208 protein-coding genes, 2 tRNA genes, 1 other RNA gene and 1 pseudogene (2 of these 212 running past the window's edge) are annotated in these 228764 nt (G+C 70.6%); 76 read left to right on the forward strand and 136 right to left on the reverse strand.

All coding sequences use genetic code 11. The annotated features are described in order from the left end of the window. From ABD230_RS03395 to ABD230_RS03460, 14 genes are all read right to left on the reverse strand, one after another. A protein-coding gene (locus ABD230_RS03395; RefSeq protein WP_344369447.1) for a Gfo/Idh/MocA family protein crosses the window boundary here: on the reverse strand, positions 1-395 show its 5' end (the start). 715 nt of this gene lie to the left of the window's left edge; 395 of the gene's 1110 nt are visible here — the first part of the coding sequence; it begins with the start codon at positions 393-395; its stop codon lies beyond the left edge, outside the window. A gap of 103 nt (positions 396-498) precedes the next feature. Beyond that, positions 499-885: a ThuA domain-containing protein gene (locus ABD230_RS03400; RefSeq protein ID WP_344369448.1), complete on the reverse strand. Its 387-nt coding sequence runs from the start codon at positions 883-885 to the stop codon at positions 499-501. Between the two features lie 123 nt (positions 886-1008). Next, positions 1009-2019 (reverse strand): sugar phosphate isomerase/epimerase family protein, encoded by a 1011-nt coding sequence (locus ABD230_RS03405; RefSeq protein ID WP_344369449.1) that lies wholly within the window; start codon positions 2017-2019, stop codon positions 1009-1011. Positions 2020-2030: 11 nt separating this feature from the next. Continuing rightward, positions 2031-3233 (reverse strand): Gfo/Idh/MocA family protein, encoded by a 1203-nt coding sequence (locus ABD230_RS03410; RefSeq protein WP_344369450.1) that lies wholly within the window; start codon positions 3231-3233, stop codon positions 2031-2033. After that, positions 3230-3646 carry a C-glycoside deglycosidase beta subunit domain-containing protein gene (locus ABD230_RS03415; protein WP_344369451.1) on the reverse strand — a complete coding sequence of 139 codons (417 nt, stop codon included), beginning with the start codon at positions 3644-3646 and terminating at the stop codon, positions 3230-3232. Before ABD230_RS03415 ends, ABD230_RS03410 begins: the two co-directional genes overlap by 4 nt. 12 nt (positions 3647-3658) lie before the next feature. Next, a complete protein-coding gene (locus ABD230_RS03420) occupies positions 3659-4006 on the reverse strand; it encodes a hypothetical protein (protein ID WP_344369453.1) in 348 nt (115 codons plus the stop codon). A 14-nt stretch (positions 4007-4020) separates the two neighbouring features. Continuing rightward, positions 4021-5058 carry a sugar phosphate isomerase/epimerase family protein gene (locus ABD230_RS03425; protein ID WP_344369454.1) on the reverse strand — a complete coding sequence of 346 codons (1038 nt, stop codon included), beginning with the start codon at positions 5056-5058 and terminating at the stop codon, positions 4021-4023. Then, positions 5055-6167 (reverse strand): sugar phosphate isomerase/epimerase family protein, encoded by a 1113-nt coding sequence (locus ABD230_RS03430; RefSeq protein WP_344369456.1) that lies wholly within the window; start codon positions 6165-6167, stop codon positions 5055-5057. Before ABD230_RS03430 ends, ABD230_RS03425 begins: the two co-directional genes overlap by 4 nt. Next, on the reverse strand, positions 6164-6571 hold the full coding sequence (locus tag ABD230_RS03435; RefSeq protein WP_344369459.1) for a C-glycoside deglycosidase beta subunit domain-containing protein: 408 nt from the start codon (positions 6569-6571) through the stop codon (positions 6164-6166). Before ABD230_RS03435 ends, ABD230_RS03430 begins: the two co-directional genes overlap by 4 nt. A 38-nt stretch (positions 6572-6609) precedes the next feature. Next, positions 6610-8160 carry a GMC oxidoreductase gene (locus tag ABD230_RS03440; protein ID WP_344369461.1) on the reverse strand — a complete coding sequence of 517 codons (1551 nt, stop codon included), beginning with the start codon at positions 8158-8160 and terminating at the stop codon, positions 6610-6612. Beyond that, complete coding sequence (locus ABD230_RS03445) at positions 8157-8951, reverse strand: TIM barrel protein (RefSeq protein ID WP_344369463.1); 795 nt, start codon at positions 8949-8951, stop codon at positions 8157-8159. Before ABD230_RS03445 ends, ABD230_RS03440 begins: the two co-directional genes overlap by 4 nt. Positions 8952-8965: 14 nt before the next feature. Then, positions 8966-9340, reverse strand: coding sequence for a nuclear transport factor 2 family protein (locus ABD230_RS03450; RefSeq protein WP_344369466.1), 375 nt, complete (start codon positions 9338-9340; stop codon positions 8966-8968). Between the two features lie 5 nt (positions 9341-9345). Then, positions 9346-10182, reverse strand: a complete 837-nt coding sequence (locus tag ABD230_RS03455) for a carbohydrate ABC transporter permease (protein WP_344369468.1) — start codon at positions 10180-10182, stop codon at positions 9346-9348. A gap of 4 nt (positions 10183-10186) precedes the next feature. Beyond that, positions 10187-11152, reverse strand: a complete 966-nt coding sequence (locus ABD230_RS03460) for a carbohydrate ABC transporter permease (protein WP_344369470.1) — start codon at positions 11150-11152, stop codon at positions 10187-10189. Positions 11153-11310: 158 nt separating this feature from the next. On the opposite strand from ABD230_RS03460, the gene ABD230_RS03465 reads away from it, so the two are divergent. The 3 genes from ABD230_RS03465 (at position 11311) to ABD230_RS03475 (ending at position 18282) form a co-directional block, all read left to right on the forward strand. After that, positions 11311-14538, forward strand: coding sequence for a glycosyl hydrolase (locus tag ABD230_RS03465; RefSeq protein ID WP_344369472.1), 3228 nt, complete (start codon positions 11311-11313; stop codon positions 14536-14538). 149 nt (positions 14539-14687) lie between these two features. Next, positions 14688-15977 carry an ABC transporter substrate-binding protein gene (locus ABD230_RS03470; protein WP_344369473.1) on the forward strand — a complete coding sequence of 430 codons (1290 nt, stop codon included), beginning with the start codon at positions 14688-14690 and terminating at the stop codon, positions 15975-15977. Positions 15978-16095: 118 nt separating this feature from the next. Then, positions 16096-18282, forward strand: a complete 2187-nt coding sequence (locus ABD230_RS03475; protein WP_344369476.1) for a glycoside hydrolase family 3 N-terminal domain-containing protein — start codon at positions 16096-16098, stop codon at positions 18280-18282. On the opposite strand, the gene ABD230_RS03480 is transcribed toward ABD230_RS03475, so the two are convergent. From ABD230_RS03480 to ABD230_RS03515, 8 genes are all read right to left on the reverse strand, one after another. Next, positions 18275-19810, reverse strand: coding sequence for a family 43 glycosylhydrolase (locus tag ABD230_RS03480; RefSeq protein ID WP_344369478.1), 1536 nt, complete (start codon positions 19808-19810; stop codon positions 18275-18277). The genes ABD230_RS03475 and ABD230_RS03480 overlap by 8 nt on opposite strands. Before the next feature lie 21 nt (positions 19811-19831). Beyond that, positions 19832-20293 carry a nuclear transport factor 2 family protein gene (locus ABD230_RS03485; RefSeq protein ID WP_344369480.1) on the reverse strand — a complete coding sequence of 154 codons (462 nt, stop codon included), beginning with the start codon at positions 20291-20293 and terminating at the stop codon, positions 19832-19834. Next, on the reverse strand, positions 20290-21765 hold the full coding sequence (locus ABD230_RS03490) for a C-glycoside deglycosidase beta subunit domain-containing protein (protein ID WP_344369481.1): 1476 nt from the start codon (positions 21763-21765) through the stop codon (positions 20290-20292). The genes ABD230_RS03485 and ABD230_RS03490 overlap by 4 nt, the downstream gene beginning before the upstream one ends. 54 nt (positions 21766-21819) lie before the next feature. Further along, on the reverse strand, positions 21820-23121 hold the full coding sequence (locus ABD230_RS03495) for a C-glycoside deglycosidase beta subunit domain-containing protein (RefSeq protein WP_344369482.1): 1302 nt from the start codon (positions 23119-23121) through the stop codon (positions 21820-21822). A 38-nt stretch (positions 23122-23159) separates the two neighbouring features. Continuing rightward, positions 23160-24755 carry a GMC oxidoreductase gene (locus tag ABD230_RS03500; protein WP_344369483.1) on the reverse strand — a complete coding sequence of 532 codons (1596 nt, stop codon included), beginning with the start codon at positions 24753-24755 and terminating at the stop codon, positions 23160-23162. A gap of 20 nt (positions 24756-24775) precedes the next feature. Then, positions 24776-26269, reverse strand: a complete 1494-nt coding sequence (locus ABD230_RS03505) for an MDR family MFS transporter (protein WP_344369484.1) — start codon at positions 26267-26269, stop codon at positions 24776-24778. A gap of 127 nt (positions 26270-26396) precedes the next feature. Next, positions 26397-27197 carry a hypothetical protein gene (locus ABD230_RS03510; RefSeq protein ID WP_344369486.1) on the reverse strand — a complete coding sequence of 267 codons (801 nt, stop codon included), beginning with the start codon at positions 27195-27197 and terminating at the stop codon, positions 26397-26399. After that, positions 27194-28255, reverse strand: a complete 1062-nt coding sequence (locus tag ABD230_RS03515) for a Gfo/Idh/MocA family protein (RefSeq protein WP_344369487.1) — start codon at positions 28253-28255, stop codon at positions 27194-27196. Before ABD230_RS03515 ends, ABD230_RS03510 begins: the two co-directional genes overlap by 4 nt. A gap of 100 nt (positions 28256-28355) precedes the next feature. Here ABD230_RS03515 and ABD230_RS03520 point away from each other — a divergent pair, with 100 nt between their 5' ends. The 4 genes from ABD230_RS03520 (at position 28356) to ABD230_RS03535 (ending at position 32223) form a co-directional block, all read left to right on the forward strand. Then, positions 28356-29624, forward strand: a complete 1269-nt coding sequence (locus tag ABD230_RS03520; RefSeq protein ID WP_344369488.1) for an ROK family protein — start codon at positions 28356-28358, stop codon at positions 29622-29624. Between the two features lie 129 nt (positions 29625-29753). Further along, the gene (locus ABD230_RS03525; protein ID WP_344369490.1) at positions 29754-30167 is read left to right on the forward strand and encodes a hypothetical protein; all 414 of its coding nucleotides are present in this window, start codon (positions 29754-29756) and stop codon (positions 30165-30167) included. Between the two features lie 15 nt (positions 30168-30182). Next, positions 30183-31223, forward strand: a complete 1041-nt coding sequence (locus ABD230_RS03530) for a restriction endonuclease subunit R (RefSeq protein ID WP_344369492.1) — start codon at positions 30183-30185, stop codon at positions 31221-31223. Between the two features lie 67 nt (positions 31224-31290). Next, positions 31291-32223: a LysR family transcriptional regulator gene (locus ABD230_RS03535; protein ID WP_344369494.1), complete on the forward strand. Its 933-nt coding sequence runs from the start codon at positions 31291-31293 to the stop codon at positions 32221-32223. Between the two features lie 10 nt (positions 32224-32233). Here ABD230_RS03535 and ABD230_RS03540 read toward each other — a convergent pair whose 3' ends face one another. The 15 genes from ABD230_RS03540 to ABD230_RS03610 form a co-directional block, all read right to left on the reverse strand. Beyond that, on the reverse strand, positions 32234-33217 hold the full coding sequence (locus tag ABD230_RS03540) for a fumarylacetoacetate hydrolase family protein (protein WP_344369496.1): 984 nt from the start codon (positions 33215-33217) through the stop codon (positions 32234-32236). Next, a complete protein-coding gene (locus ABD230_RS03545; protein ID WP_344369497.1) occupies positions 33214-34272 on the reverse strand; it encodes an amidohydrolase family protein in 1059 nt (352 codons plus the stop codon). The genes ABD230_RS03540 and ABD230_RS03545 overlap by 4 nt, the downstream gene beginning before the upstream one ends. Continuing rightward, positions 34269-35402 carry an FAD-dependent monooxygenase gene (locus ABD230_RS03550; RefSeq protein WP_344369498.1) on the reverse strand — a complete coding sequence of 378 codons (1134 nt, stop codon included), beginning with the start codon at positions 35400-35402 and terminating at the stop codon, positions 34269-34271. Before ABD230_RS03550 ends, ABD230_RS03545 begins: the two co-directional genes overlap by 4 nt. Positions 35403-35435: 33 nt before the next feature. Continuing rightward, the gene (locus ABD230_RS03555) at positions 35436-36479 is read right to left on the reverse strand and encodes a cyclase family protein (protein ID WP_344369499.1); all 1044 of its coding nucleotides are present in this window, start codon (positions 36477-36479) and stop codon (positions 35436-35438) included. Next, the gene (locus tag ABD230_RS03560) at positions 36476-37504 is read right to left on the reverse strand and encodes a fumarylacetoacetate hydrolase family protein (protein ID WP_344369500.1); all 1029 of its coding nucleotides are present in this window, start codon (positions 37502-37504) and stop codon (positions 36476-36478) included. The genes ABD230_RS03555 and ABD230_RS03560 overlap by 4 nt, the downstream gene beginning before the upstream one ends. A gap of 95 nt (positions 37505-37599) precedes the next feature. Continuing rightward, positions 37600-38370, reverse strand: a complete 771-nt coding sequence (locus tag ABD230_RS03565; RefSeq protein ID WP_344369503.1) for an SDR family NAD(P)-dependent oxidoreductase — start codon at positions 38368-38370, stop codon at positions 37600-37602. A gap of 49 nt (positions 38371-38419) precedes the next feature. Further along, the gene (locus tag ABD230_RS03570) at positions 38420-39634 is read right to left on the reverse strand and encodes an acetyl-CoA C-acetyltransferase (RefSeq protein ID WP_344369505.1); all 1215 of its coding nucleotides are present in this window, start codon (positions 39632-39634) and stop codon (positions 38420-38422) included. Beyond that, complete coding sequence (locus ABD230_RS03575; protein WP_344369507.1) at positions 39631-40287, reverse strand: CoA transferase subunit B; 657 nt, start codon at positions 40285-40287, stop codon at positions 39631-39633. The genes ABD230_RS03570 and ABD230_RS03575 overlap by 4 nt, the downstream gene beginning before the upstream one ends. Continuing rightward, complete coding sequence (locus ABD230_RS03580; RefSeq protein ID WP_344369509.1) at positions 40287-41129, reverse strand: CoA transferase subunit A; 843 nt, start codon at positions 41127-41129, stop codon at positions 40287-40289. Before ABD230_RS03580 ends, ABD230_RS03575 begins: the two co-directional genes overlap by 1 nt. A 13-nt stretch (positions 41130-41142) precedes the next feature. After that, a complete protein-coding gene (gene pcaDC / locus ABD230_RS03585; protein ID WP_344369511.1) occupies positions 41143-42426 on the reverse strand; it encodes a bifunctional 3-oxoadipate enol-lactonase/4-carboxymuconolactone decarboxylase PcaDC in 1284 nt (427 codons plus the stop codon). Next, positions 42423-43613 (reverse strand): lyase family protein, encoded by a 1191-nt coding sequence (locus tag ABD230_RS03590; RefSeq protein ID WP_344369512.1) that lies wholly within the window; start codon positions 43611-43613, stop codon positions 42423-42425. The genes pcaDC and ABD230_RS03590 overlap by 4 nt, the downstream gene beginning before the upstream one ends. A 13-nt stretch (positions 43614-43626) precedes the next feature. Next, complete coding sequence (pcaG, locus tag ABD230_RS03595; protein ID WP_344369513.1) at positions 43627-44265, reverse strand: protocatechuate 3,4-dioxygenase subunit alpha; 639 nt, start codon at positions 44263-44265, stop codon at positions 43627-43629. Beyond that, positions 44258-45055, reverse strand: a complete 798-nt coding sequence (gene pcaH / locus ABD230_RS03600) for a protocatechuate 3,4-dioxygenase subunit beta (protein WP_344369515.1) — start codon at positions 45053-45055, stop codon at positions 44258-44260. The genes pcaG and pcaH overlap by 8 nt, the downstream gene beginning before the upstream one ends. Positions 45056-45057: 2 nt before the next feature. Continuing rightward, a complete protein-coding gene (locus ABD230_RS03605; protein WP_344369516.1) occupies positions 45058-46242 on the reverse strand; it encodes a 4-hydroxybenzoate 3-monooxygenase in 1185 nt (394 codons plus the stop codon). A 117-nt stretch (positions 46243-46359) separates the two neighbouring features. Then, positions 46360-47115 (reverse strand): IclR family transcriptional regulator, encoded by a 756-nt coding sequence (locus ABD230_RS03610; protein ID WP_344369518.1) that lies wholly within the window; start codon positions 47113-47115, stop codon positions 46360-46362. A gap of 162 nt (positions 47116-47277) precedes the next feature. Here ABD230_RS03610 and ABD230_RS03615 point away from each other — a divergent pair, with 162 nt between their 5' ends. From ABD230_RS03615 to ABD230_RS03625, 3 genes are all read left to right on the forward strand, one after another. Next, positions 47278-48300 (forward strand): VOC family protein, encoded by a 1023-nt coding sequence (locus tag ABD230_RS03615; protein ID WP_344369520.1) that lies wholly within the window; start codon positions 47278-47280, stop codon positions 48298-48300. A gap of 241 nt (positions 48301-48541) precedes the next feature. Further along, positions 48542-49258, forward strand: a complete 717-nt coding sequence (locus tag ABD230_RS03620) for a GntR family transcriptional regulator (protein ID WP_344369522.1) — start codon at positions 48542-48544, stop codon at positions 49256-49258. 173 nt (positions 49259-49431) lie between these two features. Then, positions 49432-51096: an amidase family protein gene (locus ABD230_RS03625; RefSeq protein WP_344369523.1), complete on the forward strand. Its 1665-nt coding sequence runs from the start codon at positions 49432-49434 to the stop codon at positions 51094-51096. A 178-nt stretch (positions 51097-51274) separates the two neighbouring features. On the opposite strand, the gene ABD230_RS03630 is transcribed toward ABD230_RS03625, so the two are convergent. Together ABD230_RS03630 and ABD230_RS03635 are read right to left on the reverse strand one after the other, a co-directional pair. Next, positions 51275-51940 carry a response regulator transcription factor gene (locus tag ABD230_RS03630; protein ID WP_344369524.1) on the reverse strand — a complete coding sequence of 222 codons (666 nt, stop codon included), beginning with the start codon at positions 51938-51940 and terminating at the stop codon, positions 51275-51277. Beyond that, positions 51937-53118, reverse strand: a complete 1182-nt coding sequence (locus tag ABD230_RS03635) for a sensor histidine kinase (protein WP_344369525.1) — start codon at positions 53116-53118, stop codon at positions 51937-51939. Before ABD230_RS03635 ends, ABD230_RS03630 begins: the two co-directional genes overlap by 4 nt. Positions 53119-53520: 402 nt before the next feature. Between ABD230_RS03635 and ABD230_RS03640 the strand changes: the two genes are divergently transcribed. Further along, positions 53521-56787 (forward strand): glycosyl hydrolase, encoded by a 3267-nt coding sequence (locus tag ABD230_RS03640; protein WP_344369526.1) that lies wholly within the window; start codon positions 53521-53523, stop codon positions 56785-56787. Between the two features lie 81 nt (positions 56788-56868). Here ABD230_RS03640 and ABD230_RS03645 read toward each other — a convergent pair whose 3' ends face one another. The 27 genes from ABD230_RS03645 to ABD230_RS03775 form a co-directional block, all read right to left on the reverse strand. After that, a complete protein-coding gene (locus ABD230_RS03645; protein WP_344370111.1) occupies positions 56869-57786 on the reverse strand; it encodes a bifunctional methylenetetrahydrofolate dehydrogenase/methenyltetrahydrofolate cyclohydrolase in 918 nt (305 codons plus the stop codon). 17 nt (positions 57787-57803) lie between these two features. Continuing rightward, entirely contained in the window at positions 57804-58919 is a 1116-nt protein-coding gene (locus ABD230_RS03650) for an aminomethyl transferase family protein (RefSeq protein WP_344369528.1), read from the reverse strand. A gap of 18 nt (positions 58920-58937) precedes the next feature. After that, positions 58938-59813 carry a formyltetrahydrofolate deformylase gene (gene purU / locus ABD230_RS03655; RefSeq protein WP_344369529.1) on the reverse strand — a complete coding sequence of 292 codons (876 nt, stop codon included), beginning with the start codon at positions 59811-59813 and terminating at the stop codon, positions 58938-58940. A 124-nt stretch (positions 59814-59937) separates the two neighbouring features. After that, on the reverse strand, positions 59938-60834 hold the full coding sequence (locus tag ABD230_RS03660; RefSeq protein WP_344369531.1) for an EamA family transporter: 897 nt from the start codon (positions 60832-60834) through the stop codon (positions 59938-59940). Between the two features lie 94 nt (positions 60835-60928). Beyond that, positions 60929-62398 (reverse strand): APC family permease, encoded by a 1470-nt coding sequence (locus ABD230_RS03665; RefSeq protein WP_344369532.1) that lies wholly within the window; start codon positions 62396-62398, stop codon positions 60929-60931. A 133-nt stretch (positions 62399-62531) separates the two neighbouring features. Next, positions 62532-64289: a CocE/NonD family hydrolase gene (locus ABD230_RS03670; RefSeq protein WP_344369533.1), complete on the reverse strand. Its 1758-nt coding sequence runs from the start codon at positions 64287-64289 to the stop codon at positions 62532-62534. 67 nt (positions 64290-64356) lie between these two features. Continuing rightward, a complete protein-coding gene (locus ABD230_RS03675) occupies positions 64357-65559 on the reverse strand; it encodes a cytochrome P450 (protein WP_344369535.1) in 1203 nt (400 codons plus the stop codon). Further along, complete coding sequence (locus ABD230_RS03680; protein WP_344369536.1) at positions 65556-65990, reverse strand: Rid family hydrolase; 435 nt, start codon at positions 65988-65990, stop codon at positions 65556-65558. Before ABD230_RS03680 ends, ABD230_RS03675 begins: the two co-directional genes overlap by 4 nt. Further along, positions 65987-67387 carry a flavin monoamine oxidase family protein gene (locus ABD230_RS03685; RefSeq protein ID WP_344369537.1) on the reverse strand — a complete coding sequence of 467 codons (1401 nt, stop codon included), beginning with the start codon at positions 67385-67387 and terminating at the stop codon, positions 65987-65989. The genes ABD230_RS03680 and ABD230_RS03685 overlap by 4 nt, the downstream gene beginning before the upstream one ends. A 33-nt stretch (positions 67388-67420) precedes the next feature. Next, on the reverse strand, positions 67421-68611 hold the full coding sequence (locus ABD230_RS03690) for a cytochrome P450 (protein ID WP_344369538.1): 1191 nt from the start codon (positions 68609-68611) through the stop codon (positions 67421-67423). A gap of 27 nt (positions 68612-68638) precedes the next feature. Continuing rightward, entirely contained in the window at positions 68639-69085 is a 447-nt protein-coding gene (locus tag ABD230_RS03695) for a flavodoxin domain-containing protein (protein ID WP_344369539.1), read from the reverse strand. A 51-nt stretch (positions 69086-69136) separates the two neighbouring features. After that, entirely contained in the window at positions 69137-70405 is a 1269-nt protein-coding gene (locus ABD230_RS03700) for an FAD-dependent oxidoreductase (RefSeq protein ID WP_344369541.1), read from the reverse strand. A gap of 154 nt (positions 70406-70559) precedes the next feature. Continuing rightward, positions 70560-71267, reverse strand: a complete 708-nt coding sequence (locus ABD230_RS03705) for a TetR/AcrR family transcriptional regulator (RefSeq protein ID WP_344369542.1) — start codon at positions 71265-71267, stop codon at positions 70560-70562. 243 nt (positions 71268-71510) lie between these two features. Further along, positions 71511-72557 (reverse strand): rhamnose ABC transporter substrate-binding protein, encoded by a 1047-nt coding sequence (gene rhaS / locus ABD230_RS03710; RefSeq protein ID WP_344369543.1) that lies wholly within the window; start codon positions 72555-72557, stop codon positions 71511-71513. Between the two features lie 131 nt (positions 72558-72688). After that, on the reverse strand, positions 72689-76003 hold the full coding sequence (locus tag ABD230_RS03715) for a glycosyl hydrolase (RefSeq protein ID WP_344369544.1): 3315 nt from the start codon (positions 76001-76003) through the stop codon (positions 72689-72691). Between the two features lie 233 nt (positions 76004-76236). Beyond that, positions 76237-76953 (reverse strand): GntR family transcriptional regulator, encoded by a 717-nt coding sequence (locus ABD230_RS03720; RefSeq protein ID WP_344369545.1) that lies wholly within the window; start codon positions 76951-76953, stop codon positions 76237-76239. A gap of 127 nt (positions 76954-77080) precedes the next feature. Beyond that, entirely contained in the window at positions 77081-79927 is a 2847-nt protein-coding gene (locus ABD230_RS03725) for a family 78 glycoside hydrolase catalytic domain (RefSeq protein ID WP_344369547.1), read from the reverse strand. Positions 79928-80164: 237 nt separating this feature from the next. Further along, a complete protein-coding gene (locus ABD230_RS03730) occupies positions 80165-83761 on the reverse strand; it encodes a glycosyl hydrolase (protein WP_344369549.1) in 3597 nt (1198 codons plus the stop codon). Positions 83762-83994: 233 nt separating this feature from the next. Continuing rightward, positions 83995-84918 (reverse strand): AraC-like ligand-binding domain-containing protein, encoded by a 924-nt coding sequence (locus ABD230_RS03735; RefSeq protein WP_344369551.1) that lies wholly within the window; start codon positions 84916-84918, stop codon positions 83995-83997. A 57-nt stretch (positions 84919-84975) separates the two neighbouring features. Then, complete coding sequence (locus ABD230_RS03740; protein ID WP_344369553.1) at positions 84976-85893, reverse strand: arginase family protein; 918 nt, start codon at positions 85891-85893, stop codon at positions 84976-84978. Continuing rightward, on the reverse strand, positions 85890-87353 hold the full coding sequence (locus tag ABD230_RS03745; RefSeq protein ID WP_344369554.1) for a purine-cytosine permease family protein: 1464 nt from the start codon (positions 87351-87353) through the stop codon (positions 85890-85892). Before ABD230_RS03745 ends, ABD230_RS03740 begins: the two co-directional genes overlap by 4 nt. Positions 87354-87531: 178 nt before the next feature. Continuing rightward, positions 87532-87882 carry an EthD family reductase gene (locus ABD230_RS03750; RefSeq protein WP_344369555.1) on the reverse strand — a complete coding sequence of 117 codons (351 nt, stop codon included), beginning with the start codon at positions 87880-87882 and terminating at the stop codon, positions 87532-87534. Between the two features lie 37 nt (positions 87883-87919). Then, the gene (locus tag ABD230_RS03755; protein WP_344369556.1) at positions 87920-88579 is read right to left on the reverse strand and encodes an acyl-CoA-like ligand-binding transcription factor; all 660 of its coding nucleotides are present in this window, start codon (positions 88577-88579) and stop codon (positions 87920-87922) included. Positions 88580-88658: 79 nt separating this feature from the next. Beyond that, complete coding sequence (locus ABD230_RS03760; protein WP_344369557.1) at positions 88659-89780, reverse strand: sugar ABC transporter substrate-binding protein; 1122 nt, start codon at positions 89778-89780, stop codon at positions 88659-88661. A 62-nt stretch (positions 89781-89842) separates the two neighbouring features. Next, on the reverse strand, positions 89843-90871 hold the full coding sequence (locus ABD230_RS03765; RefSeq protein WP_344369558.1) for an ABC transporter permease: 1029 nt from the start codon (positions 90869-90871) through the stop codon (positions 89843-89845). Between the two features lie 23 nt (positions 90872-90894). Continuing rightward, on the reverse strand, positions 90895-92454 hold the full coding sequence (locus ABD230_RS03770; protein ID WP_344369559.1) for a sugar ABC transporter ATP-binding protein: 1560 nt from the start codon (positions 92452-92454) through the stop codon (positions 90895-90897). 2 nt (positions 92455-92456) lie between these two features. Beyond that, a complete protein-coding gene (locus tag ABD230_RS03775; protein WP_344369560.1) occupies positions 92457-92954 on the reverse strand; it encodes a nuclear transport factor 2 family protein in 498 nt (165 codons plus the stop codon). A gap of 169 nt (positions 92955-93123) precedes the next feature. Here ABD230_RS03775 and ABD230_RS03780 point away from each other — a divergent pair, with 169 nt between their 5' ends. The 4 genes from ABD230_RS03780 to ABD230_RS03795 all read left to right on the forward strand — a co-directional run bounded on the left by ABD230_RS03780 (position 93124) and on the right by ABD230_RS03795 (position 95998). After that, positions 93124-93663 carry a MarR family winged helix-turn-helix transcriptional regulator gene (locus ABD230_RS03780; RefSeq protein WP_344369561.1) on the forward strand — a complete coding sequence of 180 codons (540 nt, stop codon included), beginning with the start codon at positions 93124-93126 and terminating at the stop codon, positions 93661-93663. Between the two features lie 139 nt (positions 93664-93802). Beyond that, entirely contained in the window at positions 93803-94639 is an 837-nt protein-coding gene (locus ABD230_RS03785) for a mycofactocin-coupled SDR family oxidoreductase (protein WP_344369564.1), read from the forward strand. An 11-nt stretch (positions 94640-94650) separates the two neighbouring features. Further along, complete coding sequence (locus ABD230_RS03790) at positions 94651-95490, forward strand: mycofactocin-coupled SDR family oxidoreductase (protein WP_344369567.1); 840 nt, start codon at positions 94651-94653, stop codon at positions 95488-95490. A 7-nt stretch (positions 95491-95497) separates the two neighbouring features. Beyond that, positions 95498-95998 (forward strand): nuclear transport factor 2 family protein, encoded by a 501-nt coding sequence (locus ABD230_RS03795; RefSeq protein WP_344369568.1) that lies wholly within the window; start codon positions 95498-95500, stop codon positions 95996-95998. A gap of 48 nt (positions 95999-96046) precedes the next feature. Here ABD230_RS03795 and ABD230_RS03800 read toward each other — a convergent pair whose 3' ends face one another. Beyond that, complete coding sequence (locus tag ABD230_RS03800; protein WP_344369569.1) at positions 96047-96691, reverse strand: NAD(P)-dependent oxidoreductase; 645 nt, start codon at positions 96689-96691, stop codon at positions 96047-96049. 180 nt (positions 96692-96871) lie between these two features. Here ABD230_RS03800 and ABD230_RS03805 point away from each other — a divergent pair, with 180 nt between their 5' ends. Further along, positions 96872-97912, forward strand: coding sequence for an oxidoreductase (locus tag ABD230_RS03805; RefSeq protein ID WP_344369570.1), 1041 nt, complete (start codon positions 96872-96874; stop codon positions 97910-97912). Between the two features lie 6 nt (positions 97913-97918). On the opposite strand, the gene ABD230_RS03810 is transcribed toward ABD230_RS03805, so the two are convergent. Continuing rightward, positions 97919-98857 carry an AraC-like ligand-binding domain-containing protein gene (locus tag ABD230_RS03810; RefSeq protein ID WP_344369571.1) on the reverse strand — a complete coding sequence of 313 codons (939 nt, stop codon included), beginning with the start codon at positions 98855-98857 and terminating at the stop codon, positions 97919-97921. A 189-nt stretch (positions 98858-99046) separates the two neighbouring features. On the opposite strand from ABD230_RS03810, the gene ABD230_RS03815 reads away from it, so the two are divergent. The 8 genes from ABD230_RS03815 to mftF all read left to right on the forward strand — a co-directional run bounded on the left by ABD230_RS03815 (position 99047) and on the right by mftF (position 104911). Next, positions 99047-99415, forward strand: coding sequence for a hypothetical protein (locus ABD230_RS03815; protein ID WP_344369572.1), 369 nt, complete (start codon positions 99047-99049; stop codon positions 99413-99415). A 10-nt stretch (positions 99416-99425) separates the two neighbouring features. Continuing rightward, positions 99426-99860, forward strand: coding sequence for a nuclear transport factor 2 family protein (locus ABD230_RS03820; protein ID WP_344369573.1), 435 nt, complete (start codon positions 99426-99428; stop codon positions 99858-99860). A 66-nt stretch (positions 99861-99926) separates the two neighbouring features. After that, on the forward strand, positions 99927-100046 hold the full coding sequence (gene mftA / locus ABD230_RS03825; protein ID WP_344369574.1) for a mycofactocin precursor MftA: 120 nt from the start codon (positions 99927-99929) through the stop codon (positions 100044-100046). A 10-nt stretch (positions 100047-100056) separates the two neighbouring features. Continuing rightward, positions 100057-100323 carry a mycofactocin biosynthesis chaperone MftB gene (mftB, locus tag ABD230_RS03830; RefSeq protein ID WP_344369575.1) on the forward strand — a complete coding sequence of 89 codons (267 nt, stop codon included), beginning with the start codon at positions 100057-100059 and terminating at the stop codon, positions 100321-100323. Continuing rightward, entirely contained in the window at positions 100320-101615 is a 1296-nt protein-coding gene (gene mftC / locus ABD230_RS03835) for a mycofactocin radical SAM maturase (protein ID WP_344369576.1), read from the forward strand. The genes mftB and mftC overlap by 4 nt, the downstream gene beginning before the upstream one ends. Positions 101616-101640: 25 nt before the next feature. After that, the gene (gene mftD, locus ABD230_RS03840; protein WP_344369577.1) at positions 101641-102864 is read left to right on the forward strand and encodes a pre-mycofactocin synthase MftD; all 1224 of its coding nucleotides are present in this window, start codon (positions 101641-101643) and stop codon (positions 102862-102864) included. Positions 102865-102934: 70 nt separating this feature from the next. Continuing rightward, on the forward strand, positions 102935-103426 hold the full coding sequence (locus ABD230_RS03845; protein WP_344369579.1) for a PPOX class F420-dependent oxidoreductase: 492 nt from the start codon (positions 102935-102937) through the stop codon (positions 103424-103426). A gap of 18 nt (positions 103427-103444) precedes the next feature. Beyond that, positions 103445-104911 (forward strand): mycofactocin biosynthesis glycosyltransferase MftF, encoded by a 1467-nt coding sequence (mftF, locus tag ABD230_RS03850; protein ID WP_344369581.1) that lies wholly within the window; start codon positions 103445-103447, stop codon positions 104909-104911. Here the strand turns inward: mftF and mftE are convergent. Next, positions 104876-105661 carry a mycofactocin biosynthesis peptidyl-dipeptidase MftE gene (gene mftE / locus ABD230_RS03855; RefSeq protein WP_344369582.1) on the reverse strand — a complete coding sequence of 262 codons (786 nt, stop codon included), beginning with the start codon at positions 105659-105661 and terminating at the stop codon, positions 104876-104878. The two genes, mftF and mftE, sit on opposite strands and share 36 nt — an antisense overlap. A gap of 110 nt (positions 105662-105771) precedes the next feature. Between mftE and ABD230_RS03860 the strand changes: the two genes are divergently transcribed. Then, the gene (locus ABD230_RS03860; RefSeq protein WP_344369583.1) at positions 105772-107367 is read left to right on the forward strand and encodes a GMC family oxidoreductase N-terminal domain-containing protein; all 1596 of its coding nucleotides are present in this window, start codon (positions 105772-105774) and stop codon (positions 107365-107367) included. Positions 107368-107493: 126 nt separating this feature from the next. Here the strand turns inward: ABD230_RS03860 and ABD230_RS03865 are convergent, their stop codons facing one another. After that, positions 107494-108966 carry an NAD-dependent succinate-semialdehyde dehydrogenase gene (locus ABD230_RS03865; protein ID WP_344369585.1) on the reverse strand — a complete coding sequence of 491 codons (1473 nt, stop codon included), beginning with the start codon at positions 108964-108966 and terminating at the stop codon, positions 107494-107496. Between the two features lie 125 nt (positions 108967-109091). Between ABD230_RS03865 and ABD230_RS03870 the strand changes: the two genes are divergently transcribed. Beyond that, positions 109092-110087, forward strand: coding sequence for a M20/M25/M40 family metallo-hydrolase (locus tag ABD230_RS03870; protein WP_344369586.1), 996 nt, complete (start codon positions 109092-109094; stop codon positions 110085-110087). A gap of 407 nt (positions 110088-110494) precedes the next feature. On the opposite strand, the gene ABD230_RS03875 is transcribed toward ABD230_RS03870, so the two are convergent. The 9 genes from ABD230_RS03875 to ABD230_RS03915 all read right to left on the reverse strand — a co-directional run bounded on the left by ABD230_RS03875 (position 110495) and on the right by ABD230_RS03915 (position 120733). Next, complete coding sequence (locus ABD230_RS03875) at positions 110495-111646, reverse strand: M24 family metallopeptidase (RefSeq protein WP_344370112.1); 1152 nt, start codon at positions 111644-111646, stop codon at positions 110495-110497. A gap of 152 nt (positions 111647-111798) precedes the next feature. Further along, complete coding sequence (locus tag ABD230_RS03880; protein ID WP_344369587.1) at positions 111799-113082, reverse strand: ABC transporter substrate-binding protein; 1284 nt, start codon at positions 113080-113082, stop codon at positions 111799-111801. Between the two features lie 48 nt (positions 113083-113130). Beyond that, on the reverse strand, positions 113131-114198 hold the full coding sequence (locus ABD230_RS03885) for a sugar phosphate isomerase/epimerase family protein (protein WP_344369588.1): 1068 nt from the start codon (positions 114196-114198) through the stop codon (positions 113131-113133). Then, entirely contained in the window at positions 114195-115586 is a 1392-nt protein-coding gene (locus ABD230_RS03890; protein WP_344369589.1) for an FAD-binding oxidoreductase, read from the reverse strand. The genes ABD230_RS03885 and ABD230_RS03890 overlap by 4 nt, the downstream gene beginning before the upstream one ends. Before the next feature lie 67 nt (positions 115587-115653). Continuing rightward, complete coding sequence (locus ABD230_RS03895) at positions 115654-116724, reverse strand: sugar phosphate isomerase/epimerase family protein (RefSeq protein ID WP_344369590.1); 1071 nt, start codon at positions 116722-116724, stop codon at positions 115654-115656. Beyond that, a complete protein-coding gene (locus ABD230_RS03900) occupies positions 116721-117671 on the reverse strand; it encodes an amidohydrolase family protein (protein WP_344369591.1) in 951 nt (316 codons plus the stop codon). The genes ABD230_RS03895 and ABD230_RS03900 overlap by 4 nt, the downstream gene beginning before the upstream one ends. 141 nt (positions 117672-117812) lie before the next feature. After that, the gene (locus ABD230_RS03905) at positions 117813-118646 is read right to left on the reverse strand and encodes a carbohydrate ABC transporter permease (protein ID WP_344369593.1); all 834 of its coding nucleotides are present in this window, start codon (positions 118644-118646) and stop codon (positions 117813-117815) included. A 1-nt stretch (position 118647) separates the two neighbouring features. Further along, positions 118648-119505, reverse strand: coding sequence for a carbohydrate ABC transporter permease (locus tag ABD230_RS03910; protein WP_344369595.1), 858 nt, complete (start codon positions 119503-119505; stop codon positions 118648-118650). Positions 119506-120016: 511 nt separating this feature from the next. Then, complete coding sequence (locus ABD230_RS03915) at positions 120017-120733, reverse strand: GntR family transcriptional regulator (protein WP_344369596.1); 717 nt, start codon at positions 120731-120733, stop codon at positions 120017-120019. Between the two features lie 199 nt (positions 120734-120932). Here ABD230_RS03915 and ABD230_RS03920 point away from each other — a divergent pair, with 199 nt between their 5' ends. The 7 genes from ABD230_RS03920 to ABD230_RS03950 all read left to right on the forward strand — a co-directional run bounded on the left by ABD230_RS03920 (position 120933) and on the right by ABD230_RS03950 (position 129210). Beyond that, complete coding sequence (locus ABD230_RS03920; RefSeq protein WP_344369597.1) at positions 120933-121907, forward strand: ornithine cyclodeaminase family protein; 975 nt, start codon at positions 120933-120935, stop codon at positions 121905-121907. Further along, positions 121904-123259 (forward strand): allantoinase AllB, encoded by a 1356-nt coding sequence (gene allB / locus ABD230_RS03925; RefSeq protein WP_344369599.1) that lies wholly within the window; start codon positions 121904-121906, stop codon positions 123257-123259. Before ABD230_RS03920 ends, allB begins: the two co-directional genes overlap by 4 nt. Next, positions 123252-124823 carry an AtzH-like domain-containing protein gene (locus ABD230_RS03930; RefSeq protein ID WP_344369601.1) on the forward strand — a complete coding sequence of 524 codons (1572 nt, stop codon included), beginning with the start codon at positions 123252-123254 and terminating at the stop codon, positions 124821-124823. Before allB ends, ABD230_RS03930 begins: the two co-directional genes overlap by 8 nt. An 89-nt stretch (positions 124824-124912) precedes the next feature. Continuing rightward, positions 124913-126109, forward strand: a complete 1197-nt coding sequence (locus tag ABD230_RS03935; protein ID WP_344370113.1) for a pyridoxal-phosphate-dependent aminotransferase family protein — start codon at positions 124913-124915, stop codon at positions 126107-126109. A gap of 32 nt (positions 126110-126141) precedes the next feature. Continuing rightward, positions 126142-127401 carry a Zn-dependent hydrolase gene (locus tag ABD230_RS03940; protein WP_344369602.1) on the forward strand — a complete coding sequence of 420 codons (1260 nt, stop codon included), beginning with the start codon at positions 126142-126144 and terminating at the stop codon, positions 127399-127401. Continuing rightward, complete coding sequence (locus ABD230_RS03945; protein WP_344369603.1) at positions 127347-128108, forward strand: YoaK family protein; 762 nt, start codon at positions 127347-127349, stop codon at positions 128106-128108. The genes ABD230_RS03940 and ABD230_RS03945 overlap by 55 nt, the downstream gene beginning before the upstream one ends. Further along, positions 128101-129210 (forward strand): acetamidase/formamidase family protein, encoded by a 1110-nt coding sequence (locus ABD230_RS03950; protein ID WP_344369604.1) that lies wholly within the window; start codon positions 128101-128103, stop codon positions 129208-129210. The genes ABD230_RS03945 and ABD230_RS03950 overlap by 8 nt, the downstream gene beginning before the upstream one ends. A 620-nt stretch (positions 129211-129830) precedes the next feature. Here the strand turns inward: ABD230_RS03950 and ABD230_RS03955 are convergent. From ABD230_RS03955 to ABD230_RS03965, 3 genes are all read right to left on the reverse strand, one after another. Next, a tRNA-Gln gene (locus ABD230_RS03955) sits at positions 129831-129905 on the reverse strand. A gap of 131 nt (positions 129906-130036) precedes the next feature. After that, positions 130037-131551, reverse strand: a complete 1515-nt coding sequence (gene gltX / locus ABD230_RS03960; protein WP_344369605.1) for a glutamate--tRNA ligase — start codon at positions 131549-131551, stop codon at positions 130037-130039. Next, a complete protein-coding gene (locus tag ABD230_RS03965) occupies positions 131544-132542 on the reverse strand; it encodes a LysR family transcriptional regulator (RefSeq protein WP_344369608.1) in 999 nt (332 codons plus the stop codon). The genes gltX and ABD230_RS03965 overlap by 8 nt, the downstream gene beginning before the upstream one ends. 81 nt (positions 132543-132623) lie before the next feature. On the opposite strand from ABD230_RS03965, the gene ABD230_RS03970 reads away from it, so the two are divergent. Beyond that, positions 132624-133691, forward strand: coding sequence for an aminotransferase class V-fold PLP-dependent enzyme (locus ABD230_RS03970; RefSeq protein ID WP_344369610.1), 1068 nt, complete (start codon positions 132624-132626; stop codon positions 133689-133691). 28 nt (positions 133692-133719) lie between these two features. Here the strand turns inward: ABD230_RS03970 and ABD230_RS03975 are convergent, their stop codons facing one another. Genes ABD230_RS03975 through ABD230_RS03995 form a run of 5 tightly spaced genes read right to left on the reverse strand, consistent with a single transcriptional unit; the run spans position 133720 to position 137720 of the window. Further along, positions 133720-134178, reverse strand: a complete 459-nt coding sequence (locus tag ABD230_RS03975) for a group III truncated hemoglobin (RefSeq protein ID WP_344369612.1) — start codon at positions 134176-134178, stop codon at positions 133720-133722. 56 nt (positions 134179-134234) lie between these two features. Next, on the reverse strand, positions 134235-135014 hold the full coding sequence (locus tag ABD230_RS03980) for a fumarylacetoacetate hydrolase family protein (protein ID WP_344369614.1): 780 nt from the start codon (positions 135012-135014) through the stop codon (positions 134235-134237). 10 nt (positions 135015-135024) lie between these two features. Then, the gene (locus ABD230_RS03985) at positions 135025-135507 is read right to left on the reverse strand and encodes a GNAT family acetyltransferase (protein WP_344369616.1); all 483 of its coding nucleotides are present in this window, start codon (positions 135505-135507) and stop codon (positions 135025-135027) included. After that, positions 135504-136622, reverse strand: a complete 1119-nt coding sequence (locus ABD230_RS03990) for a branched-chain amino acid aminotransferase (RefSeq protein ID WP_344369617.1) — start codon at positions 136620-136622, stop codon at positions 135504-135506. Before ABD230_RS03990 ends, ABD230_RS03985 begins: the two co-directional genes overlap by 4 nt. A gap of 27 nt (positions 136623-136649) precedes the next feature. Beyond that, positions 136650-137720 carry a 3-isopropylmalate dehydrogenase gene (locus ABD230_RS03995; protein ID WP_344369618.1) on the reverse strand — a complete coding sequence of 357 codons (1071 nt, stop codon included), beginning with the start codon at positions 137718-137720 and terminating at the stop codon, positions 136650-136652. A gap of 140 nt (positions 137721-137860) precedes the next feature. On the opposite strand from ABD230_RS03995, the gene ABD230_RS04000 reads away from it, so the two are divergent. Then, positions 137861-138124: a DUF6458 family protein gene (locus ABD230_RS04000; RefSeq protein ID WP_344369619.1), complete on the forward strand. Its 264-nt coding sequence runs from the start codon at positions 137861-137863 to the stop codon at positions 138122-138124. A 27-nt stretch (positions 138125-138151) separates the two neighbouring features. Here ABD230_RS04000 and ABD230_RS04005 read toward each other — a convergent pair whose 3' ends face one another. Beyond that, positions 138152-139747: an MFS transporter gene (locus ABD230_RS04005; protein WP_344369621.1), complete on the reverse strand. Its 1596-nt coding sequence runs from the start codon at positions 139745-139747 to the stop codon at positions 138152-138154. A gap of 80 nt (positions 139748-139827) precedes the next feature. On the opposite strand from ABD230_RS04005, the gene ABD230_RS04010 reads away from it, so the two are divergent. Beyond that, positions 139828-140397, forward strand: coding sequence for a TetR/AcrR family transcriptional regulator (locus tag ABD230_RS04010; protein WP_344369622.1), 570 nt, complete (start codon positions 139828-139830; stop codon positions 140395-140397). A 105-nt stretch (positions 140398-140502) separates the two neighbouring features. Here the strand turns inward: ABD230_RS04010 and serA are convergent, their stop codons facing one another. Beyond that, positions 140503-142095, reverse strand: coding sequence for a phosphoglycerate dehydrogenase (serA, locus tag ABD230_RS04015; protein ID WP_344369624.1), 1593 nt, complete (start codon positions 142093-142095; stop codon positions 140503-140505). Positions 142096-142345: 250 nt separating this feature from the next. Here serA and ABD230_RS04020 point away from each other — a divergent pair, with 250 nt between their 5' ends. Next, entirely contained in the window at positions 142346-146608 is a 4263-nt protein-coding gene (locus ABD230_RS04020) for an nSTAND1 domain-containing NTPase (protein WP_344369627.1), read from the forward strand. A 37-nt stretch (positions 146609-146645) separates the two neighbouring features. Here the strand turns inward: ABD230_RS04020 and ABD230_RS04025 are convergent, their stop codons facing one another. Continuing rightward, entirely contained in the window at positions 146646-146987 is a 342-nt protein-coding gene (locus ABD230_RS04025; RefSeq protein WP_344369628.1) for a bacitracin resistance protein, read from the reverse strand. A 17-nt stretch (positions 146988-147004) separates the two neighbouring features. Further along, positions 147005-147481: a DNA polymerase III subunit gamma/tau gene (locus ABD230_RS04030; RefSeq protein ID WP_344369629.1), complete on the reverse strand. Its 477-nt coding sequence runs from the start codon at positions 147479-147481 to the stop codon at positions 147005-147007. Between the two features lie 91 nt (positions 147482-147572). On the opposite strand from ABD230_RS04030, the gene ABD230_RS04035 reads away from it, so the two are divergent. Next, positions 147573-148952, forward strand: a complete 1380-nt coding sequence (locus ABD230_RS04035) for an NAD(P)-binding protein (RefSeq protein WP_344369630.1) — start codon at positions 147573-147575, stop codon at positions 148950-148952. Positions 148953-149053: 101 nt separating this feature from the next. On the opposite strand, the gene ABD230_RS04040 is transcribed toward ABD230_RS04035, so the two are convergent. The 8 genes from ABD230_RS04040 to ABD230_RS04075 all read right to left on the reverse strand — a co-directional run bounded on the left by ABD230_RS04040 (position 149054) and on the right by ABD230_RS04075 (position 159478). Beyond that, complete coding sequence (locus tag ABD230_RS04040; RefSeq protein WP_344369631.1) at positions 149054-150856, reverse strand: bifunctional metallophosphatase/5'-nucleotidase; 1803 nt, start codon at positions 150854-150856, stop codon at positions 149054-149056. A gap of 151 nt (positions 150857-151007) precedes the next feature. After that, a complete protein-coding gene (locus ABD230_RS04045) occupies positions 151008-151424 on the reverse strand; it encodes a hypothetical protein (RefSeq protein WP_344369634.1) in 417 nt (138 codons plus the stop codon). Between the two features lie 135 nt (positions 151425-151559). Beyond that, on the reverse strand, positions 151560-151886 hold the full coding sequence (locus ABD230_RS04050) for a hypothetical protein (RefSeq protein ID WP_344369635.1): 327 nt from the start codon (positions 151884-151886) through the stop codon (positions 151560-151562). Positions 151887-152033: 147 nt separating this feature from the next. Further along, on the reverse strand, positions 152034-153062 hold the full coding sequence (ilvC, locus tag ABD230_RS04055) for a ketol-acid reductoisomerase (protein ID WP_344369636.1): 1029 nt from the start codon (positions 153060-153062) through the stop codon (positions 152034-152036). A gap of 69 nt (positions 153063-153131) precedes the next feature. Next, positions 153132-153641 carry an acetolactate synthase small subunit gene (ilvN, locus tag ABD230_RS04060; RefSeq protein WP_344369637.1) on the reverse strand — a complete coding sequence of 170 codons (510 nt, stop codon included), beginning with the start codon at positions 153639-153641 and terminating at the stop codon, positions 153132-153134. A gap of 2 nt (positions 153642-153643) precedes the next feature. After that, positions 153644-155452: an acetolactate synthase large subunit gene (locus tag ABD230_RS04065; RefSeq protein WP_344369638.1), complete on the reverse strand. Its 1809-nt coding sequence runs from the start codon at positions 155450-155452 to the stop codon at positions 153644-153646. A gap of 48 nt (positions 155453-155500) precedes the next feature. Continuing rightward, positions 155501-157195 carry a dihydroxy-acid dehydratase gene (ilvD, locus tag ABD230_RS04070; protein WP_344369639.1) on the reverse strand — a complete coding sequence of 565 codons (1695 nt, stop codon included), beginning with the start codon at positions 157193-157195 and terminating at the stop codon, positions 155501-155503. Positions 157196-157306: 111 nt separating this feature from the next. Continuing rightward, positions 157307-159478, reverse strand: a complete 2172-nt coding sequence (locus tag ABD230_RS04075; RefSeq protein WP_344370114.1) for a bifunctional alpha,alpha-trehalose-phosphate synthase (UDP-forming)/trehalose-phosphatase — start codon at positions 159476-159478, stop codon at positions 157307-157309. A 146-nt stretch (positions 159479-159624) separates the two neighbouring features. Between ABD230_RS04075 and ABD230_RS04080 the strand changes: the two genes are divergently transcribed. Then, positions 159625-160485 (forward strand): sugar phosphate isomerase/epimerase family protein, encoded by an 861-nt coding sequence (locus ABD230_RS04080; RefSeq protein WP_425546182.1) that lies wholly within the window; start codon positions 159625-159627, stop codon positions 160483-160485. Between the two features lie 77 nt (positions 160486-160562). Here ABD230_RS04080 and ABD230_RS04085 read toward each other — a convergent pair whose 3' ends face one another. The 4 genes from ABD230_RS04085 to ABD230_RS04100 form a co-directional block, all read right to left on the reverse strand. Next, the gene (locus tag ABD230_RS04085; protein ID WP_344369642.1) at positions 160563-162800 is read right to left on the reverse strand and encodes a YhgE/Pip family protein; all 2238 of its coding nucleotides are present in this window, start codon (positions 162798-162800) and stop codon (positions 160563-160565) included. Beyond that, on the reverse strand, positions 162797-165694 hold the full coding sequence (locus tag ABD230_RS04090; protein WP_344369643.1) for an MMPL family transporter: 2898 nt from the start codon (positions 165692-165694) through the stop codon (positions 162797-162799). The genes ABD230_RS04085 and ABD230_RS04090 overlap by 4 nt, the downstream gene beginning before the upstream one ends. A 9-nt stretch (positions 165695-165703) precedes the next feature. Beyond that, positions 165704-166297 (reverse strand): TetR/AcrR family transcriptional regulator, encoded by a 594-nt coding sequence (locus ABD230_RS04095; protein WP_344369644.1) that lies wholly within the window; start codon positions 166295-166297, stop codon positions 165704-165706. A 70-nt stretch (positions 166298-166367) separates the two neighbouring features. Then, positions 166368-167897 (reverse strand): S10 family peptidase, encoded by a 1530-nt coding sequence (locus ABD230_RS04100; protein WP_344369646.1) that lies wholly within the window; start codon positions 167895-167897, stop codon positions 166368-166370. 144 nt (positions 167898-168041) lie between these two features. Between ABD230_RS04100 and ABD230_RS04105 the strand changes: the two genes are divergently transcribed. From ABD230_RS04105 to ABD230_RS04115, 3 genes are all read left to right on the forward strand, one after another. Then, positions 168042-168230, forward strand: coding sequence for a hypothetical protein (locus tag ABD230_RS04105; RefSeq protein ID WP_344369647.1), 189 nt, complete (start codon positions 168042-168044; stop codon positions 168228-168230). Between the two features lie 140 nt (positions 168231-168370). After that, positions 168371-168832, forward strand: coding sequence for a hypothetical protein (locus ABD230_RS04110; RefSeq protein ID WP_344369649.1), 462 nt, complete (start codon positions 168371-168373; stop codon positions 168830-168832). 147 nt (positions 168833-168979) lie between these two features. Beyond that, entirely contained in the window at positions 168980-169846 is an 867-nt protein-coding gene (locus tag ABD230_RS04115; RefSeq protein ID WP_344369653.1) for an AraC family transcriptional regulator, read from the forward strand. 63 nt (positions 169847-169909) lie between these two features. Here ABD230_RS04115 and ABD230_RS04120 read toward each other — a convergent pair whose 3' ends face one another. Further along, positions 169910-170128: a hypothetical protein gene (locus ABD230_RS04120; RefSeq protein WP_344369655.1), complete on the reverse strand. Its 219-nt coding sequence runs from the start codon at positions 170126-170128 to the stop codon at positions 169910-169912. Positions 170129-170353: 225 nt separating this feature from the next. Between ABD230_RS04120 and ABD230_RS04125 the strand changes: the two genes are divergently transcribed. Together ABD230_RS04125 and ABD230_RS04130 are read left to right on the forward strand one after the other, a co-directional pair. Beyond that, on the forward strand, positions 170354-170731 hold the full coding sequence (locus ABD230_RS04125) for an ArsR/SmtB family transcription factor (protein WP_344369658.1): 378 nt from the start codon (positions 170354-170356) through the stop codon (positions 170729-170731). Next, positions 170728-172416 (forward strand): SulP family inorganic anion transporter, encoded by a 1689-nt coding sequence (locus tag ABD230_RS04130; RefSeq protein ID WP_344369661.1) that lies wholly within the window; start codon positions 170728-170730, stop codon positions 172414-172416. Before ABD230_RS04125 ends, ABD230_RS04130 begins: the two co-directional genes overlap by 4 nt. A 221-nt stretch (positions 172417-172637) precedes the next feature. Here ABD230_RS04130 and ABD230_RS04135 read toward each other — a convergent pair whose 3' ends face one another. Continuing rightward, positions 172638-173141, reverse strand: coding sequence for a P-loop nucleotide/nucleoside kinase family protein (locus ABD230_RS04135; protein ID WP_344369662.1), 504 nt, complete (start codon positions 173139-173141; stop codon positions 172638-172640). 530 nt (positions 173142-173671) lie between these two features. Here ABD230_RS04135 and ABD230_RS04140 point away from each other — a divergent pair. Further along, on the forward strand, positions 173672-174337 hold the full coding sequence (locus ABD230_RS04140) for a class I SAM-dependent methyltransferase (protein WP_344369664.1): 666 nt from the start codon (positions 173672-173674) through the stop codon (positions 174335-174337). A gap of 76 nt (positions 174338-174413) precedes the next feature. On the opposite strand, the gene ABD230_RS04145 is transcribed toward ABD230_RS04140, so the two are convergent. Further along, a complete protein-coding gene (locus tag ABD230_RS04145) occupies positions 174414-175088 on the reverse strand; it encodes a TetR/AcrR family transcriptional regulator (RefSeq protein WP_344369665.1) in 675 nt (224 codons plus the stop codon). Positions 175089-175201: 113 nt separating this feature from the next. Here ABD230_RS04145 and ABD230_RS04150 point away from each other — a divergent pair, with 113 nt between their 5' ends. Both ABD230_RS04150 and ABD230_RS04155 read left to right on the forward strand, forming a co-directional pair. Further along, positions 175202-176242 (forward strand): NAD(P)-dependent alcohol dehydrogenase, encoded by a 1041-nt coding sequence (locus ABD230_RS04150; protein ID WP_344369666.1) that lies wholly within the window; start codon positions 175202-175204, stop codon positions 176240-176242. A 96-nt stretch (positions 176243-176338) separates the two neighbouring features. Then, positions 176339-176821, forward strand: coding sequence for a DUF6326 family protein (locus ABD230_RS04155; RefSeq protein WP_344369667.1), 483 nt, complete (start codon positions 176339-176341; stop codon positions 176819-176821). A gap of 117 nt (positions 176822-176938) precedes the next feature. Here the strand turns inward: ABD230_RS04155 and ABD230_RS04160 are convergent, their stop codons facing one another. From ABD230_RS04160 to ABD230_RS04175, 4 genes are all read right to left on the reverse strand, one after another. Beyond that, the gene (locus ABD230_RS04160; RefSeq protein ID WP_344369668.1) at positions 176939-177637 is read right to left on the reverse strand and encodes a DUF4336 domain-containing protein; all 699 of its coding nucleotides are present in this window, start codon (positions 177635-177637) and stop codon (positions 176939-176941) included. A gap of 216 nt (positions 177638-177853) precedes the next feature. Then, complete coding sequence (locus tag ABD230_RS04165; RefSeq protein WP_344369669.1) at positions 177854-178171, reverse strand: hypothetical protein; 318 nt, start codon at positions 178169-178171, stop codon at positions 177854-177856. Between the two features lie 367 nt (positions 178172-178538). Then, positions 178539-179036, reverse strand: coding sequence for a DUF805 domain-containing protein (locus ABD230_RS04170; RefSeq protein ID WP_344369670.1), 498 nt, complete (start codon positions 179034-179036; stop codon positions 178539-178541). Between the two features lie 203 nt (positions 179037-179239). Continuing rightward, entirely contained in the window at positions 179240-179377 is a 138-nt protein-coding gene (locus ABD230_RS04175; RefSeq protein ID WP_344369671.1) for a helix-turn-helix domain-containing protein, read from the reverse strand. On the opposite strand from ABD230_RS04175, the gene ABD230_RS04180 reads away from it, so the two are divergent. Together ABD230_RS04180 and ABD230_RS04185 are read left to right on the forward strand one after the other, a co-directional pair. Next, the gene (locus ABD230_RS04180; RefSeq protein ID WP_344369673.1) at positions 179376-179723 is read left to right on the forward strand and encodes a type II toxin-antitoxin system PemK/MazF family toxin; all 348 of its coding nucleotides are present in this window, start codon (positions 179376-179378) and stop codon (positions 179721-179723) included. The genes ABD230_RS04175 and ABD230_RS04180 overlap by 2 nt on opposite strands. 486 nt (positions 179724-180209) lie before the next feature. Further along, positions 180210-180767 carry an AAA family ATPase gene (locus ABD230_RS04185; RefSeq protein WP_344369675.1) on the forward strand — a complete coding sequence of 186 codons (558 nt, stop codon included), beginning with the start codon at positions 180210-180212 and terminating at the stop codon, positions 180765-180767. Positions 180768-181666: 899 nt separating this feature from the next. Here the strand turns inward: ABD230_RS04185 and ABD230_RS04190 are convergent. The 3 genes and pseudogenes from ABD230_RS04190 to ABD230_RS04200 form a co-directional block, all read right to left on the reverse strand. After that, a complete protein-coding gene (locus tag ABD230_RS04190; protein WP_344369677.1) occupies positions 181667-182047 on the reverse strand; it encodes a hypothetical protein in 381 nt (126 codons plus the stop codon). A 116-nt stretch (positions 182048-182163) separates the two neighbouring features. Continuing rightward, positions 182164-182508, reverse strand: coding sequence for a type II toxin-antitoxin system PemK/MazF family toxin (locus ABD230_RS04195; RefSeq protein ID WP_344369679.1), 345 nt, complete (start codon positions 182506-182508; stop codon positions 182164-182166). Further along, positions 182505-182768, reverse strand: a pseudogene (locus tag ABD230_RS04200) (ribbon-helix-helix protein); the annotation flags it as partial. The pseudogene ABD230_RS04200 and the gene ABD230_RS04195, both read right to left, overlap by 4 nt. A gap of 197 nt (positions 182769-182965) precedes the next feature. On the opposite strand from ABD230_RS04200, the gene ABD230_RS04205 reads away from it, so the two are divergent. Further along, positions 182966-183547, forward strand: coding sequence for a dihydrofolate reductase family protein (locus ABD230_RS04205; RefSeq protein WP_344369682.1), 582 nt, complete (start codon positions 182966-182968; stop codon positions 183545-183547). A gap of 250 nt (positions 183548-183797) precedes the next feature. Further along, on the forward strand, positions 183798-184061 hold the full coding sequence (locus tag ABD230_RS04210) for a ribbon-helix-helix protein, CopG family (protein ID WP_344369683.1): 264 nt from the start codon (positions 183798-183800) through the stop codon (positions 184059-184061). 256 nt (positions 184062-184317) lie between these two features. Here ABD230_RS04210 and ABD230_RS04215 read toward each other — a convergent pair whose 3' ends face one another. Further along, positions 184318-184797, reverse strand: a complete 480-nt coding sequence (locus ABD230_RS04215) for a hypothetical protein (protein WP_344369684.1) — start codon at positions 184795-184797, stop codon at positions 184318-184320. Between the two features lie 191 nt (positions 184798-184988). On the opposite strand from ABD230_RS04215, the gene ABD230_RS04220 reads away from it, so the two are divergent. After that, positions 184989-185585, forward strand: a complete 597-nt coding sequence (locus ABD230_RS04220; RefSeq protein WP_344369685.1) for a hypothetical protein — start codon at positions 184989-184991, stop codon at positions 185583-185585. A 107-nt stretch (positions 185586-185692) separates the two neighbouring features. Here ABD230_RS04220 and ABD230_RS04225 read toward each other — a convergent pair whose 3' ends face one another. Further along, entirely contained in the window at positions 185693-186112 is a 420-nt protein-coding gene (locus ABD230_RS04225; RefSeq protein ID WP_344369686.1) for a hypothetical protein, read from the reverse strand. A gap of 386 nt (positions 186113-186498) precedes the next feature. Between ABD230_RS04225 and ABD230_RS04230 the strand changes: the two genes are divergently transcribed. From ABD230_RS04230 to ABD230_RS04255, 6 genes are all read left to right on the forward strand, one after another. After that, entirely contained in the window at positions 186499-187137 is a 639-nt protein-coding gene (locus tag ABD230_RS04230) for a biotin transporter BioY (protein ID WP_344369689.1), read from the forward strand. Next, a complete protein-coding gene (locus ABD230_RS04235; protein WP_344369691.1) occupies positions 187134-188465 on the forward strand; it encodes a class I adenylate-forming enzyme family protein in 1332 nt (443 codons plus the stop codon). Before ABD230_RS04230 ends, ABD230_RS04235 begins: the two co-directional genes overlap by 4 nt. Continuing rightward, positions 188462-189622, forward strand: a complete 1161-nt coding sequence (locus tag ABD230_RS04240; RefSeq protein ID WP_344369694.1) for a thiolase family protein — start codon at positions 188462-188464, stop codon at positions 189620-189622. The genes ABD230_RS04235 and ABD230_RS04240 overlap by 4 nt, the downstream gene beginning before the upstream one ends. Next, positions 189619-190299 carry an energy-coupling factor ABC transporter ATP-binding protein gene (locus ABD230_RS04245; RefSeq protein ID WP_344369696.1) on the forward strand — a complete coding sequence of 227 codons (681 nt, stop codon included), beginning with the start codon at positions 189619-189621 and terminating at the stop codon, positions 190297-190299. The genes ABD230_RS04240 and ABD230_RS04245 overlap by 4 nt, the downstream gene beginning before the upstream one ends. A gap of 7 nt (positions 190300-190306) precedes the next feature. Further along, positions 190307-190900, forward strand: a complete 594-nt coding sequence (locus tag ABD230_RS04250; protein WP_344369698.1) for an energy-coupling factor transporter transmembrane component T family protein — start codon at positions 190307-190309, stop codon at positions 190898-190900. A gap of 119 nt (positions 190901-191019) precedes the next feature. Further along, positions 191020-191805: a metal-dependent hydrolase gene (locus ABD230_RS04255; RefSeq protein WP_344369699.1), complete on the forward strand. Its 786-nt coding sequence runs from the start codon at positions 191020-191022 to the stop codon at positions 191803-191805. Between the two features lie 37 nt (positions 191806-191842). On the opposite strand, the gene ABD230_RS04260 is transcribed toward ABD230_RS04255, so the two are convergent. Further along, on the reverse strand, positions 191843-192049 hold the full coding sequence (locus ABD230_RS04260) for a hypothetical protein (RefSeq protein ID WP_344369700.1): 207 nt from the start codon (positions 192047-192049) through the stop codon (positions 191843-191845). 75 nt (positions 192050-192124) lie between these two features. Beyond that, positions 192125-192724: a hypothetical protein gene (locus ABD230_RS04265; RefSeq protein ID WP_344369701.1), complete on the reverse strand. Its 600-nt coding sequence runs from the start codon at positions 192722-192724 to the stop codon at positions 192125-192127. 184 nt (positions 192725-192908) lie between these two features. Between ABD230_RS04265 and ABD230_RS04270 the strand changes: the two genes are divergently transcribed. Next, positions 192909-193502: a VOC family protein gene (locus ABD230_RS04270; protein ID WP_344369703.1), complete on the forward strand. Its 594-nt coding sequence runs from the start codon at positions 192909-192911 to the stop codon at positions 193500-193502. Between the two features lie 10 nt (positions 193503-193512). Beyond that, positions 193513-194274: an SDR family NAD(P)-dependent oxidoreductase gene (locus tag ABD230_RS04275; RefSeq protein ID WP_344369704.1), complete on the forward strand. Its 762-nt coding sequence runs from the start codon at positions 193513-193515 to the stop codon at positions 194272-194274. 81 nt (positions 194275-194355) lie between these two features. On the opposite strand, the gene ABD230_RS04280 is transcribed toward ABD230_RS04275, so the two are convergent. Further along, a tRNA-Lys gene (locus tag ABD230_RS04280) sits at positions 194356-194431 on the reverse strand. 343 nt (positions 194432-194774) lie between these two features. Between ABD230_RS04280 and ABD230_RS04285 the strand changes: the two genes are divergently transcribed. From ABD230_RS04285 to ABD230_RS04295, 3 genes are all read left to right on the forward strand, one after another. Next, positions 194775-195563 (forward strand): inositol monophosphatase family protein, encoded by a 789-nt coding sequence (locus ABD230_RS04285; RefSeq protein ID WP_344369705.1) that lies wholly within the window; start codon positions 194775-194777, stop codon positions 195561-195563. Positions 195564-195628: 65 nt separating this feature from the next. Next, a complete protein-coding gene (locus tag ABD230_RS04290) occupies positions 195629-196552 on the forward strand; it encodes an LLM class F420-dependent oxidoreductase (RefSeq protein WP_344369706.1) in 924 nt (307 codons plus the stop codon). 104 nt (positions 196553-196656) lie between these two features. Further along, positions 196657-196902 (forward strand): hypothetical protein, encoded by a 246-nt coding sequence (locus tag ABD230_RS04295; RefSeq protein WP_344369707.1) that lies wholly within the window; start codon positions 196657-196659, stop codon positions 196900-196902. 15 nt (positions 196903-196917) lie between these two features. Here the strand turns inward: ABD230_RS04295 and ABD230_RS04300 are convergent, their stop codons facing one another. Together ABD230_RS04300 and ABD230_RS04305 are read right to left on the reverse strand one after the other, a co-directional pair. Further along, the gene (locus tag ABD230_RS04300; protein WP_344369709.1) at positions 196918-198126 is read right to left on the reverse strand and encodes a low temperature requirement protein A; all 1209 of its coding nucleotides are present in this window, start codon (positions 198124-198126) and stop codon (positions 196918-196920) included. Positions 198127-198257: 131 nt separating this feature from the next. Then, on the reverse strand, positions 198258-200546 hold the full coding sequence (locus tag ABD230_RS04305) for a glycoside hydrolase family 3 C-terminal domain-containing protein (protein WP_344369710.1): 2289 nt from the start codon (positions 200544-200546) through the stop codon (positions 198258-198260). Between the two features lie 137 nt (positions 200547-200683). Here ABD230_RS04305 and ABD230_RS04310 point away from each other — a divergent pair, with 137 nt between their 5' ends. Further along, positions 200684-201343: a TetR/AcrR family transcriptional regulator gene (locus ABD230_RS04310; RefSeq protein ID WP_344369712.1), complete on the forward strand. Its 660-nt coding sequence runs from the start codon at positions 200684-200686 to the stop codon at positions 201341-201343. Positions 201344-201432: 89 nt separating this feature from the next. Here ABD230_RS04310 and ssrA read toward each other — a convergent pair. Next, positions 201433-201800: a transfer-messenger RNA gene (ssrA, locus tag ABD230_RS04315) on the reverse strand. 317 nt (positions 201801-202117) lie between these two features. On the opposite strand from ssrA, the gene ABD230_RS04320 reads away from it, so the two are divergent. From ABD230_RS04320 to ABD230_RS04330, 3 genes are all read left to right on the forward strand, one after another. Continuing rightward, the gene (locus ABD230_RS04320; protein ID WP_344369713.1) at positions 202118-204313 is read left to right on the forward strand and encodes a glycoside hydrolase domain-containing protein; all 2196 of its coding nucleotides are present in this window, start codon (positions 202118-202120) and stop codon (positions 204311-204313) included. 71 nt (positions 204314-204384) lie between these two features. Then, positions 204385-205671: a glycosyltransferase gene (locus ABD230_RS04325; RefSeq protein WP_344369714.1), complete on the forward strand. Its 1287-nt coding sequence runs from the start codon at positions 204385-204387 to the stop codon at positions 205669-205671. A gap of 112 nt (positions 205672-205783) precedes the next feature. Then, entirely contained in the window at positions 205784-206443 is a 660-nt protein-coding gene (locus ABD230_RS04330; RefSeq protein ID WP_344369716.1) for an SIMPL domain-containing protein, read from the forward strand. Positions 206444-206459: 16 nt separating this feature from the next. Here the strand turns inward: ABD230_RS04330 and ABD230_RS04335 are convergent, their stop codons facing one another. Beyond that, positions 206460-207197, reverse strand: coding sequence for a tyrosine-protein phosphatase (locus tag ABD230_RS04335; RefSeq protein ID WP_344369717.1), 738 nt, complete (start codon positions 207195-207197; stop codon positions 206460-206462). Positions 207198-207303: 106 nt separating this feature from the next. Here ABD230_RS04335 and ABD230_RS04340 point away from each other — a divergent pair, with 106 nt between their 5' ends. Then, positions 207304-207768, forward strand: a complete 465-nt coding sequence (locus ABD230_RS04340; protein ID WP_344369718.1) for a hypothetical protein — start codon at positions 207304-207306, stop codon at positions 207766-207768. Beyond that, a complete protein-coding gene (locus tag ABD230_RS04345) occupies positions 207761-208105 on the forward strand; it encodes a winged helix-turn-helix domain-containing protein (protein WP_344369719.1) in 345 nt (114 codons plus the stop codon). The genes ABD230_RS04340 and ABD230_RS04345 overlap by 8 nt, the downstream gene beginning before the upstream one ends. Positions 208106-208109: 4 nt before the next feature. Here the strand turns inward: ABD230_RS04345 and smpB are convergent, their stop codons facing one another. The 3 genes from smpB to ftsE all read right to left on the reverse strand — a co-directional run bounded on the left by smpB (position 208110) and on the right by ftsE (position 210989). Then, positions 208110-208586 carry an SsrA-binding protein SmpB gene (gene smpB, locus ABD230_RS04350; protein WP_344369721.1) on the reverse strand — a complete coding sequence of 159 codons (477 nt, stop codon included), beginning with the start codon at positions 208584-208586 and terminating at the stop codon, positions 208110-208112. Positions 208587-208692: 106 nt separating this feature from the next. Then, positions 208693-209604, reverse strand: coding sequence for a permease-like cell division protein FtsX (ftsX, locus tag ABD230_RS04355; protein ID WP_344369723.1), 912 nt, complete (start codon positions 209602-209604; stop codon positions 208693-208695). Further along, entirely contained in the window at positions 209601-210989 is a 1389-nt protein-coding gene (gene ftsE, locus ABD230_RS04360) for a cell division ATP-binding protein FtsE (RefSeq protein ID WP_344369724.1), read from the reverse strand. Before ftsE ends, ftsX begins: the two co-directional genes overlap by 4 nt. Before the next feature lie 88 nt (positions 210990-211077). Between ftsE and ABD230_RS04365 the strand changes: the two genes are divergently transcribed. Then, a complete protein-coding gene (locus tag ABD230_RS04365) occupies positions 211078-211506 on the forward strand; it encodes a cupin domain-containing protein (RefSeq protein ID WP_344369725.1) in 429 nt (142 codons plus the stop codon). A gap of 10 nt (positions 211507-211516) precedes the next feature. Here the strand turns inward: ABD230_RS04365 and ABD230_RS04370 are convergent, their stop codons facing one another. Then, entirely contained in the window at positions 211517-212047 is a 531-nt protein-coding gene (locus ABD230_RS04370; protein WP_344369726.1) for a flavodoxin domain-containing protein, read from the reverse strand. A 131-nt stretch (positions 212048-212178) separates the two neighbouring features. Further along, positions 212179-213288 (reverse strand): peptide chain release factor 2, encoded by a 1110-nt coding sequence (prfB, locus tag ABD230_RS04375; protein ID WP_344369728.1) that lies wholly within the window; start codon positions 213286-213288, stop codon positions 212179-212181. A 77-nt stretch (positions 213289-213365) separates the two neighbouring features. On the opposite strand from prfB, the gene ABD230_RS04380 reads away from it, so the two are divergent. The 6 genes from ABD230_RS04380 (at position 213366) to ABD230_RS04405 (ending at position 221941) form a co-directional block, all read left to right on the forward strand. Further along, complete coding sequence (locus ABD230_RS04380; protein ID WP_344369729.1) at positions 213366-214697, forward strand: MFS transporter; 1332 nt, start codon at positions 213366-213368, stop codon at positions 214695-214697. A 143-nt stretch (positions 214698-214840) separates the two neighbouring features. Then, entirely contained in the window at positions 214841-216034 is a 1194-nt protein-coding gene (locus tag ABD230_RS04385; protein ID WP_344369731.1) for an FAD-dependent oxidoreductase, read from the forward strand. A gap of 3 nt (positions 216035-216037) precedes the next feature. Continuing rightward, complete coding sequence (locus tag ABD230_RS04390) at positions 216038-216853, forward strand: TIGR01458 family HAD-type hydrolase (RefSeq protein ID WP_344369733.1); 816 nt, start codon at positions 216038-216040, stop codon at positions 216851-216853. 147 nt (positions 216854-217000) lie between these two features. Next, entirely contained in the window at positions 217001-220114 is a 3114-nt protein-coding gene (locus ABD230_RS04395) for a M14 family metallopeptidase (protein ID WP_344369735.1), read from the forward strand. Between the two features lie 137 nt (positions 220115-220251). Continuing rightward, the gene (locus tag ABD230_RS04400; protein ID WP_344369736.1) at positions 220252-221595 is read left to right on the forward strand and encodes an APC family permease; all 1344 of its coding nucleotides are present in this window, start codon (positions 220252-220254) and stop codon (positions 221593-221595) included. A gap of 214 nt (positions 221596-221809) precedes the next feature. Then, positions 221810-221941, forward strand: a complete 132-nt coding sequence (locus tag ABD230_RS04405) for a hypothetical protein (RefSeq protein ID WP_344369737.1) — start codon at positions 221810-221812, stop codon at positions 221939-221941. 223 nt (positions 221942-222164) lie between these two features. On the opposite strand, the gene ABD230_RS04410 is transcribed toward ABD230_RS04405, so the two are convergent. The 9 genes from ABD230_RS04410 to ABD230_RS04450 form a co-directional block, all read right to left on the reverse strand. Then, positions 222165-222749, reverse strand: coding sequence for a hypothetical protein (locus ABD230_RS04410; protein ID WP_344369739.1), 585 nt, complete (start codon positions 222747-222749; stop codon positions 222165-222167). After that, the gene (locus ABD230_RS04415) at positions 222746-224227 is read right to left on the reverse strand and encodes a hypothetical protein (protein WP_344369740.1); all 1482 of its coding nucleotides are present in this window, start codon (positions 224225-224227) and stop codon (positions 222746-222748) included. Before ABD230_RS04415 ends, ABD230_RS04410 begins: the two co-directional genes overlap by 4 nt. Before the next feature lie 170 nt (positions 224228-224397). Continuing rightward, a complete protein-coding gene (locus tag ABD230_RS04420; protein WP_344369741.1) occupies positions 224398-224844 on the reverse strand; it encodes a pilus assembly protein TadG-related protein in 447 nt (148 codons plus the stop codon). Then, positions 224841-225311 (reverse strand): hypothetical protein, encoded by a 471-nt coding sequence (locus tag ABD230_RS04425; RefSeq protein WP_344369744.1) that lies wholly within the window; start codon positions 225309-225311, stop codon positions 224841-224843. The genes ABD230_RS04420 and ABD230_RS04425 overlap by 4 nt, the downstream gene beginning before the upstream one ends. Beyond that, positions 225286-225738, reverse strand: a complete 453-nt coding sequence (locus tag ABD230_RS04430) for a TadE/TadG family type IV pilus assembly protein (RefSeq protein WP_344370115.1) — start codon at positions 225736-225738, stop codon at positions 225286-225288. The genes ABD230_RS04425 and ABD230_RS04430 overlap by 26 nt, the downstream gene beginning before the upstream one ends. Then, complete coding sequence (locus ABD230_RS04435) at positions 225669-225836, reverse strand: hypothetical protein (protein WP_344369745.1); 168 nt, start codon at positions 225834-225836, stop codon at positions 225669-225671. Before ABD230_RS04435 ends, ABD230_RS04430 begins: the two co-directional genes overlap by 70 nt. Positions 225837-225917: 81 nt before the next feature. After that, on the reverse strand, positions 225918-226865 hold the full coding sequence (locus ABD230_RS04440) for a type II secretion system F family protein (RefSeq protein ID WP_344369746.1): 948 nt from the start codon (positions 226863-226865) through the stop codon (positions 225918-225920). After that, complete coding sequence (locus ABD230_RS04445; RefSeq protein ID WP_344369748.1) at positions 226853-227716, reverse strand: type II secretion system F family protein; 864 nt, start codon at positions 227714-227716, stop codon at positions 226853-226855. The genes ABD230_RS04440 and ABD230_RS04445 overlap by 13 nt, the downstream gene beginning before the upstream one ends. Continuing rightward, a protein-coding gene (locus ABD230_RS04450; RefSeq protein ID WP_344369750.1) for a TadA family conjugal transfer-associated ATPase crosses the window boundary here: on the reverse strand, positions 227713-228764 show its 3' portion. Its footprint extends 184 nt past the window's final position; the window shows 1052 of its 1236 coding nt (coding positions 185-1236); its start codon lies beyond the right edge, outside the window; its stop codon occupies positions 227713-227715. The genes ABD230_RS04445 and ABD230_RS04450 overlap by 4 nt, the downstream gene beginning before the upstream one ends.

Below are 228764 nucleotides of genomic sequence, written 5' to 3' on the forward strand. Positions count from 1 at the left end.
TCTCGGATTTCGCGAACGAGACCGTAGTAGCGGTAGATGAACGGGACCGCAGCGACAGGCACGTCGCCCTGCCGACTCGCGAGCGCCTCGGCGTCCTCGACGCTCGTGGCGAGCGGCTTCTCGACGATCACGCCGATGCCGGCGTCGATGATCTGCTCGGCCTGCTCGCGGTGCAGCGCGTTGGGCGTCGTCACGTGAACCACATCCGGTCGCAGGTCGATCAGCTCGCGAATGCTCTCGAACGCCACAGTGCCCGGCCGGTTCGCCACGAAGTCGGCCGCGCGGTCCCGGCTCGAGCCGGTGACGCCGACGAGCTGGTGCCCGCCGGAGGCGATCGCCTGCGCGTGGACGCGCGCCATGAATCCAGTACCGATGATGCCTGCGCGGATGGACATGTGTGACTCCTGACGTGAGGTGGCGGGGACGCCGTACCCAGTATCCGTCAGTAAGGCGCGGAACACACATAAGTCGTTGCTATTCAGCGCATAAGTGGCGTGGTTAGCCCGCGTGGGCGTAGTACGGCCACGGCAGGAAGCGGCGCTCACCTCGTCGGTCCGGGCCCTCGAGCGCGACTTCGCCCGTCGCCGCCCATTCGACGCCGCGGGCGAACATCTGGATGAACTCGATCCGACGGAACGTGTCGATGTCGTGACCGATCGTGATCGTGAAGGAGCGGCCTGCGCCGTACTCGTTGATCCACGCGATTGGCTGGTCGGTGTTCATGCCCGGCAGCGCCGTGATGCCCTCGGGCGGGATCGCGACCGGGTAGTGCGACTTCGGCCACATCGGGGCACGCTCGTAGGATTCGAGGTCGTCGAAGGTCGTGAGCAGCACCTGGGCGCCGTCGAGGAGTTCGACGCCGGTGAGGATGTCGTCGCCGGTCACCGTCCGGTGTCCTCGAGCAGCGTCGAGAGCCACTCGTTGTGCCGGCGGAAGCTGCGGAACTCGTTGTCGTGCTCGCGGGTCATGTGCCCCTAGAGGATCAGGGCGTGGAGGAGACCCGCCACGTCAGCCGTCCCTCCGCGTCGAGAACGCGGCGTCGAACGCGGCGTGGGGCGGGGTGATCTCCGCGAGGTCGCGGACGAACGCGATCGCCTGCTTCGCCCCGACCAGGCGATCCATGCCGGCGTCCTCCCACTCGACGCTCGTCGGACCGTCGTACCCGATCGCGTTCAGCGCCCGGAACAGCGGGTTCCACTGCACCGCGCCGTGGCCGGTCGACACGAACGTCCACCCGCGTCGCGGGTTCGCCCACGGCAGGTGCGATCCCAGCACGCCGTTGCGGCCGTCGAGGTTCGTGATCGACTCCTTCACGTGCACGTGGAAGATGTGGTCCGCGTAGTCCAGGACGAAGGCCACCGGGTCGAGCTGCTGCCAGAGGAAATGCGAGGGGTCGAAGTTGAATCCGAACACCCCCGGCCGGCCGATCGCGTCGAGCGTCGCGCGCGCCGTCCAGTAGTCGTAGGCGATCTCGGACGGGTGCACCTCGAGCGCGAACCGAACGCCGACCTCCTCGAACACGTCGAGGATCGGGTCGAACCGATCCGCGAAGTCGCGGTAGCCGGCGGCGATCATCTCGTCGCTCGCCGGCGGGAACATCGCGACGTACTTCCAGATCGAGGACCCGGTGAAGCCGGTGATGGTCGAGACGCCCAAGGCGGCGGCGAACCGTGCGGTGTCCTTCAGCTCCTCGGCTGCGCGTCGGCGGACCCCTTCCGGGTCGCCGTCGCCCCAGACGCGGTCGTTCAGGATGTCGCGGTGCCGCTGGTCGATCGGGTCGTCGCAGACCGCCTGGCCGGCGAGATGGTTCGAGATCGTCCAGACCTTCAGGCCGTTGCGCTCGAGGATGTCGAGGCGCGACTGCACGTAGGCGGCGTCGTCCCACCGCGAGACGTCGATGTGGTCGCCCCAGCAGGCGATCTCGAGGCCGTCGTAGCCCCATTCGCCGGCGAGGCGGGCCACCTCCTCGAAGGGCAGGTCGGCCCACTGGCCGGTGAACAGGGTGATCGGGCGCGACATCGCGTCTCCTTCTACTCGTTTCGGTTCGATGCCTCGGACTCGTGGCGGGCCGGTGAGCCCACCGCGATCCACGCGGAGTCGTGTTCGGCGCTCCGCTCGACCGCGTCGAGCACGCGCTGCACGGCGAGCCCGTCGGCGAAGGACGGATGCGGGTCGGTGCCGGCGACGATGGCCTCGACGAGGTCCTTCGCCTGGTGGACGAATCCGTGCTCGTAGCCGAGCATGTGCCCGGCCGGCCACCAGGCGGACACGTAGGGATGCGACGGCTCGGTGACGAGGATCGTGGTGAAGCCCTGCACGCCCTCCGGGGCGGCGCGGTCGTAGTACTGCAGTTCGTTCAGTCGCTCGAGGTCGAACGCGAGTGCCCCGGCGTCGCCGGAGACCTCGATGGTGAGCGCGTTCTTGCGACCGGTGGCGAACCGGGTGGCCTCGAAGGAGGCGAGCGCACCGTCCGCGAGGCGACCCGTGAAGATCGCGACGTCGTCGACCGTGACCTCGCCGAAGCCCTCGGCGGCGACGCCGGAGAGCCCCGACCCGGACCCCTGCAGGGGCCGTCGGGTCACGATCGTGTCGAGGCTGCCGGACACCGCGTCGATCGATTGCCCCGTCACGAACCGGGTCATGTCGATGAGGTGCGCTCCGATGTCGCCGAGTGCGCCCGAACCGGCGTGCTCCTTCTGCAGTCGCCACGCGAGTGGCATCGCCGGATCGACGAGCCAGTCCTGCCGGTACGCCGCGCGGACCTGCTGCACGCGGCCGATCCGCCCCTCGGCGATCAGGTCGCGAAGCAGCGTGACCGCCGGAACACGGCGGTAGGTGAAGCCGACGAGCGCGCGCACCCCGTGCGCCGACGCGCGCGCCGCGGCATCCGCCATCGCCCCGGCGTCCTCGACCGAGTTCGCCAGCGGCTTCTCGCACGGCACGTGCTTGCCGGCCTCCAGCGCCGCGATCGCGATCTCGGCGTGCGAGCCCCCGGGGGTCACGATGTCGACGATGTCGATGTCGTCGCGGGCGACGACCTCGCGCCAATCCGTCGCCGACTCGGCCCAGCCCCAGTGGGCTGCGTCCCGCGCCACGGCGTCGGGGTCGCGTCCGACGACCACGGCCATCTCGACGTCCTCCGGCATGTCGAACACCCGCGGTGCCTGGCGCCACCCGACGGAGTGCGCCGCGCCCATGAACCCGTAGCCGACCATGGCCACCCGCAAGGTCATGCGAGGACGAGTTCGCGCTCGACCGGCACCCGGTTGGTGACATAGCGGCCGGGACCGCCGTCGACGCCGGGCATGATCTGCATGTACAGCAGGCGCATGGTCAGCACGACCTCGACGGTGAGGGTCTCCCCCGGTTCCGGGGTTCGGCCGAGGTCGATGACGACGTCGGGCCGGTCGGCGACGAACCAGAGGGTCTCCCACTGCTCCGGGAGCTCCTCGATGCGGTACTCGCGACCCTGGAGCACGAACCGCAACCGGTCGCGCGGGATCTCCGTCCCGTCGACGAACGCCGCGACGTCGTCGACCGCCGAGAGCCAGAGGCTGCGGTACCAGGGCAGCTGCACGGAGACGGCGATGCCGTGGTCGGTGCGCCGGACGTCCTGCTCGCCGAAGAGCGAGTTGTGAGTGGCCATGGGGTGCCTGCCTTACTTGAACGTGTCGGTGAACGTCTCGTGCAGCACGGGCGGCGCCGGCTCGAGCGTCTGACGGGTCGAGGGGTGGTACGGGTGGTACTCCGCCGGCACCCCGGTGTACTGTCCGGCGTTGGTGTACCTGGCTCGGATGCCGGGCGTGACGCGCTTGACCCACAACGGGATGATCTGCTCGTCCTGAAACGCGTTGTGCAGGTGCATGTAGCGGTTGAAGAGGTTCTCGACCTGGCCGCGGTCCTCGGCGCGCCGCGCGAGGCGGCGGGCATCGGCCACCTCCTCGCGGAGGCGCGAGACCTCGGCGGCGAGTTCCTCGAGCGTGGTCGTGACTGCCGTGTCCGGCATGCTGCTCCCCTGCTTCAGGCCGTGACGGATGCCGCGGCGACGGTCTCTTCGATGGCACGTCGCATGAGCACGTGCTGCTTCTGCACGAGGTCGATCGGCTCGGCTTCTCCGAGGTCGGAGAACGCGTGCCCCTCCCACTCGCTGGAGAGGTAGCCGCGGTAGCCGCCCAGGACGAACTGGCGGACGATGCGCGGGATGTCCATGGCCGGCTCGTCGCCGTGCGCGTCGATGTCGTAGAACTTCGCGTGCACGTGGAAGGTCTGCGGCATGATGTCGAGCCACTCCTCGGGCGGCACGAGACCGTGCATGTTGAACGCGAGTCGGGTGAACGGTCCGAAGCGCAGGAAGTCGACGCCCTCCGCGGTGAGGAAGTCCTCGAACTCCTGGTTCCGCACGTGCATCGGCAGCGGCTTCCGCCAGATCTCGTCCATGACGGGGAAGTACTGTTCGGGCATCCCCATCTGCCGCAGCGTGCCGAGCAGTCGCGGCGACAGGCTGTGCATCGTGGAGGAGAAGTCGGCGGTGAATCCGAGCCGATCGCTGCCGAGCTCCTCGTACAGCTCGCGGATCTGCAGCACCTTCGGGCTGTTCGGCCCCTCGGGGGCGTGGATCTCGTACGCGAGTCGCTGGTCGTACTGCTCCGCGAGCGGCAGGAGGCTGCGCAGCAGTTCCTTTCCGGCCGACCGGATCACGACGGTCGTGAACCCCAGGGAGTTCGCGGTCTTCAACTGCCGCGCGAAGAACTCGTGCTCCTCGTCCGGCGTCATGTCGCGGTCCGTGCGACGCCCCATGTCGAGGTTGGTGCCGACGGCGCTCGCCTCGAGCCCGTACCGCTCCAGGGATTCGAACCACAGCCTGACGAAGTCCGCGTCGACGTCGGGGTAGGTGCGGAGCAGTTGCGCGATGTTGAACTCGACGCCCGGCCCGATCCCGGCCTCCGCGACCGCGGCGATGAGCGTCTCGGGCGTGTACTGGCCCGCGGCGAACTCGCTGGTCATCGAGTAGAGCGTCGTGCCGAGACGGATGCCGGAGCCGGCGATGCCGTCGGTCATGCGTTCGTCTCCTTCAGGAGGGCGTGCGGGAGGTGGTTCGCGAGCGCGGCGCGGGCTTCGGCGGCATCCGTGATCATGCGCGAGCCGGCGTTGTGCGCCGCAGAACGCTGGACGGCCTGTTCGGCGGCGATGATCTCGAACGGCGACTGCCAGTCGTTCCAGTGCCAGCCCTCGTACTCGCTGGAGATCGCTCCGGAGTAGCCGTTTCGGACGAGCAGGCCGATGAGATCGCGCACGGGGACGGACGGCTCCTCGCCGTGCTCGTCAATGCCGAAGAACTTGCCGTGCACGTGCCTGATCCACGGCATGATCTCGAGCCAGTCGTCGACGCGCGCCGGACCGAACAGGCCGGTGCCGTTGATGGCGAAGTCGATGCCGAGGTCGGGGCGCCCGTTCTGGGCGGCGAGGCCGATGAAGCGGCCGAAGCGCTGGCCGTGATCGGCCTGGTCGGCCGGGGGGCCCTGCTCGGAGAACTCATCCCACAGCGCGACGACCTGGCCCAAGAGCTCCTCCGACGCGCCACGGCGGCGGTAGGCCTCCAGCAGCGACGGGGCGAAGCCGGTCACGGTGGCACCCCAGTCGGCGGTGAATCCGAGGAACGGCGAGCCGACCCGCTCGTACCGGTCGCGGAGCGCGAGGATCCGTGGGTGGGACGCGTACTGGTCGGCGTGCACCTCGAGGGCCAGCGTCACGCCGTGGCGCTCGGCGATCGGAGCCAGTCGCTCCATCGAGTCGGGCGTGATCGAGATCTGCACGCGCGCGATCGGGAAGCCGAGCTTCGCCGCCGCCTGGATCTGCCGCGTCATGTACTCGATGAGCTCGTCCTGGTCGAGCAGCCGGTCGCGGTGGATGCCGATGTCGGCGTTCACGGCGAGCGAGGTCGTCACGAGTCCGACCTCGTCGACCAGGTCGCGGAACTCGCCGGCGAAGCGGTCGTCGATCTCGGGGAAGCCGCGGAAGCTCGAGAACCCGATGATCTCGAGGCCCGGGCCGTACCCGTCGGCGGCGACCTTGCGGATGAGGCCCTCGAGGTCGTACTCGCGACCGTGGAAGGCGCGCGTGAAGCTGTAGAGCGTGACGCCCTGGATGGGCGTGCCGAGCGCGGTCATGCCGCCACCGCCTCTCGTGCCGGCATCGTCTTGACGTCGTGCTCCTCGATGTGGAGCGTCTCGTCGTCGCCGATGATGATGTACGGGATGTAGAGCGTCAGGTCGACGCGGACCTCGTGCTCCGCGGCATCCGCTGCGACGACCAAGTCGCCGGACAGCACCGCGGAGTCGGTCGGGAACCACCACTCGCCCGTCTCGCCGACGAGTTCGTCGAACGTGAAAGTGCGGCCGTTCATGCTCCAGCGGACCGTGTCGGCGGGCGCCTCGACGCCGTCGACCGTCAGGGCGGCACGGCCGATGCAGGAGCCGGGCAGCGCCCGATACCAGGGGATGCGGACCTCGACGGACACGCGCGTGCCGTCGGTGGTGAGCGTGCCGTGCTCGATGATGCGGTCGGCGATCATGCGGACCTCCTCGACTTCTTCGTCATGATTCCTACAATCTAATGTCTGTTTTCGACGGAAGCAAGCTCCGCCGCGAATTCGCGGGCGATCGCGCGTGCTCCGCGGACGGCCAACGCCACGCTCGTGAGCGTCGGGTTGCACGCCGTCGCGGTCGGGATCACGTTGTTCCCGGCGACGAACACGCCCGGCGCCTCCCAGACTTCGCTCTCGGAGCTGCAAACGCTCTCGCCGTCGTTGCGTTCTCCCATGCGCGTCGTGCCCTGGTAATGAAGCGACGCACCGAGCGGCATCGTGAACGGGCGCGGGTCGAGCGGCTCGCCGACCGCTGCGCCGAGATGCACGATCTGTTCGCGCGCCTGCTCGAGCACGTCGTGGTCGCGCTCGGTGAGGCGGTAGTGGATGCGCATCGCCGGCATGCCGTACGCGTCGACCTGGTCGTCGCTGAACTCGACGCGGTCGTCGCGCTGCAGGTCCTTCGCGCAGAAGAGTCCCAGACCCACGATCGAGCCGGGCACGACGGGGTCGTCCTCCGCGAGCGGGATGGGCGACGCGTCGAGCTGCATGATCTGCCCGTGGAACGGCTGCTCGTCGGTGTACGGCACCCAGCTGACGCCGCTCTGCTCGCTGAGGCCGCCCTCGGGTGGCGCGGTGTGCTCGGCGCCGTCGCCGGCGCCGACATCGCGGATGCGCGACGCGAAGACGACCTGTGTCTGGTCGTTGAGGTACCGCCCGAGTGCGTCGGGGCGGATGCCGCTGGCCCAGAGCAGCTGCGGTGTGCGCAGCGCGTCGGCCGCCACGACGACGGCGCGCGCGCGGACCTGGTGCTCCTCCCCCGTTCGCAGGTCGCGCACGAGGACGCCCGCTGCACGGCCGTTCTCGACGAGCACGCGCGTGACGAGGGACTCGTCGTGGAGCGCGAACCGCGGGTTGCCGCGGGTCGCGTCGCCCAGGACGACGTCGGAGCCGGACCACACGAGCCGACCGTCGGACCGTCGGTGCACGGCGAGCGGCATCCGCTGCACGCGCGCCGCCGGTTCGCGGTCGTCGTCGACCGCGGCCGCGAGGCGCTGGCGGACGAGGCCCGTGAAGGGCGCACCGTCGAACGCGTCGGTGGTGACGCCGAGCAGGCGGTCGGCGTCGTCGAGCAGCTCATCGAGGTCGGGAAGGAAGGCGATGCGCTCGCGGCCCCCGGGCCGCGGGCATGCGCCGGTCCAGTGCGCGGACATGCCGCCGACGTTGCTCGACATGGCGACGACCGGAAGCCCGTCCTCGCCCGGGAACGCATAGCCCTCGTCGAGCAGGAAGGTGCCGGGCCGTGCCCGGCGCTCGCCGCTCTTGACCGCGCCGGGCGAGCTCACGGTGTCGGCGCCGGCGCCGGGTCCCTCGGACGCGCGCTGTGCGGCGGCACGCGCCGCCGCATCGTCGATGTTCTTGACGTGCGCACCGGGTGGATCGGAGATCGTCGGGCCGACCTCGAACATCGCGATGGCAACGTCCGGTGCCTCCTCGCTCAGGATGCGGGCGTACGCGGCGCCGGTCGGGCCGCTGCCGACGATCGCGACGTCGACCGACGCGGGGTACCGGGTCATGCGGACACCGCCAGCTCGTGGATGAGCGCGGCGGACGCCTCCGATGCCTGCGTCGGGTAGTACTCGAGCCCGATCGGGCCGTCGTACCCGGACGCGCGCAGGATGCGGAGCGTCGCGGCCCAGTCGAGCGATCCCGAACCGGGTTCGCCGCGGCCCGGGGTGTCGGCGAGCTGGACGTACTTGACGAGGTCGCCGGCATTCGCGAGCTCGGTCGCCATGTCCTCGCCCTCGACTGCCGAGTGGTAGATGTCGTAGAGCACGCCGAAGAAGGGCGAGTCGACGCCACGGGCGACGTAGGCGGCCTCGCTCGTGCGATCCAGGAGCGAGCCCGGGTGGTCGACGCGGACGTTGACCGGCTCGAGGACGAGGGTGACGTCCGATCCGGCGATCTGCGAGATCGCCGTCCGGTAGATCTCGATGAGCTTGTCCAGCTGGACCTGGCGCTTCCAGCCGCCGAAGCCCGTCCCGCTGCCGACGACGATGCGCGGCGTGCCGAGCAGGTGCGCGATCTTGACGCCTTCGTCGAGCTTGCGGAAGAACTCGGAGTGGTCCCACGGCGGGATCATGAACTGGGTTCGGGGCTCCGCGAGCTGCGCGGTGAGCTGCGTGCCGGTCTCCTCGAGTGCCGCCTTGAGCGCAGGGAGGTCCTTCGGCGTCGCCGGTGCGTCGACGCCGGTCGGCCCCCACATCTCGACGGCGGTGAAACCGGCCGCGGCAGCGGCGCGGACGCGGTCGTGGTAGTCGCCGGCCTCGGTGAAGAGGAGTTCGATGTTGGGTGCGAGCTGGTACACGTGCTCTCCTGGGGTCAGAACATGGGATGGTCGTGAACGGCATGCACGGGGACCTGCTGCAGCACGTCCCAGTGCTCGACGATCCGGCCGTTCTCGAATCGGTAGATGTCCGCGACGGCGGCGTCCGGAGCGCCGGGTCGGGAGGCTTTGACGTGCACCATCGCGAGGTCGCCGTCGACGATGATGCGCTGTATCTCGAATCGCGCGTCGGGCGAGCCGTCGAACTTCGGGGTGAGGGCTTCGATGGCGGCGGCCGGGCCGTCGGCGATGTCCGGGTTGTGCTGGCGGTAGTCGTCCGCGACGAGCAGGTCGAAGGCGTCTCGTACGCGCTTCTGCGTGTAGAAGAGGTCGACGAACGCCTCGAACGCCGCGTGGTGGTCGGCGCCCATGCGGATCAGCCCTTCAACCCACCTGCGAAGCCCTGGATGAAGCGCTTCTGGGCGAACATGTAGAACGCGAGGATCGGGATCATCGAGATGATGACGACGGCGAAGATCTTGTTCCACGCCGAGACCAGGCCGCCGACGTACGTGTACATCGCCACGGGAAGGGTCTGCGTGTCGGAGCCGCCGAGGAAGATCAGCGAGTTGAAGAAGTCGTTCCAGACGATCAGGCCCGCGAGGATGGCGACGGTGCCCGTTGCCGGCGACATGAGCGGCAGCACGACCCGGAAGAACGCCTGCGTGGGCGTCGCGCCGTCGATCACGGCGGCTTCCTCGTACTCCGTGGTGAGCCCCCGGAAGAAGCTCGCATAGAGGAAGATCGACAGCGGAAGCAGGATGCCGATCCAAAGCAGGATCATCCCGAGCGCGTTGCCGGTGAGCCCGACGGTGCGGGCGCCGATGTAGAGCGGAACCGTTCCGAGCTGCGCGGGAAGGATGATCGCGATCAGCACGAGGTAGTACGTGAGGTTGGTCCACGTCCGCGTGCGGCGCGCGATGACGTAGGCCGTGAGCGAGCCGAGCAGCACCAGGCCGGCGATCGCGCCGACAGTGATGATGACGCTGTTCAGGATGCTCATCGGGATGCTGTTCCGGCCCGTCGACGTGAGCACCTCGATGAATGCGCCGAAGTCGACCGTGGACGGCGGCGCGACGGCGCTCGTGGTGAGCACCTCGGCATCGGGCTTCAGCGCCGTCACGACGAGCAGGTAGAGCGGCAGCAGGCCGATCAGCGTGACGATCCAGACGAGGACCTCGCGGAACGCGGTGAGCTTCGTGTAGCGGAACATGGCGTCAGGCCTTTCCCACCGCGTCGCGGTCGCGGGTGACGTACTGCTGGAGGATGGCGAACACGAGGATGATCACGGTCAGTACGAGCGCGAGCGCCGAGCCGAACCCGAACTGGCCGAGTGAGAACGCCTGCTTGTAGACCTCGGTGGCCAGCGTCTCGGTGGCGCCCGCCGGGCCGCCGCCGGTGAGCGCGAGGATCTGGTCGAAGATGCGCAGGCCCTGGATGATGCCGAGCGTCGTCGCGATCGCGATGGAGGGGCGGATGGCGGGGACGATGACGTGCCGGAACCGGCCCCAGATACCGGCACCGTCGAGCGCGGCGGCCTCCTCGACCTCGACGGGCACGCTGGCGAGTCCCGCGAGGTAGATGACCATGACGAATCCGGTCTGCTGCCAGACGACGGTGATCAGGATCGCCCAGATCGACCACGTCGGGTCGGCGAGCCACACCTTCTGCCAGGACTCGAGCCCGACCAGCCCCAGGAAGCCGTTGAGGGGACCGTCGAACTGGAAGATGAACTTCCACACGTAGGCGACGGCGAGCGGGCTCAGCACCACCGGCATGAACAGCAGCGTGCGGAGGATGTACCGCGTCTTCAACATGCGGTTGATCGCGAGCGCGTAGAGCAGGCCGAAGACGTTGGTCAGGATGACCGACCCGAAGGCGAGGAAGAGGGTGTTCCAGACCGCGCCGAGCAGTTGCGGGTCGTCGAAGATCCGCTCGAAGTTGCCGAGTCCGATGAAGTCCCAGTCGCCGAGGCCGGTCCAGTTCGTGAAGGCGAAGAACCCGCCGGTCAGCGTGGCCAGGTAGTGGACGCCGATGACGAGGGCGACCGCCGGCAGTGCCCACCACCAGTGCCCGAATTGGATGAGCGGCCTGCGCCCGCGACGCCCGCGAGGGGGCGGAGTGTTGCGGGCGGCCGGTGGCACCGTGATGGTGCGAGTGCTCTCCTGCATCGTCACAGTCATTCTGCTTCCTGACATCGTCGTCCCGCGCTCCGAGATCTGGGTGAGTGCGTACGGCAACTCTCCCACGCTTGTGTCGAAAACACACATTAGTGATCCCGATGCCGGGTATAAGTAGACGGGCGCCGCGGCTGGACGAGGGGCTGGGAGGATGGCGAAGCATGAGCGAACCGCGGCCGATGACGACCGATGAGTCCACCGACCCCCTCTGGGACGTCTTCGTGGACCCGCCCGACGACGCTCGGCCGCGCGCCTGGTGGCACTGGATGGACGGCAACGTCGATCCGGACGGCATCCGGCGTGACCTCCACTGGCTGCACGAGGTCGGCGTCCGAGGAGCACAGCTGTTCGATGGCGGGATGGGCGGCCCGCTCCATGTGGACGAACCCGTACGCCCGGGCACCGAGACATGGAATCGTGCGATCGAGACCGCGACCCGGACGGCGGCCGAACTCGGCATGGAACTCGCCGTGGCGACATCGTCGGGCTGGAGTGCGTCGGGTGGCCCGTGGGTCAGACCGGCCGATGCCATGAAGAAGGTGGTCTGGTCGGAGTGCGAGATCGAGGGGGACGGACCCGGCGAACATCGCCTTCCAGATCTGCCCGACGTGCCCGGGCCGTATCAGCAGTGCCCGCGGTGGGGATCGGCGGACGACGACCATCGATACGCGATCGATTGGCGAGTGGTCGCCTTCCCGTCCGATCCGGCGCGTCGGGCGCTCGAACCCGCGAGAATTCGCGCATCGTCGCCGCTCGACGATGTCGGTCGGCTCACCGACGGCGACTTCGGCAGCACCCTGTCGCTCCCCCGGGATCCGGACGGCTGGTCGTCCGCGTGGATCGAGCAGGAGTTCGCGGACCCCGTCACGGTCCGCTCCGTCACCGTCGGCCTCCCCGGGCCGCGGGGCTTCGGAGCTGCGCCGCCTCCCGTCGCGGTGCTCCAAGCGAGCGACGATGGCGTCGAGTACCGGGACATCGCCGACCTCCCGCCGACGACGATCGCCGCCCGCACCGCGGCCTTTCCCGCCGTGACCGCCCGACGCTTCCGGCTGGTCCTCTCCGCGGGCAGCGCAGCCGACGCGCTCCCCGGTGTCTCCGAGGGCGTCCGCCTCCCACCCGTGCTCAGGCCGTCCGCGTCGTTCGAGGTCGCCCAGTTCGCCCTCCGCACGTCGGGCCGCATCCATCAGGCCGAGGCGAAGGCGGGATTCGGGGTGGTCGCCGATTACTTCGCGATCGCGACTCCGGAGGGGGCCGACGTCGGATCCATCGATCCCCGCCACATCGTGGACCTCACGGACCGGGTCCACGACGGCGTGCTCCACTGGACACCGCCTGCGGGGACCTGGACCGTCCTGCGCCTCGGGGCCTCGCTGACCGGGCAGACGAACGGTCCCGCCCCTGCCGACGCCACCGGACTCGAGGTCGACAAGCTCGACGGGGCACGCGTACGCGCGTATCTCGACGTGCACCTCCGCAGGTTCGGCGCGGACGACACGGGATCGGGCGGGGGCGAGCGCTTCCGCGCGCTCCTGAGCGACAGCATCGAGGCCGGATCGCAGAACTGGACCGATCGCGTGCTGGACCACTTCGCTCGACTCCAGGGGTACGACGCATCCGCCCACCTGCCAGCACTCGCGGGCCACCTGGTCGGCGGGCCGGAGGAGTCGGACCGGTTCCTCTTCGACTACCGCGCGACGCTGGCCGCGCTGTACGCGGAGCAGTACTACGGCACGCTCGCGGACGAGGCACATCGGCGCGGCATGGCGTACTACGCCGAGGCGCTGGAGGACGGCCGACCCCAACTCGGCGACGACCTGGCGATGCGCGCACCTGCCGATGTCCCGATGGGAGCGATGTGGACGTTCGACCCCGCAGGGGGACCGCGCCCCACCTACGTCGCCGACCTCAAGGGAGCGTCGTCGGTGGCACACGTGCTCGGGCGTGCCCGCGTCGGAGCCGAGGCCTTCACCTCGTTCGACCGACCGTGGTCGTGGACGCCGCGGACGCTCAAGCCCGTCGCCGACCTGCAGCTGGCCCTCGGTGTCACCAGGTTCTGCATCCACACCTCCCCCCACCAGCCGATCGCGGCGCCGCCGCCCGGTGTCGCGCTCGCGCCGTTCCTCGGTCAGGCCTTCACGGTCAACGAGACGTGGGCGCAGATGGCGCGGCCGTGGATCGACTACCTCGCGCGGTGCTCGGCGGTGCTCGCCATGGGCTCGCCGGCCGTCGACATCGCGGTCTTCATCGGCGAGGAGGCGCCGGTCACCGGGATGTACGAGCATCGATTCGACGACGCGGTGCCGAACGGGTTCGACTTCGACTACGTCTGGGCCGACGCGCTCCAGCGCGTTCTCCGCGTACGCGACGGCATGATCCACGCGGACGGCGCAACCTACGGCGTGCTGTTCCTCGGTGGATCGAGCGATCGGATGACGCTGCCGACGCTGCTCGCCGTCGAACGCCTGCTCGACGGCGGCGCCACGATCGTCGGCCGTCGCCCGACCGGCTCGCCCTCCCACGCCGACGATCCCGAACGCTTCGCCACGACCTGCGACCGGATCTGGGGCCCGCGCTCGACCGGACGGGTACTGCCGACGGCCGACCTCGCCGCGGCGCTCCACGAACGGGGTCTCAGGCCGGCGCTCGAGGTCGAGGGGCCACCCGTCCGGACGGTCGCGCGAATCGTCGACACCCGCCGCGTGACCTTCCTGGCGAACCCCCTTGCCGACCGGATCTCGATCCGCATCCGCCGACCGGAGTCGCGGCTCGTCGCCTGGGATCCCGTCGATCCGCGACGTGTCGCGCTCGACGCGGACGCCGAGGGCTGGCACGTCGTGCACCTGGCGCCGTTCGCGTCCCTCTTCGTCCTCGAGTCACCCCGGGACGCGGGCGCCGTGGCTGCCCCGGCGCCGACCACGGGCATTCCGCTGGATGGCGCTTGGACCCTCGACGTGCCGGGACTGGCGGCCACCTCGACGTCGCCGCAGCCCCGGCGGTGGACCGATGTCGTCGATGAGGCACGGGCCTTCTCAGGAGTCGCGACGTACCGCCACCGATTCCGGTTCGAGCCGGACGACCTGGATGGCGGACGCATCCTGCTCGACCTCGGCGACGTCTCGGACCTCGCCCGGGTCCGCGTGAACGGCGCGGACTGCGGCGTGGCCTGGACACCGCCGTTCAGGGTGGACATCTCCGATGCCGTACGCGCGGGCTCGAACCTCCTCGAGGTCGAGGTGGCCACACCCTGGCGGAACCGGCTGATCGCCGAGGCAGCGTCCCCGAGTGGAACGATCCCTGGGGCGATGACCACCGTGTTCGAGCCGACGGCCGAACCGCTTCCTGCCGGTCTCGCAGGGCCGGTGCGGCTGGTCGTGGAACGGGACGGTTGACCGCCGCGAACGGCCGGATCAGCGGGACTATTGCCCCACATAACCGACACTAATGTCGGAATCGTGCGAATGTGTGTCAGGCTGGACGCACGGCCGAGCGCCGTGCCACCCACACCAGTTGGCGACAACGACGTCATGAAAGGTCCGAAATGCCACAGCACTCCGTTCCCACGCCCCTCCGGTGGTCGCTCCTCGCAGTGCCCGTCGCCGGAGCCATGGTCCTCGCCGGCTGTTCCGGTGGCGGGGCCGACACCGGCAGCACCGACGGTGCGTCCGCCGGATTCTCGCTGATGGTCGCCCAGGCGAACGACGCCGACGACTACTACGCCCAGATGGCCCAGGCGTACACCGAAGAGACGGGTACCGAGATCGAGGTGATCCCCTACCCGTCCGACGCGTACAACACCCAGGTCACCACGCAGTTCCAGGCCGGCAACGCGGCGGATGTCGCGATCCTCTCCCCCGGGACCGGCCAGCCGATCTCGGTGATCACCCTCGCCGAGGCGGGCTTCCTCGAGCCGCTCGACGACACGTCCGCCGGGATCATCCCCGAGGGCACCGCGTCGCTCTACGAGGTCGACGGCGAGATCTACGGTCAGCCGACCGCACTGTCGCCCGTCGGGTTCGTGTGGAACCCTGCGGCCGCCGGGGAGGTCGGCGTCGACGAGTTCCCGACGAGCTTCGACGACCTGCTCGCGGCCTGCACCACGGCCAAGGACGGCGGCAAGAGCTTCACCGCGCTCGCCGGCTCCGTCCCGTTCAACACGGGGCTCCTCGCGCAGATCGTCGCGGCGACCCGCGTGTACGAGGAGGCGCCCGATTGGAACGAGCAGCGTGCCGCCGGTGACGTCACCTTCGCCGACAGCGGCTGGAAGGACGCGCTCGAGGACATCGTCGCGATGAACGACGGCGGCTGCTTCCAGGACGGCGCAGCGGGCGGCACGTTCGACTCGATCACCAACGGCATCGGCGGCGGCACGTCGCTCAGCGCCGCCGTGCCCGGCTCGGCCGCGACGTCGATCAACGCGGGCGCCGGTCTCGAGACCGACATCCAGGCATTCCCGCCCGCCGACGGTCAGGGCGACTTCATGCTCGCGTCCGCCAACTACGCGTGGGCGATCAACGCCTCGGCGGAGGACGGTGCGAAGACGTCCGCCCAGGAGTTCCTCGACTGGGTCGCCCAGCCCGAGCAGGCGCAGCAGTACGCCGACCTCTCGGGTGCGGTCCCGATCACCGGCGTGAGCGCCGACACCCTCCTGCCGGTCTACCAGCCCGTGGCCGACCTGCTCGAGTCGGGCGCCTACACCGGCCTGCCGAACGCCACCTGGCCGAATCCCGCCGTCTACGACGCCCTCGGAGTCGGCGTCCAGGGACTGCTGACCGGCCAGAAGACGGTCGACCAGGTGCTGGACGACATGGACGCGGCCTGGGACAGCTGATCCCCAGCGCTTCGACTCCATGATAGGTCGCCGCCCGCAGCCCTCGCGCTCCGGGCGGCGACCGCCGTTCGGCATCACCGCGCGAACGACGCACGGCGACATCACGAGAGGGAAACCGATGACCGGGCCCACTCCGCGCAGCACGCGCGTCCGTCACCTCCTCGACGAGCTGAGCTGGACCGAGAAGCTCGGGCAGCTGCAGATCGTCTTCCGTCCTTCGCCGGTCGACGCGGCTCAACTCGTGCGCGACGGCATCGGCTCGGTGTTCTGGCCGCGATCGGCCGCGTCGGCGAATGAGCTCCAGCGCGTCGCCCTCGAGCAGACACGAGTCGGCATCCCGCTGCTCGTCGGGCTCGACGTGATCCACGGGCACCGCACGATCGGACCGGTGCCGCTCGCGCAGGCCGCGAGCTTCGATCCGACCATGGTGCAACGGCTGGCACGCCTCGCCGCGGCAGAAGCGCGTTCCGGCGGCGCGAACTGGACCTTCTCCCCGATGGTGGACGTCTCACGCGACCCACGATGGGGCCGATCGGTCGAGGGCTTCGGTGAGGACGTGCACCTCACGGCCGAGATGGGTCGCGCGATGGTGCGCGGCTACCAAGGCGACTCGCTCGCAACGCACGACTCCCTCGCGGCCACCGCGAAGCACTACGTGGCATACGGCCAGCCCGAGGGCGGGCGGGACTACGGTGCGGCGGATGTCTCGGAGCACCGCCTGCGCAACGTGCACCTCGAACCGTTCCGCGGCGTGGTCGAGGCGGGCGCGGCATCCGTCATGGCCTCGTTCAACACCGTCGCGGGACGCCCGATGCACGCCAACCGGCGACTCCTGACAGACCTCCTGAAGACGGAGTGGAAGTTCGACGGCGTCGTCGTCGGCGACGCCGACGGCGTCCGCAACCTGATCCCGCACGGCATCGCGGGCGGGCTCGCCGAGGCGGTCCGCGTGGCGTACGCGGCGGGACTCGACGTCGAGATGGGCGGCGCCCCGTCCGACGTCCCCGTCGAGGAGATCGCTCCCGGCCGGATCGATCCGGCCCGAGTCGATGACGCCGTCGCGCGAGTGCTCTCCCTCAAGGAGGCGCTGGGACTGTTCGACGATCCGTACGTCGATGAGGAGTCGGAGCGCCTCGAACCGACCGCCGAGGCTCGACGGATGGTGCGCGCCGCGACCGCGCGTTCCTCCGTGCTGCTGAAGAACGACGGCACCCTTCCGCTGCGTCGGCCGCGCCGAATCCTGCTCGCCGGCCCGTACGCCGAGTCGACCGACCACCTGGGCGCGTGGACGCAGTCATTCGCTGCGCCGGCTCGAAGCATCGCGGACGAGTTCCGCGCCCGGCTTCCCGAGGCGGAGGTCCGCGTCGAGACCGGCGTGGGGTTCCTCGACGACGACGCCTCGGGGATCGCTGCGGTGGTCGCTGCGGCGCGCGACGTCGACGTCGTCCTGATCCTCGTGGGAGAGCCGAGTTCGCTGTCGGGTGAAGCCGCGTCGCGCAGCGACCTGCGTCTCCCGGGCCGACAGGAGGAGCTCATCCACGCCGTCGCCGAGATCGGTGCGCCCTTTGCGGTCGTGCTCGAGAACGGCCGCCCGCTGGTGGTGTCGGGCTGGATCGATCGGGCACCCGCCGTCGTCGAGGCATGGCACGGAGGCACGGAGGCGTCCGCCGCGATCGTCGACCTGCTGCTCGGCGACGCGGAACCCGCCGGACGGCTGCCCATGTCCTTCCCCCGCTCGGTCGGCCAGGTGCCCGTGTACTACGCCCACGAGCGCACCGGACGACCGGCGAGCACCGGCGGCACGCTGACCGAGACCAGCGCCGATGTCGGGCTGCATGGTCCGGCGAACGTGCACGAGAAGTACACGTCGAAGTACCTCGATCTCGACCTCGGACCGCAGTTCGCGTTCGGGCACGGCTCGGGGTACGCGAGCTTCACCCACGCGGCCCCTCGGTCGAGTCGCGACGAGATCTCGCTCGTCGACCTCGGCGATGGGATCCGGGTCACCCTCGCCGTCGACGTGACGAACACCTCCGATCGAGCCGGCGACGAGATCCTCCTCGTCTTCCTCGAGGACGTCGTCGCAAGCATCGCCCCGCCCGTCCGTCGTCTCGTCGCGTTCGAGCGACGAACGCTCGGCGCAGGCGAGTCGGCGACGTTCTCGTTCGAGCTCGGCTCGCGCGAGCTGGGGTTCTGGGCGACGGATGCCGCGGACGCGCGCTTCGTCGTCGAGCCCGGGCTCTTCCGCCTGCACGTCGGCCCGACGCTCGAGCGCACAGAGGCGGTCGAACTGCGCGTCAGCTGAGCGGGCGGTAGCGGAGGTCGCGGAACCGCGCTTCTCCGGCACCGCTCGCGTAGATCGCGGGGCGGAGGCTCTGCAGGTCGCCCGCCGTGTTCGCGTGGTAGCCCGAGGTCTCGTAGCGGATGGCGTGCCGAACCCAGTCCTCGCCGAGCGACCGGTACCACGACGTGACGATGTGCTCGTCATTCCGGATCCGCAGGCGCATCCGCCGGGCCGGCGGTGCGGGCTCGCGCCAATGCGTGCGGAGTCCGCCCGAGTAGCTCGCCATTCGGTCGCCGTCGATCCCCATTCCGCAGAAGAGTCGATCGTTGAAGTACAGCAGTAGGCCGGCCTCGACCGCGTCCTCGCCGAGCAACTCCACCTCGACCTCGATCTCGTACGAGTGGTCGCCGGTCACGAGGCAGAGCGGCGATGTGCCGGACGGCCCGTCGCCCCGCGCGCGCAGCACCAGGCCGTCGTCGATGCGAAGCCGGTCGGCCTCATCGGGCGAGGGCGCATGGAACGTCCACCGCTCGCCGAGCCGGAACGCGTCGAGGTCCTCGGCGAAGTCCGCCGCGGGGCGCTGCGGCGCGGCACCCGCCGGCGCCGGCTGCGGCGCACCGATGTCGCCGGCGACCGCCACGGGCCATCCGTCGTCGGTCCATGCGATCGGCTCGAGCAGCACCTGACGGCCGAGCGTGCGGAAGCCGTGCTCGTACCCGTGCGAGAGCATCCACCAGTCGTCGGCGGGTCCGCGGAGGATCGTCGCGTGGCCGCGCGACCACCAGCGCTCCGCGGCATCCTGCGTGCGGGCGATGGGGTTGCCCGGATGGTTCTCCCACGGACCGTGCACCGAGCGCGAGCGCGCCACGATGACCATGTGCCCGGTCGGCGGTCCCGCGGTGCCGCCGACGGCGCTGACCAAGTAGAACCACTCGCCGCGACGGAACAGCTTCGGGCCTTCGAGTGCGTAGGCCTCGGTGACCCACTCGTCGGGGTAGCGCCATCCGTCGTAGGCCTGCTCGAGCTCGCCGACGGTGGCCAGGCCGTCGTCGGTGAGTCGCACCATCCGGATGCCGTTGACGAACAGATAGCGCCGCCCGTCCTCGCCGACGACGTGGCCGGGGTCGATCGCGCCCCGGATGGCCAGGTCGATCGGGGCGGACCACGGGCCGCGCATCGAGGGCGCGTGGATGACGAAGATCGACGGCTCGGTCAGCTCCGACCACGGCGTGGGGATGAACGGGATGTAGATGAAGAAGCGCCCGTCGTGCTCGGCGATGTCGACCGCGAAGGTGTTGCCGAGCGGCCGGGGCAGCGCAGCCCCCTCGTACGTCCAGCTCACGAGGTCGGTCGAGCGGTACAGCGGCAGGCCGGGTGCCGCCTGGAACGACGAGTACGTCAACCAGTACTCGTCACCGACTCGGATGACGGAGGGGTCGGGCCGGTCGCCGGCGAGCACGGGGTTCACGAAACTCGTCACGGGGTCGTGGTCTCCGAGGACGTCGGACGGGCCTGCGACATCCGCTTCGGGGCCGTCGACCTCGATCATCGGGATTCCGTTCGGACCGGTCTATCCGAGCGGGGTCCGGCCTTTGGCGCGGGCGGCGCGCTCGGCGCCGGCCAGGATCTCGCTGTCGAAGTACTCCTGCTGCAGGATCACTCGGCCGTCGCGCACGCGGAGGACGTGGATGAACGACTGCGGGTAGGGCTCGCCGAGGAAGGTCGCCTCCGGCACCATCCGGCTCGTCACGAAGAAGAGCTCCGGGTCCTCGGCGGGATGGATGACCAGGTCGCGATGCACGCACTCGACGAACATGCCGGCGTTGTTCACGGTGTTCGCGACGATCTCGTCCCGGCCCTCCCAGCGCGTCTTCGGCAGCCCGGCGGGCGCGAACGGCAGCTCCTTCACGCCATCGGGATGCCACAGCGCGAGCCGCTCCTCGGGCCGCTCGAGGTTCGAGGCGAAGAACGCCTCGACGACGGCGAGGTTCGCGGAACGCAGTTCGTCGATGGTCCTCTCGGTCGCGCTCATGCCGGCTGCACCGCCCGCATGCTCGCGCGGATGAGGTCGTGCTGGCGGCGCACGAGCAGCAGCGGGTCGACCTCGCCGAGCTCGGCGAACGCGTGGCCCTCCCACTCGCTCGACCAGTAGCCGCGGTAGCCGCCCTCGACGAAGACGCGCACGAGCTCGGGGTAGTCGATCGCGGGCTCCTGACCGCGCTCGTCGATGTCGTAGAACTTCGCGTGCACGTGCAGGATCTGCGGCATGATGTCGGCCCACTCGCGCGGGTCGACGTGGCCGTGCATGTTGAACGCGAGGTGCGCGAACGAGCCGAGGCGGCCCGGGTCGAAGTCGCGGCCGCGGAGGTAGCCGATGAACTCCTCCTGGCGTTCGCGCATGGGCGCGTCGGTCGCCCAGATCGCCTGCAGCCGGTCGAGGGCGTCCGCGTCGAGACCTGCCCGGCGCACCGCCCGCAGCAGCGTCGGCGACATCGCGTGCATGGTCGAGGAGAAGTCGGCGACGAACCCGAGCAGCGGCGAGTCGAGCTCGGCGTAGGTCTCGCGCACCTTCAGGATCGGCTCGGCGTTCGGGCCCATCGGCGCGTGGATCTCGTAGCCCAGCTTGAGATTCAGTTCCTCGGCGACCGGAAGCAGCCGGCGCAGCAGCTCGGGCTTCGCCGACTGGATGCGCACGAGCGGGAAGCCGAGCTTCGCCGCGCCGCGGAAGAGCGTCTCGCTGAACGCGAACTCCTCGTCGGGTGTCATGTCGCGGTCGCGACGGCGGCCCATGTCGAGGTTCGCGCCGAACGAGCTCGCGTCGAAGCCGTGACGGTCGAACGCGTCGCGCCACGTGCGCACGAACTCGTCGGAGACGACCGGGTAGGTCGGCAGCACCTGGGAGGCGACGATCTCGATTCCGGGGCCGATGCCGAGCTCCGCGACCCGGTCGAGGAGCCCGTCGAAGTCGTACCAGCCCGCGCGGAACTCCGCGCTCGCGGAGTAGAGCGTGAGGCCGAGCTTGAACGGGTCGGCGTCGGTCGCGGGCGGCGGCGGCGCGACATCCGTCACCATCGCGGGCGCCGGCGCGTCGCGGTCGGTGACCGTCAGCGTCAGGGACTGGCGCACGACATTGGGCACGTACATGCCCGGCCCGCCGTCGGCGCCGGGCGCGATCTGCATGTATGGCAGGCGCAGCTCGCCGAACACCTCGATGTCGTGCGACTCGCCGAGCGCGACCGGCTCGGCTCGCGTGGCGATGAGCAGCGGATGCACCTGCAGGTACCAGAGCGCCTCGCTCTGCTCGGGCAGTTCGTCGAGTGCGTACCGCACGCCGCCCAGCTCGAATGCGAGGTCGCCAACGGGCACCTCCTCGCCGTCGACCGTGAGTCGCAGCGTGGACACCGACGACAGCCAGAGGCTGCGGTACCACGGCAGCGTGAGCGAGAGCGCGAGGCCCTCGGGGTGGGTGCGCAGGCTGTCGGCCTGGATGAGTCCGTTCGGCATGGTTCCTGTCCTGTCCTGGGTGGTCGTGAATGACGGTCGAGCGGATGCCGCGGCTCAGAGCCCGGCGGCGATCCGGCGGATGAGCGAGTGCTGGCGGCGCACCTGTTCGATGGCGCGCCACGGCTCGCGCTCCCCCTCGTACTCGCTCGAGAGGTAGCCCGCGTAGCCGGCGTCCTTGAGCGCGCGGAGCACGGGCTCCCACGGGATCTGCTGGTCCTCCTGGTGCTCGTCGATGTCGTGGAACTTCGCCTGGATGAAGACGACGTACTTCGCGATGTCGGCGATGTCGGCGGGGTCGACGCCGATGCCGTCGAGGAAGGCCGGGCGCTGCCCGGGCAGCTCGCCGGGCCGCAGCGGGATGGGTCGGTCCTGGAAGATGCCCGTGTCCAGCAGCAGGCCGAAATGCTTCGTGCCGGTGCGCTCGATGAGGTCGATGTAGTCGTCGACGACGGGGTGCTTGATCGGCGTCGGCGAGTGGATCTCGGGGCAGATGACGACGTCGAGTTCGGCGGCGAGGTCGAGCGAGCGCTCGACCGATTCGGTCCAGATGGGGTCGGGCACGAGGTCGCTCGAGACGACGCCGATCTTCGGCCGGACGAACCGGAAGCCGAGGCGCTTCGCGAGCCGCAGGTCGCGCTGCAGCATGCCGGCGCCCTCCTCGGCGGTGAGCCGGCGCGCGTTCGGCCCGCTGGAGTGCAGGCGGGTGTCGATCCACGAGCCGTAGTTGGTCGGCTCGAGGCCGTACCGGTCGAGCAACGCGAACCAGCGGTCGATCCACTCGGTCGTCGGCTCCGGGTACCGCTCGATGTGGCCCTCGCCGAGGATCTCGACGCCGGTCGCGCCGACGTCGGCGACATGGGCGAGCGCGGTCTCGAGGTCGAGCACGGTGCCGTAGTCGGTCATGTAGCTGTACAGCGAGACGCCGTACCGGAAGGGCCCGTCGTCGCCGTCCGGCGAGAGCGTGATGTGCCGGGTGACGCGGTAGGTGCTCGGCTGGTGCTCCTCCGGGATGTACGACATCCGGAGCCGCAGCTCGATCGAGACCTCGTGCGTGCCCTGCGGGAGCCCGCCGTCGAACGGCACGGTGACGACGGCGGCCTCCTCGAGCGGCCAGCGCACGCCGTCGACGTCCCAGAGCTCGGCGAGCGTGTAGGTGCGCGCGCCGAAGGTCCAGCGCGGCACGTCCGGCCCGACGTCGACGAGGTCGCCGACGCGCACCGCGATGCCGTCGATGAGGGACGCCGCCATTCCGCGGTACGACGGCATCCGCACGCGGAACTGGAAGCCGGTGACCCGATCGCCCTCGCGGACGTTCCGGAAGCCGGTGGACTGGATGAGGTCTCGCTCGAGCAGCATCGTCGCTCGCTCTCCTTCGTGCGGTCGGGTTCGGGTGGTCAGGCGGTGACGGATGCCGCGGTGCGGGCCGACAGCCCCTCGACGGCCTTCCGTGCTCCGCGAACGGCGATCGCGACGCTCATGAGCGTCGGGTTCATGGCCGTCGCGGTCGGGATCAGGGCGTTGCCGCCGACGACGAGGCCGTCGACGCCCCACACGCGCGACCAGGGGTCGGCCACCGACGTGCCGTCGTCGGCCGGCCCCATGCGCATGGTGCCCTGGTAGTGCAGGCTCGAGCCGTTGGGCATGAGTCGCGGCTCGGCGACGAACGTGCCGAGCGCCTCGCCGGCTCGTCGCAGCCGGTCGGTGGCGGCGTCGATCTCAGCGTGCTCGCGGTCGGTGAGCTCGTACTCGATCGTCATGTTCGGGAAGCCGCGGTAGTCGAGCTCCGCGTCGTCGAAGGTCACGGCGTCCTCGTAGCGCGGGAACTTGCGCATGCCGTAGCCCATGTTGACGTACCCCCAGCGGTTCGTCGCGAGCGGATGCTCCGGGTCCATGGGGAACGGCGTGGTCTCGGAGTACATGACCTGGAGGGAATACGGGTGGTCGGGCTCTGAGAAGGGGATCCGGTTCACGGCCGCGACGGGGTCGGCGGCGTTGGTCGCGCGGCGCGCGAGCTCGGCGTCGAGTTCGTCCTCGGTCGCGTAGCGCGCCATCTGCTCGCCGTCGAGTGCGACGGTCGAGATCACGACGGGGTGCTCGGTGAGGTAGTGGCCGAGCGCCGTCGGGCGGATGCCCGACGCCCAGAGCAACTGCGGGGAGCGGAACGCATCGGCGGCGACCACCACGAGGTCGGCGGGCACGAACGCGGTTTCCCTGGTGCGCAGGTCCTCGACCGTGACGCCGGTGACCCGCTCGCCGTCCCGCTCGATGCGACGCACGAGCGAGAGGTCGCGCAGCTCGAACCGCTCGGCGAGCGGGTCGCCGGGCTCGATCAGTGGGCCGAGCACGGCGTCGGCGCCGGCCCAGCGCATGGTTCCGTCAGGTTGCGGGTCGCCCGCGACGGGCAACGTGCCGGGGCCGTAACCCTCCGGCAGTTCGGCGCCGAATTCCTCGGAGAGCAGCGAGCGGATGCCGCGTCCGACGGCCGAGTCCGCGAATGCCGCGCTCTGCGCGTGCAGCAGCCCCTCGGCCGTCCGGATGAGATCCTCCCACTCGTCGTCGGCGATGAAGTCGACCTTCTCGCTGAACGCCGGACGCGGGATGGCGCAGGTCCAGTGCGCGCCCTGCCCGCCGACGTTCGTGGCACCGGCCGCGGCCGGGAAGCTGGGCGCGTGGGCCGAGCCGTCGCCGCCGAAGTCGAACAGGTGCGTGCCCTGGCGGGCCGTGAACATGCCCTCGACGACCGTGGCTGCCGGGATGCCCAGCGACTCGCGGTGGTCGCCGGCCTGCGGGCCCTGCGACATCTCGCGGGCGCGCGCCTTCTCGTCGGGGTCGGCGATGTTGCGGACGCTCTCACCGGGGCGGGCGGTCAGCTGCGGGCCCGCCTCGAACATGATCACGCGTGCATCGGGCAGCCCCTTGAGCAGGAGTCGCGCGTAGGCGGAGCCGATCGGTCCGCTGCCGACGACGGCGATGGTGGGGTGGTGCGACATGTGCGTCTCCTCTTCGAGTCTCACGCGGTGGCGGGTTCGGCGGCGGGTTCGGTGGTGGAGGTCACCGGCTCGTCGGAGAGCCGGCCGGGAGGAAGCAGGACCGCCGCGACGACCCCGACCGCATAGGTGATCGCGAGCGCGGCGAACACGGGGACGAAGACGTCGCCGTAGATCTGCGCGATCTCGCCCTGGATGACGGGTGCGGCGCCGTGGACGACCTCCGGGGTCAGCGACGAGGCGTCGAGCGTCGAGGGCAACCTCGCGGCGACGCCTGCGCCGATCACCCCGCCGATCACGGCGGTGCCGAGCGTCGACCCCATCTGGCGGACGAGGTTCGTGGTCGCGGTGATGGTGCCGGTCTCGTTGCGCGGCACGGCGCCTTGGACGACGGCGATGACCAGGCTCATGAACGACCCGGTGCCGATGCCGACCAGGAACATGACGGCCATCGGCACCCACAGCGGCGTACCGACCGGCAGCAGCGCCATCGCGAACAGTCCGGCCGCGGCGAGGCTCGTGCCGAAGATCGTGTACCCGCGGTAGCGGCCGGTGCGGCTCGCGAGCCATCCGGTGCCGAGGTTCGACACGAGCATGCCGAACACCGTCGCGATGGGGACGAAGCCCGACACTGTGGCGCTCGTGCGGTACGCCATCTGGAAGTAGGTGGGCAGGTAGCCCGTCACCGAGAACAGGCCGATGCCGATGATCGCCGACAGCGCGATGCCGGCGGCGACGGTGCGGTTCGCGAAGAAACCGAGGGGGACGATGGGCTCGGACGCACGAACCTCGATCAGGAAGAACGCGGCGAGGGCGATGCCGCCGAATGCGAAGGCCACGACCGCGGCCAGCGCCGACCCGGGATCGCCGACCCAGGTCACCCCGAGCACGAGGGCGACGAGTGCGAGCGTGAACGCGATGGCGCCGGCGAGGTCGAAGCGACGCGGCGTCGTCTCCACGTGCGGGATCGCGAACACGGCGAGCGCGAGCGCGACCACGCCGAACGGCAGGTTGATCCAGAAGACCCACGACCATCCGAGGTAGTCGGTGATCAGGCCGCCGAGGACTGGCCCGACGAGGATCGCGATCGGGAACGCCGCGCCGATGATGCTCATGTAGCGCGGCCGCTGACGAGGCGTCGTGACGTGGGCGATGATCGTCTGCGACATCAGCTGGATGCCGGCAGAGCTCATGCCCTGCGCGATGCGGGCGATCACGAGCTGGGTCATGTCCTGCGCGAACCCGCAGGCGAGGGATGCCACCAGGAAGACGACCACGGAGGTCAGGAACACCAGGCGCGGCCCGACGAGGTCGCCGAGCTTGCCGAGGACGGGCAGCAGGACGGTGCTCGCGAGCGTGTAGCCCACGACCACCCAGCTCATGTGCTCGAGGGCGCCGAGCTCGCCCGCGACGGTCGCGAGCGAGGTCGCGACGATCGTGTGGTCGAGGGCGCCGAGGAAGGCGACGGTGAGGAGGGAGGCGACCAGGAGCCGGAGTCGGAGCGGCGAGAGCGACATACGTGGAATGCCCGAACGATCGGGCCGTCGACGTGACCGGGTGTGCCCTCGCCCGCGACGTCACGGAGAGGATCGGATCCGCAGGATCCCAACGTCATGTCGATTCTAGGCGGTCTTTAGTCGAAAATCAACTAAAGATGATCGAGTCACGACTGCTGAGCACCTCCGCCGCGGCCTCCGAATCGTGCAGAAGGTCCGCCAGATCCGACGTCGACGAGCCCTCCGCGATCGCGTCGAGCGCACGACGGAGGGCCACGCGCTCACCGGATTCGAACCGCGTCGGTGCGACGAGCCGTCCTCCGACGCTGGCGGTCGAAAGTTCGATCCGATCGAGCGTCCCGTCGAGCTCGATCTCCGTGGTCGTCTCGCCCAGCCCTCGCACCCGCAGCAGGTCGTCGGCGCCCGGCGTCCGGATCGCCGACAGCGTTCCGGTGACACGGCCGTCCGTGCTCAGCAGCGCCGTGACCGCCCGTCGTGAGCTCGGACCACCCTCGGTGGCGGCAATCCCCACCGGTGAGCCGACCAGTTCGCGCACCCATCCGATCGCGTCCCGGACGACGGCGGGCTGTCGCTGTCGGTCGGCGCGACATTCGGCGACCGTCACGCGAGGTGCGGTCCCGCCGCGAGCACTGAGCGCGTCGTCGACGAGATCTCGACGCAATCGTCCGCGATGGACGAGCACCGGCGTGCCGGTCCCTGTCCTGAGCCGCGCGATCGGAGCGGGAGGGGTGGAGTCGGGTTCGGTGACCAGGACCGCCCGCGCGCCGTCCCGGATCGCCTCCCCCGCGACGTCCCACCACGCGCCGGCGCCGTCGACCATCACGATCGCACCAGCCGCGCGGCCGCTCGGCACTGCACGCTCGGGCAGGCCGGCGACCGCCACGCGATGAGCCGGAGTCGTCGCGACGACCGGGATGCGGGCCGTCACGTCGATGCTCCTGACCGGACCGCCTCGGCGGCCGCGTCGGCGAGCGCGATCGCGAACAGCGCGTCGTCGAGGAGCTCGTGGTATTCGGTCGTGGCCGCGCCGTCGAGTAGGTCGGCCAGGGCGAGCCACTCGGCGAGGTAGCCGTCCGCACGATCGCGGCGGTAGGTGGTCGTGCGCCCCTCCCCGAGTCGGACGCGGATGTCGGCACTCCCCGCGTGCACGAACGCCGGCGGGAACTCGACGTCGAGCCGGTCGTCGTCGGTGTCGACGGTCAGCCGCCAGAGCGGATCCGGGCCGTCCGGCAGCATGACGGCCGTCAGCAGGATCGAGATGCCGCCGGAGCGGAAGCCGACGGCGTACCCGATCGGCGGCAGGGGCGCGGCGAAATCTACGCGTTCGAACTCGGGCGCCAGATCGCGGATCGCGGGGAGGTCGTGGATCGCGAGTCCGAGCACGAGCTGCCGGACGACCGAGGCCGCCACGTCGGGATCCGCGAGATCAGGGGCGCCGCCTCGACGCGTTCCGCCGGCGTCGAGGAGCTCGGTGACGGCGGCGTGGAAGCGCCCGTTCGGCGGAAGCGCGACGGAGGCCGAGACCGCCCGGATGCTCGACTGCCGGGAGACGAGATGACGCTTGGCCCGTGCCCACGCCGGGTCGTAGAGGTGGTTGGTCGCGACCACGAGCGGGATCCCCGCGTCCATGCAGGTCTCGACGATCTCGGCGGCATCCGATGCCGTCGTCGCGAGCGGCTTCTCGCACAGGATGGCTCGCACACCCGCCCCAACCGCCGCGCGGACCTGCGCGGCGTGCTGGTCCGGTGGGCTGCAGATCGCCACGACCTCCACCGCAGGGTCGGCGAGCAGGGCCGAGGTTCCCACGGACGCCGCCGCACCGATGCGTGACGCGAGTGAGGCCGCCCGGCCGGAGCCCGAGTCGCTGACGTGCACGACCGAGAACCGCTCGGCCAAGCGGTCGAGCGTCGGCAGGTGCAACGCGGACGCGCCCGGACCTGCGCCGATCACGCCGACACCCCACACCATCGCCACTCCACCTGCCACTCGAGCACTTTCGCAGCAACTATACAAAAGTTGGCGCAACTTCTGTCTAATTGGCTGCGAAATAGCCCGATGTCGCCCGCCGTTGTGTCAGAATCTGTGCATGTCACGCGAGTCCACACTCCGCTTCGGCGCCCAGACCGACGAGGTCACGAGCCTCCTGCGCATCGTGAACCTGGTGCGCACGGGCGAGGCCGCAACCCGACCCGAGATCGGGCGGGTCACCGGGCTCGGGCGCGGCGTCGTCACGCAGCGCGTCGACCAGGCGATCGACATGGGATTCCTCGCCGACGGCGAGTACGGCCCTTCGTCCGGCGGCCGCGCACCGCGCACGCTCCGGTTCCGGTCCGAGCAGGGTCGGATCATCGTGTGCGCCTTCGGCGCGCTGCACATCAGGGTCGGCATCGCCTCGCTCGACGGCGACATCGTCGACGATCGGCACATCGGGTGGGACATCGCACGAGGTCCCGCAGAGACGATCGACCGTGCACTCGAGCTCGCCGACGAGATCCTCGCGCACCATGAGGACGTGCCGGTCTGGGGCGTCGCCGTCGGCATCCCCGGGCCCGTCGACTTCGACAGCGGTCGGCCCGTCGCTCCGCCCATCATGCCCGGATGGAACGGCTTCGACATGCGTCGACGCTTCGAGGAGCGATTCGACGCTCCGACCTGGGTCGACAACGACGTCAACCTCCTCGCCTTCAGCGAGCGATCGCGCCGACAGGACGAACGGCTCGACCTGATCTTCTTCAAGGTCGGCACCGGGATCGGCGCCGGACTCCTCTCGCACGGACGCATCCATCGGGGCGCCAACGGCGCGGCCGGCGACGTCGGGCACGTTCGCGTGCTCGGGTCGGACTCGCAGTGCCGGTGCGGCAAGGTCGGCTGCCTCGAGGCCGAGGCGGGCGGATGGGCGCTCGTGCGCGACGCCGAGCGAGCCCTTGCGGACGGCGCGGGCGGAGCCCTCGCGCGGGATGCCGCCGACGGTGAGGCGATCACGCCGCAGGCCATCGCGATCGCCGCGATGAACGGCGACGCCCTCGCGATCTCGCTGATCCAGCGATCCGCCCGGCTCGTGGGCGAGTCCATCGCCGCCCTCGTCAACATGTTCAACCCGGCCGTGATCGTGGTCGGCGGCGCCGTGTCGTCGGCGGGCGAGGTGTTCCTCGCAGAGGTCCGACAGCGCGTGTACGAGCTGTCGCTTCCGCTCGCGACCCGCGACCTCGCGATCGTGCGCTCGCTCGGCGATGAGCGGGAGCCGCTCCGCGGCGGCGCCGAGATGGTCCGCGAGCAGCTGTTCGAGACGACCTTCCCCCGATGGTTCGCGGAGGGGCGTCCCACCATCCGAGACGTCATGCCCGCGGCATCCTGATCACTTCTTTCTTTTTTCGACATAAGCGCGTATCTTTCTGTCTCAACATGAGACCCGAAGGAGCGCCATGTCCGAATCGAAGGCCCACCGCGTCCTCGGCGGACTCGCCGCGGCGGAGGGAGACGACGGATGACGCTCACCGCGCTCCGTGAGGGTGCCCTCGCCTCGACTCCCACGGGCGCGACGGTCCGACTCGGCCTGCCCTGGATCCGGTCACTGCCGCTCGCGAGCCTCCGCGGCCTCGAGGTGACGATCGACGGCCGGCCGGTCGAGACGATCCGACTGGAGCTCGGCGGTCGACTCGTCGACCCATCGGCACTCGCCGACGAACTCGGGTGGTGGTTCGTCCAGGATCGCCTCGTGAGCCACGTCGATCGGATGCTGGAACCCGGTGGCCACGACGTCTCCGTCGCGTTCACGCTGATGATCCCGTACCTGCAGGCCGGACCGGACCGACCGCTCACCCTCCCGTTCGTCGCAGAGCGCAGGCTCGTGCTCGACCTCGAGTCGGCCGCCCCGTCCGTCGCTCGCGACGTCGCCTGATCCCCGGAGACACTCGTGAACCCCGAACTCCCGGCCGGCTGCACGCTGGCCGCCAGCGCCTTCAACTGGACGCCCGACGTCATCCGGGCCGAACGCACGGCGACGGACATCGCGGTCGGCATCGTCGAGGACGGGATCGCCTCGACCATCGAACTCGAACCGGGCCAGCTCTGGCGCTCGTTCCCGACCCCGCTCGACCGCGAGGTCGACGAACTCCGGGGGCGCCTCGACGCCGCGCGCGGTCGCGTGAGCATCGTCGGCGCCAGCCTCGACGACTGGATCGACCCGACGCATCGTCGATCCGATGCCGAGCGACTGGAGTTCCTCCGTCCCCAGCTGCAGGCCGCGCACCGCGTCGGCGCGTCCGGGGTGCGACTGCCGGTCGGGCAGGCCGGCCGGGGACTGCTCGAGCAGCTCCTGCCGCTCCTCGCCGATCTCGACCTCGTGCTCTACGAGGAGATCCAGGGGCAGCAGTCGCCCGCGTCACCGGCCACCGCGCCGGCGATTCAGACCATCGCAGACCTGGACGACCCCGGCCTCCGCCTGCTCGTCGACATCAGCATGCTCATGCCCGCCCTCCCGCCGAGCTACCTCGATCGCCTCGAGCGCGCCGGCATCCCCCGCGCGCTGCTCGCGCGCCTCGAGTACGACTGGCAGGACCCGTCGACGGGTGACGCCGTCGTCGAGCATCTCCGCTCAGGCGCCGTGCCCGCGTCGATCCACGCGATGTACATGAACCTGCTGGTGCGGTTCGGCCGCTCCGAGGCGGTCGAGCTCCGCGACATCCTGCCGCTCGTCGGCGCGTTCCACCTGAAGTTCTGGGATCTCGACGATGCCGGCGCTCGCGTGTCGGCACCGATCCGCGACCTGGGCACCGTGCTCGCAGGGACACGCTTCGCCGGCACGCTCACCAGCGAGTGGGGCGGCCACGAATGGCTGGAGGAAGCCGACGCGTCCGACATGACGCGACGCCACCTCGCCCTCGCGCGCGAGGCGCTCGTCGAGGGTGGGCTCGTTGCCGCCGGCACCGGGCGAGCGCATCACGGAGCGCAATAAGCTAGCGTTCGGCATCGATCACGTTGATAGACTGGGCGCACCCGACCCAGTGAAGGAACACAACGACGTGTCCGATTCCCATGCTCCGCTCTCGCGACTCGACCTCAACCTGCTCGTGTCGCTCGACGCCCTGCTCACCGAGCGCAGCGTCACCCGCGCCGCCGAACGCCTCCACCTCAGCCAGCCCGCGCTGAGTGCGTCCCTGGCGCGCCTCCGGACGCACTTCAACGACCCGATCCTGGCGCGCAGCGGCAACACCTACGAGCTCACTCCGCTCGCCTCGCGGCTGACCGAGCACACCGCCGCGGCCCTCGACGCCGCCCGCCGCGTCTTCGAGAGCTCGGCCGAGTGGGACCCGAGCCAGTCGACCCGCGAGTTCGCCATCTACGGCTCCGATTACAGCGTCGCCACCACGGGCCGGCGCGTGGCCGCCCTCGCGGCCGAGCGGGCCCCCGGTGTGCGGTTCCGCTTCATGATGCACAACCCGCAGATCGTCGAGGACGCGGTCAACCGGTTACGTAGCGCCGACGCCCTGCTCATGCCGCACGGCTTCCTCACGGACCTGCCGTTCACCGACCTCTGGACCGACCGATGGGTGGTGCTGGCCTCGGCCGATCACCCCACGATCGGCGACGAGATCACGCTCGACGACGTGGCCCGGCTCCCCTGGGTGTTCACCTATCAGTCGCGCTCGGCGTTCACCTCGGCCACCCGGCAGATCCAGCAGCTCGGCATCGAGCCGCGGGTCGAAGCGGTCGTCGAGAGCTTCCTGCTCCTGCCGATGTTCGTCGCGGGCACCGACCGGCTCGCCCTCATCCAGGCCAGCCTCGCCGACTACGCGCGTGACGCGGCCGGGGTCCGAGTCTTCGAGCCGCCGTTCGATGCAACAGCCATCCACAACGCGATGTGGTGGCATCCGGTGCATCGTCGTGACCCGGAGCACGAGTGGTTGCGCGGGCTGTTCCTCGAGGCCTCGACGGGCCTCGACGTCGAGGCCTGACGCGGGCGGATCAGCTCCGCGACCGCGTGCGCGGACGGCGCCGCGCGGCGGGGATGTCCGGCACCTCTCGTGCACGGCCGACGACGTTCCGGATCTCGCCGATCCGCTCGACATGCATCACGACCTCGTCGCCCTCCGCGAGTGGCGGAGGGGTCAGCTCGCCCGCGCGGCCCCAGAGCTCTGCGAGGCATCCGCCGTTGCCCGCCGTCCCCGATCCGAGCACGTCGCCCGGCACGACCCGCGAATCGCGCGACGCGTACGCCACGAGGTCGCCGAACGGCCAGCCCATGTTCGACAGCAGGTCGTGTCCGATGCGTTCGCCGTTGACGAAGACCCGCATGGCGACGGGGAGGAAGCCCTCGTCGTCGACCAGGTCGGCGAACTCGTCGGCGGTGGTGATCCAGGGGCCGAGCGTCGTGGCGAAGTCCTTGCCTTTGGCCGGCCCCAGACGCACCTTCATCTCACGACCCTGGATGTCGCGCGCCGACCAGTCGTTGAAGATCGTGTAGCCGAAGATGTGGCCGACGGCCTCGGCGGGGGTGAGGTCGCGCCCGTCCGAACCGGCGACCCCGCCGATCACCGCGCCAACCTCGAGCTCGAAGTCGAGCCGCCCGGTCGCGGGCGGGCGCACCACGTCGCCGGTCGCCACGATCGAGTGCGGGTTCGTGAAGTAGAAGGTCGGGTAGGTGTACCACTCGTCGGCGACGTGGCTCGCGCCGTCGACCGAGGCGGTCACGCCCTCGACGTGCTCCTCGAAGGCGACGAAGTCTCGCACGCTCGCAGGCACGACCGGAGCGAGCAGCTCGACGTCGGCGAGGGGCACGGCGGACGCCGCGGCGTCGCCCTCCAGCTCGGCAGCGAGCATGGGAAGATCGGCGAGCCCTGCGGCGAGCACGTCCGCGACCGAGAGCCCGCGCGGGAACGGCACGACGCCATCGCCGATCACGAACCCTTCACCGACCGCGCCGGCGTGCGTCCAGCGCGCGATCCTCATTCGACTCCCCCGGCCGAGACCGGGTGTGCGCCTCGGTCGGGCAGCCGCGCGCCGAACAACCCGACCGCGTTGTCCGAGAGGACGGCGCGCGCCGCCGCCTCGTCGAGCCCGGCCTCGCGCACCCGCTCGACCGGGTCGTCGACGCCCATGTCGAACGGGTAGTCGGTGCCGACGAGCACCCGATCGGCGCCCGCGGCCGCCACGAGAGCGCGCAGCGCATCCGGCGTGTGCACGAGCGAGTCGAAGCGCAGGCGCCGCAGGTACGACGACGGCAGGTCGCGGCATCCGTGGGCCTCGGGGCGAACCTGCCATGCATGGTCGGAGCGCCCGAGGAAGGTCGGCAGGTAGCCCCCGCCATGGGCGGCGACGAGCTTCAACCCCGGATGCCGGTCGAGCACGCCCGAGAAGATCAGGTGCGAAAGCGCGACCGCGTTCTCGACCGGCTGGCCGACCGTGTTGGAGAGGTAGAACCGGTCGAGCCGTTCGTCGAGGCTGCAGCCGAACGGGTGCAGGAACACGATCGCGTCGAGCTCGACGGCGCGCGACCAGAACGGCTCGAGCCGCTCATCGGAGAGCTCCACGTCGCCGGCGAACGACGACAACTCGAAGCCGGCGAGGCCGTGCTCGAGGACGGCATCCTCGAGCGCCGCGACGATCAGGTGCGGATGCTGCAGCGGCACGAGCCCGAGCCCGACGAGTCGGTCGGGAGCACCGGCGACGTGCTCGGCGATCGCGCGGTTCGCCTCGCGGGCGGCCCACACGGCGAGGTCCTCCCCCGCCCACGGGTAGTAGTGCGACGGCGACGGCGAGACGACCTGCACGTCCACTCCCTGCCGGTCCATCTCGGCGAGGCGCGCGTCGAGCGAGGTGAGGAGCGCCATCCGCTCGCCGATCATGCGCCCGGATGCCGCGAGGCTCTCGGGCCCGTTCCGGCGCGCCTCCAGCGCCTGCGCGGAGGCGAACCCCTCGGGATCGCGTTCGCCGACTGCCCGCTGCAGCGCTGGGAGCAGCAGGTGGGCGTGCACGTCGACGACGGGCGAGGGCGACCCGCTCATGCGGGCGCGCTCACGAGCATCGCGACGCGCCGCATGAGACCCGGCACGTCGGCGTCCTGCACGTGGTCGATCTGCCACTGGCCGAGCTGCACCGAGGCCTCGACGACCTCGGTGGCGCGCGGCAGCCGCCGCGCGTGGAACTCGTCCCAGAGCGACTGGTCGACGGCGTCGCGCGCGAGCAGCAGCTCGGCGAGCACGAGGGCGTCCTCGCCGGCCTGGGCCGCGCCCTGCGCGATGGTGGGCGGGCAGCTGTGCGCGGCCTCGCCGATGATGACGACCCGACCCCGGTTCCAGGCGTCGGGCACGACGTGCTGGGTGAACCACGTGTAGTTCACGCGTGACGCGTCGTCGAGCGACTCGCGGATCTCGTTCCAGGGCCCGCCGTACGCCTGCGACAGCTCCTTCATGACTTCGAGTCCCTGCTCCGGCGAGAGCAGGTGCCGGTCCTGCGCGGGCTCGACGAGGTAGGCGTACATCATGTCCTCGCTCGTCGGGCAGTAGCCCGCGATGTAGACGGGGCCGCCGTAGTAGAGGTCGGTCTGAGTGACGTCCTTGGGGCGCGGCACGAACGCCCGCCAGATGCCCATGCCGGTGCGCTCGGGGGCGACCTCGATGCCGAGCTGGCGGCGGATGTCGGACTGCAGTCCGTCGGCGCCGATGAGCAGGTCGTACCGGCCGGTGGACCCGTCGGACAGGGTGACGTCGACGCCGTCGTCGTCCTGGGTGAAGGCCGTGACGGTCCTCCCGTAGTGGATGCGGGCGCCGAGCGCGGTTGCGCGGTCGGCGAGGATCCGGGCGAGGTCGGGGCGGTACATGCCGGCGACCGCGGGGTACTCCGGGCCGCCCGTCCGCGCATCGGGGATCTGGGCGATCACCGGCGCGTCCGGGCCCGGAGCACGGAGGCCGGTCTGGTCGAACGAGTAGCCGGCCTGCTTCACCTCGTCCCACACGCCGAGACGGTCGAACACGCGCAACGCATTGCCCTGCAACGTGATGCCGGAGCCGAGGGCGGACAGGTCGGGCTTGACCTCGAAGACGTCGACGTCGACGCCCCCTTCGGCGAGCAGGATGGCGGCGGCACTGCCGGCCACTCCGGAGCCGACGATCGCGACGCGGGAGACTGCGGTCATGGTGGATCCCTCCTTTGGGATTCGGTTCGGGTCCTACTTCAGGGCGACGGGGTTCACGGGCGAGCCGACGGCGCCGGTGATCGGAAGCGGCGGTGCGACGAGCAGGAACTCGTACACGCCGTCGGCGGCGCAATCCTCGGCGAGCGCCTCGAGGTCCCACATCTCGCCGACGGTGAGGCCGAGATTCGGGATCACGACCTGGTGGAGCGGCTGGAACGCGTCGTCGAACTCGTTCGGGCGCACCTCGAAGCCCCACGTGTCGGTCGCGATCGCCGCGATCTCCGTGCGGCGGAGCCATCCGGCCGTCGTGAAGGACAGACCCGCGCTGGGTCCGCCCGCGTAGCCGTTCCAGCCCTCGCGGAGGGCGCGGGCGTAGCGACCGGTTCGCACGAGCACGAGGTCGCCGCGGCCGACGGCGCTCGTCGCGCCCTGGGCCTCGATGCAGGCGTCGAGCTCGGCGGCGGTGATGCCGTAGCCGTCGGGCAACTCGCCCGCGCGTGCGTCGTCGGTCGCCTCGGGCCGCAGGAACCGGCCGAGGTCGAGCAGGACGCCGCGTCCGACGATGGCGGATGCCGCGTGCTCGATGCCGGTGACGAGGTCGCCGTCGCTCGTGACGACCTGACCGGCCGGGCGACCGTTCCATGCCAGGCCGCGGTCGAAGATGTGGCCCAGGCCGTCCCACTGCGTGGAGCACTGCAGCGGCATGGCGATGACGTCGTCGGCGCCGCCGATGCCGTGCGGGAAGCCTTGGTTCCCGGCCGCGGCATCCGTACCGGTGTCGAGCATCGTGTGCACCGGGTTCGTGCGGCGGCGCCAGCCCTGCTGGGGGCCGTTCATGTCGAACGGCTGCGAGAGCGAGAAGCTCGCCCCGCGTCGCACCAGGGCGGCCGCACGGGTGCGCTCGGCGTCGCCGATGAAGTTCAGCGTGCCCAGCCGGTCGTCCTCGCCCCAGCGGCCCCAGTTGCGATATGCCGCGGCAGCCTCGGCGATGTGCCGTTCGGGGTCGGTGCGGTCGAGCGCGGCCGGGTCCTCGGTCGGGGTGGTCCGGGCAGCGGATGCCGCGGCGGCGGACGTCATCGGACGCCCGCCTCGGCGATGGCGGGCTCGCCCGTGGCATCCGCCGCCCGCTCGGCGATCGCCCGCACGGTCTGGGCACCGAGTCCCTCGATCGCGCCGACCATGACGTCGCCGTCGCGGAGCATCCGACCGTGCACGATGCCGTTGCCCGCGGGACTGCCCGTGAGCAGCAGGTCGCCGGGCAGCAGGGGCATGTTCTGCGACGCGCCCGCGATGAGCGCGGGCAGGTCGAAGAGCAGGTCGGAGGTCGTGGCGTCCTGCATCGTGTCGCCGTTCAGCGTCAGTTCGAGGTGCAGGTCGCCGGGGTTCGGCACGAAGGGCGCGGGCACGAGGAACGGACCGGTCGGCAGGAAACCCGGCGCGTTCTTGCCGCGATACCAGTCGGTGCCGATCTCCTTCATGTCCTCGCGGAACACGAGGTCGCGCGTCGTGATGTCGTTCACGATCGTGTACCCGGCGACGTGGTCCATCGCGTGCTCGCGATCGACGCGGAACGCCTCGCGCCCGATCACGATCGCCAGCTCGAGCTCCCAGTCGTGCTGGTCGCTGTACGACGGCAGCACCAGGTCGACGTCGTCGCCGACCACCGCGGCCGGCAGGCCGATGAAGAAGTACGGGATGCCCTCGCGCGCGCGGCGGTCCATCATGTCGGCCGCCCACTCGCGCAGCTCCTCGATGGGCCTCGGGTCGTTCTTGGCACGCCCGGCCGCGACGAGGTCGATGACGTGCGTGCGGTAATTGGCCCCGGTCTGCAGCACCTGGCGCGGCGTGACGGGCGCCGTGAGGGTGACCTCGGCGAGCGGATGCCACGTGCCATCCGCCTGGTCGGCCAGTCGGGCGAGTCGATCCCAGGACGCGGGCGCCTCGGCGAGGAACGCGTTCAGGTCCGTGGCGCCGAGCTCGGCCGGCCCGATCTCGCGGACCCGCTCGCCGGCCACGAGGCCGAGCCGTGTGGCACCGCCCTCGTCCAGGCGGAAGCGCACGATGGCGAAGGGGGCGGTCAGGCCGTCGGACGACGATGTCACGGATGTCTCCAATCACGCGCGCGGCGGTGAGCGGCGTGCGTCCAGTCAACCGCTCGATCGGGTATCAGTGAAGGCCGCATCTTTGATGGACTCCATCAGTCCTGTCGATGGGCAGCACCCATCGATCGCGCGATCGGCAGCCCGCCACCGTGGCCGGTGAGTCCACCGTCGACCGCGATCTCCGTGCCGGTGACGAACGCGGCGTCCGGCGAGAGCAGATGGGCGATCACGGCCGCGACCTCCTCGGGTGCACCGGTGCGGCCGAGCGGTGTCGCCTCGAGGTTCGCCGTGCGGAAGGTCTCGGGCGCACTCGCGGTCATCGGCGTCGCGATGAATCCGGGAATCACCATGTTCACGCGGATGCCGCGGGGACCGAGCTCGATCGCCGCGGTCTTCGTGATGCCGCGGATGGCCCACTTGCTCGCGCCGTAGGCGACGCCGTAGTGGGCCATGACCCCGGCGGCCGACCCGACGTTCACGATGGACGCGCCTGATCGCATGAGGGGCGCGAGCGACTGGATGCCGAGCGCCGGTCCGGTCGCGTTGACCGCGAAGGCCTGTTCGAAGTCGTCGGCCGTCGCATCGTCCAGCCGGGCGCGCCGCGTGATGCCCGCGGCGTTGACCAGGCCGTCGAGTGCGGTGTGCTCGGTGGTGAGCTGCTCGGCGAGGCGAGACCATTCGTCCGATGCGCTCACGTCGAGCGCGAACCGCTCGACGCCGCCGGCCGCCGGTACGGCACCGCCGTGCCAGCCGAGGTCGGCGGCGATCACCTGGGCACCTGCAGCGGCGAGCGCAGCAGCCGTCGCTGCGCCGATCCCGGATGCCGCGCCGGTCACGACGTACGTGCGGTCTTCGTGCGTGCCCATCGGCGACCCCTTCCCTGCGAACGCCCGTGCATCCATGGTGGGCGCTGACTCACGCGCGCGCGAACACCGCCGCGAGCGCCTGTCCGCCGCCGATGCACATGGTCTCCAGGGCGAGCTCGCCGTCGAGCGCCGGGAGTTCGTGCGCGAGGGTCGCGAGCATGCGGATGCCGGTGGCGCCGATCGGGTGCCCGATCGAGATGCCGCTCCCCCGCGGGTTCAGTCGCGGGTCCTCCGCATCCACGCCCCAGTCGGCGAGGCAGGCGAGCACCTGCACGGCGAACGCCTCGTTGAGCTCGATGACGTCCAGATCGTCGAAGCCGATGCCCGCACGCTGCAGCGCGAGGTTCGCCGCGGGGACGGGTGCGACGCCGAAGCGCAGCGGGTCGTTGCCCGCGACGGCCCATGAGACGAGTCGGAGCGTCGGTGCGAGTCCGAGCGCCGACGCTCGGTCGGGCGTCGTGACCACGCAGGCGGCGGCCGCGTCGTTCTGCCCGCTCGAGTTGCCGGCAGTGACGGTCGTGTCGGGGTCGCCGCGACCGAGGATCGGTCGCAGCGCGCCGAGTGCGTCGAGCGTCGTGTCGGCGCGGGGATGCTCGTCGCGATCGACGACGACGGGTCCGCGCCGGCCGGGTACCTCGACCGGCACGAGCTCGGCGTCGAATGCCCCCGACTCCTGCGCCGCGACGGCCCGGCGGTGCGACTGCAGGGCGAACGCGTCCTGCGCCTCGCGCGAGATGCCGTAGTCGGCGCGCAGCAACTCGGCGGAGCCGACGTTACCCTCGGGGGTCGGGAAGTTCACGCCGCCGACGGTCTCGCGTCCGCGCGCGAGCGCGTCCTGCAGCATGAGTCCGCCTGGCGGCACGCCGCGCCGACCCTGCTCGGTGTACAGGGGCGCGTTCGACATCGACTCCGCGCCGAGGGCGACGACCACGTCCGAGACGCCCGTCTGCACCTCCATCGCGGCGTTGAGCACGGCCTGCAGGCCCGACCCGCAGCGCCGATCCAGTTGGTACCCGGTGGTCGTCACCGGGAAGCCGGCATCGAGCGCTGCGACCCGCCCGAACGCGGGCGACTCCATGGTCGGGTAGCCCTGGGAGCCGATCACGCCGTCCACCGCCGCGGGGTCGAGCCCCGTGCGCTCCAGCAAGGCCCGCAGCACGACGACGCCGAGGTCGCGCGCCGAGAGCGGGGCGAGCACCCCGCCCATGCGCCCGACCGGCGTGCGGACGGGGGCGCAGACGACGACCTCGCGCAGTTCGGTCATCCCGCGGCCGCCGTGAGCGACTCTGCGACCGTGAACGCGGCGCCCGTGGCATCCGTCACCTGCTCGACGGTGACGCCGGGCGCGAGCTCGACGAGCAGGAACCCGTCGTCGGTCACGTCGAAGACGGCGAGGTCGGTGATGACGCGGTCGACGCACGCGCGCCCGGTGAGGGGCAGCGTGCACTGCTCGACGAGCTTGGCCGAGCCGTCCTTCGCGACGTGCTCCATGACGACGATGACGCGCTCCGCGCCGTTGACGAGGTCCATGGCGCCGCCCATGCCCTTGACCATCTTGCCGGGCACGGCCCAGTTGGCGATGTCACCGTGCGCCGAGACCTGCATGGCGCCGAGCACGGCCGTGGTGATGCGTCCGCCGCGGATCATGCCGAAGCTCGCGGCCGAATCGAAGTACGCCGCGCCGGGCAGCACGGTGACGGTCTCCTTGCCGGCGTTGATGAGCTTGGGGTCGGCCTCGCCCTCCCACGGGTAGGGGCCGACGCCGAGGATGCCGTTCTCGGAGTGCAGCACCACCTCGACGCCGTCGGGCAGGTGGTTCGGGATGAGGGTCGGGAGCCCGATGCCGAGGTTCACGTACGAGCCGTCCTCGAGCTCGCGGGCCGCGCGCGCGGCCATCTCGTCGCGGGTGAGCGTCATCAGCGGGCCTCCTCGGCGCTTGCGGCGGCGGCGGGTTCAGCCGCGTCGCCGCGATCGGTGGCGGATGCCGCGGGCCGCGGCCGCACGGTCGCCTTCTCGATCGGCAGGTCGGCGGCCTGTTCCGGCGTGAGTTCGACGACGCGGTCGACGTAGATGCCTGGCAGGTGGATGTCGTCGGGGCCGAGTACGCCCGGCTCGACGAGTTCGTCGACCTCGGCGATCGTGATGCGGCCCGCCATCCCGGCGAGCGGGTTGAAGTTGCGGGTCGACTTCTCGAATCGCAGGTTGCCGTGGCGGTCGCCGACGGCGGCGCGGACGAGGCCGTAGTCGGTGCGGATGGCCTGCTCGAGCACGTACTCGCGCGACCGCCCGAACGTCGTGAACGGCCGCAGCTCCTTGGGTTCGCTCGCGAGCGCGACCGAACCGTCGGGCGCGTAGCGCAGCGGCATCCCACCGTCGGAGACCGCCGTGCCCGCGCCCGTCGCGGTGTAGAACGCGGGGATGCCGACGCCACCCGCGCGGAGCCGTTCGGCGAGCGTGCCCTGCGGGGTCAGTTCGACCTCGACCTCGCCGGAGAGGTACTGGCGGCCGAACTCCTTGTTCTCGCCGATGTAGCTGGCGATGATGCGGCGGATGCGGCCCTCGGCGAGGAGCAGCCCGAGGCCCCACCCGTCGACGCCGCAGTTGTTCGAGACGACTTCGAGGCCGTCGACCTCGCGATCGAGGAGGGCGCGGATGAGCGTGATCGGCACGCCCGACAGCCCGAAGCCGCCGACCGCGAGCGACGCGCCCGAGGGGATGTCGGCGACGGCCTCGGCGGCGGTCGCGAAGGTCTTGTCCATGTCTGCTCCGGGGTCAGGGGGTGTCGTCGGGGGTCGCCGACGTGTCGGTGGCCGACGGAGTGTCGGGGGCCGGCGGCGTCGCAGGTTCGCCGCGGCCGGGCGCGGATGCCGCGGCATCCTGCTCGGCGAACACGTCGCGCATGATCGCGAACGCGGCGTTCGAGGCCGGGAGCCCCGCGTAGAGCGCGGTGTGCAGCAGCACCTCGGCGATCTCGTCGCGGGTGAGTCCGTTGCGGAGCGCCGCGCGCACGTGCATCGCGATCTCGTTCTCGTGGCCGCCGGTGGTGAGGCTCGCGAGCGTCGCGATCGAGCGCTCCCGGCGACTGAGACCGGGTCGGTCCCAGATCTCGCCCCAGGCGTAGCGCGTGAGGAAGTCCTGGAACGCGGCGGTCTCCGGGGTCGTCGCGGCGATCGCGCGGTCGACGTGCCCGTCGCCGAGCACGGCCCTCCGCACGCGCATGCCGCGCGCGGCGGCGATCGTGGCTGCGCCGGCTCGCTCGGCAGTGTCGAGGTGCGATGCGATGAGCTCCGCGACGGTCGCGGGCTCCTCGAGCACGGCGAGGTGCGAGGCGCCGTCGAGCGAGACGTGACGGCCGCCGGGCACGGCGTCGGCGAGGTCCTGCATCGAGGCGGGCGTCGTCACGGTGTCGTGCTCGCCGCTGATCGCGAGCGTCGGCGCCGCGAGGTCGCCGAGCGCTGCCGTGCGGTCGAAGGCGGCGAGCGACTCGGCGCACCGGGCGTACGACTCGTCGTCGATGTCGACGAGCGCGGTGAGCGTCGACGCGCTGGGTCCGCCCGCATCGCGGTCGAGGAAGCCGCGGGCGAACCAGCGATCGGCACTCCCGGTCACGAGCGACGCGGTGCCGCTCGCCCGCACGGATGCCGCGCGCTCGGCCCAGCCGTCGGCCGTGCCGATGCGCGAGCCGCTGCAGCTCGTCACGAGGCTCAGTACGCGGTCGGGATGCGCGACGGCGAGTTCGAGCGCGATCGCGCCGCCCAGCGAGACGCCGCCGACGTGGAACGCGCCGCCACCCGCCTCGTCGACCACCGCGAGCACGGCGTCTGCGAGGTCGCCGATCGTGAAGCCGTCGGCGGTGGCGGGGCTCGCACCGTGCCCGGGCAGGTCGACGCGGAGGATACGGAGGCCCGCCGTGCGGCGATCGGCGCGGAGCGCCGAGACGACGCCGTCCCAGAGCGCGCTGGTCGTGCCGAGCGACGGCAGCAGGACGAGCAGCGGGCTCGACGGCGCCGACGCGGTGCCGGGCGCGAACGAGCCGAGGAGTCGGGGCACGGTCATGGGTGGATCTCCGGTCCGATGGGGGCGCTGGTACGGGCGAAGCGGGCGAGCGCGCCGTCGACGATGCGAGCGGATGCCGCGGCCAGCACCTCGCGGTCGGGCCGCTCGCCGGCCGGTCCGGCCGCGGCGAGGATCGCGGCGGCGCGATCGGCGTCGAAGGACGTGCGACCGACCAGCCGCTCGGCGTCGGCCGATGCCGATGCCGCGAGGCGCACCAGCCGACGCAGCGCGGACCACTCCGCGTGCCAGCGTCCGGCCGGCCGTTCGTCGCCCGCGACGGCGGCGCTCGCGACGACCTGCAGGAGTCCGGGTGCCTCGACGGCGGCGGCGGTGATGCGGACGGCGTCGACGGGGTTCTGCTTGTGCGGCATGGCGGAGGATCCGCCGCCGCCGGTGAGCCGCACCTCGCCGATCTCCTCGCGGGACAGGAAGGTCAGGTCGCCGGCGATGCGGCCGAGTGCGGCCACGACCGTCGCGGCCGTCGCGGCGACGGCGAGGACCGGCGTCCGCTCGGTGTGCCAGGAACGACCGGGGTCGGTGAGGCCGAGCCGGCGCGCGAGCCCTGCACGGACCTCGTCGGCGCCCGTGGCGCTCCCGGCCGCGACATCCGCCGCGGCACCGGTGCCCACGGCACCGCCGAACTGCACGGGGAACGTCGTCGCGTCGATCGCGTCGATCGACGCGCTCACGCCGTCGAGCCAGCCCGCAGCGAGCACGCCGAGCGTCGACGCCTCGCCGTGCCGTGCGAGCGAGCGGCCGATGCGGAAGCCGCCGCGGTGCTCGTCCGCGAGCGCGGCGAGTCCGCGGCCGGCGCTCGCGAGCGCCGTGCGCGCCCCGAGCAGCGCATCGCGGGCGACGAGCATCAGCGCGCTGTCCACCACGTCCTGGCTCGTGGCGCCGAGGTGCAGGCGCTCGGCGGACAGGCCCGCCGCTTCGAGCTGCCCTCGGAGCGCGGGAACGAGCCGAACGACCGGCACACCGTCGCTCGCGACGCCCGCGCGGAGATCGTCGTGGTCGAGTGCGGCCGCGTCGAGCGCGTCGGCCTGCGCGTCGAGGAACTCGTCGAGCAGGTCGCCCCAGGTCTGCAGCAGCGCGCGTTCCACGTCGACCATCGCGGCGAGCACATCGTCGTCGTCGGTGCCGTTCGCGTCGGCGCCGCCGGGATCGAGCAGTCCCCAGTCGGTCATCGCTCCATCCTCGTCACACCTCGGTGCCGTAGTCGAGGAACACGGTCTCGCCCTCGCCCTGCAGCCTGATGTCGAACCGGTACGAGCGTGGCGCGTCCGCCTCGGCGACGAGCGTGCCCCGTCGGCCCGGGTCGACGCGTGAGAGCAGCGGGTCGGCCGCATTCGCCTCGGGCTCGTCGCCGAAGTACGCCCGGGTGAAGAGGTGGTGGAGGACCCCGCGCGCGAAGACCGTGATGAGCAGGTACGGCGCTGAGCCCGGTCGCGCGGCGCCGGGCTTCACGGTCGTGAACGAGTAGTGACCGTCGCGGTCGACGGCGGCGCGACCGAAGCCGGCGAACCCGTGCTGGTCGCGCGCGAACGATCCGCGCTTGGTGGAGGGCCGACCCGTGGCATCCGCCCCCCAGATCTCGACGATCGCGTCGGGGATCGGGTCGCCCGCGCCGTCGAACACGGTGCCGTGCAGCCGGACGGCGTCGGGCTGCCAGGCCGCCCGGACGTCGGGGCCGCCGTCGTACGGCAGCGCATAGCCGAAGAAGGGTCCGACCGTCTGCGACGGGGTCTGGCCGAGCGGCCCATCGTGCGCCGGGGCGTGCGCGTGCGCGCCGGGCAGGTCGGTCGCGTCGAAGGCCTCGCGGCCGTTCGTGTCAGGCATGGTCGGCGTCCTCCGGTTCCATCCACGTCGACGTCGGCCCGGTGAGCACCACGTCCCACCGGTAGCCGAGCGCCCACTCGGGCTCGCTCACGTCGTGGTCGTACGTCGCGACGAGGCGCTCGCGTGCGGCCGGGTCGACGATCGACTGGTAGATCGGGTCGAGGGCGAACAGCGGGTCGCCCGGGAAGTACATCTGCGTGATCAGCCGCTGCGTGAACGCGGAACCGAAGAACGAGAAGTGGATGTGCGCCGGCCGCCACGCGTTGCGGTGGTTCTTCCACGGGTACGCGCCGGGCTTGATGGTCGTCAACCGGTACGACCCGTCGTCGCCCGTGATGATGCGGCCCACGCCCGTGAAGTTCGGATCGAGCGGCGCCGGATGCTGGTCGCGCTTGTGCACGTAGCGGCCCGACGCGTTCGCCTGCCAGATCTCGATGAGCTGGTTGCGCACGGGGCGCCCGTCGCCGTCGAGGATGCGGCCCGTCACGATGATGCGCTCGCCGAGCGGCTCGCCCGCGTGCTGGATCGTGAGGTCGGCCTCCTCGGCGGCGACGTCGGTGTGCCCGAAGGCCGGCGAGACGAGCTCGATCTCCTCGGGATCGGCGCGCACGAGCTCGTGGGTGGGGTGCCGCAAGGTCGTCGAACGGTACGGGGCGAAGTCGCGGCGCGGGTGCGCCGCGAGGGGGCGGGCAGCGGATGCCGCGGCCTCCGTCTCGGTGCGGTGACGCTCGGCGATCTCGTCGCTGATCGTCGACTGGGTCAGCTCGGGCTGCGGTGCTGGTCGTTGCATGGTCACTCCGTCGTGAAGGGGAGGCCGGCGTACTGCTCGGCGAGGGATTCCTGTGCGTGGCGGGAGCCGAACAGGTACTCGAGCTGGCCGACCTGGCTGCGGTAGCGGAAGTCGCGGGCCGAGGCATCCGGCGCCTCGTGGTGGACGTGGAGCATGTCCGTCATCCACTGCGAGAACTGCTGCACCTTCCACTGGCGCGACAGCGCCGCATCGCTGTAGCCGGCGAGCCCGGTCTCGTCGCCGTGACGGATGCTCCGGACGAGCGCCCGGCCGAGCATCGTGACGTCGGCGATGGCTGAGTTGAGGCCCTTCGCACCGGTCGGCGGCACGATGTGCCCAGCGTCGCCGGCGAGGAACAGGCGGCCGTGCGTCAGCGTCGAGACCACGAACGAGCGCATCGGGGTGATCGACTTCTCGGTGATCGCACCCTCGTGCAGGGTCCAGCCGTCGCTGCCGAGCCGGGTCTGCAGCGCGTCCCAGATGCGGGCGTCCGACCAGTCGTCGATCGACTCGTCGTGCGCGACCTGGAGGTACAGGCGGGAGACCTCGAGCGAGCGCATCGAGTGCATCGCGAAGCCGTCGCGGTGGAGCGCGTAGATCAGGTCGTCGGTCGACGGCGGGACGTCGGCGAGGATGCCGAGCCAGCCGAACGGGTAGTCGCGCTCGAACGCCGTGATCCCCGGGATCGACCGCCGCCCGACGCCGTGGTAGCCGTCCGCGCCGACGACGAACCCGCACGCGAGTTCGGTCGCGACGCCGCCGTCGGTGAAGCCCACCGTGGGATTCGAGCCGTCGAGGCCGGCCAGCGCGGCATCCGTCACCTCGAAGCGGATGTCGCTGCCGAGCCGGTCGTGCTCGGCGAGCAGGTGCGCGACCAGCGCCTGCTGGCCGTAGATGCTCACGGTCCGGCCGACGAGGTCGACGAAGTCGACGTGGTGGCGCTCGCCGTCGTGCTGCAGGTGGATGCCGTGGTGCGTGAGGCCCCGCTCACGCAGGTCGGCGTCGAGGCCGAGCTCGGCGAGCACGTCCACCGAGCCCTGTTCGAGCACGCCGGCCCGGATCCGGCCGAGCAGGTGCTCGCGCGAAGTGCGCTCGAGGATCGTGAAGCCGATCCCGGCCTGATGGAGGATGTGGCCGAGCAGCAGGCCGGCCGGGCCTGCGCCGATGATGGCGACCTGGGTTCGCACCGTTGGGTCCTTTCACGACGGTGTGGGGTGGACCCATCGTGCGTCGGCGTCGCGTCGCGCCGCACCACGGATTCCGTCCAATGGAAACACCGGGTGTCGGTCGCGATCGGCTCGCTCTTATCCCCGCCACCCGAGCGCCGCGGAGATGCCGCGCGCGGCGATCCGCACGCCGAGGGCGAACTGCGGCTCGCGGAGGCGCTCGACGTGCGCGATGATCGACACCGCCGCGACGACCTCGCCCGAGGCATCCCGAACCGGAGCGGCCACCGAGAACGCGCCCTCGGTCATCGCCTCCACCGAGGTCGCGATGCCGCTGCGCCGCACCTCTGCCATCCGGGCGCGAAGCGCGTCCTCCTCCACGATCGTCCCCGGCAGGTACTTGCGCGGGCCGGCGGCGATCACGTCCTCGAACACGCCCGGCGGCGCGAACGCCAGGAGTGCCTGGCCGACGCCGGTCGCGTGCAACGGCAGCCGCGAGCCGACGTCCGTGATCGTGTGCACCGCGTCCGCGCCCGACAGCCACTCCAGGTAGACGACGCCGAGTCCGTCGCGCACCGCGAGGTGCACGTGCTCGCCGGTGGACTCGAGCAGGTCCTCGAGGTACGGCTTCGCCGCCGTCCGGAGCCGTCGCGACGACGGCTGGCGCACCGAGAGCCGCCAGAGCTTGATGCCCACTCGATAGGTGCCGTCGTCCGCCCGCACGAGCCCGCCCCACTCGACCCACTCCCCCACGAGCCGGTGCGCGGTCGACATGGGCAGGCCGGCCCGGGCGGCGATCTCGCTCAGCGTCAGCTCGTCCCCGCGCTCGAACGCGTCGGCGATCGCGAACAGCTTCTCGGCGACGCTGCGCACGTCGTCTCCACGTCGGGCCACGGGATCAGGCTAGCCCCGGGCCATCCGGCATCCATCGGAGTGATGCTCGCGATCAACAGATTCGGGTTCCCTGATACTCGATGACCACCGACAGTGGAAGGGTGCCTGGACGGCACGAGAACCAGGCGGTCGCCAGCACCGCACACGACCGAAGGATCGACGATGATCAAGCTCCTCTCCCATCTCTCGTACCTCGAGCTCGCCTCGCCCGACGTCGAGGCCTCCGTCCGCTTCTACGAGGAGCAGGTCGGGCTTCGGGTGCAGTCCCGCGCGAACGGCAAGGTCTACCTGCGCTCGTGGGGCGACTACTACAACTACTCGCTCGTCATCGCCGAGGGCGCGGAGCCGGCGCTCAACGTCATGGCGTGGCGCACCTCGAACCCCGAGGCGCTCGACGAGGCCGCGAAGCGCGTCGAGGACGCCGGCGTCACCGGCGAGTGGATCGCCGAGGGCCACGGCCACGGCCGCTCCTACCGCTTCACCGGCCCGTGGGGCCACACCATGGAGCTGTTCTGGGACGTCGAGAAGTACGAGGCGCCCGAGGAGCTGAAGTCGATCTTCCCCGACCGCCCCGAGAAGCGCACCTCGCACGCGGTCGGCCCCCGCCAGCTCGACCACGTGACCGTCGCCTCCTCCGACGTGCGCGCGTTCACCGAGTGGTACCGCGACGTCCTCGGCTTCCGCATCATGGCCTATACCACGCTCGACGAAGCCCCCGTCACGGTGTTCGGCGTGATCACCACCAACGAGAAGTCGCACGACCTCGGCGTGGTGCTCGACAGCTCCGACCGCCCCGGCCGCGTGAACCACTTCGCGTTCTGGGTCGACTCCCGCGAGGAGCTCCTGCAGGCCGCCGACGTGCTCATGGAGAACGGCACCGACATCGAGTACGGCCCGTCGATCCACGGCGTCGGCGAGCAGAGCTTCCTCTACTTCCGCGAGCCGAGCGGCATGCGCGTCGAGTGGAACACGGGCGGCTACCGCAACTACGTCCCCGACTGGGAGCCCGGCGAGTGGAAGCCGTCGACCGGCTCGAACAGCATCTACCGCAACGGCGCCATGCCCATGTCGATGACCGAGTCCTTCCCGCCGGACCCCGGCAAGCCCACCGCCACCGAGGAGGGCATCGTCCCCGGCACCGAGGAGGCGATCCTCAACCCCTACGCGGTCCAGGGTCGCGGCTGAATCGTTCGGACCGGGATCGGGTCCTCCCTTTCGCCTATCCCGGTCCGATCGCAGCAACGACGACGGGCGTCGCACGTGTGGAGCGTGCGGCGCCCGTCGTCGTGTCCGGGCCTGGGGCACCGCCGGAGAGCCGCGAGAGACCCGGGTCCGGATCGTGCCGGTCGCCGGCATGGACACGCAGCGCAACGCACCGGACGGGGCCGACGAGTCGCCACATACCCTTTGAACGGAGGCGAGTGGCATGCATGATGACCGTCGACGGGATGCTGAAGTCAACCGCACCCGGGACCTACTGGAGTGGGATATCGCGGACGGCAATTTCGGCCACTCCGTCATGCCCGCCGAGTCGGAGCTCACGCGGCGATACGACGTGAGTCGCAACGTCGTGCGCGCTGCGCTCGCAGAACTCGTCGCGATCGGCCGGGTCGAGCGCGTGCAGGGGCGCGGCACCGTGTTCCGTGCGATTCCGATCCCGCAGCAGGTCGGCGACAACGTGCTGATCGGAGCGAGCGCACGCACGGGAGGGCATCTGCTGGATCAGCGGGTCCGCCTCACGCCCCCGACTCTCATGCCCCACTTCGGTTTCACCGAGCCGACCCGCGGACTTCACACACGTTGGGTTTCGACGACCGCGCTGGGACCGCTCGAGTACGCGAGTTGCTTCGTGCCCGCATACCGGCGTGACGACGTGGCATTCGATGAGTTCGGTGGAGATCTCTTCCGCTTCCTGGCGCTGCAGGGACACGTTCCGGCGTTCGCGACCGCGGACACGTTCGCGGCAGCAGCGGATGCGTTCACGGCACGCGCACTCGGCATCGAGCCCGGACAGCCGGTGTTCGTGGTCCAGGGGTTCCAGCGGGACGGCGATGGCCGCGCGGTGAGTGCAGGCACGCACACCTTCCACGCGGCACGGGTTCGGATGCGCATCACGCCGTCGGCCCCCTCGCCACGCGCCTGAGCCTCGTCTCTCGGGAATCGGGGGTGGCGATTCCCGCCGGTGCCCTCGCCACTGCGCGGGTCGGGGTGGCGTAACTTCGACGACGCTGCCGCGCAACAGTCGCGGTCGTGCTCGTGCTCTACCGTCGTCCCGCCCGGCACCGGGAACACCAACGAATGGAAGAGGAATCGATCATGACCACAGTGTCACCACCGCGCATGCGCCGCCGTGTCATGGCGGCAAGTGCCGCCACGCTCTCGCTCGCGCTCGCCCTGACGGCGGGCGCCGCAGCCGAAGCGGCGAAGCCTGCCGAGAAGTGGACCACCGCGGACCTCAACGACGCGACCGTTGCGTCCCTCGGAGCCGCGCTCGAAGCGGGGGAGCTGACGTCCGTCGAACTCGCCGGCCTGTATGTCGAGCGGATCGAGGCGATGAACTCGTCCGGCCCTGGCCTCAACGCGGTGCGAACGCTCAGCCCCGACTGGAAGAAGCAGGCCCAGGAGGCCGACAAGCGCCGTGCGCACGGCGAGACCGGCCCCCTCCTGGGCATCCCGGTCCTCATCAAGGACAACACCGACGTCGAGGGACTGCCGACCACTGCCGGCTCGCTGATCCTCGCCGACTCCTACCCGTCGCAGGACGCTCCCGCCGTCGAGGGCTTGCGGGAAGCCGGTGCGGTCATCCTCGGCAAGACGAACCTGTTGGAGTTCTCGGGGAAGATCTCCGGACTGGCCGCGAATGGCTACAGCTCGCTCGGTGGCAAGACCCTCGACCCGTACGACGTGTCCATCGACTACGTCGGATCCAGCACGGGCTCGGCGTCGGCGACGGCCGCAGGCCTCGCCGCCGCGACGGTCGGCACCGACACGGGTGGGTCGCTGATGTACCCGGCGCTCCAGAGCTCGCTCGTCACGATCCGCCCCACGCGCGGACTCGTGAGTCGGACCGGCGTCGTGCCCCTGTCGCTGGGGCGCGATGCGGTCGGACCCATGACGCGCACCGTCACCGACACCGCGACGATGCTCACCGCCCTCGTCACCGGACCGGACGATGGCGACGCCGCGACTGCGGGCACTGAGGACTACGCCGGCTTCGACTATGCCGGTGCGCTGTCGGCGACCTCGCTCGAGGGCGCGCGCATCGGCATCCCCACCGGCGCGCTCGAGGCCTCCGGCTACTTCGACGGGATGACGGCGGACGAGACGGCCCTGTGGCAGGAAGGCATCGCCGAACTCGAGCGTCAGGGCGCGACGATCGTCGACGTCTCTGACGAGACGATCCCGGTGATGTTCATGGACAGCCTGGTCTCGAACCCGGCCGGCGCGTGGGTGAGCGAGCGGGCCATGAACGCCTACTTCGACCGTCTCCCTGGCGACGCTCCCATCCAGTCCTACAAGGAGATGGCGGCTGCGGTCGCCGAGACGCCGGAGATGACCCGGTACGCCACCCCGACCTTCACGTTCGTGGACGATGACGCGGACATCGCCGAACTCGAGCAGCAGAACGCGGCATACGAGGTCGAGAACGCGGCGGTCAACCTCACGCCGATCGAGGACGCGCGCGACACGTACGACCTGGATGCGATGCTCTTCCCCGGCGTCACGAGCGACTATGTCTCGGGCGGGGGCGGGCTGCCCACCGTCGAGTTCCCGATCGGCTACACGGCCAGTGATCACAACCCGTACGGCATGGCACTCCTCGGAGTGGAGCCGTACTCGGAGGCACAGATCCTGTCCTACGCGTACGACTACGAGCAGGCGACCCAGCACTGGGAATCCCCCTTCGAGGTGAACCCGACGCTGTTCTACTGCGTCGACGAGGTGGGCGACAGCACCGCTGACGAGTACTGCGCTCCCTGACCCGCAGCCTCCCTGGGCCTCACGGTCGGAGCACCGCCTTCGACCGTGAGGCTCTCATCGTCGCCATCGGGACCGCAGCCGACGGCGCCACGGCCCTGACAGGACCCGCCGCGCTCACGCGCGCCGCACTTCGGCGGGCTGTTCGCGGCAGTTCGTTGGATGCCCGCTTCCGCTCATCTCAGGAACCCAGTCCGATGCGATGGAGCAATGCGACCAATTGCGCGCGGTCATGGATGCTCAGCTTCCGCATCGCGTTCCGGACGTGGGTCTTGGCCGTCGCGGACGAGATGGAAAGCCGTCGACCGATGTCCTCGTTCGAGAGCCCGAGCGCGACGAGCTTGACGACGTCGAACTCCCTCGGCGTGAGTTCGCCGAGACCCGACGGGCTGTCACCGCCGCCGGGATGAAGCTGACCCGTGTCGCTCGAGATCGCGCGTGCGGCTCGTGCGGAGAGCGCGGTCCGGCCGTCGCGTACGGCATGGATCGCGTCGATGAGCGCCGCCGTGGATGCGCCCTTGCCGATGAATCCATCCGCGCCCGCACCCATGCATGCACGCACCACGTCGTCGTCCTCGAAGGTGGTGAGGATCAGGACGCGTGTTCGGGTGAGGCCGCGAGCCGCCTTGATGCGCTTCGTCGCGTCCGGGCCGGCGAGCCCCGGCATCCGAACGTCCATGATCACGACGTCGGGCTTCAGGCGCGCCGCCAGTTCGACGGCCTCGAATCCGTTGCGTGCCTGCGCGATGACGTCGATACCGTCGTCTCGAGCGAGGAGCGCGCACAGTGCCTCGCGAATGAGATCCTGATCATCCGCCACCAGCAGAGTCACGGGCTGGGACGTCATCGTGCCTCCACCGGAATGCGAACCGTCAACTCGAACTCGCCGTGCTCGACGGAGACCGTCGCGGTCCCACCGAGCGCCGCCGCCCGCTCTCGGATGCCGAGCAGTCCGAGTCCGGTCGACGCTCGATCGTTCTGGCCGACTCCGACAGGATTCGACACCCGGATCAGCAGCCCCTTCGCATCCGACGAGACGGTCACCTGCGCCGGACGATTCGCCTCCCCGTGCTTGTACGCGTTGACCATCGCCTCCTCGAGGATGCGATAGACGGCCTCATCGACGCCGGGAGCGAGCGTCGGGAGGTCGGCATCGATCCTGACCTCCAACGGAAGGCCGCCCGCCTCCAGCGTGTCGATGAGGTGGTGCAGCCCTTCGATGCGGACCGACCTCACGGGCTCGTCTCCGGGTGAGTTCCGGAGTTCCTTCAGCAACTCGCCGATCTCTGCGAGGATCCGCCCAGCACTCGCTTCTATGACCGCCAAGGACGCCAGCGCACCCCTCGGATCCTCGAACACCGCGCGGCTCGCGGCACCAGCCTGGAGATTGATCACCGCGACCTGATGACCGACGACATCGTGCAGTTCGCGCGCGGTGTCGAGGCGATGCTCCGCCACCCTGGCGGCCGCGAGCGCTTCCCGAGTCCGCTCCGCCTCCTCCGCCCGCCGTTGCGTCGCATTCAGCAGCCGCCGCCGCGTATACGTCACCTGCCCGGCCGCGAGCGCCACGGCCAACGCCGCGGTGACACCGACGGGGAAGACGTTCAGCAGAGTGGTACCTCGTGCCACCAGAGCCGTCACGATGAGAATGACGTCGACTCCGGCGGCCGTGGCGACTGCGATTCGCATCGGGACCACCGAACAGACCGCGTACGCGGCGAAGGGGAGCGCCGCCAACAGGCCGAGACCCGGGTATGGCGCAGGCGTGTCGATCGTGTAGGCGAGGTTCACCGGGACCACGACCGCGAGAAACGCCCAGGGCTTCGAGGTGCGCAGGAACACGGACGCGATGGTCAGCGCGACGGCCGCGAGCGCCCAGGCATCGACCGGGAAGAGGGTGACGTACCCTTCGACGAGTCGGAAGAACGTGAAGCACAGGATCACGCCCTGGACCGCGAGCGTGCCGGCCCACCAGGTGAACGTCCTCGACACGCGCGACGCGGGAGCTGTGGCTTCATCGGACACTCGCGAAGCGTATCCGGTCGCACTACTCGCAGCGCTCACTCCGAGTGGAGATCTACCCCAGATGAGGTAGATCACTCCTACCACGATCGGGGTATTTCCGATGGACCCCAGGTCGCGGGCATCCGGTGATCGTTCGTGGGATTCCCAGCGATGACGGCGCGAGGCAGTCGCCCGACGAATCATGTCGGCGGGCACTGCGAGTTGCTGCCGTCTTGACGCCGGAGTCGCACGAATCTAGCTTCCGGATGCGGCTTTGAACGTTTCATGAAGCCGGGGGTGCCCACCGCGCAACACCGGTCACCCACGACACACACCGCTCGAAGGAGAGAGATGTCCAAGGATCCACGCCGACGGAGGACGCTGCAGGTCGGAGTCGTCGGAATCGCAAGTTTCGCGCTGGTCGTGAGCGCCGCGGCAACCGGCGCCTCGGCGACGGTCGAAGCGGCGCGCAACGCGCCGGCCGCATCGATGTCGGACTCCGCGTTCGCACGGGAACTGGAGAGCAAGTACGTCGACCCGGACCGCATCTACAGCACCGACGTCCGATGGTGGCTCGGTGAGGCGTCCCACACCGATGAGACCCTGCTGGAGGAGATCCAGGCGCTGTACGACGGCGGGTTCCGCGGGGTCGAGCTCGCGATGCAGAGCGATGGCGCCGCGGCCGACGCCGACTACGCCTACGGTTCGGACATGTGGGCCCACAAGTGGAGCCTGATGATGAACAAGCTGCTCGATCTCGGCATGAGCGTCTACCTCACGTCGGGAACGCACTGGGCGACCTCGAACGTACCCGGGCTGGATCCGACCAGCCAAGCCGCGATGCAGAACCTGACGCTCGGCACGAGCACGGTGGCGGCGGGACAGACGCTGTCCGCGCTCCCGGCGCCGGCGGCGAGTGCCCAGCGGGCGGGGGCGACCTTCGTCACCGCCTACGCGTACAAGGTGGTGGACGGGAACGCCGTCGATCCGGACAGCTTCGTCGATCTGGAGTCGCAGGTCAGCCAGGGGGCGGACGTGTGGACCCAGAGCCTGGATTGGTCGGCTCCCGACGACGGCACGTACCGCGTGTTCGCGCTGTGGACGCAAGGAACGTTCCAGACCTCGAGCCCGGCGACGGAGCCGAGCTACGCGACGAACTACTTCGACGAGCGCGGCGTCGAAGCGCTGCGGACGTTCTGGGAGGAGCACTACCTGAGCGACGCCGACCTCCGAGAGAAGATCCTCGATGGCGACGTGCAGCTCTTCATGGACTCGCTCGAGATGAGCACCGGCACCGGCTTCACGTGGTGGGCCGAGGACATGGCCGAGGAGTTCGAGGCACGCAAGGGGTACGACATCGTGCCCCATCTGTTCCTGATCAGCGGCGTCGCCGCAACCCCGGACATCCCCTATCACGACGTCGGCGACACGGGAACATACCGGCTCGATGGTGAGGATGAGCGGCGCCAGGGGATCATCAACGACTACCAGGACGTCCTCACGCAGCTCTACATGGAGCGCATGCTGACGCCGCTGAAGGAGTGGCTGAACTCCGTCGGCATCGAGACGCGAGCCCAGATCTCGTATGGCAAGCCGATCGAGATGTCTGAGCCCATCATGGCCGTCGACTACCCGGAGGCTGAGAACTACAACCAGTACGACCAGGTCGATATCTTCCGGCTGTGGACCGGTGGCGCGAAGCTCGAGAACAAGGTGCTCTCGAGTGAGACGGGGGCGCAGCAGCCGCCGTTCAACGCGACCTCGCAGCTGCTCCTCCGTGATGCGTACTCGCAGTTCGCCGCCGGCTTCCAGCGCACGATCTGGCACGTGTGGAGTGCAGGGTACGGCTACGGCAACTACAGCTGGCCCGGCTACACCACGCTCGGAGGTCATACCGGATTCCACTACCCGGGCACGCGTCATCCGAGCTCGGCCGACTACGACGAGTTCAACGCGCATCTCGGCCGCGTGCAGCAGCTCATGCAGACCGGGAAGGCTCGTACGGATGTCGGGTTCATCAAGCAGGACTGGGTCCACGGTGTCGCGTACCTCACCGACATCGGGGACGACAACACCCGCATGAACTGGCAGTACGCGCATCAGGGCGTGTACTACCGGTCGACGGAGCTGCAGGACAACGGCTACACCTACGACTACTTCAGCCCGGACTTCCTGTTCGACGACGACGTGTCCTTCAACGAGGAGACCAAGACGATCGAGCAGGCCGGCTACAAGGCGATCGTGCTCTACCAGGACTGGCTGGACGTCGCTGCGGCCGAGCGGATCCTGGACTGGGCGAAGCAGGGGCTGCGGGTCGTCTTCCTCGAGGATGCGGCGTCGAAGACCCCGTTCAACGACGGCCGGACCGCGGAGCTCGAGGCGCTGGTCGATGAGCTCAAGGCGCTGCCGACGGTGCGCACGGCGAGCGTCGCCGACGACATCGACTACTTCAGCGCCGAAGCGGGCGGCTACGAGGACGACGTCCTCGAGAAGCTGCACGAGCTCGGCGTGGAGCCCACGGTCGGTTACTCCGAGGAGAACCACCAGCTGCTGACGCAGACGCGTCAGGACGCCGACGGCAACGAGTACGTCTACGTGTACAACTACTGCCCGAACGACTACCACGACAAGAGCCACAAGGAGGAGATCCGAAGCCTGGATCACGGCACGAACATCAAGACCGACATCGTGAAGGACGGACTCTTCATTCCGTACACGATCGATGCATGGTCGGGCGAAGTGATCCAGCTCGCCGACTACCGATGGGAGGATGGCAAGACCGTGGTCGGCGTCGACCTCGACTACAACAACATCGAGTTGCTGGCGTTCGAGAAGGTGGACGACGAACAGGTTCACATCGTTTCCACCAACGCCGACTCCGCGTACGCGGTGCCCGGCGGGGTCGTCGTGCGGACGACCGAGAGCGGCAATATCCGCACGGAGTTGAGCAACGGGAAGCAGTTCCAGCGCTCCGTGCACGTTCCGGAGGCGTACGACATCACGGACTGGGACCTGACGGTTCAGTCGTGGCGTCCGAACGACACCGCCGGAGATCTCGTCCGAACGGAGACGATCGACGGGTTGACCACCATCAACCGGAAGACCTCCACGGTCGCGACTCCGATCGAGGTCGAACTTGAGACGCTGACGACGTGGAACAACATCCCTGAGATCGGCAAGGCCGTCTCCGGCACCGGGCGCTACGAAGCCACGTTCGACTGGAAGGCGAACAAGGCGAGCGGAGCGTACCTCGACTTCGGCGACACGCTGGAATCGAGCATGAAGGTATGGATCAACGGCCAGAAGGTCGGCGGTGACGTCAGCACCAACCCGACGAAGGTCCGACAGGACGTCGGCGGCGTCGGCAAGGCGACCATCGACGACGGGACGGGCAACCAGGTTCCACTCGTCGGAAAGGACCTCTACTCGGGCGGTGTCAGCTGGACCAAGCCGATCGTGGACGTCAGCGAGTACCTCGTCGATGGCGAGAACGACATCGTCATCGAGTACAACTCGGTGCTTGCGAACGTCCAACTCGATCGAGGGGTGATCACTGAGCAGACCCCGTTGGTCCGACGCCGTGACACGCGCTGGTGGGGCAACGACCAGGTGTACCTGGACTTCGGCCCCGAGCAGGCACAGCTCGTTCCCTTCGTCGACGTCGAGTACAAGGCGAAGCCGAAGGACTGACCCGTCACAGTCTGAGGCGCGTGATGTCCCCCGGTCGTGCGACCGGGGGACATCGCGTCACCCCTCAGTTCCGGGTGACCGTCATCGCAACGCCACGTGCGGATCGCCGGCAGCCGATCGGTGCGAGCGCTCGGCCATCTGGACGACGTTCGCGACGAGCATCGCGCGTGTCATCGGGCCAACCCCACCAGGGTTCGGCGAGAGCCATCCCGCCACTTCGGCGACGCCCGGGTCCACGTCCCCAGCCAGCCGCGCCTTCCCCGTGCTCGTCGTGCCGACCCTCGTCACGCCGACATCCAGCACCGCCGCACCAGGCTTGATCCACTCGGGCCGGATCAGGTGCGGACGTCCGACCGCGGCGATCACGATGTCGGCACGACGAACCTCCTCGCCCAGGTCGGGTGTGCGTGAGTGCGCGATCGACACGGTGGCATCGATCCCCTTCTGGCTGAGGATCAGTCCGAGTGGTCGACCGACCGTGATGCCACGACCCACGACCGTCACCCTCCTGCCCTCGAGCTCGACCCCATTGCGGGTCAGCAGCTCGACGATGCCGACGGGCGTGCACGGAAGCGGCGAGTCGACGCCGGCGCGGTCGACGCCGAGGACGAGACGCCCGAGATTCATCGGATGCAGTCCGTCGGCGTCCTTTCGGGGGTCGATGGCTTCCAGGATGCGCTGCTCGTCGATGCCCGTGGGCAGCGGGAGTTGGACGATGAATCCCGTGACAGTGGGATCACGGTTGAAGCGCTCGACGGCAGCTTCGATATCGTCGACCGTCGAATCGGCCGGGAGCTCGATCGAGGCGGAGACCACGCCGACCTCCGCGCAGTCGCGGTGCTTGCCGAGGACGTACGACCGCGACGCAGAGTTGTCGCCGATCAGGATCGTCCCGAGCCCGGGAACCACGCCTTCCCTCGAGAGGTCGTCCACGCGCCGTCGGAGGTCGTTCTTGACGTCCGCCGCGGCGGCGATGCCATCGAGGATCCGTGCCGTCATCGTGTTCACGACGCCCGTCAGGCCTTCACGCGCGAGCGTTCGGGGTCGTAGACGGGAGTGCGCAGCACTTCCGCGTCGTCTGACGTTGCGGCTCCGTCGCTCACGATCGACAGGCGGGTGCCGATCGCGTTGAACGGCCGTTCGACACGCGCGAGCCCGAGGGAGCGCCCGCCGAGCGCGGGCGAGGCGGTGGCGGCTGTGACCCGCCCCACCTCGGCGCCGTCGACGACGAGCGCCGCACCGTCGAGCTGCGCGACGGGCGCCTCGCTGACGATGCTCACGAGCCGCCTCGACGAGTTCGCCTTCGCCTCCGCGAGTGGCGTCCGCGCCCACAGCTCCTCCTTGCCGAAGTCCACCGTCCAGCCGAGGCCGCACTCGAACGGCGAGACGGTCCGGTCGTACTCCAGACCACCGATCACCATGCCCGCCTCGATGCGCGCGACGAGGATCCCGGTCATGCCCATCATCACGACGTCCAGGTCCTGCTGCCCGAGGATCGCGTCCCACAGCGCATCGGCGTTCTCACGCGCGACCATGATCTCGAAGCCGAGCTCCGCGGTGAAGCCGAGCCGAAGGAGGGTGGCGGGGACTCCCGCGACCTCGACGCCGGTGAGCGTCTCGTAGTAGGGCAGGCCCGAGCCCGACACATCAGCGGAGGTCAGGCGCTGCAGCAGGTCGCGACTGCGCGGGCCCTGGAGCGACGCCACCGCGATCTCAGCGCGGCGGTCGACGACCGACGTGCCCGCGGGCGCGGCGGACCGCAACCGCGCTTCGGTGAGTGGATCTCCGCCGAACACGAGCACTTGCTCGTCTGAGAGTTTCACGGCTGTGACGTCTTCGATCATCAGACCGTCTGCATCGACCACCACCCCATACAGCACACGGCCGACCGGCGCGGCGGCGACGTTTCGCGAGAATGCGGCGTCGAGCGCGGCGACTGCATCCGGCCCCTCGATGTACCACTTGCGGATGGTGGACCACTCCAGGGCGACGACGTTCTCGCGCAGCGCGGCGTATTCGGCTTCGGGGTCGCCGTAGTCCATGGCGAAGGCCATCCCGAAGGAGTCCTCCCACTCCGACACACGGTCGGCGAAGCGCGCGGTGGTTGGGCTCGACTCGAGTCCGATTGGCATGGGCATGGGTTCTTCTCCTTACTCGAAGACGATGGTGTGGTTGCCGTGGCGGATGACGCGGTCCTCGGCATGCCACTGCACAGCGCGGGACAGGACTTCACGCTCCACGTACGCGCCGCGAGCCTGAAGGTCGGCCGCAGTCATCGCATGGTCGACGCGGGTGACGTCCTGCTCGATGATGGGCCCCTCATCGAGGTCCTTCGTGACGTAGTGGCTGGTCGCGCCGATGAGCTTCACGCCGCGTTCCTTGGCCTTGCGGTACGGGGCAGCGCCGATGAAGGCGGGCAGGAACGAGTGGTGGATGTTGATCACCGGCACCCCGACCTCCTCCAGGAATCCGTCCGAGAGGATCTGCATGTAGCGGGCCAGGACCACGAAGTCCACGTTGCCCTTCAGCAGCTCCACGATCTTCGCCTCGGCCTCGGACTTGTCCGGCCCCTGCGAGGGGACGTGGAAGAACGGGATGCCGAACGAGCGCACGTCCTCGGCGGTGTTGGTGTGATTGGAGACCACCATGGGGATCGTCACCGGGAGTTCGCCGCGGCGGTGACGCCACAGCAGATCGAGCAGGCAGTGGTCGCTCGTCGAGGCGAGGACCGCCATCCGCTTCGGGGCCGATCGGTCCGTGAGCGTCCACGCCATCCCGTACGGAGCGAGCGTCTTGTCGAGGTCAGCCTCGATGGCGGGCATCGCTGCGTGCAGATCAGGTCGATCGAACACGACCCGCTGGAAGAAGGCACCCCCCTCGGGGTTGTCCGAGTACTGGTCGAGCGTGACGATGTTGCCCTGGTGACGGGTGACGAGCCCGGTCACCACTGCGACCAGCCCCGGCTGGTCCGGACCGTGCACGATCAGGCAGGCTTCGCCGTGACGGGGGTCGGTCTGCGGTGGCATCGAGCGTCTCCTCTGATCGGTGTGACTTACGAACGTACGTTAGGTAGCTCTATCTAGCCACAGGATTGTTTCGACGGAGTTACGTCGACCCCGCTCGCCTGGCACACCGCGTTCCGATCGCTGTTCAGGGCCGGACCGCGGCGAGGGAGGGCGGTAGCCCCGGAGACCGCGACGCCCACAGCACACCCGCGATCACCAGTGCACCTGCCGAAAGGTCGAACGGATGCGGCACCTCGCCGAGAACGAGCCAGGACGACAGCATGCCGACGACCGGCACGAGCATCGAGAACGGCGCGACTCGGCTGGACGGATGCCGGCCGAGGAGGGACGCCCACAGCGCGTAGGCGACGACGCTCGAGAAGCCGACCACGTAGAGCAGTCCGAGCACCGGGAGGACCGCCTCAGGGGTCACGATCGTCGCGAACGAGGCACCGATGCGCTCGGAGCCCTCGATCGCCCACGAGAGCAGCGCCAGCGGGATCGGGGGAACCACCGACCACCACATGGTGAGCCGGAACGCATCGGACGCCGCGGCCACCCGCGTCGCGACATTCCCCAGCGCCCACCCGGCGGCGCCGCACAGCACGAGGATCGTCGGGAGCACGGCGCTGACCATCCCCTGACGCAGCACGACGGCAGCAAGCCCCACGACCGACACCCCGACGCCGACGGCCTGCCAGGGCGAGAGGCGCTCGCGAAGGCCGACCGCGGCGAACACGATGGTCAGCGGCGCCGAAGCCTGGATGACGACCGACGCGAGCCCGGCCGGCATGCCGGCGGCGATGCCGGCGTAGAGGAACGAGAACTGGACGATGCCCAGCGTCGCGCCGATCGCGACGACCAGCTTCCAGGACACGCGCGGACGCGGGACGAACATCAGTGCCGGGATCGCGATGAGCGTGAAGCGCAGCGCCGCCATCAGGATCGGAGGGAACTGCTGGAGCGCGAACGCCGTCGCCGGGAAGTTGAGGCCCCACAGTGCCACGACCAGGAGGGCGACGGAGCAATCGCGCCGGTTCATGTCGGGGTCGCTTTCGTTCTCGTGGGCGTGGCACCGGCCGCGCCGCTGCGATGCAGCGACGCGGCCGGACGTCGGGGCGGACGGGCCGCCGGATCTACTGGCGTCCGATCCGGGCGTACACGGCCGGCTTGCGGCGGCGGTAGTACAGCGCCAGGCCGATCCCCAGACCGAACATCGCCCACAGCGCACCCTGCAGCAGGACCGCGTCGAGCTCGGAGCCGCCGGTGAGGAGGGTGAAGTTCGTGATCGCCAGGTACAGCACCACCAGCACCGCGAGCGTGCTCACGATGGGTGCGACCAGGGTCCGCAGCTTGTTCTCCTTGATGTGCGAACGACGCAGGAAGAACACGATGATCGCGATGCCGGTCAGTGCGATGAGGGTCAGGATCGCGAATCCGCCGGTCCCGAGCATCTGGCTGTAGATGAAGACCACGTCCCCGCCGGAGACGAGCATGAGGATCGTGCCGACCGCGAAGAAGGTCGTGACCAGGATCGACGCGCGGTGGGGCGAGCCGTGGTCGGAGTGGACCTCGCCGAGCGCGCCGTGGAGCACGCCGTCTCGGCCGAGCGAGTAGCCGTACCGAGCCAGGATGTTCTGGCACGACAGGACCGCGGCGAACGCCGAGGTGGCGACCAGCACCGATACGGCATCCTGTGCCCACGCGCCGACGTAGGCGCCGACGGCGTCGGGGAACATGGTCGCCGGGCTGTCGTACGAGACCTGGGTGGCGTTGCTGGTGCCGTACGCGATGATCAGCGCGTAGGTGGAGATGACGTAGAGGAGACCGATGGAGATCACGGCGAGGAACGTGGCGCGGGGCACGGTCTTCCTGGGGTCCTTCGCCTCCTCGCGGAACACGGCCGTGGTCTCGAAGCCCGAGAAGCAGGTCGCGGCGAAGAGGATTCCGAGGCCGATCGAGCCGGACGTGAACGCCTCCCACGAGAACGGCTCGGCCGAGAGTCCCTCGGCCCCGCCCTGGTAGAGCACGGAGACGTCGAACAGACCGACGAGGCCGACCTCGAGCAGCATCGCGACCGCGAGCACCTTCGCGGAGAGGTCGATGCGGAAGTAGCCGAGCACGCCGACGATGACGACGCACAGCGCGGCGTAGACGAACCAGGGCACATCGGGACCGTGGAAGACGTCCTCGACGACGCTCTTGGTCGACACCGCGAAGAACGCGACGGTTCCGAGACCGAGGAGGAAGTAGCCGACGAAGGCGAGGAAGCCCGAACCGAGCCCGACCGCCTTGCCGAGGCCTGCCGTGATGTACGCGTAGAAGGCGCCCGGGTTCTCGACGTAGCGCGTCATCGTGACGAAGCCGACGGCGAAGATCACCAGGATCGCCATCGAGACGCCGAACGCCATCGGCGCGGCGTTGCCGGCGAAGGCGATGATGAAGGCCGTGACGCCCGAGACGACCACGATCGGCGCGGACCAGGCCAGCACCATGAGGACCATCTCGAGGACGCCGATCTTCCCTCGCAGCGCCGGCGCGCCCTCGAGGTCGGCACTGGGCGGTGCGGCGGGCGCCGAGTCCGGCGCCACGGTGTTCTCAGTCATAAGGAGACCTTTCGCTATGCAGGAGAGCGGGAGGTGGAGCGAGGTACTAACTAACGTATGTTCGGCACGAGTCATCCGAAGGACGGGAGTGTGTCGGGCATGTAAATCCCACGCCGCGCTGCGCGCCATCCCCTCAGTCGCGGCGGATCACGGGGAGCGTCAGCCGGCTCGGCTGAAGCGACGTGAAGTGGATCCGATTCGTCGCGGCGATGCCGTGGGCGTCCGTTGCGACATCCCGGCCCGTGTTCAGGTTGCGGTCGTAGCGCGGGAAGCTGCTCGAGGACACTTCCAGACGGATGCGGTGACCGGCGAGGAAGACGTTGGAGGTCACGCCCATGTCGATCTCCACCTCGTAGGCGCGCCCGGGCTCGAGGAGCGCCGGCTCCGACAGCGAGTCGCGGTAGCGCAGCCGGAGGATGCCGTCGGTCAGGTAGATCGCACGCCCGTCGGGGAAGACGTCGACGAGCTTCGCCGTCACGTCGGTGTCCACAGCCGTCGACGAGACGAACAGCGACGCCGACACGAACCCGGTCACCTCGACCGGCTCGTCGAGGACCTCGGTCGAATAGCACAGCACGTCGGCCCGCTCCTCGACCGCGCGCTGGTCCACGGGACCCACGGCGTTGAGGCTGGCCGGGGCGATCAGCCGGCCGCCGAGGGTCGGCACGGGATCGGCCGGGTCGTAGTCGATCGTGTCGGCGCCTTGGACCTGCGGCGCATCGGGCGAGAGCCGGCCGTCGCCGAGCGAGGAATTCGCTCCCTCGACGCTGGACAGGAAGTAGTCCGTGTAGGCCGTGTCGGGAAGCGGCCACGAAGGCTCGTCGCGCCACTCATCGGCACCCATGACGAAGATGCGCACAGGGGCCAGGTCGGCGGAATCGTCGATTCCCCGAACGTGGCGGTCGAAGTAGTCGAGGTACGACTGCGTGAGGTCGAGCGCGGTCAGCCCCGCCTCGAGCCCGAAGCTGCGGTCGGCGTAGTCGCCGGTGAAGTGCATGTGGTCCCAGGGCCCGATGATCAGCCGCTGGCCGGCGCGTGCGGCGCCCGTTCCCGTCTCGGTCGTGGCGCGGGCGAAGGCGCGCGCCATGTCGGGCGCGAAGATGTCGAACCACCCGGCGATATGGAGCGCCGGCGCGGTCACGCGGTCGAGCTTGTCCACCGCCAGCTGCGAGCGCCAGTGATCGTCGAACGTGGGGTGTGCGAGGAACTCCGCCCACCACGGCCAGACCTCCCGATAGAGCGGGTGGTCGATCAGCGGCAGGTGGGCCATCTCCCCCTCCGCCTGGGCGAGCATCCCCGCCGCCTCACCGGCGATCACGGGCGCGGTACGCGGGTGATCGGCGGTATCGCGTGTCGGCAGCATCAGCATGAGGTCGGTCCACGACCAGACGGTGTGCCACGACACGGCGCCGCCATCGGAGTACCAGAACGAGCGATACGCGTCGATCGCTGTGATCGTGGGGACCATGGCCTTCAGGCCTTCCGGTGCCTCGGTCGCCAGCGCCCACTGCGTCATTCCCAGGTAAGAGTGCCCGAAGGTGCCGATGGACCCGTTGCACCACGGCTGGTCGCGCAGCCACGAGATCATGTCTGCGCCGTCCTCCGCCTCACTCGCCAGCGGAACGAATCGCCCTTCCGAGCTCCCGGTGCCGCGGCAGTCCTGGTAGACGATCGCGTAGCCGGCCTCCAGCAGGCGGAAGATGTTGGGCATCGTCGGGTAGTCGAACTCGTTGGCGGGGAACAGATCCTTGGTGTAGGGCAGGCGCACCAGCAGGGTCGGCCGTGGCATGTCATTCTCGTGACCGTCGCCCTCGGGGATCCACAGGTCGGTCGCCAGGCGCACGCCGTCGCGCATCGGTACCATGACGTTCTTGCGGACGCGGAAGCTCATACTCGTTCAGGCCTTCTGTGGGTACGGGTCGACCCGACCGCCCGGGGCGGTCGGGTCGAGCGATCGGTCAGCTCAGGCGCAGCGGCAGGGTGTGGAAGGCCCGCGCGAAGTCGTTGTGGTCGAGGACCGGCTCGCCGGTGGCTTCGATCGAGTCGAACCGGTCGGCGATCGCGTCGAAGATCACCTCCACCTCGGCCCGGCTGATCACCTGTCCGGCGCAATGATGGACGCCCGCGCCGAAGCTGAGGTTCATGCTCGCCTGCGGCGGGCGCGTGTAGTCGAACTCGTCGGGATGCTCGAATACGGAGGCGTCCCGGTTCGCCGATCCGAGGAGACACCGGATGGTGGACCCGGCGGGAATGGTCACTCCGCCGACCTCGACGTCCACGGTGGGGGTCCGGAAGATCGACAGCTCGGGAGGATCCATGCGGACCATCTCGTTGATGATCGCCTTGCGCACGCTCGGGTCGTTCTTGTACGCCTGGAACAGCCCGGGGATGCGGGTGAACTGCTGCAGGCCGGACACGATCAGGTAGCCCACGTCGAGGTGGCCGAGCCCGTAGAACAGCATGATGGTCGCGCGGGCTTGCGTGGGTGTCATGTCGCCCGTGTCGACGGCCGCCAGGAGCGCGTCGGCCAGGTGTCGCTGAGGCTGCGCGCTGCGCGCCTCGAGCATCTCGTCGATGTGCTCGCCCAGCCAGGCGAAGCCGGCCGCTGCGCGGTCGACGTCGCGCGGTGTGTGCCCCGCGGCGAGCATCGGCATCGTCTCGGCCATCGCCTTCGCGACGTCCTCGGCGGCGTCCTCGGGCAGGCCGAGGACGCGCGCCATCGTGACGTGGGTGGGACGCACCGCGATATCGATCCAGCCGTCGACGAGTCCGTCATCGCCGATACGGTCCAGCGCGAGCCCGATCTGCTCACGCGTGGTCTCCACCCACTGGCGCACGAGCTTGGGTGTGAACCACTTGTTGGTCTGACGCTTCAGCCGCGTGTGCTCTGGGACGTCCTGCCCGATGATGGTGTCGCGGTTGACCTTCCACGGCCCTGCCTCGTCCCAGCCGGGCACGACGCTCATGTCGTGTGAGGTCGCGACGCCGAGCACGTCCTCATAGTGCGACAGCACGTACGTCCCGTCGGCCATCAGGTGGACGCGGTTCTCCTCGCGCAGACGGGCGTACCAGGGGTACGGATCGAGACAGAACTGCGGGTCCGTCCAGGGCAGGTACTCGTCTCCGAGGTCCACAGGAATCAGGTCGGGCGCGAGGGTCATGAGCAGTCCTTCTGCGGGATGCGGGCGACCGCGGCGATCTCGATGACGGCGCCGTAGGCGAGGTCGGTGACCCCGACGGCGGTCCAGGCGGGGTACGGCTCGGGGAAGACGTCGGCCTTCGCCGGCACGAACGTGTCTTCGGCCGCCTGCCATCCGCCCGTATGGTAGGTGGTGAGTTCAACCACGTCGGCGAACGTGCACCCGGCCTCCGCGAGGACGTCGCCGAGGCCGGCGATGGCATTGCGTGCCTGCTCGGCGGCATCCGCGACCAGCTCGCCGTCCGACCCGATCGAGCCGATCTGGCCCGAGATGAACATCAGATCGCCGGTGATGCGCGCCGGGACCGAGCGGTATCGAGCGACACCACCCTCCGTCCCTGCGGGGATGACGACACGGTCGGTGCGAGCGCCGGTCGGCGTGACGCTGCTCATGCGAGCACCTCGTCGGCCGGGACCTGCGCGTCGACGATCTGGGCCGCCGCGTCCTCGCCGGCGCGGACAGCGCCCTCCATGAAGCCGTACCAGCCCGGTGCCGCCTCGGTGCCGGCGAAGTGGATCCGTCCGATCGGCTCGCGCAGGGCCGATCCCACCGAGCTGAGCACGCCCGGCGGGAACCCGGCCACCGGGCCACCCTGCGCATACGGGTGGTCGGACCAGTTCGTCTCGTAGTAGGCGATCGGCTCCGCGGCGTCGGGGCCCAGCACAGCCGAGAGGTGCTCGAGTACTGCTGCGCGGCGCTCATCGTCGGAGCCTGCGGCCCACGCGTCGTAGTACACGCCGCCGATGAAGGTCACCAGGGTGTGGACCTCGTCGCCGGGGCGGGTGACGTCGAAGCTGAGCGCGCCGAAGTCGATGTTGAAGATCTCGCCCGAGAGGCCCTTCTCTTGCCAGAACGGACGGGTGTAGCGCGACTGCACCTTGACGTAGCGCCCCATGGGCGTGCGCGCCTGAAGCTGGCGGCGCTTGAGCGGGAGCATCGGCTCGAAGGCGATCTTGCTCGCTGCTGCGGGCGGCATGGCGAGGATGACCCGTGAGGCGGAGAAGATGCGGTCGGGCGTGTGGACGCGGACGACATCGTCCTCATGCTCGATCCGGGTGGCGGGGGCGTTCACGTGCACCTGGCCCGCGCCGAGGTCCGCGGCGAGCCGCTCCGAGATCTGCTGGGATCCCCCGAGCCAGACCGTGTCGTTGGCGAGGACCTGCAGTGAGTAGAGCCCCTCGCACTGGGCGACGTTGAACGCCCAGAAGAGGATCGAGCACTCGCTCGGGTCGGAGCCGGTGACGATGTTGAAGTCGACCGCGTTGATCTTGCGGGCCAGCGGGTCGGAGATGTTCTCCGCCATCCACGTTCCCGCCGTGATGGAGTCGAGCGCCACGGCATCCGGGGCGTTCCAGGGCTCGATGGCCCCGACGGACTCGGCGAGCGTATCGATGAGGCCGAAGCTGTCGGTGAGCTTCTCGTGCAGGCTCGTGCCGTCGGCGTCGAGGCGGTACGGGTAATAGCTTGCGGGCGCCGGCTGGAGCACCTCGCCGTCGATGACCCAGCGCATCTCGCCGCCGCCGCTGCCGCTGCCTGGCAGGGTCTTGACGAAGCCCAGCTTCTCGCCGAGCTCTCGGGAGCGGTCGTGGGTGCTGCCGATGAACATGCCGCCGTAGTCGAGGGTTCCGCCGGGGAGCTCGTGGGTGGTCCACGTGCGGCCTCCGACACGGTCATCCGCCTCGACGACGATGACCGACTGACCCGCCTCAGCGAGGGATGCCGCGGCGGTGAGGCCCGAGAGGCCGGCGCCGACGACGATGACGTCGGCGTCGAGGGATGAGAACGACATGCTCATGATGGTGCCTTTCCGAAGGGTGGTGGGTCAGGAGAGCTTGATGGGACGGCTCACGAAGAACCGCGCCCGGTCGGTGTAGAGATGGGTGGCCTCGCCGACGAGTTCGACGTGGTCGTAGCGCTCGGCGATGGCGGTGAAGATGACCTCCGCCTCGGCCCGGCTGATCACCTGGCCTGCGCAGCTGTGGGGGCCGATACCGAACGAGAGGTTCATGCTCGCCCCGGGCGGCCGCCGGTAGTCGAAGACCTCGGGGTGCTCGAACGCCTCGGGGTCGCGGTTGGCCGCGCCGATCATGAACCGGATCTGCGAGCCGGCCGGGATGCGGTGGCCGCGGATCTCGACGTCCTCGGTGGGGAACCGCGGGAACGACAGCTCCGGCGGGTGCAGCCGCACGATCTCGTTGATGATCGCGGACCGCACCGACGGGTCGGACTTGTACGCGTGGAACACCTCGGGGTGCCTGGCGAACTCCTCCATGCCGGTCGTGATGAGGTACGCCGGGTTCGAACCGCCGGATGCCCAGAAGACCGTGATCGTCTCGAGTGCCGCGCGCTCGCTCAGCTCGCCGCGGTCGACCGCGGCAAGCAGCGCGTCGGCCATCCCCTCGCCGGGGTTCTTCCGCTTCTCGTCGACCATGCGCTGGGCGCGCTCGAGCATGTACTCGAAGCCGCGCACGCCCCTGTCGATGTCTTCGGGAGTCGGCACGGCGCTCAGCGCGTTCACGGCATCCGCGATGGCCTCGACGGCGGGGATGGGATCGTCGTCCGGCAGACCCATCACGCGACACATCGTGTTGTGGGTGGGGATCGTGCCGAGGTCGACGTGCGCGTCGATCACGCCGTCCTCGCCGATCGAATCGAGAGCCTCGTTCACGGCCTGCGCGGTGTACTTCACCCACTCCTTGACGAGCTTCGGCGTGAACCACTTGTTGCTGTGGCGACGCAGTCCGGTGTGGGCGGGCGGGTCATGGGACAAGACGGTGTTGGCCATCGCCGTCCACGGGCCGATCGCGCCATCCGCCGGCTCGACGATGCTCATGATCGGGAGCTTGCCGAAGTGCATCACGTCGTCGTACCGGCTGACGACCCACGCGCCGTCGTCGTCCTGGTAGACAGGGTGCTCTTCGCGCACCCGCGCGTAGAGCGGGTAGGGGTCGAGGCGGAAGCCCGGGTCCCCCCACGGCAGCTGGGCGCCGGGCGCGTCGTCGATGATGGTCATGTCGTGTCTCCCGTGCTGGTCAGGCGGTCAGAGCTCGCCGGCGATCGTGTCGACCCACTCGGTCGCCACGATCGTGAGGTCCAGGCCGCTGGCGGCGTCGTGGCGGCAGGTCTCGCCGATCTGGGCGGCACCCAGTCGGGTGAGTTCTGCCTGAAGGATCGAGATGGCGTTGTTGTAGGTCTCGTACGTGCTGTCGCCCAGCCCGAATGCCGCGAACCGCACCGAGGAGAGGTCGGGCTCCTGCTCGATCAGCGCCGCGTGGAACGGGGCCGTCGTCTCGGGAAGCTCACCCTCGCCGTAGGTGGACGTGATGACGACGACGACCTCGTGGTCCGGCAGGTCCGCGACTTCGAAGTCCTCCATGGGGACGACTTCGGCGTCGTGACCGGCGTCGGTCAGGGCCTCGGCGATGTCGTCGGCCACCATCTCGGCGTTGCCGGATTCGGTCCCGAAGATGATCGGAATAGCGCTCATGTCTCTGTCTCGCTTCGTGCGGTGGGGTGGTCGATGTCGGGATGAGCGCGCTCAGGCGCTGATCGCTGCCTTGGTCGCGACGACCTCGAGCAGTTCGGCGAGATCGGTGATTTTGCGCCTGCACCGTCCGGGCCCGGCGGAGGTGCGCTCGACCTCGTCGATCAGGCGCCAGTCGTCGAACGTGACGGCGTCGTGCTGAATGCGCGGCCACACCGCTCTGAGACCGGGCCGCCCGAGGAGGAAGCGCCCGGCTGCGGCGTCCGCGACGATGGTCTGCGCGACGGACTGTGCGTGCTTGCGGTTCTCGGCGACCGTGCCGCGCGGGCCCCGGCCGAGCCATCCGACGCGGTAGACGCGGTCGCCGCTCCACTCCTCGTCCGGCACCGTGGCAGGCGTCGTGTCGGCGTTGCAGAAGCCGATCGCCGTGATGATGGTGTCAGCCTGCAGGGCACGTTCGTCCCCGGATACGCTGTCGACGACGGTGAGCACGGTCCTCTGGCCGTCGTGACCGATGCTTGCCGGCGTCGCCCCGAAGTGGAAGATCACGCGCGTGCGCCGCTCGGGGACCGCCGCAGCGTCGCGAGCGGCGAGCTCGGACAGGAGCTCCGGGATGGCTCCTTCGTCGTCGCCGAGCCCGGTCACGCCGATCGAAACGTCGGAGAGCGTACCCAGCTCGCGGAGCATGGCGATGTCGAACTTCGCCGCGGCTGCCCCGGATCGACCGACGACATGGATGACGCGCACGGGCTCGGGCCGCAGGCGCTGAAGCACGGCGTCCTCGATGTCGGAGCCGTCGAGCTCCGCCCCCGTCTTGCTGAGCATGCGCACGACGTCCATCGACACGTTGCCCTGCCCGACGACGATCACTGCCTCGCCGACCGGTTCGAGCGTGCGGCCGGCGTCGGGGTGTCCGTTGAGGGCGCGAACCAGTTCGCCGGCACCCACGACACGCGCCGTGTCATCCTGCGGCACGCCCAGCCCTCGGTCATCCGGAAGGCCGGTCGCGAGAACAACGACATCGAACGCGTCGTGGAGCTCATCGAACGTGACCGACGATCCGATCTCGACGTTGCCTGCGAACATGACGTCCATGCGGGTGAAGACGCGGTCGAACTGCGACGTCACCGCCTTCGCGCCCTGGTGATCGGCGGCGATCCCGTAGCGGACGAGCCCGTACGGCATGGGCATCGCCTCGAACACGGTGATCTCGGACCCGGGCCACGACTTGCGCAGGAACTGCGCGGTGTAGCACCCGGACGGACCGCTGCCGACGATGGCCACCGTCGAGCGGTAGGCCGGTGCTGCTGCGTGCTTTCTCATGAGGAGCCACCTCGTGTTCGGCCGGACTCCGAGAGCCACCGGCAGGACTTCTCCGGGGTCATCATGACGGCGGTCAGAGGATGTTCTCCGGTTGGATGGCTGCTAACTTACGTTAGCTAGGGAAACCAGGTGTCACGCCGATGTTTCGCAGGTGTTAATTCGCGGCAGGACGCATGCCCACCGCGCCCACGGGGTCTGCAGACCCCGCCAGTGGCGCGTCGAGGATGGCGCGGGCGACCGAGCGCGCAGACTCCACCGCCCCGTGCAGGCTCTCGGCCGTGCCATCCCACCCGCTCCAGCGACTCACGCCGTCCAGCATCGTCATCACCATCTCGACCGCCTGCGACGTGTCGCCGCGGTGCCCCACGTCGACCGCCGTGGCGACGAACACGAGCGCGTAGAGGCGGTGGAGTTCGGCGACCTCCTCGCGTACGTCCGGGGCGAGGATGTTGCTGAGGCGATCGGTCCAGATCAGCAGGTCGATCATGTCGTACTCGGGCATCTCCAACTGACGCTCGACGTGCTCCGAGACCAATGTCTCCCATGCCGCATCCGCGGACTCGGCCCCTTCGATAGCCTCGAGGATCGAACGGTAGAAGCGATTGTGGTGCCAACGCAGCACCTCCGAGACCAGTTCGTCACGCCCACCGGGGAAGTGGCTGTACAGGCTCGGGGCCTTGATGTTCAACTCTCGGGCGAGCGAGCGCATCGTCACCGCGGTGTATCCGTCACGCGTCGCGAGGCCGAGGAAAGCGCGCAGGATGTGCATGCGACCCTCGGTCTGGGCAGCGCCGTCGTACGCGTCGACTCGCTGCCGAAGCGCAACCGCAGCTGCACGCCACCCGCTGACCTCGTCGGACATCTCACTCCTTGGCTGTGGAACGGACCGTGTGACCGAGTACCTGATCCTACCCGGTGGGCGAACGTGCGTTAGCCACTGTGCTCCCGGCGCGCCTGCCCATCGTGCTGCCGGCGATCGAGCCGGCGCGCCGCCTCCGGCGCCGACAAGGTCGGCACTCGACCCCGGATGGCGCACTCGAACGGCGAATACGGGACGGGCCCGGGGCGTTCGCCCCGGGCCCGTTCGCGTGCGTGCAGTGACTCCTTAGAAGTCGAAGTCGCCGATGTTGTCGGCGTCGAAGACGTAGGGGTCGCCGAGGAGCACGGTGCCGTCGGTGCCGACCTCGTACGAGCCGAGCTTGCCGGCCTCGAACGAGTCGCCCTCCTCACCGGTGATCTCACCCGTGATCAGCGCCTGCGCCGCGTACGCGGCCAGGTAGCCCAGGTCGGCCGGGTTCCACAGCGCGAACGCGGTCACAGTGCCGTCCTCGACGTACTCGCGCATCTGGTTCGGGGTGCCCAGGCCGGTCAGCGCGACCTGGCCCTGGTACTCCGAGGTCGAGAGGTAGCGGGCCGCGGCCGCGATGCCGACCGTGGTGGGCGAGATGATGCCCTTCAGCTCCGGGTAGGTCTGCAGCAGCGCCGCGGTCTTGTCGAACGAGGTCTGGTCGTCGTCGTCGCCGTACACGACCTCGACGAGCTCGATGTCGGGGTGGCTGGCGGCCAGCTCCTCCTCCATCATCTCGATCCACGCGTTCTGGTTCGTCGCGTTCGCCGACGCCGACAGCACCGCGATCTGGCCCTCGTCGCCGATCTGCTCCGCGATCAGGTCGACCTGGACCTTCGCGATGCCCTCGGAGGTGGCCTGGTTGATGAACAGGTCACGGCACTCCGGGTTGGTGTCCGAGTCGAACGTGACGACCTTGACCCCGGCGCTGGATGCCTCGTCCAAGGCGTCGCAGATCGCCTCCGGGTCGTTCGCCGAGACCACCAGGGCGCCCACGCCCTGCTGCGCCGCGGTCTGGATGAAGCTGACCTGCGACGTCGGCGACGCCTCAGACGGGCCGACCTCCGCGAACTCGCCGCCGAACTCCTCGACCGCCTCCTGGCCGCCCGCCGACGAGGTGTCGAAGTACGGGTTGCCGAGGTTCTTCGGCAGGAACGTGACCGACAGGTTCGCGTCTCCGCCATCGCCGCCGTCACCCCCGCCATCGCCGCCGCCCGAGGCACAGCCCGTCAGGGCCAGGACCGTCGCGGCAGCCGCCGCGGTGATCGCCACGCCGAAACGACGCGAGCGCTGCTTGGTGAACATCGTTGTTTCCTTCCTTGGTGCCGGATACCGACTCTGTGTGATTCCAGGTGGAGGACCACGCGACGGCAGCCGTCCGCGTGATCCGGGTCCGGGGCGTCCGCGCGTCGGGCGCAGACGCCCCGGGTCTCGGGCTACCTGCCCTGCAGGCTCACCTTCGTCTCGAGGTACGGCACCAGGTTCACGTCGCGGAGGCCGTAGGTCTGCGAGGAGTTGATGCGCCCCTCTGCGACCATCCGGCGACCCAGCGTGGAGTCCAGCTTGACCTGGATGGTGTTGGTGCCCTGGTGCAGGACCGTGCCGAGCTCGATCGTGGAGGTGAAGTGGTCGACGTCGTCGAAGGTCTTCCCGTTCACCGTGACCTCGGCGATCATGTCGTCGGCGTGCGTGAGCTCGAGCACCGCACCGACCTTGCCCGACCAGCCCTTCGGCAGCGTGAACGTCTGCTCGTACCGGCCGATGCCGGAGACGTCGTTCATGCTGTCGACGCCGAGGCTCGCGAGCTGCTCGGCGGTGGCCGGGAGGTCGCTCCACGAGCCGAGCGCCACGTCGTCGAACGCCGCCGTCGTCGTCTTCGACAGCGTCGGGTCCACGTCGTTCCGCTCCGGGTCGGGACCCCAGCTCTCGATCTCGAGATCCCAGCCGTCCGCGAGCGAGACGGCCTCGGGTGCGGCGCCGACCGTCACGCTCGGATCGCGCTGCCCGGATCCGTCGATGACGTAGGTGCCGGCTTCCGAGGTCCGAAGGACGACGGTGTTCGGGTTCTGGTACGCGACCGTTCCGGAGTCGCTCACCGACTCCGCATGGAGCTGGTCCGCGGCACCATTCCCGATCAGGGCGATGATCGCGGCGTCGCGGACCTCGAGGTCGAGGTCGACGATCACGCGACCGTCCACCACCCCGTACTCCGCGATCGGCGTCATCTCGCCGGTCCATGCGTCGAGCTCGTACGGAACGCCCTCACCCTCGAGCGCGACGCTCGCCCCGGAGAGCACCGAGGAGGTGCTCGCGTTGTACAGGTAGTAGTAGTCCGCCGCATCCGTGGCCCGGTGCGATGCCTCGAGCGACGCGACCTGGTGCTCGACGTCCGGTTCGACGCCCCACCCCGCCAGCAGCGACGAGACCTCGGCCTGCGTCGACGCCTCCGCGACGTTCCCGATCGCCAGCAGTGAGGTCAGCGCCGCCTGCAGATCGGCGTCGGTGTTCCCGGGCTTCTCGGTGCCGTAGACCCTCGTCAGGTCCGTCCCGTAGAGGATCACCGGGAGGCCGGACTCCGCGTACCCCACCAGCTTCTGCACGGCCGGAGCCGAGAGACGCTGGGCCTGCTTCACGATGAGTGCACCGTAGGCCGGCCCGTCGGGAGCCAGGACGCCGTCCTCGACGACGGCCGAGGGCTCGTCGAGCAGCGACTCGCTGAGGAGGTTGTACGAGTACCCCTCGTCGAGGAGCTGCTGCAGGGAGTTGCCGCTCTGGATCTGGAAGCCGGTGTCGGTCCCGAGGAGGACCGCGAGGTCGACGTCCGCCCGTCCGGCCTGCATCACCGATTGGCTGCGCGCCACGTAGTCGCTGAACGTATCGGCGTCGTCCCACCACACCTGGCGGGCGTTGTACGACGAGAAGCTCCGGTTGCCGCAGCAGACGAAGTTCCACCCGGGCCAGGCGTCGGCGTAGTCGTTGAACGTCCGGGCGAACGCCGAGCCGTGGAAGATCGACCGGTTCACCCCGTGCGAGAGGTCGCGGTTGACCTCTCGCGCGACCGTCTGCCAGGTGGAGTTGATGTCGGCCGAGAACGTCGTCGTCTCCATCGACAGGAGTTCACCGCCGGTCAGGTTGACCGCCGCCGCGATGTTGCGGAGTCCGTCTCCGGAGGTCGAGTTGTCGCCCTCGGGGATGTCCACCGCGGCCGCGGCCGCGGCGATGTCGAGTCCCGCGAGCGTGTACGCCTGGGCGCGGTAGGTGTACCCGAAGGTCGACGTCCAGTCGCTGATGCGAGCGGCGTGCTCGTCGGCGTACAGGTCGCCGAGAGTCAGGTTCTTGTCCTCGAGGATCCGGGTGGCCATCGCCGGGTCGTCGAACGACTGGGCGCTGCCGAGCGCGAGGATCGGCGCGTACTCCGACGCGTCGTACCCGTTGTCGGCGCCCATCGCCGACAACAGGTCGGCGGTCCAGAGCGGGCTGTCGGCGTGGATCTCGATCGAGTCCTCGAAGATGCTGGTTCCCTGTTCGCCGTTCTCCTGCAGCAGGACGACCATCTCGGCGTCGAGGATGTGGTCGTCCCAGAAGTCGAACACCTTCTGCACTCCCCCCGCGCTGAAGTAGTCGGTGGCGTAGGAGCGGTTGTGGATCGTCACGGATGCTCCGCCAGACATCACCTGGCCGGTCCCGTGATGGTAGCTGCCGAACAGCACCCAGTCCCCGGCCTGGAGGCCGTCGCCGGCGCTCGGCTCGTAGCCGTCGAGCGCGGCGACGCCGTTCAGGTCGGCCGCGTACACGTACTGCCAGTCGGCCATCCGCTTCCGGTTGCCCTCCTCGTCGATCTTGCCCTCGAACGAGGGATCGGCCGGCTCCGGACCGAACTTGGCCAGGACCTCGGCGTCGTAGTCGATGCCGTTGGCGTCCGCATAGGTGCGATCGGGGATGCCCGCCGCGTACCCTGCGTCGTCGTCGCCGTCCCTCAGGGCGGTTGCAGCGTCCGTGACATCCGTGAGGCTCTCGAGGTCGAAGACCGGCGTCCCGTTCGCGGCGACGCTCTCGACGCGGATCAGCGTGGCCGCGGCGAGCTTGTCCACGAAGAGGAACGGCGCGCTCTTGTCGGTGCCGAACTCGTTGTGGTAGTCGCGGGTCTTCTGTGGAGGAAGCGGGATCGAGGCGACGTCGCCGAGGTCGTCCGCGGTGAGCTTGCGGTAGGCGGATGCCGCCTCCTGCTGCTGCTCGTCGTCGTTCGGGTCGATCGAGTTGACGATCGGCGGCCAGTGCGAGGTGATGGTGATGTCGACCTTGAAGCCCTCCTCGATCGAGTTCGCCGTCGTCAGCAACCGCTTGAGCACGCGCTGCCAGTTCTCGGTGCCCCAGCCGATCTCAGCCGCATCGTCGTTGTCGTAGTCCGAGGTGTCCGCGAGGAACGACACCTCGACGCCGCCGAAGCCTTCTCGCGCCATGTCGCGGACCTGCTTCTCGACGAGTGCGAGGCCTTCCTCGGATGCGCCTGCTCCGGCATCCGGGAACCACATGCGCGCCATGGGTCGGGCGGCCAGCGCAGGCTCCGTGAACACCTGCTCCACCTCGGCCATGGCATCGTCGGCCGCGAATCCCGGCGCCGCGGGGATGCTGAGCAGCGCGAGCACGAGGCCCGCGGCGGCGCCTGTGGCGATCGTGGCTCGTCCGCGCCGAGGCCTGCCGCGGAGCGCTCCGCCGGGCTCAGGGTCGGGAATCATCCGGTCGGGTCTCATGGCTGCTCCTTGATCGTCGTTGATCTGGTCCGTGCGAAATCGGATTGAAAGGATTCATCCGCGCGTACGCACCAAGGTATCCACCTCCCTGCTATGCGTCAAGGATGTTACTGCCATGGCAGATACACGGAGACGATCACGTCCCCCTGCGTTCCGGATCCGAGGCGGACGGGACCATCCGAGCGGGCGGCCGGCCGACCTCCCGGCCGGCCCGCACGGGGGGCGGATCCGGCTCAGCTGCCGGTCGCGAGCACCGTCGGCACCCCGACCTCGGCGTCGAGCACCGAGGGCCAGGTCGCGCCGATCTGCAGGATCTGGTCCGCGAAGCGACGGTGGAACTCGGCCATCTGGGTCGCCGCCAACTCGGCCTGCTCGGGCTCGAGCGGCGGGAAGGGCGGCATCTCGGCGCTTCGCAGCTTCTCAGCTGCGGCCCGGTCGCTCATGATCACCGAGAACACGCGCTGCACCTCGGCCTCGGCGTCCTTGGCGAGCCGCGCCAGACGCTGATTGCCGCACATGCGGCAGAGGAGGTCGTAGATCTCCGAAGACGGCGCCGTCCACTCGTGGGGCTCCCGCGACGGGTCGGTCCGGAGGCGCACGGCGTCCTCGGCGAGCTGTCGGACGTGCTCCACCTGGTCGGGCCCCAGACGCGCGACGCCGAGCCGGAACACCTCGGGACCGATGAGGGACCAGACGTCGAGGATCTCGCGCATGTCGCGCAGCGTGAGCGGCGCGACCCTCGTGCCCACCCGCGGGAGGCTCTCGACGAGATGCTCCTGCCGGAGTCGGGCGAGGGCCTCCCGAATCGGGGTGATCCCGAATCCGGTCTTCACTGCGAGGGTGCGCTCGCTCAGCTTGGCCCCCGGCGGCAGTTCCAAGCGCACGATGCGCGCGCGCAGGTCCCGGTAGGCCTGCTCAGCCAGACTCGTCTCGGCTGCGCTCGTGGACATCGTGCCTCCGCCGCTTGAACAGTTCAGACCATACTCGCATGTCCTGACGTCCGAGCGGCTTGGAGCGGATGCCGGCACGACGGAGGGGCGGCCGCGTTCGCAGCCGCCCCTCCGCGTCTCCCTCCCGCTAGTGGGCAGTGGTGAAGGTGTACTCCCCGGACCCGACCTCGAACGCGGCGTAGCCGTCCTCGACGCCGGACGCGGATGCCCCGCCGGTCTGCTCGACCGCCGCGCCGGCCTGGACCGGCACGAGGACCGTGCCGCTCGATCCGACCGGCACGGAGACCTTCAGGACGAACCGGCCGTCGACGATCTCCCAGCTCGAGCTGAGTTCGCCGAGCGGCGTGGTCGTCGTCGCCGAGGCCGTGGTGAGGTCGCCCACCACGTACGGCTTGACCTGCACCTCGCGGTACGCCGGCGCCGTGGCCGTGAGGCCCGAGACGTACTCGTAGAACCAGTCGTCGATCGTTCCGCGGAACGCGTGGTCGTGGGACCGTGCCCCCTCGTACCAGGCCTCCCAGTGCGTGTCCACGATGATCTCCTCACCGCCGAGCCCCGTGCTCCCGTCGAGCGTGAGGAACCAGAAGCCCCAGCCCGGGAAGGTCGGGTTCACGGCGGCGTCGAACGCCGCCTCGGCGCCGCCGCACTCGGTGAGGTTCGGCAGGACGTCGCTGAGCACCGTCGCGCCCGTGGTGACGTGGTTGTCCTGGGTGACCACGACGTCCTCGATCAGGTTCTCGCAGAGCTGGTCGCGGTACTCGTCGGGGACCAGTCCGAGCTCGAGCGGGAGCACGTTGTCGGTCTGGAACTGGTTCGCATTGATCTGCACGATCTCCTCCGGCGTGGGCGCCGGGCCGAACCCGCCGCCCGCGTACGGGAAGTCGTACGTCGCCGTCGACTCGTCGAAGTACTCGGCGTTGAACGCGTCGCGCACCTGCGCACCGAAGGCGGCGAACGCCTCGGCGTCGTCGTCATGACCGAGGACCTCCGCGATCTCGGTCATCTTCTGGGCGCCCTCGTAGAGGAACGCCGTGGAGACGATGCGGTTGTTCATTCCGCCTCCGTATGCGGGCTCGTGGTCGCCCCAGGTCCGGGAGGTGACGATGTACCCAGTGCCGGCGGCCGTGGTCATCCACTTCTCGAGCCACTTCTTCATTCCGTCGTAGTTCAGCTCGAGCGTGCGGATGTCGCCGCGCTCCCAGTACAGCGCGTGGTTCACGAACACGTAGCTGGCGCTCCAGACGACGTCCTCGCCGCCCTTCGTCTGATGCGGGATGAAGGTCTGCAGGCCGCCGTCTGCACCTTGGTTGTACTTGTGGTCGAGCATCCACTTCTCCCAGAAGCTCTCGGTCCCGAGGTTCCTGAGGGCGCTCTCCACGATGAGGTGCGCGTCCGCGGTCCAGCCGCGCTTCTCGTACATGGGCGTGTCGGTCGGGATGCCGTGCAGGTTGTTGAGCGTCGACTTGACCATCGCGTCGTGGTACCGGTTGAGGAGCTCGTTCGAGCTCGACCAGCCGCCCGTCTTGGCGACGTCGGTGTTCAGCTCCTTGCCGACGACGTCGTGGACCTCCACGCTGTCCGGCTTGGTGATCTGCACGAAGCGATACCCGGCGTAGCTGTAGCTCGGCGTGTAGCTCTCGACGCCGTCGCCCTTCAGGGTGTAGGTGTACGTCTGCAGCGCGCCCGAGTTGCCCCAGGTGTCGTTGACGGTACCGTCGGCCTTGAGCTTCTCGCCGTACTTGATGACGACCTGCGCACCGGCAGGCCCGGAGACGTCGACCGTCGCCCAGCCGGCCTCGGTGGTCCGGAAGTCGTACAGCGTGGTCGTGTCGTTCACCGCGCTGATCTCCGGCTCTCCCAGCGTGCCGACGACCCGGATGGGCTCGGTGTCCTGCGCGTCGAGCCGGCCGGTCGGGCCGGTCGTGAGCACCGCGGCATCCCAGCCTGCGTCGTCGAAGTCCGCCGTGGCCCAGCCGGGCTGCTCGAGCCTGGCGTCGTAGGTCTCGCCGAACTTCGATGCGTTCTTCAGCGTCGGGCCGTCGTCCGCGGTCCAGCTCCCGTCGCTCACGATGCGCTCGGTCTCGCCGTTGGCGTACGTCACGTCGAGTTCGAGCTTCAGCTCGGGCTCGCTGAGCCAGGCGGCTCGGGTGATGTCGCTCTCGCCGTAGGCCGAGTACCACCCGCGTCCGAGGCTGACGCCGATCGCGTTCTCGCCCTTTTCGAGCAGGTCGGTCACGTCGTGCGTGACGTAGAGCACGCGCTGGTCGTACGGAGTGTACGCCGGGTCGAGCTCGTGGTCGCCGACCCGCTCGCCGTTGAGGTACACCTTGTGCAGGCCGAGCCCGGCGATGTACAGCCGGGCGGACCGGATCCCGTTGTTGTCGAGATCGAACTCCTTCCGCAGGAGGGCCTCGGGCGTCTCGGAAGCAGGACGGACATCGGTCCGGCCGATCCACTCGCCCTCGAACTCGTCGGAATCGAGGAACGCCGTCTCGAACCACGCTCGGTCGCTCCAGGCCGACGGCGAGCTCTTGCCGGAGTCGTCCCAGACGCGGACGCTCCAGTAGTACCGCGTGCGGGAATCGAGGTCCGGGCCGCCGTACTCGACGTCGTAGGACTGATCGGAGGTCACCTTCCCGGACGACCACACGTCGCCCGAGTTGTCGTTCGCGCTTGAGACCCGGATCTCGTACGCCGTCTGTCGGGCGCCGTTGTAGTCGGCTCCGACGATCCAGCCCAGGCGGGGGGCCGTCTCGTCGAGGCCGAGCGGGTTGGTCATGTGCTCGGCGGTCAGCCCGGAGACGTCGAGCTTGCCCGCGGGCGCGGCCTGGGCGGCGGTCACGGGGACCGCGAGGCCGACCGCGAGTGCGGCGGCGATCACCGGGGCGGCCAGCCGGGAACGCCGGATCCCACGTCGAGTGGGATCGATCGGAGGACCGAGTGAGCTCACCGGTCCGGTCTTCGAGTGCATCATTGCTATGTCCTTCCGTGCTTCATCGAACTTCGGGCGCCGAGCGAAGTGAGACGTTTCACTTCGAGGCAGGCAAGGCAGTGGAACTGCCGATCTGATGTGTCCCTCCCTTCTGGTCGCCCCCACTGCACGGCTCGCAGGCGCGCTGGGCGGGCGCGCAGCGGGGATGCGGCGAACCGGAAGCGTCCGGCCCGCGACGGGGGCCGCCTGATCGGCAGGCGGCCCCCGCCCTCCGTGGACCTACTTGCAGGTCGCGGCCTCGAACTCCGCGCTGCGTTCGGTCACGACCGAGATGCCGTCGAACTCCGCGCTGGCCGTGACCACGGCCGCTCCGGCCTCGATCGCGCCCTTCTGGGTGCTGAACGGCTTGGACACCGACTTGCCCGCCTTGACGGGGTCGTCATAGGCCTTGTCCCCGTACGGAGTGGAGAACTCGACGTCGAAGGCGAAGTCGTCGGTGTTCTCCGCCGTGACGGTCACCACGGCCCGGGCGCCCGTGCACTTCGACTGCGCGGCGACATCGAGCGCGAGGTCGACGAGCGCTTCGGCGGTCGGAGTGACGATTGCTGCAGTCAGCCCGTACGCCTGGATCGTGTTGCTCACCCGAGACGCCAGTGTCGTGTCGACCTTGATCTCGATGCTGTTCTCGCCCGCGTGGAGCAGGTCGCCGATGTCGACCGCGTTGGTCCACTGGCTCACCGCGCCGGCGGACTCCCCGTTCACCGACACTCCCGTGACCATGTCCCAGCCGTGCGTGAGCCGCAGACGAGCCCCGTCCGTCCCCGACCAGTCGTCGGGCAGCGTGAACGTCCTGGTGTACGTTCCGATGCCTGAGACCTTGTTCATGGCCGCCACTCCGAGCGCGCTCAGCTGTTCCGGCGTCGCGGGGAGCGCCGACCAGGACTGCAGGGCGACGTCGTCGAACGAGACGGTCGTGCGCTTCGACACGGTCGGATCCACGGTGTTCGCCGCGGCATCCGGACCGAAGCCCTGGATCTCGAGGTCCCAGCCGCTCGCGAGGTCGATCGGCTGTGCGACGTCCTGCACGTCGACCGTCGTCGTCCCACCGTCGGAGAGGTCCACCGTGTAGGTTCCCGGCTCGGTGACGGCGAGTCGGACCGCGCCGTCCTCGTAGCGCACGGTTCCACCCGACGACGCCGTCGCGAACAGGGTCGGCGCGGTCGGGAAGGCGTCGGCATCCTTCGCAAGCGCGATGATCTTCGCCCCTTCCTCCTCGACGCTGATCTCCAAGGTCGTCGCACCGTCGGCGATCGAGTACTCGGCGATCGGCGTCACCTCGCCCGTCGTGGCGTCGAGCTCGAACGGAACGCCGACACCGTCGAGCGTGACGACGCTGCTCACCGGTCCGGCGGTGACCCTCGGCGAATTGTTCGGCGAGGTGCCCTGGTTGCCGTTGTAGAAGTAGAAGTAGTCGGCCTCCTCGGTCACGCGCTTGCTCGCTTGAAGGTTCGGCGTGTCGTACGCGACGTCCGACGCGACGCCGATCTCACGGAACCAGGTCAGCAGGTCGTTCTGGTTGGCGACCACCTTCACGTTCGGCCGATCGGTCAGCTCGGCGAGCTCCGCGAGGAGCGAAGCGTCGGTGTTGCCACCGGCGCTCGTCCCGTAGACGCGCGTCACGTTGCTGTTCAGCAGTGCGACGGGCAGGCCGCCCTCCGCGTACTCGTTCAGCTTCCGGACGGATGCCACATCCAGCGTCGTGGCGTCCTTCATGACGAGCGCCTTGTACGACGGACCGTCCGCGGCGAGGACTCCGTCGCTGACGACCGCGGACTCCACGTTCAGGAGGCTCGGGCTGATGATGTTGTAGCTGTAGCCCACGTTGAGGAGCGAGGACAGCGAGTTGCCACCCTGCAGCGAGAACGACGAGTTCGTGCCCTGGAGCACGACGAAGTCCACGTCCGCCGTGCCGCTCTGCATGACGGCCTGGGTGCGCGAGAGGTAGCCGGCGAACTGGTCGAAGTCCTCCCAGTACGCCTGCCGCGGTGAGAACGCGCCGTAGGTGCCGCGGAACGTCCAGCCGGGCCACGCGCTCGCGTTGCCGTTGAAGGCGGTGCGGTACGGCGTGCCGTGGAGGATGTTCCGGTTCACGCCGGACGAGATGTAGCGGTTGTTCGCCTTGAGCACCCGCAGCCAGGTCGCGCTGTAGGTCGTGTTGCCGTCGGTGAAGGACTCCATCGAGAGGAACTTCTTCCCGGTCAGGTTGACGGCGCCGGCGAGCGTTCGGAGGCCGTCTCCCGCGGTGGAGTTGTCGCCCTCCGGGATGTCGACCGCGGCGGCCGCGGCGGCGATGTCGAGGCCGGTGAGCGAATACGCCTGGGCTCGGTAGTCGTAGCCGAACTCCGACGCCCACTCGCTGATCGGAGCGGCGTGCTCCTCCTCGAAGAGCTTGCCGAGCGTGAGGTTGTAGTCCTCGCGAAGGCGCGTGACTGCGGAGCTGTCGTCGAAGAGCGTCGTCGAGGTGGTCGAGAGGACCGACGCGTACTTCTGCGCGTCGTAGCCCTTGTACTCCTCGATCTCGTCGAGCAGGTCCGCCGTCCAGATCGGGCCCTGCCGGTTCACCTCGATCGAGTCCTCGAAGATGCTCGCACCGTTGGCCTCCGCGTTCTCGAGCAGGAGTGCGCGCAGTTCGTCGTCGAGGATGTTGTCCGACCAGAAGTCGAAGATGCGCTGGACACCCTCCTCGCGGAAGTAGTCCGTCGCGTAGGTCCGGTTCTTCATGGTCACGGACTCGCCGCCCGACATGATCTGGGCGGTTCCGCGGAAGTAGTTGCCGATGATGACGTAGTCGCCGACGGCGTATCCGGCGCCGGCGGACGGCGAGTACGACCCGAGGCCGGCCGCGTCGACGTCCACGCTGTACAGGAACTGCCAGTCCGCGAGCCGCTTGCGGTTGCCGTCCTCGTCGATCTTGCCGTCGAAGTCGGGGTCGCTCGGCTCAGGTCCGAACTTCGCGAGGATGTCGGCGTAGTTGAGGCCCTTGGCGGCGGCGTACTCCTCGTCGGGGATGCCGCCCGGGTACCCCGCGAAGTCGACGCCGTCGATCGTCCGGTAGCTGGCGCCGCTCTCGATCTCCTCGGCGGTGACGGTGCGCTTCTCGGCCGAATCCGTGAGGTCGGCCAGGGTGACCAGCTCCAACTGGGGCGTGTTGTTCGTCACGCTCTTGACGCGGGCGATCGCAACGCCGGTGAGCTCGTCGACGGACAGGAAGTCGGCGATCAGCGACGAGGTGTTCGAGAAGTCCTTCACGCGCTGCGCCGGCACCGGCACGTTGATCGACCCCGCGTCGAGCGCCTCCTGCGTGATCTTCGCGTAGGCCTGCGTGGCCTGCTTCTGCTGATCGTCGTCGTTCGGGTCGATGGTGTTCACGACCGGCGGCCAGTGCGATGTGATCGTGATGTCGATCTTGAAGCCGTCTTCGATCGAGTTCGCGGTCGCGAGGATCGTCTTCAGGACGCGTTGCCAGTTGGGGCTGCCGAACCCGAACTCGGCGGCCTCGGCGTTGTTGTACCGGCCCGAGTCGGCGAGGTACTGGATCTCGACGCCGCCGTAGCCGCCTTCGGCGAGCTTCCGGATCTCGTCGGCCACCTGTGCGCGCCCCTCCTCGGTGGCGCCCGCGCCGCCGTCCGGGAACCACATCCGGGCCATCGGCTTCGCGTCGGTCGGCGGGTTCTGGAACACCTCGACTCCGGTCGGCGCCTGCGTCTCGCCTGCGGCGAGCGCCGGGATCGACGCCCCGGCGATGAGGGTTGCGCCCAGGGTGATGGCGCACCCGAGTGCGATCGACCGTGATCGATGCCTCTGTCCAAGCAACATCGCTTGTCCTCTCTGTTCGGCAGTTTTCGCCCGCGCCGATGATGCTCGACGCTGAGCAGGGATGCCTCACCTGAACCGATAGTGAATCGATTCAGCGGCGAGGCACCACGAGACTGCCACATCAGCTGCGCTCTGTGCAATAGCGATTTCGGCGACGCGCGACGGCACCCGCGGCGGACCGCGGATCGCCGGCGGATACACGCCTGCTCCCTGGAGCGCGGCGTTGCGAGAAGTCACACCGACTGGTGGTTCCTCACGTCGGACGGAAGGTCGTCGAACGCGCGACGGAAGGCTCGGATGAACGTCGTCTGGTCTGCGAATCCGGTGCGGAGCGCGATCCGACCGATGGAATCGCGGTCGAATCGGGGGTCGGCCAGCATCGCCCGCGCCTGTCGCAGGCGCTCGTCGCGGATCAAGCGACTCGGTGAGCCGTGTTCTCGCAGGAGCGTCGTCAACGCCCGGGGCGACACCTCGACGGCGTCGGCGAGCACCTGCGGCGTGAGCGCAGGGTCGGCGTGGTGGTCCCGGATGAACGCGAGCGCGGTCGCGGTGAGCTCCTCCCGCGAGCGCGGGCGGCGGGAGGCTCCGGTCGCCTTCACGAGCATCGAGCGCGCGAGGTCGACCACGACGCCCGCGATCGCGTCCGATTCGGCGAAGTCGAGGTCGTCCCCCTGCGACATCGCTTCCCCGACGACGGAGGTGAGCGCGCGCAGGGAGACGAGTCGCGGATCGAGCGGGCGGAGCCGGGTGGAGCTGATCGGCATCGCGAGGTTCCGGATGACCTCGCGCGGCAGGAGGATCACCAACTGGTGCGAGGACTCCGCGGACCGGACCCGGTACTCGGTGAGCGGGTCGCACAGCGTGGCCACTCCAGCCGCCAGTCGCACCTCGCGATCCGCCTGGCTGAGTTCCGACACCCCTTCGAGCTGTACGAGCAGCAGGAGGTCATCGGATGGGGAATCGCGCAGCAGGCGTCGGGTGCGGAGGAGGTCGTTCGGCCCGCAATCGACCTCGGCGATGCGCACTCCGCGGCCGAGCTGGGTCTGGCGGATGACGGCCTCGAATCGCTCCCCGGTCGTCACCACCGACAGCGGATAGAAGCTCCGGCCGACTGCCGAGCCCCATCCGTCACGATCCACGACGGAGACGATCTCCATGATGCGATTATCGGACCCCCAGATCACAGGCCTGTTTCGAGAAGGTTGGAGGTTGCATCACGGGATCAGCGGCAGACCGTCGAGGAGACGCTGCATCCGGATCACCTGCCTCGGGACGTACTCCGCCACGGTCACGGCGACGACGTCGGCCCTCGACCCCAGGTCGGTCATGATGCGACGTACGTCCGTGGTCGTCAGCCCGTCGGGTTCGACGCCGAGCCCGAACACCGCCTCGTTGCTGTCGACCACGTCGACGTCGAGGTGGATCGCGACCTTCGCGCACCCGGTGACGGCGAGCCACTCGAGCAGCGGCGCGGTCGAGGCCCGCAGGTCGGCGGGGCTGAACGTCGACAGCCCCCACTCCGCGGCGTTCGGGAAGTCGTCCTCGGTCCACGAGTGCAGTCCCGCCAGGGCGACCCTCGACGGCGCGACCGTGGCAGGCAGGAGCGCGACGATATCGGGATCGCCGTGGCCGGTGATCGCGCTCACTGCCATCGCGTGATAACCCGGATACTCGCTCGCCGGCGTGCCGACGTCGGGGTGCGAGTCGATCCACACGACGGCGAGGTCGTCACCGTACCGTTCTGCGAGCGCCGTGAACGGCGCGACGCTCACTGCGCAGTCGCCGCCGAGGGTCAGCACGCGGTCGGGCGCATGGTCCGCGAGGACGTCGAGCGCACGACCGAGCTGGGCCACGACCGCGTCCTTCGCCTCGATGCCGTCGCGCAGCTCGAGCCCCTCGTCGCCCATCGGCACCTCGACGCGTGCGGTGGGGCCGTCGTGGGGGCCGAGCACCGCCTCGAGCACGGCGGTGCCGACCGAGTAGCCCCTGCGCGCGACGTCGAGCGGGAACTCCGACGCGAAGTGCTCCACGCTTGCCGCGCCGGCTCCCTGCCAGGAGGGCCAGACCAGCCGGAGGGTGGTCCCGGCGGATGCCGCGGCGCGTGCCCCCGGCGTGTTCTCGATCGAACTCATGACGATTCCGTTCCGATGATGGGCGATCGCGGCGAGGCGGTCTCCGCGAAGCCGAGGGTGTTGATGGGCGCCGTCCTGACGGCGACGAGTTCGGCGTCGATGTCGACCGACCGCATGAGGAGCAGGTAGGCGACAGCTGAGACGATCAGTCCGATCACGAACGAGATGTCGGCGCCGTCCAGGGCAGCGGCCACCGGGCCGGTGTAGAAGCCGGTACTGAAGAACGGGACCATCGCGACGATGCCGAGCGCGTAGGCGATCAGCCCGCGCCCGCCCCAGCGACCGTAGATGCCTCCGTCGCTGCGGAGGATGTCGCTGATCGAGTAGCGGCCGCGGCGTACCAGGTAGTAGTCGGTGAGGTTGACGGCGGTCCACGGGATCAGGAGGTAGCCGAGCAGCAGCAGGAACGTGGAGAAGCCGGTCAGGATGTCGTCGGGCATTGCGAGCCCGGCCACGAGTGCGAGCGCGCCCGCGATGGAGATCGTCCAGCCGCGCAGCCGCGCGGTCGGCTTCAACGGCCGGAAGGCCTCGAGGGCGCTGAGGAACGAGACGCTCCCGCTGTAGAAGCTGATCGACGCGGTCACGAGGCACACGACGATCGCGATGGCCATCGTGGCGATGCCGAGTCCGAAGCCCCATTCGTCACCCATGAGACGGATGCCGGAGATGACGTCCGTGTCGGGGTACGAGAGCGAGACCGCGGCGCCCAGGCTCTCGATCCATACGGCCGAGAGGGTCGTGCCGACGAAGACGGACGCGGAGACGGCCGCCGCAGGCATCCGCTCGGGCAGGTACCGCGTGTAGTCGGAGACGATCGGGGCGATCGCGATCTGGTAGCTCGCCGAGGCGCCGAACTGCGCGAGGAAGGCGACGACCGTCACCGTCCCGACGGAGAGGAGCTCCCCGAGGGGCAGGACGGCGATCGCCGCCACGGTCAGCAGGACGAGGTTGGCGCCCATGATGTACGCGAGGATCCCCTCGAACCGGACGATGAGTCGGTAGCCGACGATCGCCAGGACGATGGCGAGCACGCCGATCACGACCTGGGGGAGCTGGAAGCCGGTAGCGGGCACGAGGTCGGTGAACGCGGCGGCGCCGGTCTGCACGAAGAAGATCGCGAACCCGATCGGGACGATCGTCGCGGCGAGGATCGGGACGATCGCGCCGCGGGAGCCGAACTGGACCCGGCTCTGGATCATCTGGGGCAGCCCCATGTGCGGGCCCTGCGCACCGTGGAATGCCTGGAAGAGCGTGCCGGCGATGGTGCCGGTGACGATTGCGACGAGCGTCCACGACAGGCTCATCCCGAACAGCGGCCCGACGGCTCCGGTGAACGCCGTGATCAGGGTCGCGTTGACCATGAACCAGAAGCGCACCTGCGAGCTGATGGTGCCGGATCGTTCGGTCGGCGGGATGTAGTCGAACGAGTGCGTCTCGATGACGGCTGGTCGATCACTCATGACGACTCCTTTCAGTCTGGGAGCGGGGGCGGCTCCGGCGCCGGTGCGCCGGGACTCGTCCTCCATGGATAGGAGGACCGCGTCGACGCCGCCAGCCGTGGAGCGACGGCAGGGCGCGAGTTCACGATTCCGAAACGCTCACGCGTCGAGAACGCCGATCGCGCGGCGGAAACGCCGATCACCCTGTGTCGGCGTCGAACCGTCGGATCACCTCGGCAGGTGCGGACAGGATCGAGGACCACTCCATGAATCCCGGCGTGTCGGCATCCACCTCGAGACCCTCCGCCGACGTGAACGCCGCGACCGCGGCTTCGCGGGATTCGAACGTGTAGAGCGAGAGCGCGTCGAACGGCTCGAACGGCGCCGACGGGGGCCACCGTTCGTCGCCGTGGGCGAGCTCGGACTGCTGGTACGACACGAGCCCGGGCATCCGGACGGCGAGGTCGTAGTGCGTGCCGCGGTAGTGGTCGAAGAACTGCTCCCTCGACATACCCGGCACCCGCCGGGTGAAGAACGCGATGGTGTACATGTCCGCCCTTTCTCGTGGTTCCGCCATCCACCCGGTGTCAGTGGTCCGGCGGCCGCCGCTCCGCGCTTGCGCGCGGTTGCGCGGGGTCCGGGTCGAGGACTTCGGCGAAGGCATCGCGCAGTCCTCGGAACGCCTCGTCGATCAGCGTGGCGAGATCCGCATCCGGTTCGGCGACCCACTGCTCGTAGGCTGCCATGGAGACGCCGAGGCAGGCCCATGACACCGCGACCGGGACGACGGAGCTCCTCGCGACGCGCTCGCGTCGCGCCAGGTAGTCGACGATGACGGCGCGCCAGTCGGCGTACCGCACCGCGGAGTGCGCGACGAGCTGCGGCGTCTCGATGATCATCCGCATGCGGCGGCGGTGCCGCACGATCTCCGCGTCCGGGATCCGGTTGAACCTCCGAACGGCTTCTCGGATCGACTCGATCGCGCTCGTCGCGGTGTCGGTGCCGTCGAGGTCGGCACGGAATCGCGCGAGGAGGCCGTCGAAGTCGCCCCAGACCACCTCGCTCTTCGAGGAGAAGTAGCTGAAGTAGGTCCTCCGGGCGATCCCCGCGGCGGAGGCGATGTCCTCGACCGAGACGGCGTCGAAGCCGCGTTCGATCATCAGGTCCAGGCCGATCCGGCCGAGCTCGCCGCGATCGGTGACCTGCGCCCGCCCTCGTCGGCGCTGCACCGTGCCCGCCTGCGTCATGCCCCGTCTCCGGTCCTCGACTGCCCGATCACCGGTGGGGCGACGAGATCGAACTCCACGTCGCCCCACCCGATGCGTGTCAGCTCGCCGAGTCCCAGATGGCGAGGTAGTCGGCCTTCCAGTCGTAGTCCCCGTCGAACGGGTTCGACGTGATGTTGTCGATCGTCAGCTGCTTCTGGGGGACGACGAAGTCGGCCTGCTCCCCCTCGAGTTCGTCGGCGAACAACCGGTTCATCTGGTCGACCGCCGCGTACGACTGCCATTCGATCGAGTAGGCCACCGACGCCTTCAGGGGCTTGTCGCCGGACTCGATGTCATCGACCGCGAACGGGTCGCCGTTGTGCGAGACGACGATGAGGTCGGCGTTGTCCGAGCGCTCGATCACGGGCTGGATCGCGGCGTAGACGGGGTCGTACGCCGTCCATACGGCGTCGGTGTCCGGGTTCGCGGTGAGCGCGGCCTGGAAGTCGACCGGGACCTGGCTCTGCAGGTTCGCGATCTGGAACGTCAGCTCGCGCACGACGGTGCAGCCCGGGCAGAGCTCGGCGAGACCGTCGGTGAAGCCTTCGTACCACGTGGTCACCGACGGGAATTCGGGGTCGTTCACCGTGATGATCTTGCCCGCACCTTCGGTCGCGACCGCCACGTACGCGGCGTTCCAGTAGCCGGCCTGGTAGTGGTCCGACATCGAGTTCGCGTCGGCGAAGTCGTCGGGTGCGGGCTCGTACATGTTCACGACCTTGATCCCGGCGCTGCGGGCGTCGGCGACCTCGTCGGCGACGACCGCCGAAGGGAGCGCGCCGAGGAAGATCCCGTCGGCTCCGAGCTGGATCGCGGTGCGGACGGCCTCGCGCATCTGCTCGGGGTCGCCCGCAGGGTCGATCATCTGGTACTCCCACCCGAGTTCGCCGGCCGCCTCCTCGACGGCGTCGACGCCGCGCTTGCAGCCTTCCGCCGCGTAGGCGCACGGGATGCCGATCACGAGCTTGTCCTCGGCGATCGCGGGCGACGACTCGGGGATCGCCCCTCCGGTGATCTCGGCGGTCGCCTCGGCGACCACCTCCTCCGCGGCCGAGGTGTCCCCGCCGGCGGCGTCCCCGCCGCCCGAATCCGAGGTTCCCTGGCCCGAACAGGCCGAGAGTGCCAGAAGTGCCAGGATGCCGAGAGCACCCGTCACGACCTTGTGATGCTGTGTCTTCATGTCGGTACTTTCTGTTCGTGTGGAATCGTCCCGCGGGGGGACATCTGGTTGGTTCGCTCGGGTCAGGACGACGTTCGGCGACGTCCGACGATCAGGGAGACAGTGACGGCGGCGAGCAGGGCGAGGCCGTTGAAGATGTTGGTGACCCAGGTCGCCGCGCCCATGAGGGTCAGGCCGTTGCTGCCGACGGCGAGGAGGAAGACCCCGATCACCGTCCCCCAGACGTTGAAGTAGCCGGGGCGGATCGTGGTCGCACCGAGGAACGCCGCGGCGTACGCCGGCAGGAGGTACTCCGGGCCGAGCGTGGGCGCTGCGGTGCCTCCGCGAGAGGCGAGGAGCGCTCCGGCGAAGCCGGCGAGGCCGCCTGCGATGATGAAGGCGAGCGCGAGGTACCGGTCGACCCTGACCCCGCTGAGCCGCGCGGCATCCCGGCCCATGCCCGTCGCCCGCAGGTACCGCCCGAACGGCGTCTTCTCGAGGACGTAGTAGAGCACGAGCGCAACGACGATCGCGTAGGCAAGGACGACCTGGATGCCGAGCACCTTCGTCTTGGTGATCGCGCCGTACGCGGAGTCGTCGAGCACGAGCAACGAGCTCGCCGTCACGAGCAGGTTCAGTCCCGAGAGCACGGTCGCGAGCGCGAGGGTGGCGATGAAGGCGTTCATGCGGACCCTCACCACGAAGAACGCGTTGATGGCGCCCGCGACGAGGCCGACGGCCAAGGCTCCGGCGATGGCGACGACCATCGGCAGGCCGAGGTTCGACAGGCCGATCGCGGTGATGGCGCTGAATCCCAGCACGGCGCCGATCGACAGGTCGAACTCGCCGGCGGCCAGCGGCAGCACGACCGCGAGCGCGAGGATGATCGGGATCGACTGGTCCGTGAGGATGGCCTGGAAGTTGGCCGCCGTCGGGAACGTCGCGGGCAGCAGGAGCGAGAAGACGAGCACCAGCAGCACGAGGAACCCGACCACGCCGTAATTGCGCACGATGGTCGAGAAGCCGCGACGCCGCGTTCGCTTGGGTGCCGCGCGCTCCGCCTCGGGGGCCGTCGCCGGCGCTGCGCCGGGGGGCGGGGTGGTGGTGGACATGCCGAGCTCCTTCGCTAGCGGGTTCATGAGCCTGAGGTTTCGACGAGGGCTCCGGACCGTGCGCACAGCGCCGCGATGCCGGCCTCGGTGATGTCGGCGCCCTCGAGGGTTCCGAACACGGCCCCGCGGTCCAGGACGACGACGCGGTCGCACAGGCCGACGAATCCCTCGAAGTCGGTCGAGGCGAGGATGATCGCCACGCCGTCCGCGGCGAGGCGTCGGATGATGTCGGCGATCTCCTCCTTCGCGTGCACGTCGACGCCCTGCGTGGGCTCGTCGAGGAGGAGCAGGGCGCTGCGATGGGACGCGGCACGGGCGACGACGACCTTCTGCTGGTTCCCTCCGGAGAGGAGGCCGACGGGGGCATCCATGTCGGCGGCCTTGATCGAGTACTCGCGTCGCATCCCGTCGGCGACGCGCTTCTCGCGTGCGGCGCCGAGGTAGCCGCGCGAGAGGACCGGCCCGAGGTTGCCGAGGGTGAGGTTCTCCACGACCGACATGGGAAGGACGACCCCGTCGCGCCGCCGCTCCTGTGGTACGGATGCGACGCCCTCGCCGATGGCCTGGAAGGGTGAGCGCGGGCTGAACGCCGTGCCGTCGATGCTCACCGCTCCCCCCGTCGGCTGCTGGGCGCCGCTGAGGATGCGGACGAGCTCACTGCGACCGCAGCCGACGAGCCCGGTGACGCCGACGATCTCGCCCGCGTGGACGGTGAGGTCGACGTCGCGCAGCCTGGGTCCGGACAGGCCGCGGGTCTCCAGGACGACCTGGTCCCGCGCTGCGGAGCGCTGCGCCCCGGCGTTCTTCTCGACGCGGTGGCCGACGATCCGCGTCACGAGTTCGTCGATCGTGAGGTCGCCGGCGGGCTCGTCGGCGACCAGCCGGCCGTCGCGCAGGATGACGAGTTGGTCTGCGAGGCGCTTGACCTCCTCGGAACGGTGGCTGACGTAGATGACGGTGCCCCCCTGCGCGCGCAGGTCTTCGACCATCTGCAGCAGTGCCTCGACCTCGTGGCCGGGAAGCGACGCGGTGGGCTCGTCGAGGATGAGGATGTTCTTCTCGAAGGCGGAGGCCTCGCCGTCGTCTCCCTGGAACGCCCGCGCGACGCCGACCATCGTCTGCAGCGTCGGATTGAGGTCGCTCACGAGCTGCCCCGGCTCGACGGGGAGGCCGAACCGGTCGAGGGCCGCCTGGACCCGCCGATGCTGCCGTCGCCGTTCGATCGCTCCGAGGGGGTTCGTCTGGAATCGGTCGACGAAGGCGAAGTTGTCGGCCACGGTGAGCTGTTGCACGAGCCCGACGTCCTGGTGGAGGAACCGCAGGCCGTGCTCGTGGGCGAGCTTGGGCGTGAGCGGGAGATGCATCCGGGTGCCGTCGAGGAACAGCTGCGCGCCGTCATCCGGTGCATAGATTCCCGCGAGCACCTTGATGAGGGTGGACTTCCCGGAGCCGTTCATGCCGAGCAGCGCGGTGACCTTCCCTCGCCCGATGGAGACGGAGACGTCGTCGAGTGCCTTCTGGCCGGCGAACGAGACCGACAGGTGCTCCAGTCGGATGGCGTCCGCGCCGTCGATGCGGTCCATGATCAGAAGGGGAAGTCGAAGCCGCCGAAGAAGCGCGAGATGCGCCAGGCGCCGGAGTCGTCCTTGATGAGCTCCGTGTCGTAGACGCCGGTCGTGACCACGCGCACTCCCTCATCGGTCGCTGACGTGAGCAGGAGGTAGGACAGCACCCGTGCGCTTCGGTCCGCCTGTTCGGTGACCACGGCATTGATGATGTTGTGCCGTCGCTGGTCCGCCTGCGAGTCCATGTGCCCGCGGAGCCAGTCGACGATGCCGTCGCGTGTCCGGATCGGCTCGATCTCGAAGTCGCCCTTGACGCTGCCCAACCAGACCGCGTCCTCGGTGAAGACGGAACCGAGCGAGTCGAGCTGCCGTTCGTCGTACGACCAGGCGTATCGACTGAGGACGTTGAGGATCTCGAGGCGGTCCGCGCCGCCCGCATCGACGCCGGCGTTCGCTCCGTCGCCGAGCGAGAGGAAGCCGCCCGAGTGGGCCCAGCCCGGTGTCAGCGATGCGGTCATCACGATCTCCGTTCCGAGTCGACGGAGGCCGGGATCGGGGATCGGGCCGCACTGCTCGACTCAACTAGTTCAAGGTTTTATCAACCACTGTGTCGGTGACGATAGCCGATCATCAAAGTCTTTACAACCTCTACTTCCGAGTCGGTATCGGGATGCTATGGTTCACGACATGAGCGGCGGCCACGAGACTGCGGAGCGCTCCGACTCCCTCGGGATCGCCGACCTGGCGGTCGAGCGGACCAAGGAGCGCTTCCCCGAGACGGACGCCGATGCGATGAGCATCGTGCTGTGGCTGCACCGAGTCGCGAACGTCATCACCTACGACCTCGAGTCGTCGGTGCACCGGCCGCGCGGACTGAGCTGGCCGGCGTTCCGGCTGATGTTCACGATCTGGGTCAGCGGCACGATGGAGTCGAAGGCCGCGGCCTCCCAGAGCGGAATGAGCCGAGCGGCGGTTTCGAGCCTGACCAACACGCTCGACAACCTCGGCCTCGTGACGCGCACCGCTGATCCCAGCGACAAGCGGAAGATCCTGCTCGATCTCACCGACGCCGGTCGGGTCACGCTCGAGGCCGCCCTGCGCGAGAACAACGTCCAGGAATCGAAGTGGACGGCCGGCCTCGCACCGGACGAGGCAACCGAACTCGTGCGGCTGCTCCGCAAACTCGGCGACGTCGCCACTGACGAGTGGGTCAACCTCCGCGACTAGATAATCAAAGTCTTGACAATCAATGCTTTGATCGCTCTACTGGGTAACGCGCGCTGCTGCGCCCGCCTGAGGGGCCACGCCGGCCCGACTCCGTGAGCGCGAATGCGGCCAGCGCGCGCCAACCGGAGAAAGGACGGTCATGGGCACGCTGGAGGGAAAGGTCGCCTTCATCACGGGGGCGGCGCGAGGGCAGGGAAGGTCGCACGCGATCCGACTCGCCGAAGAGGGCGCGGACATCATCGCGATCGACATCGCCCACGACATCGAGACGATGCAGTACGCACTGGCCACACCGGACGACCTGGCCGAGACGGTGCGCCAGGTCGAGGCGCTCGGTCGCCGGATCATGGCGACACAGGCCGACGTCCGCGACTTCGACGCCGTCAAGGGCGCCGTCGACGCGGGCGTCGCCGAGTTCGGCCGGCTCGACATCGTGGTGCCGAACGCGGGCATCATGGGCTTCGCCCGGGTCGAGGACTTCACGGAGGACGCCTGGGCGAACATGATCGCCATCAACCTCACCGGCGTCTGGCACGCGGTGAAGGCGTCGATCCCCCACGTCCGCGCCGGCGGCCGCGGAGGCGCCATCATCCTCACGAGTTCCACGTACGCCCTGATGGGGGCTCCCAACGCGGGGGGCTACGTCGCCGCCAAGCACGGCGTCGTCGGCCTCATGCGCACGCTGGCGCTCGAGCTCGCCCCCGAGTTCATCCGCGTCAACACGGTCGCGCCGACCGTCGTCGACACCACGATGGTGCAGAACGAGGCGATCTACTCTCTCTTCGCACCCGAACTGCCGCCCGAGGAGCGGACGCCCGAGGTGATCTACCCGCGCTTCCAGGGCCTGAACGCCATGCCCATCCCGTTCGTCGAGCCCCGCGACGTCTCGAATGCGGTCGCCTGGCTCGCATCGGACGAGGCGCGATACGTGACCGGCATCAACCTCAGCGTCGACGCCGGCGCTGTGCTGAAGTGAGAGGAACCGACATGGGACAGCTCGAGGGCAAGGTCGCCTTCATCACCGGAGCGGCACGCGGCCAGGGACGCTCCCACGCCGTGCGATTCGCACGCGAGGGTGCCGACATCATCGCCCTGGACGTCGCCGAGACGCTCCCGACGATCGGCTACCCGGGCGCCACCGAAGCCGACCTCGCTGAGACCGTCCGGCTCGTCGAGGAAGCCGGCGGCCGGATCCACGCGACGAAGACCGACGTGCGCGACTATGCCGCCGTCAAGGCGACCGTGGACGAGGGCGTCGATCGGTTCGGTCGACTCGACATCGTGAGCGCCAACGCCGGGATCTTCTCAGTGGGCCGTGCCGAGGAGCTGACCTCCGAACAGTGGAACGAGGTCATCGACGTGAACCTCACCGGCGTGTGGAAGACCTGCAAGGCTGCGATCCCCCATATCCGCGCCGGCGGTCGCGGCGGGTCCATCGTCCTCACGAGCTCGATCTCGGGAATGAAGGCCGACCCCAACTTCGGCCACTACATCGCATCGAAGCATGCGGTGGTAGGGCTCATGCAGACGATGGCGCTGGAGCTCGCTCCCGAGTTCATCCGCGTCAACACCGTGAATCCGACCAACGCCAACACGCCGATGATCCGCAACGAGATGACGGACGCCCTCTTCGCGCCCGACCTCGCACCCGAGGAGCGCACCGAGGAGGCGCTGCGACCACGGTTCTCGTCGGTGCACGCCATGCCGATCCCGTGGGTGGAGCCCGAGGACGTCACCGAGGCGGTGCTCTGGCTCGCCTCGGACGCGTCGCGATTCGTCACCGGCATCCAACTGCCGGTCGACGGCGGCCGGAACACCAGGAACTGAGCCCGCCATGAGTGATCGGCTGGAGAAGTGCGCGCCCGCGTGGGCGCACACGGTCGGGCTCATGGACCTGCAGCCGCCGAGCCGGGTCCCCACGACCGTCACCGAGCTCGCCGACCGGATGCTGGCGCAGGAGACCGCCGTACGGTACGCCGTCGCGTACGACGAGCGTCGTCTCGACGTCATCGATGCGCTCGTCGTCGACGACGTGTCGTTCGCGTACCGGGTCGGCACCGGACCGCTCGAGACCATCACCGGTCGTGCGAACGTACTCGCCTGGCTCGAGGACGTGATGGCCTCGCAATCCGACCAGCGACGCCACCTCGTGGGGAGCGTGCTGGTCGAGCACCTCACCGCGGACCGGGCGACGGTCGTGTGCTACTCCGCGATCGTGGGGATCGAGGATGTCGCCGAGCTCGTGACCACGACGGTGTACGTCTTCTCGCTGGTGAAGCGTGACGATCGCTGGCTCATCCTCAGCGCCGTGGACGGACTCGACCGCCCGTTCTGACGAGCGCCCGGTCCCGCTCCGTGTGGGGTGGGACCGGGCGCCCTCCGCTCAGCCGACGACGGTGAACCGCGTCCGATGGTGTCGTGGACGCTCGAGTTCGTCGACGAAGGCGACGGCGTAGTCCGGTCCGGAGATCCGCGAGACGCCGTGCTCGTCGACGAGCAGGGCATCCGCCCCGACCGTGTACCGCCCGGTTCGCGAACCGCCGAACGCCGCGCCGAACTGCGCCGGCGGGCTGAGCGCGAACCAGTCCGGACCGTCGTCGAGCCCCCGCAGCGCCTCGAGCGCTGCGGCGTGCTGCGTCGACTCCGGAAGGAAGGCGGGATTGAACGTCGGGGCGTCCATCACCCGCTGCCCGGTCGGTGCCACGAGAGTACCCGAGCCGGCGACGATCGCCAGTCGGGCGCCCGTGCGCTCGGCGGCCGGGATGGCCGTGGTCAGCAGGACGTCCGCGAACGACCGGTCCGGCGTCGCGACGACGGACGGCCGCACGGCGACGACGACGACGTCGGCACCGCCCGCGATCCGGCTCGCGAAGTCCGAGTCGCGAAGGTCACCCTGGACCACGTCGACGCCGTCAGGCACCTCCCCCGGGTTCCGTGACACCCCCGTCACCCGGTGGCCGCGGTCGACCAGTTCCCTCGCGATCCAGCCGCCGGCGTACCCGGTCACCCCGAAGATGATCACGTTCATGTCATTGCTCCCTTCCGAGGCCCACAGCCAATCGTAAAACCCTTGACAATTCAACCCGGGCTTGCATATGTTCGTCATGAGCACTCGGCGCGGAGCCTCGCTCGCGAGCCTCCGCAGGGACGAACGGAGAGCACCGATGCACACGCCGACCGGCCCCCGCGCCTCCTGGACGGACGTTCGATGAGCGTGCTGTTCGAACCCCTGACGATCCGGGGCATGACCGTGCCCAACCGCGTGGTGATGTCGCCCATGCTGATGTACATGGCCGGTCCCGACGGCACGGCGACCGACCTGCACCTCGTGCACTACGGCGCCCGGATCCTCGGCGGCGTCGGCATGGTGATGACCGAGGTCATCGCCGTCTCCCCCGATGGCCGCATCAGCACGTCCGACCTCGGGCTATGGGAGGACGGCCAGATCGCCGGCATCGCGCGCATCGCCGAGTTCGCCCACGCGCATGGAGCGAAGGCGGGTGTCCAGCTGGCCCACGCGGGTCGCAAGTCGACCGCCCAGGAACGGATCGTCGCCCCGAGCGCGCTGCCGTACTCGGACTTCTCCGTTCCGCACGCCCTCGAGCCCGATGAGATCGCTCGGATCGTCGAGGACTACCGCGCGGCCGCCGAACGCGCAGTCCGCGCCGGCTTCGACTGCCTGGAACTCCATGTCGCGCACGGCTACCTGCTCCACGAGTTCCTCTCTCCCATCGCCAACACGCGGGAGGACGACTACGGCGGGTCGATCGCGAACCGGGCCCGGATCGTCTTCGAGGTCGTCGCCGCGATCCGCGACGCCATCCCTGAGTCCGTGCCGCTGTTCGTCCGACTGTCCGCCGAAGACGTCGTCCCCGGCGGGCTGACCGAGGAGGAGGCCACCTGGGTCGCCTCACGACTCGTCGACGCCGGCGTCGACCTCTTCGACATCTCCACCGGCAACATCACTCCCGGTTATGCGGGGACGGTGTATCCGGCGTACCAGGCCGACCATGCGCGGCGCCTCAAGGACGCGCTCGGCGTCGCGACGGCGACCGTGGGATCGGTCAGCAGCCCTGAACTCGCGGACTACCTGGTGTCCTCAGGCGCCGTCGACCTCGTGTTCGTCGGTCGAGCCCTGCTCAGGGACCCCCACTGGACACTGCACGCGGCGAAGCAGGCCGGAATCGACCTCCCACTCGCCATCCCCACCTATGCGCGCGCGACCGGTCCCTACGAACGCGGCTTCTGACCGCACTCACGGCACCTTCCGGGAGCCGGGCAGGCCGACGGCACGCACGTCCGCCGGCGACGCGTCGAACTCGCGCCGGAAGGCGCGCAGCATCGTCGAGTAGCTGGCGAAGCCCCAACGTCCGGACACTTGTTGCGCCGTCATGGTGGCGAACGCCGGGTCCGTCAGGTCGCGATAGACCCGCTCGAGCCGCGCGCGGCGGATGTACGCCCCGGGCGTCTCCGGCGCGAACAGGTCGGCGAGGTGTCGGACGGAGACATGGTGGGCGCGTGCGATGAGCTCGAGGTCGAGCTCCTGATCGCCGAGGTTCGCCTCGATGAAGTCCTTGATGACGCGCAGCTGGGCCTCGTGCGTGAGGGAGCGGGTGGGGGCCTCCAGCGCTCCCACGCTGTTCAGCGCCCCCCGAAACAGATCGAACGCCGCCGCGGCGATGCCCTCCGCCTCGGCGGGATCCACGTCCGCTGCGACGAGCGAGCTCGCGAGCGCCGAGAGGCTGCGGACCGAGAGCGAGGTGCCGGGGAGCAGCCTCGTGCGGATGACGCTGATATCGGCGCCTGCCGCGCGCAGCGCCGCGGTCGGAACGAGGAACACCATCTGGTGCGAATCGCCGGTCATCGTGACGTCGTAGGGCTCGGTCGGATCGGCGATCGTCGCCGAGCCTCCCTCAAGGTGCACCTCCCGATCGGCCTGCCGGACGATCGCGTGGCCTTCGTACTGGAAGAGGGCGAGCACATGGTCGGACGGCTGGGTCCGCACCTGTCGCTCGGTGCGGCGAACCTGCGTGCGGCCGACGTGCACCTCGGAGATGCGCATGCCGCGCGGGAGGTCGGTCGTCCGGATCGTGGCGTGGAACCCGTCAGGGGCGGCACTCAGCGCGAGTGGGAAGAACGACTCGCTGATGCGTCGCTGCCACTCGTCGGCGTGCTGGATCCGCATTGGGTCCATCCACCCATCGTCCCACGCGGCACCGGTGTCCCTCCACCTCGGGAGGCCGCGGAGGCGGCGAACCCGCTGGGGCGAGTTCAATTGCACTGAGTGCAGAACAGTGCGCATTTTCTGCACGACCCCCGAACCTGCGTGCGCACCTCGGGATACTCGACCCAGTCCACACATCGCAAGGCAATGGAGCCTGACATGTACGATCTGCTGATCTCCGCACCCGCTGCGACCGGCGTCGACCGGGAGCACTTCGAGCGCCTGTACGCATCGGTGCACTCCTCGCTCGTGGCATGCATCCCAGGACTCGTCCGTAGCCGCCAGTCCGCGGCCGTCGGCGCCGACGGCACGGCCGGCGGCGCCTGCGTCCTCCGCTTCCGGACCGCGAAGGCCGCGTCCCTGGCCATGCTGTCCCGCGAATGGGTCGACCTGATCGACGAGACCACCGACCTGATCTCGTGGGACGACGCCACACTGGCGTCCGGCCCGGACGTCCCGCAGGGCGTTTGGGAGCCGACCGAGATGGACCACCGCGCCTCCGCTGCGGCGGCGGTCGCGGCGGCGTGAGCGACGCGTGATGACGTTCAGCACGGATCATCTGTCGGCGATCGACCGACTCGAGATCGAGGATCTCACCTGCAGCTACGGGATGCACCACGACCGCCGCGACTTCGCCTCGCTTCGCGCCTGCTTCACCGACCGTGCCACCTACGTGATGCGTGTCGCCGGTGGCACGACGTATGGCCCGCACGAAGGGGCCGACGCGATCGTGGCGCAGATCCGGTCGTTCAAGGCGCAGCAGAGCGACATCCGCCGGCACCACATCACGAACGTTCGCATCGAGCCGATCGACGCGGACCACGCCATCGTGCGGTCCTACGTCATCGTGTCGGCCGTCGAGGGCGGCACCGCCACGGTGAAGACGGTCGGGACGTACACGGACGCCGTCGTGCGCACCTCGGACGGCTGGCTGATCGCCGAGAAGTCCCTCGAGTTGGAGACGACGTTCTGAGCAGGCGGCAGCCGCCGCGACACGGACGCCCCCGCACACCCGGGGCCTGGAGAGAAGGAGCATCATATGAACCCCGAGCACGACAAGGGCCACGGCGACCAGTCCGAGACCGTCGACGCACCCGTGGTCGTCGAGGACGTCCTCGTCGAGGAGGTCTCGATCGACGGCATGTGCGGCGTCTACTGAGGAGCGAACGGTGGATCCCTCCGCACAGTGGCGGCTGCATCCGCAGGTCTCGGTCCGGCCCGAGCCGTTCGGCGCGCTGCTCTACCACTTCGGCACGCGAAAGCTCTCGTTCCTGAAGGATCGCACGCTCGTGCGGGTGGTGGACGAGCTGTTGCAGGCACCCGACGCGATCGCCGCGTGCGACCGCGCGGGGGTGGCCGCCGAGAATCGCGCGACCTACCTGCGCGCACTCGAGACCCTGGCCGCATCGCACATGATCGAGGAGAGGACCGCATGAGCCTCGTGGATACTGCACCGCCCCCGACACCGCTGCGGTTGGTGGACCACTTCGAGCGGGGGTTGGATGCCCCGATCTGCCTGACATGGGAGCTCACGTACGCGTGCAACCTGTCATGCGTGCACTGCCTCTCGAGCAGCGGCCGCCGCGATCCGCGCGAACTCACGACCGAGGAGTGCAAGGCCGTCATCGACGAACTCGAGCGGATGCAGGTGTTCTACGTGAACATCGGCGGCGGCGAGCCGACGGTCCGCAGCGACTTCTGGGAACTGCTCGACTATGCCACCGCCCACCACGTCGGGGTGAAGTTCTCCACGAACGGAGTGAAGATCACGCCCGAGATCGCGCAGCGCCTCGCCGCCAACGGCTACGTCGACGTGCAGATCTCGCTCGACGGCGCGACCGCGGAGGTCAACGACCACGTTCGCGGGCCGGGTTCCTATGCGACCGCGATCCGCGCCATGCAGCACCTGTCGGACGCGGGCATGCGGAACTTCAAGGTCTCCGTGGTCTGCACGAGGCAGAACATCCCGCAGCTGGACGAGTTCAAGGCGATCGCGGACCGATACGGGGCGCAACTCCGGCTCACCCGGTTGCGACCGTCGGGTCGCGGCGCGGACGTGTGGGACGAACTGCACCCCACTCCCGGGCAGCAGCGGGAACTGTACGACTGGTTGCTCGCGCACGGTGAGGACGTCCTCACCGGCGACTCGTTCTTCCACCTCTCCGCGTACGGGCAGGCACTGCCCGGATTGAACCTCTGCGGTGCGGGCAGGGTGGTCTGCCTGATCGACCCGGTCGGGGACGTCTACGCGTGCCCGTTCGCGATCCACGAGGAATTCCTCGCCGGCAACGTCCGCGAGGCCGGCGGGTTCACCGGGGTGTGGCGCGGGTCGGAGCTGTTCGCCCGGTTGCGCCAGCCGCAGTCCGGTGGCGCGTGCAGTTCGTGCCAGTTCTTCGACACGTGCAAGGGCGGGTGCATGGCGGCGAAGTTCTTCACCGGACTGCCGCTCGACGGCCCCGACCCGGAATGCGTGCAGGGGTACGGCGAGCAGCTCCTCGCGCAGCGCGCGGATGCCTCGGGTCTGCCGAAGCACTCCGGCGACCACTCCCACCGCACGAGTCCGCCCCGCCCCCGGACCGGTATGGGCCCGGTGCGGCTCACCCTCACGCGTCGAGCGGACCTGAGTGCCCCACCCGTGAGCGCCTGCGCTGAGGATCCCCTCGCCGGCTTCCACCCCGAGGCATCCGCCCGGTCGGGCTCCCGGCCGAGCGCTGAACGCACGAACTGAGCACCCGCAGATCAGAGAGGATCCCATGTACTGGCCCTGGAAGAAGAACCCGTGGTTCGAGACCGTCCGCGAGGCGCAGCGTCGTGCTGAGAAGCGACTTCCTCGATCGGTGTACGCGGCGCTCGTCGCCGGCTCCGAGCGCGGCACGACCCCGCGCGACAACACCGATGCGTTCGCCGAACTCGAGTTCGCCCCGCACGTCGCGGGCCACCAGTCGCCCCGCGACCTCGCGACGAGCGTGCTCGGCATCCCGATCTCGCTCCCGGTGCTGATCTCCCCCACCGGCGTCCAGGCGGTCCACCCGGACGGGGAGTTGGCGGTGGCGCGCGCCGCCGCCGCGCGCGGCACGATCATGGGCCTCAGTTCGTTCGCGAGCAAGCCCGTCGAGGACGTCGCCGCCGCGAACGAGAACACGTTCTACCAGCTCTACTGGACCGGCTCGAAGGCGGACATGGTCCAGCGCATGGACCGGGCCCGCGCAGCGGGCGCCAAGGCGCTCATCGCGACGCTCGACTGGTCCTTCTCGATCGGCCGGGACTGGGGCAGCCCGGAGATCCCCGAGAAGATGGACGTGAAGTCGATGATCCGGCTCGCGCCCGAGGTCGCCGTCCGGCCGCATTGGCTGTTGGACTGGGCCAAGGCCGGAATTCCCGACCTCACCGCGCCGAACCTCCAGCCTCCCGGCGGCGCGGCACCGACGTTCTTCGGCGCCTACTACGAGTGGATGCAGACCCCGCCGCCCAGCTGGGAGGACGTCGAGTGGTTGCGCAAGGAATGGGGCGGGAAGTTCATGCTGAAGGGCGTCACGCGGGTCGACGATGCCAAACGGGCCGTCGATGCGGGCGCCGATGCGATCAGCGTCTCGAACCACGGCGGGAACAACCTCGACACGACCCCTGCGAGCATCCGCTGCCTCCCACCGATCGCCGACGCCGTCGGGGATCAGCTCGAGGTGCTCATGGATGGTGGAATCCGACGCGGGGGCGATGTCGCCAAGGCACTCGCCCTCGGCGCGCGCGCGGTGATGATCGGACGGGCGTACCTCTGGGGCCTCGCCGCGAACGGACAGACCGGCGTGGAGAACGTCCTCGACCTGCTTCGCATGGGCCTCGACTCCGCAGTTCTCGGACTCGGCCACGCGTCGATCCACGAACTGGGCCGAGCCGACCTCTGGATTCCGAAGGGGTTCGAACGACCCCTAGGCGCGGAGCAGGAGGCGCCGACCCGCACGAAGGTGCGCCGGGCGTGACCGCACCGACGCTCGAACGCACTTCCACCCGTACGACCCCCACAACCGACGAACACCCCAAGGAGACCTCATGAAGATCGGCGAAGTGGTGACGCCCGGAACCGACGACGCGTTCACGGTGACCGCCAAGGGAGAGGGGCGGATCGCCGACCTGCCCGAGCATCATCGGCGACTTCTCGACGAGCCCCACCCCGCAGTCATGGCGACGCTGAACGCCAACGGCACGGTCCAGCTGTCACCGATCTGGCTGCTGCACGATGGCGAGAACCTCCTCGTGAACAGCGCACGCGGTCGACTGAAGGATCGGAACCTGCGCGCTCGACCCCAGGTCTCGCTGTGCGTCGTCGATCCTGACAACCAGTACCACTACATCTCGATCCAGGGCACCGTGGTCGAGATCGTGGACGAGGACGACGCGGAGCACGGACACCGAGCCACCTCGTGCATCGACACCATGGCGCAGTCCTACATGGGCACCGATGCGTACACCCTGCGGGCGCCGAGCGGCGAGATCCGCAGCCTCTTCGTGGTCAAGCCGAATCGCGTCTCGACGTTCAACTGAGACCTGCCGGAGGCAGCGATGACCACCCCCGCGGAAAGCGTGCCGATCGGCTCGACCGTGCGGCTCGCGCGACGCACGAAGGTGCGCGACCGCGGACGGGTGCTGGTCGGAGGCGTGCCGACGAGGGTGGCGCGACTCACGCACGCAGCTCGGAGCGGCATCGTCGACGGCGACCTGGTCGTCACCGACGCCGTGACGTCACGGTTGGGAACCCACCTGATCGAGTCCGGACTGGGGAATCCTGCGGCGACGACACTCCCCGAAGTCCCCCTCGACGGCCTGACCGTCGTCATCCCGGTGTACGAGCGAGCAGCAGCGCTCGGGCGTCTCCTCGCGAGCCTCCCGCACCGGGTCGCCGGGGTGATCGTCGTGGATGATGCGTCACCGAACGGCGATGCCATCGCGGCGGTCACGCGCGAGCACGGCGCACGTCTCCTTCGCCTCGACACGAATTCCGGACCGGCCGCGGCACGGAATGCCGGTCTCGGAATCGTGACCACCACGTTCGTCGCGTTCATCGACTCGGACGTGGAAGTGGAGCCGGGGGCGCTCGAACTGCTCCTCCGTCACTTCGCGGACCGACGTCTGGCGATGGCCGCACCCCGGGTCATCAGCACGGCAACGCCACGTTCCAGCTGGATCGCCCGATACGAGGGCGCGCGTTCATCTCTGGACCTCGGGCCGGATCCAGCCCTCGTACGCCCCCGCACACCAGTCGCGTGGGTCTCGAGCACCTGTCTCGTCGCGAGGGTGTCCGAGCTCGGCCCGGGGTTCGACGCATCGATGCGCGTCGGCGAGGATGTCGACCTGGTCTGGCGCCTCGTCGGCGAGGGCCGGCATGTGCGGTTCGAGCCGAACGCGGTCGTCCAGCACGCACCCCGCGAGACGATGAGAGCGTGGCTCGGGCGCAAGTACTTCTACGGGACGGGCGCGCACCCACTGGCGACCCGCCATCCTCGGGACATCGCACCGGCGGTCCTGCCGGGCTGGGGCATGGCCGCGCTGGCACTCGTCTCGGTGCAACGTCCATGGGCGGCCTGGGCTGCGGGCGGCGTCGTCGCCACCGCACTCGTCTCGATCGCCCGACGTGTCGGCCACACCGCGCACCCATGGCGCCTGTCGGCCGAACTGACCTCGTACGGCGTGCTCGGGATGGTGGGCCAGGGCACGGCGCTCGTCCTCCGCCACTGGTGGCCGGCCTTCGCGGTCGCCGCGACGGCTTCGCGACGCGCGCGCCGACTCGTCATCGCCGCAGCGATCCTCGACTCGACATGGGAGTACCTCCGCCTGCGGCCCAGTCTGGATCCCATCCGCTTCGCCGCGGCCCGTCGACTCGACGACCTCGCCTACGGCGCCGGCGTGTGGGCCAGCGTCATTCGCGGCCGGAGCATCGCGGCGCTCCTGCCCTCCCTCGCCCGTACCGGCAGTTCACGCCGAGCCGGCGTTCGATCACGCCGGGCGAGCACCCATGAGTCGGCCGGCTGAATCGACATGCCCACCGCGGACGAGGTGCCATGCCCGATCGCAGATCGACTCGAAGATGCGCGCGCCGTCGGCCGCAGTCGCGTGCGTCGGGTCACCGAGGACGCCGTTCGGCGAGACCGCCGACACGCCGTCCGCCCGAAGGCTCGGCATCAGGTCGGGAAGCGGTTCGGTGACCCCGCGCTCGATGGCGGACTCATGAACGCGCATCGGTTCGAGGTGGAGCATGACCGAGGTCTCGAGCCGGCCCGCGTGCGTATCGGTCTCGTCGATGCCTTCGCGCGGGACACAGGAGAGCCAGGCCGCGTCACGATCCTCTTCCACGCGGACCCGGCTGACGGCGGCGGTCAGCGCAGGCACGTTCCCACCATGGCCGTTCACGAACACGATGCGGTCGACCCACGTGGTCGCCGATCGGCACAGTTCGATGACCACTGCCTCCAGGGCCGCCGTTCCGATCGAGATCGTGCCGGGGAACGCCTGATGCTCGCCGCTCGCCCCGAAGCCCACCGCCGGCGCCACGACGGCGTCCTCGCCGACCGCCCGTCGACGCTCGGCGAGTTCCTCCGCGACGGCGGCCGCGATCACCGTGTCCGTGTCCAGGGGAAGGTGCGGGCCATGCTGCTCCGTGGACCCCACCGGGATGAACAGCACCGGTCGGCCCACGATCGGCCAGGGTCGATCCACCAGCGCGCGGGGGCGCTGCGCGCCTTCGCCCTCGACGGGGTCTGTCGCAGCGGTCCGAACGGGCATCTCGGGAAGCTCCTTCCGGGCGGGGCGCGGGTGACGGATGCCGCGCGTATCGCGATGGTACCCATCTCGTCCTGTGCCGATCACTCAATGCGCCGCCCTCTGGATCGATGATGCGCACGCTCGTCGTCGGCTCCGGCGCCTCGGGCATCCCCCTCGCGGTGCGTCTGAGCGAGGACCCGCGCCGAGAGGTCGTCCTGCTGGAGGCGGGCGAGACGGAGTCCGCACCACCCGCGGAACTTCGCGACGCGTCCACCGTTGAGGGGGCCATGCCGGGGCATCCGGCGAACTGGTCCCATCTGGGCCATCTGACACCCGACCTGCCCTACTCGATCGCGCGTGGTCGCATCCTCGGTGGTTCCAGCGCCATCAACGGCTCGTACTTCGTGCGCCCCCGCCCCACCGACTGCGACTTCTGGGCGGCCGCCGGCGGTGACGACTGGTCGTACCCCGCGCTGTTGGACACGATGCGCAGGATCGAGACGGATGCCGACTACCCCGATTCGCCGCTGCACGGCTCGGCCGGGCCGATGCCGATCAGCCGCCCGCCGCAGACCAATCCCGCGGCGGTAGCGTTCATCGCCGCGGCGACCGAGCTGGGCTTCGGCATGGAACCGGACAAGAACCGCCCAGGGCCGATCGGCGTCGGCCCGGTGCCCTCGAACATCGTCGCCGGTGAGCGCGTCAGCACTGCGCGTGCGTACCTCGGCACATCCGAGCGGTCACGAATCGAGATCCTCGGTCGCCACCACGTGCTGCGGGTCCTGATCGAAGACGGCAGGGCGATCGGGGTCGAGACGACGTCGGGCCCGGTCTTCGGCGACGAGGTCGTGCTGGCCGCAGGCGCCATCGGCACGGCGCACCTTCTCCTCGCATCCGGGGTCGGTCCCGGCGCTCAACTCAGCGCGCTCGGAATACCCGTCGTGGCCGACCTTCCAGTGGGGAGCGCATTCACCGACCACCCCGACATCCCCGTCGGGTGGCGTGCGAAGCAGGCGGTGTTCGATCCGGATGAACGGTTCGCGTTTCCCACCGCGCTCAACTTCTCCTCGGAGATCGGGTCGGCGCCCGAAGGCGATCTCGAGATCCTCCTCGCGGTCAAGCCCATCGGATATCTCCTGACCGGTTCGGTGCACCCCTTGGCCGCCGGGCTCGGCGCATCTCTCAGGCATCCCATCCGGACGCTCAGTGCCCTGTCCGCCATCTCGCGTCGCCGGGCGACCGAGCAGATCCGGCATCGCGATGACTTCCAGCTCATCGTCGGCCTGCAGGCCCCCGTCGGCACGGGGACGATCACCCTGGAGTCTCCCGACCCGCACGTGCCACCGCGCATCGACTATCGGTACCTGCAGCATCCGCACGACCTCACTCGCGCGAGGCTGGGCGTTCGCACGGCCGTCGACCTCCTCGAGAGTCGTGCATTCTCATCAGTCTTCGCTTCGCTGTCCGAACTCAGCGACGCCGTGCTGGGAGACGACGACGCACTGAACGCCTGGATGCTCGCCCATCTCGGCACGGCCATCCATTTGTGCGGAACGGCGCCGCTCGGATCGGTCGTCGACTGGGAGGGGCGAGTCCATGGCGTGTCGGGCCTCCGAATCGCCGATACGTCGATCCTTCCGCGGGTGCCGACCAGGGGTCCGTTCGCCTCGGCGATCATCGTCGGCGAGAGGATCGCGGAGTTCATGCGTGGCGCCGATCCCCGATGACGGTGCTCGCGCTCAGGCGACGTCGCGGGCGCTGGGCGGTTCGAGACCGCGAGCGCACGGAGTCGTACCTCCGCCGCGGTGCACTGACCGGCCACGACGGACGTACGTCGCAGGGCGGTTACGACCTCATGCGAACGGGTCCGCCGTGAGGGTGTACTTCGTCTGCAGGTATTCGTGGATACCCTCGAATCCACCTTCACGACCCAGACCTGACGACTTCCAGCCTCCGAACGGTGCTGCCGCGTTGGACACGACACCGGCGTTCAGCCCCATCATCCCGGTCTCGAGTCGCTCGATCATCCGCTGTCCTCGCGACAGGCTCTCGGTGAACACGTACGAGACGAGCCCGTACTCCGTGTCGTTCGCGATCCTCATCGCCTCGTCCTCAGTGTCGAAGGGGATGATCGCCAGTACCGGCCCGAATATCTCCTCCCGCAGGATCTCACTGCCGGGCTGTACACCGGTGACGACCGTCGGCTGGTAGAACGTGCCCGGACCGTCGATCGCCGACCCACCCGTGGTGACGGTCGCGCCGCGCGTCACCGCGTCCCGCACGAGCTGGGACGCCTTCGCCACCGCGCGATCGTCGATCAGCGGCCCGATCACGACGCCCTCCTCCGTACCTCGTCCGACTTTGAATTCCTCGACACGCTGCGTCACGCGCCGTGCGAACTCGTCCGCAACCGATCGGTGCACGATGAATCGGTTCGCCGCAGTGCAGGCCTGCCCGACATTGCGGAACTTCGCCACGAGGGCCCCCTCCACTGCCTTGTCGAGGTCGGCGTCGTCGAACACTACGAAGGGGGCGTTGCCTCCCAGTTCCATGGAGGTGCGCAGGATGCCGCTGGCGGCCTGCTCGAGCAGGGCCACGCCGACCGGCGTCGACCCGGTGAACGACAGCTTCCGCAGCCGCGGGTCGCGAATGACCACCTCGGAGACCGCGGCGGAGGCACTCGTGGTGAGGACATTGACGACTCCGGGCGGGACGCCGGCATCCTCCAGCAGCTTCACGAAGTAGAGGGTGGTGAGCGGCGTGAGCGCTGCCGGCTTGATCACCACCGTGCAGCCGGCCGCAAGCGCCGGGGCGATCTTCCGGGTCGCCATCGCGAGCGGGAAGTTCCACGGCGTAATCAGGTAGCAGGGGCCCACGGCATGCTGTGTGACGATCATCCGACCCGTGCCCTCCGGGTTCGACCCGTACCTGCCCTGGACGCGGGCGGCCTCCTCTCCGAACCAGCGGAGGAACTCCCCTCCGTACGCGATCTCACTGCGCGCCTCGGCAAGGGGCTTGCCCATCTCGATCGTCATGAGCAGCGCGAACTCCTCCTTGCGCTCCTGCAGCAAGTCGAACGCGCGACGCAACACCTCGGCCCGTTCACGCGCGGGCGTGCGAGACCAAGACGGGAACGCCGCCACGGCCGCATCGAGCGCCGACCTGGCGTCGGCGGGCGACGCATCGGATATCGCCTTCACGACCTCCCCCGTTGCCGGATCGCTCACGTCCAACTCTCGCGAGCCGACCGCTGAACGCCATTCACCTCCGATGAAGAGACGCCCCGGCACCTTCGCCAGCAATTCGTTCTCGCGCTTCTCGGTCACCGTCGTCTCCTGTCAGTCGCCTTCGTCCGATCCTCCATATCGTATACGATTTCGAATATCTCACACCCGCGATTCGCCACGACTCCCCGTCCACGACGGCCGGTGCGACCCCGCCGCGCGTCCCGGTGAACATCACGTTCGTCGTGGACGGCGAAGAGGAGTCTGGGTCGCCCACGTTCCGGAGCTGGGCCGCAGAGCACGTCCACCGCTTGCGCGCGGACTTCGCGGTCGTCAGCGAGCTCGGGTTCCATGACGGGAACGTGCCGGCGATCACGTCCAGCCTCCGAGGCATCGTTTCCCTTCATATCGAGGTGGAGACCGGGCACGGCGAATTGCTGGCGGGCAATTTCGCGGGTGCGGTGCAGAACCCCGCGAATGCGTTGGCACACGTTCTCGCGGGCTTGGTCGACAGGAACGGGCGGATCACCATCCCGGGCGTGCTCGACGATGTCGCGGCCCTCGACCCCGCTGTCCGGACGAGTCTCGCCGCGACGCCGTTCGATGCTCCGGCCTTCCGCAGGTCGGCAGGAGTCACCAGTTTCGGGGACCCCCGGTGGTCCGTTCTCGAATCGAGAACGGGTCGACCTGCGCTCGATGTCAATGGGCTTCATGCCGGCTTCACCGGTCCCGGCCCGAAAGCCGTGATCCCGGCACGTGCAAGCGCGAAGGTATCGATCAGACTGGTGCCCAATCAGATCCCTGAGCGCGTCGCCCACCTCGTCGTCGAGCACCTGAAGCGTGCAGCTCCGCCGGATACGCACATCCGGACGACGATCGAGCTCCTCTCCCCTCCGACCCGCATGGACGCGGAGCATCCCGCCATCTCCGCAGCTCTGGCGGCCCTCCGCACGTCCTTCGAGCGGGAACCCGTCCAGCTGCACGGCGGTGGCAGTCTTCCGGTCCTGGGCGTGATGACGGAAACCCTCGGGCTTCCAGTGATGTCAATGGGGTTCATGCAGCCGGGCAGCAACGAGCATGCCCCGAACGAATGGCTGCTCGAGGACAACTTCGAGCGCGGGACTCGCGCCATCGCCCTGTTCTGCGCCGAGCTTGGTGCGTCCGGTCGCCCGAGCCCCGAGGCATCCCCATCCCCGCACGACGTTGATCGCGACCGCAGCTGAAAGGCGTGGCAGCGTGGCGGCGTTGGTGGGGGTGGCGTCAGCAACTGCGCGAAACGGACAATCGGCGAGGATCGGCGATGCCGATATGGCCAACGGGCCCGGTCGCGCTCATCGTCCAGGACCTCTCGAGTCAGAGGCCGACACCGGATTCGTGCTCGAACTGGATGCACGGACGGGCCGAAGCTGAAGGGTCGGCCATGCACCGAAGCATTATGCGTCCCGGTTCCCTCCGCCGCACGCTGCGAGGATCTCCGCCGACTGAGCGAACGTGCCGGCGTTCCCGCAGGGCCGCTCGCGCATTGACCCGCTCCACCGGCCGCGCCACCGTTCGTTTCTCGTTCATCGCCGGGAGAAGCGATCGATTTCCCAGCGACCGCCGCTCATCTCCGCACGACGGCGAGCCTGCATCAGTCGTCGAAGACGTGGGATCTGGTAGCAAGCGCGTTGAGCTCTTCGCATCCGTCCGCTGTCACGAGGACCGCTCCACCGACGCACACCTGACGGAGTCCGAGGAGGGCTGCGGGCTGGAACGCGAAGGTCATGCCGGCGCGAAGCTCGAAGTCGCCGTCGGCGGGAATGACACCCGGGATCGGATAACCGTCGAGGTCGGCACGTCCCTGTGCGTTCACCCACATCGGGCTGTTGAACAGGCCGGGTGAGACGGTCTGGATGACCGGTGGCCGGCTCCAGACATCGGCGGCGACGATCTCGGCGTGCATCGCGGCGTAGACGTCCGAGAACATGACGCCGGGGCGCGTGGCTGCGACGCCCGCTTGGTAGGCGGCACGCGCGGCGTCCGCGAGTCGGCGATGGATATCGTCGGATCCGAATTGCACGTGCATCTGCTGCTGGGTCTCCAGTCCCGCACAGCACGCGAAGATCTCCGCCCCGATCGCGTCGCCGGGACGGAGAATCGGCGGCTCGCCGCCTGCCCAGCCCCATTCGATGGGTCCGCCGAAGGCGGGATTGCCGCTGCGCAGGATCATCCCGGGCCCGGCACTGTGGCCGCCGCGGCGCGTGATCTCGGCCTCGACCGCTGCGAACACGTCGCTCTCGCGTGCACCCACGCGCGCAGCATCGAGGAATGCGCGGCTTGCGTGCTCGCCGATCTCGGCCGCGTGCCGGAACAGTTCCTGCTCCTCCGGACTCTTCACCAATCGTGCGCGGGCGAAGGACAGCGTGATGTCGACCCATTCGACCTCCGCCGTTGCAGACGTGATCATCTCCCAAGCGCCGTGCGGGATACCGCCGCCGAACGGCGAAGCACCGCCTAGGCCGATCACGCCGACGCGAGCCCTGCCACCGACGGCCTGGGCGATGAGAAGCGGCGGCGGCCCGGTGCGAAGGTCCGAGATCCATCGCGAGTCGGCCAGCCGCTCGCCTTGGTCGTCGAACCTCAGCAGGGCGACAGCGCCGACTCCCGTGATGAGCGTGGGTTCACCCGTCCGAGGAAGCACGACGATGCCGCCGGGGATCGCCTCCCCACTGAGGTAGACATCGGTGCGGTCGAACGTGCTGCCGAACGCCACGACGGCTGAGAGGTCCTCAGCATCCATCATCTCGCGCACGACCGCCCACCGACGGTCACGCTCTCGCAGGCTCAGGCCAGGGAATGGTCCTCGGGGCTGGGACATCTCCGTGATTTCTGTTGGGGAAGCGTCGGGAACGGGTCGGGGAGAGGGCACGTCGGCGCGCCCTCTCCCCGGGCGGGTCAACCCCAAGCCGTGTCCATCGATTCCAGCACCTGCTGGATCGTCAGCTGTCCGGTGAGGATGCCGGTCATACCGGTGCCGAGCGCGTCGAACACGGCGCCGTTCGGCCAGTCCACGGGCGGGTACGGTCGCGTGCCGTCCGAGGTCAGGAGCGCCTGCGCGCTCTGGTAGGCCTCCGGAAGCTCTGCCGTGTCGCCGCCCAGCGGGAGCGTTCCCTGGAGCTCGGCCATCATCGCAGCCTGCTCCGGCTCGGCCGACCACTGGATGAAGTCCTTGACCAGTTCGGGGCTCTTCGTCTTGGCGTTTCCCGCGATTCCGTCGGTGCTCGTGAGCAGCAGCTTCGGTTCGAGCCCCTCCGGCGCGGGCATGGGCAGCACCACCATCTTCAGGGCGCCGCCGGAGGCGTTGGCCAGTGTGACGTTCGCACTGCTCGGCGCAGCGAATGCAAGCATCGTGCCACCCGCTACACCGTTCGTCAGCGCGTCGAAGCCGGCGCCCGCCGCGCCCGGCTGGATGCAGTCGGAGTCGTACAGGTCCTTGACCGCTTGGAGTGCCTCCTGCCACCCTTCGGATTCGGCGAACGTCGTGTCGCCCACGGCACGCTGGTCGTTCCAGTCGGGCTCGGGACCGTACACCGTGCTGGCAGCGAAGCCGAGCGCCGTGATGGCGGGTGCCGTGGGCACCGCGCCGGCCAGGCCGAGGACGGCGAGTCCGTCCTCCGCGGCAGCCCGACACTGCGCCGCGAGTTCCTCGACGGTCGTCTCGGCGGTCCAGTCGATTCCGGACTCCTCGGCCAGCGGCGCGTTCATCACGAGCCCGTTGATCTGGACAGACGTCGGCACGCCGTAGAACGTGCCGTCGAACATCCAACCGGCCTGCACCGCATCGGGCAGGGCCTCCTCGAGAACCTCGGTGTCCAGCGGCAGCACCAGGCCTGCGTCGGCGAGCGGACCGACCGAGGGGTTCTGGCCGGTACCGGACAGGGCGTAGAACACGTCCGGGCCGTTGCCAGCGTTCAGCTGGGTGTTCAGCAACGACGGATAGCCGTCGAGGCCGTACTTCTCGATCTCGATGGTGACACCGGGATGACCGTCCATGTACCTCTGCGCGAGCTGCTCGTACCAGTCTTGCGCGTCGGCCGCGATGGAATATGCGAAAGTGATCGTCTGCGGCTCGTCACCCTCCCCAACGCCGGCCGAGCCGGCGCATCCGGAGAGGAGCGCGCCGGTGGAGAGTGCGGCGGCGAGCGCGAGGATGCGTCGCGATACGTGTGGTCTTGCCATGGTCGTGCCTTTCTGTCAGTTGGATCGCAGGGGTCGGGTGCTGTGGGTTCAGGCCGCCGAGGCCGGCTCCGGCCGCCTCGTGGAGAAGAGTCTGCGAAGGCTGGACGCGCTGTCGACGATGAATGCCGTCGCGGCAGCGTCCGTCACCGTGGCCCGCAACAGCTCTTCGCGACCCGCGTCCGCGTCGGCATGGGCGTCGGCGTGGCGCCGCGCCCAGGCAAGCTCCTCGTCGGTCAGGTCGACGTGCGACGCACGCCACTCGGGGTCGCCGATGAACAGCGACATCTCGGCGCCGGGGTGCTCGCGCATGCCGGTGAACACGCCCTCGATCGAGTAGTTCTGCACCGGCGCTGCCTCCAGGGCAGCCAGCATCCCGTCCCAATCGATTACGCCCTCGCCGATCGGCGCGATCAGCCGCCCGATCCCGTGCTCATTGGGTACGAGCATCACATCGCGCAGATGCGTCTGGCGCGTGTACGGCGCCACGCGACGGGCGGCGGCAACGGGGTCTTCGCCGCGGATCACGACGTTGGCCGAGTCGAAGGTGATGCCGAACGCGTCCGGGCCGGCATCCTCGACGAGCCGCACGACCTCGAAGCTCGAGATCTCCTCATGGGTCTCGAGATTGAGGTGCAGGCCGAGGTCGCGCAGAATCGGGCCGAGCATGGTAAGCACGCGAGCCGTGGCGGCCAGCTGCTCGGGCCACGACACGTCCGTGCGGAATCGGTCGCTCGCGCGGAGGCCGCGCAGTCGGAACTGGTAGTTCGCCGTCGCTGCCCACACCTCGCGGATGCCGCACCCGGCTGCCGCCTCGAGCTTGCGGGCCATGCCGGTGAGCCAGTCGCCGTCGCCGAGGCCCCTCATCCCGGGGTCCTCGGGCATCGCGAACGGATTCACCTTGCCTGCGCCCGCTTCGAGGTAGAGCCCGCGCCCGTGAGCCGCTGCGGCAACCTCGGCGAGCTCGCCGGGATCGAGCGTGCGGCTGAGGTCGAGGATGTCCCTGAAGAACACCCCGTCCAGACCGAGCTCCGCCACTCGTTCGATCACCCAGATCGCGTCGTGGGTCATCGCACCCGGCAGTTTCGTGGAGTCGGTGCCGACTCGGATGCCGCTCATGCGCCGGCGCCTGCCTCGTCGCCGGGATCCGACAGGTCGACCAGTCCGCGGCGGAAGACATTCTCGGGATCGTAACGGCGCTTGGTGGCAGCGAGGTCCTCGTATTTCTCCCCGTAGACGGCCCGCGCCACCGCGTCGTCGCCCTGCACTGAGGTGAAGTTGACGTACGTGCCGCGGTTGGAAGGCGCGAGCGCGTCCGAGAATCCGCGCGCCCATTCCACCAGCGGCGCCTTCTCGGACGGGTACTCCCAATCAGCGCCGATGTTGGCGGAGTAGTTCAGCACGCGACCGCTGGGCAGTGCGTCATCACCGGGCTCGCGCGCCGTGCCGGGTCCGGCGATGATCTCGAACGGGCACATCACCTGGTGCGAGATGTACGCGCTGGAGTTGAGCGTGCGACCGGGATACAGGTCGGCCTGCTCGATGATCGTGTCGATCACGTCGTCCGTGAGCTCTTCGATGAAGGTGTGCTTCCAGTAGTGGCGCAGTCCGTAGCGGAACTCGTCGTCGGTCTGGTGCTGCAGCGTCACGTGCGGCATCGTCCGCACGTCGACGTAGATCGGCGTGAAGCCCTCGAAGATCGGCAGGGTGGCCGCCGGCTCGTCGGCCGGATCGCCGTAGCGGATGGTTGCGACCGACACGATGGGCTGGCCGCGGTGCTCAGCGGGGATCTGCGTCCAGAACTCGGGTGCACGATAGAGCCGAAGGTAGGTGCCGACCTCGGACGGCATGCCGATGCCGCGCTGCGCGAAGCGCTGCATGAGCGCACGGCGGTCCTTCGCGGCGAACAGCGCCAACCGCACGGTGGCCAAGCCTGCCAGGCGCTGCGGGCGGAACGTGAAGCGCGTCGCCACCCCGTAGTTGTGTCCGGCTCCCTTCATCGCGCGGAAGAGGTCGGGATGCGAGGTCGCACTCACCTCCAGGACCTCACCGTCGGCGACCACGACCTGGATCGACTCGAGGTGGTCCACGGTCGCGCCATGCTGGCGGGCGAGGTAGCCGAAGCCGCCGCCGAGCGTGAGACCGGCGACCCCGGTGTGCGAGACGACGCCGGCCGGCACGACAAGTCCTGTCCCCTCGCAGGCACGATCGACCTGGCCCCAGTTGCAGCCACCGCCGACGTGAATGACCCCCGCCTCCTCGTCGATCTGGATGTCGTTCATCAGCCGTGTGTCGATCTGCACCGCGCCATCCATCGCCGCAGTGCCGGCGAGGTTGTGTCCGCCGCTGCGGACCGTGATCGGGTAGCCGTTGGTGGTCGACCACCGCAAGACCGCTGACACGTCTTCGGCGTTGCGAACCCTCGCAATGGCGGCGGGCCGGCGGTCGATGTCGGCGTTCCAGAGTCGACGGGCGAGGTCGTACTCCGGCGAGCCCGGGTAGAGCACGACGCAGTCGACCGCGTCGGCGAGCTGTGTGATCGGGGTGATCGTAAGGGTCGAGGACATGATGCTCCTATCGGGAGGGGTTGGATGCTGCGAGCGACGCGAGCACGGAACGAAGATGCGCGGCGGAACGGGCGACGAAGGCGTCATGCGCCGCACGCTGGTCGGACCGGAAGACGTCGAGGGCGCTGAGCGACGGCTCCTCGCCGTCAGCCGATGCCCGCACCGACCTGGCGCCGAGGACGCCGAGCGCCGCGAGTTCGTCCTCGCTCAGGTCGGGGTGGAGGCTCCGCCAGAACCGGTCGGCGGTCGGCACGTCGCTGCGTCCTGACCACCCGCCGACGCCTTCGATGGTGAGGTTCAACATTGGGTTGGCCGCGAGGAGGATGCCGAGGGTTTCGTTCCAGTCGAGCTGGCCGTCGCCGCACGGGCGCAGGAAGCGCGTCAGCGCCGTACCAGAGGGCGACGGAAAGACCTGGATGTCGCGCAACTGGGTGCTGACGACATACGGCGCGATCCGCTCGAGCGCGGCGCGAGGGTCTTCGCCGCGAGCGATCGGGTTCGCGGGGTCGAAGCAGATGCCGATATGCGGGTCGTCGAGGTCTTCGACGATGCGCACGAGCTCGTGCGTGGTGATTTCCTCATGGGTCTCGATACCCAGCACCAGATCGAAGTGGCGCAAGGCCGGCAGCAGCTTGTCGACCAGCGCACGGATGGCGCGCAGCTGGTCCGGCCACGGCGCCTCTCGCCGGCCGCGGTCGGTGTCGAACGGCGCGGCGTGTTCCTTTACCCCGGCACAGGCTGTCCACAGTGTCGTCCAACCCATCTCGGCGCACGCCGCGAACATTCGCTCCATACCGGCGACGTAGTCCCCATCGCCCAGCTGCCGCACCGCGGGCAACTCCGCGGTCATGAAGGGGTTGATCTTGCCCACGCCCATCTCGACGTACATTCCGAGCTCGCCTGCGCGCCGGCGGAAGGAATCCAGCTCCGCAGCGTCCAGATCCGGGGACAGGTCGGTGAGCGTGCGAATGTTGACGCCCTCGAGGCCCTGAGCGTGCAGCGTGTCGAGGAGCGCCGGGCCGCGGCCCCACAGATCACCGACGCGGGCGAGACTGATGTCGGAGCCGATCCGCGTCACGAAGACACCTCCGCAGCGAGGCGCCGACCCGCGTGGGGAAGGATGCGCAGGGCATTCTCGCTCGACACCGCAGCGACCTGCTCCGTCGTCCAACCGTCGCGCACCCGAGTGGCGTATTCGCGCTCGAGCGGCAGGATGGACTCGTTCGCCCACGGCACGTCGGTGCCGAACAGGATGCGGTCCGAGCGCTCGAGCTGGAGGAGCGGGCCCAGATTGAGCGTCGTGTCGTAGTAGAGGCCGTCCAGCTTGCGGATCTCAGCGTCGAGCGCCTCGGCAGTCACGGGCACGTTCCAGTCGCCACCCTGCAGGGCGTGCATGGCGATGCGCCACTTGATGTACGGAACCATGCCGCCGGTGTGGGGAAAGATGAACCGGATTCGCGGGAACCGCGCGAACACGTCAGCGGCGGCAAGTGCGGTGACCGCCCGCGTGGTGTCGAAGGTCCCCTCCAGCAGCGGTCCCGGCAGTCCAGCGGGCGCGTCGAACACCAGAATGGGGTGGATGAAGACCACCGCGTCGCGAGCATCGAGCTCCTGCAGAAGGGCGGAGTACTCGGGCTGTGCCAGGTAGGCGCCCTGGTAGCTCGTCAGCATCGCAACGCCCTCGAAGCGGCCACTGTCGAGCGCTGCGACCGCGTGGGCGGTCGCCAGGTCGGGGTCGGGAAGCGGGAGCGTGGCGAATGCGCCGAATCGAGTGGGCGCGTTCCGCACGATTTCGGCGAGCTCTTCGTTGAGGTCACCGGTCACTGCACCGAGATCACGGCCCGCCCACGACAGGTCCGCGGGCACCGACAGGACCGACATCGTGGTGTCGGTGATGGCCATCTGCTCGAGCGCGATGTCGGGGCTCCAGGCGGGGCCACCACGGAAGACGGGCAGTCCGCGCCGCTCCTGGTGGGCGATGAGCCCTGGCAGCGTGGGGTGATGGTGGACGTCGATGATCGTCATCAGACTGCTCCGCTCTACATTGTCCGGGTGCTTGGTATACAACATGCCATATCGTTCACTCGAAGTGTCATATCCAAGCAAGAGATGTGAGTGATGTGAGGAATAGATGATGCTTATGCAAGGGGAGCGAGGACCGCCCGACTACCCCTTCAGCCCGCCGGCAAACCCGGTGATGAACCGCTTCTGGGCGAACAGGTAGAAGGCAAGGATCGGGATCATCGAGATGATGACGATCGCGAAGATCGCATTCCACCTCGAGACGAGGGAGCCGATGTAGTAGTACATCGCGACGGGAAGCGTCTGACTCTCGGAGCCGCCGAGGAAGATCAGCGACGTGAAGAAGTCGTTCCAGATGATGAGACCGGCGAGGATCGCCACCGTCCCCGTGGCAGACGACATCAGCGGCAGCACGATCCTGAAGAAGATCTGCGCACGGGTCGCACCGTCGACGGCCGCCGCTTCTTCGTACTCGGTGCCGAGACTGCGGAAGAAGCCCGCATAGAGGAAGATCGCCAGCGGGAGCAGCATCGCGGTGTAGAGCACGATCATCCCCCACATCGTTCCGGTCAAGCCGAGCGCTCGAGCACCGATGTAGAGCGGCACGGTACCGAGCTGGGTGGGGAGGAGGATCGCGACCAGGAACAGGTAGTAGGCGCCCCGGCTCCGCCTGCCCGTTCTCCGGGAGATGACGTATCCCGCGAGCGAGCCGAGCAGCACCAGTCCGCCGATGCTGCCCGCAGTGATCAGCACACTGCTCGCGAGCCCCCGGAGAACAGCACGATCCCCGGCCGAGAGCACGTCCAGAAACGCTTCGAACCCCGGGGACTGAGGCAGCGCCAGGGGCGACGATCCATAGACCTCCGCGTCCGTCTTGAACGCGGTGGTCAGAAGGAAGTAGAACGGCAGCAGGAAGGCGATCGCGACGATCCACAGGACGATCTCACGCAGCAGAGTGAGCTTGGTGTACCGGAACATGTCAGTCCTCCTCGTGTCGCGCGCCGGTCAGGTACTGCTGAGTGATCGCGAGCGCCAGGATGATGAGGGTGAGGATGAGCGCGAGCGCCGCTCCGTACCCGAAGTCCCCGAGCGAGAAGGCCTGCCTGTACACCGCGGTCGCCAGCGTCTCCGTCGCGCCGGCCGGGCCGCCGCCGGTGAGCGCCAGGATCTGGTCGAACACGCGGAGGCCGTTGACCAGCCCGAGCGTCGTCGAGATCGCGACAGCGGGCATGATCGACGGCAGCACGACGTGCCAGAACCGCTGCCGGAGGCCCGCCCCGTCCAGAGCCGCCGCCTCTTCGATCTCCCCTGGGACCGCGGCGAGACCGGCCATGTAGATCACCATCGCGAACCCCGTGTTCTGCCACACGAGGACGATCAGGATCGCCCAGAGCGCCGTGGCCGGGTCGCCGAGCCACGCGCGCGCCCACGCATCCAGGCCGACGGAGCTGAGCACCGCGTTCACCGGACCGGCGTAGTCGAAGACGAACTTCCAGATGAACGCGACGGCGAGCGGGCTGAGCACCACGGGCATGAAGAAGAGCAGCCGCAGCACGTGACGCGTCTTCACGACGCGGTTCGCGCCGAGTGCGAGCAGCAGGCCTGTGACGTTGGACAACACGACAGAGCCGAATGCGAGCAGCAGGGTATTGCCGACGGCCCGCAGGCTCGCCTGCTCTCGCATGATGCGGGTGAAGTTGTCGAGACCGGTCCATTCGAAGCCGCCGATGCCGCTCCAATTCGTGAAGGCGAAGACTCCGCCCGCCGCGGTGGCGACATAGTGCACGGCGACGACGAGGACGACCCCGGGGAGTGCCCACCACCAGGATCCGAACACGAGCCTGGGGGGCCGAGCCGATCGCGTGGCTCCTCGCCGCGTACGCGACGCGGGGCCCTCGTCCGATTCCCGGGAGCTCGTGATCGCCGCTTCGCGGGCGATCCGCGCTACCGGGGAATCCAAGGTGGTGGTGTCGCTCATGCGTCAGGCTCCTGTCGAATCGGTCGGGTCGCTCGACCCGTTTGGTATACAAACCAACGCGATTCCCGGCGTCAAACGGAGGACGCGACGACATACCCCGAGATTCTTGGCCGACCAACCGCGTTCGAACCCGTGTTTCCGCTGATCGAGCCGGATTCCCGCTCCCTTCCAAGGATCATCCGTGCGCAGCGGAGGATTTACTCGGGCGTGACTGCACTGTCACGCGGCCGAAACACGACCACGCGCCCCAAGAAGCGGACAGAGGTATACGGTATGCCCGCGCGGGGCCGCAGCCACTCACACGGCATCGGCTCGCCGCGGCGTCCGCGCGCTACCGGGGCGGAGGCAGCGGCGTCACCGACGAAGGGGACTAGGCGGAGGCGCCGGATCGGGTGGAGTCCACGTCTTTGCCCGTCGCCTCGCTTGCCGCGGACGACCCGTCCGCGAGCCGGATCTTCTCGAGCGTCGGCAGTCGCCCACTGGCGACGTGTGCGAAGGCCAGCGAACCGGCGAGTTCGGCATGGCCGGCCTTCACGGCCCGGAACAGGTCTTCGTGCTCTTCACACTGCGTGCGCATGTCGCGGTCGACGGTGAAGCGGAAGAGCCACTCCATCCGGCCGAGGATGCTCCGGACGACCCCGATGAGCAGTGCGTTCCCAGACAGCTCCGCCATCGCCTCGTGGAACGCGACGTTGGCTTGTACGAGCGCCCGCTCATCGCCACTCGCGATGGCATCGCGTGCGCTCGCTAGAACCTGTTCCATACTGTCGAACGACGCGGAACCGGAACGCTGCGCAGCCAGGCGGGCGGCGAGCACCTCGAGCGATTCGCGTACATCGAACAGTTCTTCGACATCGCGGACCGCGAGCTCTTTGACGATCGCCCCACGTCGGGGAATGATGCGGATGAACCCGTCGGCTTCCAGGAGCGGAAAGGCCTCACGCACGGGCACTCGCGATACGTTCAGGCTCGCGGAGATCTCCCGCTCCTTCAGGCGAGTACCCGGCTGGAGTTCTCCGCTGACGATCTGCTGGCGGATCTCCTCGTACACGAGCTCCGGGATCGAGCGATACGCGACTTCCTGCATGGCATCAAGCTCCGATCCGTTGGTAGATCATACACCGCGGCCACTCGCAACCTTCCTAGGGATGCTGAGGGGCGAAGAGACCCGCCGGCTGAAGTCTGGTAATCCTTTTGGTAGTTTGTATACCAACTGGAAGAAGGGCTCTCGTGACCACCTCCGCTTCTCACTCCTCCGTGGCAGCCTTCGCATTCGGACGCGCCCGATGATCCGGCTGATCCCCTCCTCTGAAGTCGACGAATGCGTGAGCATGCCCGACGCGATCGCGGCTGTGGCTACCGCACATCGCAGGCTCGCGGCCCGAACCGCCGCGGCGCCGGCGCCTTCCTCCGTGGCAGCACCGGGATCCGACGCGCAGTTCCTCGGCATGAGTGCCGTCGATTCAGTGAGCGGCCTCGCGAGCATGAAGTTCCTTGCGGACATTCCTGCCAACCGCGAGCGGGCGCTGCCGACCCAGCGCTCGATGATCATGGTCTCGTCGCTGCACGGCGCCCCATTGGCGCTGATCGATGGCGGCGCCGTGACACGCATCCGCACCGCAGCGGCTTCTGCGGTTGCGACGGATGCGCTCGCTCGTCCCGATGCCCGCGTGCTCGGCCTCATCGGTGCGGGAGTGCTGGCTGAGGCTCACCTGGAGGCGATCTCCCTGGTGCGATCTCTCACGCGCGTCGTGATCTGGAGTCGAACCGCCGAACGCGCGGGATCGCTCGCTGCGGTGCTCTCGCAGCGCGGCATCCCGACCACCGTGGTGGGATCCGCACGCGATGCCGTCGAGCAGTCCGACATCGTCTGCACCTTGACCCCGTCACGGGAGCCGGTGCTCGAAGGCGCATGGCTGCGGCCCGGTCAGCACGTCAACGCCGTCGGAGCGCCGCCGCGTGCGGATCATCGCGAAGTGGACAGCGAAGCCGTTCGACGCGCCCGGGTCATCCTCGACACGCGATCGGCTGCACTCGCCGAGTCCGGTGATGTGCTGATCCCCCTGCGCGAGGGCTCGATCGACGAGGCGCATCTCGGACCCGAACTGGGGGAGGTCCTCCTCGGCATCACCCCCGGTCGTCGTCACCTTGACGAGATCACGCTGTTCAACTCCCTCGGCAGCGGACTGCAGGATCTCGCCCTGGCATCACTCCTCGTGTCGGCCCACCCTGCGGCCGAGCCCCGGGGGACTGCGGCATGACGTCCCCTGCATCGATCGCAGCTCGACGGGCGTTCGTCCAAGGCGCTTGGCGCGCCGCCACCGTGGAGATCGATGGGGGCCTCGTGACCGCGGTTTCCGGGTTCCGGGACACGGCGGACGTCGTGCTGCCCGGCCACGAGGTGCTCCTGCCCGGCTTGGTCGATTCGCACGTGCACCTCAACGATCCCGGTCGGGAGTGGGAGGGCTTCGCGTCGGGAACCGCGTCGGCCGCTGCCGGTGGGGTGACCACGCTGCTGGACATGCCGCTCAACAGTGCACCCGTGACGACCACGCTCGCGGCGCTGGCACTCAAGCGCGCTGCGGCCGCGGCGAGCGGACTCGCCGTCGACGTCGGGTACTGGGGCGGGGCGATCCCCGGAAACCTCGGCTTCCTCCGCGATCTCGCGGAGTCCGGCGTCGCTGGGTTCAAGTGCTTCCTCGCTCCGTCGGGCATCGATGAATTCCGCGAACTCGACGCCGGAGAGCTCATGGACGCGATGACCGAGGCTGCCGCCCTCGACCGGCCCATCCTCGTCCACGCCGAGCATCCAGCGCATCTGCTCGAGCATGAGGGCCCCATCGGGCCGGACCACCGTCGATTCGAGGCCACCCGGCCTCCCGCGAGCGAGCAGAAGGCCGTGCGACTCGTCATCGACGCCGCGCGGACGACTGGCGCACGCGCGCACATCGTCCACCTGTCGGATGCCGGCGTGCTCCCCCTCATCCGCGAAGCCAAGGCGAACGGTGTACGGATGACCGTCGAGACCTGCCCGCACTACCTCACGCTGGTGTCCAGTGATGTGCCTTCGGGCGCCACGGAGTACAAGTGCTGTCCACCGATTCGCGATGCGGGCAACCGGGACGCGCTGTGGGCCGGTCTGGTCGACGGCACGATCGACGCAGTGGTCAGCGATCACTCCCCCGCCAGCGTCGCGCTCAAGCGCCCCGATTCGGGCGACTTCGGGGCGGCATGGGGCGGCATCTCGGGCCTGCAGACCGGCATCGTCACCGTGTGGACCGAAGCTCGGCGCCGCGGCATCAATCTCGAACACGTCGTTCCGTGGTTCACGACCGGCGTGGCTCGCGTCGCCGGGCTGGAGCGGGTGGGAACGATCGAGGCGGGAACACCGGCCCACCTCGTGCGGTTCGACCCGGATGTCGAGTGGTCGATCGACGCCGAGCGCCTCCTCTATCGCCAGCCGCTGTCGCCATGGCACGGTGCGCGCGTTCGCGGCGCTGTCATGGCGACGTACGTCAGAGGCCACCTGACGTACACGCGGGATGCCGGCGTGCGCGATCCGCGACTCGGACGCGAGGTGCTCATCGGCGCCGATGGGGCACGCCGTGGCTGAGCCTGTGCTGCCGCCCGGCGTGCCGCTGGAACTGACGAGATCGTTCCTCCGCTACGAGCGCGCGCTCGCCGAGAACGACCTCACGGTGCTCGACGAGCTCTTCCTCGACGATGAGTCCACGACGCGCACCGACCCGGACGGCATACTCGTGGGTCACGCCGCCATCTCGGCATTCCGCGCGCGTCGCGGTGGCATCAGCGCGCGGGCGCTCGCTCAGGTGGAGTACCGCCCGCTGGCGGAGCACGTCGCGGTGATGGTGGCGCGGTCCGAGTACGCCGCAGGCGGGTTCGGCACGCAGACGCAGGTGTGGGTGCGCTCCGAGTCGGGATGGCGTATCGCCGTCGCGCACGTGATGCCGCGCCCCGCCACCATCGACGGGACGATATGGCGGGTGGCCGGCGATCCGCTGGTCGCCGGAACCGCATCCGGGCGGCTCGTGGGCCACCGCGTCGCCGTCAAGGACGTCTTCGCCGTCGCGGGCAACCCCATCGGCGCGGGCAACCCCGCCCGTCTGCGCGAGGCGGCACCGCAGCAGCGTTCGGCGGATGCGGTCGTCCAGCTCACGGACGCGGGGGCCGACATCCTGGGCATCGCACGGACAGACGAGTTCGCCTTCTCCCTCGACGGCGCGAACGTCCACTACGGCACGCCGCCGAACGCCGCCGCTCCGGGCGCACTTCCCGGCGGTTCATCGAGCGGGCCGGCCTCCGCGGTCGCGCTCGGGCTCGCCGACATCGGCCTCGCGACCGACACCGCGGGGTCGATCCGGGTTCCAGCGTCCTACCAGGGGATATGGGGAATCAGGACGACGCACGGCACCCTCAGCACGCGCGGGCTGCTGCCGCTCGCGGACTCCTTCGACACCGTCGGATGGCTGACGCGTGACGCGGCGACCCTCGAGCTGCTGGCCGATCAGTTCGCGCCCAGTCGCGACTGTTCGTCGCCGACGGACCTCGTCGTCCCCGTCGACCTGCTCGCCGAGTGCGAGCCCTCGGTGGTGTCGGCGTTCGAGTCGTTCCTCGGCGTTCTCACCGCATCCGCCGCCGTTTCGGGCATCCGCACCATCCGGCTCGGGGACGTCGACGAGCGCCGCGAGACGTTCAGCCTCATCCAGTCCGCCGAGGCCTGGCGCCACCACGGCGACTGGATCACACGTCACCCCGGCGCCCTCGATTCCGCGATCGAAGCACGCTTCCGGGCCGGCGCGGCGGTGACCGACTCAGAGGAGTCGGCGGCCCGTCGGCGCATGCAGCGACTGCGCCGACGCACGCACGCCGCGCTCGAGCACGGAGTGCTCATGTTCCCGGCCACCACCGGTCCGGCACCGCGTCTCGGCATGAGTGGACCTGACGTCGAGAGGGCCCGCGTCCGGACCCTCCGCCTGACGACGGTGGCGGCCATCGCCGGCGCGCCCGCCGTCTCGGCGCCGCTGCTCCGCGTCCCTGGCACCGCACGCGATGAGCCGGTCGGCGTCTCGTTCGTCGGCTCCCTGCATCACGACCGCCCACTCGTCCAGCTCGCACGCGCCGTCGCGCGGGCGCTCGACCCCCAGGAGGATCAGTGATCACCGCACCCGCCCCCGGTGCCGCGCCCGCGGTCACCGCCGTCGCAACCCATGACGTTGTGCCCGTTCAGCCGCCGCCACGGCTGCTGATGGGCCCGGGGCCGATCACGGCGTACCCGAGTGTGCTCTCGGCGATGTCCGCATCACTCGTCGGGCAGTTCGATCCGTACATGACTGACCTCATGCGTGAGACGCAGGAGCTCTACCGCGCGGTCTGGTCGACGACCAACGACGCCACGCTCCTCGTCGACGGAACGGCGCGTGCGGGAATCGAGGCGGCACTGATCTCGCTCATCCGCCCCGGCGACGTCGTGCTCGTCCCCGTATTCGGCCGCTTCGGCCATCTGCTCGCCGAGATCGCCGGACGCGCGTTCGCCGAGGTGCACACGATCGAGGTGCCATGGGGCACCGTCGTGCCGTTCTCCCTGATCGAGCAGGCGGCGCGACGGCTTCGTCCCACGCTGATCGCCGTGGTCGACGGCGACACGTCCACCACGATGCGGCAACCACTTGACGAGCTGGGCGCGTACTGCCGGCGCGAAGGCATCCTCCTCTACACGGATGCCACCGCCTCGCTGGGCGGCAACCAGTTCGACGCCGACGCGTGGAACGTGGATGCCGCGACAGCAGGACTTCAGAAGTGTCTGGGCGGCCCCTCCGGATCCGCGCCGCTGACTCTCTCAGATCGGGCCGCGGACCTCGTGCGGGGACGGACACGCATCGAGGCGGGCATCCGCGAGTCGACGGATGCTTCGGCACCCGACTTCATTCGCTCCAACTACTTCGACCTCGGCATGCTCCTGGAGTATTGGGGCCCCCGCCGGCTCAACCATCACACCGAGGCGACCTCGATGCTGTACGCCGCGCGCGAGTGCGCTCGCGTGAACCTGAGCGAGGGACGGGATGCCGTGATCCGGCGGCATCGGCTCCACGGCGAGGCGATGCTCGCCGGCCTCATCGGTCTCGGCCTGCGCGTGTTCGGTGAGCCCCAGCACAAGCTGAACAACGTCGTCGCCGTGCACATCCCGAAGGACGTATCGGGCGATGCGGTACGCGCCGCGTTGCTGGACGATTTCGGAATCGAGATCGGCACGTCGTTCGGCCCGTTGCACGGCCGCGTGTGGCGGATCGGAACGATGGGGTTCAACGCCCGCCGTGAGGCCGTGATGACGACGCTGATCGCCCTCGAGGACGTTCTGCGCCGCCTGGGCGCCTCCGTCCCGCGCGGCGGAGGCAGTGATGCGGCGGACGACGTGTACGCCGATGACGAGGGAGCGGACTCGTGACAGGGCAGTCTTCCGGCCTTCCCGCATCGCTCGTGGAAGCCACCGCGCAGCGCGTCATGGCTCGGTGCGACATCCTCGCCGGGATCTCGGCATCGACCACCGCCATCGAACGCGTCCACCTGTCGAGCGAGCACGCTCGGGCCAACGAGTTGACCGCTCGGTGGATGGCAGAGGCGGGCATGATGACGCGGGTGGATGCCGCAGGCAACCTCCTCGGCAGGCTCGACACCGGGCACCCGGATGCCCCGGCCCTGATGCTCGGGTCCCACTTGGACACGGTCCCGGACGCGGGCCGCTACGACGGCATCCTCGGCGTCCTGGTCGCGATCGAGGTGGTCCGGCTGCTCGCCCGGCGAGATGAAGACGGCCGCGCGATCTCACCCTTCCCCTTCGCGCTCGAGGTCATCGCCTTCGCCGATGAGGAAGGGACGCGCTTCGGCCGCGCGCTGCTCGGCTCGTCCGCGGTCGCGGGCGACTGGAACACGGACTGGTGGGAACTCACCGATGCGGACGGCACGACGCTGCGGGACGCCTCCCTCGCCTTCGGGCTCGATCCCGAGAAGATCGGCGCCGCCGCGCGGCGCGCTGACGAATTGGTCGGGTATCTTGAGGCGCACATCGAACAGGGAACGGGGCTCGATGACGGACGCGAGGCGTTGGGCGTCGTGACCTCGATCGCGAGCGCTCGCCGCTTCGAGATCTCCGTCCACGGGGAGCGTCGCCACGCGGGCGGGACGACGTTCGAGCGGCGTCGGGACGCGCTCCTCGGCGCGAGCGAGATCGCGCTCGCAGTGGAGCGCATCTCCCGGGCACAGCACCACGTCGTCGGGACCGTGGGCCGGCTCCAGACGGTCGGCGGAGCCGTCAACATCGTTCCGGGTGAGACTCGCCTGTCCCTCGACCTGCGCGGCGAGCTCGATGCGCACCGCGACGCGGTCTGGTCGGAGATCCGTGCCGAGATCTCGGCGATCGGTGAACGCCGGGGGCTGACGTGGACCGTGGAGGACGTCCACAACGCGCCCGCGGTCCTCTGCTCGCCCGATCTGATCGGTGCGATCGAGGGCGGCATCCGCACGGCGAGCACGTCTGTGAATGCGCCTGCCGCGCTGTTCAGCAAGGCCGGACACGACGCGATGAGCCTCGGCAAGCTGACCCGGGTCGGCATGCTGTTCGTCCGCAACGCCGACGGCGTCAGTCATCACCCCGATGAATCGGTGCTGGAGGACGATGTGAGCCGATGCATCCGCGCCCTAGCCGAATCGGTGATTCTCCTGGCCGGAGATCACGCATGAACCGCCCGACGTCCGTGAAGCACCGCCTTCGAACCCGCAGGGCAGATGTGCACCTCACGCTCATGCTGGTACTCACGTTCTCGACCGGGGTGATCGATGCCGTCGGGTACCTTGCCCTGGACCGCGTGTTCACTGCGAACATGACGGGCAACGTCGTCATTCTCGGTATGGCGCTCACCGGGGCTGACGGGCTGCCGGTCGCCGGCCCGGCGCTCGCGCTCGTGGGATTCGTGGCTGGAGCGGCGATCGCAGGTCGCGCCGTCCGCGGCGAATGCGCGGGATGGTCCAGACGGTCCACCGCTGTCTTCGGCGCGACCGCCGCGGTGCTCGCGGCGGTCGCGATCGTCGCCGGGGCCATGGGCACTCCCCCGGAACCGGTCGCGCTGGCGGTGACCACGAGCCTCGGTATCGCCATGGGCATGCAGGCCGGCACCGCGCGCCACCTCGCAGTGAAGGACGTCACGACAGTGGTCGTCACGTCGACGCTCGCCGGGCTCGCCGCGGACTCCTGGCTCGGCGGGCGCGCGAGCGCCCATCCGTGGCGTCGGCGTGTCGGGGCGGTCGTCCTGATCTGCGCGGGGGCGTCCGTCGGCGCGGCGACGCTCCACGTCGGGTTCTGGTTGGGCGTGACGGTCTCCGCGGTGCTCACGATCGCGGTCACCATCGCCGGCCATCTCACGATCGGTGAGGAGGACGACCATGGGTGACTACACGGGGGTCCTGCAGGTCGGAGACGGCATTCACCATGCGGCACGGTATCTGCCGTCGACCGCGGAAGACCTCTTCTGGGGGGAGCTGCCGGCTCGCGGCGACCGCGCTCGCCTGTCGATAGACTCGGGCGACGTCGTCATGGTCGACACGGTCAGCCACGAGGGCCTGCTCGAGGATCAAGGGCGCGATCCCCTCCGCTGGTTCGGGTCTCACGACGTGGATCCGGAGCTCGTGCTCGACGAGGCGGTCGCGCTCGCGAGATCGGAGCGCACCCGCGACCCGCAGCGGCAGGGCCCCCACGTCATCACCGGTCCGATCCAGGTCGCCGACACCATGCCCGGCGACCTGCTGCGGATCACCGTCCTCGATACGACGCCTCGGGTCCCCTACGGCGTCATCTCGAACCGCCATGGTCGCGGAGCCCTTCCCGGGGAGTTCCCGCGGGGAGCGAACGCGGTGAGCGTCTTCACACCCATCGATCGAGCTAAGGACGGGTCCTGGAGCGGGCGGCTGCCGCTCGTCGACGGTGGCGAGCGCTCGGTCGCCATTCCTCTTGCACCATTCCTCGGCATCATGGGCGTCGCGGTCGATGCGGAACAGCGCCCGCACAGCGTGCCTCCCGGCGCGCACGGCGGCAACATCGATCTGAATCTCATCGTGGAGGGCTCGTCGCTCTACCTGCCGGTGCAGGTGCCGGGCGCCCTCGCCTACGTCGGCGATCCGCATTTCGCCCAGGGAGGCGGAGAGGTGGCCCTGACGGCGCTGGAGGCGTCGCTGCGGGCGACCCTCCAATTCGACGCGATTCCCGCCGAGACGGCGCTGCGCGAGTTCGGCACGCTGGCATCGCCACTCGCAGAAACCGCTGACCACCTGATCCCCACTGGGCTCGACCACACCCTCGACGTCGCAATGCAGAACTGCGTCCGGGCAGCCATCGCACTGCTGGGCTCCCGATACGGCATGGCGCCGCACCTGGCGTACGCGTACCTCAGCGCCGCCACGGACTTCGAGATCACCCAGGTCGTGGATCTGGTCACCGGGGTGCACGCCCGCATTCGCAAGTCGGACTTCCGCTCTTCTGCACGAATGCAGAGATGAGACCAGCAGTAGACGCAGCACGGTTCGACGGGCTCCCCTGAACCGGCGAGAGAGCCGCCCGGCAAGAACCGACCGTTCAGCCCTGTCGGTCGACGGCACCGGATGCCGTTGCATCCATCGCATGATCACGGCCGCCACTTCAATGGCTCGATTGCCGATGTGACGTGCCTGATCTTGGGCAGCGAGCACCATCGCAGCATGCGGACGAGCTTCGCCCTGCTTTTCAGGTTGCCGCGCACGAGGCGCCTCTTCTCAAATGCCTTGAGTTCGAGCAATGGACCGACCGACGTCTCAGATTCGAGGAGCCAGCCACCTCAGGACGGTCTCGCGCCAGCGTTCCGGGTCGGAGTTCCAGGTCATCGTGTGGTCGGCCGCGAAGGACTCGAGGCTGACCAGCGGGGGCGGTCTGCGTCGTCGACTCGTTCATACCGAGCAGGTGCACGAACCGAGCCCGCAGCAACCCGACGACGTCGGGGCGGACTCGCACCGACCGGTACGGGCGAGCGAAGATGGCGCATCGCGCCGAGTTTCTGGTCCCGTTTCTGGTCTTTCGACCCGAAACGCGACCGCATGGAAGGAGGGGCAAAGGGTGACTTTGCCGCGGAATTCCGCGCCTCTTATGGCTGGGGTACCTGGACTCGAACCAAGAACAACTGAACCAGAATCAGCCGTGTTGCCAATTACACCATACCCCAATGGCCCCGGAACGCGTTCCCGGGCCGACATGTAACTGTAGCCGATCGCCGGGGCCCGGCCAAATCGAGGGGGCCTCGCGAGCGGATGCCGCGGGCGCGCCGAACGCGCCGAACGCGGCATCCGCCGGAGGTCAGCCGAGCAGCCCCGCGAGGCGGTCGATCCGGTCGAGCGACTCGACCCGGCCGAGGATCTGCATCGACTCGAACAGGGGCGGCGACACGCGTCGTCCGGAGACGGCGACGCGGACCGGACCGAAGGCGACGCGGGGCTTCAGCCCGAGGCCGTCGACGATCGCGGAGCGCAGCGCCTCCTCGATCTCGCCGTGCGTCCAGGACTCGCCCGGCACGCGCTCGAGGACCTCGCGCGCGGCGGCGAGCACGGCCGGCGCATCGGCGGTCAGCGCCCCGACGGCGGCGTCGTCGACCTCGAGCCCCGCGGCATCCGTGAACAGGAAGCCGAGGAGGCCGGGCACCTCGCCGAGCACGGTGATGCGCTCCTGGACGAGGGGCGCGGCCTCGACGAGCAGCGCCTCCTCGCCGGGGGTGATCGGCGTCGAGACGACGTCGGCGGCCTGCAGGTACGGCACCGTGCGGGCGGTGAAGTCCGCGAGCTCGAGCAGGCGGATGTGGTCGCCGTTGATCGCGTCGGCCTTCTTCTGGTCGAAGCGTGCCGGGTTCGGGTTGACGTCCTCGACGTCGAACGCGGCGACGAGCTCGTCGCGGCTGAACACGTCGCGGTCGGCCGAGAAGCCCCAGCCGAGGAGGGCGAGGTAGTTCACGAGGCCCTCGGGGATGAACCCGCGGTCGCGGTGGTGGAAGAGGTTCGACTCGGGGTCGCGCTTGGAGAGCTTCTTGTTGCCCTCGCCCATGACGTACGGCAGGTGGCCGAAGCGCGGCACGAAGCTCGTCACGCCGATGTCGATGAGGGCGTGGTAGAGCGCGACCTGACGCGGCGTCGAGCTCAGCAGGTCCTCGCCGCGGAGCACGTGGGTGATGCCCATGAGCGCGTCGTCGACGGGGTTCACGAGCGTGTACAGCGGGGCGCCGTTCGGGCGGACGACGACGAAGTCGGTGGTGGAGCCGGCCGGGAAGTCGATGCGGCCGCGCACGAGGTCGTCGAAGCCGAGGTCGACGTCGGGCACGCGGAGACGCAGCGCCGGCTCGCGCCCCTCGGCACGGAACGCGGCGCGCTGCTCGTCGGTGAGGTCGCGGTCGAAGTTGTCGTAGCCGAGCTGCTTCGGGCGACCGGCCGCCTCGTTGCGGGCGTCGATCTCGGCGGCCGTCGAGTAGCTCTCGTAGACGTGGCCGGCGGCCTTCAGCCGCTCGATGACGTCGGCGTAGATCTCGCCGCGCTGCGACTGGCGGTAGGGCGCGTGCGGGCCGCCGACGTCGACGCCCTCGTCCCACTGCAGGCCCAGCCAGGTGAGCGCGTCGATGATCTGCGCGTAGCTCTCCTCGCTGTCGCGCGCGGCGTCGGTGTCCTCGATGCGGAACACGAACGTGCCGCCCGTGTGGCGCGCGTAGGCCCAGTTGAAGAGGGCGGTGCGCACGAGGCCGACGTGCGGGGTGCCGGTGGGCGAGGGGCAGAACCGCACGCGGACGTCGGATCCGGTGGCGGTCGTCGTGGGATGGGTCGTGTCAGGCATCGCCCTCAATGGTACGGCTCGGCGCCGCGCGAGCGGGGCCGCCGTCGCGTCCGGCGACGAGCCGCTCGAGCGCCTCGGCGGCCACCGCGACGGCGGGCACGCCGCGACCGCCCCGCGCGGTCACGAGGTGCAGCGTGCGGCGGTCGCCGTTCGCCGTCGCCCGGACCGCCACGCCGGCACGGACGCCGGCCGACTCGATCGCGAGCCCGGGCAGCACGGCGACGCCGAGCCCGCTCGCCACCAGCTCCTCGACGGCGACGAAGTTGTCGGTCTCGACGGCGATGCGCGGCGCGAAGCCGGCGGCGTCGCACAGCTCGAGCAGGTGGCCGCGGCACCGCGGGCAGCCGGCGATCCAGCGTTCGCCGGCCAGGCCGGCGACGTCGACGGCGTCACCGGCGGCGAGCGGATGCCGCGCCGGGAGCACGACGTGCATGCGGTCGCTGCCGATCGTGGTGACCTCGAGCCCGCGGGCGCTCTCGCGATGCGGATCGCTGCGGTCGCCGGGATAGCTGAACGTGAGCGCGAGGTCGGCGCGGTCCTCCCGCACCGCGGCGACGGCCTCCGGCGGCTCGGCCTCGACGAAGCTCACGCGGATGCCGGGATGCCGGGCGGCCATCTCGGCCATCAGCTCGGGCACGAGCGACGGCGAGGCGGAGGGGAACGCCATGATGCGGACGCGCCCGGAGCGGAGCCCGCGCAGCTCGGCGAGCTCGCCGCGCGCGGCCTCCAGGGCGGTCGCCACGGCACCGCCGTGGCGGGCGAGCATGCGCCCGGCCGGGGTGAGCCGGATGCCGCGGCCGGTGCGTTCGACGAGCGCGACGCCGGCGCGCGCCTCGGCGCGCCGCACCTGCTGGCTGAGCGCCGGCTGGCTGTAGCCGAGGGCGCCGGCTGCAGCGGTGATGGAGCCGTGCTCGGCGATCTCGCGGAGCACGAGCAGGCTCCCGGCGTCGAGGTCGGCGAGCCCGGTGGTCTCGGCAGGCGTGGCATCCATGTCTCGATCATAAGCCTTGCTTATGCGATAGATCGCAGACCTGTTCTCGACAGATCGGATGAGGCGGCGGACAGTGGAAGCATGATCCCCGCGACCCACGTCCTCGTCCCGACGGCCGAGCAGCTGCCCGACCCCCGCTACGCCGCGGGCCGCGGCTACCTCGCCGCGTGCACGCTCGGGATCCCCGCGCAGCCGACGGTCGACGCGGTCACCCGCGACCTCGAGCGGTGGCGGGACGGTCGCGCGTCGGCCGCGGAGTACACGGCGGTCGTCGAGCGCGCCCGCGGGCACGCGGCGACCCTGCTCGGCACGACCTCCGAACGCGTCGCGCTGGGCTCGCAGGTCTCGGTGTTCACCGCCCTCGCCGCGGCCTCGGCCCCGGCCGGCGCCGAGGTGCTGTGCGTCGACGGCGACTTCAGCTCGATCGTCGCCCCGTTCCTCGCCCGCGACGACCTGCGCGTCCGGCACGTGCCGCTCGCACGCCTCGCCGACGAGGTACGGCCCTCGACGTGGCTCGTCTCCTTCTCGCTCGTGCAGTCCGCGACGGGCGAGGTCGCGGACGCGGCATCCGTCGTCGCCGCCGCACGGGCGGCCGGGGCGCTCACCCTGGTGGACACCACGCAGGCGACCGGGTGGCTGCCCACGACCGGCCTCGACGCCGACCTCGTCGTCTGCCACGCCTACAAGTGGCTCTCGGCGCCGCGCGGCGCCGCGTTCCTGGCCGTCGGCGACCGCGCGCTCGACGAGATCACGCCGCTCACTGCGGGCTGGTACTCGGGCGACGACCCCTGGGCGTCGTGCTACGGGCCCGACCTCTACCTGGCGGAGGGCGCGCGACGCTTCGACGTCTCCCCTGCGTGGCACGCGTGGGCGGGCGCCGAGGCGGCGCTGGGGATCGCGGCGGGACGCGACACCGCCGCCGTGCAGGCGTACGACGTCGGCCTCGCGAACGACTTCCGTGCGCGACTCGACCTCGCGCCGAGCGACAGCGCGATCGTGACCTGGCCGGACGCCGAGGGATGCGACCTCGCCGCGCTCACCGCGGGCGGCCTCGTGGCATCGGGGCGGGCGGGCCGTGCGCGCCTCGCATTCCACGTCTGGAACGACGCGGAGGACGTCGAGCTCGCGGCGCGCGCGCTCGGTCGCTGAAGCGTTCGGTCCGTCGCGTCCGCGCCGCTCAGCCGCGGTCGAGCTCGTCGATCTCGCCCGCGCGGGCGAGCCGCTCGCGAGTGCCGATGGTGCCGAGCGCACTGCCCGAGCCGCCGGCCAGGCGCCGTTGCATCGAGGCGGCGATCCGCCGGGCCTGCGCCTTCGCCCGCTCGGCGGCCTCCCCCGCGAACCCGTCGTCCACGGTCGACGTCCAGAGCTCCAGCCACCGCCCGAACTCGGCCGCGCCGAGCGGCGCGCGGCGGTCCAGCGCCTCGTGCAACGCGAACGGGTTGCGCCGGTACGACCCGGCGCCGAACAGGACCGTCTCCCAGAAGTCGCACATGATCGGCAGGTGGTGCTCGAGGTCCATCCGCGCGACGTCCGTGAAGATCGGCCCGAGGAGGGGGTCGGCGAACGCGCGCCCGTAGAACGCCCGCACGAGCCGTTCGACGTCGCCGCGGTCGCGCAGGTCGTGCTGGTCCCCCACGTCCCGGACGCCTGTCGTCGCGTCGCCGGCGGACGACGGTCGCACGGTTCCCGAGCTCACCGCGTCGCGGCCGCGCGCACCGGGTTCACGAGCGAGCCGAGCCCGGAGACCGTCACGTCGACCGAGTCGCCGTCCACGATCGGCCCGACCCCGGCCGGCGTGCCCGTGAGGATCACGTCGCCGGGCAGCAGCGTGAACACGTTCGACGCGTACGCCACGATCTTCGCGACCGGGTGGACCATGTCGGCCAGCCTCCCGTGCTGATGCCGCGTGCCGTTCACGCTCGTCGACAGCTCGCCGTGCTCGAGGTCGACGTCGGTCTCGATCACCGGCCCCAGGGGGCAGAAGGTGTCGAAGCCCTTCGCCCGCGTCCACTGCCCGTCGCGGCGCTGCAGGTCGCGTGCGGTGACGTCGTTCGCGATCGTGTAGCCGAAGATCACCGAGTCGGCGTCGGCCTCGCTCACCCGGCGCGCCACTCGGCCGATGACGACGGCGAGCTCCCCCTCGAACTCCACCTGGTCGGACTCGGGCGGCAGCACGATCGCGTCGCCCGGACCGATCACGGCCGTGTTCGGCTTGAGGAAGAGCAGCGGCTCGGGCGGCGCCTCGCCGCCCATCTCCTCGGCGTGGTCGTGGTAGTTCTTGCCGACGGCCACGACCTTCGACCTCGGGATGACGGGCGCGAGCAGCTTCGCCTCGGCGAGCGGGACCCGCTCCCCCGTCGGGTCGTAGCCGGCGAACATCGGATCGGCCTTGAGGACCACGAGGTCGTGCTCCTCCTCGTCGACGATGCCGAACGAGATGGACTCACCGTGGGCGAAGCGCGCGACCTTCATGCCCACCAGCCTATTCCGCGTCGGGAACCGGTGGCCGGACGCCGTCGGGGATCAGCCGCTTGCCGAGCCCCACCGCGCCGTCGAGTTCGTAGCCGAGCCGGCGGTACCACTCGATCACGGCGGTGTTCGTCGACCGGACCTGCAGGTTGAGCTTCGGGCAGCCGCGTTCGAGCAGCAGGCGCTCGGCCTCGCGCATGAGTCCGGCACCCAGCCCGCCGCCGCGGTGCGCGGCGCCCACGGCGAGGTAGTTCACCCACCCGCGGTGGCCGTCGTAGCCGACCATCGCCGTCCCGACGACCTCGCCGGCCGCCTCGGCCACGAGGAACAGCTCCGGCTGCACCGTGAGCTTGCGCTCGATGTCGCGGTACGGGTCGTTCCACGGCACGACGAGGCCCGCCGACCGCCACAGCGCGACGACGGGCTCGGTGTCGGCGGGCTCGAACGCCCGGATGCGCGCCGCAGGCGCGACATCCGGGCCGGCGTCCGGGCTCACGCGTCCAGGCGGACCATCCAGCCGTGCCGGTCCTCGACCCGGCCGTACTGGATGCCGGTGAGCTCCTCGCGCAGCGAGAGGGCGAGCGCCTCGGCCTCGGGGCCCGAGTGCACGATCTCGAAGTCCTCGCCGAGGAGGCGCCCGATGGGCACCACGACGGCGGCCGTGCCGCACGCGAACGCGCCGACGATCTCACCGGATGCCGCGCCCTCGCGCCACTCGGCGAGGGTCACGCGGCGCTGCTCGACCTGGTGGCCGCGGTCGGCGGCGAGCCGCAGGATCGAGTCGCGCGTGATGCCCTCGAGGATCGAGTCGGACTCGGGCGTCACGAGCGTGCCGTCCTTGTGCACCAGCACGACGTTCATGCCGCCGAGCTCCTCGAGGTACTCGCCCTCGTCGAGGAAGAGCACCTGTTGGCAGCCCTTCTCGTACGCCTCGGCCTGGGGCAGCAGGCTCGACGCGTAGTTGCCGCCCGTCTTCGCCGCGCCCGTGCCGCCCTTGCCGGCGCGCGCGTACTGCGTCGAGAGCCAGATGTTCACCGGCTGCACGCCGCCCGGGAAGTACGCCGCCGCCGGACTCGCGATGAGGTAGTAGCCGACCTTCTTCGCGGGCCGCACGCCGAGGAAGGCCTCCTTGGCGAACATGAAGGGCCGCAGGTAGAGGCTCGTCTCGGGCGCGCTCGGGACCCAGTCCGCGTCCACCGCGATGAGCTGCTTCAGCGAGTCGATGAAGTACTCGACGGGCAGCTCGGGCAGCGCCATCCGTCGCGCCGACCGCTGCATGCGGGCCGCGTTCTCGTACGGACGGAAGGTGCGGATCGAGCCGTCGGCGTGCCGGTAGGCCTTCAGCCCCTCGAAGATCTCCTGCGCGTAGTGCAGCACGGCGGCGGCGGGGTCGAGCTGGAGCGGGCCGTAGGGCTGCACGCGAGGCCGGTGCCATCCGCCCTTCTCGGACCAGCACACGTCGACCATGTGGTCGGTGAAGTGGTTGCCGAAGCCGGGGTCGGCGAGGACGGCCTCGCGCGCCTCTGCGGACTTCGCCTCCTCGTTGCGGGTGACCTGCCAGGTGAGGCCGGCGGGCGACGGGGTCTGGAGGGTGAGGTTCGTCGTGGTCAAGGGATCCTCCTTCGGAACGGGTGCGGGTCAGTGGGCGCCGACGGTGGCGCCGATTCGTGCGGCGATGGCGTCGCCGATCTCCGAGGTCGTTCGTGCGACGTCGCCGCGTTCGGCGACGTCGGCGGCGACCGCGCCGCGCACCCGGTCGGCGGCGTCCGCGTGACCGAGGTGGTCCAGCAGGAGCGCGACCGAGAGGATCGCGGCGCTCGGGTCGGCGATGCCCTTCCCGGCGATGTCCGGAGCCGAACCGTGCACGGGCTCGAACATGCTCGGGAACCGCCCGTCGGGGTTGATGTTGCCCGAGGCGGCGAGTCCGATGCCGCCGCTGATCGCGCCGGCCAAGTCGGTGAGGATGTCGCCGAAGAGGTTGTCCGTGACGATGACGTCGAATCTAGCAGGATCCGTGACGAGGAAGATGGTGGCGGCGTCGACGTGGAGGTAGTCCACGGCGACGTCCGGGTACTCCGCCGCGACCTCGTCGACGAGGCGCTTCCAGAGGGAGCCGGCGAACACGAGCACGTTGGTCTTGTGCACGAGCGTCAGCTTCTTCTTGGGGCGGGCGGATGCCGCGGCGAACGCGTACCGCACGACGCGCTCGACGCCGTACGCGGTGTTCACCGAGACCTCGTTCGCGACCTCGGCGGGCGTGCCGACGCGGATGGCGCCGCCGTTGCCGACGTACGGGCCCTCGGTGCCCTCGCGGACCACGACGAAGTCGACGTCGCCGGGCTCGGCGAGCGGGCTCGCGACGCCCGGGTACAGGATGCTCGGGCGGAGGTTGACGTAATGGTCGAGCTCGAACCGGAGCTTCAGCAGCAGGCCGCGCTCGATGTTCGCGCCCGCGAGGCGCGGGTCGCCGGGCACGCCGCCGACGGCGCCGAGGAGGATGGCGTCGTGGCCCTTGATGGCCTCGAGGTCGTCGTCGGTCAGGGTGTCGCCGGTCTCGAGGTACCGCGCGGCGCCGAGCGAGAACGGCGTCCGTTCGAACCGCACGTCGGTTCCGGACGTCGCGGCGTCGAGCGCCTTGAGCGCCTCACCCACCACTTCCGGGCCGATGCCGTCGCCCGGGATGACCGCGAGCCTGACCGTCGTTACCATGAACACTCCTTCGTACGCCAGCCCTCCCAGCGTACTGTCCGCCGTGAGCGGCGATCACTACACTCGGGCGCACCGGGGCGGCACCCCGCCTCGGGCCTCCGCGGCCTCCGCGCCGCCCGAGTGAAAGCAGGCACACACACATGAGTCTCGGCCTCGGAATCGTCCTGTTCGCCATCGGCGCCGTCCTCACGTTCGCGTTGAACCTGTCGGTGGACTGGATCAACCTGCAGATGGTCGGCATCATCCTGATGATCGCCGGCGCGATCGTGATCATCCTCGGCATCGTGCTGCTCGCGCGCCGCCGGAGCTCGGTCTCCACGTCGCGCACGACGGTCGACCCGGCGACGGGTGATCGCGTCACGCGCAACGAGACCTCGCGTCCCGACGACACCACGACGGTCTGATCCGACCGTCCCCCGAAGGGCGCCGCCTCACTCCGAGGTGGCGCCCTTCGCGTCGTCCAGGGTGAACGCGGCGACGACGCCGGCCGCGAGCATGAGCGCGACGCCGATGATCGAGGTCACCACGACGCCGCCGTCGAAGGCGTGCGCGGCCGACGCGAGCAGCTCCGCGCCGAGGTCGGCGGGCAGGACCTCGGCGACGGCGGCGGCGCCCGCGAGCGTCTCGCGCGCGGCATCCGCCTGCGCCGCGGTGAGCGCGGAGGGCACCTCGAGCGTCGCCCGGTACCAGGCCGCGAGGATGCTGCCGAGCAGGGCCGTGCCGAGCACCGCGCCGAGCTCGTAGGCCGTCTCGGAGACGGCCGACGCGGCGCCGGCCTTCGCCGGCGGGGCCGCCGACAGGATCAGCTCGTTCGACACCGTCTCGGCCATGCCGATGCCCAGCCCGAGCAGCACGAACGCGACGATGACGCCCGCGATGCCCTCCTGACCCGCGGTGAGCGCGACCATCAGGTACCCGCCGGCCGAGACCGACACCGCCGCCGGCACGAGCACCCGCGGCCGGATGCGCCGTGCGAGCGGGACGACCGCCAGGCCGGCCGCGATCATCGTGACGAGCCCGGGCGCGAGTGCGAGGCCCGCCTGGACCGGCGACAGGCCGGCGACGAGCTGCAGGTGCTGCGAGACGAAGAAGAGGAAGCCGACGAGGGCGATGACGCTGAGCAGGTTGACGAGCACGCCGCCGCCGAACGCGCCGACGCGGAAGAGCCGCATGTCGAGCATGGGCACCGGCGAGCGGAGCTGGCGGCGGACGAACCAGGCACCGGCCGCGAACCCGCCGAGCACGGCCGCGACGGCGAGGGCGTCGAGGCCCTCGGTCGCGAGGTGCTTGATGCCGTAGACGACCGAGCCCATCGCGGCGAACGAGAGCAGGATGCTGAGCACGTCGATGCGGCCGGGCGCCGGGTCCCGGCTCTCGGGGATGAGCAGCGGGAGCAGCACGACGAGCGGCACGAGGACGGGCACGGCGAGGAGGAACACGGATCCCCACGCGAAGTGCTCGAGCAGCAGTCCGCCGACGATGGGGCCGAGCGCGGCGCCCGCGGCGAAGCCGGACGCCCAGATGGCGATGGCGAGCCGGCGCTCCTCGCGGTCGGTGAAGACCGAGCGCAGCAGCGACAGCGTCGACGGCATGAGCATCGCGCCGAAGAAGCCGAGTGCGGCCCGGGCGGCGATGAGCAGTTCCGCGGTCGGCGCGAAGGCCGCCGCGATCGACATGACGGCGAACCCGACCGAGCCGATGAGCAGCATCCGACGGCGCCCCCACCGGTCGCCGGCGCTGCCCATCGAGACGAGCAGGGCGGCGAGCACCAGCGGGTAGGCGTCGATGATCCAGAGCTGCTGGGCCGCGGTCGGTCCGAGGTCGCGCGCGATCGCGGGCAGCGCGAAGCTCAGCACCGTGTTGTCCACCGCGACGAGGAGCACGGGCAGCATGAGCACCGCGAGCGCGATCCAGCGCCGGCCGCGCCCGGCGCGCCGGCCCGGGTCGGGTCGGTTGGCGGCGGATGCCGCGGGCGCGCCCCGCTCGGGCAGGGCGACGGTGGGCGTGGGCGTGGTCTGGTCGAACATTCTGGATTCCTATAACTGTACCGGCTGGACGGTAGAGTATCAGATGCCGCCGATTCCCTCCCCTCGCTACGATCGGAGCCATGAGCCGACCGCCCGCCGCCCGCGACGCCGTCCTCGACGCCTTCGAGCGACTGCTCATCGACGGCGGCGTCCGCGCGGCGACGCTCGACGCGACCGCGCGCGCCGCCGGGGTCTCGAAGGGCGGACTGCTCTACCACTTCGCGAGCCGGGACGCGCTCGTCGACGGCGTGCTCGAGCGCTTCTCGGCACTCGTCGACGCCGACATCGAACGCCTGGAACGCGCGCCCGAGGGAGCGGTCGCCTACTACGTGCGCACGAGCGTGTCGCAGGACTCGCCGCTCGAGCGGGCGGGCGTCGCCGCGGCACGGCTCGCGCAGGCCGGCAGCGCGCCCGCCGTGCGGGTGATCCGAGACGTGCGCGATCGCTGGCTGCGCACGATCCGACGGCACGTCCCCGACCCGACCACGGCGCTCGCCATCACCCTCATCGGCGACGGCCTCTACTACGACTCCGCGCTGCACGGCGTCGACCCCGAGATCGGCGTCGACGCGCCGCACGGCGCCGACATGGACGCGCTGGTCGCCCTGCTCGAACGACTCGCGGACGAGCCGCCGGCGCCGGCCGGCTGATCCCGCTCCCGGCATCGACGCGAGGTCGAGCCCCGGATCACGCCCGGAACCGCCGCGGGGCGGCGGGCGATCGCGCGCCCGCCGCCCCGCGGCATCCGTCTCGGGTCAGGACTCCGTGATGTCGACCTCGACCATGACCTCGGCGTCCGTCGCCGCGCGCACCCGCTCCAGCACCTCGCCGGGCACGGGCGAGTCGACCGTGAGCACGCTGAGCGCCTGGCCGCCGGCCTCCCGTCGCGCGATCTGCATGCCGGCGATGTTGATGCCCGCCTCGCCGAACTCGCTGCCGTAGACCGCGACGATGCCGGGCCGATCGGTGTAGAGCATCACGATGTGGTGGTCCGCGATCGGCACCTCGACGTCGTAGCCGTTGATGCCGACGAGCTTCTCGATCTGCTTGGTGCCCGTGAGCGTGCCCGAGACCGACACCTGCGTGCCGTCGGCGAGCGCGCCGCGCAGCGTGATGACGTTGCGGTACTCGGGGCTCTCGGCGTCCGCGATGAGGCGCACCGCGACACCGCGTTGCTCGGCGAGCAGTGGCGCGTTGACGTAGGAGACGGTCTCGCTCACGACGTTCGTGAAGACGCCCTTCAGCGCGGCGAGCTTCAGCACGCTCACGTCGTAGTCGACGAGCTCGCCGTGCACCTCGACGTCGAGGCTCTCGAGCGGGCCCTGTGCGAGGCCGGCGAAGAGCTGGCCGAGCTTCTCGACGAGCGGGATCCCGGGGCGCACGTACGGGTCGATGACACCGCCGGCGACGTTCACCGCGTCGGGCACGAGCTCGCCCGCGAGCGCCAGGCGCACCGACTTCGCGACCGAGATGCCGGCCTTCTCCTGCGCCTCGTCGGTCGACGCGCCGAGGTGGGGCGTGACGACGACGTTCGGCAGTGCGAGCAGCGGCGACTCCCTCGGCGGCTCCTGCACGAACACGTCGAGGCCGGCGCCCGCGATGGTCTTCGCGACGAGCGCGTCGTGCAGCGCGTCCTCGTCGATGAGGCCGCCACGCGCGACGTTCACGACGAACGCGGTCGGCTTCATCTTCGCCAGCTGCTCGGCGCCGATCATGCCCGTCGTCTCCGGCGTCTTCGGCATGTGGATGGTGATGAAGTCGCTCCGCTCGAGCAGTTCGTCGAGCGTCACGGTCTGGACGCCGAGCTGCTGGGCGCGGGCGGCCGTGATGTACGGGTCGTAGGCGACGACCTCGACGCCGAAGGCCTGCAGGCGCGCGGCGATGAGCGCGCCGATGCGGCCGAGGCCGATGATGCCGACGGTCTTCTCGTAGAGCTCGACGCCCGTGTACGCGGACCGCTTCCACTCCCCGTCGGCCAGCGCGGCGTGCGCGGCGGGGATGTGGCGGGCGAGGCTGAGGATGTGCCCGACGGTGAGCTCCGCGGCCGAGATGATGTTCGAGGTCGGCGCGTTCACGACCATCACGCCGGCGGTCGTCGCGGCCTTGATGTCGACGTTGTCGAGGCCGACGCCCGCGCGTGCGATGACCTTCAGCTTCGGTGCGGCCGCGATCGCCTCGCCGTCGACCTTCGTGGCGGAGCGGACGAGGATGGCGTTCGCGTCGGCGAGTGCCGAGAGCAGCGCCGGCCGGTCCGTGCCGTCGACCTTCCGGATCTCGAAGTCGGGCCCCAGGGCGTCGACGGTGGCGGGCGAGAGTTCTTCGGCGATCAGCACGACCGGCTTGGTCACGGACGGATCCTCACTGCGATTGGAGATGCGGTGCGACCGCACCGCGGAACGTCGCGCCGGCGTCGTCGGGGCGCGGATGACGCGGCCAGCCTACTTCAGCCCCGAGGCGCCTCCCGAATCGTGTGACGCGCCGTCACGACCCGTCGGGTTCGCCGGGTGGGTATGCGCGCCCGCTCGCGCGGTATGCGTCCGGCATGCGGTCGGGGCGGGCACCGTTGACAACCTGAGGCATGCTCGAAACGATGACGACGTGGGCATCGACGTGATCGGCCCCATCGGATCGGACGGGCCGCCTCTCAGGCCACGCGAACGTCTCGTCCTCGCGGCGCTCGTGGTCCGGCTGGGCGAGTCCGTGCAGGTCGAGGAACTCGCGGAGGCGATCTGGCCGGACGGCGAACGGCCGTCCACCTGGGTGAAGCAGGTGCAGGCCGACATCGGGCACGTGCGCCGATCGATCGGCCCGTCCCACGTCCGCACGACCGGAGCCGGGTACACGCTCGACATCGACCCCGACGAGATCGACGCCGTGCGCTTCGAACGGCTCGTCGACGCGGCGCGGACCCACCGCGAGTCCGGCGACGCCGCGCGCGCGGTCGAGGGGTATCGCCGCGCGCTCGCCCTCTGGCACGGCACCCCCTTCGAGGACGTCGAGGACTGGCCGGACGGGCGGGCCGCGACCGAGCGACTCGAGCGCATCCGGCAGGAGGCCGAGGAGGACCTGGCCCGCGCGAGGCTCGAGGCCGGCGAGACCGCGAGCGTCATCCCCGACCTGGAGCGACTCGTCGCCCGCGAGCCGCTTCGGGAACCGCCGCGCGCGCTCCTCGCCACCGCGCTCTACCGGGCCGGCCGCCAGGCGGACGCGCTCGCGCTCCTGCGCGCAACGCGCGGCGCGCTGCGGGAGGAGCTGGGGATCGAACCCGGCCGCGAGCTCGACGAGCTCGAGCAGGCGGTGCTGCGCCACGAGGAGGCGCTCGACGCGACCGACGGCCCGTCGGCGATGCGGACCGACTGCCCGTACCGCGGACTGCGCGCCTACGACGCCGAGGACGCGGAGGACTTCCACGGACGGGAGGACGAGATCGCCGCGATCGTCGAACGGCTCGAGGCCGACGCGGTGGTCACCGTCACCGGTCCGTCCGGGTCGGGCAAGTCGTCGATCGTGCGCGCCGGGGTGGTGCCGGCGCTGCGCCGGCGCGGACGAACGGTCGCCGTGCTCACGGCCGGCCCCGGGTTCGAGCGCGAGCTGCGCGCGGCCGTCGAGGCGCGACGCCCGCACGTGATCATCGTCGACCAGCTCGAGGAGCTCGGCGGCGGGCCGACCTCGCCCGTGCCCGACGCGATCGGCGACCTGCTGGCGCGACAGTCGCTCCGTGCGGAGGTCGTCGTCACGGTGCGCTCCGACTACCTGGACGTCGTCGCCGCCGATGCACGACTCGGTCCCCTGCTCACCCGGTCCGTGCTGGTCGTCACCCCGCTCGGCCCGGCGGCGCTCCGGCGCGCGATCGAGCAGCCGGCGATCCGATCCGGCCTCCGGCTCGAACCCGGCCTCGTCGAACTCGTCCTGCGCGACGCCGAGGACGCGCCCGGTGTGCTGCCGCACCTCTCCTATGCGCTGACGGAGACGTGGCGTCGCCGCGAGGGGCGCACGCTCACCCTCGCCGGGTACCTCGACGCCGGCGGCATCCCGGGCGCCATCGCGAAGTCGGCGGAGCGCGCCTACGACGGCCTGGATGACGCGGAGCGGCGCATCTGCCACGCGATGATGCTGCGGCTGCTCGCGCCCAGTCACGACGGCACGCCGGTCCGCCGACGGATCGACCTGCACGCGCTGCGCGAGGACGCCGGGTGGTCGCGCGTCGTCGACGCACTCGCCGAATCCCGCCTGGTGAGCGTGGAGGGCGACACCGTCGTCGTCGCCCACGAGTCGCTGGCGCGCGCCTGGCCGCGGCTGGCGGGTTGGCTCGCCGAGGGCCGCGACGACCTGCGGGTCATGGCCGTCGTCAGCGCCGGCGCCGACGAGTGGGACGCCGCCGGGCGCAGCGACGAGGACCTGCTGCACGGGGCTCGACTCGAGGCGGCGGCGGAGTGGTGCGAGCGGACGGATCCGGACCTCACCGCGAGGGAGCGCGCCTTCCTGGACCGCTCGACCGTGCGGGCGCGCGACGAGCGCGCCGCCCTGGTCGCGGAGGCACGGCGGCGGGCCCGTCAGAATCGCCGGCTGCGGCTCGCCGTTGCCGCCATCGCCGTGCTGCTCGTCGGGGCGCTCGGCGGCGCCGGGCTCGCGGCGACGAACGCGCGGCAGGCCGAGACGAACGCCGCCAAGGCGGAGGAGGCCCTCGACGACGCCCGCGTCGAGGCGATCGCGAGCACGGCGCGTGCGCTCCGGTCATCCGATCGCGATCTCGCCGCACTGCTCGCCGCGGTCGCCTATCGACGCTGGCCCGACGACCCGCGCACCCAGTCCGCGATGCTCGCGACGCTCGCCGCTCCCGAGGGCCTCGTCCAGTCCACGTCCCTCCCCTCGTCCGGCACGTGGATGGGCGCGGCCGCAGTCCCGGGCTCGGACCTGGTCGTCGTCGCCGGACTCGCGCGGGACCTGGAGGTGCGCAGCCTCGCGACCGGCGCGCACATCGCCTGGAGCCCGGCCGCCGTGGACGCGCTGCCCGACGTCATCCGGCAGCCGATCGTTCGCGTCAGCGCCGACGGGCGGGTGGCGGCGGTCTCGACGCTGAGCGACGTGACCGACGACGCCGTCGCGGCCGAGGCGGGGTGGTCCGAACCGGGCATCGGTTCGGGCCTCGACGTCGTGGATCTGGAGAACGGCGAGGTGCTCACCGAGCACGTCGACCTCCGCGACCGGATCGAGGACCTCGCGGTCGCTCCCGACGGCACGCGACTCGCATACGTCGACCGCGGGCGAGGCGACGTGGTGGTGCGCGACGCGGCCGGCGGCGAGGTGCTGCGCCTCCGCGGCGAGGTCGGGCAGGACACGAGCGGCCCCGAGCACACGGGCACCGTCGGATTCGTCGACCGGTCGACCCTCGTCGTCGCCGCGGAGGACGGTCGGGTGGCGTGGATCGACACGGGATCCGAAGCCGTGCTCCGCAGGACGGCGCTCACCGCCGCCTCCGGCGGGCTCCGCATCGCCGCCCTCGGCGACGGCGAGGTGCTCGTGTCCGGCGTCCACGGGACGGCGGCGCTCGGCATCGACGGCGCGATCCTCTGGGAGCGACCCGCGACCGGCGCCGCCTGCGACCCCGTGGCGGCCGCACCGTCGCGCGGGGCCTTCTTCTGCGGGAGTCCGTCCGGCGCGATCGCGGAGTTCGACCTGGCGGACGGCACGCCGACCGGTCGCCTCCTCGATACGCAGGTCGGCGCCGTCCGGGAGCTCTGGTGGTCGGAGGCGGATCGCGAGGTCAGATACCTGACCGTCGGCGAGCCGCGCATCGGGCGCTGGCACGTCGACGGCGTCGGCGGGGCGGCCGAGCTGATCGCCGACGGATACGAGCTCGTGGCGGGGTTCGCACCGGGTGGCGAGCACCTCATCGTCGCGCGTCGCGCCGGAGACGGCGAACGCCTCTCCGACTTCGCCGTGTGGGACCCCCTGGCGGATGCCGCGGTGCGCGACCTGCCGGAGGACGTCGCGGACGCCGATTGGGCGGGCGACGGCATGGTGCGCGTGCGGTCGACCGACGGTCGATGGCGGCTGCTGTCGGTCGATGACGGCGGCGAGCATCCGATCGCCGCGTCGGACACGGTGTTCTTCGCACCGGTCCATGGCGAGGTGCAGTACCAGCTCGACTCGCCCACGCGAACCGTCTGGGCGCGCGACCTCGAGACCTGGGAGCGGATCGGCCTCGGGCTGACCGTCGACGGCATGCCGACCCGCGTCGCCGAGGCGCCCGACGGCGGCACGGTCCTCGTGTCGTCGACCATCACGTCGGCGCCGGGCTCCGGGACGGACGGGGCCGTCCGCACCTTCGACGTGCTCTCGCTGGTGGACCCGGCGACCGGGACGGTCCTCGAGCATCGTGTCGGGTTCGGCCCGGCGGCGGTCGTCTCCGGTCCCGACGAGGTGATCGCGGCGGGCTCCGGCAGCCTCACCCGGCTCGACTTCGGCCTCGAGGCGGTCGGGACGCTGCCGGCTCCGTCCGGTCGCCCCGACACGATGACGCTGAGCGACGATGGCACGTTGCTGCTGGTGACGACGGAGGGGCACGGCGGCACGCTGTACGACCTCGGCAGCGGCACGGTCATGGGCGACCACCTGCAGGCGGGCGGGTCGGGCCGCACGCCGTTCAGCCTGCACCACTCGGGCGAGTGGCTCATCGCGGACGCCGAGGGCGGCATCGCACGGTGGACGCTGGATCCCGCGGACTGGTTCTCGGCCGTGTGCACCGTCCCCGGCCGCGTCCTCCAGCCGGCGGAATGGGAGACCCATCTGGGCTACCTCGGCAAGTACATCCCGCCGTGCATCGGTTGGACCGTCCCGTGGGAGCGCGAACCGCAGTGAACCGGCCGGCCGGCGCTCGAGCGCGGGCCGTGGGCGCTCAGGCGAGCAGGGCGCCGGGTCCGAACATGAGCAGGATGTCGAGGTAGAGCGCCGCCGAGACGGCGAGTCCCGCGAGGTACAGGGCCGCCTGCACGACCGCGCCGCGACGCCGCCCGATGAGGAACGCGATCGCGAAGATCGCCACCGGCAGGAGGATCGCCCCGATGAGCACGATCCATCCGGTCGTGCTCAGCATCGTGCCGAGCGCCGCCGCAACGCCGGCCATGCCGACGAGGTTGCCCACCGCCTCCCAGGCGTCGTACGCGAAGAACAGTCCGAACACGATCGCGAGGGTCAGCTCGAGCCAGAACGGCGTGCGACGCGCGTGCGTCGGTTCCACGGCCGCCTCGTCCCCGCTCACGCGCTCACCCCCGCCACGAACGCGACCGGGAGCAGCACGACGGCCCCGATCGCCAGCCAGGTGAAGCGGAGCCGCACGCGACCGCGGGTGAGTGCGAACGTGACGCCGAACCAGAGCGCGGGCGCGAGCACCGCGAGCCAGAGTCCCAGCGCGAACATGAACTGCCCCACCGGGTCGGCCGCGGGGTTCTGCACGCGGAGCACCGTGAGGACCCAGCCCAGCGTGTAGAGGAGGTAGGCGCCGCCGAGCACGCCGAGCAGCACGAGCTCGGTCGATCCGAGCTGCGGTCCGTTCTCCGCGACGGCGTCGTCGTCGCCGGCGGATGCCGCGGCATCCGCCTCACCGGACCCGTCACCGGCGCCGGTCGCGCTCGTCGGCGGTCCGACCGCCTTCCACCCGGGCGCGAGCGTCGCGTCCTCATCGCCCTCCCACCGGAGGGCGTCCTCGTCATCGCCGTCGCGATCGCGTGCCATTCCCCCAGACTAGGGGCGACGGGGACGTCGACCGCGAATGCGCGGCCGCACGCCCTTGACGCCCGTCGGCATGCGGTGCTGCGATGGATCGATGCCAGCGGTCGTCGAAGTGGACGCGGACTACCTCATCGTGGGTGCCGGGGCCATCGGCATGGCCTTCGCCGACACCCTCGTGCGGAACTCCGAGGCGACGGTCGCGATCGTCGACCGTCGCTACGCGCCGGGCGGTCACTGGCGTGACGCGTACCCGTTCGTCAGGCTCCACCAGGCGTCCGCCCTCTACGGCGTCGCATCCCTGCGCCTCGGCGGCGGCCTCCGCCAGCGCGAAGGTCCCGAGGCGGGGCTGCAGGAACGTGCGACCGCGCCGGAGATCTGCGCGTACTACTCGGAAGTGCTCGAGCGACTGCTCGGCACGGGCCGGGTCTCGTTCCACCCGGTGTGCGAGTACGTCGGCGACCGGACGTTCCGCTCCCGCGTGAGCGGCACCGAGTTCACGGCGTCGCGGGCCCGGCTCGTCCACGCCACGTACCTCTCCGGGAACATCCCGGCGACCACGCCGCCCCCGTTCGCGGTGGCGGACGGTGCCACCGTCATCCCTCCGAACGAGCTGGTGCACCTCGCCGAGGCACCCGAGCAGTACGTCATCGTGGGCGCCGGCAAGACGGCGTCGGACGCGGTCGTCTGGCTGCAGCAGAACGGGGTCGACCCCGGCGCGATCTGCTGGGTCCGCTCGCGGGACCCGTGGATGATCGACCGAGCGGTCGTGCAGCCGGACCCGGCGGTCTTCACCGGCATGGCGGCGGACACCATGGAGGCGGCCGGCGTCGCGACGTCGGCCGACGACCTGTTCCTCCGGCTCGAGGATCGGGGCATCATGATGCGGATCGACCCGAAGGTCACGCCGAGGGTGGCGAAGACCCCCACCCTGGGCCGGTGGGAGCTCGACCTCGTCCGCCGCGTGACCGACGTCGTCCGGCGCGGGCACGTCCGTGCCGTCTCGCCGGGGCGTCTCCGGTTCGCGGACGGCGACGTGCGCGTCTCGCCGAAGGCGGTGATCGTCCACTGCGCCGCGGCAGGACTGCCGTCGCCGCCCCTCGTGCCGATCTGGCAGCGGGACGCGATCCGGCCGCAGCCGGTGCGCGTCGGATTCCCGTGCTTCGGCGCGGCGATCGCAGGCTACGTCGAGGCGACGCGGGCCGATGACGACGAGAAGAACGACGCGTGTCGCTCGTCGCCCTACTCGAGCACCCCGGCGGACTGGCTGACGATGCAGGTCATCGGCGGCGATGCCGCGCGGGCGCTCTCACGGCACCCGGACCTCAAGGCGTTCGCGAACACGACGACCCTGAACCCGGGCGGCATCCCCCCGGGCCTGGCCGACGACCCTGCCGTCGCCGCGGCCGTCGCGCGGTTGAAGGCGGCCGTCGGCCCGGGGCGCGCGCGCATGGTGGAGCTCACGGCCGGAGCCTGACCGGGGCGACCGGATCGCCGGCGCGGACGCCGACGGCGGGGCCGACCGGAGCCGACCCCGCCGTGCGGGCGGAGCGCGCCGCGCCCGACTGCGGGCGGCCGTTAGAACACCGGCGCACCGCCCCGCACGAGGCGCCAGTTCTCGACGTGGAAGTCGGCGGGGTCGATGACGCCGGCGGCCGACGCGTACGAGACGATGGCCTCGCGGATGGCGACCTGGGCGTTGTAGACGACCGGCGCGGTCGCGATGTGCGGGAAGCCGCCGCCGCCCGACTGGCGGTAGTTGTTCACGGCGACGAGGAACTGCTGGTCGGAGCCGACCGGCGCGCCGTCGTAGGTGAGGTTCGCGATCCGCGAGCCCACGGGCTGCGCGATGTCGACGTCGTAGTCGATCCCCGAGAACTGGTCGGAGTTGTAGTCGGGCGTGCCGCCGGCGTTCGTCCACGACGCCGGGTCGACCGGGTCGCCCGGCGCCACCTGCGCGAAGTACTTGGCCGAGTACTCCAGGTAGTCCCGGATCTGCGCCCCGGTGAGGACGGACGCGAGCAGCGTGTTGTCGTAGATGTAGAGACCGGCGACGTCCTTGATCGTCACTTGGCCCGCCGGGAACGTGGCGCCGCGGTTGAACGGCGCGGCGATCGACACGATCGGCAGCGACGCCTCCGGGGTGCCGGCGACGGCGGCCGCGACGGTGTCGGTCTGCACGGCGTTGACGTAGTCGAGGATCGCCGTGTCCTTCCAGCACGCCTCGGCGGCCGACATCGCCTCGGTCGACGTGGCGACGGGCGTGTTGACGTACCGCACGACGGCCTCGTGCTGGGAGCGGACGACGGCGACGAGCGCCGGGTCGTCGACCACGGTCCGCGTGTCGACGGTCAGCGCCGACCCGTCGGCGACGCTCCAGCTGCCGCGCGCGAACTCGAGCCGGAGGTCGAAGACGCTGACCCGCTGGCCCCAGTTCTTGGGCTCGCTCATGATCACCCGGCGGCCCGTCTGCGGGTTGACGACGATCCGCTCCGGGATGTCGCGGTGCGCGTGGCCGAACAGGATCACGTCGATGTCGGGCACCTGCTCGGCGACGAGCGCGGCCGCGTTCTCGACGGGGAGGTCGTCGCCGTACGACGACATCCCGCTGTCACCCGAGTGGGCGCTCACGACGACGATGTCGGCGCCCGCGTGCTTCATCACCGGAACCCAGCGAGCGGCGGCCTCGACGAGCCCCTGCACCTCGATCTCGCCGCTGACGTTCGCCTTGTCCCAGATCACCACGCCGGGGTTCGTGAGGCCGAGTACGCCGACGCGCACCGGCGGGCGCCCCTTCACCTTCATCGTCTTGATCACGTACGGCGTGAACGCAGGGACCTTGGTGCCCGCGTGCACGGCGTTCGCCGCGAGGACGTCGGCGTCCATCTGCGAGATCCAGTTGCGGAGGAAGTCGAGTCCGTAGTTGAACTCGTGGTTGCCGAGCGCCACGGCGTCGTACCCGATCGCGTTCATCTGGGCGGCGATGGGGTGGATCGCGCCCGTCTCGGTCACCGGCTCCACCAGCGCGTAGTAGAAGCCGAGCGGGGAGCCCTGGATGGTGTCGCCGGCGTCGAACAGCATGGTGTGCTCGCGGCCGCGGTCGGCACGGACCTGGTTGACGACGCTCGAGACGCGGGCGAGGCCGATCGCGTTGCCGGCGCTGTCGCTGTAGGTGGCGTCCTTGTAGTAGTCCCAGTTCACGGCGTTGCTGTGCAGGTCGGACGTGCCCATGATCGTGATCGCGAGCGTGTCGTCGCGCGGTGCGGCCTGGGCGGCGCCGGGCCATCCGGCCGCCGCGAGCACGCTGGCCGCGGATGCGCCGATGAGCAGGTTGCGTCGGCTGACACCGGATGCCGCGGGCGCGACCTCCTCGTCGGGCACGGCGCAGGAGCACCAGCGGGGGGTGGGTTCGTGATCGGGGTGCGAGTGTCGGGTCATGGGATCAGATGTGACCACAACGGGGACCCCTCGGACAAGGGGTCCCCGGTGAATTCCGTCTGCTCATTCGCGCACGCGGATGGGCCGAGCTCGTTCACCCTCGTGCGAGTCGTCCCATCCACAGGCGTCGCTCCACGACGTCGGGAAGGTCGATGGGTTCGTCGGCGGATTCGGCCATCCACTGGCGCCGTTCCACGACGTCGGGCGTCACGGAGGCTCCGACCGGTGCGGCACCGGCAGCCGAGGCGGCGGCGCCCATCCAGAGGCGCCGCTCGGCGACATCCGTTCGCGAGGTCTCGCGCAGCGCGAGGCGGCGCTCGGCGACATCCGTCCTGGAGGTCTCGCGCAGTGCGAGGCGCCGCTCGGCGACATCCGTCAGCGAGCGCTGCTCGACCGACGTGTCGGAGCGGGAGCCCACGCCGGCGCAGCCGGCGAGGGGGGCGATGAGCACCGCAGCCGCGAGGGCGGCGATGGCGCGGTGCTGGAAGCGGGAGTTCGTGTCGGTGTTCATGTCCGCAGCGTCTCGCCCCCCGGTATGGCCCCGAGATGTGGGCGGTATGCACCGGGCATACCGCCCGGCGACGCCTGCCCGCGCACGCGGATGGCGCGGAGGCGAGTCGCCTCCGCGCCACCCGGGTGAGAGCGATCAGCGCGCGCCGAGCGGGCTGAGGTCGTCGTCGACGGGGTCGACGGATGCGTCGTCGTCGACCGCGACCGGGGACGGCGTCGACGTCGCGTTCGCTCCGTTCGGGCTGAGATCGTCGTCGACGCTCGATACCGGGAGTCGCAACTGCTCGGCCGCCTGCCGGGCCTGGAGCGGGCTGAGGTCGTCGCGGACGACGGACGACACCGACGTCGTCGCGGACTCGGAGGTGTCCTCCGAGCGGGTGCTCTGGCACCCGGTGAGCGCCACGCCGAACGCGACGGCGGACGCGGCAGCGGTGATGCGGATGAGTGCGGTTGCGGTGTTCATGCCTCGACCGTGCGCCCCACCGGTATGCGAGCACCGTTCGAGGAGTATGCAGTCGGCATTCGTCGATCGCGGCAATGCCGACGGCGGGGCCGACCGGAGCCGGCCCCGCCGTGCGGGTGGAGTCTGGACGCGCGAGGACGCGACCGACTAGCGAGCGACCTCGCCGTCGACGTAGTCGTCCTCGTTGGCCTGGGTCCAGGCGAACAGCTTGCGCAGCTCGCGACCGGTCGTCTCGATCGGGTGACCCTCGCCCTTGGCGCGGAGCTCCAGGAACTCCTTCTGGCCGTTGTCCTGGTCGTCGATGAAGCGCTTGGCGAACGAGCCGTCCTGGATGTCGGCGAGGACCGCCTGCATGTTCTCCTTGACGTGCGGGTCGATGACGCGCGGGCCCGAGACGTAGTCGCCGTACTCGGCCGTGTCGGAGACCGACCAGCGCTGCTTCGAGATGCCGCCCTCCCACATGAGGTCGACGATGAGCTTGAGCTCGTGGAGCACCTCGAAGTACGCGATCTCGGGCTGGTAGCCGGCCTCGGTGAGGGTCTCGAAGCCGTACTGCACGAGCTGCGAGACGCCGCCGCAGAGCACGGCCTGCTCGCCGAACAGGTCGGTCTCGGTCTCCTCGGTGAAGGTCGTCTTGATGACGCCGGCGCGGGTGCCGCCGATGCCCTTGGCGTACGACTTCGCGAGCTCCCAGGCCTGGCCCGAGGCGTCCTGCTCGACGGCGATGATGTCGGGGATGCCGCGGCCGGCGACGAACTCGCGGCGCACCGTGTGGCCGGGGGCCTTCGGCGCGACGAGGATCACGTCGACGCCCTCGGGCGCCTCGATGTAGCCGAAGCGGATGTTGAAGCCGTGGCCGAACACGAGCGTGTCGCCCGTCTTCAGGTTGTCCTTGATCGACTCGGCGTAGATGTGGCGCTGGTACTGGTCCGGCGCGAGGATCACGATGACGTCGGCCCAGGCGGCCGCGTCGGCGACGCTCTTGACCTCGAACCCGGCCTCCTCGGCCTTCTGGGCCGACTTCGAGCCGTCCTTGAGCCCGATGACGACCTCGACGCCGGAGTCGCGGAGGTTCTGCGCGTGCGCGTGGCCCTGCGAGCCGTAGCCGATGACGGCGACCTTCTTGCCCTGGATGAGCGAGAGGTCCGCGTCCTTGTCGTAGTACATCTCAGCCATTGCTGTTCTTTCTCCTTGAGTGTGGTTCGGTGGCGGATGCGCGGCGTGTCGGCCGCGGCATCCGTCGTGCTAGTTCTTGAAGACGCGCTCGGTGATCGACTTGCCGCCGCGGCCGATCGCGAGGAGGCCGGACTGGGCGATCTCCTTGATGCCGTAGGGCTCGAGCACCTTCAGCAGCGCGTTGGTCTTGCCGGAGTCGCCGGTGACCTCGATCACGAGCGCGTCGGTCGAGACGTCGACGACGCGCGCGCGGAAGAGGTTGACGGCCTCGAGCACCTGCGAGCGGGTCGTGTTGTCGACGCGCACCTTGATGAGCAGGTGCTCGCGCTGCACCGACTGCGTCGGGTCGAGTTCGACGATCTTGATGACGTTGATGAGCTTGTTCAGCTGCTTGGTCACCTGCTCGAGCGGGAGGTCCTCGACGTCGACCACCACGGTGATGCGGCTGAGGCCGTCGATCTCGGAGTGGCCGACCGCGAGCGACTCGATGTTGAAGCCGCGGCGCGCGAACAGTCCCGCGACGCGGGTCAGCAGGCCGGGCTTGTCCTCGACGAGGAGGGAGAGCACGTGGGTCGACATGTTCAGTCCTCCTGGCTGAAGGCCGGCGAGTGGTCGCGGGCGTACTGGATGTAGGAGTTGGAGACGCCCTGCGGGACCATCGGCCACACCATGGCGTCGGCGGAGACGACGAAGTCGATGACGACCGGGCGGTCGTTCGTCTCCAGCGCGAGCTTGATCGCGTCGTCGACCTCCTCCTCCTTCGTCACGCGGATGCCGAGGGCGCCGTACGCCTCCGCCATAGTGACGAAGTCCGGGATGCGCACGGTGTCGTGCCCCGTGTTCAGGTCGGTGTTCGAGTACCGGCCGTCGTAGAACAGGGTCTGCCACTGGCGGACCATCCCGAGGGACGAGTTGTTGATGACGGCCACCTTGATCGGGATGTCGTTCAGGGTGCAGGTCGCGAGCTCCTGGTTCGTCATCTGGAAGCAGCCGTCGCCGTCGATCGCCCACACGGTGCGGTTCGGCTCGGCGACCTTGGCGCCCATCGCGGCGGGCACCGCGTAGCCCATGGTGCCGGCGCCGCCGGAGTTCAGCCACGAGTTCGGACGCTCGTACTTGATGAACTGCGCCGCCCACATCTGGTGCTGTCCGACACCCGCGGCGTACACGCCCTCGGGTCCGGTGAGCTCGCCGATGCGCTGGATCACATACTGCGGGGCGAGCAGCCCGTCGGAGGTCGGCGCGAACCCGAGCGGGTACTCGGTGCGCAGGCCGTCGAGCGTGGCCCACCACTCCTCGAGGTCGGGCGCACCCTGCTTGGTGACGTCGCGGTACGCGGCCGTGAGGTCCACGAGGACCTCCTTCGCGTCGCCCACGATCGGCACGTCGGCCGCACGGATCTTGCCGATCTCGGCGGGGTCGATGTCGACGTGCACGACCTTCGCGTCGGGCGCGAACAGCGCCGCCTTGCCGGTGACGCGGTCGTCGAACCGGGCGCCGAGCACGATCAGCAGGTCGGACTCCTGCAGCGCGAGCACCGCGGGCACGGTGCCGTGCATGCCGGGCATGCCGAGGTGCTGCTGGTGCGAGTCGGGGAACGCGCCACGCGCCATGAGCGTCGTCACGACGGGCGCCTTGGTCGTCTCGGCGAGCTCGAGCAGCTCCTCCGACGCCCCCGCGCGGATGACGCCGCCGCCGACGTAGAGCACCGGGCGCTTCGCCTCCGCGATCATCTGCGCCGCGGCGAGCACCTGCTTGCCGTGCGCCTTCGTGATCGGGCGGTAGCCGGGCAGGTCGACCTTCGGCGGCCAGTGGAACGGGAAGGTCGCCTGCTGCGCGTCCTTCGTGATGTCGACGAGCACCGGCCCGGGGCGGCCGGTCGACGCGATGTGCGCCGCGGCCGCGATCGTCGCCGGGATCTCCTCGGCGCGCTTCACGAGGAACGAGTGCTTCGTGATCGGCATCGTGATGCCGACGATGTCGGCCTCCTGGAACGCGTCGGTGCCCATGAGGTTCGAGAACACCTGGCCGGTGATCGCGAGCAGCGGCACCGAGTCCATGTGGGCGTCGGCGATGGCGGTGACGAGGTTCGTCGCTCCGGGGCCGGACGTCGCGATCGCGACGCCGAGCTTGCCCGTCGACGAGGCGTAGCCCTCTGCCGCGTGGCCGGCGCCCTGCTCGTGGCGGACGAGGATGTGCCGGAGCCGGCGGCTGTCGAGCAGCGGGTCGTAGACGGGCAGGATCGCGCCGCCGGGCAGCCCGAAGACGTCGGTGATGCCGATCAGCTCGAGCGAGCGCACGACCGCTTCGGCGCCGGTGAGCATCTCGGGGCCGCTCTGGGACTGCGACAGGGTGGCGGGCGAAGGCACGGGACTGGCTTCCGTGGTCATTCGGTTCCTGTTCATGGTGCGATGGTGAGTTCGGGACAGGCGAGAGCCTCAGCCCGTGGTCGCGCCTTCGGCTGCGGAGCGCACGAGCTTGGAGTACTTCGCGAGGACGCCTCGGGTGTAGCGCGGAGGAAGCGGCGCCCAGCCGTCACGGCGGGCTGCCAGCTCGGCCTCGTCGACCAGTAGGTCGATGGAACGAGCTGCGATATCGACCCGAATCAGATCACCATCGCGCACGAAGGCGATCGGACCTGCGTCCACCGCCTCGGGTGCCAGATGGCCGATGCACAGGCCGGTTGTGCCGCCTGAGAATCGACCGTCCGTCAAGAGTAGTACATCTTTTCCGAGCCCAGCGCCCTTGATGGCGGCGGTGATGGCGAGCATCTCGCGCATGCCGGGGCCGCCCTTCGGGCCCTCGTAGCGGATGACGACGACGTCGCCGTGGCTGATCTCGCCGTTGGTGAGCGCGTCCATGGCGGCGCGCTCGCGCTCGAACACGCGGGCCGGTCCCTCGAACGTCGCCGCGTCGAAGCCGGCGGTCTTGACGACCGCGCCCTCGGGGGCGAGCGAGCCGTGCAGGATCGTGAGGCCGCCGGTCTCGTGGATCGGGTCGTCGAGCGTGCGCAGCACCTCGCCGTCGAGCGGCGGCAGGTCCATCTCGGCGAGGTTCTCGGCCATGGTCTTGCCCGTGACCGTGAGGGCGTCGCCGTGCATGAGGCCCGCATCGAGCAGCGCCTTCATGAGCACGGGCAGGCCGCCGCGGCGGTCGACGTCGTTCATCACGTACTTGCCGAACGGCTTGAGGTCGCCGACGTGCGGCACCTTCGAGCCGATCCGGTTGAAGTCGTCGAGCGTGAGGTCGACCTCGGCCTCGCGCGCGATCGCGAGCAGGTGCAGCACGATGTTCGTGGAGCCGCCGAGCGCCATGCCCACGGCGATCGCGTTCTCGAACGCCTTCTTGGTGAGGATCTGCCGCGCGGTGATGCCCTGCTCCAGCAGGTTCACGACGGCCTCGCCGGAGCGGTGCGCGTAGTAGTCGCGGCGGCGGTCGGCCGAGGCGGGCGACGCGGAGCCCGGCAGCGACAGGCCGAGGGCCTCGGCCACCGAGGCCATGGTGTTCGCCGTGTACATGCCGCCGCAGGCGCCCTCGCCGGGGGCGAAGGCGCACTCGATGCGCTTGGCGTCCGCTTCGCTCATCTTCCCGGCCTTGACCGCGCCGACGGCCTCGAACGAGTCGATGATCGTGATGTCCTTCTCGGTGCCGTCGGAGAGCCGCACCCAGCCGGGGGCGATGGAGCCCGCATAGAGGAACACGCTCGACAGGTCGAGCCGCGCCGCCGCCATGAGCATGCCCGGGATCGACTTGTCGCAGCCGGCGAGCAGCACCGAGCCGTCGAGGCGTTCGGCCTGCATGACGACCTCGACCGAGTCCGCGATGACCTCGCGCGAGACGAGCGAGAAGTGCATGCCCTCGTGGCCCATCGAGATGCCGTCGGAGACCGAGACGGTGCCGAACTGCAGCGGGTACCCGCCGCCGGCGTGCACGCCCTCCTTCGCGGCCTGCGCGAGGCGGCCGAGCGAGAGGTTGCAGGGCGTGATCTCGTTCCACGAGCTGGCGATGCCGACCTGGGGCTTGTCCCAGTCGGCGTCGCCCATGCCGACCGCACGGAGCATCCCCCGACTGGTGGTGGCCTCGATGCCATCCGTGACGACGCGACTGCGGGGCTTGGGATCGATCTCCGACATGGGTCGAGTCTACGGGCCGCGAACGAGCGGTTTCTCCCGCTGCTGCGGCGCATCCGTCGGCATCCGCTCGCCGACGTGTCGACCGCGGGGCGGATGCCGCCTGCGCGACGGTCAGCGGGCGGCGTCGCGCAGCTCGGCGAGCACCTCCAGCAGCTCCGCGACGTCGTCGGGTCCGCGCAGGCGGTAGGCGGCGAGCGACTTGCCCTGGCCGACCTTCACGCCGACGTCGTCGCTCTCGAGCGTCGCGAACGCATCCTCGTCGGTGACGTCGTCGCCGACGTAGATCACCGCGTCGGCGCCGGAATGCTGGCGGAGGCGCGTGACCGCCTCGCCCTTGTCGCTGGCGCGCACCGCGAACTCGAGCACGTTCTTGCCGCCCCGCGTGGGGAGCCCGGGCAGCGCCTCTTCGACGCGCTCCCGTGCGGTGCGCTGCAGCGCGGCGCCGGCGCTCGTGCCGAGGCGGCGGGTGTGCAGGGCGATGCCGGCCGGCTTCCGCTCGACCCACGCGCCGTCGGCGGCGGATGCCGCGTCCTCCACGATCTCGATCAGTTGCTCGAGGCGGGTGAGCTCGCCGTCGCGGAGGTCGAGCGTGACCCCGCCCGAGTCGAGCTGGAGCTCGACGCCGTGCGATCCGCTGAGGAGGGCGGCGACGGGCGGCGAGGCGACGTCCTTGAGGCTGTCGAGCGCTCGGCCGGAGACCAGCGCGATGCGCGTGTCGTCCGACTCTGCGAGCCGCTCCACCGCGGCGCGGGCGCGTTCGGTGGCGCGGGCGTCCTCGGGGCGGTCGACGATCGGCGCGAGCGTGCCGTCGAAGTCGAGTGCGACGAGCAGCCGCTCGACCTCGGCCAGCTTCGCGACGGCCGACCGGAGCGGGCCGGAGACGCCCGGGGCGATCTTGCCGACGCCCGTGAGCGTCTCGAGGAAGGTGGCCGACCAGTTGGCGACGTCGTTCTCCTTCACCCGCTTGCGGAGGGCGCGCATGCGGCGCGCGCGCTCGCGCTTGGGCATGCTGCCCGCCTCGACCATCGCGTCCTTCAGGCCCTCGATGTCGTGCGGGTTCACGAGGATCGCCTGGCGGAGCTCGTCGGACGCACCCGTGAACTCGCTGAGCAGCAGCACGCCGTCGTCGTCGTAGCGGCTGGCGACGTACTCCTTGGCGACGAGGTTCATGCCGTCGCGGAGCGCGGTCACGAGCATCACGTCGGCGGCGAGGTAGAGCGCCGCCATCTCCTGGCGTGGGTACCCGTGGTGCAGGTAGGTGATCGCGGGGTGGCCGAGCGTCGAGTAGTCGCCGTTCAGGCGCCCCACGGTCAGCTCGATCTCGTCGCGCAGCTGCCGGTAGGTCTCGACGCGCTCGCGCGACGGGCTCGCGACCTGCACGAGCGTCGCCTGCTGCACCGAGAGACGCTCGTCGCGCAGCAGCTCGCCGAACGCCTTCATGCGGTGGCGGATGCCCTTGGTGTAGTCGAGCCGGTCGACGCCGAGCATGACGATGTCGGGGTCCCCGAGGCTGCGGCGGATCTCCCGCGCGCGCTCCTGGACCTCGGGCTTGCGGGCGAGCTCCTCGAACGCGGCAGCGTCGATCGAGATCGGGAAGTGGCGTGCGACGACGTGCCGCACCTCGCCGTCCTCCTCGGGCACCTCGACGATCGTGCCGCGCGTCTTGTAGCCGTAGAGGCGGCGGACCGCGCGGGAGAAGTTGCCGGCGTCGGCCGCGCGCTGGAAGCCGATCACGTCGGCGCCGAGCAGGCCGTCGACGACCTGGCGCCGCCACGGCAGCTGCGAGTAGATGCCGAACGCCGGGAACGGGATGTGGTTGAAGAAGCCGATGACGAGGTCGGGGCGGCTCTCGCGCAGCATCCGCGGCACGAGCTGCAGCTGGTAGTCCTGCACCCAGACGACCGCGCCGTCGGCGGCGACGCTCGCGGCAGCCTCGGCGAAGCGGCGGTTGACGGTGACGTACGCGTCCCACCACTCGCGGTGGAAGCTCGGCGGCGCGATGACGTCGTGGTAGAGCGGCCACAGCGTGTCGTTGGAGAAGCCCTCGTAGTACTCCTCGAGCTCGTCGGCCGACAGCGGCACGGGGACGATCGAGATGCCGTCGTGCTCGAACGGGTCGAACTCGCGGTCGGCGACGCCGGCCCAGCCGACCCACGCGCCGTCGTTCGCGCGCATGACGGGCTCGAGCGCGGTCACGAGGCCGCCGGGCGAGGACTTCCACTGCGTCTCGGCGCCCTCCCCGCCGACGTAGTCGACGGGCAGTCGGTTGGAGACCACGACCATGTCGTAGATCGGCGCGACCAGTGGCGCGTCCTCGGAGTCGGTGGCGGGCTTCACGTCGTCGGAACCTCCTCGCGGAACGGGATTCAGGCTAACAGTCCGAACGTCCCCACCTGATCCCCAGCAGTCGGGGCTAGACTTCGAGCCTCATGATCCGCATCGGTATGAGCACCACCTGTGTGTACCCCCTCGAGCCCGAGCACGCCTTCCGCATCGCGAAGGAGGCCGGCTTCGACGGGGTCGAGATCATGGTCACCAATGAGGCGACCACGCAGGACCCCGTGGCGCTCAACGAGATGGCCGAGCGGTACGGGCTCCCGATCCTCTCGATCCACGCGCCGGTGCTGCTGCTCACCCACTTCGTCTGGGGCCGCGATCCGCGTGTGAAGCTCGCGAAGACCGCGGAGCTGGCGAAGGCGGTGGGTGCAGGAAGCGTCGTGGTGCACCCGCCGTTCCGCTGGCAGGCGAGCTATGCGCTCGAGTTCCTGTCGATCGTGCGGGAGCTCTCCCAGGAGCACGGCGTCGAGATCGCGGTCGAGAACATGTTCCCGTGGCGTGCCGCCGGCCGGAACGTGAAGGCGTACGCCCCCGGCTGGGACCCGCGCGCCATGGACTGCGACGCCGTGACGCTGGACTTCTCGCACGCCGCCCTCTCGGGCACCGACAGCATGACGCTGGCGAACGACCTCGGCGACCGCCTCCGGCACGTGCACCTGTGCGACGGGTCGGGCGCGATCGGCGAGGGGCAGATCTTCGACGAGCACCTCCTGCCGGGTCGCGGACGCGAGCCCGTCGCGGAGGTGCTGCGCATGCTCGCCGATCGCGGATGGGACGGCTCGATCGTCGCCGAGGTGAACACGCGCAAGGCCAAGACCGAGGCGGAGCGGCTCGAGATGCTGCGGGAGACCGTCGCGTACGCGCGGGAGCACGTCGCCGTCGACGCCGCCGCCGAGCACGGGTCGCCGCTGCGTCGCGTCATCGACGCGATCGTGCCCGGCCGCCAGTCCTAGCTCGGGCGTCGCCTCTGGCGCTCACGGCGCCGGTTCGGTCGGCGGCGCCGAGCGATCGCCCGACGCCGCCGCGTGCGTCATGCCGGGGCGGCTGCGAATCGCGTGGCCGCGCGGATGCCGCGCCTCCGCGCGACCACGATCGCCGTTCCGGCGACCCCCAGCACCCCGAACAGCACGAGGGCGCCCGCCGCGGCCCACACGCCCGCTCCCCCGACCCCGGCGACGATGAGCTGCATGCCCTGCACCGCCCAGGTGAGCGGCAGGAACGGGCTGATCGCCTGGTAGGGACCGCTGACGACCTCGAGCGGGTAGAGGCCACCGGATGCCGCGAGCTGCAGCACCACGAGCACGAGCGAGACGACCGTGCCGATCCGGCCGAGCCAGGCGCTGAGGAACGCGTGGATCGCCGTGAACACGACCGCCAGCAGCGCGGCGAACGCGAGCGTCTGCGGCAGGAGCGCCCAGTCGACGCCGAGCACCGTGTGCATGAGCGCGACGACGGCGGCGGCCTGCGCGAGCCCGATCAGCGAGCCGCGGAAGAGCGTGCGGCCGACGAGGCGTGCGGTGGGCGCGGTGCTCGCGAGCGCCTCCCGCGTGAACGGGCGGAAGACGAGGTACAGCGTCATCGCGCCGAGCCACAGTCCGATGGGGCCGATGAGCATCGCGACGACCTGGCCGAGCGAGGTGATCTCGTTGTCGCGTGTCGCCTGGGCGACGACCGGGTCGGCGACGACGCCGGCGGTTTCCTCGGGGTCGAGTCCCTCGAGCGAGGCGGTGCCCTCGGCGCCCTGCGCGAGCCCGTCGGCGAGGTCGGTGGTGCCGTCGGCGAGCTGCGAGGCGCCGGCGGCGGACGCGCTCGCGCCGTCCTGCAGCCGGGTGAGGCCGCTCGCGATCCCGCTGACGCCGGAGGCGAGCCCGTCTGCACCGTCGCGCAGTGCGGGCGAGCCGGCCGCTGCCTGCGCGGCCCCGCCGGACAGTTGCGAGATGCCGGACTGGAGGCCGTCGACGCCGGAGCCGGTCCCTGCGACGAGCTGCGCGCCGCCGGCGGCGAGCTCGTCGAATCCGCCGGCGGTGCCGGTGCGCAGTTCGTTCCCGCCGGCGACGAGCTGCGAGAAGCCGTCGGCCGTGCCGGTGCGGAGGTCCGCGCCACCGGCGAGCAGCGAGTCGAACGTGTCCGACGTGCCGGCGATCAGGCCCGCGCCGCCGTCGGCGGTGGCCCGTACGTTCGCGACGTACTCGTCGATCGCCGCCTGGAGCATCGCGCCGGTCGGATCGGCGGCGAGCAGCGCCGGCACCGACGCCGCGAGCTGCTCGCCGCCGTCGGCGAGCATCCCCACACCGGCGACGTAGTCCGTCGTGGCCGCCGTGAGGCCGTCGCCGGCCTGGCTCACGCCGTCGACGTACGCGGCGATACCGCCGTCGACGCCCGTCCCGGCCCGACCCACGCCGTCGACGTACGCGGCGATGCCCGCATCGATCCCGGAGCCGGCCTGCGCGACGCCGTCGACGTACTGCGAGACGCCGGACGTGATGCCGTCGAGGCCGCCCGCCTGCGCGTCGAGCGAGCCGAGCCCGCCTGCGAGCTGGTCGACGCCGGACGTGTACTGGTCGACGCCGGCGGCGTACGCCGCGGCGCCGTCGGCCGCCTGCGCGGAGCCGTCGGCCGCGGAGCCGATGCCGCCCGCGAGCTGGTCGAGCCCGGTCGCGAGCGAGTCCGCGCCTTCGGCCAGCTGCCCGGCGCCGTCGGCGGCGTCGCCGAGCGACCCGCCGACCTGCACGAGGTTGCCGTAGAGGCCCTCGAGGTACTGGGTCGTGAGCTCGTGCCCGAAGGTCGTCGCGATCGCGTCGCCCACGGCGGACCCCACGGTGCCGGCGAGGTAGCTGTGCGCGTCGTCGGTGCGGATGTCGAGGGAGGCGGTCGTCGGCGCGTCCCCGGCGAGCGAGGTGACCGAGGCGGAGAAGTCGGCCGGGATGGTCAGCACCGCGTACGCGTCGCCGTCGGCGAGCGCGGCCGCCGCCTCCTCGTCGTTCGAGATCGTCCAGTCGAAGCCGGTGTCGGCCTCGCCAGTGAGCTCGGTCACGAGCAGCCGGCCGGCGAGCACGGGCTGCTCCTCGCCGTCGGGGGTCGTCGTGGTCACCATCTCGTCGTTGTTGACGACGATCGCGGGGATCGCGTCCATGCGATCGTCGGCGCCGCCGATCGCCCCGGCGACGAGGCCGGCGACGGCGAGCGGGACGGCGATCACGGCCGCGAGCAGGGCGGCGCGGCGGATGCGCCGCGAACCCGGGCGCGCGGCGGAGTCGGTGCGGGTCATCGGAGGGCCTCCTGGGGGCGGACGACGAGGTCGAGGGAGCGGATGCCGCGACGCTCGAACGCCGCGTCGGCGTGGTCGAGGTCCGCGTCGGGCGCGGTGGTCGCGATGAGCAGGACGTCGGCGGGCACCAGTCGCGCGAGCGCGGGCCACAGCCGGTCGGGGATGCGGGAGGCGCCGTCGAGCTCGACGACCACGGCCCGGGGCCGCTCGGCGAGCGCTGCGGCGACGGCGACGAGCACGCGGTCGAGCGTGTCGAGCTCGGCGAACGGCGTCTCGGGGTCGAGTGCACGCGCCCGCCAGGCGAGCGGGTCCGCGGCGGCCGTGCGCGCCTCGGCGACGCGGCGGAGCGCCGTGGCGACGGCACCGCGGCTGGAGTCGAGGCGGTACCAGGCGCGGGTCGCGTCGATGCGTGCGGCGACGAGGTCGCCCGCCGTGGCGCCGGCGGCGGCATCCGTCACCGTGTCGGCGACCGCGACGCGGCGCATGACCGCGCCCGCGTCGGTCGGCAGCGGCCGGCCGAGCACGGCGAGGCGGCCGCCCGCGGGCAGCACCCGGCCGGCGAGCGTCGCGCCGAGCAGGCGCCGGTCGGCCGGTCGCCCGCGCACGAGGAGCGCGCCGCCGCGCGGCACCGCGACCGAGACGGGGCCGAGCGGACGCTCGGGGTCGCCGAGGAGCAGGTCCTCGGCGAGCACGTCGGCGTCGCGGCCGGCCGCCCACTCGGACTCCGCGAGATGGGCGCGCAGGCCCTCCCCCTCGATGTCGACGTCCGGCAGGATGCGTCCGAGCCACTTCGGCAGCCACCACGCACCCCGTCCGGCGAGCGCCATCGCGGCGGGCACGAACGTCATCCGGACGAGGAACGCGTCGAACGCGACGCCCACGGCGAGCGCGAACGCGATGCCCTTGATGACCCCCGTGCCCTCCGGGACGAAGGCGAAGAAGACGAAGAACATGATGAGCGCGGCCGCCGTGACCACGCGCGCGGCGTGCTGGAAGCCGTGCACGATCGACGTGCGGGGCTCGCGGGTCTTCACGTACTCCTCGCGCATGCCCGAGACGAGGAACACCTCGTAGTCCATCGCGAGGCCGAACAGCACGGCCATGAGCAGGATCGGCAGGAAGCTGAGGATCGGGCCGGGTTCGATGTGCATCAGGTCGGCGAGCCATCCCCACTGGAACACCGCGACGGTCAGGCCGATGGCGCCGAACGCCGAGAGCAGGAAGCCGAGCGCGGCCTTGAAGGGCACGAACACCGACCGGAACACGACGAGCAGCAGGATCACCGAGAGGCCGACGACGATGAGGGCGAACGGCACGAGCGCGTCGTTGAGCCGCTGCGAGATGTCGATCGAGACGGCCGTGTAGCCGGTGACGGCGATGGGCGTGCCGTAGTCGTCGACGACGGACTCCTCGAGCGCGCGGATGTCCTGCACGACCTGCTTGGTCTCCGGATCGTTCGGGGCCGACTCCGGGATCACCTGGATGATGGCGGTGTCGGCGGTCTCGTTCGGGAGTCCCTGGCCGACGTACGCGACGCCGTCGACGTCGGCGAGTCGCGCGCCGATCGCGTCGAGGTCCCCGAAGATGTCGGTCGTCTGCGTGATGTCGACCGTGACGATGAGCGGTCCGTTGTAGCCCGGCCCGAAGCCCGCGGCGATCATGTCGTACGCCTCGCGCTGGCTCGTGCCCTCCTCGCCCTGGCCGCCGGGGAGGTTGAGGTCGAGGCTCGCGGCGGGCACGGCGGCGGCGCCGAGCAGGCCGACGACGAGCAGGACGAAGACGACGGGCGCCTTCAGCACGGTGTCGACCCAGCGGCGGCCGAGGGTGCGCGTGCCGGAGTCGTCGGCGGCGACCCCGCGGCGGTGGGCGCGGCTGCCCGGCTTCGGCGCGAGCCGGCCCTTCGCGAGGCCGAGCAGGGCCGGCAGCAGCGTCGTCGCGCCGATGACGGCGACGAGCACCGCGAACGCGGCGGCGACGCCCATGACGCTGAGGAAGGGGATGCCGACGACGAGCAGGCCGAGCAGCGCGATGATGACCGTGAGTCCGGCGAACACGACGGCGCCGCCCGCCGTCGCGACGGCCTCGGCCGCGCTCTCCTCGGGATCCATGCCCCGGGCGAGCTGGGTCCGGTGCCGCGACAGGATGAACAGCGCGTAGTCGATGCCGACGGCGAGGCCGATCATGACGGCGAGCATCGGCGCCGTGCTCGACACGGTCGCGAAGGCGGCGACGAGCGAGATGCCGCCGAAGGCGGTGCCGACGCCGACGATGGCGGTGAGCAGCGGCATCCCCGCCGCCAGGAGCGAGCCGAACGTGATGAGCAGCACCACGCCCGCGAACAGCACGCCGAACGCCTCGGTGATCGTGAGGCCGAACGTGGTCTCCTGGAAGACCTCGCCGCCGAACGCGACCCGCAGTCCCGCGTCGCGGCCGATGTCGCCGGTCGCGAGGACCGCATCGATCTGCTCCTGGGTGACCTCGGTCACGGGTCCGTCGAACTGGACCTGGATGTACGCCGTGCGGGCATCGCCGGAGACCTGGTCGCCGGCGTACTCGTCGAACGGTCCGAGCACGCTCGCGACGCCGTCGACGCCCTCGAGTTCGCCCTCCATCCCGGTGATGGCGTCGCGGTACGGTGCGTTCTCGACCGAGTCGCCGTCCGGGGCCTCGACGACGGCCTTCGCGGAGGCGCCGGCGGTCTGCGGGAAGACCGCCGCGAGCTGGTCGATCGCGTCCTGGGACTCGGTGCCGGGGATCGCGTAGGACTCCTGGAGCTGGCCGCCCAGGCCGATGCCGGCGCCGACGAGGCCTCCGAGGGCGAGCACCCAGGCGACGATGACGACCCAGGCCCGACGGTAGGCGAAGCGTCCGATGCGGTGGAGGAGCAGTGCCACGGTTCTCTCTCAGTTGCCGGTGGTGCGAACGGGGGTGAGGATCTCGGAGATGATCCGGTGCAGCGCGTCGCGCAGCTCGTCGTCGGACGGGATCATCTGCTCGTCGGCGAAGGTGCGGCCGGCGGTCAGCAGGAAGGCCGCGCCGCCGAGCGCGATGCCGAACCGGACCTGGTCCTCGACGCTCTCGCGCTCCTCGCAGACCGCGGCGGCGAGGCGGCGCACGGCGACGTTGGCGCGGGCGATGATCGGCAGCTCGGAGAGGCTCGGACCCTGGATGAGGAACACGTGCACGGCCTGCCGATGCAGCAGGAGCAGGTCGACGACGCGATCGACGAGCGTGCGCCGACGGCCGGAGCCGCGGCCGGCGAGGAACTCCTCGAGCACGGCCTCGAAGCCCTCCACGGCGGGCTCGATCGCCGCCTCGAGGAGGGCCTCCTTCGACCCGTAGTGGTAGAGCACGCTCGACTTCGCGTACCCGGCGGCGTCGGCGATGTGCTGCAGCGACGTGCCGGCGAAGCCGACGGTGGCGAACTGCTCGAGGGCGGCCTGCTTCAGCTCGTCGGCGGCGCGCGCACGCGGGACGGGCGTGACTTCGGTGGGCATGCGATCGACGCTAGTTGACCGATCGGTCAGATCCTGCCCGATCGGTCAGACTCGGGGTGTTCTCCCAGTCTCAGGGGAGGCACGCGGCGAAGAACTCGCGCACGTCGGCCGTGAAGGCCTCGCGGCTCTCGCTGAGCGTGTAGAACATGTGCCCGCCGTCGTAGGCGCGCAGGCGCACGCGATCGCCGGTGGCCGGAGCCAGTCGCATGAGGTCGACGATCCGGCGGGAGCTGTGCAGCGGCGTCACCAGGTCGTGGCGACCGTGCACGATGAGCGCCCCCAGGTGCGGATTGAGGGTCAGGCCCCTGCGGAGGTCGTCGACCGACCCCGGAGGGGCTTCGAGGGCGTGGTGGTCGTCGTCGGCGACCCACTTCTTGTTCACCTCGTAGCTGAGCACCGCGTACTGCCGGTCGGTCTCCACCCCGATCTCGGCGCGCAGCAGGTGATTGATGGCCATGGTGAACGCCGCCGTCGAGCCCGCCAGGGTGTGCTCGCCGCCTTCGAACGACACGCGATCCGGGAACGGGTCGACGACGGTCTGCGTGACGTCGTAGAGTCCCGCGACCTCGCCGCGATCGCGGAGGATCTCGCGGGCCCAGCGGTCGATGCCGATGCGGCCCTGCAGCTGCTCGACCACGGCGGGGGCGAGTCCGACCAGGTCGGCCAAGCGCGCCAGCACGGCGGACCGCTCCTCGGCCGGCACCGAGGCGCCGCGCATCAGGAACGTCGCATAGTCGGTCGTCGCGAACGCTGAAGCGGCTGCCGCGACCGCATCGGCGCCGTCCGCCGCCTCGGGCGCCCGGCAGCGCCCGTGGTGCAACGCGCCCGCGGCCATGGTCGGAATCGTGTCGACGTACGGGTCGGTCGCGTAGTCGGTGAAGGTGAGCGGGGTGATCTCCAGCGCCGGCGAGATGAGGACCGCGCCGGCGAGCCCCACGCCCTCGTCCTTCGGCAGCGACCACGCGAGCCGCCCGACGCGGTAGCCGCCGTAGCTCTCGCCGGCGATGAACACGGGCGCCGACCACCGGCGATTGCGCGACAGCCAGCGGCTGATGAACTCGCGCATCGCCGCGAGGTCGCGGTCGTAGCTCCAGTAGGTCGGCGCAGCCTCGCCCGGCTTCGGCTCCGACGGGATGGGACGCGAGAACCCGGTGCCGACCGGGTCGATGAACACCAGGTCGGTGTCGGCGATCCACGAGGCGTCGTTGTCGACCATGCGCACCGGCATCCGCGCCGTCGAGCCGTCGTCGGGCAGGACGACACGTCGGGGCCCGATGGCCCCGACGTGCAGGTACGCGGAGGAGGCGCCCGGTCCGCCGTTGAACACGAACGTCACGGGACGATCGGCGGCCTCGTCGGTGGCGAGGTACGAGACCGCGAAGACCTCGGCGGCCGGCGACTCCTCCCGGCGCAGCACCGTCCAGTCCGCGGTCGCGGTGAGCGAGATGGGCTCATGACCGTCGGGCGCCCACGTCATGGGGGCGCTCGCGCCGGGGGGCGCCGCCCATGCGGGGGTGACGGGGCCGCGGGCCCCGGCCTTCCCGTCCGATGCGCCGCCCGCCGTCGCGCCGTCGGTCGTGTCTGCGGATGGTTCGGGCATCGTCGCCTCCTGGGTGCACAACTCGCGCTTCGCGCCCTCAGCCTAGTGAGCGCCGCCACCCGTCAGCGGCTGCGACCCCGGCCCCAACCGGACGCGCCCGTCAACCGGTCGCGCGGCCCGAGTTCGACGCGATAGCGTTGCGGAATGCGCAAGTACCTCTTCAGTGGAGCGGTCCTGAGTTCGCTGTTCGGCGCGGTCGGAGTCATCCGCGCCACCAAGGCGGGACCGCGTGACTGGAGGCTCCTGCTCATGTGGGTCTCCTGGGCCGCCACCCTCGCCATCGCGATCGGCACGGTCGCCGACGAGCAGAAGCGCCGCGAGCTGGCCGAGTAGCCGCCCGCACCCGCACCGTCCGCGTCCGACGGCTCCGCGCCCCAGCGGCGTGTCCGAGCCCGGGGGGTCGCCGCGTGACGGACACTGGACGAAACCGCCGTCCGCCGAGTCCGCCACCTGCTCCGATCGAGAGGACACCGATGTTCCGCCGCTGGCGTCGCGCGCGGCTCGCCGCACAGGCCGCAGCCCACACCGCCCCCGCCCCGTCGCCCCGGGCGACGGCCGCGGACCTCCGCGGCGAGCAGATCTTCGAGCTCGTCAACGCGCGGCTGTCGCGATTCATCGGCCCGGACGGCCAGTGGTCCCTCGTTCGCCGCAGTGCCGAGGATTCCGACCACATCTTCCAGTCGATGCTGACCCACCAGATCGCCGCCGAGGTGACCCGCGCGATCCTCGAGGAGCGCGAGCAGGTGGCCGTCGTGGTGCCCGCCGAGGAGGCGTCGCTCGCCCTGAGCTGGAGCCCGGCGCCGCTCGTGGTGTGGGCCGACCCGGTCGATGCGGTCGATCCGGTCGAGACCGACGAGACGGATGCCGCGACGCCGGCGGCCGAGCCCGTGCTCGTCGCCGACGTCGTCGCCGAGGACGGCGCGCGCGCCGCCTGATCGCGACGCGCCCCCTGCCCGAGCGCACCGTGCGCATCATCGGGGCGGACGGGTCGGAGCGCTGAACCGCCCCCCGATCGATCCGGTCCGCGATCATCGGGTGCGCGCCGCTGCCTGCGACGAAGCTGGGTGGACGAAGGAGGGACCGTGATCGCGACGCTCAATCAGGTGGTCGAGCACGTCGAGCGCCAGCTCACCGACGACGTCGACCTGGCCGGCCTGGCTGCCGGCCTCGGCACGACCGAGTACCACGTGCGCCGGATGTTCTCGTCGCTGGCGGGCATGCCGCTGTCGGAGTACGTCCGGCGCCGGCGCATGACCGTCGCCGCCGCGGACCTGCTCGGCGACGACGGGCTGCTCGACATCGCCGTGCGGTACGGATACGGATCCACGGAGGCGTTCGCCCGCGCGTTCCGCGCCGTGCACGGTGTCGGCCCCGGCGACGTCCGTCGCGACGGCGGTCCCCTTCGCTCGCAACCGCAGCTCAGGTTCCGCCTGACCGTCGAAGGGAACACCCCCATGGACACCCGTATCGCCGACCGCCCCGCGTTCCGCCTCATCGGGCACGCCGCCCGCGTCCCGCTCATCCACCACGGCGTCAATCCGCACATCCAGGCGCACATCGCGGGCCTGCCCGCGTCCGAGCACGATCGGCTGAAGGCGCTCAGCAGCACCGATCCGGCCGGCCTGCTCCAGGTGACCGCCGACGTCGACCCCGACGCCGCCGAGGGCAGCGAGCTCACCTACCTCCACGGCGTCGCGGTGACGGATGCCGCGGCACGACCCGACGACCTCGACGCGATCGACGTCCCGGCCGGCGCGTGGGCGGTGTTCCGGAGCACGGGCGACCACCCGGCCGCGCTGCAGGAGACCTGGGCCGCGACGGCCACCGACTGGTTCCCCTCCAACCCCTGGCGCCTGCGCCCCGGCCCTTCGATCGTCGCGGTCCTCGAGCGCTCCCCCGACTTCAGCACCGCCACGTGCGAGCTGTGGCTGCCCGTCGAGCGGGCGTGACGCGGCGGCGGCTCGGAACCCACGGTTCCGAGCCGCCGACCACGGATCCCGCCCCGTCGGGGCTCAGTCGGCGCAGAGGCCCCGGGCGGTGTCGTTCTTGCCCTGGCCGCCGATGGCCTTGACGACGTCCCCGACGTTGGTGAACCCGAGCGCGCCCTCGGTGTTGATGGTCTTGTGCACCTGGCCGAAGCAGGCGGCGGCGTTGGGCGCGGCGTGGGCCGGAGCGGCGACACCCAACGTGGCGAGCGCGGCGATGAATCCGGTGGCGAGAATGCGCTTCATGGAACTTCCCCTTCGATCGGCGGGTGCGTGTTCACCCGTTCACCCCTACTTCGGTCCGAAGGGCGCGATCGGATGCACGTCACCCGAATGTCGATCGGGAAACCGTGCGGCTCAGCGCCGCGCCTCGTACCTGGTCAGGAGCACGCCGCCGGGGAACGTCCGGGTCTCGGGTGATCCACCGAGGTCGGCACGGCGGTGAACCGCACGCGATATGATGATTTCATCATGCCATTCAGCAATGCGGAGCGTCCGCTCTACGAAGTGAAGGCGAACCTCTTCAAGGGGCTGGCGCATCCGTTCCGCATCAGGATCCTCGAGCTCCTCTCGGCCGCCGACGAGGTGAGCGTCGCCGCCCTCCAGCGCGAGACCGGCCTCGAGGCCTCGCACCTGTCGCAGCACCTGACGGTCCTGCGACGGCACCGACTGGTCACGTCCGAGCGGCGGGCCAGTCACGTGTACTACCGGCTCTCGAACCGCGGGGTCGCCGACCTGCTGGCGGTCGCTCGCGCGCTCCTGCTCGACCTGCTGGACGAGGACACGGGCCTGCTCGCGGATGCCGCAGCGCTCCCGGCGATTCCCGGGGGTTCGGGGTCGGCGCGGTGACGGAGGTCCCTGCGCGGTCGGCGGGTCGGCGGACCTGGGCGCACCTCCGCAACCTGCTCCCCTCGGTCGACGACTCCCGTGCCGTGCGACGGACCTGGCGACGCGACCTGCTCGCCGGCGTCACCGTGGGGATCGTCGCGCTCCCGCTCGCCCTCGGATTCGGCATCTCGTCGGGCGCCGGAGCGGAGGCGGGCCTGATCACGGCGATCGTCGCGGGGATCGTCGCCGCCGTGTTCGGCGGTTCGAACGTGCAGGTGTCCGGCCCGACCGGCGCCATGGTGGTCGTCCTCGCCCCGATCGTGGCGTCGCACGGCGTCGGGGCGGTCGCACTGGTCAGCGTGATGGCGGGAATCCTCGTCCTCGTTGCCGGGGCCGCCCGACTCGGACGGGCGGTGTCGTTCATTCCCTGGCCCGTGATCGAGGGCTTCACGCTGGGCATCGCGGTCATCATCTTCCTGCAGCAGGTGCCCGCACTCGCGAGCCCGGAGTTGCACGGTGCGTCGCACACGAACGTCGCCGTCCTGGCGTGGCAGTCGCTCCTCGGCGCGGATCCCGCGTACCTGGCCTGGTCGCTCGGCGCCGTCGCGATCGTCGCGGCGTGCATGCTGGCCCTGCCGCGCCTGCATCCGGGTGTTCCGGGGTCCCTCATCGGCATCCTCGTCGTGACGGTGCTGTCGCTCGTCCTCCCGTCGCCGCTGCGCGTGATCGGCGAGCTGCCGCAGACCCTCCCGGCGCCCGCCGTGCCCGAGTGGGATGCGGCGACCCTGGGCGCCCTCGCCCTGCCCGCCGTCACGGTCGCCGCGCTGGCCGCGATCGAGTCGCTGTTGTCCGCCCGCGTGGCGGCCTCGCTCGCCGACACCGGTCCCTACAACCCCGATCGCGAACTCGTCGGGCAGGGACTCGCATCGGTCGCTGCGGGACTGTTCGGCGGCATGCCGGCGACCGGCGCGATCGCCCGGACCGCCGTCAACGTCCGGGCGGGGGGCCGGACCCGGCTCGCCGCCGTCACGCACGCCGCCGTCCTCCTGGCCGTCGTGCTGCTCGTGGCCCGGCCGGTCGGGGCCATCCCCCTCGCCGCCCTGTCCGCGGTCCTGATGATCACCGCCGTCCGCATGGTGCACACCGCGACGGTGCGGTCGATCCTGCGCTCGACCCGGGCGGATGCCGCTGCCTTCGTGATCACGGCGATCGTCACGGTCTCGGTCGACCTGATCGTCGCCGTCGTCATCGGCATCGCGGTCGCCGGCGTCTTCGCGATCCGCAACCTGGCCCGCGCCACGGGCGTGCACCGAGAGCAGATCGCCGGCCCGCCGCAGCCTGGCGACGATCGGATCGCGATCGTGCGACTGGATGGACCGCTGTTCTTCGCCGCCGCCGATCGCGTCGCCGACGAGGTCGCCTCGCTCGCGGACGTCTCAGTGGTGATCCTGCGGATGTCGCAGATCGAACTCGTCGACGCGACCGGCGCCCGGATCCTGACCGAGATCGTCCAGCGACTCGAGCGCGACGGCGTCACCGTGCTCATCAAGGGCGTGCGCGAGGGCCATGAGGAGCTGTTCCGCACCGTCGGCGTCCTCGACGCGCTTCGCCACCACCGGCACCTGTTCGCCACGCTCCCCGATGCCGTCGCGCACGCCCGCAGCCACGTCGCTCGGGCGGCAGGCCGCGAGGAGTCGAACGGCTGATCCCGGACCTCCGCCGGCAGGCGAACCGAAGCGGACCCCCGTCGTGTCGACCTACCAGACGATCCCGCCGCCGACCGAGATGCCGCCCCACGTGAGCGCGATGAAGATGGCGGCGAACACGACGGGCGCGATGCCCGTGCCGCTGCGGTCCATCCCCCGACGGTATCGCTGGTCCGACGTGGCAGGCGATGCACCCGCCGCGATACGCGGCGACCTCGGGCTCAGCCGACGTTCGGCTCGTCGATCGATTCGGGACCGAGCACGGTGAGCGGACCCTCATCGTCCGTGGGCGGCTCGAAGTGGTCGAAGTACGCCTCGGCGACGCCCTCTGGAAGCGCGAAGTCGTCACCGTGGTCGAGCCGGCGGGCTCGCACCCGCGCCAGCGCGGTCTCCTTCGGGGTCGCCAGGTAGATCGTCTCCGGCTCGACTCCCAGCGGCCTGAGCAGCGCGCGGTACTCCCCGCGCGCACGGCGCGACCAGAACGAGAAGTCGAGGACGACATCAGTGCCGGAACCGACGAGTTCGAGCAGTCGGGCGCGGAGCCCGGACTCGATCTCGGCATGAACCTCGCTCGAGAGTGGCATCGAGCGGATGCCACGAGCCCACGCCACCTCGTCGAACGAGAGTCGGACCATCCCGTTGCGTTCGAGCCGCCGGGCAACGGTGGACTTGCCGGCCCCCGCCGGCCCGCACATGAAGATCACTCGCGGCGAGATCGTGCTCATCCGCCAGATCCAGTGCGCCTCGACATCCCGCGATCGTACTCGGTGCGCTCCGCGGCGTGCCGGGCCACCGCACGACACGGCTCGACCCTGGGAGGCGACCACGCGGGACCGCGGGGCGTTGGGACGATCGAGCGGGCATCAGGGACGGAAGTGGGATCCGGACCGAGTGCGACGGAACGGCGCGCGGAGTACGCTGCTGCCGAGCGGGAGTCGTTCTGAAGTGAGGTGCGACATGAACCCGAAGCCATTCAGATGCCGGTTGGGTGTCCACAAGTGGGTGGTTCACCGGGAGCCCGACGCCGATCCGTTCTTGGAGTGCGTGCGCTGCTCGAAGCAGGATTACCTGAAGCCGCTGCTCTTCGCGAACAATCCCATGTAGTGCACGCCGCGAGGCGCGGTACGACGCCCACATCCGGCGGGGCATGCCCCGCCGAGCGGTCAGCCCCGGCCGCGCATTCCTCTGCGCCGCCTCGATCGGGGCCCCTGCCCGGCTTCGTGTTCGCGCGCGAGGTCCGCGGGAGGATGATCGCATGACCCGGGAACCGCGGTACTCGACCGAACCGGCGGATCGGGACGCCTACACGCGCCGGAACGATCGGTTGTACACCCGGTTCGCGGGCGTGTACGACGCGGCGGTCAAGGCGTCTCCGGTGTGGCGACGCTGGCTGAGCAACGTGCTGCCCGAGATCCGGGGTCCACGGGTGCTCGAGGTCTCATTCGGCACCGGCTGGCTGCTGACCCGCTACGCGGGACGGTTCCGCACCGACGGGATCGACCTCAATCCGGCGCTCATCGCGGTGGCACGGCGCAACCTCGCGAGGGCGGGTGTCTGGGCGGAGCTGCGTCAGGGGCCGGTCGAGGCGCTGCCCTACCCGGATGCGACCTTCGACACCGTCGTCAACACGATGGCGTTCACCGGCTACCCGGATGCGTCCGCCGCCGCATCCGAGCTCGCGCGGGTGCTCAAGCCGGGCGGTCGGCTCGTGCTGGTCGACATCGGATACCCGAGGGACCGCAATCGGTGGGGCACGTTCCTCGTCGACCGGGTCTGGAAGCCGTTCGGCGATCTCGTACGGGACATGCCTGCCGTGCTCTCCGCAGCGAGCTTCCAGGTCGAGGAGCGGGAGATCGGCGGATGGGGCAGCGTGCACCTCTTCATCGCGTCGAAGCAGGTGGGCGACACGCGGTCTCCGTGATGCCCATCATCCGGAACGGACGGCAGGCACCGGCCCGGGAGGCGCCGGCCGCACCCCAGGGCGACGAGGCCGTCGGCTACGCGGAGGTTCGCAGGGGCTCGAGGGCGGCGAGGATGAGGTCGAGGCCGAAGGTGAACTCGTCCGCCGGGTCGAATCCGGCCGTGACGAGCGCCGCGGCGGACTCGTTGAGGTAGGGGAACTGCTCAGGGGGAAGCTGGGGCAGGTAGACGTCCGTGGCGGCGTCCGCGAACTCGTCGGCGGTGTCGAACGGCAGGCTGGCTTCCTGCAGGGCGAAGCCGTAGACGTAGCTGTCGAGGAGCCAGTTGGCGTGCGTCGCCATCGAGACCGTGAAGCCGGCCGTTCGCAGGCAGGCGAGGACCGCTTCGTGGTGCCGGAGGTTCGCGGGTCCCGGTGAGGTCCGCGACTCCATCAGGCCGATCGCCCACGGATGACGTGCGAGCACCTGTCGAGCGGATGCCGACCGGCGTCGCATCTCCGGCTGCCAGTCGGACCCTTCACGCGGGAGCTCGATCTCGTCGAACACGACGTCGATCATGGCGTCGAGCAGCTCCTCCTTGCTCGCCACGTAGTGGTAGAGCGACATCGCCCCCGCGCCGAGCGTGCGAGCGAGCTGACGCATGCTCATGCCCTCGGCCCCCTCGCGGTCGGCGAGCCGGATCGCCTCGACCACCACCCGCTCCTTGCTCAGGCCCGCGTCGGACGCGACCTGGCGTTGTTCCCTCGCAGACACGGCTCTCCTCGCTCGAACGGCTTGACAATCGTACAGCGTACGGTCATAGTACAGCGTACGACGTACGGTGTACGAGCCGGCGGGAGCCGCGGCTCGGAGGTGAGGAGGCCGCCATGGGAATCGAACAGCGATCGGATGCCGGAGCGCGCCTGGTGCCGGAGGCGGAGCGGGCCGGGGCGGCGACGATGCGGGCCGCGATCCAGTACCGCTACGGCCCGCCCTCAGTGCTCGAGATGGCGGAGCTCAGGCGACCGTCACCCGGCCGAGGCGAGGTGCTCGTCCGGGTGCGTGCGGCCTCGCTGCATCCCGGCGACTCCTACATCATGACCGGCGAGCCGTACGTGGTGCGCCTGGCGTTCGGACTCCGTCGGCCGCGCCACGGGATCCCCGGCAGGGATCTCGCGGGCGTGGTTGCAGCGGTCGGGACGGAGGTCACCGCGCTCCGACCCGGTGACGAGGTGTTCGGCTGGAGCACCGCCGGAACGCTCGCGGAGTACGCCTGCGTCCCGGCGCGCAATCTCGTGTCCACGCCCGCCGGCCTGTCGGTCGTCGCCGCGGCCGCTGTGCCCACCTCGGCCACGACCGCGTTGCAGGCGTTGCGCGACATCGCGAACGTCCGACCGGGCCAGTCGGTGCTGGTCACGGGCGCCTCCGGCGGCGTCGGCTCGTTCGCCGTGCAGATCGCCAAGGCGTTCGGCGCCGAGGTGACGGCCGTGTGCAGCGCCCGCAACGTCGACCTGGTCCGATCGCTCGGTGCCGACCACGTCGTCGACTACACGAGGACCGACTTCACCCGCACCGGGAAGCGGTACGACGTCATCCTCGACAACGTGGAAGCCCAGCCGTTGGCGGCGGTCCGCCGAGCGCTGATGCCGACCGGCACCCTCATCCCGAACAGCGGTCACGGCGGTCGATGGCTCGGCCCGATCGGACGGGTCGTCGACGCGCGCCTGCGGTCCGGGTTCACCCGCCAGCGACTGAAGCCCTTCACGTCCTTCGGGAAGCGTCAGGACCTGCTCGCGCTGGCCGAACTGCTGACAGCGGGGAAGGTCACGCCCGTCATCGACCGCACCTACGCCCTCGACGACGCGGCAGACGCGCTCCGCCACGTCGGTGCCGGCCACACCCGGGGGAAGGTCGTGATCGCCATCTGACGACCGGACCGAGCAGACCGACCCAACCCGTGCGTTCGCACGCCCAGACCTGCCGCCGCTCCGGCGGACGGACCGCTCCTCTCGAAAGAAGAACCGATGACCATCCGAACGAACACCCCGAACCCGCTCGACACCCCGCCCATCCCCGTGCAGGCCAAGCTCGCCGCCGCATGGACCAGCTTCATGTTCCTCTACATCTACGTCGACTACCTCCACCTCTACCGGCCCGGCACCGTCGACGACATCCTGGCCGGCGTCGTCTTCGCCTTCGACGTCAGCCCGGCCTTGCTGACCGCGTTCCTGGCGCTGATCGCGATCCCGTCCCTGATGGTGATGCTCTCGATGACGCTCCCCGCCCGGGTGAACCGCGCTGCGAACCTCGTGGTGGCATCGCTGTACCTCCCCGTCACGGCATTCAATGCGGTCGGCGAGACCTGGGACTGGGCCTCCTTCTACGCCCTCTCCATCGGACTCGAGCTGCTGCTCCTGGCCTTCGTCCTGCGGTCCGCATGGACGTGGCCGCGAACCCCCGCCGTCGCGGCCGATCCCGCGACGACCGAGCAGGGCGCGACAGCGTGAGGCATGATCTCTCCCCCCACGCGCCGGCGAGCTGGGAGCGCGTCGTCCCAACGCACGGGCCTTGCGCCCAGCCCGTCGTTGTAGACGATGCGTTTCGCTGATCGTGCCTCCGCGACGTCAGTCGATCAGCCAGTGAAATGCCCTCGCGACGAAGTCCTTGGCGTGTTCGGTGATGATCGGGCCGTGCGCGAGGACGACGGCGTCGAAGGGCCAATCGAGCATCCGGAGCACCGATTCTCGCGCCGTCGTCCGCGGCCGGAACGTGAGGCGGATGTCGCGCGAAACGCCGCCGTCAGGAGCCATGACTCCGCCGAGGCGGAACACCGCGTTGCTGATCGGATGCCCGGGGAGCGGGTGGTGAACCTGGATCACGTCCTCGAGGAGAAGGGTGCGACTCGGCGCATGGAGGAACGCGGATTCCTGCAGCACCGGGCCGCCGAGCACGACGTGGTCGAGCTCGGGCGTCCACGATCCCGGGACTGCGGGGCCCAGTACCCCCGCGAGCGGGAGGTCGCCGCGCTTCAGCGTGAAGGGAGTGATCGGACTCGACCAGAGCTCGGCATCTGGGAACAGCAGGTGCCACCGGGCGAGCCGCCACAGGTGCCGTGGAGTCGGGCTGACGAGATAGCGCACGGGTCCGAGCGACGTCACTTCCGTCAGCGTCTCGTAGGGCACCGGAACGGGAGACGAGACCCATACCGAGCCGTCACGGAGCCGGACCACCGACATCCGCGTCGTGAACGGCATGCCCATGTCGCGCGTCGCAGGTCCGTCGACGACGAACAGGCCCTCGCCGAGCGGCGTCAGCATGCCCATGCGGCGAGCCTACGCCGGGTGGCAGAGAGATCGTCGGCCAGTCGAGAGGTATTCCTGCCGGCGGGAGTCCGGCTGTTCCCGGAAGGCACGCCCGCGGCGTCCCGGCGCCGAGCGGCCTGGAGTGGGCTCCCATGCAGTCGAACACCTGAGACGGTCGACGTCGCCCTCGACCGCTCGCCGGGTCACTGCGACTTGCGCCCGAACGCCGGTCGGGAGCTACGACACCTGGGTCCAGTGGCGAACCATGTCGTCCCGCTCGACGAGGAAGCGATCGTCCTCGGGGTAGTACACGGCCGCCTCGATGTCGGCGCCCGCGAAGCCTCTGATCGCCTCGAGACTCTGCCAGCGCGACACGGTCACGATCTCGGTCGTGCCATCACCCAAATCGCGTGTCAGCATCCACGCGTCGAGGTTCCCGGGCGTCTCGCGATACTCCTTCATACCGGTGCGTTCGATGTAGGCGACGTACTCGTCGGTATCCTCGCTGCGAACACTGCCCCGCCACATCCGGACGATGGCCAGTTGCGATGCCATGCCGCCATTCTGCGCCGAAGACGGATCACCCGCACGCGGACATCCCGACGCTGTCGCAAGCGATTCCGCCAACCCCACCCGACTGCCCGGCCAGGTCACCGCTGGTCGGCGCGATCGAACGTCGGAGGCTGGGAACCGATCATCGCGTCGATGGGCACGACCGAGCAGACCCGCGAGGTGCGGGCGGCGCTCGGTCCTGTCCGGCGACTGGGTGACGACCAGCGGAAGCCGGTGCCTGAGGGGCTCAGGGATCCATCGACCCAAGAAGGGCCGGTGTATTCCACAGCGCGGCGGGAGTACGCCTCGGTCACGCCGATCATCGCGTCGAGCCCAGCGACCACCCGGGCGAACGCAGTCGCAGCATCGGTCAGTTGTTCGGCGAGTCGAACCGTCTGCCGGCCTCATCGGTCTCCAAGGCCGCGAAGACGTAGAGGGCGTACCCGCCGAACGGGATGAGGGAGAGCAGGCACCACCATCCTGAGCGGTTCGTGTCATGGAGCCTGCGGACGGTGACCGCGATCGACGGGAGGAGCAGCGGGAGCGTGATCGCCACGAGCCCGACGAGCGTGACCAGGGTCGACGCCACGGCTGCGTTGAGCATGAGAGCGGCTGGGTCGGTCTGGTCTGCGCCCACGATGACGAATGCCATCACAACGATCACGACGACCGTGAGGACGAGTCCGGCGATCGTGCCCACGATGTATTGGAACAGCATCGCCCACCAGAACTCGCTTCGGCTCGCACGTCCGGTGAACACGGCGTACTTGCGGAAGAACCTGCGCACCGATGCGCCGAACGAGGCGCCGTAGAACGGAAGGTCGAGCGTGGCGGGTTCAGTGGCGGGAACGTCGTAGACGGTGTGCATCGGACTCCAGGCGATCAGGATCCATTCGGACGGGCCGCGGCAGCGAGGTGCCGTGCAGATCGGCATCCGAAGTCTATCTACGGCGCACCCCGTGCAATCATCGCCATCGCAGTCCGCACCCGTGAGGTTGGGGGCCAGTGAGCGGTACGGCAAGCCGGTCGTGAATTGAGGTCACGCCTGCGAGATTCGTCGCCGTGGGTAGATCACGTCACCGACGCATCGTCTCCTGGATCAACTCCACCAGCGTTGCGCTGAATCGTGCGATAGACCGTCGCTCGCGACACCCTGAAGATCTCGCTGAGCTCGGCTGACGTGTGAGTGCCGTCCCGATAGACCTGCATGAGCAGTTCCTGCTGCGCCGTAGAGAGTTTCGGTGCGCGCCCGCCGCGCGGATCCGAACCGGCGAAGCGGCGTCCTGCTGTCGTGATGCAGGAGGACTGGCTGCTCGCCACGCAGATCGCCACCGTCTTGGTCGTGCCGTTGACATCGAACGTCGCGCTGGAAGCGTTCCCCGGCAACGTGCTCGTACCCGTCGACGCGTCCGGCCTCGAGAAGGACTCGGTGGCGGTCGTGTCGCAAGTCGGTCCGGTCAGCCGGGAGTTCCTCGACGCGTTCCCGGTCGGGCACCTCCCGAGCTACGTTCAGACGAAGATCGCCGACGGCATTCGCCTCGTCATGGGCATCTGAGCCGCGACCACACTGTGGATTCGCTTACGATCCCTCACTGCTCAGGGAAGTCACCCACGTGGGCCCGGACGAGATGCTGATTGTCGGAGGTTGATCAGCCCAACCCGAGGGCTGAGATCCGTCTCATAGGAACTGAGCCGATGACCTAATCGTTCGGCCTGCTCTCGAGTCGCGCCTGCGACTGCCGCTGCGCTCGCACTGCTGTGAGCGCGCTGATCGCGGCGAGTCCGAACGCAACGTACGCAACCCACTGCCGACTTCCACCCCACGCGAGAATGGCGAAACCCGCGAGCGTGACGAAAACGGGCGTCGCCCACAGGATTACGACGAACAGTCTGTGCGCAGCACGTGGCTCGAGAGATCTTTGCGGCATGAGCCAAGTATCTGGCAAGCATGCACGTGATCGGATCCGTATTCGGGCATTGCGCGGTGATGATCCTGTGTGAGCGGTGGGTCAGGGCTCGGTATTCGTCCTAGAGTCGCGACATGCGGATCGTCGTTTCCGGGACCCACGCGAGCGGGAAGAGCACACTCGTTTCCGACTTCGCCGCTCGCCATCCGGAGTTCGTCGTGCTCCCAGACCCGTTCGAGCTCGTCGACGAGGCATGGGACTTCCCGAGCGCCGAATTGTTCGCGACCCAACTGCGCCTCTCGGCTGCCCGGCTTCATCCGGACGAGACCGCGGGACATCTCCTCTCTGAGCGTGGCCCGATCGACTTCCTCGCCTACCTGCTGGCGCTGGACGAATTCAACAGTGCACCCGGTTCACGCGAGCTCTTCGCGCGGTCGATCGAGATCACACAGGGCGCGATGCGACATGTCGACCTCCTCGTCGTGTTGCCCCTCGATAGGGACGCTGAGATCTTCGTTCCCCGGGACGAGCACCTTCCGCTGCGCGAATTGATGAACGACGTCCTGCTGGACCTCGTCGACGACGACCAGATCGTCGGTGCGAACACGAACGTCGTCGAGATCGTCGGCAATCGGAACCAGAGAGTCGCAGCGCTCGAGGAACTCATCACGCCTGCGCACTTTCGCTTCTGAGGAGAGCGATCCCTCAGGGCAACTCCTGATCGCGCGGCGCGTCGCGGACCTTATTTCATTTCCTCGTGACGTCAACCAAGTTCCCGGGGCGAGTCCTTCGCTTGGGATGACGAAGACCGCGACCTCGTCTGCATCGGGCCGGTCGTTGACGAGGGGGTCGAACTTGACATCAGGCAACGGGCGCACGAGGTCCGATGCGAGCTGATCTGACAAACCGGCATTCGACCCCCGCACCGTCAGCACGTCGCCAGCATCCGGTTCGATGTAGCCTCCTGCATCCACACGTACCCGTCGTCACGGCCCGGGCTTCGGCTCTCGAACAGTCGCACGCGATCGATCTCCATCGCCTGGATTATCCCGATGAGGAGGTGATCTCCGTCCCAGCCGAGGCTGTACGGACCACCCTGAGCTTCGAGGACGCACCCCGACAGCGACGACACGACGCCGATGCCCGCCGGGACGCCAGCGGCGAGCCGGATACCCCTGCCAGCCATCGCGCTAGGCAAGATGACCGATGGCCTTCAGGACGTCGCCAAGCAACACGAGCTCCCACCGAACGCCCTGATCAGTCCGGTGGAGGTTCTCCCACGACTCGGTGAGCTGACCGATCGTGAGTTCCGGTGCCTCACTCAGCACGTCGTACAGCCCAGGGAACGGCACCGAGTAGAAGTAGTCCTCCGGCAGGATCACCGCGTCGCCACGCGTCGATTCGAGATCATCGAGGGGGTCGAGTCACGGTTTCGCGGAGCTCGGAGAGATCGATCCGCAAGCCATTCCATGTGTCCACGACCCGAAGGTACTTCGACTCCTACCGACGGCCCGTAGCCGGTCGCTACAGCGTCGCGTCCGGCTACCGCTGAAAGCGTTGTCGGTTCCCGCGGAGTGAGACCGTCCGCTGATCAGTCGCTGGCCGATGATTTCGGCGCGAGTGCGGACAGCATGCTCGTCAGCGAACCGATCTCAACGGTACGCGGATCCGCAGTGAAGTCGTGTTCGGTGTAGAGGTCGTAATAGGCGTGCATCAATGTGCTCTCGATCACCTCGTCGATCCGAGAGTGCCGCACCGCCTCCTGGAGGCTGACTTGCGCGACGTCTGCCTCGAGGTCGTTGGCGGCGATGTCGACGAAACCGACCGAGAGAATCTCGCGGGAGTCGTCGACGGAGACGGCGTTGAACACCCGAGCCGGGACGCCGAAGCCTTTGTCGGCCTCCCACGCGCTGATGAAGTCGTCGAAGGTCGCGCCGTCGCGCAGGCGGCGACGAAAGATCGCGATGATCACGGCCCCGAGAGTACCGCGGACGTTGATCCGCGCACCATTCCCGGTCCGTCGGCGACGCACGGGCGATCGCTCAGCGCGACGTGGAGGCCACCGATGATGTCGAGTGCCGGAAGTGGTCAGAGGTCGAGGAAGTCGCCCAGCCACATCCGCACTGCTGCGAGGCAGTCGGTCGATACCTGACCCGAGACCTTCGTGAGCCGGTCACGTGAGAGGGTCCGCGGTTGTTCGGTCATGATCCACGACGGCCGATCGAGACCGCTGTGCCCGTCGACCCGGACGTGGTTGGGCCATCCGCGATAAGTGGTTGTGATCGGTAGCACGATCGCGAGGGTCGTGACCGCGTCCAGGTATCCGGCCGAGGCGATGATCAGCACGGAACGGTGTCCACCCTGCTCCCGACCACGAACCGGCTCGAGCGATGCCCAGGCGATCACGCCGGGGGCGAGTTCCGCCTCGGTCACGACTGGGCGTCAGCCAGCTCGGTGCGCTCCCAGTCCGCCGACTCCCGAGCGTGCGAGTCAGCCTGCGTGGCCGTCGACGCGGAGACCGCCGCCTTCAAGGTGCTCAGCCGCCACCTGCGGTCCTCCGCGTCCGCGAGGTGCGCGAGGTGCGCGCCGAGCGTCAGCCCGTCGCGTGCCGCCTGCTCCTTGAGCCGGTCCCGGAGCTCATCGCTCACCTTGATCGTTGTGGTCATACTCCGAGTATACCGGCGGGGCCGGCACGCAGCCGATCGTCTATTCGCTCGACCCTACGGTCGACGCGTCCGTCCGGGATGGCGCCGAACCGTCCGCGCCGGGATGAGCCGGAGGTCGTCGCGTTGGCATCGCCTCGACGTGGGTGGCTGCCGGGGGATGAGGAGAAGCGGCGCCGACCGTAGTCTGAGCAGGTCGCACTGCGTGCACGAGGGGAGCCTCAGGGATGAAACCGCTTCGGTACTCGATCAACGTCACGCTCGACGGCTGCGTCCATCACGAGGCGGGAGTCGCCCCAGATGAGGAGTCGATGCGGTTCTGGACCGCCGAGATGGAACGAGCTGATGCCATGCTCTTCGGCCGGACGACCTACGAGATGATGGAGTCGGCCTGGCGGCGGCCGGCCAGGGGCAAGTGGCCCGACTGGATGCGGGAGTGGGAGATCCCGTTCGCCGAGGCCATCGACCGCACGAAGAAGTACGTCGTGTCGAGCACGCTGAGTGCGGTCGACTGGAATGCCGAGCTGGTGGGAGGCGATCTCGAGACCACGGTCCGGCGACTCAAGGAGGAACCGGGCGAGGGCCTGTCCGTGGGTGGCGTGACGCTCCCGCGAGCGTTGGCGGACCTGGGGCTGATCGACGAGTACGTGTTCGTCGTCCAGCCGGTCCTCGTGGGACGCGGGCCGACGCTGCTCGCCGGGCTCGGCGAGCGCATTCCACTCGAGCTCGTGGATCGCCGCGAGTTCCGGTCGGGAGTAGTCGTACAACGCTACCGGGTCAGTCGCCCGGCGGGCGGCGCAGGCGCTTGACGTCGGTTCGCCGCCTCTTGGCCTCGAGGCGCCCGCGGGCGCGATCGTCATCGCGCCGGCCGCAGTCCTGGGTGCGGTCGCACTGCTGATCGTGCAGGCACCCGCCTGGTGGGCAAGCTCCGACCTCGCAGCGTGAAGGCGGTTCCGAACGTGAGACGACGCGTGGACCTCGGTTAGATCGACGCAACAGCGATCCCTCAGGGCGATATCGACGCTGTTGCCGCAGCCATTTACGTATGACGCTATTGTCATGGGCAAGCGCGAGACGATCAACGGTGTACCCGTCACCGAGGAGCGGATATCTGAGTGGGTCGGTGAGGCCGAGGTCGGCTACGACGTCGAGACGCTGAAGAAGCGCGGTCGTGGCCGCCCTGGGCGTGGTGCGGAGCCGTCACAGGTCGTCGCGCTTCGGTTGACCAGCGACGAACTCGCTGCACTCGATGCGCGCGCCGCACGCGAGCACAAAACGCGATCGGAGCTCATCCGAGACGCGCTGGCCGCGTACGCCGTGTGAACGTCCACGACTCAGCACTCAAGCCGGGCATCAGTTCCGAGGACGCGATTCAGGCAGTGTCCTGGCCGACCTGGATCGAGTACCTGGATGACGATTCGCCCGCCCCGACAGCTGCATTTCGGATTCGACACGCGTGGTCGATTGCTCGACACGGTCGTGCTGGTCTTCGACAGCGGGAACGAACTGGTGATTCACGCGATGAAGGCTCGACCCCAGATGCTTGACCTCCTCCCGTTGACGGTGCACGCACGATCCCTCACTGAGGCATTACTTCGAGGGGAGCATCTAGCGCTCGAGCAAGTTCAGGGAGCAGATTTCTTGCGGTTGCATTCGTCATGGCGGTCGCGGGGAAGAAGCGGTCGCGGCCGGCGACTGCGACCCCGATGATCTTCACGTTCCGGGCCGTGATGTCGGTGTCCGCCCATCGGTTGATGTACCCGGAGTAGTGCTCGACGAGGAGCTCTTCGACCTCGCGGCTGTCGAACCGATATGTGCGCCACCAACTCACGATGATCAAGGTCCCTGCGTCGACCTTCACCCGGAGCATCAAAGCGCGCGATGCGAGCAGGACGCCCGGAATCAGAACGATGAGTGATGCGGGTCGTGTGATCAGATCGACTAGTTCGGCACCGATGTTGATGAGACCGATGGATGCGGCGAGTACCCAGGCAACGCCGACGCCGAGCCCAACAGCGCGCGCGACGCGTCCGACGGCCCGCGGGACGATCCACCTCATCAACCATTGCTCCAAAGTTCGGGGGTATCGGCGCTGACGAGCCGTGCACAGCCCAGAGCCTAAGCGGAGGCGGCCGGGTTTGCTGCCACTCGCGGTCACCCCCGATCCCTCACTGACGCAAGAGGTGCCGTCAGCTCCGGACTGTTGCGCGTGCGGCTGCGTCCTGTCACGCGGCTGCAAGGATGATGGTCGTGCTTGAACGATTCCTGCGCACCTTCTCGGCCGAAGAAGCGGTGGCGCCAACCTCGCACCTCACGCCGGCCGCGCTACAGCGTGGTCTCGGTGGAGTGGTGTTCGGCGGCGGCCTGTTGCGCGTACATACCGCCGAATCTGCACGCGAGGCGGACAAATACCTCGCCGCCGGCTTTCCCGAGTTCTCCGGGAGGATCCACACATTCGCCTTCGACTGGCTCGGGCGCCAGTTCTCCCTCGACCCAACCCGAGGAGACTACGACGATCCAGGCATCCTCATGTTCGAACCCGGCACCGCGGAGGCGCTCGAGATACCGACGACGTTCTCGCGATTCTTCGACGAGGAACTGGTCGACGAGCCGGACGCCGCCCTGGCGCTCCAGTTCTACCGTGACTGGTTGGACTCGGGCGGACCAGCGCCCGGGTTCGCCAAGTGCGTCGGCTACCGCACGCCGCTGTTCCTCGGTGGCACCGACGACGTGGCGAACCTCGAGGTCCTCGATATCGGCGTCTATCTGGGCCTCACCGCCGAACTCCGGCAACGCACGCGCGGACTCCCGGTCGGCGATCGCATCAAGGGCCTGACGATCAGCTGAGTCTGCTGGCGTCCACACCATTTGCCGGTCCGTCCCGAGACACACTCGCGATCCCTCAGCGGGCGAGTACATCGATTCCACGGGGCGAGGCCTGCCGCGCGGCTCGCCTATCCGAGGCTCTCGAAGGTGTCCTCGCCGGGGCGCCAGACCATCCACGATCCGTCGTGAAAGCCCATGATCTCCGCAATCTCGACGTAGACCTCATTCGCGTTCGGCTTGATAAGCAGGGAACCTGTGTCGAGAACAACACGAAGCCCGGTACCTGTTGCTTCCGTCGTGGACAGCACGACTCCGGGTGTCAGTCGGCGCAGAGCGTCGGCGTAGCCCAAGTCGGACTCGCGCCACGACCGCGCGTCCACCTCGACAACCGGCCACACGTAGCTGTTCAGGGTGACGGGACTTCCCGCACCTGGCGCGCCGTCGAAGCGAAACTGGACATAGTCGTTGAGGACAAACTCGACCGAATACATCCGGTCGCCGACGAGGCGCGAAAGCAGCTCGTTTGGAACATACGTCTCTGATGGCAACTTAGCCAGTCCCTTCTCGACGTGCTCATCATGCCCGATCGGGCTCGGCGCGGCTCAAACGAAGCGGCTTCGGATCGGAGTCGTGCGACCAGGGCGCCGCAACCCGCTTGCGCCCGATAGCCGGTCCGCCGGCGACGCCGCAGCGAACGGAACGACTCAGACCAGCTGTCAGCAGACTCGGGACCCGTGATTCGCAGTTGACCCGCCCGCAATCGGAGTCTCGGATCGGGGCCCTATCTGCAACGGCGGCGTGCGGACCCCGACCGACCGCACTCCAAAATCCCCCGCGGTTTCTTGTACGGCCACCTCGCGCGGCCGCTCCCCCGCGATTCGTAGCGTGAACGCACGGGCATCGCGCCCGTCCACGTCGAACACCAGGGAGCCGAATGTCCTCCGCACCGACCCCCGTCGCCGCCCCCGAGCGGCGCCGCGTCCGCACTTCCGCGCGCGACCTCGCGCAGATCGCCGTCTTCGCCGCGCTCATCGCCGCGCTCGGCCTGCCCGGCGCCCTCTACTTCGGCAACGGCGCCGTCCCGATCACGTTCCAGACGCTCGGCGTCATGCTCGCCGGCGCGATCCTCGGCGCCCGCAAGGGCGCGCTCTCGGTGCTGCTGCTGCTCGTGCTCGTCGCCGCGGGCCTGCCGCTGCTCGCGGGCGGTCGCGGCGGCCTCGGCGTGTTCGTGGGGCCGTCGGTCGGCTACCTCATCGGGTGGGTGCTCGGCGCCCTCGTGATCGGCTGGTTCACCGCCCGTCTGCTCCCGCGCTACCGCGTGCTGCCCGCCCTCGGCGCCACGGCGCTCGGCGGCATCGTCGTGATCTACCTCGTCGGCGTGCCCGTGTCCGCCGCGATCACCGGGCTTCCGCTCGGTGCCGTCCTGGTCGGCTCGGCGGCCTTCCTGCCCGGCGACCTGGCCAAGGTCGTCGTCACCGTGCTCGTGGCCAAGGGTGTGCACCGCGCCTGGCCCGGCCTCATCGAGCCGAAGCCCTGGCCGTGGCGGCGCGAGGCGGTGACCGACGCGGAATGACCGACTGGCTCGGCGGCACCGGCGACCGCATCGCGCTCTCGTTCGGCGGACGGACCGTCCGCTACGACGAGCTCGCGCGCGCGGTCGGCGACGCCGAGCTCCCCGCGGGCGACGGCCCGATCGGATGCCGCGCTGACGGCCATCCCACGACGGTGCTCGTGACCGTGCTGGCCGCGCTCGAGCGGGGTCGGCCGGTGCTCGTCGGCGGCGACCGGCACGACGTCGAGCGGCTCGCCGCGGACCCGCCGCCGGGAACCGAGCTCGCGCTCGCGTCCTCCGGCTCGACGACCGTCGACGGCCGCCCGCGGATCATCGCCCGCACCTCGGCGTCCTGGCTGGCGTCCGCGCCGGCCCTCGCCGAGCTCGCCGGCCTCGGCGCCGACGACCGCATCGCGATCACGGGTCCGCTGGCGGCGTCGATGCACCTCTACGGCGCACTGCACGCGCTGTCGATCGGCGCGTCCGTGACCGACGACCTCGCGACGGCGACGGCGGTGCATGCGACGCCGACGCGGCTCGCGCGCCTGCTCGACGCCGGCACGCTCGCGGCGGGGACGACCGCCGTCGTGGCGGGCGCCGCGCTGCCGGAGCGGGTCCGTGCTGCGGCCGACGCCCGCGGCATCCGCCTCGTCGAGTACTACGGCGCCGCCGAGCTGTCGTTCGTACTGGCAGGCGGTCGTGTCGGCTCCGCCACGGGACTGACCGCGTTCCCGGGTGTCGAGATCGATCTGCGCCCGGTCGACGCCGGGCTGGAGCTCTGGGCGCGCTCGCCCTACCTCGCCCTCGACGTGGTCGGCGGTCGTCTCCGGCGCGACGCCGACGGGTTCGCGACCGTCGGCGACCTCGCCGAGCGCACCGGCGACGGCCTCCTGCGGGTGCTCGGCCGAGGCGAGGCCGCGATCACCACGGCCGGGGCGACGGTGCTCGCGGAGGACGTCGAGGCGCACCTCGTCGCGCTGCCGGGCGTGCGGGACGCCGCCGTCGTGGGCGAGCCGCACGACCTGCTCGGCGAGCGCGTCGTCGCGCTCGTGGAGCTCGAGCCCGGCGTCGCGCTCCGCGCCGTCGCCGACGCCGCACGGGCGAGCCTCAGCCCCGTCGAACTCCCCCGCCGCTGGTTCGCGGGCACGCTGCCGCGCACCGCCTCGGGCAAGCCGGCGCGCGGGGTGCTGCGCGACGAGATCGTCACCGGACGGCGCGGCACGGGGCATCCGCTGCCCTTCGATTCGGCCACCGCATCGGCCGTGGCCGCCACGCCCGGCCCGACCGCGAGCGCCGATCCGCGCCCGCGGCCCACCGACGCCCCACGACCGGACGGAGCCCGACCGTGACCGACCGAGACCGCACTCCCGTCCTCGTCGCCGCCCGGCGCACCGCGATCGGCACCGCCAGCCGCGGTCTCGCGCACGCCACCGCCGACGCCCTCGCCGCCCCCGTGCTCGCCGCCGTCGCCGCCGAGGTCGCGCCCGCCGGCATCCCGATCGACGACGTCGTGCTCGGCAACTGCATGGGCCCCGGCGGCGACCTCGCGCGCGTGAGCGCGCTGCGCGCAGGACTCGGCGCCCACGTGCCCGGCGTCACCGTCGACCGGCAGTGCGGGTCCGGGCTCGACGCCGTCGTGCAGGCGGCGTCGCGGGTGCGTGCCGGCGACGCCGCGCTCGTGCTCGCGGGCGGTGCCGAGTCGGCGTCGACCGCTCCGCACCGCAGCTGGCCCGACACCGGCGCGCGCTACGACCGCGCGCCGTTCACCCCGGCCGGCCTGCCCGACCCCGACATGGGACCGGCGGCCGAGCACCTCGCGCGCGTGCGCGGCATCACGCGCGCCAGGCAGGACGAGTGGGCCGCGCGTTCGCACGCCCTCGCGGCCGCGGCGCGCGACGCCGGTCGGTTCGACGCCGAGATCGTCGCGGTCGACGGCATCGCGCGCGACGACCGCCCGCGTGCGGCGATGGACGTCGCCATGCTCGCGCGGTTCGCGCCGGCGTTCCCACTGGACGCGTCGATGAGCACGGATGCCGCGGGCAGCGTCACCGCCGGGAACTCGTGCGGGTTCTCCGACGGCGCCGCCGCGATGGCCGTCACGACGACGGAGCTCGCCGCCGCGGCCGGGCTTCCGGCGCTGCGCGTGCGCGCGGCCTCGGTCGCGGCGGGAGACCCGGCCCTTCCCGGCCTCGGGGCCGCGTGGGCGGGCCGGCGTGCGCTCGAGCGTGCCGGCATGACGACTCGCGACCTCGGCTTCGTCGAGATCACCGAGGCGTTCGCCGCACAGCTGCTCGCCGTCACCGACGAGCTGGCGCTCGACGAGGAGACCGTGTCGGGCGACGGCGGCGCCATCGCGCTCGGGCATCCGTGGGGCGCCTCGGGCGCCGTGCTGCTCGTCCGCCTGGCGGCGCGCATGGCCGCCGCCGACGACGCGCGCGCCGGGCTGGCCGCGTGCTCGATCGGCGGCGGCCAGGGCGTCGCGATGATCGTGGAGCGCGTCGCATGAGCGTCATCCGCTTCGACGGGGTCGGCCACCGGTTCGGCGACGAGCTCGTCGTCGACGGCGTCGACCTCGAACTCACGGAGCAGCGCATCGGCATCGTCGGAGCGAACGGCTCCGGCAAGTCGACGCTCGCCCGCATGGTGAACGGCCTCGTCACCCCGACCACCGGCACCGTGACGTTCGACGGCCTCGACGTGTCGCGCCACGGACGCGAGGTGCGCCGCCGCGTCGGGTTCGTCTTCACGAACGCCGACACGCAGATCGTGATGCCGACGGTCCGCGAGGACGTGGCCTTCACGCTCCGCCGGCACCGGTTGGATGCCGCGACCGCCGCCGCACGCGTCGACGCCGTGCTCGACCGGTTCGGCCTCGCCGAACTCGCCGACCGACCCGCGCATCGCCTCTCGGGCGGGCAGAAGCAGCTGCTCGCGCTCGCGTCGGTGCTCGTCGGGCGGCCCGACCTCGTGATCGCCGACGAGCCCACGACCCTGCTCGACGCGCGCAACGCGCGCCTGATCGCCGAGCATTTCGCGAGCCTGGACGAGCAGGTCATCGTCGTCAGCCACCAGCTCGAACTGCTCGAGTCGTTCGACCGCGTCATCGTCATGGAGGCGGGCCGCGTCGTCGCCGACGACGTGCCGGCGGTCGCCCTCGACGCGTACCGGGCCCTGATCGGGTGAGGCGATCATGATCGGCGTCTTCCACCCGGGCGATTCGGTGATCCACCGGATGCCGGCGCTCGCGAAGCTCGGACTCCTCGCGGTCGCGGTGACGATCACCGCGCTCCTGCATTCGCTGCCGGCGCTCGGCGTCGTCGCGCTCGTGACGGTCGCCCTGTTCGCGCTCGCCCGCATCCCCGTGCGGCTGGCATGGCGCCAGGTCGCGCCGATCCTGTGGGTGCTCGCGCTGGCCGTGCCCGTGCAATGGTTCTTCGCCGGGTGGGAGGCCGCCGCGACGATGGGCGCGCGGCTGCTCCTCGCCGTCGCGCTGGCCGCCGTCTACACGCTCACGACCACCGTGACGGCGACGCTCGACGCGATGCAGGTGCTGCTGCGCCCGTTCGCCCGCTGGATCGACCCGGACCGGGTCGGGCTGGCGCTGGCGCTCGCCATCCGCTGCGTGCCGCTGCTCGCCGACCTCGTGCGGGAGGTGCTGGAAGCACGCAAGGCGCGCGGTGCCGAAGGGTCGCCGACCGCGCTCGCGGTGCCGGTGATCGTGCGGACGCTGCGCACGGCCGACCACCTCGGCGAGGCCCTGATGGCGCGCGGCGTCGACGACTGACGACCGTCCTCCACAGACCGGGCGCGCCGCGCGGCGATGTCCGCGGCGCACGGCAGACTGGGGCTGCCGCGCCCCCTCCTCCCCCTGCGACCGCGGCGACCCGAGGAGCACCACACCCGATGATGGGCATCACCCATGCCACCAGCGGCGCCGCCGCGTGGCTCGCGATCACCGGAACCATGCCGATCCTGACGGCCGGCGCGTACCCGCTCGACCCGGTCGGCGTGCTCGCCGGCACCGCCGTCTGCGCGGGCGCGGCGCTGCTGCCCGACGCCGACCACCACAGCGCGACCATCGCGCACTCCGTCCCCCTGCTCGGCAAGGTGGCGACCGGCGTCGTCGAGGCGGCGTCGGGCGGGCACCGGCAGGGCGCGCACTCCCCCGTCGGCGTGCTCGTGACAGTCGCCGCGGCGTGGGCGCTGACGCTCGTCGCGATCCCGACCGACCAGGTCGGCACGCTCGCCGTCGGTGCGGGCGCCGGCACCGCCGCACTCACCGCGTTCGGGCTGAAGGCACGAGACCTCGTCCGCTCCTGGCCCGCCGCCTGGGGCGTGGGGCTGCTGCTCGGCGCCTTCATCGTGGTCTTCGCGCCCGAGCAGGTCGCGTGGTTCCCACTCGCCGTGCTCGTCGGCTTCCTCACGCACCTCGTCGGCGACCTGCTCACGACCGGCGGGCTGCCGGGCCTGCTCTGGCCGTGGCGCTTCCGCCCGCCGCGGGCCCTCCGCCCCGTGCCGGTCGTGAACCGCATCTGGCTGCCGAACGGGTACGTCGCACTGCCCGTGCTCGGCGACACCGGGTCGCTGCGCGAGACCATCCTCGGCGCCCTCCTGGGCACCTACTGCTTCATCGGGTCGACGTACGAGGTGCTGCGCCTGATCGGCGTGAATCCGTTCATGTTCTGGTGAGCGGGTGCAGGGCGTGCGCGCCCCGATGGGCACCGACCTACTCGACGTCTCGGCGCGCCTTGAACAACGAGTAGACGAAGAGGCCCTCGAGCACGACGGCGCCGGCGAGCATCCCCCACAGATGGGGCATCTCATCACCGATACGCACGGCGGCGCTCGCGAATCCCACGACGAGCGCCCCGCAGATCGTGATGTTCCACCATGCGTTGTGGACGGGGTCGCGGAATGGGCCTTTGAACTTCACGCGCCCACTCTCGCAGATCAGGACCTGCCGCGAGCCACGTCAGCCGATCGGCGCGGCCTCGATCACGGCCAGAACCTAGACGGGCGTGCACCCGGTCGCCGGCACGTCGCCGACGATCAGCATGAACAGCACACCGGCTGGAATCGTGATGATGCCGCTCCAGATCCACATCGCCGTTGCGGCCCGACGCAGGCGTGGTGCGGCGAGCGCGACGAGCAGGAACACGGTCGACGCCGACCAGATGAGTCCCCCGCCGAGGTGCGCGGCCTCGCGCCACGGCTCCGGCCACGGCAGGCCCAGGACGTTGAGGACGACGCACGCCCGAGACGACAGCCGGATGAACAGGATCGCGGAGATCGGCGCGAGTCCCGCGAGCACGCCCATCATGCTCGCCGCCACGATGTACCCCCGTGAGCGCGGAACGTCGCCGGCGCTGACGGCGACGAGCGCGCACGCGACCGCGGTGCCGATGATCGCGTAGACGAAGGCCGCACCGAGGACGTCGAAGTGCTCGGTGCCAGTCACACCGGCGAACCCGAGGAGGAGGCCGATCCCGAACACCGCGGGTATCGAGGCGGCCACGAGTTGGGCCCACCACCGCACGGGGTTCCACCGGGCCGAACCGCCGCTGCTCCGCTCCGCGGTGTTCGGCGTCACGTCCGGGCCACTGGTCATCCAGCGACGATATCGGGGCCCGACCGGACGGCTCGGACGCACTGCCCGATCGTGGCGCAGGGCGTGCGCACCTGCGGCCCCCGACCGCATGCCCCTGCTCATATGCAGGCCGATCTGCGCATTCGCGTGACACGGCGCAATCCCGCAGCCTATCGTGAGGTCACCGCACGACGAGGAGGTCACGATGGAATCCGACGGAGCGTACACGCGCGAACGGCTGGCACCCGGGGCGCGAGCCTTCGTCGCCCAGCAGGTCGCCCGCTGCGCTGAACTCGGCATCGAGGCCGGCGGGCTCGACATCAGCCACCTCGCGATCCGCACCGCCACCTGGCGCGAGTACGTCCGCGCCCGCGACGCGATCGAGGCCTACTCGACGTCGAACCTCGAGAACGTCTGGAACGGTCGCCCGATCTCGAAGCTCGTGCTCGCCGAGCCCATCGAGGTGGCCGACGGCATCGGGATCCCGCTCATCGAGCTCATCCCCCCGTTCCACCAGCGCGTCTACCGTATGGGCCTCGAGCACGTCGGCTTCGTCGTCGGGCCGGAGCACGGCGCGTTCATCGACCGGCATCGGGAGGTGCTCACGGGGCAGCAGTTCCAGAGCCGGTTCTGCGCCCCGGTCTACCGGCTCTTCGACGACTACACGCACGTGAAGTTCTACGAGGCGTCCCTCGGCGACGTGTGCCGGATGGAGGGTGCCGCCTTCGACGGCTTCGTCCACGCCGACTGGGATCCCGTCGACCCCGACGCGGGGCCGTACGAGATCGGCTGCGACTGAGGGCCCGCGGATGCCCGGGGAGTTCGACGGCACGATCGTGCTCGTGACCGGCGCCACCGGCGGTCTCGGCACCGCGATCGCGGAGGCGTTCGCCCGCGAGGGCGCGGAGCTCGTCCTGCACCACCGGTCGAACGGGCAGGCGGCCGCCGAGTTGGCCGGGGCGCTCGCGACCGAGCACGGCACGACGGCGCATGCCGTGAGGGCCGACCTCGCGGACGAGGCCGACCTCCGTCGCATGTTCGCCGACGGCTCGCCCGCCGCACGCGCGACGATCCTCGTGAACAACGCGGGGCGGTACCCCGTGGCCGACTTCCACAGCCTGACCGCGGACGACTGGGTGGAGGACTTCCGCCTCAACGTCGTCGCCGCGTACCTCTGCACGACGCACGCCGCGCGGGCGATGGCGGCGCACGGCGGCGGCGCCGTCGTCAACATCACCTCGATCTCGGCCGACCGAGCCGTCCCGGAGCAGGCCGCGTACGCGGCAGGAAAAGCGGCGCTCCGCTCGCTCACGAGGACGTCGGCGGTCGCGCTGGCCCCTCGCGGCATCCGGGTGAACGCGGTCGCGCCGGGGCTGGTCCACCGCGCGAGCCTCGAGCGGGACTGGCCCGACGGGCTCGCCCGCTGGTCGCAGCGCGCACCGTCCGGGCGGCCGGTCGACCCCCGCGAGGTCGCGAACGCCTGCGTGTACCTCTGCTCGTCACGCGCGGCCGGGATCACGGGCCAGGAGCTCGCCGTCGACGGCGGGATCACCGCCGTCAGCGACTACTGACCGACGCGATCGCCCGGAGCGGCACGTGGTGGGCAGCGGCGACACGACGAAGGCCCCGGCGATCACTCGCCGGGGCCTTGCTGGTGCACCCCCAGGGACTTGAACCCTGAACCCACTGATTAAGAGTCAGTTGCTCTGCCGATTGAGCTAGAGGTGCGTTTCGGCGGGATTTCCGTAACCCCGAACCGAGGATCAAAGTTAGCAGGTCCGGGGGTCGAACGCGAAATCGGCTCCCGCTCGGGCGCGTCGTGCCCGCCACCGGCACGCGAGCCGCCGCCCCGCGGCATCCGCCCCGCCCTCCCCGTTGCGTTTCTCAGGAGCGCGGCGCCGATTCCGCACGTTGCTCAGGAGGACACGCCGTGGGCCGCGGCGACACGCCGGCGCGGCTCCTGAGAAGCGCGACGACCCGGCCGCAGGCGAGCGCGAACGCGAACGCCCGATGACGCCAGCAACGACGCCGGCAACGACGCCGGCAACGGCGGCCGTCGTAGGCTGAACCGGTGACGGATGCCACGTACGCCGACGACCTCGCCCTGGCCCTCGACCTCGCCGACCTCGCCGATGCGGCCGCCATGGCCCGCTTCCGCGCCGTCGACCTCCGCGTCGACACGAAGCCGGACCGCACGTTCGTGACCGAGGCCGACCTCGCCGTCGAGCGCGGCGTGCGCGACCTGCTCGCCCAGCGGCGGCCCGACGACGGCATCCTCGGCGAGGAGTACGGCACCGAGGGCACCGGCTCGCGACGCTGGGTCATCGACCCGATCGATGGAACGTCGAACTTCCTCCGCGGCGTGCCCGTGTGGGGCGCGCTCATCGCGCTCACGGTCGACGACGTCCCCGTCGTCGGCGTGGCCTCGATGCCGGCGATCGGCCGGCGTTGGTGGGGCGCACACGGCCTCGGCGCGCAGACGACGGATGCCGCGGGCGAGGCGCCGCGCGACATCCGCGTGTCGAACGTGGCCGACCTCGGCGACGCGTCGCTGAGCTTCCAGAGCATCGCGCAGTGGCGCGACGCCGGCTACCTCGACCGACTGCTCTCGCTCGGCGAGCGGGTCTGGCGCGACCGGGCCTACGGCGACCTCTGGTCGTACTGCCTGCTCGCAGAGGGGCTCGTCGACGTCGTCGGCGAGTTCGACGTGAAGGCGTGGGACCTCGCCGCGCTCATCCCGATCGTCGAGGGCGCGGGCGGCCGGTTCACCTCGGTGGACGGCGACGCGGGCGCGGGCCACGGCAGCGCACTCGCGACGAACGGCCTGCTGCACGAGGCCGTGCTCGAAGCGCTGCGCTGAGCCGCGGCATCCGCGACGTCCGACCCGATCGCCCGCCCGCGGGCACGACGCCCCGAGGAGGAGCCATGGAACTCTGCATCTTCACCGAGCCGCAGCAGGGCGCGAGCTACGACGAGCAGCTCGCTCAGGCGCAGGCGACGGAACGCCTCGGCTTCGACGGCTGGTTCCGCAGCGACCACCTGCTGCACATGGGCCCCGGCGACCCGATGCCGGGCCCGTCGGACGCGTGGACGGCACTCGCCGGCATCGCACGCGAGACGAGCCGCATCCGTCTCGGGACGCTCGTCTCGCCCGTGACGTTCCGGCACCCCGGCCTGCTGGCGATCCAGGTCGCGCAGGTCGACGCCATGTCCGGCGGGCGAGTCGAGCTCGGGCTCGGAGCGGGATGGTTCGCCGCCGAGCACGCCGCCTACGGGATCCCGTTCCCCGAGCGGCGGTTCGACGTGCTCGAGGAGCAGCTGCAGGTCGTCACCGGGCTGTGGGAGACGCCCGTCGGCGAGCGCTTCTCGTTCGACGGCGAGCACTACCGGCTCGCCGACGCGCCGGCGCTGCCGAAGCCCGTGCAGTCCCCCATGCCGCTCATCATGGGCGGCGGCGGGCGGACCCGCCTGCCCGCACTCGCTGCGCGCTTCGCGACGGAGTTCAACCGCGGGTTCGTGGGCGAGGACGAGATCGCGGCGTCGTTCGAGCGGGTGCGCGCCGCGTGCGAGCGGATCGACCGCGATCCCGCGACGATGCGGCTGAGCGTCGCGCTGCCCACGGTCGTCGCCACGGACGACGCGATCTACCGGCGCCGCCTCGAGGAGATCGACGCCGACCCCGGCACGTTCGCCGACGTCAACATCGCGGGCAGCCCCACGCGGGTGGTCGAGCAGCTCGGCCGGCTCGCCGACCTCGGCGCCGACCGCGTGTACCTCCAGCTCGTCGACGTGCGCGACCTCGACCACGTCGAGCTCATCGCGGCCGAGGTCCTGCCCCACGTGGGCTGAGGCTGCGAGCGCCGCACGACGGCGCGTGACGTCCGCGTGCCTCGGGTGGCCCCGACGTCGCGTACCCTCGTAGGTGAGGGCCGGGGGGCCTCGAGGGGGAAGCGATGCAGGCGACGGCGCGCAGGCGACATCATCAGCAGGACGACCGGCCACCGCTGGGGCCGGAGGACGACCCGTACCAGGCGTACCTGATCTGGCGCGAGGAGCGGGATGCCGCGGCGCGCGCCGAGGCTCCGGAGGGCGATGCCGACGAGGCCGCCGAGCCGGTCGCCGACGACCCGGGCACGCCGCGTCGATCGTGGCTGCGACGGCTCGCGTCCGGCGGACGGGCGGGATCGCGCGGGCGCTGAGCGGGGCCTCGTGGGTCAGCCCTCGTGTCCGCCCTCGACGCGGATCTCCCGTCGGTGCTCGGCGTACCGGACGGACTCGACGGCGATGAGCACGAGGCATCCGAGCACGAGGATCGCCATCGCTGCCAGGGGCGTGACGAACGCGACCACCGGGACCGCGGCGGCGGCGATGGTCGCGGCGCCGAAGCGCAGCCACTTCACCTTCCGCGAGACCCGCAGCCAGAAGAACGCGACGCCCGCGAGGTAGCACGAGAACCCGCCGAAGAGGGCGGCGGCGCCGAACAGGCCGAGGGGTTCGGGTTCGTCGACGTGGGCGATGACGTCCTCGACGCCGAGCGCCGTGATGACGATGCCGGCGATGAGCATGAGGTGCAGGTACGTGTAGCCGTCGATCGCGAGCTGCACTCGCGGCACGCCGCGGAGGCGGGAGAGCTCGTGTTCGGCCGCGAGCGACGTCGTGTCGAAGTACAGGAACCACAGCGCGATCGAGAGCAGCACGGCGAGCACCGCGCCGACGATGATCGGCACGCTGATGGGCAGCTGCGCGGCGCCCACGCCGATCGCGACGACGGACTCGCCGAGGGCGAGGATGACCACGAGGCCGAACCGCTCGGCCCAGTGACCCGCCGAGTGGATGCGCCAGCTGCCGCCCGTCGACGTGACGTAGGTGATCAGGACGTCGAGCGCGAGGCCGATGATCCAGAGCCAGGTCTGCAGCATGCCGCCGAGCAGCGCACCCGCGATGAGGAACGCGGCACCGACGACGAGCGCCATCGAGCTGCGGAGGATCTGGCCGCGCAGCGGCGCGTCACCGGCCGCGGCGAGCAGGTACAGCCCGATGTGCGCGAGCCGGACCACGATGTAGGCGACCACGAGCACCATCGGCCCGTCGAGGCCGCCCTCGAGGTCCTCGTACGCCTCGGGGATGACCAGCGCGAGCACGAACATCGCGATCATCGCGACGGACAGCCCGACCTGCACGAACCCCTCGTCGGCGTGCGTCTGGTTCGCGAGCCACGCGTACGCCACCCACGACCACCAGAGCAGGCCCAGGATCGTCAGGGCCTGCAGGATCCCGAGGGCGCTGTGCGCGTGCGCCATGTACTGGCTGACCTGCGTGAACGCGAAGACGAACACGAGGTCGAAGAAGAGCTCGAAGGTCGTGACCCGGTGGTCCTCGTCGGAGACGCGGAAGCCGCGGATCGGGGTGACTCGCCATTGCATGCGCCCCAGTGTGGCGCGCGGCGAGCGCGATCGGAAGCGGTCCGCGCCCGCGCCGGGAGTCCGAGCGCGGGCGCGGGCGCGGGCCGGCGGCACCGGCGGGGCGCGGGGACCCGCCGGTGCCGCCGGAGGCGTCAGTCGTTGCGCGGGGTGGCGTTGATGCCGTCGAGCATCGCCTGCACCTGGGCGAGGGCGGCCGGGTCGGCGCCGCCGAAGCTCTTCATCGCGCGCCCGATCGGGACCGACGCCATCATGCGCGCCATGTCCATGCCGAGCGCATCGCCGCCGGCATCGAACTGCTCCATGACGGGCGCGAACGCGGCGCCGATCACCTGCGCCGCGACCGGGTGGGCCATGAGCTCGCCGATCGTCGACTCGAGGTCGAACGGGACGGCCGCGTCGTCGCCGCCGACCTCGACGTCGGCTTCCAGGCGGAGGTCTCGCGAGGATGCCGCCGCCGCGATGCGGTACGTGCCGCCCTCGACGATCCACCGGTCGAGCCGGTCGTCCCAGTAGGCCAGGTCGCGCCGCTCGACGCGGATCTCCACCGTGCCCTGCTCCCCCGCCGCCAGGTCGATCGAACCGAAGCCGACGAGCTCGCGCGGCGCGCGCGTGATCGACGAGCCCGGCAGCGACGCGTAGAGCTGGACGATCTCGCGACCGGCACGGTCGCCGGTGTTGCGGACCTCGACGCGGGCGCGCACGCCCTCGGCGTCGGCCTCGAGGGCGATGCCGTCGTAGGCGAAGGTCGTGTACGAGAGCCCGTGGCCGAACGCGTAGAGCACGTCGCGGGCGCGGAGGTCGTAGCCGCGGTAGCCGACGTGGATGCCCTCGCCGTAGCGGACGCGCGAGTGCTCGCCGGGGAAGTTGCCGAAGCTCGGGGCGTCCTCGATCCGGAGCGGCATGGTCTCGGCGAGCCGGCCGGACGGGTTCACGTGGCCGAACAGCACGTCGGCGATCGCGCCGCCGCCCGCCTGCCCGAGCAGGGAGCCCGAGAGGATGGCGGGCGCCACGGCGTCCACGGGCGCGAGGCGCAGCACGCCGCCCGCGGACAGCACGACGACCGTGCGCGGCTGCGCCGACGCGACGGCCTCGAGGAGCGCGACCTGCTCGTCGGGGAGCTCGATGTGCTCGCGGTCGAAGCCCTCCGACTCCTGCGACGCCGCCAGGCCGAGGAACACGACGGCGACGTCGGCCGCCGACGCGGCCTCGACGGCCTCGGCCCGCAGCGCGTCGGCGTCGCCGGTGCCGTCGGTCGTGAAGCCCGGCGCGAACGAGACGTCGGCGTCGCCGGCGAGGCTGCGGATCTCGTCGATCGGCACGTCGACGCGCGTGGGCGAGACGTGCGAGCTGCCGCCGCCCTGGTAGCGCGGCTCGGAGGCGAAGGCACCGACGACGGCGATCGTGCCGCTCGGCGCGAGCGGCAGGAGGCCGCCCTCGTTCTTCAGCAGGACCGTGCTCCGGCCGGCGGCCTCGCGAGCGAGCGCGTGGTGCGCGTCGACGTCGACGACGACGTCGCGACGCGTGGTGCGGGCGAGGTGCGAGACGCGCGCCACGGCGCGGGCGGCGCGGTCGACCGCGGCGACGGCGAGCTCGCCCGCCTCGACCGCGGCGACGACCTGCGCGTCGTCGGCGGCGGTGTCTCCCGGCATCTGCAGGTCGAGCCCCGCCGCGACGGCGGCGACGCGGTCGGCGACGGCGCCCCAGTCGCTCACGACGGCGCCCTCGAAGCCCCACTCTTCGCGCAGCACCTGCGTGAGCAGCCAGTGGTTCTGCGAGGCGAGCACGCCGTTGACGCGGTTGTACGAGCACATGACCGTCCACGGGGCGGCGTCGCGCACGACGCGCTCGAACGCGCGGAGGTAGATCTCGCGGAGCGGCCGGTCGTCGACGTCGGAGCTCGCGCGCATGCGGTCGTGCTCGGCGTTGTTCGCGGCGAAGTGCTTGAGCGACGCCCCGACGCCGCGGGCCTGGAGTCCCCGGACCCACTCGGTGGCGAGCACGCCGGTGAGCAGCGGGTCCTCGCTGAAGTACTCGAAGTTGCGGCCGCAGCGCGGGTCGCGCTTGATGTTGATGCCCGGGCCGAGCAGCACGCCGAGCCCGGCGGCCTGCGCCTCGTCCGCGAGCGCCGCGCCGACGCGGCCGGCGAGCTCCGGGTCCCAGCTCTGCGCGAGCCCGACGGCGGGCGGGAAGCACGTCGCGGGGTCGCTCGCGCCGACGCCGAGGTGGTCGCCGGCGGCGGCCTGGTAGCGCACGCCGTGCGGGCCGTCGCTCATGGTGACGCTCGGCACGCCGGGGACGTCCTTGGTGCGCCAGAACGACGCTCCGCCGCCGAGCGCGGCGCGATCGGCGAGGTCGAGCGCCTCGACCGCGGATGCGGCGAGCTCCTCGGGCGTCGCGGTGGTGTCGTGGATGTCGGTCATCGTGTGCCTCCTCGCGCACGGTTCGGATCATGAGGGCGGCGAGGCGCCGCCCGCGGAGCACTGGATGCCCGTGATCCCGTCGTCGTGAAAACAGTATGCCATACGGTTTTCAATGCGCAACGCTACGATCGGATGCCGTGAGCACGCGCGGACCGTACGCCAAGGGCGTGGCCAAGCGGCGCGAGATCCTCGACGCCGCCCTGCAGGTGATCGCCGAGCACGGCTACTCCGGAGCCACCGTCAAGGAGATCGCCGAGGCCGTCGGGCTCAGCCAGAACGGGTTGATGCACTACTTCGGCTCGAAGGACGACCTCTTCGTCGAGGTCCTCCGTCGCCGCGACGAGGTCGACGCCGCCGAGTTCGGCCCGTCGGATGCCGCGGGCGGCGCGTCCGCGGGCGGCGCGCCGACCGACGGCGCAGACGGCACCGACGGCACGCAGGAGCGTGCGCCGCACGACCTCGACGGCCTGCGTCGCGGCCTGATCGGCATCGTCGACCACAACGCCGACGTGCCGGGGCTCGTGCACCTCTTCGTGCGCCTGACGGCCGACGGTTCCGAGCCCGAGCACTCGGCGCACGCCTTCTTCGGCGAGCGCTACGCCCAGCTCAGGTCGCTCGGACGGGACTGGATCACCGGTCTGCAGGAGCGCGGCGAGATCCGCGCCGACGTCGATCCCGAGGCCGCCGCGGGCATGCTGTTCGCGCTGATCGACGGCCTGCAGAACCAGTGGATCTACGATCCCGACGTCGACATGTCCGCGCAGGTCTCGGCGTTCGTGGACCTGCTGCGTCCCTGAGCCCGTCCGCCGGCGGATGCCGCCGGACACGACGACGGCCGCCCGAGGGCGCCCGTCGAGGGGCGGACTCGGCGTGCGATGACGACCGGTGGTGGAGATGGGGGGAATTGAACCCCCGTCCATCGCTGGGATTCCACGGTTTCTCCGGGCGCAGCCTGTGATGCGTTCTGCTCGGCCCCGGCCCTTGCCACAGGCAGCCAGGTCGACGGGCCCAGCCTGAAAGAGTCCCGCACGACGCTCAGGCGACGCCGTGCAGCAAGTTCCCTAGATGACGCCAGCGACCGGGGCGGGAACGAACCCGGGCTGACGGACTAACGGACTCGCTTAGGCAGCGAGGGCGTAGTCGTTCTGCGACTTATTGGCAGTTATTGTTTCGCAGGGAGCGTTCACGAGATAACCCTGCATCCTCGGCCCGCTTCACGCAGTCTCGCAGGCGATGTCGAAACCGATCATCCCCATGAGACGCGCTCCGACCGGAGGTCGGAAGGCGGGTCGTCATCGCACGCTGTTGAGTTGCCATCCCGCGATCCACCGATGGGAGCGCGGCCCTACAGGATACAACAGGCACGACCCGCCGGACCATTCCCGCCGCCGGACGCGACCGCGCCGATCGACGAGCCATGACGCGAACTTGTCATACGGCCGTAACCTGCCGGGACCCGCCAGCACGTAGCGTCCCGGCATGGCACCTCCCGAGACCCGCCCGAGCCGCGCCGTCGCCGCTCGACCCGACGCCGCTCGACCCATCGCCGCGCGCCGGCGCCCGGGAGCCGCATGATCGCGCGGGTCGACCCGTTCATCGGCACCGAGGCCGTCGACCTGCCCCCGCAGACGGGGCTGGCCGCGACCTGGTGGTGGCCGAAGCCGCAGGTCGGCAACACGCATCCCGGGGCCACCTACCCGCTCGGGATGGTCTCGGCCTGCGCCTACTCGGGCGCCTACCCCACCGGATACGGGCGCTACGACCTGGCGACCGAAGGCGTGCCGCCGACGATCCACGAGCATGGCGTGGCATCCGGGTTCACGCACTTCCAGCAGTCCGGCACGGGCGCCATCCGAAAGTACTACAACTACTTCCGCGTCACGCCGATGATCGAGCCGCTCGACGTGCTCGGCCGCACCTGGGACCTGCTCGAGGAGGCCGCGGAGCCCGGCTACTACGCCGCGACGCTCGACTCCGGCATCCGCGCCGAGCTGACCGTCGGGCCGAAGTCGGCCGTGCACCGCTACACGTTCCCCCGCAACCAGAACGCCCGAGTCGTCATCGACTTCTCACTCGGCGGCCTCGGCATCCCCCACGGCGAGACCATCCCGCTGCGGGCGAAGCTCGAGCAGGTCGCGCCGGGCATCGCGCAGGGCGAGATCGTGGTCGAGGGGGCGCCGCTGTCGGTGTACCTCGAGTGCGACGCGCACACCTGGCGGCAGATGCTCTGGTACGACCGCCGGCTCATGCCCGGCGGCACCCGGCTCGCGTTCGACCACATCCGGCCGACGACGCTGCGCCCGTTCGGGCTGATGTGGGCAGGGCCGAGCGAGCCGGGCCAGAGCATCGAGCTGCGGATCGGGTTCTCGCTGCGCGGGTTCGAGCAGGCGCGCGCGAACCTCCGCGCCGACGAGGGCACGGGTCCGGCGCGCTTCCCGCACCGCCGCGACCGCACGAAGAAGGCCTGGCGCCGCCACCTCAAGACCATCGCCGTCGACACGCCCTCGACCGATCGCCAGACCGTGTTCTCGACCGCGCTCTACCACTCGCTCATCAAGCCCTGCCTCGCACCGGAGGAGAGCCCGTTCTGGCCCACGGAGGGCCCGTTCGTGTTCGACCTCTGCACGATGTGGGACATCTACCGCACGCAGCTGCCGCTGATCACGACCCTGTTCCCGGAGCGCGCGGTCGAACTCGCGAACGCGCTGCTGACCATCTGCGAGGAGGAGGGGAACTTCCCCATCGGGTACCGGATGGCCCGCGGAAGCGATCGCTTCTCGCGGCAGGGCAGCGCGCTCGCGCAGACCTTCCTCGCCGACCTGTGCCAGCTCGGACTCCCCGGCATCGACTGGGAGTGGGCGCTCGTCAACATGCACTCCGACCTCCGCCGCACCTACGGCGAGGAGTTCCTGCTGCGCGGCGTGGCCCACCCGATCAGCCACACGCTCGACCTCGCCTACGGGTACTGGTGCACCGCCAAGGTGGCCGCCCGGGTCGGCGACCGCGCGCTCGCAGACGAGTTCACCGGGCTCGCCGCCGGCTGGGTCAACGCATTCGACGAGCAGACGGGCCTGCTGCACGACTCGACCTTCTACGAGGGCAGCCGCTACAACTACTCGTTCCGGCTGCTGCACGACATGCGGCGACGGATCGAGCTCTCGGGCGGCGACGACGGCTTCGTCCGGGCGCTCGACGCGTTCTTCGGCTACGGCGCCGAGCCCGTGCGCCAGCCCGGCGTCGCCCCCGGCGTCGAGGAGCTCGCCGCGGGCTACGCACTGGGCCGCTTCGAGGGCCTGAACAACGAGCCCGACATGGAAGCCCCGTGGGCCTACCACTACGCCGGACGCCCCGACCGGACCGCCGAGATCGTGCACGCGGCCGTGCACCAGCAGTTCGGCACGGGGCGCGGCGGTCTGCCGGGAAACGACGACTCCGGGGGCATCAGCTCCTGGTACGTCTGGGCGAGCCTCGGATTGTTCCCCGTGGCCGGCCAGAACCTGTTCCTCGTGAACGCCCCGTCGTTCGCCGAATCCGAGCTCCGGGTCGGCGGCGACACGCTCCGCATCGAGACCGCCGGGTTCGTCGAACCCGAACCCGGCGGCCCGGTCCAGTACGTGCAGTCGGTCGAGCTCAACGGCGACCCGCTCGAGCGCACGTGGCTCCGAGGTGACGAAGTGCACCGCGGCGGCACCCTGCTGGTCCGACTCGGGTCCGAACCGAGCGAATGGGGTCGCGCCTCGAGGCCGCCCTCCGCGTCGGACACCTGACCCGCGGCATCCGCCACCACCACGACCTGCAATCAGGACGCGCACCCGCGCCCCACCAGGAAGGAGGAGCCATGAACGCTCCCCGGAACCGCCTCGTCATCGTCAACCGCGCAGATCCGGTGATCTGCGGCCATTCGGTCGAGGGTCGCAACCTCGCCGAGGCCGCGCTGGAACGCGGGTTCGACGAGGTGCGCATCGTGACCTGGCCGATCGACCGGCTGGAGGCGGCCGGCCTGCCGCTGAAGCCCCTTGATCGGATGCTGCCGTACAGCGACGGCATCATCGTCGAACGCCCGGAACCCGTCGGCGACTACAAGGTGCCCGACGGGCGCTACCTCGCGGGGATCACGGGGCGCCTCGTCGAGCTCTTCACCGACGGCGTGCCGACGGTGTGCCTCTCGCTCTACCTCAGCCCGCACACGGTGGCCGTCACCGACGCGGTGCGGGCCGCGTGGAGCACGGGCCTGCCGGTGAACGTCACGACGATCGCGGAGGCCGTCGGCTCCGACGTCACGAACGTGGTGCGCTCGTGCGTCGAGGAGGGGCGCTTCGGCGCCGCCGCGCACATCCTCTCGAGCTACCTCGCGCAGGACCACTGCGTGGCGGTCTCCGAGTACACGCGCGAGCTCATCGTGGCGGCGGCGGCCGAGATCGACGCGTTCCACGGCACCCGGTTCGCCGACCAGTGCCGCGCCCGCATCCGCATCTCGTACCCGGCGATCGACACGTCGCAGTACCTCGACCTCGACCGGGAGGTCGTCCGCGGCGTGCTCGCGGCGCGCGGCCTCGAACCCGACGGCTACGTGCTCTTCCTGTCGCGCCTGACCGAGGCGAAGGGCGTCGACGACCTCATCGCGGGGTTCGAGCGCACCGCGGCGAACGAGCGGCTGAAGCTCGTGATCGTCGGGCGCGGCCCCGCGGCCGGGAAGTTCCGGGAGCGGGCGGCCGCGTCGCCCGTCGCCGACCGGATCGTGTTCCTCGACGACGTCGACGACGCCGAGAAGCCGTACCTCATGGCGGGGTGCGCGACGTACGTGCTGCCGAGCAAGCCGCGGCCCGAGTTCGTCGAGACGTTCGGCATCGCCCTGGCCGAGCAGATGCTGTCGGGCGGCGGCACCGTGATCACGACCGAGACGGGCGGCATCGGCGAGGCGGTCGGCGAGCACGCGCTCATCGTGCCGGTCGACGACCCCGACGCGATCGCCGCGGCCATCGACCGGGCGCTCGACCTGCCGGCCGACGAGCGCGCGCTCCGGGCCCAGCGGGCGCGGGCGTACGCGCTCCAGTTCGACCGCGGCGCGGTGTTCGAGCGGCTGTTCGACGCGGCCGGGGTGCTGCCGCTGCGCGCCGTCGCCTGACGGTCGCGAGGGCCTCCCGCGGGGCTCGTGCCCCGACGTATGCTGAGGGCGGCCGCGCCGCGTCGCGCGGCCGTCCGACGCCGCGACGCGGCCGCACCCCGGGAGGTCCCGCATGCCGACCACGATCGCCGTCACCGGTCGCGCCGAGGAGCGCATCGACCCCGAGCTCGGGGCCGTCGCACTCACGGTCACGTCGAACGGCGGCGACCGCGATCGGGTGCTGCACGCGGTCCGCGTGGCGCACGAGCGGCTGCTCGCCGGCATCCGCGACCTCGACGGCGCCGGGTCGCTCGAGTCGTGGTCGGCCGGCCAGTTGCGCGTGTGGTCGCGACGGCCGTTCAACTCGGACGGGCGCCAGCTGCCGCTGGTGCACCAGGCCGCGGCGCAGCTCGAGGTGGTCTTCCGCGACCTCGATGCCCTGGGCGCCTGGGTCGGCCCGGCCTCGTCCTCGGAGGAGATCACGGTCGACGGCGTCGATTGGCGTCTGACGGATGCCACGCGGGCTCGCGTGCAGGAGACGGCGCAACGCGCGGCGGTCGCCGACGCCGTGCGCAAGGCCAGGGTCTACGCCGAGGCGCTGGGGCTCAGCGCCCCGGCCCCGGTGGAGCTGGCCGACCACGGCATGCTGTCGGAGCAGCCGATGCCGAAGGCGCACCAGGCGGTCGCGGTGCGGGGCTTCGCGATGGAGGCCGGCGGGCCGCCGGCGCCCGAGCTCGCGCCGGCGACGCTCGTGGTCGAGGCCTCCGTCGACGCGCGCTTCACCGCGGGCTGAGCGCGCGGCGTCGAGGTCAGTCGCGCTCGACGAGCCGTGCCTCGAGCGCCGCGAGCTCGGCGCGGTCGAGTCCGGCGGCGACGAGGTACTCGCGCACGGAGCCGTGGCGGCGTTCGACCTCGTCGAGCGCCGATTCGAGCGCCTCGCGCGGGCTGCCGCCCATGAGCGTGCGCAGCTCGGGGGTGTCGGGGATGCCGTAGGCGCCGATGCGGGAGACCATCTCCTCGAGCCACTCGCCGGCGAGCAGCGACTCGGTCACGACGTAGTCGGCGATGACGGACTCGCGCTCGACGCCCGCGGCCAGCAGCGCGAGCGCCACGACGATGCCCGTGCGGTCCTTGCCCGCGGTGCAGTGCACCACGACGGCCCGATCACCGGCCACCGTGATCTCGCGGAGGGCCTCGACGACCACGTGCGAGTGCTGGGTGACGATCCGGTGGTACAGCGCCTCGAGCGAGATCCCGCGCTCGCCCTGCGACGCGCCCGAGCCCTCGAAGACGGGCAGCTGCAGCACCTCGACCTCGAGGCCGTCGAGGTCGTCGGGCATGATGCGGACCTCGTTCTCGTCGCGCAGGTCGACGACGATGCCGACCTCGAGCCGTCGGAGCGCGTCGCGCCCGTCCTGGCCGAGCCGGTGCAGCCCGTCGGAGCGGTACAGCCGGCCGTAGCGCACGATGCCGCCGCGGGCCGGGAGCCCGCCGACGTCGCGGAAGTTGTAGGTGCCCGGCACCGGGATGCGCGTCGAGATCTCCACGCGGCGGAGTCTAGCCCGCGTCGCCGTCAGCACGCCGTGAGGAGGCGGAGACGGGGGCCGAGCGCAAGTACTTTCTATACTGGCAAGTACTTGCTAGCATGCTGCCATGGACCCTCACGACTCCCCCGGCACCGACCGCCCCGAGCCCGCCGCCGCGGCCGCCTTCATCCGCGAGGCCGAGGGCGCAGCGCGTCGGGTCGCGGTCGAGGGCTCGGCGTCGGCCTCGGCCTGGCTGACCGGGCTCGCCGCGGCATCCGCCATGTACCTCTTCGCCCTCGGCTGGTACGCGCGCAGCGAGGAGGGACCGATCCTCGCCCTGTCGATCGCGTACGCCGTCACGCTCGGCGTGCTCTCGGTCGTGCACCTGCGACGGATGCGCGCGGCGAGCCTCGGGTTCTCGCGGCGCTTCGGCCTCGCAGTGGGCGCGTGGGGCGGGGTCTTCGCCGTCTCGCTCACCCTCGGCCTGCTCGTGTTCCCCGGCGTCCCTGTGTACTTCGCGATCGCCGCGATCGCGACCGCGGTCCCGCCGCTGTGGGGCTCCCTGCGCGAGCTGGTGGTCGTCCGTGCCTGACGCCGCGGGCGGCGAGGCGCGCGACCGCGCCGGTGATGCCGCGGAGGCGGCGCACCCCAGGCATCGGCTCGACCCGCTGCTCCAGCGACCCGTGCCGTTCTCCATCGCGGCGCTGCTCGCGGCGGCCGACGAGGCGGAGTTCGCCTTCGTGCGCGACTCGGTCGAGCTCAGCGACTCGGCGCTGAGCAAGCAGGCGTCCGCGCTCGAGGCCGCCGGCTACGTGGCGGTCCGCAAGGGATTCGTCGGCAAGTTCCCGCGCACCTGGCTGTCGATGACGCCGCAGGGCCGGGCCGCGTTCGCTGCCCACCTCGCGACCCTCCGCGAGATCGCGGGCTGAACCGCTACTCCCCCAGGTGGCGGCGCGACGCCATGGCGCGCTCGGCCTCGCGCTTGTCCTGCCGCTCGCGCAGCGCCTGCCGCTTGTCGTACTCGCGCTTGCCCTTCGCGATCGCGAGCTCGACCTTCGCCCGGCCGTCCTTGAAGTACAGCGACAGCGGGATGAGCGTGTAGCCGCCCTCCTTGGTCTTGTGGCTGATCTTCACGATCTCCTGCCTGTGCAGCAGCAGCTTGCGCTTGCGCCGGGGCGAGTGGTTGTTCCAGGTACCCTCGGTGTACTCCGGGATGTGCACCGCATCGAGCCAGATCTCGCCGCCGTCGATGAAGGCGTAGCCGTCGACGAGCGACGCGCGCCCCTGGCGCAGCGACTTCACCTCGGTCCCGGAGAGCACGATGCCGGCCTCGTAGGTGTCCTCGATCAGGTAGTCGTGGCGCGCCTTGCGGTTGGTCGCCACGACCTTCTCACCGCGTTCCCTGGGCACGGCCACACTCCTCGCTTCGATGACGGATGCCGGCGGCGGACGCCGGCCAGCCCTTCAGTCTACCGGCGCGGGCGACATCCGCCCGCCTCCCCCGGGGCGGCGCGGCTCAGACGCGCAGGTAGCGACGGATGGCGATCGCCGCCGAGATCGCGGCGAGCAGCACGCCCACCGCGACGAGCAGGGGCACCACGAGCAGGGCGTCGCCCAGCCCGACGAAGGTGAACGACAGCGATTCGGAGAGGTAGCCCTGCACGAAGAAGTAGACGATCGCCACGACGGCGCCCCCGGCCAGGAGCGAGCCGATGAGGCCCGCGAAGATCCCCTCGAGCACGAACGGCGTCTGGATGAAGCGGTTCGACGCGCCCACCAGCCGCATGATGCCGAGTTCCTTGCGGCGCGAGAACGCCGACAGCCGGATGGTCGTGGCGATGAGCAGTGCGGCGGCGACCAGCATGATCGCCGCCACGGCGACGGCCGTGTAGCTGGCCGCGTTCAGCACGTCGAAGATCTGGTCGAGGTAGCGGCGCTGGTCGACGACCTGCTCCACGCCCGACATGCCCGCCAGGCTCTCCACGAGCACGGCCGACTGCGAGGGGTCGACCAGGTTCACCCAGAACGTCTCGTTCAGCACGTCGGGCGTCACGTAGTCCGCGGCCGGCGTGCCCTCGAACTGCTCCTGGAAGTTCTCGTACGCCTGCTCGCGGTCCTCGAAGTAGTACTCGTCGATGAACGGCGCGAGGGTGTCGCCGCGCAGCTGCGCCTCGACGGCCTCCTTCTGCTCCGGCGTCGCCTCCCCGTCGATGCAGCCCGGAGCGGTCGAGACCGCCGTGCAGAGGTACACGGCGACCTGCGCGCGGTCGTACCAGTAGTTCTTCATCTGCGCGATCTGCAGCTGCAGCAGCGCCGCCGTGCCGACGAACGTGAGCGAGACGAACGTGACGAGCACGACCGAGATGACCATGGTGGCGTTGCGGCGCAGGCCGTTGGCCGCCTCCGCGAGCACGAGACCGAACCTCACTTGACCGGCCCCACTTCCTGGTCGTCGTCGCCCGCTCGCGGCCCGGCAGGGCTGCGGAGGCCGAGACGTTCGGCGAGCGTGAGGTGCGCGGACTTCGACGCCGCCGGCACCGCGGGCCGCCCGGGCGGGCCTGATGCGGTCTCGTCGGCGTCGCCCTCCGCGTCGGCGGCGGGCAGCGGCTCGACCGGCATCGTGGCGGCGGCCGTGATCTCGGCGGCCTCGTCCGTGACCTCGTCGCGCTCCTCCGGCTCGACGTAGAGCGGCTGCGCATCGCGCATGCCCTGTCGGGTGACCTTCGGCGCCGCCACGGTGACGGTGCCCGACTCCTCCTCGGCGTCGGCGCCCTGCTCCGGCGCCGGTGCCGCCTCGGCCGCCTCGGCCGCCGCGGCCTTCGCCGCGCCCTTCTTCGAGCGCGCGCGCTCGGCCGGCTGGGCCGCCGCCTCCTCGTCGGCGACGGATGCCGCGGCCGCGAGCGCCTCGGGCTCGGCGGCGCCGTCCGCGGCATCCGTCGTCTGCGCGGCCTCGTCGGCCCTGATCGACGCCACGAGCTCGTCGGCCACGGCGCCGTCGGTCGCGACCGCGGGCGCGGCGACGGGCGCCTCCGCCTCCTCGTCGGCCTCCGCGTCGACCGCGGCCAGCGCGATCGCGGCGCGATCCGCCGGGACGGCCCCGACCACCGAGGTCACGGCGACCGTCTCGCCGACCACCGCATAGCCTGCGCTGCGCTCGTCGCGCACGACCTCGCCGGCGCTCAGCTCGATGACGCGGCGCTGCATCTGGTCGACGATGCCGGCCTCGTGCGTGGCCATGACCACCGTCGTGCCGCCGGCGTTGATGCGCTCGAGGAGCGTCATGATGCCCGCGCTCGTGACGGGGTCGAGGTTGCCCGTGGGCTCGTCGGCGAGCAGCACCTGGGGCTTGTTGACGATCGCGCGGGCGATGGCGACGCGCTGCTGCTCGCCGCCCGAGAGCTCGTGCGGCATCCGCTTGCCCTTGCCGTCGAGCCCGACGAGCTTGAGCGTCTCGGGCACGGCGGACTGGATGTACCCGCGCGACTTGCCGATCACCCGCAGCGCGAACGCGACGTTCTCGAACACGTTCTTGTTCGACAGCAGCCGGAAGTCCTGGAACACGACGCCGAGGCTGCGCCGGAAGTACGGCACCTTGCGCGTCGAGATCGTGCGCAGGTCCTGCCCGAGCACGTGGATGCGACCCGCGGTCGGCCGCTCCTCCTTGAGGATCAGCCGGAGGAAGCTGGACTTGCCCGACCCCGACGCGCCGACGAGGAAGACGAACTCGCCGCGGAGGATCTCGACCGTGACGCCGTCGATCGCGGGTCGGGTCTGCCCCGGGTAGGACTTGGTGACGGAGTCGAAGCGGATCATCGCGTTCGAGCCTAGGCAGCATCGGCCCGAAATGGGGCAGCGACACCGGAAATCCCCCGCCCGTGCGCGCGTGGATAGAGTGACCGACGTGACGGACTTCCAGGTACTCCAGATGGGCGGCCTCGACGCGTGGCGCGGGCACTACGGCGGCTTCCGGCCCGAGAGCTCGCGGGACGGGCGGCGGGTCGTCGACCACGACCTCGACATGCAGTTCATCGGGATGACCGCGAACGCCCTCGAACCCGGCGAGGAGGCCGGGTACTGGCACACGCACGCCCGCATCGAGGAGGTCTACGTCTTCCTCGCGGGGCGCGGCCAGATGGGCCTCGACGACGAGGTCGTCGACGTCGGGCCCGGCACGGTGGTGCGGGTCGGGCAGGACGTGTGGCGCACCTGGCGGTGCACGCCCGACAGCCCCGAGCAGCTGCGCTGGCTCTGCATCCGCGCGGGCGGCGAGGAACTGCCGCACCTGCCCGACGACGGCCGACGCGACCCGGAGCGCCCCTCGCCCTGGTGATCCCGAGACGTCAGGCGTCCTGCTCGGCGAGGTCGGCCGCGACCATGCGGCCCCACTCGTCGATCGCGTCCCAGTCGCGGAAGTCCCCTGCGGGCAGCGCCTCGTTGGCGGGCATCCAGCTCACGATTCGGTCCGGACCCTCCAGGTGCTCGATGTCGAGCGCGCCGAAGAAGACCGTGGTGCCGCGCGGGTGGATGAGCGCCTCGAACTCGGGGAACTCCTTCGGCTGCGCGGCGACGAGCACGTCGTTGCCGTCCTTGTCGATGCGCTCCGTGCCGAGCGGTCCGCTCGAGAACAGCCACACGGGCCGCGTCGCGAGCAGCGCGTGGTTGTGGCGGACGAACCGCCGCGCCTCCTTGCGCCACTTGCCGAGGTAGGCGGCGCTGCCGATCACGAACGCGTCGAACCCCTCCGGGTACTCGACGTCGTGGCAGTGCTCGATGTCGACCTCGTGGCCCGCGTCCCGCAGGCGGTCGGCGATCCGGTCGGCGATGCCGCGGGTCGCGCCGTACTTGCTCGAGTAGGCGACCAGGACGCGCATGATGCTCACTCCCCTCGCGGGCACCCCTCGACGGGCGCCCACATCGGTGAGGCTAGGCGCCGCCGCGGGTCGGCGCGGTGCCGAAGGTCCCGCCCCGCGGCATCCGCGAGCCGGACCGCGGGCTCAGGCGCTCAGTCGTCGTGCTTCTGCTTGCGCCACTTGATCCCGGCGGCGATGAGGCCGTCGAGGTCGCCGTCGAACACGGTCGCCGGGTTGCCGACCTCGTAGCCGGTGCGCAGGTCCTTGACGAGCTGCTGGCCGTAGAGGAAGTAGGAGCGCATCTGGTCGCCCCAGCTCGCGGTGATGGTGCCCGCGAGCTCCTTCTTCTTCGCGGCCTCCTCCTCGCGCTTGAGCAGCAGCAGGCGCGTCTGGAGCACGCGCATGGCGGCGGCGCGGTTCTGGATCTGCGACTTCTCGTTCTGCATCGACACGACGATCCCGGTCGGGAGGTGCGTGAGGCGCACCGCCGAGTCGGTGGTGTTGACCGACTGGCCGCCGGGTCCGGAGGAACGGAACACGTCGACGCGGATGTCGTTCTCGGGGATGTCGACCTCCTGGGCCTCCTCCATCACCGGGATGACCTCGACGGCGGCGAAGCTCGTCTGCCGCTTGTCGGCGGAGCCGAACGGGCTGATGCGCGCGAGACGGTGCGTGCCCGCCTCGACCGACAGGGTGCCGTAGGCGTAGGGCACGTCGATCTCGAACGTCGCGGACTTGATGCCCGCGCCCTCCGCGTAGGAGGTGTCCATGACCTTGACCGGGTACTTGTGGCGCTCGGCCCAGCGCAGGTACATGCGCATGAGCATCTCGGCGAAGTCGGTGGCGTCGTCGCCGCCCGCCCCGGAGCGGATGGTGACGACGGCGCCGCGCGCGTCGTACTCGCCGTCGAGCAGCGTCTGCACCTCGAGCTGGCCGACGACGTCCTCGAGCGCGGCGAGCTCGCGGCGCGCCTCCTGCGCGGCCTCCTCGTCGTCCATCTCGGTGGCGAGCTCGACGAGCACCTCGAGGTCGTCGATGCGCTGCTCGACCTCGGCGATGCGCTTGCGCTCGGACTGGCGGTGGCTGAGCGCGCTCGTCACCTTCTGGGCGTTGGCGGGGTCGTCCCAGAGGTCGGGAGCGCCGGCCTCCTCGGAGAGCCGCGCGATGTCGGCTTCGAGGGCGTCGACGTCGACGACGGAGCGGATGTCGCGGAAGGTGGTGCGCAGGGCGGCGATCTCCTGCGAGAGGTCAAGATCCAACATGGCCCGTCCAGCCTAGTGGCCCCGGCCGGGAGCGACCTGCGCGAGGCGGGTCGCGGGCCGGGCGTACGATCGGGACGATGACCTCCGACACCGCGCACGCGTTCTCGTGGCGGTCGATCATCCTTCCGGCCTACCTGCCGACGCTCCTGTTCTCGCTCGGCGAGGGGGCGCTCATCCCGGTGATCCCGGTCGTGGCGACCGATCGCGGCGCCTCGCTCGCGCTCGCGGGGCTCATCGCGGCGATGCTCCTGGTCGGCGGGCTCGTGGGCGACCTGCCCGCCGGGTGGCTCGTCGCCCGCATCGGCGAGCGCGCCGCCATGATCGCGGCGTCGGCGGTCGCCGCGCTCGGCAGCCTGCTGGCGGTGCTCGTGCCGACCAATCCGGCGCTCGCGGTCGGGATGTTCCTGCTCGGCCTCGCGAGCGCCGTCTTCGGCCTCGCGCGGCACGCGTTCCTCACGAGCTACGTGCCCGCGCGCATCCGCGCCCGCGCGCTCTCGACGCTCGCCGGCGTCTTCCGCGGCGGGTGGGCGATCGGGCCCTTCACGGCAGCCGCGATCATCGCGTGGACGGGCTCGGCCGCAGCCGTGTTCTGGGTGCTCGTGGCGTCGTGCGCGGCGGTCGTCGCCGTGCTCCTCGTGCTGCCGGACCCCGAGCGCGTGTTCGGTGCGGCGCTCCGTGCGCGCACGACGGTCGCCGGCGACGGCACGCCGACGGACGAGGCGGGCGACCGGGCCGCAGCGGATGCCGCGGGCGGCATCCGTCACGCGATCGTGACGTACCGCGGGGTGCTCGCCCGGATCGGCACCGGCATCGGGCTGCTCGCGGCGCTGCGCGCCAGCCGCATGGTCATCGTCCCGCTGTGGGCGGTCTCCATCGGCATGCGGCCGGACGCCGCGGCGCTCGTGATCGGCATCGCCGCGGCGATCGACTTCACCCTCTTCTCCGTCAGCGGCCACGTGATGGACCGGCACGGGCGGATGTGGGGCGCCATCCCGGGGCTCGTCGGGCTCTCGGCGGGCCACCTCGTGCTCGCCGCGACGCACGACGTGCCCGGGGCCGTCGCGTGGTTCACGGGCGTCGCGATCCTGCTCGGCATCGCGAACGGGCTGTCGTCGGGCGTCGTGCTGACGCTCGGGGCCGACCTCGCTCCCGCCGCGAACCCGGCGCCGTTCCTCGGTGCGTTCCGCACGCTCGCCGACGCCGGCGGCGCCGCGGCCCCCCTCGCGATCTCGGCGATCACCTCGGCGCTCTCCCTCATGGCGGCGAGCGCGGCGATGGGCGTGCTGGGCCTCGTCGGCGCGGCCATGCTGTGGCGCTGGATCCCGCGGTACGTGCCGCGCGCTCCGCGGCATCCGTCGCCCGACCCGGGCGAGCCCGACGAGGCGTGGACGCCGACCGCAGACCTCTGACCGCAGACCTCTGACCGTGGCTCGCCGCGGGGCGGCGACCTGCCCCCCGTCAGCCGCGCGACCGAAGGCCCGCGGTCTCCGCACGGGCTTCGGTAGCGTCGGGATCAGGCGGCGCGATCGAGCGCCGGGAGCGGAGGCCGAGGGTGCGCGCAGCGGTGATCGGTGCGGGGATGGCGGGCCTCGCGAGCGCGCGGCAGCTCGCGCTCGCGGGCTGGGAGGTCGACGTGCTCGAGCGGGCGGACGGCCCGCGCGCGGACGGCTACATGATGGACTTCTTCGGCCTGGGGTTCGACGCGGCCGAGCGGATGGGCCTGCTCCCACGGCTCCGCGACGCCGCCTACCGGATCGGGGCCGTCGAGTACGTGGACGCGAAGCGCGGCAAGCGGACCGCGAGCATCGACTACGACCAGTTCGCGTCGGCCCTCGACGGGCGGCTGCTCAGCCTCATGCGGCCGGACCTGGAGCTCGTGCTGCTCGACGCGCTCGGCGACGCCCCCGAGGGATCGGTGCGCGTGCACTACGGCGCGCGGTTCGCCGAGGAGGACGGCGCCGAGCACCCCGAGGAGGTCGCGCGGCTGCTCGAGGGCGCCGACGTCGTCATCGGTGCCGACGGCATCCACTCGAGCGTGCGCGCGTCGCTGTTCGGCGACGAGTCGCAGTACCTGCGCCCGCTCGGCCTGCGTGCAGCGGCGTACGTGATCGACGGCGCACCCGAGCTGCACGCGGAGTACGACGGCCGGTTCGTGCTGACCGACACCATCGACCGGCAGGCGGGCATCTACAGCCTGCGCGACGGTCGGGTGGCGGCCTTCCTCGCCTACCGCGAGGACGCGGCCGGCCAACCGCCGGCCGGCGAGGACGCGCCGACCCGCCTCCGCCGCGTGTTCGGGGGCCTGTGGGAGCCGATCGACCGGCTGCTCGACCGCTGCCCGCCGCACCCGTACGACGACGTCGTCGCGCAGGTCGTGCTGCCGCGCTGGCATCGCGGGTCGACCGTGCTCGCGGGCGACGCCTGCCAGGCGGTGTCGCTGCTCGCCGGGCAGGGCGCGTCTCTGGCGATCGCCGGCGCGGAGCTGCTCACGAGCCTCATCGGCCCGTGCACGGATGCCGCGGCGATCGAGTCGGCCATGGTCGAGTACGAGCGCCGGTGGCGCCCGGTCGTCGAGGAGAAGCAGGCCGCCGGGCGTCGCGCGGCCGGCACCTTCCTCCCGCCCGACCGGTGGCACCTGCTGATGCGTCGGTGGGCGCTGCGCGGCTCGTCGCTGCCGGTGGTCAAGACCATCGTGATGCGCTCCATCGCCGGCGGCACGGGGCTCAAGGGCACGACGGGCGTCTGAGCCATGGCGGGCATCCTGCTGGACCTCGACGGCGTGCTCTACGTCGGCGACGAGCCCGTGCCCGGCGGCGCCGAGGCGGTCGCGTGGATGGTGCGCGAGCGCATCCCGCACCGATTCCTCACGAACACGACCTCGCGCCCCCGTCCCGACCTCGTCGCGAAGCTGGGGCGCTTGGGCGTCGAGGTGGACGCCGCCGACCTGCTCACCCCGGTCACCGCAGCGGCCGCATGGCTCGATCGCGAGGGTCGCCGTCGCCCGGCGCTGTTCGTGCCGGATGCCACGGCGCGCGAGTTCGGCGAGCTCGGCGTCGAGGCGGCGCCCTCGGCCGGAAGGACGGATGCGACCCGGTCGGCCGACACCGACGGTCCGGTCGACGCGGTCGTCGTCGGCGACCTCGGCGACGCGTGGGACTTCGCGACCCTGAACCGGGCGTTCCGTCTGCTGATGGCCGACGCGGGCACGCCGCTCGTCGCGCTGGGACTCACGCGGTTCTGGCGCGCCGAGGACGGCCTGCGCCTCGACGTCGGCGCGTTCGTCCGCGCGCTCGAGTACGCGTCGGGCCGCGAGGCGGTCGTGCTCGGCAAGCCCGCGCGCGAGTTCTACCTCGCGGCGGCCCGGTCGCTCGACGAGGACGCCGCCGAGCTCGTCATGGTCGGCGACGACATCCGCTCGGACGTCGAGGGCGCCCAGCGCGCCGGCATGACGGGCGTGCTCGTCCGCACCGGCAAGTTCGACGCGGCGGATCTCGACGGTGACGCGTCACCCGACGCCGTGCTCGACTCGGTCGCCGACCTGCCCGGCTGGTGGCGGAGCCGATGATCCCTCGAATTGGATCTTGACAGGCTGCTCGCAACCGCAGCAGTGTGTCCCTTGGGTCCGCACAACGCCAGAAGCGTGGCGAGCTTGGTACGAACAACGACGTCGTCACCAATCCCCTCTGGCCGGATTCGGACCGGAGGGGTCGTCATGACTGGAAACCGTCCCACCCGAACACGGATCGCCCTCGGAACCGCGGCCGTCGCGGTCCTCGCGGCGATGCTGAGTCCCCTCGGCGCCAACGCCGCCGAGGACGACGTGGGTGAACTCGACATGTACACCGCGGAGGTCAGCGCGGAGCAGGCGGCCGACATGGCTGCCTCCGGGCTCGACATCGCCGCGAGCAAGGCCTCCGGACGCGGAGTCGAGATGCAGCTCATCCTCTCCGAGGACGAGGCCCAAGGGCTCTCCGAGCGCGGCATCGACGTCAAGCTGACGAAGGGCAAGAACGGCAAGTCCGCGAAGCAGTCCGCCCAGGAGCAGGCGGCGTCCGGCTATACGGTCTGGCGCTCGTACGACGAGCCCGGCGGCTTCCGCGACCAGATGTACCAGCTCGCCAAGGACAACCCGCAGCTGGTCAAGCTGGTCGTCCTCGGGCACACGTACCAGGGCCGCGAGATCATCGCGCTCAAGCTCACGCAGGGCGCGAAGGGCCAGAAGGACGGCTCGCGTCCCGCGGTGGTCTACAGCTCGACGCAGCACGCGCGCGAGTGGATCGCGGCGGAGACCAACCGGCGCCTGCTGAACTGGTACATCGACGAGTGGCGGGCCAACGACACGGAGGTCAAGGACCTCCTGAAGTCCACCGAGCTGTGGTTCCTGCTCGTCGCCAACCCCGACGGCTACCAATACACGTTCGACAACGAGCGACTCTGGCGGAAGAACCTGCGCGACAACGACGGCAACGGCGAGATCACCCGCGGTGACGGCGTCGACCCGAACCGCAACTACCCGGAGCACTTCGGGTACGACGAGGAGGGTTCGTCGGCGCAGACCTCGAGCGAGACGTATCGCGGACCGTCGCCGGCATCCGAGCCGGAGACGCAGGCGATGATGGCGCTCTTCGACCGGGCGCACCCGGAGTTCCAGATCAACTACCACTCGTTCGGCCAGTGGCTCCTGTACCCGGAGGGATGGCAGATCGCCACGCCGAGCGGTGACGATCCGATCTACTACGCACTCTCGGGCAACCTCGACAACCCCGCGATCGACGACTTCGAACCGGGGCTGTCCTCCGACGTGCTGTACGTGACGAACGGTGAGACCACCGACTTCGCGCACGTGTCGCACGGCACGCTCGCCTGGACGCCGGAGCTCAGCGACGGCGGCAGCGGTGCCGGGTTCGTCTTCCCGGACGACGAGGCACTGGTGCAGGCGGAGTTCGAGCGGATCCTGCCGTTCTCGACGGACGTCGCGAAGTCGGCCGTCGACCCGGCGAACCCGGTGTCGCACCTCGGCATCACGACGGAGCCGTTCTACCTGCAGAGCGACGACGACTACAAGGTCGGGCTCCCGCAGTCGAACTTCACGTTCGACTACTCCTACGGCGACCCGCAGGAGGTGCGCGTCCTCGCGAAGCGCAGCCTCGGCGACGTCACCGTGAAGTACTCCATCAACGGCGGCGCCGCGCAGAGCGCGTCGACGTCGGAGTGGAACGGCGGCGACCGCTACGGCGGCAACACCGACGTGTACTACCACGTGATGAGCGGCATGGTGACGGGCACCGATCCCGGTGACTCGGTCGAGGTCTGGTTCGAGGGCGGCGGCGAGGTGAGCGACTCGTTCACCTACGAGGCCGTCTCCGAGTCGGGTGCCGACGTGCTCGTGCTCGCGGCCGAGGACTACACGGGCGCCTCGCCGGGGCAGGCCGGCGGCCCGAACTACCTGTCGTACTACACCGACGCGCTCGACGCGAACGGCACGAGCTACGACGTCTACGACGTCGACGCCCGCGGTCGCGTCGCGGCGGACGCGCTCGGCGTGCTCTCGCACTTCGACGCCGTCGTCTGGTACACCGGCGACGACATCGTGACCCGTGAGGTCGGCTGGGGCGGCGGCAACGCGTCGCGCCTGGCGATGGACGAACTCCTGAACGTCCGCGACTTCATGAACGAGGGCGGCCAGGTGCTCTACACGGGCGACTGGGCCGGCAGCCAGTACACGCCGAACCTCGGCACGCAGTTCTTCGACCCGACCTCGGCGAACGCCGAGTGTCGTGCCGATGCGGCCGTGCTGGTTCGATGCAAGGCGCTGTTCGGCTCGGGCGACGCGACGAACGACGTGCTGCAGTACTGGCTCGGCGCCTACGTGGCGGTCGACTCGGCCGGCCTGGACGACCAGGGCGACGTGCTCGACGCGCTCGGCGTGGATGTCCCGCTCGAGGGCCTCAGTTGGGGCTTCAACGGCACGGACAGCGCGGAGAACCAGTTCCACACGAACTCGTTCATCACGACGAGCGGCGTGCTGCCTCCGGCGGACTACCCGCAGTTCGAGAGCTGGGTCGCCGGCAAGTGGGATCGCCCAGGCGGACCGTACGCGCCGCACACGGGCGACTACTACCTGTACTCGCAGCTCGGGGACGTGTCGTACAAGCAGGTCATGCGCACGATCGACGTGCCGGCCGGCGGGGCGACGCTCTCGTTCTGGACGTCGTACGACACCGAGGCGGACTGGGACTTCACGTTCGTCGAGGCGCACACGCCGGGCCAGGACGACTGGACGACGCTGCCCGACGCCAACGGGCACACGTCGCAGGACACCGGCCAGAGCTGTCCGGCCGGGTGGGGTGACCAGCTGCACCCGCAGCTCGACTACTACCAGACGTTCATCGACGAGAACACGTGCGACCCCACCGGGTCGGGCGGGGGCTCGTGGAACGCCGCGTCCGGCAACTCCGGCGGCTGGCAGCAGTGGGAGGTCGACCTCAGCCCGTGGGCCGGCGGCCAGGTCGAGGTCGCGCTGTCGTACGCCAGCGACTGGGCGACGCAGGGCCTGGGCGTGTTCTTCGATGACGTCGAGGTCTCGACGGGCGAGGGTACGACCTCGTTCGAGACGGACCTCGGTGGCTGGGAGATCACGGGGCCGCCTCCGGGCAGCTCGCCCAACCCGAACAACTTCATCCGCACCACGGCGGGCGGGTTCCCGGAGGCCGCGGTCGTGGCCACGCCGGGCTCGCTCTACGCGGGCTTCGGGTTCGAGGGCATCACGGATGCCGCGACCCGGGCCGACTGGATGGAGGCCGCGCTCAGCCACCTGCTGGACTGACGCGCACTCCCGTTCGGGACACCGACACGGGGCGGCCGGCGACCTCAGGGTCGCCGGCCGCTCCGGCGTCCGCCCCTGCGCGTGGCGGCGGTGCGAGGATGACCGAGGGACGGTGACAGCGGAAGGAGATCGGTCGGATGGACTCCGCACGCAGGTTCCCCTTCCACCCGCGGGTCGAGGTCGCAGCCCGCGGCGACCGGAAGCTGCGCCTCCGCGACGCGACCGCGATGGCGGTCGGGGGCATGATCGGCGGCGGCATCTTCAGCGTGCTCGGCGTGACGGTGGGCCTGGCCGGCCACCTCGCCTGGGTCGCGTTCGCGATCGGCGGGCTCATCGCGCTCATGACCGCGCACTCGTTCGGCGCCCTCTCCATGCGGGCGGGGCGCTCGGGCGGCCTGTTCGTGTTCCTCGCCGACGCCGGGCACCGCTCGCTCGGCGCGATGCTGTCGTGGCTGCTCATGTTCGGCTACGTGATCGCGCTCGCGGTCTACGGGTTCACCTTCGGGCACTACGCCGCGAACGTGCTCGGCCTGCCCGAGGTCGCCGCAGACGCCGGGTCGGTGCTCGTGCTCGCCGTGTTCCTGCTCATCAACCTGCGCGGCGTCGGCGCGTCGGCCTGGTCGGAGGACCTGGTCGTCGCCGTCAAGCTGCTCGTGCTCGCGCTCATCGCCGGGGTGGGGCTCGCGCACTTCTCACCCGAACGCCTGGCTCCGGCTTCCGATCTCACCGTTGCGGGCGTGTTCGTCGCCGCGAGCTCGATCTTCGTCGCGTACGAGGGCTTCGAGCTCCTCTCGTACGACTACGACGACATCGAGCGGCCACGGCGCACGCTCCCCCGCGCCCTGTACCTCTCCGTCGGCCTCGTCGCCGTGATCTACGTCGTCGTGACGATCGGCACCCAGATGCTCGTGAGCGACGACCAGATCGTCGCGCAGCGCGAGGTGGCGTTCGCGACCGCCGGCCAGGCGGCGCTCGGCACCGCGGGCTACTGGATCGCGACGCTCGGCGCGCTGCTCGCCTCGAGCTCGGCCATCAACGCGACCCTGTTCTCGACCGCGCGGCAGATGCACGAGGTCGCCTCCGCCGGCGAGCTTCCCGCCGTGTTCGCGCGGTCGCGCCGCGGCCTTCCGGTGTCGGCGCTGGTGCTGCTCGCGGTCTTCGGCGCGGCGTTCGCGATGCTGCCCGACATCGGGTCGCTGCTCGCGTTCGGCTCGGCGATGTTCCTCATGGTGTTCGGGGTCACCAACGCCCTCGCGTTCCTGGTGCTGCGCGGTGCGCTCAGCCGCGCGGTCAGTGGCATCGGCGCGCTCGCCTGCACCGCGGCGCTCGTGACGCTCGTCGTGCAGCAGCTCGCCTCGAGCCCGTCGACCGTGCTGCTCATGGCCGTGTGCGTGCTGCTCGTCGCGGCGCTCCGCTGGGGGTTCGTGCGGCGCCGTTCGCACCGGTCCGCGTCGGACGCCGACGACCGGGAACGCCGCTGAGCGGATCGGTCGGAACCAGGTCATCCACAGCCCGCGCGATCCGCCCCACGGCGGCCGCCCGGACCGTATCGTGAGGCGCATGCCGTCCGCTGAACGCGTACCGCCACCCGATCTGCACCGATGCAGGCTCCCCGCCGCGAGCGACCACGCCGTGGGCACCGTCTGGGAATGCGTCGACTGCGGCACCCGCTTCCGACGCGTGCATCGCGACGGGATGAGACCCACCGCGATGTGGGACGACGACTCGATCTACCGGCTCCGCCGCATGATCATCCTCGGCGTCGTCGGCGTGCCGATCGTGCTCGTCGCCGTCCTCATCCTCGGCATGGCGCTGACGCGCGGCTGAACGCGCCGGCGACGGCTCGGTCTCGCGCCCGGGCCGCGCGCACGCGCCGGCCCACCCCGGCCGCGCGCACGGCTGGCCTCTCGTTCGGGAGGAACTTCCGCCCCCGCCCCGGCGAGCCGGCATCCTGCATACGGCGTGTCGGATGATTTCTCCTCCCGAGCGGATGCCGGTGCCCGGCACCCGGCGCGCCGGCATCCGGCACCGGCCACAGGAGCCGAGCCGCTCAGCCGCCGGCGCCCGCAGGCTCGAGCTTCGGCGTCATCCGCATCAGCATCGGCAGGTCGAGCGTCGTCGTGCGCCGGCCGATGCGCACGCCCTCGCAGCTCAGCGTGCCCGTGACCTCGAGGTCGCCGGAGCGCACGCTCGCGAGTTCGCCGCCGCGGAACGCGAGCAGCGCCCCGCGGAGGGTGAGCTCGAGCTTCGCCTCGAGGTCGACGCTCGTGATCGGCACCTCGTCGATGACGACGTCGACGCGCGGTTCGTACTTCGCGGTCGCGGTGTGCGTCGCGAGCGGCACGATGGTCTCGGTGCCGGGCTCGACCCGCGAGGTGGCCCGGGCCTCGTCGATCGCCTTCGCCCGATCCCACGCGTGCGCGAGCACGTCGGTGACGTCGAGGTCGAGCAGCGAGTCGGCCATCTTCCCGACCTCGTCGCACACGAACCCCCCGCCCGCGGCGGTGAGTCGCGCGATCGCCTCGGTGGCCGCGGCGCCGACGCCCTGCTCGTCGGCGACGCGCGCGAGGTCGGACCGTGCCGACGCCTCCTCGCCGACGGTCAGTGCCCGGATGGTCAGTCGCATGGTGCTCATGGTTCGTCACGCTCCTCGGTGATCGGTCCGGAGATCCAGTGGCCCGGATGCGGTCGCAGGCGGATGCCGCGGGTCGACGCCTCGCCGGGTGCGCGGACCGGCGGCCCCAGGCTGACCGCGGGGTTCGCACCGACGACGACGCGCAGGTGCTTCGCGAGTCGCCGGCGCTGCGCGTCGGAGCTCGACGAGTTGATGCTGCGCGCGAGCACGAGTGCGGCGATCGCGGCGACGAGCATCACGATGAGCGCGGTCGGGCCGCCGTGCGCGGGGTCGCCGAGCCAGGCGAGCAGCTGCGCGATCGGGTCGGGCGGATCCGGATCGGGGCCCACCGGACGCTCCGTCGGGTCCTCGGACGCCGTGGGATCCTCTGAGTCCGTGGGCTCCGGCGGCGCGGGCGGCGGCCCCGTCACCTCGACCGCGACCTCCGCGGCGACCTCCGTGCGCGCCTCGGCGCCGCGGTCGGTCGTCGCGATGATCGTGGCGACGGTGAGTCCGTCGAGCGGTTCGATGCCCTCGGCGAAGAACGGATGCTGCAGCGGCACGTCGCCGGCCTCGCCGCCGCCGCACGCGGTGCAGAGCACCGTCGGCACGGTCGCGCCGCCAGGCAGGGTGTACTCCACCACGACCGACTCGAGCGCGTCGACCGAGCTGATCACCCCGGTGATGACGGGCTGGGCGCCGGCGAACGATCGTTGCACGATCTCGCCGTCGGCATCCGCTTCGGCGTCGACGACCACCTCGACGGGCTCGCCACCGGCGAAGTCGCCGGTGAGCTCGATCGACGGAGCAGTCGGCGGGCGCACGACCTGCAGCGCGAGGTCGTCGAGGACCAGGCCGATCGTCGACGGACCCTCGGTCAGGAAGCTGATCGACGCGATCGGCGGGCCGGGCGTCTCGACGTGCATGTCGAGGTCGATGGGCGTCCCGACGGCCGGCACGACGGCAGGCTCTCCGCGGGCGGCGGCCACGACGCTCTGGACCGCGACGAGCGGCCCCGCTCGCAGCTTGGGGACGAGGTCGATCAGTGTCTGGTCGAACACCCGCTCGTCGGCGTCGAGCAGCGCGCCGTCGGCGTCGTACGCCTCGAGGCGCACGAGCAGCGACGCCGTGACCGGCGGTGCCGTCGGCAGCACCTCGACGGTGATGGCACGCACGTCCAGGGCGTGGTCGAAGCGATGCTCGGAGGGCAGGCAGCAGTCCGGTGCCAAGAGCAGCACGTGATCGCCGTCGTCCAGTCGATGCACCACCCCGGCGGAGGCGGCGAGGCCGAACCGCTCGAATCGGTCGTCGACGGGAAGGTCCCGGACGTGCTGGTCGTCGATCTGCTCGTCGGCGACCTGTTCGAACGTGATGACGCGCGTCTCGACGTCGGGTTCGGCCGCTCCGGCGGCGATGGCGGGCACGACGGCCGCGACCGCTGCCGCGAGTGCGACGGTGAGCGCGCGGGCGGCCCCGCGACGTGTTCTCGTTCCGGACATGCGATCCCCCCGATCGACTCGTCCGATCGGGTCAGGCCCCGTCGTTCGAACGCCGGGGCCGTGGCCCGCGTTCTGCAACCGCCCCCAGCGTCGCGCGGGCGCCGTGGGCGCGCATCAGGGCGAGCCCGCGCCCGGCCCCGGGGTGTTCCCCGAACCGGCCTCGCGCGGCGTCAGTGGAAGACCGACCGCGCGTCGGCGGTGACCTCGATCGGCACGAGCACGGGCACGAACTCGGTCGAGATCGGGGCGTGCCAGTGCGTGCGCAGCGTCACGGTCGCGCTGCGTCCATCCGTCGAGCGCGCACCCACGAGCACGACGCCGTCGTCGGCCGCTCCGAGATCGCCGAGGTACGCCTCCGCGGCGTCGCGGACCGCGGCGTCATCCAGTCCCACCACGAGGCCGCCGCCCTCGAGCCGCACATCGCCCAGCCCCCACGATTCCGCGGCCGCCAGGGCCGCGCCGTCGGCCATCGTGAGGAGCCGCTTCCGCTCGAGGTAGAGCGAGGTCGCGGACGCGACCACGAGCACCAGCGCGAGGGCGAGCGCGCCGTAGAGGATCGCGAGGAGGAGCGTGGAGCCGGTCTCGTCGTCGGGCAGCCGCCGGGTGGGATCGGTCACGTCGACACCGCGAAGCGCGAGACGGTCTGCGTGGCCTCGGCTCCGACCCGGATCATGCCGATGCCGCTCGACGAGAGCAGTGCCGGCACGAGCGGCAACCCGACGTCGGCCTCGACGTGGACCGTGACGCGAGCACCCGGCACCGCACAGGCCGGAGCGCAGTCCACGCGCACCGCCGTGGCAGCCGCTTCGACGCCGTAGTCCGCCAACGTCACGCGGACGGACCGCTCGACGGAACCCGAGGCACCGCCGCCGTCCAGCACGGCGATCCGTGCGGCCTGACGCGCGGCGCCCTCGACGCCGAGCGCCGCCGCCTGGACGGACCCGATCGCGAGGACGAGGTACACGAGCGGGACGAGCAGGATCACCCCGACGGTCAGGAACTCGAGCGACGCGGACCCCCGTTCCCCGCCGCCGTCGCGGAGCTGAGGACGTCGCGGCTCAGCGGAGGGTCTCGACGGCGGCATGGCCCGTCACCTCCAGCCCGCGAGGCGGGCCGAGCAGCCCGATCACCGGCAGCGGGGTGCGCACGGTGACCGCGATCGCCGGCGTCTCGCCGATCGTGGTCCGCCCGGCCGTCACGTCGTCGGCGAACCCCGCGGCGAGCGCGGCGTCGATGAGGGCACGAGTGCGCGCGATCCCGGCCTCGGGCGAGGAGCCGGCGAGGGCCGCGTACCTCGCGCCTTCGGCGGCCGCGTCGAGCACGGTGTTCCGCACGTGCAACGACAGCGCGAGTTGGACGACCGCCAGCAGCAGCGCCGTGAGCAGGACGCCGACCAGCGAGAACTCGACGACGGCGGATCCGCGTTCCTCGCCCAGCCGGTTCAGAAGCCGACGACGCGATCGATCGCCTGCTCGAACACCCCCGAGAACGCCGGCCCCGCGAGGCCCCAGAGCACGATCACGAGTCCGGCGGTCATGAGGGTGATCAGCACCCATCCGGGAACGTCGCCGCGTTCGTCGGCGAGGCGTCGGGTGATCGGTCGGGGCATGCGTGGTCCTCTCGTCGGTCGTACGGTCGCTGATCGAGTCGTGCACTGAGGGCAGGGGCATCGGGTCGGTCGGAGCGGTCATCAGAAGCCCGACTGCAGCACGAGGTACCCGGGGAACAGAGCGAAGGCGACGGTCACCGGCAGGATCAGGAAGACGAGCGGCACGAGCATCGCGATCTCCTTGCGTCCGGCCAACTCGATCAGCGTGCGCTTGGCCTCGGCCCGGGCGTCGCCGGCCTGCGCGCGCAGCACTTCCGCGATCGGCGTTCCCCGGTCCAGCGCTGCGAGCACCTGGTCGATCGCACGGGAGAGCGCCGGATGCGCGAGCTCGTCGCGGAGCGCGGCGAGCGCCGTCCCCAGCGGGACGCCCGTGCCGACCGCGGCCATCACCCGACGGAACTCTCCGGCGAGCTCCCCGGAGCCGGCTCGGGCGACGCGCCGGAGGGCCTCCGCCATCCCCTCGCCGGCCGTGAGGCTCAGGGTGAGGAACTCGAGCACGGTCGGGAGCTCGCCCGTGATGCGCGCCAGGCGACGACGAGCGGTGCGCTGCAGCATCCAGTCGGCCATGACGGCGCCACAGGCCGCACCGAGCACCGGGATCAGCATCCGTCCCGGCGCAGGCAGGGTCTGCAGTGCCGGCGTGAGGAACCCGATGACGGCCCCGAGGACGAAGCCGACGGCGGCCCACACGAGCTGCCGACCACGGAAGCGCTCGACCGTGGCGCTGGAACCCGCCTGGCGGAGACGGTGCAGGACCGTCTCGTTGCCGCCCAGGACCGAGGTCATCGCGCCACGCGCCCACCGTGCCGCGGGCAGGATCAGCGCCCCGAGCACGGAACCGGGATCGCCCGCAGGGCGAGCACGCATGGCACGCGCTTCGGCCGAGATGTCGGTGAGGTACGGGGCGACCCGGTCGACGAGGCGCGGCCGGCCGATCCTGGGCATCGAGGCGGCGAGCGACCAGAGCCCGAGGCCGAACACGGCGCCGAGGGCGAGGGCGATCACCGGCGTCGCGGTCAGCTGAACCATCGACGTTCCTCCGGCAGCCGGCCGAGGGCCGACATGACCCGATATGCCAGGAGCGTGACGCCGACGCCGACGAGGATCAGGGCCGTCCCGGCGGGCGAGTCGTACGCGGTGAGCGTCTCGGGGCGCGTGGCGAGCACGCAGAGGAGCAGCCACGGGGCGGCGACGCCGAGCAGTGCGGCGTTGCGGATCCACGACTGGCGCGCCACCACCTCGGCGCGCAGCGCCGCGTCTTCGCGCAGGTACGCCGCGAGTCCGCGGAGCACGGCCGTCAAGTCGGTTCCGCCCACCTCGCGCGCCATCCGGAGCGTCTCGAGGATGCGATCGGCGACGGGGTCGGCGAGCCGATCCTTGAGGGCGTCGAGGGATGACGCGAAGTCGCCCGTCCGTCGGAACTCGTCGTCGAACGTGGCGAACGCCTGACGGGTCGCCGCTGGGCCGAGCTCGCCGAGCGCGCCGAGGGCGTCCGGCAGGCCCATTCCCGCGCGGACGCTCGAGACGAGGTGGTCGACCACGTCCGGCCAGATCGCGCGGTTCGCCGCCCGACGCCGATTCGCCCGGGCGCGGACCAGCAGCGGGATCGCACCGGCACCGAGGCTCGCGGCGACGAGGGCGATCACCGGCACCGCGAACACCGCCAGCGCGATCGCGCCGCTCAGTGCGGCCATCACGCCGCAGACGACGGCGACCGCCGCGATCGGCGCACCCGGCATGCCGGCGAGCGCGAGTTCGTCCCGGATCGCCGCGGCAGCCCCACGACGGGACGACTCGAGTTCGACGCGGCGCGGCCAGATGAGCGGCGACAGCATGAGGACGAGTCCGAGGCCGAGCGACGCGCCGAGCGCGATGCTCACGCCGCTCCCCCGAGCACGATGACCGGATCGAGCGCGGCGGCCTCGTACTTGGCGAGCCGACGAGGGAACTCCGTCGTCCGTGCGAGCTCCCCGCCGTCGCGGTCGAACCGGAACAGGGTCGAGGCGTCGATGCGCGTGTCATCGACCTCGCCCGTGATCGAGGCGATCTCCGCGACGCGACGCCGACCGTCGCGATCGATCTCGAGGTGGACGACCAGGTCCACGCAGCTCGCCACCGTCGGCACCACGAAGGCCGAGTCGATGTTGCGACCGGCGAGCAAGGGCAGGGTGCAGAGCTTCGCGATGGCGTCACGGGCGGAGTTCGCGTGGATGGTGCACATCCCGGGAATGCCGGAGTTCATCGCGATCAGCAGGTCGAGGCTCTCGGCCTCCCGGACCTCGCCGACGACGAGCCGGTCGGGCCGCATCCGCAGCGCCTCCTTGACGAGTCGCCGCAGCGTGATCGCGCCTGTGCCCTCGAGGTTCGGCTGGCGGCACTGCAGCGCGACGAGGTCGCGCACGTCGGCGTCGAGCTCGAACGTCTCCTCGACGGTCACGACGCGCTCGCCGGTCCGCGTCGCGGCGAGGAGCGCGTTCAGCATCGTGGTCTTGCCCGTGTGGGTCGCCCCGGAGACGAGCACGTTCGCGCCGGCGAGAACCGACATCCGCAGGAACTCGGCCGCCGGTCGGGTGAGCGCGCCGAGTTCCACCAGCCTGGGCAACGACCGGATGCGCTGCTGGAACTTGCGGATGTTCACCGCCCAGTGGGATCGCGTCACGTCGGGGATGGCGACGTGGAGTCGCGACCCGTCGGGCAGGGACGCGTCGACGAACGGCGACGACAGGTCGACCCGACGGCCGGAGTGCTGCAGCATCCGCTCGACGAGGTCGCGGACCTCGCGGTCCGACAGGATGACGGTCGTGAGCTCCGCGACGCCGGCGCGGGCGACGAACACGCGGGTCGGCGAGTTGATCCAGACCTCCTCGACGGTCGGATCGTCGAAGAAGGGCTGGAGCGGGCCGTAGCCGGTGAGGGATGCCGCGACCT

The organism is Agromyces tropicus (assembly GCF_039531345.1).
In the GTDB taxonomy this organism is placed as follows: Bacteria; Actinomycetota; Actinomycetes; order Actinomycetales; family Microbacteriaceae; genus Agromyces; species Agromyces tropicus.

Excerpts from the sequence above, each read along its gene's own strand:
- ABD230_RS03815 (WP_344369572.1), top strand. The coding sequence starts at position 99,047 with ATGTACGATCTGCTGATCTCCGCACCCGCTGCGACCGGCGTCGACCGG.
- ABD230_RS04065 (WP_344369638.1), bottom strand. The coding sequence starts at position 155,452 with ATGACCACGGAAGCCAGTCCCGTGCCTTCGCCCGCCACCCTGTCGCAG.
- ilvC (WP_344369636.1), bottom strand. The coding sequence starts at position 153,062 with ATGGCTGAGATGTACTACGACAAGGACGCGGACCTCTCGCTCATCCAG.
- purU (WP_344369529.1), bottom strand. The coding sequence starts at position 59,813 with ATGCCACCGCAGACCGACCCCCGTCACGGCGAAGCCTGCCTGATCGTG.
- ABD230_RS04165 (WP_344369669.1), bottom strand. The coding sequence starts at position 178,171 with ATGGCATCGCAACTGGCCATCGTCCGGATGTGGCGGGGCAGTGTTCGC.
- ABD230_RS03770 (WP_344369559.1), bottom strand. The coding sequence starts at position 92,454 with ATGGACCGCATCGACGGCGCGGACGCCATCCGACTGGAGCACCTGTCG.
- ABD230_RS04100 (WP_344369646.1), bottom strand. The coding sequence starts at position 167,897 with ATGCCCGAACCATCCGCAGACACGACCGACGGCGCGACGGCGGGCGGC.
- ABD230_RS03665 (WP_344369532.1), bottom strand. The coding sequence starts at position 62,398 with ATGACTGAGAACACCGTGGCGCCGGACTCGGCGCCCGCCGCACCGCCC.
- ABD230_RS03410 (WP_344369450.1), bottom strand. The coding sequence starts at position 3,233 with ATGACCTTGCGGGTGGCCATGGTCGGCTACGGGTTCATGGGCGCGGCG.
- ABD230_RS03715 (WP_344369544.1), bottom strand. The coding sequence starts at position 76,003 with ATGAGACCCGACCGGATGATTCCCGACCCTGAGCCCGGCGGAGCGCTC.
- ABD230_RS04215 (WP_344369684.1), bottom strand. The coding sequence starts at position 184,797 with ATGAGGTGGATCGTCCCGCGGGCCGTCGGACGCGTCGCGCGCGCTGTT.
- ABD230_RS03805 (WP_344369570.1), top strand. The coding sequence starts at position 96,872 with ATGAGCGTGCTGTTCGAACCCCTGACGATCCGGGGCATGACCGTGCCC.
- ABD230_RS03935 (WP_344370113.1), top strand. The coding sequence starts at position 124,913 with ATGGGCCCGGGGCCGATCACGGCGTACCCGAGTGTGCTCTCGGCGATG.
- ABD230_RS04305 (WP_344369710.1), bottom strand. The coding sequence starts at position 200,546 with ATGACCGACATCCACGACACCACCGCGACGCCCGAGGAGCTCGCCGCA.
- ABD230_RS04110 (WP_344369649.1), top strand. The coding sequence starts at position 168,371 with ATGTTCCGCCGCTGGCGTCGCGCGCGGCTCGCCGCACAGGCCGCAGCC.
- pcaDC (WP_344369511.1), bottom strand. The coding sequence starts at position 42,426 with ATGACCGTGCCCCGACTCCTCGGCTCGTTCGCGCCCGGCACCGCGTCG.
- mftF (WP_344369581.1), top strand. The coding sequence starts at position 103,445 with ATGACCACCCCCGCGGAAAGCGTGCCGATCGGCTCGACCGTGCGGCTC.
- ABD230_RS03440 (WP_344369461.1), bottom strand. The coding sequence starts at position 8,160 with ATGACCCGGTACCCCGCGTCGGTCGACGTCGCGATCGTCGGCAGCGGC.
- ABD230_RS03495 (WP_344369482.1), bottom strand. The coding sequence starts at position 23,121 with ATGCTGCTCGAGCGAGACCTCATCCAGTCCACCGGCTTCCGGAACGTC.
- ABD230_RS03810 (WP_344369571.1), bottom strand. The coding sequence starts at position 98,857 with ATGGACCCAATGCGGATCCAGCACGCCGACGAGTGGCAGCGACGCATC.
- ABD230_RS04120 (WP_344369655.1), bottom strand. The coding sequence starts at position 170,128 with ATGAAGCGCATTCTCGCCACCGGATTCATCGCCGCGCTCGCCACGTTG.
- ABD230_RS03545 (WP_344369497.1), bottom strand. The coding sequence starts at position 34,272 with ATGAGCGGGTCGCCCTCGCCCGTCGTCGACGTGCACGCCCACCTGCTG.
- mftD (WP_344369577.1), top strand. The coding sequence starts at position 101,641 with ATGTACTGGCCCTGGAAGAAGAACCCGTGGTTCGAGACCGTCCGCGAG.
- ABD230_RS04185 (WP_344369675.1), top strand. The coding sequence starts at position 180,210 with ATGCGGATCGTCGTTTCCGGGACCCACGCGAGCGGGAAGAGCACACTC.
- ABD230_RS03735 (WP_344369551.1), bottom strand. The coding sequence starts at position 84,918 with ATGGAGATCGTCTCCGTCGTGGATCGTGACGGATGGGGCTCGGCAGTC.
- ABD230_RS04270 (WP_344369703.1), top strand. The coding sequence starts at position 192,909 with ATGGAATCCGACGGAGCGTACACGCGCGAACGGCTGGCACCCGGGGCG.
- ABD230_RS03580 (WP_344369509.1), bottom strand. The coding sequence starts at position 41,129 with ATGGACAAGACCTTCGCGACCGCCGCCGAGGCCGTCGCCGACATCCCC.
- ABD230_RS03430 (WP_344369456.1), bottom strand. The coding sequence starts at position 6,167 with ATGACCGCGCTCGGCACGCCCATCCAGGGCGTCACGCTCTACAGCTTC.
- ABD230_RS03525 (WP_344369490.1), top strand. The coding sequence starts at position 29,754 with ATGACGCTCACCGCGCTCCGTGAGGGTGCCCTCGCCTCGACTCCCACG.
- ABD230_RS04135 (WP_344369662.1), bottom strand. The coding sequence starts at position 173,141 with ATGAGCACGATCTCGCCGCGAGTGATCTTCATGTGCGGGCCGGCGGGG.
- ABD230_RS03705 (WP_344369542.1), bottom strand. The coding sequence starts at position 71,267 with ATGTCCGACGAGGTCAGCGGGTGGCGTGCAGCTGCGGTTGCGCTTCGG.
- ABD230_RS04265 (WP_344369701.1), bottom strand. The coding sequence starts at position 192,724 with ATGACCAGTGGCCCGGACGTGACGCCGAACACCGCGGAGCGGAGCAGC.
- ABD230_RS04390 (WP_344369733.1), top strand. The coding sequence starts at position 216,038 with ATGGCGGGCATCCTGCTGGACCTCGACGGCGTGCTCTACGTCGGCGAC.
- pcaH (WP_344369515.1), bottom strand. The coding sequence starts at position 45,055 with ATGCAACGACCAGCACCGCAGCCCGAGCTGACCCAGTCGACGATCAGC.
- ABD230_RS04405 (WP_344369737.1), top strand. The coding sequence starts at position 221,810 with ATGAGACCCACCGCGATGTGGGACGACGACTCGATCTACCGGCTCCGC.
- ABD230_RS03740 (WP_344369553.1), bottom strand. The coding sequence starts at position 85,893 with ATGAGTTCGATCGAGAACACGCCGGGGGCACGCGCCGCGGCATCCGCC.
- gltX (WP_344369605.1), bottom strand. The coding sequence starts at position 131,551 with ATGCCTGACACGACCCATCCCACGACGACCGCCACCGGATCCGACGTC.
- ABD230_RS03880 (WP_344369587.1), bottom strand. The coding sequence starts at position 113,082 with ATGGCAAGACCACACGTATCGCGACGCATCCTCGCGCTCGCCGCCGCA.
- ABD230_RS03995 (WP_344369618.1), bottom strand. The coding sequence starts at position 137,720 with ATGGTAACGACGGTCAGGCTCGCGGTCATCCCGGGCGACGGCATCGGC.
- ABD230_RS03415 (WP_344369451.1), bottom strand. The coding sequence starts at position 3,646 with ATGGCCACTCACAACTCGCTCTTCGGCGAGCAGGACGTCCGGCGCACC.
- ABD230_RS04205 (WP_344369682.1), top strand. The coding sequence starts at position 182,966 with ATGAAACCGCTTCGGTACTCGATCAACGTCACGCTCGACGGCTGCGTC.
- ABD230_RS03460 (WP_344369470.1), bottom strand. The coding sequence starts at position 11,152 with ATGACTGTGACGATGCAGGAGAGCACTCGCACCATCACGGTGCCACCG.
- ABD230_RS03965 (WP_344369608.1), bottom strand. The coding sequence starts at position 132,542 with ATGGATGCCACGCCTGCCGAGACCACCGGGCTCGCCGACCTCGACGCC.
- ABD230_RS03425 (WP_344369454.1), bottom strand. The coding sequence starts at position 5,058 with ATGACCGACGGCATCGCCGGCTCCGGCATCCGTCTCGGCACGACGCTC.
- ABD230_RS04330 (WP_344369716.1), top strand. The coding sequence starts at position 205,784 with ATGCCGACCACGATCGCCGTCACCGGTCGCGCCGAGGAGCGCATCGAC.
- ABD230_RS03540 (WP_344369496.1), bottom strand. The coding sequence starts at position 33,217 with ATGAGGATCGCGCGCTGGACGCACGCCGGCGCGGTCGGTGAAGGGTTC.
- ABD230_RS04085 (WP_344369642.1), bottom strand. The coding sequence starts at position 162,800 with ATGACCCGCACCGACTCCGCCGCGCGCCCGGGTTCGCGGCGCATCCGC.
- ilvD (WP_344369639.1), bottom strand. The coding sequence starts at position 157,195 with ATGTCGGAGATCGATCCCAAGCCCCGCAGTCGCGTCGTCACGGATGGC.
- ABD230_RS03765 (WP_344369558.1), bottom strand. The coding sequence starts at position 90,871 with ATGTCCACCACCACCCCGCCCCCCGGCGCAGCGCCGGCGACGGCCCCC.
- ABD230_RS04320 (WP_344369713.1), top strand. The coding sequence starts at position 202,118 with ATGATCGCGCGGGTCGACCCGTTCATCGGCACCGAGGCCGTCGACCTG.
- ABD230_RS03945 (WP_344369603.1), top strand. The coding sequence starts at position 127,347 with ATGCATCCGCGCCCTAGCCGAATCGGTGATTCTCCTGGCCGGAGATCA.
- ABD230_RS04255 (WP_344369699.1), top strand. The coding sequence starts at position 191,020 with ATGATGGGCATCACCCATGCCACCAGCGGCGCCGCCGCGTGGCTCGCG.
- ABD230_RS03725 (WP_344369547.1), bottom strand. The coding sequence starts at position 79,927 with ATGATGCACTCGAAGACCGGACCGGTGAGCTCACTCGGTCCTCCGATC.
- ABD230_RS04250 (WP_344369698.1), top strand. The coding sequence starts at position 190,307 with ATGATCGGCGTCTTCCACCCGGGCGATTCGGTGATCCACCGGATGCCG.
- ABD230_RS04230 (WP_344369689.1), top strand. The coding sequence starts at position 186,499 with ATGTCCTCCGCACCGACCCCCGTCGCCGCCCCCGAGCGGCGCCGCGTC.
- ABD230_RS04080 (WP_425546182.1), top strand. The coding sequence starts at position 159,625 with ATGATCCGCATCGGTATGAGCACCACCTGTGTGTACCCCCTCGAGCCC.
- ABD230_RS04380 (WP_344369729.1), top strand. The coding sequence starts at position 213,366 with ATGACCTCCGACACCGCGCACGCGTTCTCGTGGCGGTCGATCATCCTT.
- ABD230_RS03475 (WP_344369476.1), top strand. The coding sequence starts at position 16,096 with ATGACCGGGCCCACTCCGCGCAGCACGCGCGTCCGTCACCTCCTCGAC.
- ABD230_RS03470 (WP_344369473.1), top strand. The coding sequence starts at position 14,688 with ATGCCACAGCACTCCGTTCCCACGCCCCTCCGGTGGTCGCTCCTCGCA.
- ABD230_RS03680 (WP_344369536.1), bottom strand. The coding sequence starts at position 65,990 with ATGAGCAGCGTCACGCCGACCGGCGCTCGCACCGACCGTGTCGTCATC.
- ABD230_RS03700 (WP_344369541.1), bottom strand. The coding sequence starts at position 70,405 with ATGAGAAAGCACGCAGCAGCACCGGCCTACCGCTCGACGGTGGCCATC.
- ABD230_RS03755 (WP_344369556.1), bottom strand. The coding sequence starts at position 88,579 with ATGACGCAGGCGGGCACGGTGCAGCGCCGACGAGGGCGGGCGCAGGTC.
- ABD230_RS03565 (WP_344369503.1), bottom strand. The coding sequence starts at position 38,370 with ATGGGCACGCACGAAGACCGCACGTACGTCGTGACCGGCGCGGCATCC.
- ABD230_RS03885 (WP_344369588.1), bottom strand. The coding sequence starts at position 114,198 with ATGAGCGGCATCCGAGTCGGCACCGACTCCACGAAACTGCCGGGTGCG.
- ABD230_RS04170 (WP_344369670.1), bottom strand. The coding sequence starts at position 179,036 with ATGCACACCGTCTACGACGTTCCCGCCACTGAACCCGCCACGCTCGAC.
- ABD230_RS03905 (WP_344369593.1), bottom strand. The coding sequence starts at position 118,646 with ATGTTCCGGTACACCAAGCTCACTCTGCTGCGTGAGATCGTCCTGTGG.
- ABD230_RS03695 (WP_344369539.1), bottom strand. The coding sequence starts at position 69,085 with ATGAGCGCTATTCCGATCATCTTCGGGACCGAATCCGGCAACGCCGAG.
- ABD230_RS04155 (WP_344369667.1), top strand. The coding sequence starts at position 176,339 with ATGACCATCCGAACGAACACCCCGAACCCGCTCGACACCCCGCCCATC.
- ABD230_RS03620 (WP_344369522.1), top strand. The coding sequence starts at position 48,542 with ATGCATGATGACCGTCGACGGGATGCTGAAGTCAACCGCACCCGGGAC.
- ABD230_RS03500 (WP_344369483.1), bottom strand. The coding sequence starts at position 24,755 with ATGTCGCACCACCCCACCATCGCCGTCGTCGGCAGCGGACCGATCGGC.
- ABD230_RS03760 (WP_344369557.1), bottom strand. The coding sequence starts at position 89,780 with ATGAAGACACAGCATCACAAGGTCGTGACGGGTGCTCTCGGCATCCTG.
- prfB (WP_344369728.1), bottom strand. The coding sequence starts at position 213,288 with ATGTTGGATCTTGACCTCTCGCAGGAGATCGCCGCCCTGCGCACCACC.
- ABD230_RS04050 (WP_344369635.1), bottom strand. The coding sequence starts at position 151,886 with ATGAACACCGCAACCGCACTCATCCGCATCACCGCTGCCGCGTCCGCC.
- ABD230_RS03920 (WP_344369597.1), top strand. The coding sequence starts at position 120,933 with ATGATCCGGCTGATCCCCTCCTCTGAAGTCGACGAATGCGTGAGCATG.
- ABD230_RS03455 (WP_344369468.1), bottom strand. The coding sequence starts at position 10,182 with ATGTTCCGCTACACGAAGCTCACCGCGTTCCGCGAGGTCCTCGTCTGG.
- ABD230_RS04105 (WP_344369647.1), top strand. The coding sequence starts at position 168,042 with ATGCGCAAGTACCTCTTCAGTGGAGCGGTCCTGAGTTCGCTGTTCGGC.
- ABD230_RS04005 (WP_344369621.1), bottom strand. The coding sequence starts at position 139,747 with ATGTTCGACCAGACCACGCCCACGCCCACCGTCGCCCTGCCCGAGCGG.
- ABD230_RS04035 (WP_344369630.1), top strand. The coding sequence starts at position 147,573 with ATGCCAGCGGTCGTCGAAGTGGACGCGGACTACCTCATCGTGGGTGCC.
- ABD230_RS03435 (WP_344369459.1), bottom strand. The coding sequence starts at position 6,571 with ATGATCGCCGACCGCATCATCGAGCACGGCACGCTCACCACCGACGGC.
- ABD230_RS04160 (WP_344369668.1), bottom strand. The coding sequence starts at position 177,637 with ATGGGCATGCTGACGCCGCTCGGCGAGGGCCTGTTCGTCGTCGACGGA.
- ABD230_RS04325 (WP_344369714.1), top strand. The coding sequence starts at position 204,385 with ATGAACGCTCCCCGGAACCGCCTCGTCATCGTCAACCGCGCAGATCCG.
- ABD230_RS03630 (WP_344369524.1), bottom strand. The coding sequence starts at position 51,940 with ATGACGTCCCAGCCCGTGACTCTGCTGGTGGCGGATGATCAGGATCTC.
- ABD230_RS03730 (WP_344369549.1), bottom strand. The coding sequence starts at position 83,761 with ATGTTGCTTGGACAGAGGCATCGATCACGGTCGATCGCACTCGGGTGC.
- pcaG (WP_344369513.1), bottom strand. The coding sequence starts at position 44,265 with ATGCCTGACACGAACGGCCGCGAGGCCTTCGACGCGACCGACCTGCCC.
- ABD230_RS03555 (WP_344369499.1), bottom strand. The coding sequence starts at position 36,479 with ATGACGTCCGCCGCCGCGGCATCCGCTGCCCGGACCACCCCGACCGAG.
- ABD230_RS04395 (WP_344369735.1), top strand. The coding sequence starts at position 217,001 with ATGACTGGAAACCGTCCCACCCGAACACGGATCGCCCTCGGAACCGCG.
- ABD230_RS03970 (WP_344369610.1), top strand. The coding sequence starts at position 132,624 with ATGATCCCCGCGACCCACGTCCTCGTCCCGACGGCCGAGCAGCTGCCC.
- ABD230_RS03780 (WP_344369561.1), top strand. The coding sequence starts at position 93,124 with ATGAGCGGCGGCCACGAGACTGCGGAGCGCTCCGACTCCCTCGGGATC.
- ABD230_RS04415 (WP_344369740.1), bottom strand. The coding sequence starts at position 224,227 with ATGTCCGGAACGAGAACACGTCGCGGGGCCGCCCGCGCGCTCACCGTC.
- allB (WP_344369599.1), top strand. The coding sequence starts at position 121,904 with ATGACGTCCCCTGCATCGATCGCAGCTCGACGGGCGTTCGTCCAAGGC.
- ABD230_RS03860 (WP_344369583.1), top strand. The coding sequence starts at position 105,772 with ATGCGCACGCTCGTCGTCGGCTCCGGCGCCTCGGGCATCCCCCTCGCG.
- ABD230_RS04075 (WP_344370114.1), bottom strand. The coding sequence starts at position 159,478 with ATGGTCGTGGTCTCCAACCGACTGCCCGTCGACTACGTCGGCGGGGAG.
- ABD230_RS04000 (WP_344369619.1), top strand. The coding sequence starts at position 137,861 with ATGAGTCTCGGCCTCGGAATCGTCCTGTTCGCCATCGGCGCCGTCCTC.
- ABD230_RS03615 (WP_344369520.1), top strand. The coding sequence starts at position 47,278 with ATGATCAAGCTCCTCTCCCATCTCTCGTACCTCGAGCTCGCCTCGCCC.
- ABD230_RS03720 (WP_344369545.1), bottom strand. The coding sequence starts at position 76,953 with ATGTCCACGAGCGCAGCCGAGACGAGTCTGGCTGAGCAGGCCTACCGG.
- ABD230_RS03570 (WP_344369505.1), bottom strand. The coding sequence starts at position 39,634 with ATGACCGAACTGCGCGAGGTCGTCGTCTGCGCCCCCGTCCGCACGCCG.
- ABD230_RS03465 (WP_344369472.1), top strand. The coding sequence starts at position 11,311 with ATGAGCGAACCGCGGCCGATGACGACCGATGAGTCCACCGACCCCCTC.
- ABD230_RS03795 (WP_344369568.1), top strand. The coding sequence starts at position 95,498 with ATGAGTGATCGGCTGGAGAAGTGCGCGCCCGCGTGGGCGCACACGGTC.
- ABD230_RS03450 (WP_344369466.1), bottom strand. The coding sequence starts at position 9,340 with ATGGGCGCCGACCACCACGCGGCGTTCGAGGCGTTCGTCGACCTCTTC.
- ABD230_RS03800 (WP_344369569.1), bottom strand. The coding sequence starts at position 96,691 with ATGAACGTGATCATCTTCGGGGTGACCGGGTACGCCGGCGGCTGGATC.
- ABD230_RS03485 (WP_344369480.1), bottom strand. The coding sequence starts at position 20,293 with ATGAGCGCGACCGAGAGGACCATCGACGAACTGCGTTCCGCGAACCTC.
- mftE (WP_344369582.1), bottom strand. The coding sequence starts at position 105,661 with ATGCCCGTTCGGACCGCTGCGACAGACCCCGTCGAGGGCGAAGGCGCG.
- ABD230_RS04010 (WP_344369622.1), top strand. The coding sequence starts at position 139,828 with ATGAGCCGACCGCCCGCCGCCCGCGACGCCGTCCTCGACGCCTTCGAG.
- ABD230_RS03670 (WP_344369533.1), bottom strand. The coding sequence starts at position 64,289 with ATGAGCTTCCGCGTCCGCAAGAACGTCATGGTACCGATGCGCGACGGC.
- ABD230_RS04435 (WP_344369745.1), bottom strand. The coding sequence starts at position 225,836 with ATGCCCCGACCGATCACCCGACGCCTCGCCGACGAACGCGGCGACGTT.
- ABD230_RS04275 (WP_344369704.1), top strand. The coding sequence starts at position 193,513 with ATGCCCGGGGAGTTCGACGGCACGATCGTGCTCGTGACCGGCGCCACC.
- ABD230_RS03505 (WP_344369484.1), bottom strand. The coding sequence starts at position 26,269 with ATGTCGCTCTCGCCGCTCCGACTCCGGCTCCTGGTCGCCTCCCTCCTC.
- ABD230_RS04400 (WP_344369736.1), top strand. The coding sequence starts at position 220,252 with ATGGACTCCGCACGCAGGTTCCCCTTCCACCCGCGGGTCGAGGTCGCA.
- ilvN (WP_344369637.1), bottom strand. The coding sequence starts at position 153,641 with ATGTCGACCCACGTGCTCTCCCTCCTCGTCGAGGACAAGCCCGGCCTG.
- ABD230_RS04030 (WP_344369629.1), bottom strand. The coding sequence starts at position 147,481 with ATGGCACGCGATCGCGACGGCGATGACGAGGACGCCCTCCGGTGGGAG.
- ABD230_RS04235 (WP_344369691.1), top strand. The coding sequence starts at position 187,134 with ATGACCGACTGGCTCGGCGGCACCGGCGACCGCATCGCGCTCTCGTTC.
- ABD230_RS04175 (WP_344369671.1), bottom strand. The coding sequence starts at position 179,377 with ATGCAGGTCTATCGGGACGGCACTCACACGTCAGCCGAGCTCAGCGAG.
- ABD230_RS03575 (WP_344369507.1), bottom strand. The coding sequence starts at position 40,287 with ATGACGCTCACCCGCGACGAGATGGCCGCGCGCGCGGCCCGCGAGCTC.
- rhaS (WP_344369543.1), bottom strand. The coding sequence starts at position 72,557 with ATGTTCACCAAGCAGCGCTCGCGTCGTTTCGGCGTGGCGATCACCGCG.
- mftA (WP_344369574.1), top strand. The coding sequence starts at position 99,927 with ATGAACCCCGAGCACGACAAGGGCCACGGCGACCAGTCCGAGACCGTC.
- ABD230_RS03950 (WP_344369604.1), top strand. The coding sequence starts at position 128,101 with ATGGGTGACTACACGGGGGTCCTGCAGGTCGGAGACGGCATTCACCAT.
- ABD230_RS03675 (WP_344369535.1), bottom strand. The coding sequence starts at position 65,559 with ATGACCCTCGCGCCCGACCTGATTCCTGTGGACCTCGGAGACGAGTAC.
- ABD230_RS03590 (WP_344369512.1), bottom strand. The coding sequence starts at position 43,613 with ATGACCGACTGGGGACTGCTCGATCCCGGCGGCGCCGACGCGAACGGC.
- ABD230_RS04095 (WP_344369644.1), bottom strand. The coding sequence starts at position 166,297 with ATGCCCACCGAAGTCACGCCCGTCCCGCGTGCGCGCGCCGCCGACGAG.
- ABD230_RS03900 (WP_344369591.1), bottom strand. The coding sequence starts at position 117,671 with ATGACGATCATCGACGTCCACCATCACCCCACGCTGCCAGGGCTCATC.
- ABD230_RS04290 (WP_344369706.1), top strand. The coding sequence starts at position 195,629 with ATGGAACTCTGCATCTTCACCGAGCCGCAGCAGGGCGCGAGCTACGAC.
- ABD230_RS04410 (WP_344369739.1), bottom strand. The coding sequence starts at position 222,749 with ATGAGCACCATGCGACTGACCATCCGGGCACTGACCGTCGGCGAGGAG.
- ABD230_RS03625 (WP_344369523.1), top strand. The coding sequence starts at position 49,432 with ATGACCACAGTGTCACCACCGCGCATGCGCCGCCGTGTCATGGCGGCA.
- ABD230_RS03750 (WP_344369555.1), bottom strand. The coding sequence starts at position 87,882 with ATGTACACCATCGCGTTCTTCACCCGGCGGGTGCCGGGTATGTCGAGG.
- ABD230_RS03420 (WP_344369453.1), bottom strand. The coding sequence starts at position 4,006 with ATGCCGGACACGGCAGTCACGACCACGCTCGAGGAACTCGCCGCCGAG.
- ABD230_RS03915 (WP_344369596.1), bottom strand. The coding sequence starts at position 120,733 with ATGCAGGAAGTCGCGTATCGCTCGATCCCGGAGCTCGTGTACGAGGAG.
- ABD230_RS03645 (WP_344370111.1), bottom strand. The coding sequence starts at position 57,786 with ATGACGGCACGGATCCTCGATGGCATCGCCGCCGCGGCGGACGTCAAG.
- ABD230_RS04150 (WP_344369666.1), top strand. The coding sequence starts at position 175,202 with ATGGGAATCGAACAGCGATCGGATGCCGGAGCGCGCCTGGTGCCGGAG.
- ABD230_RS04140 (WP_344369664.1), top strand. The coding sequence starts at position 173,672 with ATGACCCGGGAACCGCGGTACTCGACCGAACCGGCGGATCGGGACGCC.
- ABD230_RS03690 (WP_344369538.1), bottom strand. The coding sequence starts at position 68,611 with ATGACCATCATCGACGACGCGCCCGGCGCCCAGCTGCCGTGGGGGGAC.
- ABD230_RS04340 (WP_344369718.1), top strand. The coding sequence starts at position 207,304 with ATGGACCCTCACGACTCCCCCGGCACCGACCGCCCCGAGCCCGCCGCC.
- ABD230_RS04045 (WP_344369634.1), bottom strand. The coding sequence starts at position 151,424 with ATGAACACCGACACGAACTCCCGCTTCCAGCACCGCGCCATCGCCGCC.
- ABD230_RS04425 (WP_344369744.1), bottom strand. The coding sequence starts at position 225,311 with ATGCCGCCGTCGAGACCCTCCGCTGAGCCGCGACGTCCTCAGCTCCGC.
- ABD230_RS03980 (WP_344369614.1), bottom strand. The coding sequence starts at position 135,014 with ATGAAGGTCGCGCGCTTCGCCCACGGTGAGTCCATCTCGTTCGGCATC.
- ABD230_RS04440 (WP_344369746.1), bottom strand. The coding sequence starts at position 226,865 with ATGGTTCAGCTGACCGCGACGCCGGTGATCGCCCTCGCCCTCGGCGCC.
- ABD230_RS04370 (WP_344369726.1), bottom strand. The coding sequence starts at position 212,047 with ATGCGCGTCCTGGTCGCCTACTCGAGCAAGTACGGCGCGACCCGCGGC.
- ABD230_RS03745 (WP_344369554.1), bottom strand. The coding sequence starts at position 87,353 with ATGAGTGATCGACCAGCCGTCATCGAGACGCACTCGTTCGACTACATC.
- ABD230_RS03520 (WP_344369488.1), top strand. The coding sequence starts at position 28,356 with ATGTCACGCGAGTCCACACTCCGCTTCGGCGCCCAGACCGACGAGGTC.
- ABD230_RS04180 (WP_344369673.1), top strand. The coding sequence starts at position 179,376 with ATGAGCAGTTCCTGCTGCGCCGTAGAGAGTTTCGGTGCGCGCCCGCCG.
- ABD230_RS03490 (WP_344369481.1), bottom strand. The coding sequence starts at position 21,765 with ATGCCGAACGGACTCATCCAGGCCGACAGCCTGCGCACCCACCCCGAG.
- ftsE (WP_344369724.1), bottom strand. The coding sequence starts at position 210,989 with ATGATCCGCTTCGACTCCGTCACCAAGTCCTACCCGGGGCAGACCCGA.
- ABD230_RS04245 (WP_344369696.1), top strand. The coding sequence starts at position 189,619 with ATGAGCGTCATCCGCTTCGACGGGGTCGGCCACCGGTTCGGCGACGAG.
- ABD230_RS03685 (WP_344369537.1), bottom strand. The coding sequence starts at position 67,387 with ATGTCGTTCTCATCCCTCGACGCCGACGTCATCGTCGTCGGCGCCGGC.
- ABD230_RS03845 (WP_344369579.1), top strand. The coding sequence starts at position 102,935 with ATGAAGATCGGCGAAGTGGTGACGCCCGGAACCGACGACGCGTTCACG.
- ABD230_RS03820 (WP_344369573.1), top strand. The coding sequence starts at position 99,426 with ATGACGTTCAGCACGGATCATCTGTCGGCGATCGACCGACTCGAGATC.
- ABD230_RS04125 (WP_344369658.1), top strand. The coding sequence starts at position 170,354 with ATGCCATTCAGCAATGCGGAGCGTCCGCTCTACGAAGTGAAGGCGAAC.
- ABD230_RS03785 (WP_344369564.1), top strand. The coding sequence starts at position 93,803 with ATGGGCACGCTGGAGGGAAAGGTCGCCTTCATCACGGGGGCGGCGCGA.
- ABD230_RS03775 (WP_344369560.1), bottom strand. The coding sequence starts at position 92,954 with ATGACCGCATCGCTGACACCGGGCTGGGCCCACTCGGGCGGCTTCCTC.
- ABD230_RS03875 (WP_344370112.1), bottom strand. The coding sequence starts at position 111,646 with ATGATGGATGCTGAGGACCTCTCAGCCGTCGTGGCGTTCGGCAGCACG.
- ABD230_RS03790 (WP_344369567.1), top strand. The coding sequence starts at position 94,651 with ATGGGACAGCTCGAGGGCAAGGTCGCCTTCATCACCGGAGCGGCACGC.
- ABD230_RS03480 (WP_344369478.1), bottom strand. The coding sequence starts at position 19,810 with ATGATCGAGGTCGACGGCCCCGAAGCGGATGTCGCAGGCCCGTCCGAC.
- ABD230_RS04210 (WP_344369683.1), top strand. The coding sequence starts at position 183,798 with ATGGGCAAGCGCGAGACGATCAACGGTGTACCCGTCACCGAGGAGCGG.
- ABD230_RS03405 (WP_344369449.1), bottom strand. The coding sequence starts at position 2,019 with ATGTCGCGCCCGATCACCCTGTTCACCGGCCAGTGGGCCGACCTGCCC.
- ABD230_RS03660 (WP_344369531.1), bottom strand. The coding sequence starts at position 60,834 with ATGAACCGGCGCGATTGCTCCGTCGCCCTCCTGGTCGTGGCACTGTGG.
- ABD230_RS03650 (WP_344369528.1), bottom strand. The coding sequence starts at position 58,919 with ATGCCAATCGGACTCGAGTCGAGCCCAACCACCGCGCGCTTCGCCGAC.
- mftC (WP_344369576.1), top strand. The coding sequence starts at position 100,320 with ATGAGCCTCGTGGATACTGCACCGCCCCCGACACCGCTGCGGTTGGTG.
- ABD230_RS03550 (WP_344369498.1), bottom strand. The coding sequence starts at position 35,402 with ATGACCGCAGTCTCCCGCGTCGCGATCGTCGGCTCCGGAGTGGCCGGC.
- ABD230_RS04295 (WP_344369707.1), top strand. The coding sequence starts at position 196,657 with ATGCAGGCGACGGCGCGCAGGCGACATCATCAGCAGGACGACCGGCCA.
- ABD230_RS04300 (WP_344369709.1), bottom strand. The coding sequence starts at position 198,126 with ATGCAATGGCGAGTCACCCCGATCCGCGGCTTCCGCGTCTCCGACGAG.